Consider the following 230,686-nt stretch of genomic DNA (forward strand, 5'->3'; position numbering starts at 1 on the left):
CGTTTTGATCAAGCACTTGAGGCACTTGCAAAAATAGAAACCAGACATGCACGTGGCAAAATCGTTGTGAGTATCTAACATTTATTAGATACAAGCGCAGGCAGCGTATGACGTCTTTTTTCGCCTTATTCTTATTTTTATCTTATTAATAATTGCTTAATTTTGGACTTAGTTATGATTTCTCCTACGCCCCAGCATGATCAACCTGCTGCTATTGATATTCCTAGTAAGCCGCAGCGGATAAAGCTGACGCAAGATATTGATTTCTTCGCATTATTTAAACGTATTGAGCATACTTTTGACACTTGCTATTTGCTCGAATCCTTGGGCGAAGATAGCCATATGTCACGCCATCATGCCATTGGTTTTGATCCGGTTATGAGCATTGCTGCCATTGACCGCACTACCCTTGTTATCACCGATAATAAAACGGCTGAAACTAAACACTATCAGACCGAAAACCCTTACGAGCTGCTCCGCGCCATTACCCCGCAGCACGTCATCGCCCGCGACCAAAGCGGCGGTTTGGTTGGCTACTTGGGCTATGACAGTGTGAATTTCTTTGAGCCAAGTGTCAATGCTAAGCCTAGCGATGATTTTGAACCGTTTAAATTTGGTGTATATCTAGACGGCTTAACGCTCGATAAGATGACCGGTGAAATTTTCTATTTTTATTACCCTACTGCACAGCAAGAAAACCGCATCGAGCAAATAAAAGCCTTGCTTGATACATCAATTCCAAGCTACCAGCCGCCCACAGTTGAGTTTTTGGGTGATGGTATGAGTCAAGATGAACATGCCAAAGTAGTGATGCAAGTGAAAGAAGACATCATTTCTGGGCGTATCTTTCAGTGTGAAGTCGGCTTTAAATCCAAGTATCGCATTGCGGGCGATAAGATGCCGATTTATGAAAAGCTGCGTGCGGTCAATCCATCACCGCACATGTACTTTATGAAATTTGCTCAGCAGTGCATCATAGGTGCCTCGCCTGAATTGCTGTTTCGCTTGCGTCAAGGCGAAATGGAGACTTATCCACTTGCTGGTACGGCAAAGCGCGGCATCGATGTCGCCGAAGACCGTCAGCTTGCTAGAGCACTACTGAATGATGCCAAAGAGATTGCTGAGCACAATATGCTAGTCGATTTACACCGCAATGATATTGGGCGCGTCGCACGATTTGGTACGGTAAAAGTGCGCAATTTGATGGATATAAAACGTTTCTCACACGTGCAGCATATCTCCTCTGAAATCGTCGGTATTTTGCATCCTGATGAGGATATGTTTAGCGCCCTTGCCAGTAATTTCCCTGCTGGTACGTTGTCAGGCGCGCCAAAAGTTGAAGCGATTAAAGTGATTAATGAGTTAGAGCCAGATGGTCGCGGTGCTTATGGCGGCGCGCTTGGGTCGTTTAACTTTAACGGTGATTGTATCTTTGCCATCCCTATTCGCAGCTTATTCATCAACGGCGAATCAGCCTACGCCCAAACCTGCGGTGGCAATGTCTATGACTCTAATCCCGCGGATGAATATTTAGAAATCCAGCGTAAGCTTTCTGCCATGAAAGTGGTATTAGACAGCTTTATGCAGCCATAATTAAATATACTTTATCAAAGAGTTTATGCCCCATGAATGTTTTAATTATCGATAACTACGACTCGTTTACCTTTAATCTTTATCAATATATTGGCGAGATTTTGCAAACGATGGACGGTGCTAAAGAAGCAAACGTCATCGTTAAACGCAATAATGAGATTACCTTCTCAGATGTGCAGGCGATGAATCTTGACCGAATCATTATCTCTCCTGGTCCTGGTGCTCCTGATGATCCAGCTTACTTCGGTATTTGTGCTGAAGTCATTAAAGTGATGGGCAAGACGACGCCGCTATTGGGTGTCTGCTTAGGCATGCAAGGTATCGCGCATGTATTTGGCGGTGACGTGATACGTGCCAGTGTACCGATGCATGGCAAGGTGTCAGCGATTCGCCATGATGGCGCAGGCGTTTATCAAGGCTTACCACAAGAAATAGAAATTATGCGCTATCACTCATTGATGGTAAAAGCAGATACGCTGCCAAATTGCCTAACTGTCACGTCAGTCGTTAGCAATGATGACAATGCGCAGTTAAGCTTAACTGAATCAGCATTAGCAGGCGATGAAATTATGGGCGTACAGCACAAAGATTATCCAATTCAAGGGGTACAGTTTCATCCTGAATCGTTTGCGACCGAAGGTGCTAAACGTTTGCTAACGAACTTTTTACTACAAGTGTAAATCTAATATGTTTATCTTCAACCTAAATAAATCTAGCTTACCGACATATCAATGGCTGTGGCATGCGAGTTTATTTACTAGCCTAATGCTAATCGCTTCTGTTAGCTCAGCCGTGACGCCTGTAAAAGCACACTTTATATTAGGGATGGACGTACAAGGTCAACGCTTAAACCTTTACCATGGTTGTGTTGAAGGCCATGTCACTTGTGATGATATGCTATTGGTTGCGCCAGATTTAGGACGCTTATTACAAACAGAACAGCTTGGAAAAAGACAAAATAAGTTGCCATATACTGTCAAGCTATATTCTGCTAAAACCAAGCATAGCTTGTGCAACGATGGCGTGACGCCTTGTGGCTTTCAGGGTTATCGCTTCAAGGGTGAGGATTTTAACGGCTTTATAGATCAAGGAAATAAAGAGCTATATATAGCGAGTAATTGGACGACAGACAGCGCTACCTTCTGCTATAAAGAAAACTCAACTTACTTGCCTTTGGTTTCGCAAGCTAGGCTTATTGATTCTTTATATAAAACTTCTGACAAAGAGCTGAACCGTAACTATCTACTGACTCGACGCGACATAATAAAATTTTATGGACAAAATTCAGCGAATGATTTTAAAGAAAATCAACGTAAATGGGTTATTGAGCGCTCACAGGATTGCGGTGCAGACTCTCAGCATCTACCAAGAACCCAAGCTGAAAAAGTATGTTTTATTCAAAAGAATGCTGCACAAATGGAAGAATATTTTTTTTGGATTGATTAAGTCGTGTCCTAATTTTGATAATAGACCTCTTGCATGAGACCGATGCCTTAGCGAGATTTATAACGCAGTATTAGGCAACTTTAACAGCAGCAATATCTATTTATAAATCATCAAACACGTCCTAATATAAGTGGTTCCATTATAGCGGTGTATTTTGAGTGGTCTATTAATAGGTTTGAAGGGCTCTTTAGGTGGTTCCACTGAGGTATGGATTGAAAGCTAACTGATTCAGATATATTGAGGTCTAATATGAAAAATATCATTTATCCCATTTTGTTATTATCTACAGTGGGCTTGACTATGATTTGCGCCAATGCGACGGATACTATTGCCTCAGCACGCATTACTGTTTTAGATAGAAGTTTACAATCACAACTTCAGACACAGTTAAAACGTATTGATTATAATAATTTCTACTCTAATTTAGAAGACTTTAGCGCACCTTACACGCTTAAAAATGGTTCAAAATTCTATGAAGCTAGAAGAGATAACTTAAATTCAGCGTCAGCGATTGTGATAGATCCACAGGGTTATTTTTATGTAGCTTACAAAATGCCTAACTCTAACAATATTACATATATTACTAATGATGGAAGCTGTAATAAAGAAGCTCATGACGCTATAAAAGTGTTCGCCAATACGTTTGGAGAAAATAATAAGATAATATTTTCAAACCCTACTAAAGTCAATAATATGTCCCATGATTGTAAGGGAGTTTATGGCAATCTTCTTTTAAAAAATCGTAGCTTCGAGCGAGCATACCTTGAAGACCAATAGCACTACGTGGCACTGGTTACGTCTGTCAGTTCGGTTCCTTACGTATGTAAAGTTCACACAAAAAACTAGGTAGATAGAATGCTTATATGGATTACGCTTTATATTCTTCTTTGTTTGTTCTTTAGGTGGCTTATATTCTCTAATTCTAGTATGGCAGAGAGACTTGGCTCTTGGGGTTGGACTCCAGACCAAAACAAACTCTACTTTTCAATTATGTGGTTATTCTCAACCTTTGTATTTCTGTTTGGGATATTCAACAGTAATTTTCGTAATTCCTTTATATTAGAGTATTTATTTTAAAAGCAATCACAATATTTGATCTAATAACGACTGCCGAATGTTGTTAACTATGTTGTAGATTATCAGTAGTACCAATGCTGACAGTTCTATGCCTTGATAGCGCACCGATCACGAATAAAATATGTATGGTAAGTACACTGTGCTGGTTAAGCTAAAATAGCGATAGCTTTAGACAAATATGTTTAACAGATATTAGAGCATATTGAACACAGACTCATTTCGAACGTAAACGATCAAGACTTATGTAAGAGGTCTAATGCTGATAAAATTGAGGAATGAGCCAAAAAAATCATCAGTCGATCGGCTGATGATTTTTTTTACGATTAAATACGTTCCAACTGAATAAGCAGCTTACAGCTGAATTCGCTGCAAAAATGCTTGTGTACGCGGATGCGTCGATAACTCAAACATCTGCTCAGCGCTACCCTCTTCTACTACTTGACCATCTTCAATTAATACCACATGGTCAGCGACATCTCGCGCAAATTTAATCTCATGAGTCACGACCACCATCGTCCAGCCTTCCGATGCCAGCTGCTTCATGGTCTCTAACACATCTTGTACCAGTTCTGGATCAAGCGCTGACGTCGGCTCATCGAATAACAATAATGACGGCTCAATAGCCAGTGCACGAGCAATACCAATACGCTGCTGTTGACCACCAGACAATTGAAATGGGTATAAGTCCGCCTTATCTGAAAGGCCAACTTTATCGAGTAACGCCAATGCTTGCGTACGTGCTGCTGCCTTGCTAGTACCTTGGACAACGACAGGCCCAAGCATTAAGTTCTCGAGTGCAGTCTTGTGCGGAAACAAATTATAAGACTGGAATACCATCCCTGACTTACGCTGCAAGGCTAGTAAAGTTTTTTTATTAGGTTTGGCCGCAAAGTCTACTGTCAAGCTCCCATCATCAAAAGCAATAATACCTTGATCGGGAATCTCAAGCGCATTAATACAACGTAAGAATGTCGTTTTACCCGAACCTGATGGCCCTAATATCACCACCACCTGACCTTTATGAATGGTCAAATCAATGCCTTTAAGCACTTGATTGCTACCAAAGGCTTTATGAATATTAGTGACTTGAATCATGAAAGTTCCTATTACGCGTATCTTGATTATGGTGCTTTTATTAGTAGCAATACGGTGTGGCTGGTAAATGATTTATTTGGCAACATAGCGATCAAGTCGCGTTTCAAGCCTACCTTGGATAAAGGTCAAAAACAGACAAATACCCCAATAGATAACAGCTGCTTCGATATAGACCAACATAAACTCATAGTTACGTGCCGTGATAATCTGCGCTTGTTTAAACAGCTCAGTCACCAACACAAGCGATGCTAATGAGGTATCTTTTACCAAACTAATAAAGGTGTTAGATAGCGGCGGTACGGACACACGCAACGCCTGCGGCAAAATAACATGGCGAAAGGTCTGCAGATACGTTAAACCAACGGTAGCACCGGCTTCCCACTGTCCTTTTGCAATAGACAAGATAGAAGCGCGCACCGTCTCCGACGCATAAGCACCAATATTTAGCGAAAAAGCAATAATCGCTGAGGGAAAAGGATCAAGTTTGACCCCAACGCTCGGTAAACCATAAAAGATAATAAACAGCTGTACCAGCATCGGCGTACCGCGAATAGCAGACACATAGATGCGAGCAAGCCGGTAAATAATCTCATGAATCCAGCCAGCACGTGGCACGATACGAATCAGCGCCACCGTCAGTGCAATAGCCATACCAATCGCAAACGAGATCAATGCTAGCGGTATCGAATAATAGATACCGCCTTTGAGCATCGGCCAAAAGGACGAGATAACAATCTGCGCCCGCTCAGGACTCATAAACGGCAATAATGCCAATAAATCTGCTAACACTGACGTTATAGAAGCCAGCATTATTTTTGTTGACTTATATCAGCACCAAAAAACTCTTGGCTCAGTTTGGTGAGCGTACCATCAGCTGCCAATGCTGCCATAGCTTCGTCTAATTTTGCTAACACCGCATCATCACCTTTTATCAACACTATTCCTGAACCAGTTTGCTCACTGACAGGAGCAGTCAGTTTAATTTCAAGCGCCGCATCTGGGAATTTCTTTAGATAATCCAATATCGCAAGATTGTCATTCATCGTAAAGTCAGCGCGGTCTTGTTTAACCAGCTGAATAGCTTGCGCCATACCATCAACAGGGACGATTTCAGCTTGATAACGCTCTGCGAGCTCGCCATAATTACTGGTTAGTGATTGGGCGCTGCGTAGACCTTTTAACGCTTCCCACGAGCTATAACGGTTATCATCCTTTGGCGCCAAAACGACTGCGCCTGACCAGCTATAAGCTGTGGCTTTATCATATTTTGCTAAACGCTCAGGCGTGGTCAAGCTAACTTGATTCGCAACCATATCAAAACGTTTTGAATCGAGACCAGCTAGCATCGCATCCCACTGGGTTTCTTTAAAGTCTACTTTAACGCCCAGTTTGTCAGCAACGGCACGCGTCACTTCAACATCATAGCCGGTCAATTTACCGCTTTCGTCATGATAAGTGAACGGAGGATACGTACCTTCAGTACCGACATTAATAGTGCCACCATTATTGATACGCTGTAGCAAATCAGAACCACTGCTTGCAGCGGTGTCGGTTGCCTTGGTTTCAGTATCATTAGTATTAGACTGTCCACAAGCGGCAAGTAATACGGTGCTTGCGGCAAGGGCTAAAAGCGTGCGACGTTTCATAAGACGTCCTTATAAGAGTGAGTAAATGAAAGTGACTGAATCAAGTAAAGCAAAATATGTTGTGCTAATTATGTTGTACCAATAAAACTTACTAAAAAATATGCAGATATCATAATAAATATCTGCTTTAAACTATTTGGCTGTGACTGCTCAATTTGAGGATACGCAGTATATTTTTCAATACTGGTTTTATTTTATTCTTAAATTTTAGAGGCATTGTATGGCATTTTATGACAAATACTTATTTTAAAGCTGCCGATTAAACACCTGCTCATTCATATACTAACGCAGTTGAGTAAGAATAAACGTACAAAAACAGTGAGCATGCGTAAGAATATTATAGCTCACCTGAAAATTGGTAACGCTCACCTGCATGCCACATCCTGACAAAGGTTAGTACTTTACCCGATGAATAAGTCTGCCGGCTGAGCACTAACGTTGGTGACTGCACCTCAATCTGTAGGGCATTAGCAACCTCATCCGGTGCTGCTAATGCTCGGATGGTATAGCTACCGCGCTCAAGCGGAATCTTGGCAATCAAATAATCACTGGTATTAACAACACTAAAATCCTGTTCGATAAACTTCGGAAGCTTTATGGCATCTACCCAACGCTCTTCAAACTGTATCGGTTGGCCATCGGCAAAGTGAATAATCTTTACCTCATATAACACAGGCTTGTCATCATCATTTGATTCGTTTTTAAGCGCTTGCTTCATAGTCAACACTTTCGGTGTATCAATATCAAACTTACGGCGTAAATACTCGTCAAGCATGGCAGCGGTAATACTGCGCTTACTCACCACTTGCGCTTTATAATCACGATTGGCCGACTTTAAATCTTGCGCGATATTACGTACTTCAACGAAGGTATGATTAAACTGCTGCTGCGCGACGAAAGTCCCTGACCCTTGCCGGCGCTCCAATACCCGCTCTTCACTTAATTCCTTTAAAGCACGGTTGACTGTCATACGAGAGACGCCAAACTCTTCTGCCAATGCCATTTCTGTAGAAATCGCATTGCCCGCCTGCCACTTACCTGAATGAATATTGTCTAATATCGCATTTTTAATCCGCTGATATGCCGGTATCGTCTTTGTCATATCTGTTGTTAGCCGTCAGTTCTGCCAATGAAAGTAGCGCCATAATATCACGACAATTGCCATAACTATCATTAGCGCACCCTATCTCGCTCTGCAATCCCATAAATAATCGAACTATTTATAAAAAAGTTCTTGCTTGAAAAAACTATCTTTGATAATTTGTATATACAAATTATCAAAGATAGTAACATGTTCGTAGTGTTATTAAGAAAGCGTTATTCATTACTCTTTATTAATTGCCTTTTCGGTATGAACAAACGATCTCAAGGAATGACGATGACCATTAATGGAATAAATCAAAATAACGAATTCACGCGCCATGACGAGAGTCGCAATATCGCTGCGCCGACTGGCAGCACGCTACATTGCAAAAGTTGGCTGACCGAAGCGCCTTATCGTATGCTCCAAAACAACCTACATCCTGATGTCGCTGAAAACCCAAAAAGCTTGGTGGTCTACGGCGGAATTGGCCGTGCGGCGCGGAATTGGGAAAGCTACGATCAAATCCTAGCGTCATTGAAAGAATTAGAAGATGATGAGACGTTATTAGTGCAATCTGGCAAACCGGTTGGTGTCTTTCAAACTCATGAAAATGCGCCGCGCGTATTAATTGCCAACTCTAACCTGGTGCCGCGCTGGGCGACGTGGGAGCATTTCAACGAGCTTGATCGTAAAGATCTATTTATGTATGGGCAGATGACAGCAGGTAGCTGGATTTATATTGGTACCCAGGGCATCGTCCAAGGTACTTATGAGACATTTGTTGAAGCCGGTCGTCAGCATTATGACGGCAGTTGGGCTGGACGTTGGATATTGACCGCTGGTCTTGGCGGTATGGGTGGCGCGCAGCCATTGGCCGCAACCTTTGCCGGAGCGACTTCTCTAAATATCGAATGCCAACAGTCTAGTATCGATTTTCGCTTGCGTACCGGTTATGTCGACAAGCAAGCCGACAACCTTGACCATGCTTACGAGCTTATCAAGCAGCATACGGACGCTGGTGAAGCAGTGTCTATTGCCCTACTTGGCAATGCTGCAGATATCTTGCCTGAGATGGTCAAACGCGCCAATGCAGGCAGCATGAAGCCTGATTTGGTCACTGACCAAACCTCAGCGCATGATTTAATTAATGGTTATCTACCAAGTGGCTGGACCGTTGAAGAATGGAAAGCGGCCCAAGAAAATCCAGACCAACATGCAGCGCTAACCAAAGCCGCTGCTCAGTCTTGTGCCGTACACGTACAGGCGATGCTAGATCTACAAGAGATGGACATCCCAACGACTGATTATGGTAATAATATTCGTCAGGTGGCTTTTGATGAGGGGGTGAAAGATGCCTTTAATTTTCCAGGTTTTGTGCCCGCTTATATTCGTCCGCTATTTTGCCAAGGTAAAGGCCCGTTTCGCTGGGTTGCGCTATCAGGTGACCCTGAAGATATCTATAAAACCGATCAAAAAATCAAAGAGCTATTTCCCGAAAACACCCATATTCATCGCTGGCTCGATATGGCTAAAGAGCATATTCAGTTTCAAGGATTACCCGCGCGTATTTGCTGGCTAGGTTTGGGTGAACGTGATAAAGCAGGACTTGCCTTTAATGAGATGGTCAAAAACGGCGAGCTAAAAGGTCCTATCGTTATCGGTCGTGACCATTTAGATACCGGTTCTGTTGCCAGCCCAAACCGCGAAACTGAAAGTATGAAAGATGGCTCAGATGCGGTATCAGATTGGGCGCTATTGAACGGTATGCTCAACGTTGCAGGCGGCGCAACTTGGGTGTCATTACATCATGGCGGCGGTGTTGGTATGGGTTACTCGCAACATTCTGGCATGGTCATCGTGGCAGACGGTACTGATGCGGCAGCCAAACGCTTAGCACGCGTACTGGTCAATGATTGTGGTTCAGGCGTCATGCGCCATGCCGATGCAGGTTATGAGCTAGCGATTAAAACTGCTAAAGATTATGGTCTGAATTTACCGATGATTCAGTAGCTCGAACTACTTTTCATTTATAAAAATAAATAACTAATATAAATAGGGACATTGCTATGACCGATATTAAGCACCTAACATTAAACCCACGCCAATTAAGCCTTGAGATGCTGCGTGGTATTTATGATCAGCCAGTCTCATTAACCTTACCTGATAGCGCATATAAGGCAATCGATGCCTCACATGAAGATGTACGTACGATTATTGCTCGCGATAAAAGCGCTTATGGTATAAATACCGGTTTTGGCCTATTAGCAAAGACGCGAATCAGCGATGACCAGCTTGAATTGCTACAGCGCAATCTTATCGTATCGCATTCTGTTGGTACTGGTGAACCCTTACCAGCCGGCGTGGTTCGACTGATTATGGTTATGAAGGTTGCCAGCCTAGCACAAGGTGTCTCTGGCGTGCGCCGCGTCGTGGTCGATGGTTTATTGGCATTGATTAATAATCAAATTACCCCGCTTATTCCAGTTAAAGGCTCCGTCGGTGCATCTGGCGATTTAGCGCCTCTATCGCATATGACGCTAGCGTTAATGGGCGAAGGGGATGTCTATGTCGATGGTAAATGTATGCCAGCTGCTGACGCTTTAGAACAGCTTGGTCTTGAGCCAATCATCCTCGCCGCTAAAGAAGGGCTAGCATTAATTAACGGCACGCAGGTCTCAACTGCCCTTGCACTACGAGGCTATTTCTTAGCGCGTGACTTATTAGAGTCAGCCACTATCGTCGGCTCACTGTCTATCGATGCGGCAAAAGGCTCGGATGCGCCATTCGATGCTCGTATCCATGAAGTTCGCGGGCATCATGGACAAATTGAAATCGCCAAAGCCCATCGCCAACTGATTAAAGGTAGTGACATTCGCGCCTCTCATAATGGCGAACAAGATGACAGAGTCCAAGACCCTTACTGCTTACGTTGCCAGCCGCAGGTTATGGGTGCTTGCCTTGATATTATTAACCAAGCAGGAAAGACGCTATTGATTGAATCAAATGCCGTCACGGATAACCCACTTATCTTTAACAATGAAGATGGGCCTGTCGCTATCTCTGGCGGTAACTTTCACGCTGAGCCAGTAGCTTTTGCTGCCGATATTTTAGCTCTAGCCATTGCTGAGATTGGTTCTATGTCTGAGCGCCGTATCGCTTTGCTGATCGATGCTACTTTGTCCGGTGGCTTACCGCCATTCTTGGTTGACAATGCTGGCTTGAACTCCGGCTTTATGATTGCTCATGTCACTGCAGCGGCACTAGCATCAGAGAACAAGTCCATTGCACATCCAGGTAGTGTTGACAGCATTCCAACTTCTGCCAATCAAGAAGACCATGTATCAATGGCAACTTATTGTGCGCGCCGCTTATATGAAATGGCGCAAAATACGGCGACCATTATCGGGATTGAGCTGTTGGCAGCTGGTCAAGGTATTGATTTTCATCGTGGGCTTGAAACATCAGAGCCATTAATAGCCGCTCATAAGCTTTTACGCGCGCAAGTTACTTTTTATGATAAAGATCGCTACTTGGCTCCTGATATCGAGGCGGCAAAGCAATTAATACTAAGTCGCACTTTAACTAAACATTGGCAGGAAATACGCAGTGACTGGTACCTTTCTAAATAAAGGTTTTTTAAAATAAAAATTCTTTCTAAATAAGTAAATAGCTTGAAATTCATTTTAAAGGAGATCAGCGATGACCATCGCAACCGTTAATCACACTGCTGCTGATATGAGTCAATGGACTGGTCGCGCTGAGCCATTTGAAAGTGCGCGCGCTTGCTATTGGTATCAGCTAGCGCAGCCTTATGAGCAGCAGCATATTGGGCTAGTTGGCTTTAACTGTGATCAGGGTGTTAGACGCAATCAAGGACGCGTTGGGGCAAGAGCAGCACCGCCACTGATTCGCAGTACTTTTGCTAAACTGCCGGTTATCGCTGAGCTCCAAAAACGTTTCGATGGTAAATTGGCGACCTTGCTAGGGGATGCCGGTGATATTCACTGTCAAGATAACGATGATTTTGCCGAGCAACTACTGGAGCAAGCACAGCAGCAGTATGCCGATGTTATTAGTAGCGTCATTCAACAAGGCAGTCTAGCTATTGGCCTTGGCGGTGGTCATGCGATGGCTCATGGTAGTTTTTTAGGGTTATGGCAAGCGCTTCAGCAGGCTGATAATAGTGATATTGGTGAAAAAAATACAGCTGATATACCGACTATCCCCACTATCGGCATCATTAACTTTGACGCGCATCTTGATATTCGTCAATCTGATGTTGCCACTTCCGGCACCCCTTTTCGCCAAATTTCTGAGTATCTAACCGAGTATCAGCAGCCTTTTCACTATTGCTGTATTGGGGTAAGTCGTTTCTCTAATACCGCAGCGCTTTTTGATCGTGCTAACGAACTAGGTGTCCACGTTATTAGTGACGAGGACTGTTACTATCAATCGTGGGCAACGCTTGCTGCTCAGATTGATCGTTTTATTAATCAAGTTGATGTACTTTATTTAACGATTGATATGGACTGTTTCCCATCGAGCGTGGTACCTGGTGTCAGCGCACCTGCTGCCTACGGTATCGAACTGAGCTTCGTTGAGCGCGCTGTCAAAACTATTATGGCATCCGGCAAAGTAAAAATAGCGGATATTGCTGAGATTAATCCGACCTATGATAGCGATCAACGCAGCTGTAAAGTGGCTGCTCGGCTTTTAGCCATAATTATAGAACAGCATTTATTAATTATATAAGCACGGATTTACCCTATCACGGATATATAAATAGCTACTAACTAGCAGGAGTATATTATGACGAATTCTACAGATTCTATTACGAAAACCAACTTGCAAAGACCTATCGATGCCGCAACGATGGCATCGTTTGACAACATTGTTATCAATACCAATTTGGCTACATTTTCAGCCCATTATGGCTTTGATAGCAAGGATAAAGATAATGTCCATTATGGGCAGCTAGTAGATGCAGCTATCGGTATCAAAGATGGCAAGATTGCTTGGATTGGGTCGAACGAACAGATGACGCCATACCTTTCTCATTACCAAATAGCTCAAATTAAAGATGCTATGGGTAGCTGGATAACGCCAGGCTTAATCGATTGTCATACACACTTAGTCTATGCCGGTAACCGCAGCAATGAGTTTGAAGCACGGCTGCATGGTGCTAGTTATCAAGATATTGCAGCGCAAGGCGGTGGTATTGTTGCGACCGTTAGTGCGACTCGCGCAGCCAGTCAGGAAGAAATCTTTGCGCAAAGTGAAAAACGTCTGTTAGCACTGCTCAAAGAAGGTGTAACCAGTATCGAAATCAAGTCCGGCTATGGTTTGGATTTCGATACTGAACGCAAAATGCTTACTGTCGCGCGTCAACTGGGTGACAAATACGACGTCCATGTCAGCACTAGCTATTTAGCTGCCCATGCTTTGCCACCCGAATATAAAGACCGTGCAGACGACTACATTGAGCAAGTCTGCGAGTGGCTACCAATTTTGCATCAAGAAGGCTTGGTAGATGCAGTCGATGGGTTTTGTGAAAATATTGCTTTTAGTGCAGAGCAAATTAGACGCGTCTTTGCAGTTGCCAGCTCATTAGATTTGCCCGTCAAGCTCCATTCTGAGCAGCTGTCTGATATAGGCGGCAGTGCTTTAGTTGCTGAATATCAAGGGCTATCAAGCGATCACTTAGAGCATTTATCAGAAACAGATATTGAGAAAATGGCAGTCAGCAATACCGTTGCGGTACTATTGCCCGGCGCATTTTATACGTTGCGTGATACCAAGTTACCTCCAATAGATGCATTACGTAAGCATCAAGTTGCTATTGCTATTTCGACCGACTGTAATCCAGGCACTTCACCACTAACTTCGCTATTACTGGCAATGAATATGGGCTGTACGCTGTTTTACTTAACGCCAGAAGAAGTACTAGCCGGTGCGACTGTTAACGCAGCAAAAGCATTAGGATTATCACATAAAGGTAAAATAGAAATCGGTTGTGATGCTGATTTAGCACTGTGGGATATCACTCGCCCTGCGGATCTGTGCTATCAAATTGGACTTAATCCTATTACTGGTATTATGCGTCAAGGTCAGTGGCGCAAGACTTTATAGCCTTAATATTATTTCTAAAAATGCTAGATGATTAAAAACAGCAAGAAATCGTTAAATAAAAAAAGCCCCAGCCATGACAGTCATGGTTGAGGCTGTTACATTTATAAGTGCAAGTTTGATTTAGGATTTATGCTACATATTTTTTACGTACAATTTTTGTCATCTCGACCATGTTACGCAGTTGTTGGCGCACTTCTTCCCAGTTACGCGTTTTTAGACCACAGTCTGGGTTAATCCATAAGCGCTCAATTGGAATATATTTTTGTGCCTCATCAATCATGATCTGCATAGCGTCGCTATCAGGGGCGCGCGGGCTATGAATGTCATAGACGCCTGGGCCAATGGCATTTTGATAGCTACCTTTTTTTCAATAATGGCTTGAGCATCGCTTACTTGTTTAAATACTTGGGTAAAATCAGTATTGCTGAAGTCTTCATCGGCTTCTAATTCAGGCACCAAGTAATGATAGTTGGTATCAAACCACTTGGTCATTTGCCAAGCCGCATTGTCTTCATACTGACCGGTATGGTCGCGACCACGGGCAAAATAAAACTGACGATCAAAGGTATCTAATGTTTCGGCACCAGCAAAACGTGGTGGCTGCACACCGAAGGAAACTGCTTGGCTGAGCACTAAATCATAATGAGCAAAGTCGCCAGTGGTGATGATATCAAGACCTGCATCGATTTGATCTTGGATATTGGTGGTAAATACTTCTAACAAAGCGGCTTGAGTTGCTTCTTTATCTTTTTTACCTTTCCAGTAATGCTCTAAGGCAAATTTGGTTTGGCGTTTATCACCAATACGTGGGTAGCCTAGGATATGGCTAGGTACTCTAGATCGTGGGATTGTGGTAGTCATGTGTTACTCCATTAATCGTATTCATTATTTTATAGTTAAGATAAATAATTTTGATGAAGTAATCATAGCTGATTATATTAATGAATAAAAATCAATTTATTTAACTTAAGATGAATTATACTAATGTTGCAATAGTTTTAACAAGCAGCGTTTTTATCTTGCACGGACTATATTGATTAAGCAGTTTTTTATGTGGCATAAAAAACGCGCCTACTATGTAAGTAGGCGCGTTAAATATCAATCATACCAGTTATTATTGTGATCTGGTGCTATCGCAAAGAGCCATAATGAAAAATTTAGTTCAGGATACCATAGGCAACCAGCGCATCAGCAACACGCTTAAAGCCAACGATATTTGCGCCTGTCATATAATCGATGTAGCCTTTGTCAGTCTGATGGTATTTTTCTGACGCTTCAGCAGCGCAGTCATGAATATTTCTCATAATACACTTCAAACGCTCATCAACTTCCTCAAAGGTTTTGTACTGGCGTACTGAGTTTTGTGACATCTCAAGTCCAGATACCGCCACACCACCAGCATTTGCCGCTTTGCCCGGTGCATAATGCACACGATGCAAACGAATATGATCAATCGCTTCAGCAGTCAATGGCATATTGGCGCCTTCGACGACATATTTGATGCCATTTTCAACCATAAGCTTAGCGTCCTCTTCATCCACTTCGTTTTGTGTGGCTGATGGGATAGCGATGTCACCTTTGATATGCCAAGGTTTTTGCTTAGCAAGCCACTCACCACCATAGACATCAACGTAATCGGCCAAAGGTTTACTTTTCGCTTTTTGTGCTTTTAACCAGTTAATTTTTTCTTGATTAAGACCTGCTTCATCATACAAGGTACCTTGTGAGTCTGACACCGTGACTACAACGCCGCCCAGCATATGAGCTTTTTCAGCAGCATGGAGTGAGACGTTACCAGCCCCTGAAACCAGTACTCTTTTACCGTCTATGTGTTCGTTTTGAGCCGCTAGCATATTTTCTAAAAAATAAACCGCGCCATAACCAGTGGCTTCTGTACGCATCAAACTACCACCAAAACCCACCCCTTTACCGGTTAATACACCACCGTATTCACGTGTAAGGTTTTTATACATGGCAAACATATAGCTGATTTCGCGTCCACCAACACCGATATCACCAGCGGGTACGTCAATATCCTTATTTATATAAGGATGCAGCTCACGCATAAAAGCGTAGCAAAAACGACGGATTTCATTGTCTGTTTTGCCCTTTGGATCAAAATCAGAACCGCCTTTGGCACCGCCCATAGGCAAACCGGTCAATGCATTTTTAAATATCTGCTCAAAGCCTAAAAACTTCAAAACAGACTGATTTACCGTTGGGTGAAACCTGATACCACCTTTATAAGGACCTAGCGCATTACTAAACTGAACGCGCCAGCCGCGATTTACTTGTACTTCACCTTGATCGTTTTCCCAATTGATACGAAAAGCCACAACGCGGTCAGGCTCAACAAGGCGCTCAAAAATTTGGAACGTATCATATTCGGGATGAGTGTCGTATAGCGGAGCAATCGTGATTGCAACTTCTTTTACCGCCTGAATAAATTCAGGTTGGTGAGCGTAACGTGCTTCAATTTTTTTGATTGCCTGACTGATACTCATATAGATTCCTTAGGGTAAAGATTGTAATCGTGCTGATTTACATCGACATTTTATCGCATAATCACAAACGATAGGATGGCAAACGTTGATGTGGGATTGAGGTCGCTCCTATACGCTGTTTGTGTTTGGTATAGAAACTGATGGGATTAGAAGCCAACTGATTGTGTCTCTAAATCTTAAACCCAGAAGCACAAACAATTTTTATCTCATATCTATATATCATTTTTTTGGTGTATAAGTCTAGTAAATATCGCCATCATCAAAAGTTATGGGCAAGTTTTTTATAACGATAATCTATACATGACCGTGTAATGAAAGCTCGACAGTCAAAAATCCATATCTACTTTTTAACTGTTTTTGCACTACCTTACGATGAAAAACTCACTTTCACCTTATCGGTTTTAATAACTTATTTTTATGAAGAAATAATCGAAACAAAATATAAAGTAATAATAAAGAAAATTAGAATAAACTTTTATTTACTATTAGAAATAAGTTAATGATAGAAGGTTATAAAATAGAGATAAAAGGTTAAAAAAACCAATATTTAGCCTTTCATTCATATCCTGCCATATCATTATTAATTGTAAGGGTTTATAATATTGCCCATTAATTAGTCAAAAACTATTTAACATATTATTAACCGTTATTTTTTAAAATACTATCAACCGTTATTCTATTCATTTAATAACCCGTCATAGAGAAAACGATATGCGTACTGATTCATTTCAGCAAATCTTGGAAGACCTAAATAGCTCATCAGCCGATGTTGAAGCATCTGCTCTCATTTCTAACGATGGTCTTATGATTGCATCTGCGTTACCAGCAGGCGTTGATGAAGACCGCGTTGGCGCTATGTCAGCAGCTTTATTATCACTAGGTGATCGTGCAGGTCGCGAATTGGCTCGTGGTAGCATTGACCGTATCATGATTCAAGGTGAAAAGGGCTACGTGATCATGACTTCATCGGGTGATGAAGCAGTACTAACCATTATGGCAAAACCGAATGCCAAACTTGGCTTAATATTCTTAGATATTAAACGTGCCTCTGAAGCGCTTTCGAAACTTATCTAATAATTGGTTTTAAAGTGCTAACGCTACGGTTCTATACCGCGCCTGCAATACAAATGCCTTCTGTGTATAATACTTTAAATGAAAACGGACGCACTGTCTTATAAAAATTATTTAAGGTATTGCACACTGTTTAGATTGAATGAGTGATTATTGAATAAGTGATTAAAGCTTCTAAATATCTATGAATTCTAATCCTAGCGAATCACATATCCATACTTATTAAAAAATAAGCGCGTTAAAAAACAAACGTAAATCAAATAAGTTTTTTAATGACTATCCATACAACAATAAATAAAGGAGATTACGATGGGTTCTCCACTACCTGACGCAATGAAGCCTGACCTGCCAGCCGAGCAGATCACTCTGACTTATCATGACGGTGCATCGCGTACTATTTATGATACTGGTATCGAACGCCCTTATCCTGATGGCAAGCTGATTGTTTCGCGTACCGATTTAGACGGTATTTTGACTCACGTTAATGATGCCTTTGTTGAGATTAGTGGCTACGCTGCTGATGAGCTGATCGGTCAGCCACAATCTATTTTGCGCCATCCTGATATGCCAAAAGCTGCCTATAAAGATTTATGGTCAACCGCAGAGGCTGGACAAAAATGGCATGGCTACGTTAAAAACTTATGTAAAGATGGCAGCCATTATTGGGTTTACGCGACTGTCGTGCCCAACGTTCGTCGCGGCGAAACCGTTGGCTATACTTCTGTACGCCGTAAGCCATCGCGCAGCAAAATTGATGCGGCTATCGCTCAGTATGCCCAAATGAAACAAAACGAGGAAGGTTAAATCATGACGACACATAATATGTTAATCGCCCCTGATTTTTCGCCTGAGCGTTTTGCAGGCTGGCATATGTTTAATATCTTGATTCAAAAACGTGCCAATCTAAACATGCATCTAAATATGCCTGCCTCACATGCTGAGCAAGAAGCGCTTATCGACGCAGGCGACATGCAAGTTATTTATGCCAACCCTTTTGATGCAGCAACGCTCATCCGTGAGCAAGGCTACCGTGCAGTTGCGCGCCCTATCGGTAAATCTGATGAGATGGTCATTGCAGCTTCAGCAAATAGCGATATCAATACTCTAGAGGACTTGGCTAATGGCGCGACCATTGCTATGGCAAATAACCGTGATGTTAAGCTGATTGGTTTACGCCTACTAGAAGCGGTCGATTTAGAAGAGGCGGACTTGAATTGGTCAGTGACCGAAACCTATCAAGCAGCAGCACGCCAAGTTATCAAAGGCGATGCTCAAGCGGCATTCTTTTTAGCTGAAATTTTCCACAGCTTTTCACGCTTAACCAAAGCGCAGTTAACTGTATTAATCGAAAGTGATTTGGCGGATATTAGCCATGTATTGCTGATTAAAGAGGGTTTTCCTGATACAGAAATTCTGATGAATGCCATTCTGAATTTGCATAACGATGATGATGGTAAAGAAGCATTGGCTGAACTTGGTATGCCTCAAGGCTTTGAAGCTATGGACGAAGAAGATGCTGAGTTTATGATCGACTTGATGGAAACTTTAATTGACTAGCAGGTTCACTGGCATCTGACTTAGGTCATAGCCTATTGCGCTACCATATTGGCTATGACTGACAGGACACTATTATGTCTGATTTAGACCTTATCAAAGAAAGTGAAATGGCCGCGCGTGGCGTATATCGTCTCTACTCGCGTAAGATATTTTTGGCACCAAACAATCGCCATTTTCACGAACAACGTATCAACGCAGCACTGTTATTAAACGAAAAAGAGCCGCTGCAAGGTGCCATCGCAGATTTCTTTTATGGTTGCTGGTATGATATCCCTTACGATGTCACCAACATGTTTACGCGCTTGCAAGGTCGTCTATTGCCTCACATAGAACAAGGTTTTCGCGATTGTATCGATAAAAAAAGCTATATCCAAAAAAATAGTACGCTGGCGACCCGCTGGAGCGTACTGGTATCGCCTTCACTAAATGAACAGACCCAGCGTTTACGTATCAGTAGTGATGACGCCAAAGAAATCGCGAAAGACATCACCGCCGAGCTGATGCTAGCACGTGATAATCAAAACTTGGATACAATAGAACAAATAGAAAATGAATTCTTTGCTCATTGTATTGCTCGCAACGACCGTTTGGCATTCTCCTTAGTTTGGTTTCGCTTGGGTAAAAGTGACTGGCAATTTGATGATCGCTGGAATAATTGTCAACAAAAACTTGATCAAACCACTAAAGCTTAGATTTGCTCTTTTGTTAAAACGACTCATAAAACTTCATTTGAATGGTAGCTGTTATGTCCTCTTATTTAAACGCTGATAAAACGTATCTGACCTTGACTCCAGCCGGTATTTTTGAGGCCTTTTCACAAAGTGAGCCAACTGCTGAACAGCTATCATTACAAGATTTATTATCCTATAACGAGACTTTGCTAGCCGCTGACTGGCTCGAACGCTATTCTGATGAGTGGTTAGATAGCTTTTTAGAACACGGCTGGATCGAGAAGCTGTCGCTATTCTTGCCCGCTCCCAATTTGCCATTAGACCAGTTTTTACCTTATGTAGTATCGAGCTTGTCCGGTAAACGCCGTGCAGCGATTGGCTCTGATGAAGGGTTTTGCCTAGCGCGGATAGGCTATAGCCAAGAAGAAGCAGACATGCTTAGTGTGGCTGCTGCTGACTTTTCGGGCTTTATGCTACGCCAAAAACAACGCGGCTGGGCCGTAGAAAGTCAAGCTATCTCATTCTTTCAGCAAGTTGATTTACTGATTCCTGAGACCAGCTTTGTGTTCTTATGGATTGATGGTTCAGGCTACGTGCTCATCATTGATGGCGAACCTTTGACCAATAATCGTGCCTTTGTTGAGCTGGTCTGGGCATTAAAAACTTCTGGGCTTAGATTTCTGAGTTAGAACTCATAAATTAATACTACCGAATGAAGTCAACTGCATTAAAAAGTCCGAAAATCTAAGCTATTAAGTGCGCCTTATTATAAATAATAGGCGCATTTTTTTATGGGATTAAAAAATGTATTAATGAAATTGAAGCCTTTATTAATAACGTACAAGCACAAAAAAGACCCCATTTTAAGGAGTCTTTTAATATTTTTTATATAGTCGATTCAATTTGAAAAGAATACAGTGCAACTGAGATAAATTTTGCGAAGCCTCTGGAGTGCGAAGCACACAGCAAGCGAGGAAGATTTATCCCAGTATAACGCTATTTTTAACGTACCTCTTTTATATTGAATTGGGTATAACCGAAACCTACATGTTTCGAACCAAAGGCGGTTGTACACGTGAATACATGATGAGTGATATGCCATTAGAGATCAGCTCAACTGCCAATAGCACACCAAGGATATAAGTCGCTGACTGCGGATAGCCGATAAATATCATAATAGCTAAAGCAATCGAGATAAGTCCTGAGATTAATAAGGGTATGAAAGCCACTGTCTTGCGTAGCCCAAAAGCGACAATGACTCTAACAATACCTGTTGCCATAAACAAAATAGCAATCACCATCGTCAAAGTTAATATGCCTTGCAACGGGTTTTGTAGTAGCTCAATACCAATCAATATACCCAATACACCACCGATGGCAGCAAGTACTTTACCAGTCGTACTATGCGCACGAAATAGTGCGATAAACTGTAAAATACCGACGAGAAGGAAGGTAAACCCTGCTAATTGTTCAGCGGCGAAAGTGGCACTAAGAGGATTAAAAAACGCAAATATACCGCCAAGGATACTGATAATACCAACCACCAGCCACAATGTACGACTCATAAAACACCTTACTTTATGTTTAATAGAAAGTATATTATATCGTAGCGCGTTTTTCATCTTGTATGACGGTGGTAATATATTCGAATAGTCCTGTTAAGATCAAGGTCTGGGCGTTGTATTATATTCATAAGCCTGCTAACTGTTTATGATGGTTTATCAAAATCAGTCCATACTATTCCACTGCTGACGCGTAATTTTATACAGTACATGCTCAGCAAGCGGATGCTTAGATTTGAGCGCAGGATGGTAAAAATTGTCCTGCGTATCAGTCATGCCGATACGCTCCATAATAAGTTGTGAGCGCTGATTAATCACAGCAGTAAATACAACTACCTCATCAAGTGCCAGCTCAGTAAAAGCGAAATCCAAAGACGCACGCGCGGCTTCAGTAGCATAGCCTCGTCCCCAAAAATCTTTGCGCAGTCGCCAAGCGATCTCGACACAAGGTGCAAAAGACATATCAGCATGCGTCTGATTCAAGCCGACAAAACCGATAAAGACATCACTGTTTTCTGAACAGTCTTTTAAACTTAGCGCCCAAAATCCCCAACCGTTATCTTTAATCAGCTGCTGGCATTTAGTCGCAATGATATCACTCACGGTAGCTGACAATAATTTGGCGAAATACTTCATCACTTCTGGATCAGCGTTCATCTTAGCAAATATTGCAAAATCGCTTGATTGCCATTGTCTAAGATAAAGCCGCTCTGTTTCTATATAGCATGTCATTTAGTACTCGATAGCGCTCATTAAAGTGCTCATTACTCTTATTTATCAATCCAGCCTTGTTGCTTGGCATAAGCAAGTTGTTCAGGCGTATCGATATCATAATTGAGCTGATGATTGATAACTACCTGTATTTGCTTGGGTGGCAATCCTCGAATGAGATGACGCAGTCCCTTATCACCAACTAATTCTGACTGCCATTGTTTAAGTAGCTCATAATTAATCACCAAAGGTACGCCGATGATATTTTTTTTAGGTGGTTTATCGAATGGCATTTTATTTAGTGGCAACTTATCAAAGTACTGCCAGTCACTATCGCCACTATAGCTGCTTGCCACCACAGCCTGCTTACCTGCTAATAATTCGATTAAATGCTGCTGATCTAAGAGTACTTGGTCAATCCCCATGATTAATACTCGATTTAAAAGACGATTATCAAGGTCAGTTAATGCATCGACACCTAAACGCAAGCTCTGCGCCATACCCATTTTAGGTGTTGGATTGATGACCGTATGAATCATTGGGTGCTGAGCGGCTAACGGTTCAATTGCATTAGCAATGCACAGGTTTTCTCTAGGAATGACAACGATGATAGTTTGTGGCTGAGTGCTCAATGCCAATTTAAGCATATGACTGATTAATGGCTCGCCATTTTTGCAAAGTAATTGCTTAGCTTGACCAAGACGGCGACTCAAGCCACTTGCTAATATAATGATGGCGTGGCTGTTATGTGGTGGATGGGTTTTATGTTGAGTATAGCTTTGCTGTTGCACACCATTTAGCTGCTGTGTTTTAGCTTCTACTGTTGTCGATTTATCCTTATTCATACGCAGCTCAGCGTTGCAATACTGCTCATGGCTGCGGTATCTGAAAGTTCGTTAGCTGAAAACTCTGCTGGTGCCTTTTGACCATACATCACTGCATTTACTTGTGCCATGATACCTAGTGCCAATGCTTCAGGTCCGTCTCCACCTAACTTATAGCCGATAGGATAGTGTAGTTTGCTAATACCATCCTTTAAGGCAGTAGGATTTTTTTTGACGGCATTAATCTCATTAATTAGGCGTTCAGTACGATAACGCGGACCTAATTGACCAAGGTATTTATAATGGGTCGAATGCTCCAATAATACTGAAAGACGAGCACGATCTTGAGTAAGACTATGTGACATCAAAGCTACCGCTGCATTATCACTCAGTTTAAGCAATTGTTCGTGATCATCTAATGACAGTGGCATTACGATATCAGCTTGAGGAAAGTGTAGACGAGATGCATATTGTGCGCGGCTATCGATGATAGTGACATGCCAGTCTTGCAGCTTTGCCATGGTCACCAGTGGCATCACATCGTTACCGGCACCGCAAATAAGCAAACGTAGTTGTGGTTGTAAACGTTGTAGTAGCCACTCTGTCGTTAAACCACCATTTTTCAAGATAACATATTCAGTATTTTTATCAGACACTTCATACGTTGATAGCGCTTCAACTGTATCTCTAAGCACATGAGTAACAGTACTTGACCCCTCACCCTCAGATAAAGCTTGATTAGAAATACTATCACCATCAATAACCGTTATTTTTCCACTATCGATATAAGTCTCTATATCAACTCGCATACCAATTGGTAACTGTTCAATATCATTGCTACCCGAGCGAATTAAAGTCGCTATCGTTGCCGGCTGCTGGGTACGGCGAACGTGGCGAATGATATCTAATAAGGGCAGCGCAGCTTTTAAACGCTCAAATAATACGTGTACCTTTCCATTACAGCCTAAACCAAAATTTAGCTCATTGTCTAAATAACTATTACCACTAAGTTCATGCTCTTCAATTTCATGGTCTTCATCCGCCTGTTCGTCACCCGTTTGGTAAACCTGCACATTTGCACCGTTGCGAGTCAACCAAAAGGCGCGTTTGATGATATGTGGCTCAAGGCAACCGCCACTAATCATGCCAACAGAGCGTCCATCTGCGCAGATAAGCATCATCGCGCCCGTACGGCGATATGCCGAGCCTTCCGTACGCACCACTGTCGCCAGCACTGCGTCAACATTTTTCTCCTGCGCTGTGCTTGCCAGCTTAAGAATATCAGCGACCTGATTCATATTTCCTCTTATTTTCTATCTAGAACTATAATCATCAGTTTATAAAACCCGCTAACTGCTATAGCTAACGGGCTTCTTTAATTACTCTGTTTGACTAATACACCTACTCTGGTAGCTCATAAAGCAGCTTATCAAGCGTGATGGGAAAATCATAAACACGAACCCCAACCGCATTATAGATAGCGTTGGCAATAGCCGCAGCCGCGCCTGATATTGCAGTCTCGCCTATTCCTTTGATATGCATGGGGTTAGTATAAGGGTCATCTTCTTCGACTAATATAACCTCCAATTGCGGTACGTCAGCATTGACTGGAATATGATATTCAGCAAGGTCATGGTTACATAAGCGACCGTCACGCTTATCATGGATGACCTCTTCCATCAAAGCTGAACCAATGCCAAACACCATACCGCCGTAGCACTGTGAGGTGGCCGTTTTATGATTAAGAATACGCCCAGCGGCGAATGCACCGGTCATTCGTTTGACTCGAATCTCACCGGTGACTCTATGCACTGCTACTTCTGCGAAGTTAGCACCAAAAGATGCTTGGCGATGGCTTTTGGCATTTTTACCAGGTTTGATTTGTCCTTTGGCGCTAATCTTTTGTTCATCGTATGTCGCAACGATATCGGCTAAGGCATAAGACTGGAAGTTCCTAAAGTCGTATTTTTCATTGAAAGCTTTTGGTAGGGATAAACCTGTTTTTTCGGTTACTGTATTTTTTAAATCTTCTGCTCTATCTTTAACGGTCTCGATAGCAGCTTCTGTCATGCTGGGATTATGGTCGCCTGCTTGCTTGATTTGCCCGTTATCAAACTGGATGGTATCGGGATAAAGACCGACTTTGTCTGCCAGCATTTCACGCAGTTGCTCACAAGCTAAATAAACACCACTACCAGCACTTGCTGCGCCCACACTACCACCCGAACCTGAAGCAGGCGGCAGTTCACTATCGCCCAACTTCATCTCGATATGATCTATCGGTAAACCCAACAAATCAGCCGCTACCTGAGAGAATACCGTATAAGAGCCAGTACCAATATCTGTCATATCGGTTTCGATGATAGCCTTGATGCCAAGCTCTTTTGAGTCATCAACTTGCAAAGTTGCCCGCGCTTCCGAAGGTTTTAACTGGTTACCACGAGCAGATGCCGCCATTCCTGTGCCAATCCACCAATCCCCCTCCAATTGACTAGCAGGTTTGGCATTGCGCTTATCCCAGCCGAACTGCTCTGCCCCTTGCTCCATACAGGCAACGAGCTGGCGCGTCGAAAACGGAATATCTTGGCTCGGGTCTTGCTCAGGCTCATTACGGCGGCGCAGCTCAATGGGATCGATATTCAACTGAGAGGCCAATTCGTCCATCGCACATTCAACGGCAATCATACCTACTGCTTCACCGGGGGCACGCATTGAGCCTGATAGTACTTGGTTCATATCTACTTTTTTATAATTTACCCGACGATTTTCACCGCGGTATAAATACTTAGTAGACAAAGCAGTGGGTTCAAAAAATGCCTCTCCGGGTAAATTACTGGTAACAGTATCGTGAATCATGGTATTGATGACACCATCTTTATCACAGCCAATAGCAATACGCTGACGGGTGTTTGAGCGTCTTACTGTCGCTTCCATGACTTGCGGGCGCGTCATACTAATTAGCACAGGGCGACCCAACTCTTTTGCAGAAATAGCGGCCGCAATTGATTCAGGGGCAATACCGAGCTTACTGCCAAAGCCGCCACCGACATAATAAGAAATAAGTTGTACTTGGTCCTTATTCAAGTCTAAGGCGTCCATAACTTGCTGTTTGCAAGGCGCAATCATTTGGTTTGAGGTGTACATGATGAGCTTATCATCTTCCCAATAAGCCAAAGTAGCATGTGGTTCCATAGGAGAATTACTTTGGCTTGGGGTATGATAAAAGCGATCAAGGGTAACGGCTGAATCAGCCAGTCCTTGCTCTGGGTCACCGTTTATCGCATTTTTATCTGAGCCTTTTTTCTCATCAATATCATGAGCATTAGTAAGCTCTTTGGTAAAATTTAAGGCCGCTTGCTCAGTCTCATCTTTATAACTAACCTTCAGGGCATTTGCGCCTTCTGTCGCTGCTTCAAAGGTTTCAGCAACTACCACGGCAATCGGCTGACCATGATAAAAAATCTCACTAACGCCCTGTGTTGGGGCTTTGGTTTCGCCGCCTTGCTGAGCATTACGCAAAAAGTGCTTGGGATCAGTCACCACTTTGATAATGCCAGGAATATCGTCTAAAGCGCTACTATCGATATTCTTAATCTGACCTCTGGCAATCTTGGCACTGACTAACACACCATAAACTTGATTTTCTCGATAAATCTCTGCCGAATAAGGCGCTTGTCCGCTAACCTTTAATGAGCCGTCGACACGGTTAATGGGTTTACCAACCAAATTGCTTGCCGTTTTGTTAAACAAGGTTTCGACAGGCTCATTCATCATCATTTTTTTGGTGGGTTCTGATGGAAGTACTGAGTCTAGTAATGACATGATTATGCTCCCTCGCCCGCTAAGGCGCGCTGAATAACTTGTTTTAATAGACGGCGTGTCAGTGGTATTTTAAAGTCGTTTTGCCCATGACCTTTGGCTTCTTTTAGTAATAAATCTGCTGCCTGCTCAATAGTATCGTTATCGCCTTTAGTATCCGTTAATAAGGCTTCAACCGCTTCATTACGCCACGGCTGAGTGCCAATACCGCCAAACGCCAAACGTACTGTTTCTAAATCACCTTTATCATTAACATTTATCACGGCAGCGCACGATATCAATGCAAAAGCATAAGAGGCGCGGTCGCGAACTTTGTCATAAGTGTGGCTGCCTTTTATAGGCGCTGGCAGGACTACATGCGTAATAAGCTCGCCAGACTCTAAAACAGTTTCGATATTAGGCGTGTCTTTTGGCAGGCAATAAAAGTCTTTGATCGCAATGTTGCGTTTACTACCATCCGCTTTAATCGTTTCAATTGTCGCATCGAGTAAACGCATCGCAACAGCCATATCGGAGGGGTGCTGAGCAATACAAGCGTCGCTCGTACCCAATATGGCAAGGGTGCGGTTCTCGCCATTGATAGCCGGACAACCAGTACCAGGATTGCGCTTATTACAAGGACTGTCAGTCTGATAAAAGTAATAGCAACGGGTACGCTGTAAAAAATTGCCGCCCGTGGTGGCTTTATTACGCAGTTGCCCAGTCGCGCCAGCCAGTATCGCTCGTGATAATATCGGATAATTGGCAATCACTTGCGGATGCGCTGCCAAATCGCTATTAGTTACCAGCGTACCGATACGTAGCCCACCGTCATTAGTCGTTTCTACTTGCTGTAGTTCTAAGCGAGTCACATCGACCAGCTTGATAGGGGTTTCAATCTCTAGCTTCATTAAATCTAATAAATTGGTGCCACCTGCAATAAACGAAGCCTCTTTTGGACTGGCCGAAATCGCGGCGTGTTCGGGTGCATCAGCACGGATATATTCAAAGCGTTTCATGAACGATCTCCTGCTACAGTCATACTGGCTTTATTTTGCGACGGCTTGCTGAGCTGCGCTTCACTAGGCGGCGGCGACCAAATACCGCTGACATCCGAGCCTTTCGTTATCGTCGCTTTCGAAGCAGTTTTACCTTTTATCTCATTCTCCAAAACCTGCGAGATAGCATTAATAATATTTGGATAGGCAGAACAGCGACAAATATTACCGCTCATACGCTCAGAGATTTCTTGTACCAACAGACCATCAGGATTTTGCAAATCGGTCGTCACATAGCTTGGCCAGTTTTGTTTAATCTCCTCTATCAAAGCAGTCGCCGAACATATTTGCCCAGGCGTACAGTAACCGCACTGGAAAGCATCGTGGTCTTTAAAGGCTTGTTGTAATTCTGAAAGCGATTCCGGCAAGCCAATCCCTTCGATCGTCGTAATCTCATCACCGTCATGCATGACTGCAAGTGTCAGACAAGAATTAACCCGTCGTCCATTAATGAGCATGGTACAGGCACCACATTGACCGTGGTCGCAGCCTTTTTTTGGTCCAGTAATTTGCAGATGCTGACGACAGAGATCGAGCAATGTCGTGCGTGGGTCAAGATTATCGAGCTGATAATCCTGCTTATTAATTGATAACGTCAAAGTAGACATGCTGGCTTCTCGCTGGCAGAAAAACATAAAAGAGATAAAATAAACGCCCGTTAAAATAGCGCTAACCGATTTATTATGTCTTATTAAAAATGTCGATTTGTTTTTACTTTGTAGTCATTGCAGGGTAGTTTTTTAACCAGACCTAGGTTTATAAAAATTTCTCTTGAGTCATATTGATAATAATTAAAGGCACAGTACGTTGGTAACTTAGCGCACATTGTAATCGCTGCATCTTTAACCTAGTATTAATGAACTTAGCGTTTATCAAAGAAGCGTTAATAACTATTTAGACAATAAACGCCAAAAAAACATGTAAACATAAATAATAAATTAGGTAGAAAAATATGAATCAGTTAAAAAAACCACTCCGCATAGACATTGTCTCAGATGTGGTTTGTCCTTGGTGTGTCGTCGGGTATAAACAACTCGCAGAAGCACTTAAGAAGACCAATACTGCCCATGAGATACACTGGCATCCGTTTGAGCTAAACCCTAACATGCCAAGCGAGGGTCAAAACATGCGTGAACATATCACAGAAAAATATGGCTCAAGTAAAGCGGAGTCAGACGCCAGCCGCGCTCAAATAACAAAGGTAGGTTCTGATGTCGGCTTTGAGTTTAATTTTACTGATGAGCTGCGTATGCACAATACCTTTAATTTGCATCAGCTTTTGCACTGGGCTGAGCAGCAAGGGCGCATGCATGAGTTGAAGCAGGCGTTATTTACCGCGCACTTTACCGATAATAGGAATATCTCTGATATCGAAGTGCTTGCTGATATTGCCGCTGAGGCTGGACTCAATCGCGAGGAAGCACTGGCAGTTTTAGAAGACCAACGCTTTGCCAATGATGTACGTGAGGTAGAGCAGCATTGGCAGCGGCAAGGTATTCAAAGCGTCCCTGCAATCATTTTTAATGAGCAGCACTTGGTTAGCGGCGCGCAAGGCGTAGAAAATTATGTCAATATTTTAGAGCAATTAGCCAATATGCAAGATTAAATCAATATTTTTAGTAGGATTATTTATATGAGCAAAGATAAACTGATGACATTGTCAGATGAGGCGGAAGTCCTCGTTTTAGACGAGTTAAGGGTTTATATGAGTGATGAATTCGATGTCGATATCGGTAACTTACCGGCTAAGTTCTTATTGGATTTTATCATCGAAAAGATAGGCCCGCATTTATACAATCAAATGATTGATGATAATGAACCTTGGTTGTACGATAGGTTTACGGCTATCTTAGAAGATATGCATAGCTTTAAAAAAGACTAGAGCATATTGCTAAGGTAATTTCCTCAAAATTTCGGCATCATGATAAATATATTAAAGCTGCCTTTTCAGCTCAACTTTTAAAATGACTCTGCTAAAATACAAAATGCTGCGTCCATTAGGCGCAGCATTTTTATATTTAAAAAACTAATAATGAGTATTATAGCTTAAGCATCAAAGTGAATAACCGTACGGATACTCTCGCCTTTGTGCATTAAGTCGAAAGCTTCGTTGATGTCTTCTAATGGCATAGTGTGGGTAATAAAGTCTTGCAGTGGAATCTCGCCAGCTAGGTAGCGCTCTACATAACCTGGTAATTCTGAACGACCTTTTACACCACCAAATGCCGAACCGCGCCAGACGCGACCGGTCACTAGCTGGAATGGACGGGTAGAAATCTCTTGTCCAGCACCCGCCACACCGATGATGACCGACTCGCCCCAACCTTTATGGCAGCACTCAAGCGCTGAACGCATGACATCGACGTTACCGATACATTCAAAAGAATAATCAACACCGCCATCGGTCAATTCAACGATGACATCTTGAATGGGTTTGTCATAATCTTTTGGATTGATGCAATCAGTCGCGCCAAGCTTTTTGGCTAGCTCAAACTTACTCTCATTGATATCAATGGCAATGATACGGCTGGCTTTTGCCATTGCTGCACCGATGACTGCTGATAAACCAATGCCGCCTAAACCAAAGATAGCGACTGTTGCGCCCTCTTCGACTTTTGCGGTATTCATGACCGCGCCCATTCCAGTGGTAACACCGCAACCAAGTAAGCAAACTTCTTCTAATGGCGCTGCCTTATTGACTTTCGCTAAAGAAATTTCTGGCAAAACCGTATATTCAGAAAAAGTTGAGCAGCCCATATAATGATAGATTGGCTCACCATCTTTATAAAAACGGGTCGTACCATCTGGCATTAAGCCTTTTCCTTGGGTCTCGCGTACGGCAGAGCACAAGTTGGTTTTGCCTGAAGTACACATTTTACAGACGCCACATTCTGCCGTGTATAAAGGAATAACATGATCACCAACCTGCACACTGGTCACGCCTTCGCCAATTTGCTCAACGATACCGCCGCCTTCATGACCCAAAATTGCTGGGAATACGCCTTCTGGATCTTCACCGGATAAGGTAAAAGCATCGGTATGACAAACACCACTGGCAACGATTTTTACCAGTACTTCGCCTTTACGTGGCAACATAACATCCACTTCTTCGATAGATAATGGCTGGTTTGGACCCCAAGCAATGGCGGCTTTAGATTTGATAAATTTATCTGACATCGTTATCTCTCTTTTTAATGTATTTTATTGGTTATTAAACACAGACCTCTTCAGCTTATCTTGCTTGCCGAATGGAGGCAAGCGACAGTTGTAGCAGTCTGTAAAATATTTAATTTTATGCTGACCATTATAGTTTTTTCTATAAGGATAACAATATGCTATATTTGCAAATATCTTTTACACACTGGTAATAATCATGCGCTGGGATGGAATTAGCGAGTTCGTTTACGTGGCAGAATATGAGAGCTTTACGCGCGCTGCAAAAGAGTTGGGCATTTCTACCGCACAAGTCAGTCGTCAGATTAGCGCTTTAGAGAAGCGACTTGATATTAAACTACTCTATCGCACCACGCGCAAAGTATCACTCACCGAAGAAGGACGTGTGTTTTATCAGCATTGTCGCGGGGTGCTCGATGGCTTAGATGCCGCCGAACAAGCTGTCAGTAATTTACAATCAAAACCGCAAGGTAGGATTAAGCTGACCGCACCTGTGACTTATGGTGAGCAGCAACTGTTGCCGCTGATCAATGATTTCATGGTGCAATATAGCGATATCGAAGTGACGGCTTTTTTAAGCAATCAAAAGATTGACTTGATTGAAGGCGGTTATGATTTAGCGATTCGTATTGGTAAATTAAACGACTCAACGATGATGGCAAAAAAACTCAGCCATCGCACCAACTTTGTCTGTGCTTCTCCTGCTTATTTGAATAAATATGGTATTCCAAAAACTCTAAACGAGCTGAGTACACATAACTGTTTACTTGGCACTCACAACTATTGGCGTTTTATAGAGACTGGGGAAGCATCTGGTAAAGAAAGAAATCTGCGCGTTTTTGGTAGCGTACAATATAATAGCGGTTATGGTTTAGTCGATGCTGCTTTAAAAGGCTTAGGTATCGTCCAGTTACCTGATTATTATGTGCAAAAACATTTAGAATCCGGTCAGCTCATTAGCTTATTGGACAAATATAGAGAACCCGAAGAAGGTATTTGGGCTATCTATCCGCATAACCGTCATTTATCGCCAAAGATTAGACTACTTGTCGATTATCTAGCAGAGCGTTTGGATTAATGCAGTAAGAACAAAGCGTTTTTATCCGTTAATTTAAGTCTTTACTGAGAAAAGTCGGACAGCGCTATTTGTTCATATAACTCTACTTTCAACTTCTTTGCACACTCGATAATCTTTTTACGATTGGCAGGGATAGCACCGTGCTCGATCGCTGTTTCGCGCATTTGTACCGTGACGTCATAGTGAGGATAGCTGGCGTTTCGATGGAATAAGCGCTCATCTACATCAATCAACGCCGCAAACTCATGTAACTCTTGCAAAGTATCCGCCAGCATGTGGCACCACTTATAGCCTTTAAATTCTATCTGCATAAAATCTACATATATCGCCATATAGCAGCTCCTTTTATTCCTTCTATAAAACATTTTAAATCGTTTTTTTTACTCTAGTACATTTGCTATTAGCTAATCTATTTAGCATTGGTAAATGAGTCTTAGTAAATAAACGGTGCTGAATGAGAATTTACTATCAAACACAACTCATTTTCTTATGGCAAATTTTAACTGTTTGTAGGGATAGGAAATACTTTGTCATAAACCCAGTTGTAGATAAAGGCATAGATGAGATAAAAAGTCGCCATCGCGATATCCATCTTAAACGCTTCCCAAAGGCTGATATTTAAATACCAGGCGATGACAGGTAGAAATAATAACAACAATCCACCTTCAAATAACAACGCATGTAGCACGCGTATCAGAACTGTTTTTTGCACCGCACCGCGTAACCTGAGCATGGCACGGTCAAACAAAATATTATAAAAGTAGTTCCAAAATGTGGCGACGATAGAGCCGACCAACGCCATAACTCCCATCAGATGTAGCTCAAAACCAAATACTAAGCTTGCTAGGGGGGCAAAGATAAGCAGACCTATAATCTCAAACCCTAAGGCGTGGCGAATCCGGTCTTTTTTGTTACGCATGAAACTTCCTAATTGATTTGTTTATCGACTTACTTTATTTCTTGAATACTCTATATCACTCGCATTATTTACGTGCCATTATGTTCTGTTTTTACTGGCTAAGACTTTCAATAACTGCCATTAAAGTAATTCACGCACATTTTTCTTTAGCTGTTTGAGCAATTTTTGGTACTCACTATCACGAGTTTCAAGTGTGCTTAAGCGTCCATAGCGTAGCTGGCGATAGTCTTGTTGAATTTGCACAATTTTTGCTTGAGCAGCTTTCGAATCAATAGCGGTTGCCAAACGTTCAAGCCACGCTAACTGTCCTTCATTTTCTGTGCGCGCTAATGATTTATCACTTTTGCCAATACGCTTTGATAATTGCGCAAGTGGCAAGTCTGCTGGGTGCCAGCGTTTGCGGCGACGTTGCCAAATAATAAATACTAAAATAGCCATGACCGTAATAGCACTTATCGCTAACCAAGTAATTTGCTGCATGATTGAGCGGATGTTAAACCACTTTAATAGCGAGTCCGCTTGCTTGTCCTGATCGTAGCCGACGACGTCTTTTTGCCAATAGTAGCTGGCTTGGTCTGATAAGCGCCGTAAGGTTTGTAGCATTTGATACTGCTGATAGCTGATTTGTGCACTAGCGCCATCTCCAAACATGGCTGCCCCTTGCGCTTGTGTCAGTGCATCCATGCCTTGTTCTACCCGTTCAGGCGCTACAAACGCAGTCGGGTCAACACGTACCCAGCCTTGACCCTCAAGCCAAACCTCCGTCCAAGCGTGCGCATCCATCTGCCGTACTTCCCAGACATTGCCGCTACGACTTAGCTCGCCACCTTGATAGCCCGCCACTACTCGCGCCGGAATACCCGCTGCCCGTAGCATAAAGGTAAAGCTTGAAGAGTAATGCTCACAAAACCCTGCTTTAGTCTGAAACAAAAACTCGTCAATACGGTTATTCTTCAGCCGTGGTGGGGATAGCGTATAGCGAAAATCCGTTTGATTAATCCAGCGCTCAATAGCCGCCATATAGCGTACAGGGTCTGAATCTGACTGTGTAAAAAGCTGCTGAGCCAGCGCTCGTGCTTGGGGGTTGCCATCTTTGGGCAATGCAAGATTTAGACGCCGCGACTCATCATTTAAAATAGGGTCAATACGCATGGGCGCAAATTGCAATACATCGTAGCGCAGCTGCTGGGTAACAGGCTGATCTTTTAATAAGGTAAAGTCTGAGGTGATACTGACATCTTGCTGCTGGGCAAAAGGGTAATCAAGTCCAAATAGCCAGTTTTGCTGCGTAGGCTCTAAGATAATCTGATAGCTATTCGGTGCAACTTTTGCTTCATCGGGAACGGTAGCAAATGCATTTTCGATCCAAACCGGCGTTTGTAGTTCAGGTCGCCATTGTCGTTGCTGAGGGCTAGGACGCCAAGTAACCCCATCGAAGTCACTAAACACTAAGCCACGCCAATACAGTTGCTGCTGCGCTGGGCGACTGTCTTTAAATTCTACGCGAAAAGCCAGCTCGGTCGATTGCCCCAAATTGGCAAAGTCGCCGGGGGACATGCTGTCAGAAACACCCGTGGTCGCTTGCTGACCAGATAACTGTACTGACCATAGCGGTGGCAAGCGCGGGAAGAATAAAAACAGCACTAACAACAATGGCAACGCTCCAATGCCTAACATCCCTAAGGTACGCAGACGGCCATCACCGCGAGTATTGCCATCGTCATTTAGCGCAATGAACGCCAATAATACAATGACCACCCCTACTATCACCTCTAGCGTTGTGACAATACCTTGATCCATCAGGAACAGCGCCGCCAGTACAAACAACGATAAGTTGAGCACGACGTAAGCATCACGGCGTTTGTACAATTCCCACAGCTTACTAACAAGACATAGTACTAAAAACGCCACGCCCATATCGAGTCCAAACGCCGTATTATAAGTCAGCCACAGACCTGCTAGCCCTAATAAGAAGCCAAGCATTTGCATGCCTTGATAAACACGTTTTAAATGACGACCTTTTTTGAACTTCACTTTAATACGCGGCAGCTGGGCAGTAATACTAACAACAGCAAAACCCATTAACCATAATGGCAAATGCGCAGCGTGAGGTAAAATAACGATAATTTGAGCGATTAACACCCAATAATAGGCTGGCAATGCCAATAGCTTACGATACCATTTATTATCGGCAGTCATATCCGTATGAGCACTGACATTTTGACCCAATGCTAAGCGCTCAAAGCTGGCTGTAGATGCTTCCACAGATGCTTGTATAGATAGCTTCTTAGAGGAGGGTTTAATTGAGCGTTGAGAGTCGTTCATGGTGCTTTTGCCAACCTTAATAAGCAAGCTTGTGCAAAGCCATCGCCTTCACCCATCGCTGCAGCAGAAGGCGCCTCATTAGCTAAGCGCATTTTAAATGGCACCCCTAGTTGACCCAGTGTCATCGCACCATACGCTAATTGCGCAAGCTTCTGCTCGTGATGTGCCGCTGGCATATCGGCATAATCTAAGGTTTGCTCATGACCGACAGGATCCGCAAAATGCTTGGTAAGCATTCCCTGACCTCGCGCTACATGACCCCAAGATACCCGTGCCAGCGACTCACCTTCGATATAATTATCGAGCCGTTCAAAATCATCTTGACCTTGACGATACTGACCGCCTAATGGCAAATCCTCCAAGCTTACGGTTGAATACTGATCTTGCCAGTCAAATACTTCAGGCTTAGGATAGACCCACGCGGTACGCGCAAAATAGACATATGACCATGCGCGCATGATACCTAAAGGATAAACCGTTTTTATCTTTAATCGCGGTAATTCAAGCTGACCGCGATTAAAGGTTTGAACGGGAAGGTGAATAACATGCTCACCTTGTAGCCGTGTCACCAGCACTGGATACTGATCATCAACGCTAGTTTTGATTTTTTTATTAGCTTTCTTATTCGTTTTTTGGTCAACTTTTTTGTCAGGCTGCTCAAAGCTAAATAATAGCTGCCGCCTTGGTTGTCGGCTGTCACTCTTTAGCTGCAAGGTGACCCAAACAGGAGCGCCCGCTTCTGCCATCGTCACTTCCAGCAGGCGTACTTGTAGCCCTGAGATATGGGCAAAGGTCACATGAAAACTGATGAGCCAAATACTGATGAGATAAAAACATAAGCCCAATACCAAGTTATTGCCATAGTTGATACCAGCAATAAAAGTAATGATTAATAGCACCGCAAACAGCATACCCTCACGGCTAAAAAAGATATAAACGTTACGCAAATTGAGTTTGGCGCTGTCATTTTTGGGCGCGCGCGAAGCAAACCAACGGCTAACTGCTGAGGTGATTGGGTCGGTAAAGGCTTTTGGTAAAAGGCTCATGATTACCCTATCCTCACCATAGAATCGAAAATATCATTGGTATACCGCCACTTCAGCCAAAATACGTTGTGCGATAGTCTGCGTTGCTTGTCCACCAGTTATATGCGCGGGTACAAAGCGCTGACCAAGACGATGATCGGTGACCGCAGCAAATACTGCTTGGACATCTTCAGGAGTCATCTCCATGTGCCCCGATACATAAGCATAAGCCTGTGCGGCACGCTGTAGCGACAGCACACCACGCGGTGATAAACCATGATACTCGTGGCTTGCTCGTGTTTTTGCGACCAGTCTTTGCAGATAGTCCAAAACCACATCCGCGACATAAACTTGCTTGACCCCTTGCTGAGCTAATAAAACCGCCTCTGTATCAAGCACCGCATCCAACTCTTTTAGCAGCTCGCGACGATCCCGACCTTTTAATAGTTCGCGCTCTGCCGCAGGCGATGGATAACCAAGCGACAAACATAATAAGAATCGATCTAACTGCGACTCAGGAAGGGGATATACACCTGCTTGCTGCAATGGATTTTGGGTTGCTATCACAAAGAACGGCTGCGGTAATGGGTAGGTTTGCCCATCTTGGGTCACCTGCCGCTCCTCCATTGCTTCGAGTAAAGCACTTTGGGTCTTAGGACTAGAGCGATTGATCTCATCGGCAAGCAACAGCTGAGTAAAAATAGGACCGCGACGAAACTCAAATTGTAGCTTGCTTTGGTCGTAGATACTCATACCTAAAATATCTGCAGGCAGCATATCATTGGTAAACTGTACACGGCTGAAGCTTAGCCCTAATAATTGTGCCAATCCTTGCGCTAAGGTGGTTTTACCCATACCCGGTAAATCTTGCAACAGTAAATGCCCACCAGCGAAGATGCCACTGAGCGCAAGCTTGACCACCTGTGGTTTATCCAGCACGATGTGATTTAATTGTGCCATTAACTGGGCGATTTTTTGCTGATTATGCCGATAGTCGGTAGCTGCATGGGTCATGGTAAATTACTGGCTCATTTTTTATAGGGATAATGATTGGAAGTTAATTTGCATTATCTTCACCTATCGGCGCAGCAGCCCGAAGGGTGGACAAGTAAGCAATCACGTCAGCACGCTCTTTAGCATCGGGCATGGGATCTGCTAGCATTTTTGAATCTGGCATGGTTTTTTCAGCATCGGCGATATACGGGTCAAGCGTCTTAGCATCCCATACCCAACCTGAGGTTTGCAAGCCTTCACTATAAGTATAATCTGCTAGCTCCGCCGCTTGTGCACCATAAATATTCATCAGCTGTGGGCCTTTTTTATTCAGACCTGGGTTTAGCTGATGACATTGACTACAAGCGTCTTTATATATTAGAGCGCCGTTATCAGCATCACCTTCTGTATATAGTGGCAGCGTAACAGGCGCACGATAATCAGGAGGCGTACGCTCACAAGCAGCAAGCAATAAAACAGCAGCAAATACGCCGCCCAGTTGATATTTATTAATCATAGACATGTTGTTGTAATCTTTAATTGAGGGGCATTGGCTATGTATGCGTCCACATCAACTATAATGCAATGCAAATAGTGATGGACATACATAGCCGTACGTAGACAATAAACGAATTATTGCTGATGAGAATAAAATAAGATAAAAAAACAGTTTATTAATATTTAAAAAGCGACAGTCGATTCACTTTAAAAGCGAGGCTGTGCTGCTGGTATAAATGGTCTTAAGCTTAAGTCTCGCTAGATACTTTTATGGTATTACTAGGCGCTTCTAGATAATAGCCTTGCAGGTAGCGCGCACCCACACTCCATGCAACGGACATGGTCGCAGCATCCTCAATATAAGGCATCAATACATCGACTTTAATCTCATTGGTGCGGACGATAAGCGATTTGACCGTTTCTAGATTTTCGGCTGCATCAATTCCTTCTATATAGCTACGGGCTAAACGCACCATATCGGGCTGCACAAAATTGGCAAGCTCAATCGACTTCGCAGATGAGCCAAAATTATTGATACCAAGTTGACAGCTCACTTGGTTGAGCGCTGAAAACTGAGATTTCGCCACCGTTAAATGATCGGCGATATCTTTTTCATTGAACTGTAACGTCAAGGCGCCAGCTTTACCACCGACTGCATTGATCAACTGACTGGCGACACTGGGTAGCTTTTTATCAATCAAGGAAGCACTGGTCAACTGTACTAGCAACCGCGCTTCAGGATGTGATTTACGTACTTCATTGATTTTTTTACAGGCGTTAATCAGTATCCAGCGGTCAATTTTTTCAAGCAGTTCGTGGGATTTGGCAACCGCCATAAACTGGTCGGGCGTCAATACGGTATTGTCCGCATCAGCCAGTGGTAGCTGTAGATACACTTCAAATAAGTCGCTACGATCATTATTAATGTCATATATTGGCTGGAATAACAATTCAAAGCGATTATTGGTAATCGCATCGACCAGAGATTCTGCAAGCGCATGATCGTCACTATTGGCATGTTCGCTAGCATCGTACAGATGATACTTGCCACCATGATTGGATGTCTCAATCATAATTTGACTGATGGCATCCATCGCCCGCTCAAGCAACACTCTCGGCTCAGGAGTGTTTTTTTCAATTTTAACGATAGCAATACTTGCCGTAGTATTGGTTGTACGCTTATCAACTTCGATAAACATCTTGCTGATATTCAAACCAATTTGTTCAGCCAGCTTCTCAAGCTCTACCGTTGTTCGATTTTCTACTAAGACGGTAAATGCGGTATCACTAAAACGGCTCACATGACCATCTGCCACGAGCTCATCTAACGCCTGAGCGACTTGTTTAACCGTACTATCAATACCTTGCAGACCCAAACTGCTTCTAATTTTACCAATATTATCGAGCTGAACATATAAAAGACCCGCCGTCAAAGAGCCCAGTCTTGCTTGCTGATATAATTCTGTCAACTGCTCTTCAAAGCCGCGGCGGTTATCAATGCCTGTTAAGCTGTCTTTACGCTCAGCCTCAGCCAAACGTTTGGCAACGTCAGCGCTGTTACTGTGATTTTGTTGAATGATAATCTGGGTAACCGGTTCGCCATCTAGTGTCGCGACGGCCAACTGTAGCTTTGCCTCAAACGTACTACCGTCAGTACGCCGACTCTCAAAATTAAACTCTACGTCTTTACGGCTGCCTTTATCAAATTGACGTAAAAACTGTTTGAAGCCTTTGACGTTGTCGCCACCTGCAATCAAATCAATAATAGGTATGCCAATGATGTCGTTCATTGCCTCAAAACCAAATAACTGCAGATACGGATCATTGGCGAAAATATGAATACCTTGATCGATATAAGCGACTGCACTTTTGGAATTTTTAATCAGTACATTTGCCCGTTGTTCTGCCTCAGACAGCACATGACGCAAGGCTTTAAGTTGGCGGCGACTACGTAAATTATCATGCTGCAAACAAATTGCCATGACGACAGGCATCTCTTGGTCAACGCAAAGTGCTTTGACCATCGTGCCACTCACGACAGCAGGAAGCCCTTCTTCATTATGCGCGGTGGCTGCCGTTTCTTTGTTAATCAAGCAAATTAAGGGTAAGTCAATACTTTGTTCTTGGATGATGCCAACCACATCAGTAAAGCTCATATCGTACGCTTGACCAAAAACCAACACATCCCATGACTGTCGTAGCGATTTTAACAACTCGTCTTTATCATCCAAAAAACCTAAGTTTACACTGTCATAGTACGAACCTAACAAGTGTACGAGTCGCTCAGCATAAAGCTGGTCGTCATCGATAACCAATAAGTTTAAGATGGACTGAGTACGCATAGAAAGCCTTTTTAATCTGATAAAATGATTTAATGGGTCGTCGCATGGCGACAGCCAATACACAAAAGAACAACAGCGTCGCCATTATAAACAATAATTTAACCGACTGCTGCTTAACTTACAATGGCAATTATTAAATAATATGAATCAATGATGATGCTTTAAAGCGCCAGTTAAATTTATATGGTCGCGCCTATACCTATACCTGCATATTGGTAGCGATGAAATTTATACCAATTAAGCTTGCACCACTTCATATTGACTAAACTCATCAGTCGTCATTAAGCTACGTATTAAGCGCAAAGATTTTTGTTTATCCTTGATACGCATCATGACTTTATCACCCGTCTGGAAACGAGAGGTCGGTAATAATAAACTATCAGCAGTTTGTAGACACTCATCGCCTCCGACGATGAACGCTGGCACAAAATGCCGACTGCGAGCCCCTCTATCCTGTAGACGAATCCCGCAGGCGATGAGCTTGTGCCCAAGGACTTGCCATTCCAGCTCGGGTTTTTCGGTATCCAAAGTGAGCCAGCGCACGACCCCAACTGACCAATTAGGAGAGTTAGAAATATCAGGACGACATAATAGAAAAAGACTCATTAGTCGTAATGGTGGCGGTGTGATAGAAACAAGCATGTCATTTTCATCACTAAAATTCGGCTCATCTGAATCAGATAGCAGGCGTAGCGTACGAAAGTGCGACAACTCATTATCACGATCAAAAATTTCGACCGCCACCTCTTTACTGGCAGATTGCTTTTTCGGCAAAGTATCATAGCGAGGCTGCTGATGTTTTGGCAGCGTTTTAGCTTCAATCAGGCTTGTTAGGCTCTGTGCGTTACTAATACGGTAATGAATCTCATTAAACCCAGTCATGACTTGCGCATTTTGTTTTGCACTATATTTAATAGGTAGCGTGAGCTTTGGTTGAATATAACGATAGCTTAACGCCATCGAGATATGATTAGTTAAACAATACTCCACCCCGACTCTACCTACATCGCTTAATTCTTCAATACGCGATTTTAAATAGCTAATCATAGGCGCAAGTTCTATAAACAAGCACGCATGATGCGCGTCGTAAGGGTTAATACTAGAATGGGCAGTCAAATAAGTCGGCGGCTCTTTACTATACAAATTTACAAACACTCGTGTTGCCGTACGCGGCTCTATGGTTGCGACCAGATGTTCATTCCACTGCGGTAGTAAACGCTGTACCAATAAAACATGAGATCGACGCATCGCTCGTACATTTAATAAGCTGTGCAAGCATATTTGACAATATAATTGATGGATAGTATCAGCGCGATTAGTCACAATATGGACACTCAAATCGGTATCAACTGCCTGCTGCTGATAAGCCACGCGGTATAGCTGATTGATGTTAGACCATATATATGGCAATGGCTTTTGATAGCACAGTGCGTCTTCAAACAGCAATTTTTGATACATCAGTAGCGTTTGATAAATGGCAATCGCTAAAGTGATAGGCGACGATCTTTCGCTGGTAAAATAGCGCTGCCAAAGACTGCTTGAAGGTTGCTGCTGCTTGTCATTTAAAAAAGCAGTTTCGCGATGTATGACACCGTTGAACGCCATAACTATTAAATAATACAGCGACTTCACTTGAGCAACATAACCAAGCTGAGCGACATTAAAAGCTTTTGTCTCATAGATATAATACTGGCGTAACGTTGCAATCAATTGATTGGCAGCGTCAATCACAATACTGGTTAATGTCAAACGTTGCCGATCATCTATAGTAGCCACACGCAACTCGGCCAGCACTCGTTCTATTTGCTCTGCTTGCTGAATTTCTGTTTGCGCGGGCAGTAGTGCCGCCCATTTACGCAGGTGCGGCTCATTGCTGCTCACAGAATTATTTAACGTCTGTACTAAGGGTGTATCAGCTGCTAAAAATGCTTGGAACGTCGATAAATTTACCATTACTATCCTTAGTAAATTGCACAAATTATTCATAGGTATGTATGGATTCATTCTTAAATATGAATATTAATCTCATACATGACCATTCACTGACCTATTTATGCTTGGTTAATTAGGCATTGTTGATTAGTTACTTTTATTCACTCTTTGTTTGCTAAAATTTTAATACATCATATTGCCCACTTTACATAGCGTTGTAAATATTAATCGGCACCTTAAAAGGTTTGTTTGGCAACTCCCTGACCAATTTAGGGACTAGATAGCCGGGCAATTCTGCCAATAATGACCAATAAAGCTCAATTGCTGAGCGCTCGTCACTGTCAAAATGGGCGGCACCGGCAACTTTATCTAGCAGATGTAAATAATAAGGCAGTACGCCCGCCGTAAATAAGCGTTGACTTAACATCGTTTGCGCAGCAACGCTATCATTAATATCCTTTAAAAGTACTGCTTGATTTAATAAGGTAATTCCAGCAGCTCGAGCACGTTGTAAATACTCTGCGGTGAGCACATCTATCTCATTGGCATGGTTACAATGAATCACCATCACAATTTGACAGCGGCTTTGTGACAAACGCTCTAATAGCGCATCGTCCAGCCTTGCTGGAATCACCAATGGCAAACGGGTATGTATTCGAATGGTTGTCAGTTGCGCAATCGCCTCCAAAGTCTCTAGCCAAGCAAATAGACGTCTATTGGTCACATTTAACGGGTCGCCACCACTCAAAATTACCTCGTTAATCTCAGGATGGTTGCTGATATAATCGATGATGCTTTGTTTTGCACTAGCCGTTGGCATATTGGCACTATAGTCAAAATGCTGACGAAAGCAGTAACGACAATGAATCGCACAAGCACCAGTAATCGTTAACAACACTCTTGATTGATATTTATGCAGTAAGCCTTTGACCGGATTATGGGCGTTTTCCGCTAACGGATCTGCCACATAGCCAGTGACTGCGATTTGCTCTTTTTGATTGGGCAATACTTGTCTTAACAAAGGATCATTACGATCACCGACTGTCATTTTTGCCACAAAAGCACGCGGCACTCGTAGCTCAAAATGCTCAGGCACATAGACCTCTGCGCGCAGTGATTCAAGCTTTAATATGTCAAGCAGCTCATCAATAGAGGTGATGGCTTCGGATAATTGCGTTTGCCAGTTTTTTTGTGTGATTAAATGGTTTATCATGACAACCTAATACCTGTAGCCAAAAGTCGATATTATACGCTCTTAGTGCGTAGCCTATCAAAGCATACGACCTATCCTTTAAACACTGAGGGAGATAATGACTTTTAGCACTACTTTATCACTACAAGTTTAATATCCAATTCTCGTTGACAATATTTATAATCCTTACTCATAAACCTTTATTCATAAACACTTATTCATAAACACTTATTCATAAACACTTAGGAGTCTTCCGTGGCAAGTTTTTCTACCAATGAATTTAAAGCTGGTCTCAAAGTCATGCTTGATGGCAATCCTTACTCCATCCTCGAAAATGAGTTCGTCAAACCGGGTAAAGGACAAGCCTTTAACCGCGTCAAAATGCGCAATCTACGCAGTGGCAGACAGCTCGAGCAGACTTTCAAATCAGGCGAGAGCTTAGAGGCGGCAGATGTTATAGATACTGAAATGAACTATCTGTACAACGATGGTGAGTTTTGGCACTTTATGCATCCTGAGAGTTTTGAGCAGCTGCAAGCAGATAAAACGGCTGTTAGTGATGCGGTAAAATGGTTAAAAGACAACAGTAACGCCCTATGCGTGATTACTTTGTTTAATGGTGTGCCGTTATCAATTACTCCGCCGAACTTCGTTGAGTTGCAAATTACCGAAACGGATCCTGGCTTACGCGGCGATACCTCAGGTGGCGGCGGCAAACCTGCAACGTTAGAAACGGGTGCCGTGGTTCGTGTACCATTATTTGTACAGCAAGGTGAAATAGTCCGTGTCGATACCCGTACCGGTGATTACCAAACGCGCGTCAGCTGATAGATTTTATTCGTTATCAGATTAGTAAAAAAGCTTAACCACTCATAGAATGGTTAAGCTTTTTTAATGACTTATGATTGGCTATTTTAAACGGCAATCTACTCTTCTGACGACCGCTTATGCATCAGCCAATACTGTACCAACGCATTGAGTTGCTCTTGCTTGAATGGCTTGGTGCAATAATCCTGCATACCAACATCGAGGTATTTTTTGCGTTCGCCATCCATCGCATTGGCGGTTAAAGCGATAATTGGTGGTAATGTTTGCGGATCATAAAGCTCATGCAGTTTAATGGTTGCCTGTACGCCATCCATAATTGGCATATGATGATCCATCAAAATGACATCATAAATTTCAGGGTTCAAGGCAAAAATCTCGATCGCTTGTTGCCCATCAGTCACATGAGTGACGGTATGACCACTATTATTGAGTGCTTTTTTGGCGATCATGGCGTTGACACTATCATCTTCGACCAATAAGATATGACCGATAAGATCGTCACTGGGTATTGTCATGGCAAAGTCATTAGAATCTTGCCATGTCTCATAGCTTTCCTCATCAATAGGTGGCAATGGTAATAATACCCTAAAAGTAGTACCGAAACCGACCGTACTATCTACTTCAATATAGCCACCCATTAAACCAACCAAAGATTTACAAACAGACAATCCGAGTCCTGTACCACCATAAAGGCGATGGGTAGATTTATCTGCTTGATCATAAGCATCAAATATCGCATCCAATGACTCCGGCTTAATACCTACACCCGTATCTGTGACCTCAATACACAGCGTCATATCTTTATGAGCAACCAAATTAACATCATCAGCCACGCCATAAATGCCGTGCTCTACGCTACTGTTTTGACCTTTCATAGCATTGTGACCCATAGCACTGTAGCAATCATCGCCATCTTCACAAGGATTGTGTGGCATATGCTTAACATCAATCGTCACGCGACCGCCTTCACGGGTAAATTTAATGGCATTATTAACCAGATTTACCATGACTTGTTTGAGCCGTACCGGATCCCCTTTGACATAAGGCGATAATGATTCGGTATAATGATAATCTAAAATTAAGCTACGCTGACGGGCTTTGATCGCAAATAAGTTAACAACCTCATTACATAAACTCGATAAGTTCATCGGAATAGAATCGATGGTCATTTTGCCCGCTTCGACTTTCGATAAATCTAAAATACCGTTGATAATGGCGAGCAAATGCTCGTTTGAGACTTTTATATTATGGACATACTCTTGTTGTTCAGCGCTAAGCTCAGTTTCACTCAACATCTCAACCATACCAATAATGCCATTCATTGGCGTCCGTATTTCATGGCTCATATTGGCCAAAAACTCTGATTTCATCTCATTGGCATGCTTAGCATTACGTTGCTGATCTTGTAGTTGTAAAGCATCGGCAGCCATCACCGCAAACTGCGTTAATATTTTTGCTTGCTCGTCACTAAAGTCATGATGAGGTTGCATATCCATCAAACACAGAGAGCCCAGACGATAGGTTTTACCATCTTCTTGCATGATGATGGGAGCGCCGGCATAAAACCTCAGATGAGGTGACTCTGTAATCAATGGGTTTTGGCTAAAACGGCTGTCTTTTGTTAAATCTGGTACCACAAAAACCTCATTAGAGAGCACCGTATAATTACAAATAGCAACTTTGCGCACCGTCGTACAAACACCGCCAAGTCCATGGACAGATTTTAGATACTGAGTTTCCTCATCCATAAAGGTAATGGCAACCACAGGCATATTAAAAAACAGTTTCGCCAGCTGCGTTAAGCGCGCAAAAGCAGGCTCTTCATTAGTATTGAGTACCTGATATTTTTTAAGCTTATTGATACGCTCAACTTCATCTATTGCGATGGGATAACTATTCTCTAGCAAGTTGGATGTAGACAAGATGGACTCCATTAATTCATATCAGACGCTTGGCTTAACAGCCGCCTGCTTGAGCAATAATTGTAATGCCTCACTCACCATAAGCATTGCTACTACCGAGGTGACGACTACGGCCGAACCATAACCACCACAGTGCAAACCACCTGTCTGACTGCTTTTGTCTACCCGCGGTGGTTCTATCGAATAGACACACTTGATACCAAATTTTTCTTTTAAAGCACTATTAATGCCTTTTTCATGGCGTAATTTATTACGTAGTTTAGCAAGTAGTGGATCTTGATAGCTATCGCGTAAATCGCCGATTCTAATTTGGCTTGGGTCTATCTTACCGCCCGCCCCACCTGCGCAGACCAGTTTTAATTTGTTAAACCGGCAATGCAGCGCAATGGCAAGTTTGGCATTCATATCATCAACACAATCTAAAATCACAATCGGACTGTTTTGCGCAGCAGCCTTGGCTTCCTCACGACTGGGTAATAGTGTGGCTACATTTTCAACGGTCAAGAAGTCATCAATCAAATGCAGCGTTACTTTTGGATTGATCTCACGGATACGCGTCGCCATCGCCGCAATTTTACTTTGCCCAAAAGTGCTATCTAAAGCAGGCAGCTGCCGATTGACGTTAGAGGCAACCAATATATCCAAATCAATCAACGTAATGTTACCCACTGCCGTTCGAGACAAGGCTTCTGCTGCCCAAGAACCTACCCCGCCAACACCAATCACATAAACATGCGCTGCGGCAAATGTATCCACTGCTGAAACGCCATACAGCGTCTTTGTGCCTTTAAAACGGCGCTCATACTGCTCATCTGCATCATCTAACATCTGTGATTCTTCAATATCAGATTGCTGTTGTGCAGTAGTATTCGGCTGGTTAATGGTTTGCTGCCATTGCATATCTTCAGTCATAACAGGTTAAAGGCTCTTTTAAAGAATTTCATTGTTTATTCATCAGCTTATTAATGAGTATGAGCTAATTTTTTAGGTTGGATAACGCCATTTCATTTGTAGAGCTGTGCAACTATTGTGCCACAATTGCTGAGCAAGAGTAGATGGCTGCACCTCAAGTAACTCACTCAGAGTTAGTAACACATAAGATAAATTAGCAGGGACGTTTCTATTATGAGCAGGCGTATCACCCCATTCATTATCTGGGCTTTGTCCGAGTGCTGACGCATTACCGTATAAAGTGCTGTCTAAGGTGTTATCTGAAGTCTGGCACATAATAGGTGTCATATCTGGACAGTCAGTTTCAATGACCAAACATTCAATACCATAACTATCAACAGCTGCCTGAATAGCAAGGCGCAACTTTTTCGCATTGGGATTGGTTATTTGCCCAGTAACGCCAAGCTTAAAACCTAATTTCGCAAACGCTTTGGCTTCTTGCATACCACCACTGAAGCTATGCGCAATACCACCCAGCTTATGTGCGTCATAAGCATGAGCTTTTAGTAACGCTAACGCTTCAGCATGGGCTTTACGAATATGGAGCATGACCGGTAGCTGATGAGCTACTGCCATATCCAGCTGAGCATTAAAAAAACGCTGTTGTTTGGCAATCATTTCAGGCTGCTTCATGACATCCGTAAAACTATCTAAACCGATTTCACCGATGGCCAGCGGACGCTTGTCATTGAGCATCTGCGCCATCTTCTCTAAATGCGCTTCAGTATGCTGCTCGATATAAAAAGGATGCAAGCCTAACGCAATATGCGCCTTGGGAAGTGACTGTTTTTGGTTGTCATCCTTCCCTATAATGGCTGGCAGTTCTTCATTTAGGAGTAATCCCTTATTTAATAATTTCTCAGTTTCGTATAGCCGATCGAAATGTCGATGTAAATAACCGACTAATACCAGATGACGTATCCCCTGATCATAAGCAAGATGTGCCTGCTCGCTTCTATCAGAATCAAACACAGGTGCGTCGAAATGAGTATGTGTGTCAATTAGAGGGAAAATAGGAGGTAGCGTCTCATCATCGATAAAGGATGCCCTAATAGCAGTCATCAATAGACTCCAAAATTAATAATTGGTACAACAACTTTTCTTTTTAAATAATGAGCTTTAAAGCGTTAGTTTTAAAAAACCATCTTTAAACGATAAGCTTTCGTAATCTCTAAACAGATAGATTCTCTACTTTAAAGCGCATTTATTTTGACTATTAATTTTAATCGCCCGCTTTAACCGCTATCTTTATTCTTAGCTTTATTCGACAACGCTCTATCTGCCTTTTTACTACTGCGCCGCGGAACGAGTAATAGAATAATGCCAGCTGCGCTTAAGGTAAGCCACTTTTTTTTATTGGTAGATACTGTCATTGTGTTTGCCTTTTTAAATGAGTAGGCTGTGACTTTATAATTATAATTATATCAATATTTATGCATTGCTATAAGCAGTGCTGTAATTAAAAGCCTGATACACATAGGTTATCTGTTTTTATTGTACTCGTATACGAAACGCACTGTGTTTATCTGTGTTAACAATACGCAAGCTAATGTACAGTATATTTATTACACCGTACATTTGGCTATGATAACCACTTAGAATTCGTATTTTACGGTATGCTTTGACAGGCTTTTAACAAAGTGAATAAAAGCCATTAACGATTTAATGGATAGGTAGTGATACCACTGCTTGGACTATCGACTCTCGTAAAACCTTGCGACGTCGATTTCGGTGTTTGATCGCGCTTAGGAATAAGGGGATTGAGTGGCATCAATTCATAATCTGCACTGACGCTACCATTCCAACCTTCCGTCCCGCTTAATGGCAGCTGTTTAATCGTACCGTTTTTATCGATGACCAGCTGGAGCACACGCATTTGGTTATATTTACGCTCTGTAACGCTGGCTACTGCGCCGCCATCACGTAAAATAGTCGGTTGTAAAAATATGATCAAGTTACTCTTTTGGGTGTTGTCATTGTCCGAGCGGAACAATCGACCGATGAGGGGTACATTACCCAGACCTGGGACTTTCTGTTGGCGCGTAGTAGAGTTATCACGCATCAAACCACCTAAAGCAATAGTCTGCTGATCGTCTGCCAAAATGGTGGTATTAATCAAGCTTTTATTGGTGATAAGACCACTGGCGTTTCCAGCACTGCCTGGTACAACTGACGAAACCTCTTGTGAGACCTCCAACCGTACAGTGCCGTTTTCACCAATATGTGGGATGACGTTTAGATTAATACCAATATCTTGGCGATCAATCGTCTGAAATGGATTAGTCGAAGAGTCACTACCAGTGGTATAAGAACCTGTGACAAAAGGCACGTTCTGGCCCACTAAAATACTGGCTTTTTCGTTGTCCAACGTCAAAATCGAGGGCATAGACAGCAGATTGGCACTGGTTGAAGAATCAAGCGCCTGTAAGATAGCCCCATAAAACTGTGCATTACCTTGGCTGTCTTTACTACTACTGCCAATACCAACCAAAGCACCAACGATAGAGCTGGCAGCAGCACTAATAGCTCCTCCTCCTCCTAACGCTGCTGCTGCCAGGCTGGTTGCACTCGCGCCGACATTGTTAAAGTTGACCACGCCATAGCCACTATTGGCATTACCTAGCGCCCATTGCACCCCAAGCTGAGTGGCATCATCGCCTGAAACCTCGACAATTGCAGCTTGAATCAAGACCTGAGCGCGGCGACTATCCAACTGATTAACAGCATCTTCAATTTCAAACATTAGCTCAGGTGCCGCATTGACGATGACGGCGTTCTGAGTTTCATCAGCGATGATACTAAAGGGTCGACCACCGACACCTGTACTTGCACCACCTGAACTACTATTCGATAAAGCTGCGGTACTTGTATTACCCACACTGTTACTACCAACACTACCGTTAGCACCGCTATTTAGCGTCGATCCTGTCGTGGCGGCATCGTTCAATGACGCAGATTCTAATGTTGACGAAGCGCCGGCGCTATTGATAGATTGGCTAGCAAGTAGGCCGCGAAGCATTTCTGCAATATGACCGGCGCTGGCATATTTTAAGCGGAAGACACGTAGACCACTCAAACGCCTTGTAGGTGTAGTATCCAACTGATTGACCATCTCTAGAACTTTAGCAATCATCTCAGGGCTGCCTTTAACCAGCAGTCTATCGCTAGCCGTGTCAGCGATGACCTTAAGCTGATTGTTGCCGCCTTGGGCTTGCCCGCTACCAGCGCTCGCAACCAGCGCGCTAATCAACTCCATCATACGCTCGGCATCGACATGACGTAGTGGAATCACTTGCAAACTGTCATTCACATTGCTGTCTAAATCACGGATGAGCGCTGTCAACTGGTTTAGGCTATCAGCACGATCAGACAGTACCAAGGCATTGACCCCAGGCACAGCCGCGGCATGTGCGGACGGCGGCATCAGCGGTCGGATAACTCCTAATACTTCTGCCGCTTGGGTATTGGTCAAATAAATCACGCGCGTTGCTAAGGCTTCACCAACACTATCACCGCGTAAATCCACAGCGACACCGGTTTGTTTGGCGACATTATCTGGTACCAGTTTAATCGTTGTTCCTGAATCGATAGCGGCAATACCATTGACCTGCATCACACTCAAAAACAACTGATAAATCTCATCACGCGACAATGGTTTATTAGAAATAACCGTCACATTACCGTTGATGCGCGGATCAAGAACGAAGTTTTGATTGGTAATGGTCGCCACTTCATTAATAAACGCTTTGATATCAGCATCTTGTAAATTGACCTTCCAGCTCTCAGCACTGACCAGTCCGGTACTAGCCGCCCATAGTGGCACTGCTAAACAAAGAGGACGACACAGCCGCATCAAACGCTGCAAGATATGATGCAAAGGCGTGACTGAAAAATTATAAAGACTGACCATATTGATAATTACCTACAGTGATGGCGCTTGGTATGTACTGAGTTTAATGTGTACTAAATATTGTTGGTTATCATATTGCTAACGATAGCATTCATCAAATAACCATGGAAAAGAATGCCTTTAAGCCACCCTATATTACCTAAAACTGCTGACGAATCGTAATCACTTGATCGCCACGTTGTACCTCTATCTGTGCCTCACCTGCTTGTTTGGCTTGTTGCAATACATTAGCATCCTGTCCAGGATTACTACCAACACTTTGCCCATTTACCGTCAGCACCCGATCACCGGGTTCAAGTCCTAAGCGATTACGCAGATTGGCAGGCATGGCTGCCGTGACTTGATAGCTGTCGCCACCAGCCATAACGCCCATTCTACTCAAATAACTGGCAGGATTTTCTTGCAATTCAGTGACCGCCTCATCAATGGCAGATTGGGGAGCACTTTCGCCAGTCGCTTCGGTAGCTAGTTGATTATCGCTATTGGTTTGGTCAGGCAAAGGGGCATTAGGTAACATGTTACCATCTTGCAAACGCTGATTACTGACGGCACCAGCCATCATAGCACTTTGGTCAAGTGGCATTGCTTCTGGCATCCTAATTACCGTTTCTTTATCAGTGGCATCGGCAATGATAACCTCATTCCAAGCGACAGCGACTAGGGTATAATCACTGTCTTTTAGAGTATCACCAATTCGGTAGTTTTTAACCTCACCATTGACGTCTAATAATGCTGAAGACAGACTCTCTGGTATGGCGAGTAAGACGCCTTTCAATAAAATATTAGGCGGCGGCTGTACCGCAGCAGCGATTGGGTCAGGATCGGCAAAAATGGCGAATAGACTGCTATAATCTGTGCTGGATGTGGCGTTATTCTGTAAAGGCACGAGCGGTAATGTTGGAGCTAAAGGGGGCGCGAGCAGCAACCATAGTAGCCGCGCGGCGGTCCAGCATAACCAAGCAATCGCCAATAACAGCAACCAAGCTGAAAATCGATTCAAAATATTGAGCACAGGTTTTAAACTTGTGGAGACAGTCATCATCTAGCGTGCCCCTAACCCATTCATCAGCGGCTGACGCACACTAACGACTGGCGTATCTTGCGGCGCTTGTCCTTTATATTCTGGCATATTTTCTAACAGACGCTGCGTCAAGCTCACATCTAGCATATTGTCGCCATCGATATATAAGTCGCCTAAACGCTTATCCTGATTGTTTACTAGATTAATATGCAGCAGCTTTTTATTATTCTTCTGCTCAGCACTTAGCTCGGCACGCAGCGCTGGTATGGTGATATAAAAAACTTTACCGCCACTAGGATAGCCTACTTCACCGCCAACCCATGTCAACTGTCCATCTGCTTGACTAAAACCAGATAGATTTTCACCTGAATCCTTGTCTGCGGCACTTGAGTCAGACTGACGTTTTAACGATACGTTGTTGACCTGAATCGGTGTATTCGGCAATTGCCAATCAACCACACTGGCCAAAGTCTCAGGCGCAATCTTACCACTCATGTCATTCACCTCCCATGAGCCTAGGCCTACTTTTACTTGGCCATTGAGGCGTGTTGGCTCGGAATTGATACTGACCTCTGCACCAAGCTTGCCTAATAACAAATACCATGGCTGCCAAGACCATTCAGCAGCACCTGTCAACGGTGTCGATGATAAAGGTATTTGCCAAATCGCTGAACCTTGCCACAAATTACCTGACACGTGCTGGACATAAGGCGATTCTGGTGCATATTTTTCAAGTAACCACGCCGCTGGCATTTGCAAGACGGCAAATAGCGCAAATAATATAAGCCCAATCAGCCACCACAGCTTACGGGGACGCTTATGAGACGACGCAGATACTTGGGGCACGGTTGCATAACTCTTATATAAGACAAAAACGTCATTATCATAGCAAACAATAGCATACAGATGACAGAAAAAAAGCCAGTATCTTTTCGCCAAAATACTGGCAATAAAGATAATGGCTTCGGTTTACTTATAAGCTTTCGATCTAATCATGATTAAACGCACTGATTATAAAGCTTAATCATATCGATAAGTCAGGCAACGTAGACAGAGCGTTAGCTACGTTGCCTGACTTATGTTATTAGATAAAAAATTAGATAGCAAAATCTTCGAGTTTACGACCGGCGCCTAACGCGTCTACCAACCATGTTGGTTTACGACCACGGCCAGTCCAAGTTTCTTCGTTATTATCGGTATTACGATACTTAATGCTACGCTTTTTTTCTAGTTTCTCGCCTGCTTGTAAAATCTCTTCAATACTGGCATCACTTTCTTCCGCAATTTTCTCAAACTGCGTATAAGCATCATACAAACGCTGGTGTTGCTTTTGCGCAATAAGTTGCTGCGCATTTTCAGTAATGGCGCGTAACTCATCAACATTTAAATCATTTAAATCAATAACATTATTTTTATTCATAGTATTTTCCATATTAAAATAAGGGATATAAAGTAAATAGAATCTCTATTAATAGCTGATTACTAAAAACTGAGTGATTCTCAAATAACTAATCTTGTGAACGTTAATAATCAATTGATTGGTTAATGATTGATCTTCTATTAACATTTAAAACCGCAAGTAGCGACAATATAAACAAAAAAAATATCTATAACAATGACTAATTACTGTTAACAATGACTGGCTGGTGTTTCTATCCACAATAATAGGTAAGAGAATTAAATAAACAACTATTTTTATAGCTCATTATAAATAAAATCACATATGTGATAATGCCTTAAAATAAAAATAGCTATCTTCACCCTATAACAAGTATTCAAAATACAGCATTCAGACATCTTTCTTTGTATACGTTTTACGTCATTTCATTAATGTAAATAAAGGAAACCCCGCTAATAGCGAGGTTTCAGATTGAATTCTTTACAGGTAACTCTGAGGTGTATCCTAGAACGGGATATCATCATCTACAGGACCGTCAGGCATGGCGGTAGGCTTAGACTGCGCCGGTGCTTGAGTCGGCTTATTAAATTGGTTCTGCTGAGCGGGCGCATTCTGATTGTTAAAGCTGTTTTGATTGCTACCTTGTGACATACCTTGAGCTGCACCACCACCTTGGTTATAACCGCCTTGTTGAGCTGGCTGATTGTTTGCTGGTTGACCATAACTGTTCTGGCCACCTTGACCTTGGTTTTGACCACCAAACCCACCGCCCTGATTGCCATAGCTACCTTGACCTTGGTTCTGACCGCCACCAAATCCGCCACCATCATTACTACCGCCAGTCGCACCGTCTAGCATTTGCATTTGTTCAGCGCGAATCTCAGTGATATAACGGTCTTGTCCATTTGGATCCTGATATTTACGCGTACGCAAGCTACCTTCGATATAAACTTTACTACCTTTACGAAGATACTGCGCGGCGATTTCGCCTAAACGATTGAACAATGAAATACGATGCCATTCAGTTGCTTCTCTTTTTTCACCGCTCTGCTTGTCTGTCCACTGCTCAGAAGTGGCGACCGAAATATTGGTTACGCCACCGCCATTGTTGAATTGACGTGCCTCAGGGTCTGCACCGAGGTTACCGATGATGATAACTTTATTTACACCGCGCATAATACCGTCCTTTTACTTATGAATAATGTGATTACCAGCTTTAATCGAGTATTTAATATAAACTATTAATTCTAGCAGTAATATGGTTTTACTTTAACTATTTTTCTGTTAAATATCTAGAGGGCTTTGGGCTAAATGCGACAGCTCCTGTCGCGAAGTATCTGTGAGCTGTGTCTTGTCCAATTTTAAATAAGCCACTTGCTCTTTTGCCATGACCACCAACTCATCAACACCATCGACTGCCAGCATTTGCCGTGACCAGTCCTGAATATTAATATTCTTAGGTATTGTCACAGTGGTACTTGCTAAATACGGTGGATCGGTAATAGGAATAATAATGAGTAACGCTACACCCATGATGGCAGCCAATATGCCCCATGCCAAAAGATTGGGCTGACTTAATAATAATCCGCCCATTGCCCCGCCGACAAAAGCACCAAAGAACTGGCTGGAGGAATTCAATCCCATCGCGGTCGCTTTATTGGCGACTGGGGCGCGCTTAGATATCCACGAAGGAATCGTTGCCTCAAGCAAATTAAAGCCCATAAAATATAATAATAAGCCTAATATAATACCGACACCGACCTGACTACCTAATGCCAATATGGCTAAAGCGGCGGTCATTAATGCAATCGCTGCCAAGAATACTTGGCGCATTTTACGTTTCTTTTCTGCGATTATAATAAATGGTATTGCGACGGCAAAGCCAATAAACAATAAAGGCAAATACACCAAACCTTGCTGGCGTACCGACAGACCCATTACCTCACTAAGCTGGTGCGGCAAAATGACAAAAATGGCGGTCATGGTCAGATGTAGGGCAAAAATACCAATGTGCAAACGGTTTAAATCACCAATTTTTAGGACTGTTGCTAACTGCTGACCAATCGATTTATTGTCTAAATTATGCTTAAGCACGCGCATGGGCGAAGGTACGACAAGCAGCAGTAGCATTGCCAACACTGCAAATCCGGCAGTCAACCAAAACAGCCCAGAAATACCAAGCGAGCCGACTAGTAAGGGACCAAAGGCAAAAGCGAGCATGATAGAGGTCGCAATGGTCAAACCCATCGTCGCCATCGCTTTGGTGCGCATCTCTTCACGAGTGACATCTGCTAGTAACGCCATCAATACCGCAGAGACTGCCCCACTACCTGCCAGCGCTCGACCAATAATCACCTCATAAATATCCGTTGCATTTGCTGCGATGATACCGCCGACGGCAAATAAGATAAGACCTAAAAATATAATAGGCTTACGCGGAAATTTATCCGCCGCCAAACTCATTGGAATTTGAAATATCGCCTGCCCTAGCCCATAAATACCGACCGCCAAACCAATCAGAAACGGTGTCGCATGCGCATAATTATTACCATACACAGAAAATACTGGCACAATCATAAACAAACCAATCATCCGCAAGGCAAAAATACCACCTACCCCGAGGATTGCCCGTTTTTCTACGCTATTCATACTTGCCTCACTGGTTCATCATTGCTGGTTTAACACAGCTGTGCTACTGATTTATTATTACCGTTCTATCAAGGCGTTGACCACAAATTAAGCTCACTAGTATAAGACATTCGCCGTTTGCTTGCCGAGACTTTTACCCTGCTGCTTCACCATCATAGCGGACACTGACTCAAGCTATTCATTTTACGCGATAATTTTGTTACTAAGTGCATTTCATGCGTTATAGCACCTTGAATAATGCCGCTATCATGACAATAAAGTAAGACGTCGGAAATGTTATTGTCCGAAAATATTGTATGACAAATATTTTTATAAAAAAACGTTGTTCGACTAAATCTATAACAAACTGCTCATATTAGTTAACCTTTATTTAGCTTACCTTTATCCATTTCAAGTACTAAAAGCATAATATAAAAGAGACAATCATTACTATCGCTTTGTGAAAACCACTTATTTTTATAAAGCCATATTAATTTGAATAGTATTTTTAAACATATCCACGCTTTTGATTCATCATTGCTTTTAATTAAGCATTTAACTCAACTTTATTTAGCTCTTTAAAATTCTAAACATTTTTTATATACCCTTTTATCAAATAGGAAATCTATCACCGATGGCACACGAGTATATTAAGGTTCGCGGCGCACGCACTCATAATCTAAAAAATATCGACTTAGACATTCCACGCGATAAATTTGTGGTGATTACTGGTTTATCAGGCTCTGGTAAATCGTCGTTGGCATTCGATACCCTTTATGCCGAAGGGCAACGCCGTTATGTCGAGAGCTTATCGGCGTATGCGCGTCAGTTCCTCTCACAGATGGAAAAACCTGACGTCGATAGTATCGAAGGTTTATCGCCAGCGATTGCTATCGAGCAAAAATCCACCAACCATAACCCACGCTCAACGGTCGGTACGATTACCGAGATTTATGACTATCTGCGTCTGCTCTATGCGCGTATTGGTACGCCTTATTGCCCAGAGCATGGCGAACCAATGGTCGCCCAGTCGGTCACTGAAATGGTCGATCAAGTGATGGCATTGCCCGATGATACGAAAATCATGATTCTTGCACCAGTCATCCGTGAGCGTAAAGGCGAACATACGGTCTTACTTGAGCAGCTAATTGGTCAAGGCTTTGTGCGCGTACGCGTCGATGGTGATGTTTATGATACCGACGAGCTGCCGACATTGGATAAAAAGAAAAAGCATACCATCGAAGTGGTGGTTGATCGCTTTAAAGTCCGTGATGACTTAGGTAATCGTGTTGCAGAAAGTTTGGAGACTGCGCTACGTTTAGGTCAAGGGCTTGTCACGCTACACTTTATGGATGGCAATCCAAAAGAAGGCGGCGACGCCAATCAAGTGATGTCAGCCAAGCACTCATGCCCTGTTTGTGATCGTGCGGTCTCTGAGCTTGAGCCGCGTATGTTCAGTTTTAATAATCCATACGGTGCTTGCCCAAGCTGTGATGGTCTCGGTAAACGTCAGTATTTTTCTGCCGAAAAGCTGATTACCCATCATGAAAAATCGCTCAATCAAGGCGCGATTAATGGTTGGGATAAGCGTCATGCCTATTACTTTGGTTTGCTATCTACCGTTTGCAATCATTTTAAAATCGATATGGATGCACCATGGCAAGAGCTGCCGAAAGAACAGCAAGATATTATCATGCAAGGCTCTGGTAAAGAAAAGCTGACTTTTAACTTTACTGATGAGCGCGGTCGTAAAACCAATAAGACTGTGCCATTTGAAGGCGTATTACCTTATTTAGAGCGCCGTTATGCCAAAACCCAAAGCAATCTCGTCCGTGATGAGCTGGCTAAATATCTAGCTGATACTACTTGTAACGTTTGTGATGGCGCGCGTCTTAACGAGATTTCACGTAATGTCCGTGTTGAGGATCACACCATCGCCGAAATCGTTAAACTGTCTATCGGTGACGCGGCTGACTATTATAAAACCCTGAAAATTGGCGGTCATAAAGGCGAAGTTGCAGAAAAAATCTTTAAAGAGATTAACGAGCGTCTAAACTTCCTCGTCAGTGTCGGGCTTGATTATCTATCCCTTGCCCGATCTGCTGAAACGCTATCAGGCGGTGAAGCGCAGCGTATTCGTTTAGCCAGCCAAATCGGTGCTGGTCTGATGGGCGTTATGTATGTACTCGATGAGCCGTCGATTGGTCTGCATCAGCGTGACAATGATCGCTTGCTAAAAACTCTAACGCGCTTGCGTGATTTGGGTAATACGGTACTGGTCGTTGAACATGATGAAGATGCCATTCGCCAAGCGGATCACGTCATCGATATCGGTGTCGGCGCAGGCGTACATGGTGGACACATCATCGCTCAGGGTACGGTCGATGACATCATGGCGAATAAAGAATCGCTGACTGGACAATATATGTCTGGTAAGAAAAGAATCGAGATTCCAAGTATTCGTCATAAAGCCAAAACTATCAAGTTGGAAGTCAAAGGTAAAGCCAAGCCTAAACAAGTACCGATGACTATTGAGCTCAAAGGCGCGTCCGGTAACAACTTACACGATGTTGATTTGTCTTTACCAATCGGGATTATGACTTGTATTACTGGCGTCTCGGGTTCTGGTAAATCGACCCTGATTAATCGTACCTTAATGCCATTAGCCGCGACGCAGTTAAATAATGCCTCAACGCTGATCGCGGATAAGCATGACAGCATCAGTGGTCTTGAGCATTTGGATAAAATGGTCGATATTGATCAAAGTCCGATTGGTCGTACACCGCGCTCAAACCCAGCGACTTATACCGGTGTATTTACGCCAGTACGTGAAATGTTTGCGCAAACACAAGAAGCACGTGCTCGTGGCTATAAAGCGGGTCGCTTTAGCTTTAACGTCAAAGGTGGACGCTGTGAGATGTGCCAAGGTGATGGTCTTATCAAAGTCGAAATGCATTTCTTACCTGATATGTATGTGCCGTGTGATACCTGTGAAGGCAAGCGCTATAACCGCGAGACCTTGGAGATTCACTATAAAGGTAAAAACATCGCCGATGTCCTAGATATGACTGTGGAAGATGCCACTGAATTCTTCTCAGCGATTCCAGCGATTTATCGTCGTCTGCAAGCGTTGATGGATGTCGGTCTTAGCTATATTCGCCTTGGTCAGTCTGCACCGACGCTATCAGGCGGTGAGGCGCAACGTGTCAAACTGGCGCGTGAGCTTGCCAAACGTGATACCGGACAGACGCTCTATATCTTGGATGAGCCAACCACTGGTTTGCATTTCCATGATATCGATAAGCTACTACATATCTTGCATACCCTACGCGATAAAGGCAATACCATCGTAGTCATCGAGCATAACTTGGATGTCATCAAAACTGCAGATTGGGTGATTGATTTGGGTCCTGAAGGTGGTAAAGGTGGTGGACTGATTATCGCTGAAGGTACACCTGAGGAAGTAGCGGAAGTGAAAGGCTCGTATACTGGTGAATTCTTAAAGCCGATGCTTAAGCAGGCGATGAAAGAAGTGAGCTAACAGAAATTAGTTAATTATTGAAAGGCTACTCTTTAGGGAGTGGCCTTTTTTGTTGGGTTGAGTTTGGTTGTTGTAGCCAATCCCGCTTTTGTCATTATTTACTGTAGACGTAAGATGCACTTCATCCTTTAAGGGAGAAATGTTTTTTAATACTTGCTGTACGAGACGAACTCTATTCATTTAAATGATCACTTCCGATACATGACCAAAAATTTAATTGATATTTGTTGACTTTCCTGCTTAACTAAGTCTAAGTTTAATTTCTTAATAATAAACCTTGTTTGCAAACAAGGTTTTAGAATAATAATTTTAGGACAGTATTATGGTAGCTTATATCACAGTGGGCGCAACCACCACTCATGGTGGCAAAGTCATCACTGGTTCACCATATACCACGCATAATGGTGTTCAAGTCTCGCGTAAAGGCGATAAGGTCATTTGTAAGAAGTGCAAAAAGCTCACTACTATTCTCACAGGTGATCCTACTTTTATTGTAGATGGTGCGCCTATTGCACGTGGTGGCGATGTCACCAGTTGCGGCGCTAAGCTAATAGCTATTCAGCATTCGTTCGCAGAGTCGGGCTTTGAGGGGTCTGGGGTTGAGCAACCTGAGCCTTTGGTATTTCCGAAGTCTGATCCAGATAGTTTGTTTGCTAGCTTGGCGGGTCCTGGAGATCAAATAGAGCACTATCAACCACAATCTATAAGACGCGATCTGACATCTGGCGAACTAACAATCGCTAAAAGTGTGTTTAAGGATGCTATTAATTTTGGGGGAAAAGGAGAAGGAAATGGAGTAGGTATCTATGACGGAAAATGGAAGCCTGTTCAACAGGACAATAGAGCTATGGCACCGAATGGAAATATATATTTTCCAGGAACTGCTTATAAGCAAGATTTTTCAAGTGCATCCGATGAAAATAGACGCACTTTCATACATGAAATGGTTCATGTCTGGCAGCACCAACACGGCAAAGCCGTTAAAACTCGCGGGCTTACTTTAGGAGTATTAGCTGCTGTAGGAGATCCTTATATCTATAAACTCTATATCTCAGGAGCCATAACTAATCGTAAAGACTTAAGTGACTACGGGTTAGAACAACAGGCTGCTATCGTTGGAGATTATTATGCAATACGTGAAAAACTTAATCTTCCACTTGACGCTACTAATAGTGCACCTCCTAGTTTACAAGACTATGAAGCAGTCATAGGAGATAACTTTAAAAAACCTAGCCCGAAAGTATGGTAGAAATAAGCAGTTTTTACTGTATTGAAACTTCTACCGACATCATCAAAAGGATTCTAAATGTTTATGAGTAATCTGTCGAAGCCATTTGTATCTTGTCTTGCATTACCGATCTGTTCGTTACTGATAGTAAGTATCTCTGGCTGTTTTAAAACTCCTCATCCTTCTTCTGCAATAGAAGGTGATATCGAAATATCAACCAATGATAAGGGTGATTTGTGTTTTGAACCCTTGTTTGCAACAACAGTATTACATGATCAGCCTATACAAATAAAATATATAAGAATGAGAAGATTAGAGATATATAATTACGATGTTCCTGACGATCAAAGTCGTACAATGCTAACTATAGCGCCTATAGATGAAGAATATTATATTATAGAAAAAGGACAAAAGATCTGTTTGGATACCGACAATCCAAACTTAAAACAAAGAATTTTTAGACCTTTTAAAACACAATCTGTAGTGGTTGCAATTGGAGGAATAGACGATAAAAAAGAGGAATACGTAGACTTTCATCGTGAGTTTGACTATCCTTATATTGCTGAGTGATTAGAAATCTTAAAACGCATTGTTTGTTCCTTAAGGTAACTCAACGAGTAAAATCCAACTGCACAATATCAATAAGACTATCTAGTTGAGTATCTTTCTTTAACACCAACCTACCTTATATTAATAATGGTTGACGTAAGATAAAAATCAAACAGCCACCTTTAGATATTCCTTCGCAAAAAAAGGTAAGTCGTTTGACTTACCTTTTTTGTTAGTATTTACTGATTTAATAGCATTTACTGAGTTATTTACGTTTAATTGTTCTAGTAGTTACTCCAGTAGTTGTACTAGTAGGCGCTTTAGCAGCCGCTTTATAAACTGGCATAACTTCAGGTAAGAGTGCTTGAATTTTAGCGATACGCTGCCCAGAGTTTGGATGCGTAGACATCAACGTGACTAGGGTGTTGCTACGACCATTTGCAGCCTCCATTTTTTCCCATACTGAAACGGCAGATTCTGGATTGTAGCCTGCCTGCGCCATTAAGCGTAGACCACCAGCATCGGCTTGTGATTCTTGACTACGAGAAAATGGCTTGTCAAGTCCGTAGTCACTAATCAAACCCAACGCCTCATCATTTAACCCTGTTTTTTGCTGTATCGCAGCACCACCTAACTGAAGCGCTAAGCCTGTCAGAATTTTTTGCCCAGCATCTTTTTTGCTGTGCTCAGATAACGCATGGGTCATTTCGTGTCCCATGATTGCAGCGATCTCTGCATCCGTTAACTTTAACTTTTCTACAATACCGGTGTAAAAAGCCATCTTACCACCAGGCATTGCCCAAGCATTTAATTCAGGTGAACGTATCACAGTGACCTGCCAATCAAAAGGAACGCCTGTTGTATTAGCGCTAACGGCGTAGGGCTTCATACGATTAAAGACTCTTTTAACTCGAATGGCGGTGGCAGACGTATTATCTACTGCGCCTTGACTATTAGCGCTAGAAACCACTTGAGAGTAATTTTTAGCCGCATCGGTATTTAATGTAGCCGTATCGTACCCTGCCATATCGGCTACAGTAGTACAGCCCGCTAAAGTAGTAATCGTAGTAAGTAATAGAGCATTTTTTATTTTGTTAAAAGTGGTCATTAGACGTCCTAGTTGAGAGATACAGTTAAACAGCTAAACTAAAGGTAATGCACTGATAAATTTAAAATTCCACTACCGAAATTTATATCATGCACGTCACTAATTAAGAGCAACATATATTTAATAATGTAACTAATATGTAATTGCAATGTAAGTAATGTGTCTGAATTATCGAGGGAGAGATTATCACTATAGAAAACAAAAGTCTATTAAATATACAGTATATTGTTTGTTTGGAGTCGCAAGCTCCACCCAACCTACATTTGAAGCATCCAACTTTATTATTTTAATTAGAGTCGCTGCTCAGAGAGCATCCTGCAATAAAGCCCACCTAAATAAACTCTCTCTCAACATTCATCACCCGCGCATCTACCGTCCGTTCTATTTTGTCTTCGATTTGACTGCACTGCGACTCAACCTCACGTTTAGATAACCCGACTATCACAAACGTCCACTCGCTGGCGTCATGCCGATCACGCTCGCCGCTCTCACATACCGCGACACTTGGACTATTACCAAAGCGTGCATGCAAGCCGCCCATGCGCTGGCACTTCTCTTTCAAAGAGCCACATCCGGACAAGGAAAAAGTCAGAGTTAGGATGCCAACATGCATTTTATCCCCCTTATTAAAATACCATGTCTACGTTATCTGGTTATTTACGTTTAATACACCGCTGCCAAAACCAAATAAACTGACGGTCTGGCTGCTAATTACCCAACACCCACTCATCATTGACCTGATAAACTTTAAAATTCGTCTTATTGGTACGACTAGTACCCGCAATCGTCTGCGTGATATCAGCGGTACACATATACGTATTATCGCCTTCAGTGGTATCACAATTTATATTCTCTACACCTTCAAGCTTTGGCATCATACCTTCCATCATGCCGCTCATGGCTTTTGCCATTTCATCATTCCCTGCATTCGCCATCGCATCATCCATCATGCTGTTGGCTTGCTCATATTGCGCTTCGATTAGTCCTTCGACCGTACTTTCAGAAGGTGCATTTGAGCAGGCGACAAATAGTGGGGTTAACAATGCTATCGCAGCCAATTTCTTTAAATGGTTCATATCACGCTCGCTGTATTTATAAAATTAATGTGGCTATTTTTTGTGTCTAGAAGGTTACTTGAACTATACAGAATTATTTCATTTAGCCCAACTGAATTCACGCTATTTGCTTAAGTTTATTTAATAACACTTATTATGATGTTCAAATAGCTTATGTTAAATAACGTTAGAGTATTTGAATTTGAGCTGATACAGACAGTGCCATCAAGATACTGCTATGATGCGATTAACAATGACCGTTGAGGGATAACCATGTGGCAGGTGTATTTTTTTATTTTACCGATTGGTCTAGGTATCATGACCTTGGCAGCAAGCTTGTTGTTTTTGTTCGCCTACCTGATGTCCAATGACAATGCCACGCGCTTGCCAGCGTTTAACTGGTTTAAGCGCTTAATCATTGTGGCATTTATCTTACTGAGTGTTGGTCTATTTATGACTTTTGGACATTTTTGGGGTCAATAAAAGCAGACTTTATGTGTTAACTATTTTTTCTAACTCTAATAACTCTAAATCCTGACGTTTTGGCTCACCATTATTACCATCCATTGGAAACGGCATTTTATTGCCATTTAGCTGATAACCGCGGCGTTGATAATACGCCAATAGCTCAGGACGATGGCTTAAAATAGACATAGTAAGACGCGCAGGTTTTTCATCAGTTGCTTCTATATCTGATTGTAAATGGCGCTGGGCAAAAGTTTCTGCGGCCTGTAATATCTGGTGACCAACCCCATGTCCTTGCAGCTCTGGATGTACCGCAAACATACCGATATAAGCTTTTTTATTACCGTCACCTTTATTAGCAGCAGCATCGACTTTTATATCGACAGCGATACAGCCTAATAGCTCGCCCGTTTCTTCGCCCTCACGTTCACCAGTGGTGGTTTTTGGGTAAACAAAAAGATAGTGTTTTGGATTAGCGATGGTATTAGCCAGCTCATCTTGAGTGATACGAATACCACCAACCAAATCTGCTTCATTGGTCCAGCCTTCTGTCTGCCGGTAGCAGCGGTTTAATAACTGTTCAAGCGCGTCAATATCACTTGCTTCAGCTTGACGTAAAAATACAGCATTTTTCTTCATATTGTCAGTTATCCCTTTCTTATAAACATATTATTAGGGCTGCCCTAATTGAATAGACCAGCCTTAATAATAATACGTATCAGTTTTGACTACTAGCGCGATAATGCCTGCGCTTGTTCGATAATATCAAATCCTGCGTTAATCTGTGCTCGTGTTGGGGCATGACCACGGCGCAATAGCTCAGAAAAGGCGACTAACGCTTTGTCGCGACCAAGCGAGCTTGCTGCACGGGCGCGCGTGTCTTCACCCTCATCATCGAAATAATATTCGATATAATCAAAGCTGTCTGGTGTACCAAGTAGAATGCCATAGTCTGGCGTCGCAGCATGTCCGCTATAGCGGAGGCTTTTGCCGTATTGCATCGTCCAAAAGAAAGGAATACGCTCCGCCAGCGAGTTGACGTTATCTTCATTTAAGATAGCAGCCGCCGTTACTATGCCATGCTGCAAGGCGACGCGCCAATGCTCGATACGCATACGCCCCATTTGATTAGTCGCTTTGGCGATATCGCCAAGCGCATAGACACCATCGCGCAGTTGTAGATGTTCATCAACTTGTACGCCATCTGGATGATTTGTGTCATTCAATAACTCGATACGCGGTGCGACGCCTGTCCCTAAAATCACGATATCAGCGTCTATCTGCTCACCATTTGCTAATTTAACGCCACCAACTTGCGAGAAATCCGCCTCTTTTAAGCTATCATCACTCGCACTGTTGTCACTCGCACTATTGTCATTGGCGCTGTCATCAGTAGCTTTTTCGGTTGCTGTAATTTCAGCGACGCTGGCATTAAAGATAAACTTAACGCCGTTATCTTCATGCAGCTTAATAAGCGCATTACTGACGGTTTCAGAAACAATATTACCCATCACGCGATGGTCTTGTCCGATGATAGTAATAGAAGCGGTCGTGCCTGCTTGCACTAATGCTGAAGCGACTTCCATACCGATAAAACCTGTACCAACAATGACCACACGCTGGTCATGACTGGCAGCTTTAATCAATTTGGCATCATCCATACTGCGTAAGGTGTAGACACCATCAAGCTTAACACCTTTAAAAGGCGGTATTTTTGGCTCAGCACCCGTTGCCACAACTAAGAAATCGGCTGTTTGTTTATCCCTATTACCATCTTTATCTTTAATGACAATCGTACGTTCATTGGGCAACACTTCACTAACGGTTTGGTTTAAGCGTAAGTCAATATCGCTTTTACTCGCCCAATCTGCGCCGCCAAGTAAGAGCTTTTCTTCAGGCATATTCCCTGCCAAAAACGCTTTAGACAATAAAGGACGATTATAAGGAGCTTTGTCATCAGCACTAATCAAGGTAATCTTGCCGCCGTAACCCGTATGACGTAGCTGATTGGCCGTCATAAATCCTGCACCGCCTCCGCCTACAATAATAGTATGAGTGTCAGTCATTTTGTCTTTTTTGATCTGTTTGTCTATTTTAGCGGCTGTATTAACGGTCAAATTATCGCCATTATCGACGATTTCGTATTGAGTCAATCCTGTCATAGCAACTGGTTCTAATAGCGAGCCGTCGCTGCTATCAAAAGTACCGTGATGCCACGGGCAGATGACTCGATTGCCACAACGTAAACCATTACCCAAATCTGCCCCTGCGTGCGGGCATTTACCATCGAACGCATGAAATGTACTGTCGTCGCGGGTAATTAAAATGATACTATCGTCATCCTGTTTATAGGATTTCATACCGCCATTTGGAATATCGTCTTTACTAATGGTGACGGTGTTAATTGTTGTGTTGCTCATAAGTCTTCCTTAACGATTATGATTATTTCCTGATGAAAACGGGGTGATATGACTTTATCAAATCAGTCATATCTCATAAAAAATTCTATATTTAAAAAATCAGATTAATTGATAGTAGCAAGCCCACTCAGCTCGCGATGTTTCTTTGTATATTCGCTGCGTTGCAAAACGTAATTTTGTGGCTTTTTATCTGGGCATTTGCTACTTCAAACCACCGCTTTTAAACAAAAAAAGACCCCCTTATGACTTCTCAAGATGACAACTTAAACGTTACCGCGACTTCTGAGTCTGCTTTTAAGAATGCTGCCTATGACAACGAAATATTCGCCAACGAGCAGCCCAATCTCTCAAGTATCGATATTACCGCAGCGACTGATACTGCCAAATTACCGCAGCCTATACAACCACCTTTAAAGCGCGCAACTTATAAAGCCCAGACAACCGACTTTATCGTTAATGAGATATTGCCGCTCGACTTTACAGGCGAAGGTGAGCATTTATGGCTGCATATAGAAAAGTCAGGAATGAACACCGCTTATCTTGCCAAATTACTCTCTGAGTGGGCAGAAATACCATTACGCGATGTCGGTTATTCTGGGCTGAAAGACCGTCATGCATTAACGACACAATGGTTTAGCCTGCGGATACCAAAAAAGCAATTGCCAGAATCAGAATTTGCGCCAATAGATATCGGTGTTGATGAGTCAGTCACTATTCTCGCCCAGCAGTGGCACAATAAAAAGCTCAATCGCGGCACGCATCGCGCCAACCAATTTATCATTACCTTGCGTGATATCGAGTTTGCCGACCTAGCAATCGAAACGTCTGAGCAGGATTTATCTGCTAAGCAAAGTGCCAAGAGCAGCATCGAGCAGCGGTTAGCAAATATCAGTCACAGCGGCGTGCCCAATTATTTTGGTCCACAGCGTTTTGGACGTAACGGCAATAATATTAGAACCGCTTTGGCATTGTTTGCCCGTCCACCACAGCAAAGTCGACCACAACCAAAAAAGAGTAAACGTAAAATTACGCCGCGAGAACAAAATACCATGGAGCTCTCTGCCGCACGTAGTTTGATATTCAATGAGATATTGGCAGCACGCGTACGTGATGGTAGTTGGGATATAGGACTGGCAGGCGAAGTATTTAACTTAGATGGTTCAGGCTCGATATTTGCTAGTGAAGAATTAGACGACACTTTACAGGCGCGAGTTAAGACCGGCGACATTCATCCAACAGGTGTTTTGTGGGGCGTGGGTAATGATAAAGTTAGTGGCGCTGCGGCAGCAATTGAAACTGATATCGTAGATCAAAGCCCACTATTAACTCAGCTAGCGGCAGGATTAGAGCAGCGCGATATTAAGGCGCAAAGACGAGCGCTGCGCTTACCTATTGAAGCATTGAGTTGGGAATGGCATGATAAAGATGATGAACAAGCGCTAGTATTAAACTTTACTTTGACGACAGGTAGCTTTGCCACCAGCGTATTGGCAAGTTTGGTGCAAGAATTAAGTACATCGCCATTATCTATGTAGCAACTGATTGAATGCTCAAAATGCTCAAAAGGTCAGAGTGCTGAGTTGCTAGATGATGGCATAAAGTGAGGTAGCCTTACTACTTTCTGCAGCTAACATATCATTGGCACTGACAACTTGATTGCGACCACGATCCTTAGCCTCATATAAGGCTTTATCGGCAATACAGATTAAACGCTGGCAAATATCAATGGGCAATTGTGCCTTTGCGATTTCTGTGGCGACTCGTTTTCTTCTATGCGCAACTCTTTTTTGCGAACTACTTTGCTTCGAGCTGGATTGCTTCGAACCATTGTCTTGCGAGTCTTTGATATTTGCGTTTTGTTTTTGTGAGCTTGTTAACGGCGGTGTGCTCTCTTTTAGCGCTACCGCTTTATACTCACTTTGGATTCGAGCGCGCTCATCGTGAGTCAAGGTATAAACCCCTAAACTGGCAGTGACGTTAAAATCTGTATTGTCATCACTACTGATCACATGCTGAGCAATATCTCGACGCAGCTGCTCAGCAATGCTCATCGCCCTATCATGCTGAGTATCAGGCAGCACAATCAAAAATTCTTCTCCGCCATAGCGACTTACAATCGCATCTTCTGTTAACGACTTTGATAGCGTTTGTGCAACTTCGGACAATACTTGATCGCCAACATCATGACCATAATTGTCATTAATATTTTTAAACCAGTCTAAGTCTAATAAAATAACACTGAAATCCTGCTTATCTCCCATTGCCAAAAGCGCCTGCTGCATTTGCGTCAAGCCGTAGCGGCGACTTTTTAGCTGAGTCAACTCATCTTGATTGGCATACTGCATTATCTCAGCTTTACTATTATCTAATATCAATAACAGTGTGCGAAACATATAGATGATAAAAATCGCTTTTGGTAGCGCCATATAAATATGGGTGCTGCGCCAAAAAAATGCTGAGGAAAAGCGTAGTTGATTGAGGGTATCCCAACTTAGTGTACCGTTTTTGAAAATAGAGGCGGAGATGGCATTTTCGATAGCTGTCGTTTCGCTATAGGTGAGATAGCTATAAGTATCTAAAGGAAAAGAGGTGATGGTCATGTGGCGCAGATTGGGTATGGTAAAGCCAAAATAGGGAATCAGAGTGACCAAAAAAATTAATACGATATGCCCTAAAAAGGCTTTCCATACATAGCGTCGCCGTATGAGCATCATTCCTAGCATTGCTCCACCGACTAGCGAGATCCCAGCGACCAAACTACTGTGCCCCATAACCAAAATAACCACAGCAATGTAAACGCTATAGAGCGCTACTAAAATGGCCTGCCACTTATGTAGTGAGCCATTGTCTTTTCTCATCGGTGATAAACGGCTGACCATCCATATAAAGAAGATACCCAGCAGGGTAACCCCAATCCACAAAGGGTAAAACAATTCCATATCTACGTAGGAACCATAAGTATCTTGGCGCCACCAGACAAATAAACACCAGAACCAATGTGATGTGATTTCCATCAAAACAAACAATGCCAGCAGTAATGCCCTATCAGCAGCTTGCCACTCAAAAATCACTCGAGAGAGTTTTCTGTAGCCTAGATGAGATATCGATAAAGCCATAATGGGCTACCGCAAATAATGAAAGTTATTGAGCTAAAACCAGAACAGTCAACCAAGCGTCATGACTTATAGTAAATCTAAACTTACTCATTGAGTGTGGCAATTTTTATCTTATTTATCAATCCGTTTAAGTGATTTATGCGTCAATAAATGATGCCTTAATTTAGCAATCATTTAACCAACATTTTAATGAATACTGGCATTCATGCGACGTTTGCGACTTAGCAATATTTAGTGATGAAAATTTTTAGGCTACGATAAGGCTGCAAAAGACTGCCAAATACCTTGCTGCTCAGGATGCAAGTTTGGCACATCGCCTATACGGCGCCATGGCATATTGCTACCATGAAAGTCGCTACCTATCGATGTAACAAGATTGTGCTCAGCGATACTACGATCAACCATTCTACGAGTGCTTACAGGTTCACTATTGGCAGGTAGCTCACAGGCATCGCCGCCAAGCTGGGCAAACTCTTCGATAAGCTTACGTACTCGTGTCGCTGAAAGCTGATAGCGCGTGGGGTGTGCTAGCACAGCTTTACCACCGCAAGCATGTATCAGCTCAATACCGTGCTGCATCGTCAACGCTTCAATCGCCACATAAGCAGGCTTATTATCAGCCAGATATTTATCAAAGGCTTTTTGTACGGTCTTAACCTCACCGCGCTCAAATAAAACTTGTCCAATATGCGCACGCCCAACTGCTTGTGGATTGTTACCCGCTTTATAAAGAACGGCTTGCCATAGTTCATCATAATCAATGTCTAGCAACTCACTGAGTTTTTCAGTGATGCGTTGACCACGAGTAGCACGACTGTCTTGCAACTGTTGTAAGGTCGCATGCATTTTTTCGCGATCGGTAAAATCTAATCCAAGTACATGAATGATTTTATTAGTGGATTTATTTTTACCATAGCCGCCGCTGAGCGTGTGCTCACAGCTAATTTCAACGCCATTAATTAATTGTATATTGCAAGCTTCAGCCGCCGCGCGTGCCTCATCGATACCCAATAAGGTATCATGATCGGTCAAAGCCAACACGTTAATTCCCGCACTATGGGCGCGCTGTACCACTTCTGCAGGCGCATAAGTACCGTCAGAACAGGTACTGTGGCAATGTAAGTCGATTTTCATAAAGCTGGCCTTAAGGTTTTGAATGTATTGTCAATTTAAATGTGTCTTCGATAATGAATATGGTAGCAGTAAAATGAGGTAAAAATGGCTAAGGCGTGCCATATAAGACGATTATCGTGTTGATTGCTTTTTTTTGGCGCAGTAGACGTGTAAACTACCCCATACGTTTTTGTTGGACACCCTATTTGCTATGAAAGCCTTATTAGACTTCATTCCCTTAATCGCGTTTTTTATTGCCGCTCGTTACAATGGTATTTTAGCAGCAGCAGGCGCATTGCTCGTTGCCACTATCATCATCTATGCTATCCACTTTGTGCGTCAAAAAGGCAAGTTTGATAAACAACAATGGGTCGTTCTATTATTAACCATCGTCTTTTGCGGTGGCACACTGCTATTGCGTGACGACATCTACCTACGTTGGAAGTCACCGATTATTAACGGTATCTTTGCTATAACGCTTTTGGTGAGTGCTGCTATTAATAAGCCACTGATGCAATTGGCCATGAAAGATGTTTTTTCGCTGACGATGAGTGGCTGGAAGAAGTTAACTGTCGCTTGGGCATTGTTTTTTGCCTTTATGGGCGTGCTGCATTATATCACGGCATTTACGATGTCAGACGAAGCTTGGATTAACTTTAAAACCTATGGCTGGATTCCAATTATGCTGGTATTTGTGGTCGCCCAATTTTTAGTGTTAAAAAAGCACCTCAATCCCGCACTAACCGACAAAGCAGCTAAGTAAAAGACCATCAAATAGAAAGCCATCACATAATATTTATTATTTTATAATAAACAACCACTTATTTCTAAATTCCAATTGTGACAATGATTAATCATATAGTCTAATTAGGTAGAGTGATTAAAAATATTGTTATTGATTATAGCGCTTTATTCTTACTATTAATTGAGGAAGCAATATGTCCTTATTTGCCATTATTGGTTACGATGTTGCGGGTAGCAGCGCCCAACGTCAGATGACGCGCGCTGAACATCTTGAACGCTTACAAGTATTGAGTCGTGAGCAGCGACTGATTATCGCCGGTCCAACGCCTATTGAGCACGGCAAAAGTGAGATGTCGGGCAGCCTTATTATTGCTGACTTTGACTCTCTTGAGGCGGCTCAAGCTTGGGCAAGCGCTGATCCATACTTGCGTGACGGTGTATACAGTCATGTAGATATCAAGCCGTTTATTCAAGCATTACCAGCAGCTACTGACCGTTCGGCAAATAAGCCATCAGACAAGGTAGCAGCATCGTGATTCAGCAGTTATTTTCATTAAATAGTCATATCTATAAAACTGGCTTTACTAGCATTATATTACTCGCTGCCATATCGGTACAAGCTGCGCCAACGGTTACCACTGCCGATCCAGCAGCAGTGACTATAACAGCGCCCAACGAGGTTGCCCCAACAACGACTGCGACCACCGCTACAAATACCGCGCCAGCGACGAATATTAACGATACCTTAAAGTTTAACGACACCTTGGCGGCACAGTTGCAACCATCAAATAAAGCTCTATCCGCCGCCAATCAGGAATTACTTAGCCGCAATGCCCAGCTGCAGCGCCAAGTCAACGATTTGCAGACTCAAGCAAACGTTTTGGTGTACGAGAGTAAAGGTCAAATATTTTTATATGGGGCATTTACCGTCTTGATTAGTTTATTAGTCGGTATTTTTATCTCATGGTTGGTTTTTGTGCGCCGTGAACGCTGGTAGCACCATTTTTTATCGACTTGCTCTATCTGTTTACCTGATGCCTGTTTGATCACTAATTGAGGACTTCTCCATGCCCAAGCCCTCTTCTGCCACTATTAATGTACCTCTTCCTGCTACTAACGCTCTTAAACATGCTGAACGACCAAACGTTATTGTGCCTGCTAAGATCGAATGGCAAACGGATGATGCTGGTAACAAAGTGCCGGTATCAGGGGAGTTTGGCGATGTCTATTTTTCACATGCAGATGGTTTAGCAGAGTCACGCCATGTATTTTTGGCGCATAACCAATTGCCGGAGCGATTGGCAAACCTTGTGCCCCAGCAATGTTTTACCATTGCTGAATTGGGTTTTGGTACAGGGCTTAATTTTCTAGCGACGTGGCAACTATGGCGACAGCTTCGGTTAACACATTCGCACTTAGACAGCGCTCATTTGCACTTTATTACCACCGAAAAATATCCCATACCACTGACAGACTTAAAACAGATACTCGCATTGTGGGCACAGCGTGCGCCTGAACTAGCAGAATTGATTGAGCAGCTTTTAGCCAGCTACCCACCGCTGATTGCCGGTTGTCATCGGTTGAATTTCTTTGCGGACAATATAACGCTTGATATTTGGTTAGGCGATGCAGGCGACAGCTTAGCAAGTTTAGGCTTTGAGACAGCTATTCAACGCCCTTATATTGATGCATGGTTTTTAGATGGCTTTGCCCCTTCTTGTAATGAGATATTGTGGGCAGCAAGTATATTTATGCAGATACAGCGCTTATCGCGCGCTGATACGACTGCCGCCACTTATAGCTGTGCCGGTATCGTCAAACGCGGACTACAAGCTCATGGGTTTGCCATTAAAAAAGTCAAAGGCTTTGGGCGCAAGCGCGAGATGCTCACCGCTGTCATGACTGAGCCCTTACCACTGGATGACCATCCCACCTTATATACCCATCCGAATCACACAGTCGTTATTGGTGCTGGCGTAGCAGGACTACTTACTGCTTGGACGCTGGCCAATCGTGGTATCAATGTCACTATTTTAGACAAAAGCGCACCGCTATCTGGCGCATCTGGTAATCCACGTGCCCTCCTCGCCCCCAACATGACGCCTATTCATCACGTCTATGAGCACCTTCATTCTATTGGCTATTTATATAGTGGCAGATTATATCGTGACTTTAATAAGCAAGCCGCGATTCAAAGGACGCCGCTGATACTTGAGCAGACCGGCACTCTAGATTTATTAGTAAAAACCAATATTGGTACTGAGCAGATTGCAGACTATCCAAATGCGATGGCAGCTACGATTACTACTGAAGAAGCGCGGCGGTTAAGCGGCTTAAAAGCTAAAGACTTAGCAGACAATTTATATTTACCGCAATCTGGTTTGGTCAATCCACAAGCTTTAAAAACTGTCACCCTTGCGCATTCGAATATCAATTATCAGCAGTTTAGTGTTACCGATATTAAAGAAACAGAAGATAAAGTTACGGTAAGTGGTAATAATAGTCAAAGCCCTATCACTATAATCGCTGACAATGTCGTGATTTGTGCTGCTTACGAAAGCCATCAACTAGATAAACGTATCGTTGCTTGTCGCACTATTCGCGGGCAATTATCTTGGTTCACACCCACTGCTGAACAAATAACTAAGCTACCTAAATTACCGCTCAAATATAGTGGCTATTGCGCACCATTTATCGGGCAGAGCGGTGATGCTGAGTTGAATAATATTATCGAAAATCAGTCGCAGTTTTTACTTGGCGCAAGCTTCGTCGATGGTGATGCCAATATCGATATCCGTCTTGAGGAAAACCAGCAGAATTACGATAAATTGATTGAAGATATGCCTGAATTGGCTGATGTTTTAATTACTGACCCTAGCTTATGGCAAGCGCGTGCCGGCATTCGCACCCAAACGCTAGATTATCATCCACTGGTTGGTCTACTCGCACAGAGCAAGCGCCTATGGACACTGTCAGCGATGGGTGCAAAAGGTTATGCGTTAGCACCGATATGTGCTGAGGCGTTAGCGGATATGATGTTAGGCTGTTTTACGCCGTTATCCAGCGTTATGTTGACGCGGCTGTCACCCAATCGGGCGCGGCTGCATAAAGCGCGTAACAATGTGAGTAAATTATCGAGCTAACCTTTCAAACGGTATTTTAATTCGCAGTATCGTCATGACTCTCTATACGAGATTTAACCGCACCAAACAATGATTTTCCCGACTCTGATTTTTGCGTAGATATTCTAGTCACACCCTCATCATTTATACTCGTCGTTGGCGCAATTAAAGTTTGAATTTGCGCTTCATCGCGGGTATTTTTTTGAATGGTCACCGCAGCAAACAGACTCATGGTAAATGCCATCATATAAAAACCTTTTTCGCTGAGGTTTAAACTCCCCGCATTCATCAAACCAATAGCAATAAGCACAACAGATAATCCTAAAGCCGCCCAACTAATTAAGTAATACATATTTGTCGTTGGTATACCTTCACTACGATCACGCAGGGTTTTTTGCAAACTAATCGCTGAATAAAGACCGAGCGCCAACACCGCGATATAATAGCCTTTCTCATTCAACAACATACTTTTTGCATTCCATAATCCAAACAAATATGCCAGTACACCAACCAACATGACGGCCCAAGAAGTCCCGATATAAGCGGTCGTTGGTTTATAAGCGGCTAGCTGACTCTTAGTAATCGTGTCATTATTCATCATCGTCCTTAATTAGAAATAAGCAAATACTTGATAGTCATATAAACTTTTATCGACCGCTGTTTTGCCTTAACATAACACAAGCATGTTATATTGTAATCTAAAATTATTTTTAAAATAAATAGCAGTCTTAATGACAGAGTCCTAACATGTCTTTTTTTACCTTACTCATTCTACTTAGCCTTATTATTATCGTACCCATCGTTTTTGTGATGAGAGAAAAGTCTAAGCGCACGCAAACGGCCTCTATACAACGTCATCAAGAGTATTTAGCATCTGCAAGTCGTATAGCCGCACACTCTCAAGCAAATAGGGCATCAAGAGAAAAGGTAAATAATGAACAAAGTAATGAGCTTACTGTCATTGATTTTTCAGCGCAGCATCCCTTTATTAGACTACTTTATAACGAGCAAGTGCCTAAAACGTTTCGAGCAACTATGGATGATATCGGGCAGCAATATGAGTCTACTCATCACGATCAAATCACTGAATCACAATTATTTACCTTCAATAAACTCATCAGCACACGTGTCCCAGAACTGATTACTGACTATCTTAGCCTCGATCAAAATTATGCAAAAACCGTTATTATTGATAACGATAAACAAAATACCAGCTATGACATGGTGCTAGGTCAACTAAACTTGATTTTAGATTTCTCGCAAAAACTTAATACCCAAAGCCAAAGTGGTGTCGTTGATAAATTACTTGCCAGCCGCCGATATCTAGATGACGTCTATAAAGAAAGTGGCATGGCAGCCGATAATCTAAAGTTAAAGTAAATAATACATGCGAACAACGAATAAAAAATTGATGGTAATCGCAAATAACTGTGAAAGACTATATTTAATATAGGTATTACTGTAATTAGTGATTCTTAGTAAGAGATAGTTATACGTGGTTCACTATGTTTAAATAAAACCCTATTAATGGATAGCCATCTTATTATGAAAAACCTTCCCGCTACCTTTGCCAAACCAAAGCGCGACTTTGAAACTGTTTCTGCCGTTCTTTTGAGTATATTACTACTGAGTGCTTGCCAAAAAGCACCAGAGCCTGAGACAGCTAACGAGACCACCACTGAAGCGGCATCTCAAATGACACCCGTGACTTCTAACATCAATACGCCTACAGTCACTAATGAAGAGGCAAATGCCGCTGAGCCTACTACTAGCCCAGAGCAAGATATGAGCTTAGCTGAGCTGGAAAATGACCTTGATGCAACAGATTTGGCAGCAAATAACCCTGCTCCAGCGCCCAATCCAGAGCAAGCTATTAAAGGCGCTCAAATCACTGATGTCCGTTATAAAAGCGCCACAGGTGAATCTTTATCAGTCGTCTTTGAAACGTCGGCAGCAGGTATGCTCAACGCTGTTGTCACCTTACCCAACAAACCAAAAATAACTTTGAGTGCACCTGAAGGTCAAGGGAATAATCCCACCTACCGCTCAAACGATGGCAGTATGCAGCTGGTCAGTCATGCTGGCGGTGGTACAATCGACTTTATTCAAAACAATAAAATGACAAGCTTTGATGCCATTAGTGCCGATGCAGAAGTGATTACCGAGTAAGCTTTATAAGCATAAAACCATGTGGTAAAGGTAGTAAAAAAATGACAATAAAAAAGGCAGCAAACGTTGATATCGTTGCCGCCTTTTTTGCTATTAATTTGACTTATTTTAATTTTATTTAACCAAAGCCTGTTGTTTTTCCAAACAAACTCACCAGCCAGCTTATTACTGTCCACAAGCCCCAACCGATAATGATAATAACCATTAATCCCAATATATCAGGTATATGCAAATATAGCCAAGCGACGACTGGATTGCGCCAAAAGAAACCAAAGCGACTTTGTTGTTGCTTGTCTTCTAATGACTGATGTAAAAATGGTCGATCCATATGCATGGTTTCGGTGATGCCATACTCGTCTTTTAGATGTTCATGCACGATGCCCAAGGTCTTACGACTGGGACGAATAAAGATATCGAGCAACGTTCCAATACCAGGTACGATCCCGACTACCATATCGATGAGCGCCAGTCTGACGGCTGGTGTCATTTTATGCGCCGGTACTCCCAGCTGACGACCCAATATGAACGCATAGCTGGTTAACGCCAATCCCGCCAAATCACCCGCCAGTGGAATGGTTGAAAGTGCGGCATCGGCACCCATGCCTTGTTTAGTAAAAGGAATGCGAACGAGAGAATCCATGGTATTGGCAAACTTTGCCAATTTACGCTCAGTCTCGATGACTTGCTCTCGGGTTAGCCCTTGCGCAGCCAATCTTGCCTGATAATCTACGACAGGCGCATTAGATGATTTACTCGCTTTTAATCTCGAAAATTTATTTAATTTATCCATTAAAAGTCGTCCAGATACAAGCGATGGCTATAAGAGCAAAGACATAACGCCCTACCCATATATTGGCTAAAAATGCCTGAAAGCAGGCTAAAGCATTACGGCTGGCACAAGCACTGTTTTGCTTGGCAAACATCATGGCGACTAAAGCCAGTCCAAATACGGGCGTAATGCCCAAGCTGGTTAGCGCAAAATAATGCCACATAACCGCGCCCATGATGAGTAGAAATAAAGTTTGTAGCACTGAAATAATAATCACATCATAGCGGCCAAATAATATCGCTGTTGATTTGACCCCTATCTTTAAATCATCTTCACGGTCGGCCATGGCATACTGGGTATCATAGGCGACTGTCCAACACATATATGCCAAAAATAATAGCCAACACCAAATATCAGGTGCGCCTTGAATCGCTACATAAGCCATCGGTATCGCCCAGCCGAAAGCGGCTGCCAAAAATACTTGTGGTAAATGCGTATAGCGTTTCATAAACGGATAAATAAATGCCAATATAACGGCACCAAACGACCAATAGAACACCTCAATGGGCAAAAAGAATAACAGACTGCCACTTAATAACACCAATACTAAAAATGCTGCAATGGCCTCTTTACCAGAAAGACGGCCATCGGCTAGCGGTCGACCTTTAGTACGGCCAACGTGACCATCGACTTTACGATCGGCAAAGTCATTAATCGCACAGCCTGCCGCCCGCATCAATATCGCCCCAAGGGCAAAAACAATAAAGATACTTAAACTCGGTAGACCTGCCGTAATGCCTTCGCCTTGCTGCTGTGCTTGTCCCATTGCAGCGAATAACACGCCCCATAATGTTGGCCAAAGCAGTAGCTCAATGCCCACCGGTTTATCAAAGCGTGTTAGCTGGATGTAGGCTTGTAGTTTGTCGTTAAATGTCATGGCGTTTTAATTATCATCGATAGAAAGTATTAAGTAATAATTTGGGTGCATAGCAATTTAGTATATAGAACTTGGCTTACGCTGCTTTGATACTATCAATGCCACTAAACGTGTTGCCACATCTTATTTGCTTCCATAAGTGACAGCTCAGGATATTGCTTGCGTAAGGCTTTAATTGCAGCAACTTTCTCTTTTTGTGCGGCTTGCTGACGTAAAAACGCCAATTGCTCTTTAGGATTACTTAACTCTTTTAGACGTGCTTCAAGTCGCAAAATTCTGGTACGCAGCATAATATTGATTAACAATAACGCCGCACCCATCACCCAAACGATTAATACAGACATTCCCTGCTCCTAAATTTATAAGCTGTCTTATTTCATATAATTAAACAAAATAACCGTCAAATCGTACCGCTTCGTTATGCCAGCTCTCACTTGGCTGTTGATGAGCAAGTAACGGCGCAGATTGTGGACGCTTAACAATGACGCGGCCTTGTTTTTGACCATTTTGACTGACCACTGCTTGCGCAGATTGTAGCAATTGCCGTTCTTCGTCTAATGTTGGTGGGCTGGCCAATTGGTGCAATGCTTGCATATGCTTACCCACTTTAGCCCCTTTACCCGTTTTACTATCTTGGTAGCTATCCTCTGGAAACATAGGATCTAGATACACCATATCGACGATTTTACTATTATCAGCGACTGATTCATTATTAACGCTTTGAAAATAACTAAGTGCATCCGTATTAATAATATGCAAACGTGACATCAATTTTTGCCAATTTGCTAACGTACTCATGCGCTGCTGCTCTGCTAACAATAGCAGCGCCATTAAGGGCTGCTGCTCAAGCATTATTACCTGAGCGCCAGTACTGGCCAATATTAGGCTGTCATGACCAAAGCCAGCAGTGGCATCAATAACTCTGCTATCCGCTGTGATTTTTGCCGCTTGCAATAATAACTCAGACTTGCGTCCCGCACTTACCACACGCCGCTGTAATTTATCCCATTCAGGGGCAACGCTTAAGCCATCACTCAGCCATGAGAGCTTATTTTTATCATCTAATAATAAGACAGGCTGAGTCGATGTTTGACTTAATTGCTGGCGATGTTTTTGATTTAATTTCTCTGTCACCAGTTCAATATTTAAAATAATGGGTAGCGCATGCTCAGCTATCAACGCCTGTAAGCTCTCGACTTGACTTGCCTGCGTCTGACTAACATAAAGTAGTTGGCAGTTTATAGCAGCGGTCGGTACGTGCTTTACATTGGTCATGACTGCCATTCCTTTCTCATACTTACCACATCATGAATTGCTATCAAAAACCATTCCATTATAAAGTTTAGCCTGCCATTTGATAACCAAAACCCCAAGCGGCTATTAAGACCAACACACCAGTGATAATACGCAACCAAGCAAACACCTTAAAGTCACGACGACTGACCCAAGCGACCAATAAGCGAATACAAAGTAAGGCAACGATAAATGACACGACGGTACCAATGCCTAGCACTAACCAATCTTCGCTACTGGTCAAAACGTCACGATGCTTAATAAAATCTAGTAGTGCCGCACCAATGATAACCGGAATACCCAAAAAGAAGGAAAACTCAGCGGAAGCTTTACGTGAGACCCCAAGCCACAGTGCACCGATAATGGTCGCTCCTGAACGCGAGGTACCAGGTATCAATGCCAAACATTGCAGCAAACCTATCATCAATGCCGTCTTTAGACTAACGTCTTCTGCTTCTTGCGCAATAATTGGCTTAGGACGATTTTCGACATAAAATATCAGCAAACCGCCGATAATTAGCATAATCGCAACGACAATAGGATTAAATAAATAAGCTTTAATCTCATCGGCAAAGGTAAAACCAACAATCATCACCGGAATAGTGGCAACAATTAAGCTCAATCCAAGCTGCCTTGGGTTACTCATGCCCTCTGCTTTACCCGTCAGCAGACCCATAAGTGCTTGCCATAGTCTACCCCAGTAGTCATAAATGACCGCTAAAATAGCGCCAAACTGTATCACCACCACAAACAAATCGACTTTTTCTTTGGTCCAAAAGCCCATCAAATCGGCTGATAAAATTAAATATCCTGTGCTAGAGATAGGTAAAAACTCAGTGATACCTTCAACGATACCCATGATGACAGCTTGAATTAATAAGAGTATATCCACAATTATTTTCCTAAAAACAGACCTACAGGCTGTCTTATATTATTGTTACTTTTATAATAGTTGATAGCTACGACATATTTAGTCATTATCAATAACTTCTATCTTAATAGGGAAAAACTACGCTTTCCCTTGCTCTTTGAGCGTTTTCCACGCTTGATTGCGCAGATACTGTGGTAGCGCATGCGCGGCATCTGTACCACCTAACGTCATAAACTGGGCGATGCCTAATTGCCCTATTACTACTGCATCAGGCCAAACCTCATCATGGCTTATTTGTTCATCATGCAGGCTCAATAAACCAGCACCATTGCCGACGATAGCAATGTTAAGCGCTGTTTGACTGTCATAATCTAGCAACTGCTCAGTATTTTCGCCATTGTCTTGATTAACAGGCTGCATAATATTGTCTATTAGCGCATATTGCCCAAAATAAACCTGCTGCATACGCGCATCGAGGGCACTATATACGTGCGTCAAGCCGTACTTTTGGTAGGCAGATTGGGCAATCGCTTGCAAGCTTGAAACACCGACGCAAGGAATGTCATGCGCCACGGATAACGCCTGCACTACCGCTGTATTAATCCGAATACCACTAAAGGCGCCGGGGCCACGATTAAATATTAATGCTTTTATATCAGCGAGGCGCAACTGAGCCTCAGATAAAGCGGCATCAATCATCGGTAGGATTTGCTGCGTCTGCTGGCGCTTACCCGTTTCGGTATGACTCGATAGTACTTGACCGCTGGTATCTAAAATCGCGATCGAACACTGATCAAACACGGTATCCATTGCTAAAAACATCATAACCTCGGCTTATAGTCTTGGCGCTCTAAATTGGCTTGATAACTTAGTACGGTAAAAAGCACCAGCTTCATAAAACAGCGCCTATCATAGCATTTAGGGCAGACTAATTTTATTACTTTCTATGTTTTTCATGCTTTATCCATGAGAATATATCTAAATAGGATAGACGTAAAAAACCTCAACACCATTTAGCGTCGAGGTTTTATGAAAAGATACCGTAAATAGCTTTAAGTCACTTAAAAGCGTTTTTTGAAACTCTTAGGTGCTTGGCCTTGTAGCTCTTGCATCTGCTTTTGCATCTCTTCGGTACTTGGCATGTTGTTTGGATCAAGTCCCATCTGTTTCGCCATTTGCTGCGGATTCACATCTTTAACGCCGCCTTGCTGACCACCACCGCCGAATAATGGACCACCGCCACCGCCACCGCCTGCTCCAGCACCGCCACCCATCAATCCTTGCATCGATTTCATCATTTTACTGATGCCTTCAGGCTTAGAAATCATCTTCATCATTTTTGCCATTTGCTTGTGCTGCTTGAGCAAACGATTAACGTCTTGAATCTCACGACCAGAGCCAGCAGCAATACGGCGCTTACGGCTTGGGTTAATCTTATCAGGGTTTTTGCGCTCAAATGGTGTCATCGAATTAATTAACGCTTCCATTTCACGCACTTTTTCTTCAGGCTTAGCATCTTCGACGGCTTTTTGCATATCCGAGCCACCCATACCCGGCATCTTATCTAAGAAGCCCGCCATACCGCCCATACTTTTCATTTGTTGAAACTGGGTCAATAGATCCTCAAGGTCGAACTCGCCGCCCTTTTGCATCTTTTTCGCCATTTTTTCGGCTTTATCACGATCAATCTTTTGCTCAACTTCTTCGACTAGACTAAGTACGTCACCCATACCAAGAATACGTTGGGCAATACGTTCAGGATGGAACAGCTCTAGCGCGTCTAGCTTTTCACCGCGACCTAAAAACTTGATCGGCTTACCTGTGATAGCGCGTACAGAAAGCGCCGCACCACCGCGCGCATCACCGTCAGTCTTGGTTAAAATAACACCCGTTAATGGCAGCGCATCGTTAAAGGCTTTGGCAGTATTAGCCGCATCCTGACCAGTCATCGCATCAACGACGAAAAGCGTCTCAGAAGGATTAACCGCAGCGGTTAACGCTTTGATTTCATCCATCATGGTCTCATCAATAGCCAGACGACCCGCTGTATCAATAATCAAAATATCTTGATATTGAATTTTAGCCTCTTCAATAGCTCGTAGCGCAATATCAATCGGGTTTTCGTCGCTACTTGAATTAACGAACTTGGCATTCACTTGCCCAGCGACTTGTTCAAGCTGCTGAATCGCTGCTGGACGATAGACGTCAGCAGATACTAGCATAACCTTCTTTTTATGACGCTCTTGTAGGAATTTAGCCAGTTTACCAGCAGTGGTGGTTTTACCCGCACCTTGCAAACCTGCCAAGATATAAACCACTGGTGGCTTGCCGGTCATCTCTAACTGCTGATTGGCACTGCCCATCATCTCAGTCAGCTCGTCATGGACAATTTTGACAAATGCCTGTCCTGGCGCCAACTCTTTGAGCACCTCAGCACCAAGCGCTTGCTCTTTGACACGCTTCACAAAATCGCGGGTGACAGGTAACGCCACATCGGCTTCTAGCAGCGCCATACGTACTTCGCGTAAAGTGTCTTTGATATTGTCTTCGGTCAATTGCCCTGTGCCTGCGATATTGCGCAGGCTCGATGATAAGCGTTCGGTTAAGGTATCAAACATAAATAACTCTCAGTTAAAATAATTCTCAGTTAAACCATTCAAATGGTCTATAAATAGTATTAGCGTATATTATAAAATATTGGGTCGCGCTTTTATAAAAGCAGTTATAAAAATCACTATAAAAAACAGCATATTATCAATACTATAGCATTAAGACGACTCAAAATTTATAGTCGGTCTACAAATAATGGTTTTGCCCATAATCGTTTTGCAATCAGGAATACGTAAGATGGTACTCAATTGACTGCCATTTTATGATAAATTGGATGATTGTTCTAATAATACCATTTTAGCATTAAATTGAGCGCTCATTTTTTAGCATTAAATTGAGCGCTCATTATGAGATGAGGTCTTTTATCTTGCAACTTGCATTCTTACTTGCTGGTGTGGCTTACCTCTTAGTCAGCATTCATATTGGTTGGGCGCTGATTCAAGATAAACCTATCCATAAAGGCACAAGCTTAAGCTTATTATTGGTGGGTATGTTGGCACATGCGACGCTACTCTACCCACATGTTGTCACTCTTTATGGGTTAAATTTTAACCTATTTAATATCATTAGCCTGATCAGTTTATTTTTCTTATTCTTTTATGTCATGTTCTGTTTGTACCGACCTATCGTGAGTCTGGGCATCCTCGCCGCACCGACCGCACTCATAGGTATGATAATCGGCTATATTGGCCGCGCGCCTTATCGGCCGCTCACTGATATCAGTATGGGGCTTGAAGCTCATATATTACTATCACTTGCCGCCTATTGTGTGCTGCTGATGGCGGCGGTGCAAGCGCTATTTTTGCGTCTGCAAATACGTGAGCTGAAGCACCAATCGATTCACCGTTTTTGGGTTAATAAACTGCCGTCCCTTCAAAGTATGGAAAGTCTATTATTTGATATGCTATTGGTAGGCTTTGTCCTGCTTAGCATCGCATTAGGGATTGGCTTTATTTACGTAGAAGATTTGATGGCGCAGCACATTGCCCACAAAACGGTGTTTAGCCTGCTATCGTGGCTGTTATTTGGGGCGCTGTTATTAGGCAACTGGCGTGCTGGATGGCGTGGCAAACGCGCTGCTAACATCACCATTTACGCTTTTATTTTATTAGCAATTGGCTTTGTCGGCAGTAAGTTTGTGTTAGAGATGGTGTTATAAGTAGTGCCTAATAAAAAGTCTGATAAAAAATATCGGCGGTCATCTCATTAGCGATACTTGTTAATTAGATAACCGCTTATCTAAATTTATGGATAGAAAACTTCTAATCAAAACGATTTTAATTAAAAACCACTGTTTTGTTTCCCGCTACAATCACGCGATTTTGTACATGCCAGTTTACTGCGCGTGCCAATACATTGCGCTCGATATCACGACCAATAGCCCGTAATTCCACAACCCCTTGACGATGGGTCACACGGTGCACATCTTGCTCAATAATAGGTCCTTGATCAAGCTCAGCGGTGACATAATGCGCGGTCGCCCCAATCAGCTTTACGCCTTTATCATAAGCTTGGCGATAAGGATCTGCACCAACAAACGCAGGCAAGAATGAATGATGAATATTGATAATCTGCATCGGCCAACGCTTCACAAAATCAGACGATAATATCTGCATATAACGCGCTAATACCAATAAATCATTGCCGGCCATCAATTGATGAATCTGCTCTTCTGCCTCTACCTTATTATCTTTGGTCACTGGTATATGATGAAAGGTGATGCCAAAATTCTCTACCGCTTGACGTAAGTCTTCATGATTACTGACGACAGAAGTAATCTCACAATCAAGCAGTCCGCGCTGATGTCGCCATAGTAAGTCTAGTAACGCATGGTCAAACTTTGATACTAAGATACCGACTTTGGTCTTAATGGCATTGTCGTGTAAGCGCCATTCCATATTATGGCGTTTGGCAACGGTATGGGCAAAGCTGGCTTCAAAATTATCAATAATCTCGCTCAATCCTGCTAAGACAAACTCTAAACGCATAAAGTATTGACCACCTTCATGAGCAGTTGAATACTGATCTAGAGTAATAATATTAGCGCCATAGCGATGAATAAATTCGGATACCGCTTGCACGATACCTGCTTGATCACGGCATTTAATCAATAGTGTGGCAGTATCAATAGCAGTGGTCATAGGTGGCACTTTAGATGCCTGTTGGAATGAAGTTTTCGGTGAAGCAATCGTTGCAGTGTCTGACATAGTTCGCCCAATTAGGATATAAGATTGACCAACTGCTATGAGTGCTATCAGCAGCATAGGAAACCGACTATTCTAATTGCTTTTACATAAATTTGCTGATTGAGTTGATTGTTTTTGGTTATTGAAATTATAATACAAAAACCCCCAACGCGAGGATTGGGGGCTTTTGTATTATAAAACTCTAAACTAATTTTTAAAAAAGCTGTACTGTAGTAGTTTTTGAAGTTGGTGCTGGTGTTGTGACTGATAATTTAATACTATCACCACTCGCACAGCCAGAAGTTGATACGGTATATAGAATATCTTCACTACCTTCAAAGAAGTTTTGATTTGTAGTACCATCCACCCGATTTAGATTTACAAGCTTAGGCACAGTTATATTACCATCTACTATATCAGACTCACAACTAAGATTATTATTAGGTGTTTTATCATTTACTGCAAGACTTAGCGTTGTACCAGAAGGCATAGATACTGTTCTTAGACTGTTACCATACATTTCAAATGAGATTGCTTCTGGTGTAACCCTGTAGTTATAAAAAGTTGGCGTATCGTTAGCAACACCCATGATAATTTGTTTGCGTAATACCGTCGCTAATGAGTCGTCGCATGTAGTCGGAATATTTATATTTTCAAGTACAAAATTTGGTAGGTTAGGTTGAGATAGAGTACTTGCAGCACAAGAAACTTGTTTAGCGTTATCTGGGAGCGCTCCTCTTTTATAAACAAATTCACCAGGATTATATTTCAGATCCTCATTGTCATCACGAAAGAAGTTACCAATATTATCTAACAGACTATCTATTCCTGCCGTATAGACATTGTCTCCATTTAAATCTGAATACGCCTTATCTCCTTCTACATATGCAATCACGCTAACTCGACCATTTGCAGGTCTCGGATTCTGTGAAGTAAATGTCACAGAACAATTGCCTTCAACTGTTGCGCAATTTGGAGTGATGGTGCCACCCTCAGCCACAAAGCTAACCACTGTACCATTAGGAACAAAGTTGCCTTGACGGTCAGTCAAATAAACTGACACACCTGAAGTATCAATAGCATTATCAGCTAGAACATTTTTTTCAAGTGCTAGTGTAATGCCTTTTTGCGTAGGTCTCCCTGTAGCAACAGCTATATTCTTAGCTGAAGCAGAGATAGATTTATCTGATTTTAATGTAGCTTGAATCTCTACTGGTCCAGGAATATTACCTGGATATAGATTTACAGTCACTCTTCCTGATGAATCGCTTTTTAATGTATCAGGATTTCTATTACCTTGCGAAATGAAATTAAAGTCAATGGGAGACTTAATTAAATCAAGTATTACCTCTTGATTGGCTGCTGGCACACCATTAGAATAAACTGTAAATTCAATCTGACCAGAAGATGATGAACCACTATCTTTTGCACCTAGTACTACTGACTCATTAGTAGAATATATAATATTACTAGCCTTTATAGCTTTAATATTAATTTCGATACTTTGAGCAGAAGATGTATTATTAGCTGTCACTGCCGTAATGGTCTGCTTACCTTCACATAAATTACCATTACTACCTATTGCTTTATAAGTTGAACTTATATTCCCCTGGTTTGAAGAGCTCACAATAGCGTTTTCAAATGATCCACAGGTCGCAGAAAAATTGACTGTCACATCATTTTGAAATTGATTGGTTACCGTGTCTTTAGTTTGCAAGGTAACTATAGTAGAGGCCCCTGACTCTAAAACACTTTCTCCTGTTGAAAAGCTCACTAAAGTAATATCAACCGACTGTAATGAGTAGTTATATTCAGCAGTAGTAGCAGTCATATCCTCATACTTAGCTGTGGCAGATAAACTATAGCTACTAGTATCATTGGAGGATAGTGGCACTACAGAGGTGGTTGCAACGCCTTCCGCATTAGTCAATACTGCACCGTTAGTTGTTCCAAACTTAACTCCTTCACCATTGAAGGTAACTAAGGCACCGCTTACCCCATTACCTTTAGAGTCTGTTACAGTTACCTTAGCAGTTGCACCTGCCGTCGACACAACTCTAGTGAGATTACCATTAGCATCTAAAAGCGACATCGGGCTGATCTTCAGCACATTTCCAATATTACCATTACCTATACCGCCACCATCAGTACCCGTACCTGGCTGGACACCCAAATCAGGTGCAGGTGCGACTATATCTGTGCCATCCCCACCACCACAGCCTGCCAATGCTAAGGCGCAAGTTAAAAAAGTGAGCTGAAACAACTTAGACGTAAGTGGTAGTGCGCTATATGACATTTTTGAACTCCGCAGCAGCAGTAATTTATCTGATTAAATATACACAGTCTTTCCATAGCCTGATATTGGCTTAGTAAAGATACATAGTTTTACAATAATAGCAGTTATATTAACAGATTGTATTAAATATATAACCGCAACTTTACTGACTTTTGTTATAACTTACAACTAAAAAATGAATCTTTACTATTAAATAATCAATAACATAGTGCACTCAATTCAGGGTATAATAGCGGTCGTTTAAACCAACAACTATCACAAAAATATTTGAGTATTCATTACTTTTATGGTATAAATGTCGGCTTTAAAATTTTCTGAATTGGTTTGCCTGTTATTTGCCTTTAATGACAGTAAATCAGCTCAACATTCATATAGTTTTGTTTGGTGCAAAGCTGCCGCTTGCTGTGTCCATGCCGCAAATACGTGCAACTTGCCCAGACTGGTATGAGAAAACCTCATACCTCATAGATTAGGAGTTCGCCATGTCTAGAGTTTGCCAAGTGACTGGAAAGCGCCCTATGGTGGGTAATAATGTTTCGCACGCAAACAACAAAACCCGTCGTCGCTTTCTACCAAACCTTCATAACCATCGTTTTTGGGTAGAGTCAGAAAATCGTTTTGTACGTCTACGTGTGTCTACCAAAGGTATGCGCATCATTGACAAACTGGGTATCGATAAAGTGCTAGTAGATTTACGCGCACAAGGTCAAAAAGTATAAGTGACTATTGGCAGTTTAATTAACTGATGATAATCGTTGATTAGACTGCTTTTAAGTGATACATCTATGAAATTCATATTTATTTCGTAGATGTATCACCACTTAATATTTTGGATCCATACCTATCGATTGAAGACCGCTCATTTACAGGAAAGCTATCATGAGAGATAAAATTAAATTAGTATCAACTGCTGGTACTGGGTATTACTATACCACTACCAAAAACAAGCGCACTATGCCTGGCAAAATGGAGATGAAGAAATTCGATCCAAAAATTCGCCAACACGTGCTCTTTAAAGAAGCAAAAATCAAATAATATCCATTTGTATAAATGGTTTTATTTGAACAAAAAAAAGGGTTTATCAATGGATAAACCCTTTTTTTATTGCTGAGATTTTGACTCTCTACTATTTAGCTGTTTGCTACTAATTTATACAGCATTAACTATAATGCGTCGGTTCTTTATCATAAACATGGGCATGCCATTGGCTCATCTGCTTTTGCATGATTACTTGAATCGCCGCATGAATCATATGCTGACCAATCGCTTGGGTATCACTACCTAATATCTCTTTTAGCTTATCAGAAAAATCAATCGTCATCAGCGGCGCTTCATCTTGTTCAGCGTCACGTAATAGCAATTTGCCATCGTCTGCTTCTACCAGCTCAAGGGTTGTCTCTTTGGCAAATCCTGCGAACTGATCTGTACTGTCATTATCTACTTCTATCTCATTATCAATATCGTATGGCATTAATGTTTTCCTTATTATCCCGTTTTATACCTGTAAAAAACGCGCTGATTCAACTTCCTAAAGCTACTGTCTTACAGTGATGCGGGCAAAACTATCTTACTCATACAATGGACGCTTTGAGCCTAGAATTCAAGGGCTGTCATACAAGTCTTTTGCACAAACAGGGTTTAACTGTTTCAGTTTTATAGAAGCCTGTCACTAATTAACGCCAGTAGCGCAGCTTTGCTAAGGTGAATAAGAACGCAACAAACATACCAAGGTAATAAACAAGCTTTAGCTCAAAAGTAGGGTCGCGATATTTGAATGGTAGCGCCACAGTGGCAGTAGCCGTTGGCAGTATCAATAACATCAGCAGCCAGTTTTCAAAGACGTGTAACCAGCCTTGCAGGTCAGTACCATGTCGTAGCGACGACAGTCCTAACAGCAAACAGCCAATAATTAAGCTTGTGAATAAACCATTTGGTAAGTCTTTTGGATAAATGATATTGGCAATATTGGTCGGTACTATTCTCATATAAAATTCCAGTCACGCTTATAGAGCATGACTTAACGATTAAAAAGTATATCAAAAACGGCTTATAGAAAATATTGCAATACTATATTTATTAAGCAGATTTATCTTTGCTGATAAAGGTTTAACTATAAGTACCCATCAACCATAGCATCGATATACAAGACGTTAAATAACCCAAGCTAATGGCATTCCAGCCCTCTATATGCATACCTTTAATCTTGTTAAGTATGCGTGAACCCACCCAAAAAAACAGGGGGATACCAAGCATAAATGCGGGCACTATCACCGCAGCGTGGCGTAATACCTCACCGGTATCATCACCTACCATCAAGCGAAAACCATAGCCTGCTAGACTTAAAACAAGCGCAAACACTGCCAAACCTATTGTAATACCTTTAGGTACTAAGCTAGGTGATTGCGGCACTTGCTTGGTTTCAGGTCGAATTTTAACGTTTTGGGTATTCATATTTCACCTTTACGTGATGTATCGTTATATATAATAAGTCAGACAACACATCTCAATATAATTGATTCATTATTCAATATAATGGTTATGAATTGCCATTTGCCAAGGCCAGCTCTTCGCGCATGGCATCGATAGCAGCCTTATAATCTTCTTGATTAAATATCGCGGAACCCGCAACAAACATATCAGCGCCTGCTTCCGCAATAGCTCGAATATTACTGGCTTTAATACCACCATCGACTTCTAATCTGATGTCACGGCCACTGGTAATGATGCGCTGACGGACTTGGCGAACTTTTTCTAGAGTACCCTCAATGAACGACTGACCACCGTAACCGGGATTGACGCTCATCAGTAAGATTTGATCTACTTTATCCATAACGTAGTCTAAATAATGTAATGGGGTCGCTGGGTTCAATACCAAGCCACATTCTGCACCGCCATCTTTAATCAGCTGCAAAGAGCGATCAATATGCGTGCTGGCTTCTGGATGGAAAGTGATGATACTCGCACCCGCCTCTAAGAACTGCTCAATCATACTATCGACAGGGCTAACCATGAGATGTACGTCAATTGGCGCCTCAATCCCATAGTCACGCAGCGCCTTGCAAATCATACTACCAAACGTTAGGTTGGGTACATAATGATTATCCATCACATCAAAATGTATGACATCGGCACCTGACTCTAATACTCTGTCTACTTCTTCGCCCAGTTTGGCAAAGTCGGCAGATAAAATAGAAGGAGCGATTAGATATGGCTTAGAGGGACTGATCATGATTGAGCTACCTAATTGATGTTTATACATTGATAGTTATATAAAAGTTTAATAAAAAAACTGCTGTCGGTGTTAGTAATCTCTACATATCTAACGTAACCATGCTAATCAAAAGTACTAAATAACTAGCGTGGCTTATATTGAGTTTTACAGTAAGCGCGACCTACTTCAAAGCCTCGTTTTGCTTGGTGCTTGGTAGCACGATTGCTCACGCGCTGACGCCATAATCGAAAAGACGATGGTTTTAGCTCTTGACGCATGAGCTTAATAACACCAGCTTCATTAAGACCGTAGCTATGCTCTATCGCCCCAAACGGCGTTCTATCTTCCCAAGCCATCTCTATTACACGTGAAACTTGCGATTCATCAAGTACTCTATCGCCAGCTTCATTGACTGATTGGGCGATAAATTCATTTGAGTTAATAGGATTGGTTTGCTCGCCATTCAAATTGGCATTAGCATTAATATTAATATGGGTACGCTGCTTATTTTTTAAAGCCGCATCCATATCGGCTTGCATAGTCGCAAGCGCTAATTGAGCAGCATTAGAATCTGCTAGCTGAACGCCTGCTTTAAGGACTGTTAAATCCTGATAACTTGCCATAAGAACAACCTTGTAACTATAAAACAATATAGCGAAATAATAATGCGACATCAAAACCTAGTTAAGCTGTGCCTTGCGCCAGTGATGTTCGATATGATCGTTAATAACGCTCTGAATAAAATAATAGCTATGGTCGTGACCTGCCTGATAACGTAAAGTTAAGGGCTGCTTGGCTTTTTCACAAGCCTGTTGTAATTTAGACGTTTGCAACTGACCTTCTGCTAAAAACTCATCAGCAGCACCTTGGTCGACCAAGATACTCGAATACTGCTGACCGACTTGTTCAATTAACTGTGAAGCATCTGCTTGCGACCACAAGGATGTATCATCACCGAAATACTCTGCATAAGCTGCCTGACCCCATGCTGATTCACTGGCCGCGCACACTGGCGATAAAGCTGAGACGCTGACAAACTTACCTGGGAATTTAAAGCCCAATAATAAAGCCCCGTGACCGCCCATCGAGTGCCCTGTGATACCGATACTATGAATCGGAAACTCTGAGCGCAGCAAATCGTATAACTCATCGACGATGTAGCTTTGCATATTGAAGTTTTCTGTCCAAGGTGCTTGGGTGGCATCGACATAGTAGCTTGCGCCTTGACCGACAAAATAGCGCTCGTCGTTTGGCACTTCATTGCTATCTCTACTGTCAACGCCGCCACTACTTCTAGGAGACGTGTCAGGCGCAATAAATATCATGCCAAGCTCGCTACATTTTTGTTGAAAATGGGCTTTGTGCGTGACATTATCGGCATTACAAGTGAGACCTGATAAGTATAAAATCGCCGGACAACGCTGCCCTGCTAGCGCTTCATCAGGCAGATAAATACTAAAGGTCATCGTCGTTTTGGTAGACGTTGATTGATGGCTATAGTAATGCTGTTCACCATCAAAGCAGCGATTGACACTTTTTTGCGTGAGCTGGGTGTTGGCTGATAAACTGTGATTATAAGAATTATTCATGAGCAGTATCCTTTTTTATCCAAGGTAAAATAGCAATGGCTTATAAGAAGTACTTAGTTAAGAAATAGTACCATTTACAAAAATTTAAATAGTGCTTAAGATTTAGTCGTTAGTATTATCAACACTTACAGGTATACTTGGAACCGCATCAGGCACGATATTAATAGAGTTTGTCGCATTAGGATTATTAGTAATACTAGCGATCGGCGGTCGTGTTTTATCAAACAATACTTGCTCAAATGCCGGCAAGGCGGTTTCCATTAAACTGCCGATAACCATTTGCGGCTCTGACGGCTCAAATCCCATGTAAAGCTCACGCTCTTGTACTCGATAAGCAGCATCTTTAAAGGCGGCAGAAAAACTGGTGTTTTCACGTAAGCTTTCTGCAAAGAAGGCTTGACCAAAATAGGTCATCTCTGCCGTATTGGTACAGCCAAACGACATCTTGTCAGCTGCCGAAGCAGTAATCACCACCGTCGTCGGTGACGCCAATTCATCGATAAATGAGCCCGAATAACAAGCTGATACTACGATGACCCGCCAGCGAATACCTGACGCATCCAAAGCCTCACGCAACCAAGTAGCATCCAAATTATCCATCGCAAGCGGTGGATTAGATAAATGGATAAAGTCTTGATCGCCGTGCGACGATAGCGTCATAAACAGCACGTCTTCATCAGCATTCATCTGCTGACCAATTCTTTTTAAACCACGCAATATACTGGTCTTAGTCGCAATCGGCTCATCCAACCAAGTGTAAGTATTGTTAATTAATGCCAGCGAATGTCCGCTGGTACCAAAACGCACATCAAACAACTCGCGTACTTTATTAATCTCAGAGCGAAAGACGTTTTGATCGGAAAATCCCGCCACACCCATAAAGTACCAGTCGCTTTTACCCGCTACACTTGGGTCAAGACGCTCCAAAGCTTCCTGCAGTAGACGTGGCTGCTCGTACAATGCCGCTTCTTCCAATACCGGCTCTACAGCAATCTGCTTAAATATGGGTTGGTCAGCGACGTTGCGCTGCCATATCGTCAATAATGCCACCGCACCGATAATGACGATGACACGCTCCCACCAAGGTATACGCAAGCGACGAGAAAAAATCCATAATAAGGCTAAAGTTTGCCATAAAAACAGCACTAAAAATAAGATAGGTAAAAACGAATAGCTCCAATCAGGCAACCAACCATAACTACCTAAAAACTGCACCAAGCTCTGTAATAACGCTGATAAGGTATCAGCCACCAACCACAGTAATACAGGCACGAAAACCAGCGCTTGATTACCAGCGCGTCGTGCCAAAATAATACCGCTTAATAATATAATCATCGGCCAAATTAGATAGCTGACCAATCCTTGCTCATTGAAAACACTGCCGTCTGGGGCGGCTAACCAAGAAAATAGTACGTTACTACCAAGCGCTAACAGCGCGAACACTGCAAACTGGATAAAGGTTGGTTTTACCCAAGAAAACGCCCGCGTCGACCCTACTAGCATCCACAAGGTTGCAATGATATTGGCAGCGAAATTGAGCGAAAAGCGCTGAAGCGATACGGTTTTTAATGACGCAAGTGACAAAGACTTAGACCTCTAGCCAATCGAGAGAAATAAAACACATCAATGATAAATACTTTGATATCGATGCCATTTAACGTGTTTAATTTACATTTTTTGCACGGCATACGACTATCAGTTTTATATTTAATTCACTATGAAATGATTATAAGAGACGAATAGCGCACATCTATTATATTATTGACTAATAGTTTAGCTCGCTAATCTATCGCGATTGTAACGGATTGTCGGTCAAGAGCATAAGGCTGAATTGTAAAATTCGCTTAAAAAATCCATTAAAAAAAGGAGGTCTTAGACTCAAGACCTCCTTTTATATCAAAACATTCTAATAAAGATTAAACACTATCTCATCAATAACTCATTGACGCGTTTGAGATAAGCAGCTGGATCTTCTAATTGACCGCCATCTGCTAGCAATGCTTGGTCAAAAATCACTTGCGCCAACTTATCAAAATCGACGTCAGACTGCTCGCTACTCTCAAGTTTTTTAATCAGTGGATGATCAGGGTTAACTTCTAATGTTGGTTTGCTTTCTGGTACATCCTGCCCCATTTGCTTAAGCATTTGGATCATCTGTGGCGATAGCTCACCTTCACCAACAACCAAACAAGCAGGACTGTCGACTAAGCGCGTAGAAACTTTAACGTCTTTCGCGCGCTCGCCTAATGCTGCTTTGAGCTTATCAACCACTGGCTTTAAAGTTTCTTGTGCTTTTTCCGCTTCTGCTTTTTCGGCTTCATCCTGCAAATCGCCTAAATCAACCGCGCCTTTTGCGATGTTTTGTAGCGGTGTCTCATCAAATGAAGTTAAGAAGTTCATTGCCCATTCATCTACACGACTGGTCATCAAAATAACTTCGATGCCTTTTTTCTTAAACAACTCAAGTTGTGGGCTGTTTTTTGCTGCTGCTAAGTTATCAGCCGTTAAATAATAGATGGCTTTTTGCCCGTCTTTCATACGCGCCTTATAGTCTTCAAAGCTGGTGGTCTCACCATCTTGAGTGCTGGTCGCATAGCGGAGCAATTTGGCAATACGCTCTTGATTGCCCATGTCTTCGCCAACGCCTTCTTTGATGACATCACCAAACTCGGCGTAGAACTGGGCGAATTTTTCTTGCTTATCGCTGTCTTCACTATTAGCAAGGCTTGCAAGTAAAGTCAAAATACGACGGGCGTTACCATCACGGATAGATTTTACATCACGTGACTCTTGTAAGATTTCGCGGCTGACGTTCAGTGGCAAGTCTGCTGAATCAATCACCCCTTTGACGAAACGCAGGTACATCGGCAGTAATTGCTCAGCTTCGTCCATAATAAAGACGCGTTTGACGTATAACTTTAGCCCATGCTGCTGGTCACGAGTATATAAATCGACAGGTGCCTTTTTCGGAATATATAACAGCTGCGTATACTGTACGCGACCTTCAACACGGTTGTGCGTCCAAGTCAGCGGCGCATCCATATCATAAGTGATGTTTTTATAAAAATCGACATACTCATCGTCTTCAATCTCAGATGCTGAGCGTGTCCATAATGCACTGGCTTTATTAATGGTTTCCCATTCATCAGTCAGTACCATTTGTCCATTGGCAGGTGTGTCGCTGCCCTCTTCCGCTTCATCTTCTTGCCAGACTTCTTTACGCATCTGAATCGGTAAGCTGATATGGTCTGAGTATTTATTCACTAACTGCTTAATTTTGCCACGGTCTAAGTAGCTGTCTTCGCCTTCAGAATACTCTTCTTTTAAATGCAAAGTGATGGCAGTGCCGCGAGTAGCTTTAGTGATTGGCTCAACGGTAAAGCTACCGGTACCATCTGATACCCAACGTACGCCTTTATCCGCAGGCTCGCCTGCTTTGCGTGATTCAACGCTAATCGTATCGGCAACGATAAAGCCAGAATAGAAACCGACACCAAACTGGCCGATTAATTGACCTTCTTGCTTTTGTGATTCAGACAATTTATCTAAAAATGCTTTGGTACCTGACTTGGCAATCGTACCTAAGTTTTCGATGGCATCGGCTTCATTCATGCCAATACCATTATCAGTAAAGGTAATCGTCTTAGAGTCTTCATCGACGGCGATACGAATACGCAGCTCGCCATCATTTTCATAAAGACTGTCGTCATTGGTGGCTTCAAAGCGCAACTTATCACAGGCGTCAGAAGCATTAGAGACCAGCTCACGCACAAAGATATCAGCATTAGAATATAGCGAATGCGTTACTAAATGCAGCAGCTGCGCCACTTCCGCTTCAAACGTATGTTTTTTTAATTCTGGGTTTTTGCTATCAGCTTTCTGGTTATCAACTGGGGTCTGTTCACTCATAAAAAACTCCTTCAATTTATACTAAAAATTTATTATCAAATAGCCATAATCAAAATAAACTTGCTCAAATATATATTAGAGAAGCCAATCTTTGAATACCGCTAAGCTGTTTATACTAATAGGGGCGCGGAAGAAAATTTCAAGCTCAAAAACTTTATTCAATAAAAAACACCGCCCTAGTTTCCTAAGGCGGTGTCATTGTATAAGCCATTTATTTAGATAATAGTTACTAAATAAACGCTAGTAGTTATACCCAATAGCTATATTTAATAGCTGTATTTAATCACTATGTTTAATAGCTATAAACAGCTAGGTAAATGACGAGCAGGATCTGAGTCACGGGCTGCCATCGCATCTTCAACACTTAATCCTAATGCTTTGGCAACGCCTACGCCATAAGCGGCATCACACCAATTACAGTTACGAATATGACGATACTGAATAAAGTCAGGTACGCCCGCTAAATTATTAGCAGTATTATCAAAAACTACTTGCTGCTGCTCAGCACTCATGAGATTAAACAATGCGCGAGGTTGGCTAAAGTAATCGCTATCGTCTTCACGGAAATCATAGTGTGCTGCATCACCATTAATCTTTAATGGTGGCTCAGCATAGTCAGGCTGCTCTTGCCACTGACTAAAACTATTTGGCTCATAATGCGGGCGACTGCCATAATTGTCATCGACACGCCCTTGACCATCACGATGGTTACTCATCACTGGGCAGCGCGGCTTATTCACAGGGATTTGTTGATGATTGACACCGACACGGTAACGCTGTGCATCGGCGTAGTTCACCAAGCGATTTTGTAGCATCTTATCTGGTGAGACGCTGATACCTGGCACCAAGTTACTTGGGGCAAATGCCGCTTGCTCAACATCAACAAAGTAGTTGTCAGAGTTTCTATTCAATTCAAACTCACCAACTTCGATCAATGGGTAATCACCTTTTGGCCATACTTTGGTTAAATCAAACGGATGGTAAGGCACTTGATCAGCCTCAGCTTCAGGCATGATTTGCACATACATTTTCCACTTTGGAAAATCACCGTTTTCAATGGCATCATACAAATCTTTTTGATGACTTTCACGGTCCGCACCAACGATATCTGCTGCTTCAGCATCGGTTAAGTTTTTGATACCTTGCTGAGTGCGGAAATGGAATTTCACCCAAAAACGCTCGTTGGCTGTATTCCAAAAACTATAAGTATGCGAGCCAAAGCCGTGCATATTTCTATACGAAGCTGGAAGACCACGATCACTCATCACGATAGTAACCTGATGCAAAGCTTCTGGCAGCAAGGTCCAAAAATCCCAGTTATTGGTCGCCGAGCGCATATTGGTACGCGGGTCACGTTTGACTGCTTTATTTAAATCCGGGAATTTGCGTGGGTCACGTAAAAAGAATACTGGTGTATTATTACCCACCATATCCCAGTTGCCCTCTTCGGTATAAAACTTTAGGGCAAATCCGCGAATATCACGTTCGGCATCAGCGGCACCGCGCTCGCCTGCCACCGTACTAAAGCGCGCAAACATTTCCGTCTGTTTACCAACTTCACTGAAGATATTGGCACGGGTATATTTGCTAATGTCGTGGGTGACGGTAAACGTACCAAAGGCGCCAGAGCCTTTTGCATGCATACGGCGCTCTGGAATCACTTCACGGGCAAAGTTAGCTAGCTTTTCACTTAACCAGATATCTTGTGCCAATAGTGGACCACGCTTGCCTGCCGTGAGACTATTTTGGTTGTCCGCAACTGGTGCGCCATTACTCATGGTTAATTGAGTGGGTGCATATGGACATTTTTTATCGCTCATGTCGTTGCTCATAGTTATACTCCTTTGAAACATAAATGGATTAAAGTACAAAATCTATTCTGAATAGACCTCTATCAATATGTCCAGAATAGTAGTAAGTTTGTTCGAAAAACGACTATTTTTGTTCATAGTAACCTGTAATTTCAATAATATTGCCTTGTTAGGTACTATTACAACCGATTACCATTGATTTGTATAATTAATTAACTACATGCTTTAGTTTTGTTTTTTAGAACTACTTAGATTGTTTTTTAACTCATCCAAATGGCTTTGATTCCTAGGGTAACTTTCAATAAGACCTGCCTACTAAATAATTCTTAGCATTAGCATGGCATCGGACGAATCGTCAAAATCTGCTCACTGCGACCAAAGGGTCCTTGAGTATCATGGAGTATCGCACTGCTAACGCCGATCCCATCAGCACCGTATTGCTGCACGGCTTCAATGCCTAACCAGCGACCTTTTGGCGCGCGATGCATGTGGATTTGCAAATCCGTATTGGGGAACATCCATTCTAACGTAGACAACCCAAGTCCAAGCCGCGGCACGACGCCATTAGCCGTATCGACCATGCCTAATAAGTGCACCATATCATCAGTGGGCTCGCCCTCTACTATGTCAACATCATTGGTTATCCATACCATGCCGCGACCGGGACGACGGTCTGGTTCGGCAACTAGGCGTACGCTTTCGATAAAACCACCTGGCCAGCCTTTCATATCATCCCAAACTGGCAAATCCTCAGGTTTATACACAGATTTTTGATCCTCAAGCCCTGCAATCTCGCTGGTATCTTGGGTCATTAGTCGCCACGCCCGCGCAATGATAGCATCGCGGCCACGACTGCTCATCACTGCCTCGATAAGCTCAATGGTCTTGCCCGGACGGATACAACGCGTAGTAATAGTAAAGTCATCAAGCGGTATTAACCCTAAGATATCTAGGCTAATACGAGCGATGCGCATATGCGCTTGTGGCGCAAAACTTTTTAATTCAGCGGTAAGTATGCCTGTTGCTGGTGCCATATGCTGCTCGTGCTCATTCCAAGCACCTTGGGCATGTTGGGTTGGCTGGTAATGCGCCACGCTGCTGCCATCTGCTTGCTGTTCGCGTTTTATAAAGTTGTAATAAGCTGACATGACTTTCCTAGAGGCTGTTTATTAAAATATTCTATGTCTTATTATGGGTCGTGAAATCATACTACTTACCCACTTGGGTGATCGGAATACGCAAAGCTTTGGGCAAACTAAACATGACATTTTCTTCAATACCTGACAATTCACTCGGCAAATCACCACCCCAATCTTGCAGCTGCTGTAACACTTCTTGAATCAGCACTTCAGGCGCTGAAGCACCAGCAGTCACACCGACACTCTGTATGCCATCGAACCAACTTCTATCCATTTCAGTAGCATTGTCAATCAGATAAGCACTGCAATTCATACGCTCTGCCAATTCACGCAAACGATTAGAGTTTGACGAGTTTGGCGATCCAACCACCAATACCACTTCACAGCGACCGGCTAAGTCTTTAACCGCATCTTGGCGATTTTGAGTAGCATAACAAATATCGTCTTTTCGAGGACCTTGAATGCTTGGGAATTTATCTCTAAGCGCATCGATAACGCGAGCAGTGTCATCCATGGATAAGGTCGTTTGAGTGACAAATGCCAAACGCTCAGCATCTTGTACGGTCAATGCTTCGACGTCGGTTTCATTTTCGACCAAATGTATCTGTCCACCATGACGATGGTTAAAGCGTCCCATAGTGCCTTCTACTTCAGGATGCCCAGCATGTCCAATTAGTACCGCATCCATACCTTCTTGGGCAAACTTAGCAACTTCTATATGCACTTTGGTCACCAAGGGACAAGTGGCATCAAACACCGTCAAATCACGGCGCTCCGCCTCATCTTCGACGGCTTTTGAGACGCCATGAGCCGAAAAAATAACGATTGAGCCATCCGGCACTTCATGCAGCTCTTCAACAAAGACCGCACCACGATTGGCTAAGTCAGAGACCACAAATTTATTGTGTACGACTTCATGACGGACATAAATGGGTGGCTCAAAACGTGTTAGTGCTTGATTCACAATCGCAATCGCGCGATCCACACCAGCACAAAATCCACGTGGATTGGCAAGATAAATTTGCATAAGAAGGCCTATCATTAGATAATTTATAGTTAAAGCTTAGATTTAAAAGCTTCCATTCAAAAATTGGGATGAAATCGATGCTCTACTTTAGCATAATTTGCTTTTATTGCCCTTGAAAAAAGCAGTGTCTTAATAGCAATGTTGTATATGGAAGCGGCAGTATGCTAATAGCGCGTTGATAAGAAGCGTTTTAAGTAAAATAAAAGCAGACAAAGCAGTTTATAATGATGCCTCAATTATTATTATGATTATAGTTTCTATCACTATACATGATGGTGTTTTTTCACATGATGGTGTTTTTTCTTTTTACCAGCCTTTAGCCGTTTACTAAGGCACTTTTTAGTCTTTTATTAGGACACACTTTACTAGGACAGACTGTATGACAGGTTCATTATTTATTATCACCGCCGCCTCAGGTACGGGCAAGACTTCACTGGTAAAGCAACTACTGGCCACCACCAATGATTTGACTGTCAGCGTTTCGCACACAACACGCACGCCACGTCCGGGCGAGATTGATGGTCATCATTATCATTTTACTGACGTCGATAACTTTGTGACGGCTATTGGTGAAAATAAGTTTTTAGAACACGCTGAAGTATTTGGCAATTACTATGGTACCTCAGAACAAAGTGTACGCACGCAGTTAGAGGCAGGCGTTGATGTTATCTTAGAGATTGATTGGCAAGGGGCGCTACAAGTCAAAAAGATATTTACCGAAGCGACGATGGTTTTTATTTTGCCGCCGAGTCTTTCAACGTTACGTCAACGTCTCTCGACGCGTGGGCAAGATACTATGGAAGTGATAGAGCAGCGTCTTGCCGGCGCAGTGACTGAAATGGCACAGTACGTCAATTTTGATTATGTCATTATCAACGATAGTTTTGAGGTCGCTTTGACTGAGCTAAAAGCCATTATCGTCGCGGATAGACAGACCCTTAGTCGTCAACAGCAGCGTTATCATCGCACCATTACCAACTTGCTAAATCCGAAGGTAGAAGAGTAATTGGCACGCCGACTATTATTCTGGGCTCTTTCAGTAACTAGACATAAAAAGCAACTACGCGTATAAGCAAAAAATGCTATAATGCCTAGCTATCACCCTTTATATTTTTGATATTATTTTTATTGAGTGGCGGGCAAGGTCCGTTACTAATAAAAACAACCGAGGTAGCTATTTATGGCACGAGTGACAATTGAAGATTGTTTGGATAATGTTGATAATCGCTTTGAGCTGGTTTTAGTCGCAAGCAAGCGCGCCCGTCAGCTAGCCAAAGGTATTGCTGAGCCGTTGGTTGACGTCGATAATGACAAACCAACAGTATTGGCATTACGCGAAATTGCTGCTGGCAAAATCACCCGCGATATCCTCAACCAGCCTGAGCATAACTTTGCTACTAGCTCAATGGATTTAGCACTATCAGGCGATCATAGTTTTTAATAAACCGCCTAGATAAGGTCTATTAGATAAAAAACCTAAAGCGCCTAATGGCTTTATAAAATAAATAGACAGATTGACTGACGATAGAGACCACAGCATAGGCTGTGGTTTTTTGGTTGTAATGATACTGCCTTTACTGTTTTAGTAACCGTTGACCACTTAAAACATACCATTGAGTGAGAATTTCTTAATTTTTGCAGTGCCTACCCCCTTAGCGGTTGACATTGAAGACGATTTAAGATTAATTAGAGGGTGGTCTATCTATATATATTTTTCTGCTTTTTATAGTAGCTCAGCATTTATTCAGTCATTATTTACCTTGATAGATTCTTTACCTCAATAAATAATCAGGCAAACAGGTAATGGAAAATAGGATCGTTACTTTATGAGTCAAACCTTGCCTAAACTTAGTCATCCTTTAGTTGATGACGCTCAATACAATCTAGTACGTTCAGTAGGTTATCTCACTGCCGCTGAGCGTCGTGATATTATTGATGCCTGCGAGTTCGGTGATATTGCGCATATTAAAGACAAGCGCAAATCGGGAGAGCCTTATATCACCCACCCGATTGCAGTCGCAGAGATATTGGCCGGCTTTCGCTTAGATCGGGATACAGTCATTGCGGCAATTTTGCATGATACGGTCGAAGATACTGAGGTAAGTGATGAACAAATCGAACAGCGCTATGGCAAAGTGGTCGCCAGACTGGTCGATGGGGTAACCAAATTAAAGTCGTCGACGCATAATAAACAAGAAAATAAAGCCGCCACCTTTCATAAAATCCTGACTGCCACACTCGCTGACCCGCGTGTATTGATTATCAAGCTTGCTGACCGTTTGCATAATATGTCGACACTTGATGCGGTACGCCCTGAAAAACAACGCACCACCGCTCAAGAAACACTGGATTTTTATGTGCCCTTTGCACGGCTAATGGGTCTCAATGACATTGCCGATTATATCGAAGTGCTTTGTTATCGCAACCTTGATTCTGAGATGTATAATAAAATCTCTGATAAGCTGCTACAACACGGGCTTGGACGTAATTTTCAAAGAGAAGCCATTCATGGTTATCTGACTATTGTATTAAACAATTTAGGTCTTGGTGGTGGACACGTTAAGGTTTTGGACAATCGCGTGGTTATCTATCGGCAGTTTTTCCGAAATCGCGGTGAGATTAATGCCTTGCTACGCCATTATGCTTTTGAGATTGTGCTAGATAATATCGAAGCATGTGATAAGTTGGCTTATTATCTGATTAAAAAATACCAGATAGATGACAGGCATATTGAAGATAATATCCGTAGACCCTTACCTGGTGGTAATCAATCGCTTACCCTTATCTATGAGCGTGATAATGATTTTGTTAAAGTCACTATTTTGACCAAGCAAATGCAGAATGCGGCAAGGCTCGGCGTCATTGGCGCTGAACACGCCTCTGATGTTAGCCAATCAGTCATTCAAGCATCATTGCGCAATATGAAAGATTTGGTCGATGAAGACTGTTTAAACGCAGGCAATCCTGATTTTGCTGCTGCGGTTTCTACCATTAACGAACTGATGGACTATCTGCACTCCAGCAAAATCATTTGTTATAGTCCGCAAGGGCGCGCTTATGAGTTACCGCAAGGGGCAACCGCGCTAGATTTTGCCTATGCGGTTGGACCTATGATTGGTAATGTCGCCGTTGGTGCTAATATCGATAACAAACCTGCTAAGCTTGGTACCGTCGTCAAAAATGGACAGTTGGTTGAAATCGAAGTAAACAGTCACTCTGAACCAAAAGCTGAATGGCTTGGCTTTGTAGTAACTAATAAAGCTCGTGAAGAGATTTTGCGCTGGTTCAAAGATTTATCTGCTGCTGATAAGCAACATCATGGCATGCAAGCATTAGATCGCGCGCTAAAAACCTATCAAAAAAGCTTGGATGACTTAACCGATAGTGATTGGAAGAATCTAACGGAATGGCGCGGACTGACAGAAAAAGAGGCGCTATTTGAGCAGATAAGCTCTGGTACGCTATTGCCGCAACTGGTGGTAACGCGTTTATTTAGCGATGAAGTTAGCGATATACAATCGCAAGAACGTATCGATGATATGACACAACCACAGCAGCTGATCGTTAATGCCTCAGGCGTTGAGCTTGATTTTGCCAATTGTTGTCACCCTATTTATGGCGATCCTATCGTTGGCCATTTATCCCGTCATGGTCTGGTCGTACATCGGCATAAGTGCTTCTCGCTTGACGAGATTCGTAAAGACAATCCCTATCAAGTTATCCAACTGCGCTGGCGCAATGATAAAGCCATAAAACAAAGTGATTCAGAAGATCACGGTAACAAAATTCGTTTTCCCGCTTACTTAAGACTGTCTGTGGCGCTGAGTGATGAGCAAATCAGTAAAGTTATTTATCATCTGCGGCAGTTAAATATAGGCGTTGAAAAAGTCGACGTGCGTAGCAGCGATACCATCATCCATATTGTGGTTCGTAGTCGCAATCACTTAGCCCAAGGTATTCGCGAACTACGCTCGTTACTTGGTTTCCCAAATATCATGCGCTTATATCAGCTATAAATACCTTTATAAAAATAACTGTTAAAACCTATGTCTTTTAAGTCGCCTCTTAAAGCATATATCATTTCGAACTTTAGAAAATTTCAATCGTGCTAAACGCTTCTATCAATATCTTGGCAAGTAGCTTTAGTACATTAAACACCCAAAAATATGATAAGGATAGATTATGACCCGTCAAACCATCCAAACTGATAAAGCACCTGCAGCCGTTGGTACTTACTCGCAAGCGGTAAAAGTTGGCAATACTGTTTATATTTCAGGTCAGTTAGGTTTTGATCCTAAAACCATGGAGCTAAAAGAAGGTTTTGATGCGCAAGCGAAGCAAGTATTTGAAAACATCAAAGCTATCTGTGAAGCAGCTGGTGGCAGCTTAAATGACGTGGTCAAATTTAATGTATCGTTAACCGATTTAAATGATTTTGCGGCATTAAATGAAGTATTCATGGCCAATTTGACCGAACCCTATCCAGCCCGTGCAGCCGTCCAAGTAGCGGCATTACCTAAAGGTGGCGTGGTCGAAATTGAGTCTATTTTATATATTGAATAAGTCTGATATTCAATCTTGCTTAAATAATAGTATTTTATATTGAACCATCATAAGCTTAGCCTCATGCTAAGCTTATTCGTCTCTCCCTCTTTATTTTCATTTCACATTAACCCAATCAAACTGCGAAGCCTTTTTATGTTGGTACAAGTTGCTCTACCCGTGCCCCTTTATCGGGTGTTTGACTATAGCCTACCGGCAGATATAAGTACTTTGCCAAATGCTTCGCCAAACAATAGCTCAACACAAATACCGCAAATTGGCAGTCGTGTTGAAGTGTCATTTGGTCGTCAAACCTTAATCGGTATTGTAGTTGCTCATATTGCTCAAACTGATAGCAGCGTACCCATCAAGAAGCTTAAACCTATTAATAAATGCTTAGATGCTGAAGCTATTTTAGATGACAGCATGTTCAAGCTCGCCTATTGGCTGGCACGTTATTATCATTACCCCCTTGGTGAGGTCTTGGCAGTCATCTTGCCTACTTTGGTTCGTCAAGGTAAACCGCTAGATTTGCTCATTACCCACTGGCGCATTTTGCCACATATCACTGATGACGATTTTCGTGCCAATGCAAAAAAGCAAAAGCAGCAATTTGATATGCTAAAGCTACATGGTGAGCACGGCGCGAGTGAGGACACACTGTTACTAGAAGGTATGGAGCGAGCCTTTTTAAAAACACTGGAAGAAAAAGAACTCATTGAGCGCTATATTGAACCAAAACAAGCAGCCACTCCTGTCAAATTGGCAAAAATGCCGCTTGATCTCAATGATGAGCAACAGCTTGCCGTTGCTGCGATTGTTGCTGCGCATGAAGCCAAACGCTACACAGGCTTTTTATTAAATGGTATTACTGGTAGTGGCAAGACTGAGGTCTATCTACAAGCCATGCAAGCAGTATTAGAAGCTGGCAAGCAAGTACTTATTTTAGTGCCTGAGATTGGGTTAACACCGCAGACGCGCGCGCGTTTTGCCAGTCGCTTTGCTGCGCATATCGTCTTGCTACATTCAGGTATGAATAACACTCATCGCTTACAAGGATGGCAAGATTGCCGCACTGGTCATGCACAAATCATCATCGGTACGCGCTCAGCCGTACTATATCCGTTCGCAGATTTAGGGCTCATCGTCGTTGATGAGGCGCATGATGGCTCTTATAAGCAGCAGGATACACTGCGTTATCATGCCGCTGACGTCGCCCTATATCGTGGACTGCAAGCCAAAATTCCCGTCGTCCTTGGTACTGCTACCCCTTCTCTTGAGCATCTAAAATTGGTCGATGAAGCCAAGCTGGTGGAATGCCTATTGCTGACTCGTCCTGGCAATGCTAAACCTGCGCCCATGCAGCTCATCGATGCACGCCTGCAAAGTACCCACCAACAAACGCAAGATGATGGCGCACGCTATGATACCGGACTGACGGATGCGTTAATCGGTGCAATACGGCAAACGCTAGAGGCTGGTGATCAGGTATTGATATTCTTAAACCGTCGCGGCTATGCCCCTGTTTTATTATGCGAGGCTTGTGGTTGGCAGGCAGATTGTCCGCGTTGTGATGCGCATTTAACCGTTCATTATAATAGCCAAGCTCAGCGTAGCCATTACTCTAGCAACTCTTATTTAAAATGCCACCATTGCGACTGGCAAGCTTATATTCCAACTGTATGCCCTGATTGCGCGAGCCAAAATCTAGATGCCAAAGGAATGGGCACAACAAGGCTAAGCGAAAATCTGCACGCTATCTTTGCTAATCCGCAAACCAGTAAAGCGCTTTATCCCATTATTCAAATCGATCGCGATACTACAAGGCGTAAAGACAGCTGGGAAAATATTTATCAGCGTATCAATGAAGGTAAACCTGCCATATTGGTCGGTACGCAAATGGTTGCCAAAGGTCATCATTTTCCCAATGTCACGCTCGTTTGCTTACCTAATGCCGATCGCGGCTTTTTATCCGCAGACTTTCGCTCGCCAGAGCATACCGCGCAATTGATGATTCAAGTAGCAGGGCGTGCAGGACGCGGTGATAAAGCAGGACGTGTATTGATTCAAACGCTGCAACCAGACAATGAATTATTATTGAAATTGGTGAAAGGTGGATACTTGTCATTTGCTCGCGAATTGCTACAAGAGCGTAAGATGATGGGGTTACCTCCTCATAGTCATGCCGCGCTGATACGCTGTGAAGGTAAAACCATTGCTGCCACCACGCAAGCGCTCAAAGATGCAATTGCCAATTTACCAAACGCGCATAATCTGGCTGTACTGGGTCCTATCGATGCACCGATGAGTAAAAAGAACAGCCGCTATCATTCGCAGCTGTTGCTTTTAGCCAAAGATCGACGACAATTACACCATATATTGAGCCAGTGGTGGCAACCTGTACTCGCTCTGCCAAGCGCGAAATATCTTAAGCTTACTTTAGACATCGATCCTGTGGGCTGGTAGTTAAAAATTGCAAATTATTATCAGTATCATAAATTGATATTAGAAAAACACTTTTATAGTATATTTTTTTATTTCAAATGAACGATGCCGCTATTATTTTTACTTCGTTATTACAGCTTCTAATATTGGACTATGGTAAATTCATAATAGTAACTTGGTTATTATAATCCAAAATCTACCGCTACTCTGTATAGAGCAAATCTTGATCATTAAACCCACTGTCAGCAAAATTGAGTGTTGTTATGAATCCAAACCGTCCAGAACCTGAAAAAAATGGTCATTCTCATCAGAGTATTTCGGCTGATACGCATGAACACGTTCAGGAAAGTGAGGAAAGTAATTACACTGATGATAATCAAGACAATCACGATCATGATGAACATCTAGAGCAAACAGTCGCACCGCGAGATACGAAGGGCTATCAGCGCACGTTATTATTTAGTTTTGTTATTATTACTGGCTATATGTTTGTTGAGGCAATCGGTGGCTGGCTTACTGGCAGTTTAGCGCTATTGTCCGATGCCGGTCACATGTTAAGTGATGCGATAGCACTTGGCGCAACCTTAATGGCATTCAAAATTGGGGAAAAAGCAGCCACTCATCAAAAGACCTTTGGCTATAAACGTTTTGAGATTTTAGTCGCGTCGGTCAATGGTGCTACGCTTGTCATTATTGCCCTAATGATTTTTTATGAGGCCATTAAACGCTTTAATTCACCGCCTGAAATTGCTACTCAAGGTATGCTGATCGTCGCCACTATCGGTATGCTGGTCAATATTTTGGTTGCATGGCTTATGCACCGAGGTAGCCGTAGTGGCGATGGACATGGACACAGTCATGATTCAAATGACTCCACAACTTCGGACTCTAAAGCACCTGTTAACCTCAATATGCAAAGTGCTTATTTGCATGTATTGAGTGATTTAATGGGTTCAGTTGCTGCCATTATCGCTGCGCTATTGATGATGAGCTTTGGCTGGGTGTGGGCAGATGCGGCAGCGTCAGTAATTGTTGCCATACTAATTTTGTTTAGTGGTTACCGTGTCGTGCGTGATTCCGTACATATCTTAATGGAAGGCACACCAGAAGGCATATCCCTAGTGAATGTTGAAGAAAAACTGGTTGCCCATCCGCAGGTGCAAAAAGTACATGACCTACACGTTTGGAGTATTACCAGTGGTCTAAATGCCTTATCTTGTCATGTGGTCGTCGATGGTGAAATGAGCATTCGTGAATCCAGTATATTGATTGGCAATCTAGAACAAAGCTTACTTGAGCTCGACATCCATCATGCCACTATTCAGGTTGAAAGCTCATCACATCCGCAAACCAAGACACATAGCGATGCCCTCGTCTGTAATATCTCAGAGCAAGCTGTTGAGGGCAATAGCCATATTGGTCACAACCATTAAAAACAGCATGTTATAAATAAAATAGGTGTCATCAATCAGTAGCGACATCTAATCGAATCATAGGATGAATGCACTTTAAAAACGATACAGTGCTATTGGCTATAAATCTTTTGCAGCCTCTGTCACACCTGCGAACAGCAAGCAAAAATAATTTATAACCAATAGCGCGTTATTATAAGCGCTTCTCTTTTGTTTTGAACTGACTATACAAATAACGCAGTATGAGCCAAATTAACCATACTGCTGTCACTATCCAAATAGCTAGCCCTGCCACTAACAGTGTTATTCGAATCCAAAAATCCAATGCGCCGTCCATGATATGCGGTAAATAAGCGGGTCCCATGTTTGATGCCATTACTAACCAAAGCCCAACGGTAACTGCTATTCCTGCACAGACAATTCTTAATATTATATTGCCAATACCTTTTAATAAAGCGCGCCACTTATGATGATTGGACGTATTTGGTGAGTGATTATTTATCGACAATTAGTCTCTATCCTTGCGTTATTCTTTATATTTAGTATTACATGGTCGCTTAAAAATAAGCAGTTATGAATAGATAAAGCATGTTTATTTCAAATAAGCTTATATTCTGCTGATTTCTAGCATTGTAATAGCATGTTAAAAATGATGGGAAATTTAGACTCGCGGTCATATCTTTAATATAAATTCTGTATACTTAAAACTGTACCGCCCAATTTGTAACTAATGGATGACCTTCTGCCATGTCTAGACGTTCAGCGCCTTTTGTCGCCCCCGATTATATCGACGATCCTATTTCAAAAGATGGCAAAAAACACGCCAAAGTTTTGCTATCAACGCTGCAAGAAGATATTGCGAGCTTTCGAGATGAACAGTTCCCGCCTGATATTTTACGTCAAGTTCGTGATATGCCTATTTATGAAGGTAATTTAGCAGAAGTCCAAGCATACCAGCAACGTTGGCACAATCTACTTGAACGTGCGATGGCGTTTTACCCCGCTGCCAATTTAGCACCTGACTATCTACCGTTGCCCGCCAGCCTTGAAATACCACAGTTTATCTATCATGTTCAAAGGCTCCATTTGACCAAGACCCGAGCTAAGGAATCCAAAAGCTTCGGCTCGGTCGGTGCGCTCACCGATAAATGCGGTGATTATAGTGCTGATGACATTGAGCGTATGACAGTAGCGTTTGATAATGATGAGGAAGCGCGTTTAGTCGCCCACCGTGAGTTTATTGACTTACGCGCTTATGTATTTTGCCGTGATAATAAGGGCGAGATGCTAGAGCCTGAACGGGTACGTTTTTATCGAACGGGCCTCATCGTTCACGCCCTACCCGATTTTAAAATCGTAGACAGTCGCCAGACACCACGTAAGCGCCGTAACGATGCTTATAGTAATCCGCTGGCAGATAATGGCGTATGGAAGATTTATCGTAAAAAATAAACTATACTAAAATCGTTTTTATTATTATCGTAATCTTGCTTTACTGCTTATTTTATCGTTCTTGCTAAGGAGTCCAGATGTTCGCTGCCGCCGCCGGCTCACCAAACTTGATGTTACAAGCTACCATTTTCTTGGGAGCAGCGCTGCTCTTTGTACCACTTGGTAAGCGCTTCGGTATTGCGACAGTCTTAGGGTATCTCATCACAGGACTGATATTGGGTCCAAGTGTCTTAGACGTGGCAGGCGACGCTGAGAGCCTGTTGCATTTTTCTGAGTTTGGCGTGGTGATGCTGTTGTTCATCATTGGGCTTGAGCTGCAGCCATCACGATTATGGGCGCTACGCCGTTCTATATTTGTGTTGGGTGGTCTGCAAGTTGGTTTGACTGGCACGTTATTAATGTGGCTTTCACATCAGTTCTTCGCCTTACCACTCGATACCGCATTTATCATCGGCTTTGGACTAGCCCTCTCATCTACTGCTTTTGTGCTACAGATATTGACTGAAAAACAGCAGCTTTCGAGCACTCATGGTCGTGAAGCCTTTACGATTTTATTATTCCAAGATATTGCTGTTATACCCTTATTAGCCGTTATTCCATTTTTATCAGGCGTGCGCGAACAAAGCTATGATTTGATTTATTTTGGCAAAGTATTCGCTGTTTTTGCCGGACTCATTTTTGCCAGTCGTTATGTCGTTCGACCGTTTTTTAAATTTGTGGCATCAAGTGGCGCGTCAGAGTTATTAACAGCTGTAGCACTATTCATCGTGATGGGCGTGTCTATTTTGATGGGTCAGATTGGTCTATCGATGGCATTAGGCGCATTTTTGACGGGGGTATTGCTGGCAGATTCTGAGTATCGCCACGAGCTAGAGGCCAGTATCGAGCCTTTTAAAGGCCTGTTATTAGGGCTGTTCTTTATGTCGGTCGGTATGTTGACCGATGTCAAACTCATCTTGGCCAAGCCCATCTTCATTATTGGCTGCGCGATGGGGCTGATGTTTATTAAATTCAGTGTCATTACAGCGATTGCAAAAATATCAGGCAATCGCTGGCCGACCAGTATTCGGCTAGGTGTCACTCTCGCTCAAGGCGGTGAATTTGCCTTTGTGTTGTTTAGCGTGGCGACGGCACAAAACGTCTTACGACCTGAGCTTGCCAATACACTGAACCTTGTCGTGACCATCTCTATGGCACTCACGCCCTTGGCATTCTTATTATTAGAAAAAATAGGTGAGCCGTTATTTGCAAAAAGTAAACCAAGCCGTGAATACGATACGATTCCAGACCACGAGCATCAGGTGATTATCGCTGGTTTTGGGCGAGTTGGTCAGATTATCGGTCGTGTATTGCGCATGCACAATATTGAGTTTACAGCGATTGAACGCTCTGCCAATCGAGTCGATTTCGTCCGTAAATTTGGTAATCAAGTCTACTATGGCGATCCAAAAAACCCTGAGATACTACGGGCGGCTGGTATCAAAAAAGCACGTGTATTTATTCTTGCCATCGATGATTTAGAACGCTCTATCACCACTGCTCAATACCTGCGTAAAAACTATCCAGATTTGGTTGTCTTAGCGCGAGCGCGTGATCGCCAGCACTACTATCGTCTACGCGAGGTTGGCGTTCGTCATATTTGGCGTGAGACTTATTTAACCTCTTTAGATATGTCACGTGAGTCGCTACAGCTGCTTGGTATTTCACCAGAAAAAGCACGCGAAACGGTACAAACTTTCCGCGACTATGATGATGATTTGATTGAACGCCAACAAGCTATCTATGACGATGAAGCCAGTATGATTGAATCGACCCAATCAGCGATGGCAGAGCTAGAAAGCCTATTTGATGAAGACATTGATAAAGCCCGTAAAATGGATTTGAGCGATTTTTATGAGGCGCTCAAAAGCCAAGCAGTACCAATCGATGATAAAGACCATATCGCGACTGATTCTAAAAACTAAGCTTTATAAAACGCTAATCAGCGCTACAATTTTCAGGTGCTTGCTTTTTATTCAGTGAACTTATACATTCCCAATTATCACCGCCTAGTACATGATAAAAAACCAAATTATGATCATTTAGATAGCGTATAGGGAACTTAACATTCTGAATCGTCGCAATAACGGCACAGTCGGTTTCTGCTACCCCCGCCGCCTTGGTATCAATATCAATACGTACTTGCTGAGTGCCAGTATTGATAGGCAGATTGATCGGGCATTGTCCGGTTTGCTGATATATCAGCGCCACGCGATTTTGTGCTGTTTTAGCGCTATCATAGGCATCAAACAATACTTCATTTGCTTTTGGCTTGGCGATAATAGGCAAAAACTGCACCTTAATCACCATTAAGGCAAATGCAAAAAATCCAAAGCCCAGCCCTAATCCAAATAAACTAACCCCACCCTCTCGGCGCAAATGCGCTTGTTGCAAGCGCTCATCTTGCGGATAGTCGTCAATAGCATCGGCAATCTCACGACGGGCCATACGATAATAATAAGCGTCCGTCCAGCGTGCGACCATAAACGACCAAAATAGCCAAATGATTGCAGCGATGGCTGCTCGTATCGTCATCTGATAAGCATCAGCGATATAAGGCATGGCCAAAAATTCCACCGTAACCAATACCAAAGCAACATTGAGCTGGATAAATGACCATCCTGCCACACTATAGACAATCGCATCCATATAGCGCTTACGGTAGAGCAGCCAAGGAAAGGTCACAAAAAACGCTGCCCAATGCCATTTTGGTGAGAGATAGCCTTGTTTATCAAATTGCTCAAAGCGTTTTAAATAATAGCGCTGGCTACGGTTACTGATAAACCATTTGTCTAATTGCCTACGTCTGGTAGGGGTTAGTTGTTCTTGATAAAAAGGAGGCGGTGTATCCGTTTCGATAAATAACATAGCAGTAGGCTCTCAATAAAAAGCGTATTGATGATTATAGTAAAACACTCGCACCATAGTGAACCATCATGTCAAATCTCACCTTTGTATTTTTCATTATAATTCCATATTTATAGTATTTCTTTAGTATAAACTTATGCAAAAGCCAATCATAGAGTATCTAGACTCTTATCATTAAACGATCAGTGACTCTCTTATGTTTAAACTCAAACGTAATATAATAATATCAATCCTCGCTATTACCGCACTAATCGGTATCGCTTTAACAGTCATTATGGCTAATATCAGCTCAATCTCTGACCCTTATACCAATGAGCTAGTTTTTGATAAAAATAGTTTTGTAGGACAGTGGCCATTCGCTGTCGAAAGTGTGGTCATAAGGTGTGATGACATCAATAATAAATCAATCGTTTCTATGACAACACCTACTGGAGAAGGTTATATTCTTAATACTGATTCAAACGTAGACCCCGATAAAACTCAAATGAAACTATTACGCCCAGAACATGCTGTCTGGCTCGATTTTCCTGCAGATACCGAAAAACCTAAAACAAATTCGCTCTCTAGTGGTGTTAAAATTCCTATCGACGATATCATTAGCACAGGTTTAAAACTATGCGTTGAGATTTAGGGTGACTTTAGGAAATTAGAAGATGCCTCATGATTCAACGTTCACACTTGCTCAGATTTAACTTATAATACGCTCATATTCGCAACTTTATAAAGTCTTAGTAATATTATGAGCCAACCTTCTAATACCAATAGTCCAAACGATATAAACCAAGTAGCTGAGCCTAGTACTGCCACTCCTTCCGATACCATGGCCGTTTCAGAGAATGACAAACATCTACGTATCGTTAATACGTTTATGAAACGCCGCACGCACATGAATAAAAACGCCGAGCTGGCATTGACTGCGCCAGAGTTTGCCCATTATTTGGTTAATAACAGTTTTGGCGATGGCAATCTTGATGGCATCGATGATTTGCGTGTGCTATTCACCGATAGCCCTAATGGTAGAGACGCCCCACTTACTGTAGAGATTGGTTTTGGGCTCGGTGATTCGTTCATTGAGATGGCAGTAGCAGAGCCTAACCGTAATTTTGTGGGTGTCGAAGTCCATGAGCCAGGTATAGGCAAATGCGCTTATATGGCAGGCACCCAAGGCTTAACCAATGTCAAAATCATCAACGGCGATGCCATTCAATTGCTAAAGCAGTTACCAGAAAATCATATCGATCGCATCCAGCTGTATTTCCCTGACCCATGGCAAAAAAAGCGTCACTACAAACGTCGTTTCGTCAGCCCTGAGCGCATGGCAATCGTGACTCGCAGTTTAAAGCAAGGTGGCTGGTTCCATACCGCCACCGACTGGGAGCATTATGCTTTTTGGATGGTAGAAGTTTTAGATGGTTTTACAGGCTTAACCAATCAAGCTGGCGTTGGCAACTTCACTGACCGTCCTGACTTTCGTCCGATGACCAAATTCGAGCGCCGTGGTTTAGAGCGTGGTCATGGCGTATGGGATTTAATCTATCTCAAGGACTGATACCGATAAGCCTTTACCCTAGCAGCTCCCCATATAGCGGCTAAGATACTTATAGTTATTGATAAGTGCCTTAGCCGCTTTTTTATGGCTATCATTATTCAAGCGCCTATTTTATAGAGGTAGGTATAAAATCTAACCTGCTCTGCTATCTACTTTAAAAATATAAAATACTTTCATAAAAAAATAAGCCGCCTACCCTGACGTGAAACATAGCGATTACAAAGCAAATTATTGATAAATTTAAATTTGCAAAAACAGAAATCCCTAATAATGGCAGACTGGATGATATTCCTTATCTGCGCAAACATTGATAGTATAAGGGCTTCATGAGTTCTCCCCATAAGCTGTGGATAACCCTGTGTATAAGTCGCTACTTGACAAGGATTTCCCTAGGCAGCTTAAAGGATAAGGTAAAATCGTTCATTTTTTGTACAATATAAAATTCATTAAATATCAACATCTTATGTTCGATTTAAAAATAAAATAATTTATTTTTAATATTTTTAATATTAATTTTATCTGCTCAGATGTTTCACACACCATAAATAAAGTCGCTTTATTTATTGTGGACAACTCATAAACCTATTGACAAACAGCCTTGTTATCAAGTTTAAATACTAAGCTAAAACAGAGCATATTTTATGCAGACTTCATCCTTATACTATACGACACTACCTGTCGCTTAGCGTTTTATTGCTCTAATCATTTGACTTGGATTTTGTTATAATTGCCTCATCTAAACAAGAATAGTATAAAGAAGTATGTACTGATAATTAAATGATAAATGTGTCAATAACTATTATATTTATCATTATTTATGAACTTTTTTTTACTTTTGTCATCACTTAATTTTACTGTATAGTAGAGTGATATATTCGATATCACTGTCTAAAACCTAACATTATAATCTCCCCCAACCTTGTTCAAAAATATCTGTTACTTAAGATTAAAGTCATGATTAGTGATATTGAGCAAGCAGTTTTTGATAGCAATAATACTTACTGTTCCGAATTAATGATTAATAATAAGGAGTCCTGCATGGACGAAAATAAAGCCAAAGCCCTTAAAGCTGCATTAGCTCAAATCGAAAAGCAGTTTGGTAAAAATACCATTATGCATTTGGGTGATGACTCAGCAGCACTTGATGTCGATGTGGTATCGACTGGCTCATTAGGTTTAGATATTGCACTTGGTATTGGCGGTTTGCCAAAAGGTCGTATCGTTGAGATTTACGGCCCTGAAAGCTCAGGTAAAACGACTATGACTTTGCAGGCGATTGCAGAGTGCCAAAAACAAGGTGGTGTTTGTGCCTTCATCGATGCTGAGCACGCCTTAGATCCAGTATATGCACGCAAGCTTGGTGTGAATACTGATGAATTACTACTCTCACAGCCTGATAATGGCGAGCAAGCGCTTGAGATTACCGATATGTTGGTACGTTCAGGTGCAATCGACATGATCGTTATTGACTCAGTAGCAGCTTTGACGCCGCGTGCAGAGATTGAGGGCGAGATGGGCGATTCACATATGGGTTTGCAAGCACGTCTTATGAGCCAAGCCCTACGTAAAATCACCGGTAATGCCAAACGCTCAAACTGTATGGTAGTGTTTATTAACCAAATTCGTATGAAAATCGGTGTTATGTTTGGTAGCCCAGAAACCACAACCGGTGGTAATGCGCTCAAATTCTATGCTTCAGTACGTATGGACATTCGTCGTATCGGTGCGGTCAAAAATGGCGATGAAATCATTGGTAACCAAACCCGTGTCAAAGTCATTAAAAACAAAATGGCACCACCATTTCGCCAAGCTGAGTTTGAGATTACTTATGGCGAAGGTACCAATCACTTAGCGGAAGTCATTGATTTGGGTGTTGAGATTGGTGCGGTTGGAAAAGCAGGCTCGTGGTACAGCTATGGCGATGAAAAAATCGGTCAAGGTAAAGCCAACTCAGTACTGTTCTTAAAAGAAAACCCTGTTATTGCTGAAGAGATTGAAGCTAAGATTCGTGCTGAAAAGCTTGGTGTAAAAAGTGACAGCAAGGCAGAAGATCTTATTGAAGCTAATGAAGAACTGGCCTCTGAACCTGTACAATAACGGTCTAATGATTAACTGTCATAAGTAACTATGATTTATTATGGAAATTAAAACTTTAGCTGAAATTCTAGCTGAGTCGGATGCCGACTCAGCTAGTAATACTAACACTAGACCCAAAAAACCGTCTAAACACTCCTATAAAGATACGCCTAACAAGCCCAGTAAAACTGGCAAACACTCTGCCTATCCAAGTAAAGAGCCTTCATCAGCTAACGACTCAGTAAATAACGACTCAATAAATCACGACTCTAACTTTAATATAGAATCGATTGACGCGCTATCCTCTCCTATAAAAAAACCATTTAAGAATAAAAAACGCAAAAAAAACTTCCATCCAGCTGCTAACTTTACAGCTGAACCTAATGATGTGCCTGTTTATCAGCCACCAGAAGCGCAAAGCATTAAAGAGATGTTGGCAGAAGTTAAACACAACGTTCATAGTGATAGCGACGATATCGACTCTCATCATAAGGCTAGCGTTGGGCAACATTTAGAAAGTTCAGAATGTTTATCTGATTTAACGGCTCCTAATGACAGTAAAGCAGATAGTCAAATAGATAACTTACCTTCTGCACTTAAAGCTTATTTGCGCACGCCTGAGCAACGGCAAGCGGAAGTCGATGCCATCAAAGCAGAAAGCCGCTTACGTTGGTTGGCTTTTTATTATTTGTCACGGCGCGAGTATGGTAAAGCTGAATTAAAGCAAAAGTTGCTGGATAAAGAACAAGACCCAGATAAAATAGACATATTACTCGATGAGTTTGAAGACAAAGGCTATCAAAGCGATTACCGTACGACCCTCATGCTTATCCGTGAAAGCATTCGTAAAGGGCGTGGGCGCGGACATATTAAGCAGGAATTCTATCGTAAAAAAATTGCCATGCCAGACAATATCGATGAGCTCATTGATATGGCTAATACAGAATCCGAAGAGTTCAGCGAATTTATAGATGACAGCGCTGATAATTTGGTCGAAGGCGTAGACTGGCTGAAACTAGCGGTTACTGCCCGCACCAAAAAATATGGTGATGACATACCCACTGAACAAAAAAACAAAGCAAAACAGCTACGTTTTTTACAATATCGTGGCTTTAATACTGATATTTGTTTTCAAGCGCTCAACTATACGTTAGATAATTTAGATGAGCGTTTTTAATGTTAATTTGATAGCTCGTCATTAATAAAAACATAATAACAACTTAATATAAACTTAATAATAACCAAGCAGCTTCCACCAAAGTAACCCTGCACCTATCCATACTACAAGGTTTACCACACTCATGATGGCTCCAATACTCCACCACTCTCCTAACGTCACATAGCCTGAGTTAAAGATAACTGGTGCGGTACCTGTTGCATAATGAGTGAGCGTCATCATGATATTGCCTGCTGCTGCCAAAATCAGCGCATATAACATCGGAGGTGCCCCTAAAGTCAATCCTACTGCATAGAAAGCGGCAAATAGCGCAGTGATATGAGCGGTAGTACTAGCAAAAAAGTAATGAATATACAGATAAACTAAGGTCAAAATAACTACAGCGCCGACCCAGCCTACTCCTAGCGTTCCAATCATTGATTCGATATTACTTGAAAACCAGCTGATTAAACCCAATTTATTAAGGTAAGAGGCCATCATAATAAGGGCGCCAAACCAAATAATGGTATCCCATGCAGATTTTTCTTTAAGCACATCGTCCCAAGTTAGTACGCCAGTCAGTATTAACGTCGTCAATCCTATAAAAGCGGTGGTGGTCGCATCAACACTTAATTGCTCACCAAAGATTAGAGCAGGAATATTTGCCCACAGTATCAGCATCAGCGCAAAGACGCCTAACATGATTTTTTCTTGCGTGCTCACCTGACCCATTTCTGTTAAATTATCTTTGGCAAATTTTTTCGCATCGGGAGTTACTTTGACATCCGGTGGATATATTAAATAAATAACCAATGGCATTAATAATAAACAGAGCATCCCTGGTATAAACATCGCGACTGCCCACGTCGTCCATGACAGCTGAATCTCACTACCAGTAGCTTTGTTGACCAGATCTACCACTAATGGGTTCGGTGCAGTAGCGGTAATAAACATACCGGACGTGATTGGATTGGCATGATAATTAACCATGGCTAAATAACGACCAATTTTTTTCTGTGTGCCTTCTTCTGGCGTAGAATGAAAGCTTTGCGCAATCGACTTCATGATAGGATGAATAATACCACCGCCACGAGCCGTATTAGAGGGTGTAATCGGTGCGATCATCAGCTCCGCCGCAGTCAAAGAATACGCGACCCCGATGGTTTTTTTACCAAAGATAGAGATAAAATAATAAGCGATACGCCGACCTAAACCCGTTTTTATTAATCCCCGCGATATCATCACTGCAACACCAATAAGCCAAATCAGAGGGCTCGAATAGCTTGATAACGCATCAGCAATCGCTTCTTTTGGACTCTCGTTGGTCACACCAGTAAGCGCCACCAAGGTGACGGCAATAATGGCAATCGCGCCAATAGGCAAGACTTTACCGATGATGGCGACAATAGTGCCGATAAATAATGCCAACATATGCCATGCTGCAGGTGTGACCCCATTAGGCACAGGAATGACAAACCAGATGATAAGGCTGACTAAAATCGCAAGCGCAGCAGGTATAGGCTTAAATGGCATAAGTAATATATCCTTATAAAATGTTTGTACCCTCAGATAAAACTATCTTTAAAGCAAAACATCTTCAAGTCAACAGATGCTATGAAGTAATATTAAATTAATTATACAGTTATCATAAAGTTTTTAAATCTACTTGGTGGCCTTGTCACTATTTTTAACATATCTATTATCCACTTGAACAAGATATTTCCATCATATTCGTCAGTTAAAAAATAAAAAAAAGAGCGCATTCACATGCACTCTTTTTTCTGTTTTTGAAATGATGGATAAAAGGCGTTATTCTATTTTAAGGTATTCAGACGACTCGATAACTGATTAATAATTTGATCAATTTCTTCATTAGCTTCAGGCTCATTATCTAAGTTACCATTTGGCGTCAACTGATTCATTACTTCAGGCAATAGCTCAGCCAAACCTTGGCGTACTTCCATCTCATTAGCGCCCGTGTGGGCAGCTACTTGCTGAATTTCGCTGTCATCAAATAAACGGTTAATTTCATTAGGATCAAGATTGTCATTGACCTCCTGATTACTCATCCAAGAACGCGCTTGGTTTTCATAACCCATGCCAGTAATTTTTGATAATGCACCACCCAATCCACCATTACGTTTGATCCAACTTAGTACCATTGGCATGAGTGCAGCAATTAACATTCCTTTACCACCGAAGCCAGACTGTCTAGTTTGGCCACCCATAGTCTGTCCACCCAATACGCTACCTAAGATATCACCAAGCCCACCAGAACCTGAGCTCGTACCACCACGCTGACTATTTCCTGTTAAACCACCACCTGTTAGACCGCCGATAATGTCATCTAAACCAAAGCCATTGTCTGAGCGACGCTCATACTGCTGTGGGTTATAGCCACTTGGTTGATTGCCACCGCCTAATACGTTACCCAATATATCGCCTAGTCCACCAGTACGACGTGGATTAATACGTTGATTGACTGGATTGCGTTGGGCATCCTCTGGGTCTATCGCGCTACGTGCCACTTGGCTCACTAAATTCCCTAGTAAACTCATAGTCTGTTCCTTTTTATTATAATAGAATTTCTCGTTAAAAGGTTTCATTTAATGAAATAACGGCTGCTCCATATATCATTAATCAACATCTAGTAAACCACTTTTAACGATTGATTCTAATATATCAAATCTCTTTCTCTGTCTAGATAGGTGTTTTGTTATGACATGTAGTAGATAATTTGACATTACCAGATAAAGTAGATAACTGAGTAGAAGCCATAAAATCAACTAACCTTTATCTAAGCAGTTTTGCTAGCAATAATATTGGTCAAGATAGTTAATTCTCGCCATTGCTCAGCGCTGACTTGATCACGAAACACAGCCACAGATAAACGGCGTTGATAGGGTTCTATAACAATAAAGTCAAAGCATATAACCCAGCGATAATGAGTGAGCGTACTAAGCTCTGCTTGCCATAATGCATCCCCGTGACCTGTACGTATAAACAGTTGCCAATTTTGATATACACTCTTATTAAGTGGCGGCTGGCTTATATGTAATAATATTGGTCGTGATAATGCTAAGTAACTTATGACTGCGGCGCTGATGATTAATATGAACACATATTGCCATAGTGACAATGAGGCAAGCCCTGCTAATATAATGATCGCACTCGCTAGGACGCTATAAAATGCCATGCGCAAATAGCTCATAGCCTTAATAGTGGTGTCGATACGTAGCGAGGTTAGCGTTGTCATATTGGATACCGCAGCATAGCTTTAATTAATTAAGATTGTTTAAAGCGGCTTTGATAGTTAGAAAATTAGATCAAGCGCTTTAAACGACAGATGAGGATTATTGGTCTTCAAACAATCCTTTAAATCATTAAACCAAACTTTTACTATGGCGCCATGTCTTAATCTTATTGACCAATTCCCATAGCGCCTCATCTTCTGGACGATTTTGATTGGTGAAATAATCCAATAAATCAGGGTCTTCATGAGTCAACATTTGAGCAAATGTTTGTTGTTCTGCAGGCGCAGCCGTTAGGTATATCTCTTTGATATACGGATCAAAATAAAAGTCCAACTCTTTGAGGCCTCGGCGTGCTTGATAAATAATGCGACGCTGCTCATTGGTTGGCTCTGGTTGATTTATAATCGTCATAAAAATATTCTCATTGGTTTACATTGTATTTAGATAAATATTAGGATTCGGCAGTTCTATTGTTAGAAATCACTGTCAGAAATAAATCTATTTTTGATCCTAATCACTTAAGCATAGCCATTTAATTATAAGCATCTAATCACAGCTATTAGTCTTTATCGTAGGCAGATAACTGGCTCCATAATGCCACGGCTTGCTGCATCATAGTGACATTATGAGTACGAATAATGCTAGCACCCTGCTGAAGCGCAAAAATACCAGCAGCAGTACCTACCGTATCACGCTCGGGCGGTTGGGTAACAGCAAGCCCTTGCACACCAGTTTTAGTCAGCACTTCTGCCAAAAATCGCTTGCGCGATATACCAAACATCATCGGCAGTCCAAGTATTTGCAAGTTTTTAAGCTGACTTAATAATGCACAGTGATGCTCATAGTTTTTAGCGAAACCAAATCCGGGGTCGATAATTATTTTTTCACGTTTGACACCCATACTTATGACTTCATCGATACGTGCTTTTAACTCTGTCTGTACCTCACTGATGACATCATCATATTGCGCCAGATTATTCATGGTCGTTGGCTCGCCGCGCATATGCATCAACATAACCGGTATATCAAGCTGAGCTGCCATCGCTGCTGCATCCACACGTTTAAGCGACCGCACATCATTCCAAATATCAGCACCTACCTCAAAAGCTGCCTGCATAACCGCCGGATTGCTGGTGTCAATAGAGAGCCAAATACCACCACCACAGTGCTCTCTAATCGCTTGCACGACGGGTATAACACGTTGTATCTCTTCATCGGTTGCCACAGCGTCCGCATTTGGTCGCGTAGACTCACCACCGATATCGATAATGGTTGCACCGCCCTCTATCATTTGCTGACAATGGGCAACTGCTTTATCGATTCCATTAAACTGTCCACCATCAGAAAATGAATCTGGTGTGACATTAAGAATACCCATAATATGGGGCTGTGATAAGTCTAACACTTTATCGCGGCTGGTCACCGTATAAGCAGGTAAAGGTTGGAATAATGACATGACCCATCCATTATATAAAAGATTGAAAAAACGGTCTTAAAGAGTAGCTTATGATAGCAGTAAATCTTATACGATTCTAAAATAGCGGCAACAAAAAAGCCCTTTCTAAAAAGGGCTTTTTCTACTGAATGTTGATGAAGTAAATATTACATCGCTGGTAATGGCGGAGGCGTCGTTCCAACTGTTTTCATATCGCCTTTCGATAAGTTCACTTCATTATGCTGATAAACTCTTGGCGGACGAGGTTGTTCACCGGCTAGGATATCTTGCAACTGATCACGATCAATAGTTTCCCATTTCATCAAAGCTTCAACCATAGCATGCATTTTTTCTTGATTGCCTTCAATCAATTCACGAGCAATGTCATATTGCTCTTCTAGCATACGGCGCACTTCTTCATCGACCTTTTGCTGCGTGGCTTCTGATATGGTGCGAGTTCCACCGCCAAAGTAGCCTTGCGAGCTATCGTCATCTTCATACACCATGATACCTAGTGCGTCTGACATGCCGTATTTGGTAACCATAGCACGCGCCATTTTAGTTGCGCGCTCAAAGTCGTTTGAAGCACCCGTCGACATCTGATTAATAAAGACTTCTTCGGCAATACGACCACCAAATAAAATCGCAATGTCACTCAGCATTTTTGATTTATACATACTGGTTTGGTCGTGCTCAGGCAACTGCCACGTAACACCAAGAGCAAAACCACGCGGCATAATAGTGACTTTATGTACAGGATCAGTGCCCGGTAGCAGCTCAGCGACTAAAGCATGACCTGCTTCGTGGTAAGCGGTAGCACGGCGCTCTTCTTCACGTATCACCATTGATTTACGCTCAGGACCCATATATAGCTTATCTTTTGCGTCTTCAAAGTCATTCATATCGACGCTTTTCTTGTTACGACGAGCCGCAAATAATGCCGCTTCGTTGACAAGATTGGCCAGCTGCGCGCCACTAAATCCAGGCGTACCGCGGGCAAGTGCGTTAGCATCAACACCGATTGTATTGGGTAGTTTTCTCAAATGTACTTTAAGAATTTGCTCACGACCTTTGATATCTGGCAAGCCAACTTGAACCTGGCGGTCAAAACGACCGGGACGCAATAATGCTTTATCAAGAACATCGGCACGGTTGGTAGCAGCAATGACGATAACGCCTTCGTTGCCTTCAAAACCATCCATTTCGACCAATAATTGGTTCAGTGTCTGCTCGCGCTCATCGTTACCGCCGCCCATACCGGAGCCACGATGGCGACCGACTGCATCAATCTCATCAATAAAGATAATACAAGGGGCGCTCTTTTTCGCTTGTTCAAACATATCACGAACACGTGACGCACCGACACCCACGAACATCTCAACAAAGTCAGAACCTGAAATTGAAAAGAACGGTACTTTTGCTTCACCAGCAATAGCTCTTGCTAGTAGCGTTTTACCCGTACCTGGTGGACCTACCATCAAAATACCGCGTGGAATCGTCGCGCCAAGCTTGGTGAATTTATCAGGGTCACGCAAGAACTCGACCACTTCAACCACTTCTTCTTTGGCTTCTTCACAACCCGCCACATCTTCAAAACTCACTTTGATTTGGTCTTCGGTTAGCATTTTAGCTTTTGATTTACCAAAGCTCATTGGTCCGCCGCCTTTACCGCCAGCGCCACCTTGCATATTACGCATAAAGAACAAAAACAGACCAATAATCAATAGAATTGGGAAACTGGCTATTAGCAATTGCATCAGGACACTTTGACGCTTAGGCGCTGTGCCTTGCACTTCAACTTGGTTCTCGCGCAATAGTGGCATGAGCTGCTCATCAGCCACAGCTGGTCTAATGGTCTCAAATGAAGAACCATTTTTCTTTTCACCGATGATTTGCTCGCCATCAATTTCAACACTGGCTACTTGATTTTCTGACACAGCGGTCACAAACTCAGAGTAGTTAAGGCTATCCGGCTCAGATGATTTATCAAAGCCGCTAAACACCAGCACTAAAACGCCGATTACCACCAGCCACAATAAGGTATTTTTTACCATGTCGCTCACTAGTTATTCCCATCCCTTACTTATTGGTGTGTTTACTAAACACGTGACGTCTATATATAAACGTATGTCTCACTATTCAAGGGCTATTGGCAAATTATCGCTTATTCATCCAAAAGAGAGGTCATAAAAACAACCTCACACTTTTACTGGAAGTAATAAGCCATATAAACATGCACAATAACAATAGATAACTGAGTTTATAAGGCGCTTACGATCAGACGACTTTGCTTAAAACATAAATACTTAAACATAGGTTTGAAACAAAGTTAATATAGCATTATATGTGGTATAAACCTGAATAATTCAAGCAGGTTTCGCATTTATTCAGTTAACGATTGTAGCGGTTTTCATTTAAACATCAATACATTATATGGTGACGCATTATCTCATGTAATATTATCGCAATTTATTGATGTTAAAACTATTTAATAGCGATCCAAAACATCTCTTTTGAGCGTGGTCGTGAAGCGCCCGGTTTGATACTACGGATTTTACTAAAATCAAGCTGCATCTGCTTGCGTAATTCTTGTGTACCTTCACCTTGAAACACTTTCATAATAAGCGCGCCACCTTCTGGTAAGGTTGCAAGCGCGAAATCGACCGCAAGCTCACATAAGTACATCATACGCGGCTGATCGATTGCGCTATTACCGGCAGTGTTAGGGGCCATATCAGATAACACCACATCGACTTGTCTATCGCCCACCTCCGCCATGATACGGTCAAACACTTCGGCCTCGCGAAAGTCGCCTTGAATGAAGGTGACGTCTGGCAAAGTATCCATAGGCAAAATATCAGAAGCAATCAATATGCCTTTTTCGCCCACTAATTCACCGGCAACTTGTGACCAACTACCAGGCGCACTACCCAAATCAACAACAGTCATACCTTTTTTAATCAAATTGGTTTTTTCATTAATCTCGAGTAACTTGTAAGCGGCACGGGCACGGTAGCCGTCCTTTTGGGCTCTTTTCACATAAGGATCGTCAATATGCTCCTTCATCCAAGCACTACTGCTTTTTGACAATTTTTTATTTTCAATACGTGTGACCAAAATTCCTGCTCCTATAATTTTACAAAATACTCATAAACGTCTATTAAACGGTCTTTCATTAAATAATTTTCTGATAAGCAGCTTTTAATACGTACTCAACTATTCTCACTGAGCTTTCACTTAGCGATTAATTAAGCCATTCATCCGTCTTAGACGATTAAACGGTCAAATTTTCTTAGTGAAAACGCTGCTTTATAAGGCCGTAGCGTTTATAATGTGCTCATACTTGCAGTTTAACATTTTCATTACGTAAAATCGTGCAAAATCCTGCTGATCTCATGCAAGATGACCATAGATTATCTATAATGGTCATTAACTGCACTCATTCGCACTGTCATTTATTTTTACCAAACCCTAGGAATTCTATGCAACTTGATAACGCTACCATCAAACGCCTAAAAGGCATTGGTCATGATCTCAAACCGATTGTTATGATTGGCAATAAAGGTGTCACGCCAAGCATCACAGAAGAGATTGATCGCGCCTTATCAGATCATGAACTGATTAAGGTAAAACTGCCTGCTGGCACCAAAGAAGAGCGTGATGTCATCGGTGCTGAGCTTGCCGCTACTGCTAAGGCGACGTTGATTCACTCAATTGGTCGCATGGCGCTATTGCTTCGTAAAAATCCAAACGCCAATCCTAAACTATCGAATCTTGCCCGTAACGCTTAGTCGTTTATTATTGGTAGGCCGCTTAAAAACAAGCTTATCCTGCTGATATGCCAGTTAGATTTTTAGATTATAAAAGCCGTGATGCATCTTTGCTCGCGGCTTTTATGTTATTTATCGCTTAGGATTTACTGATATCGAGTATTTGATATGAATAATAGTGCGTATCAAATATTATAATATCTATATTTGAGGTAATAAAGACATGAGCCAGCGTTTTGATTTACGTCTAGCAACTGAAACTTTAGCAGAGGATGCACAGCAACTTGGTGTGACGGTAGAAACCTTACAAAACATTAGCGTGCAAGTAACCGCAACGCTTGTAAAGCAGCCAAACGCTTACTTAGAGCTAGAGTATTTTGTGACGCTACCTACTGAATCGTTAGCTGACCAACTTAACTGGCCAACATGGCAATCAGAGCAAGTAAGCTTTACTGATTATCTATGGGAACAGACTTGCCTTGAATGCTTCTTTACAGGTAAGTTAATCGTTAACGACCGTTCGATAAATAGTGACTGTTTAATAAATAATGACAATATAGCCAACACTCATGAAACAACGGCGTATGTCGAGATAAACGCAAGTCCTGACGGTCGTTATGCGCTGTATCAGTTTAAAAGCTATCGTAACCCTGCGACACTTCCACCAAAACCTTTGCTGCAAGCAGATGGACAGACACGCGCCTCTATCGATTGGATTGATACCTCAAATCAGCAAAGGCCCTTAGTAGAGACCAAAGCTTCTAGCCAGTTATCGACAACATCTAAAAGCTCAGCACATAAAAACATATCTCCTAAACTGTATCACTACGAGCGCAGCTTTAGAGTGCCATTAAACCAACTGTCCAACGAAACAGTGGGAATCAAGAATACTGCCATCGAATACATGCATCCTTGTGTCATTTTATACTTTGGCAACACGGCTTTATATTTCGCTCCCAAACACGCCTCCTCGCCTGATTTTCATAATCGTCATTATTGGTCAAGATTTGACCATAAAGCGGCGCTGATTAAATAGCTACTTTTGAAGGTTTGATACCATCATTCAAAATACAAAAAAACTCAGTAATATCACAAAAGATATTACTGAGTTCGGAGAAAACGCTTAACTTAAAAAGCCATTAAAAGCAGCTAAACGATTCTTATTTGTCAGCCATTGCAAGGTAGATACCACGGTTTGAGGCATCATCAACGTATTTTGAATCGCGCCATGTTGTATAGCTATTAACACCGCTATATGGGCTGATACCGTTTTGACGGAAATCAGACACCCAGCCATTACCATCAAATATTTGGATATGGCCATGTGGACGTCTTGAGCTACGATCATAAACAATAACGTCACCAACTTGGGTCGGCATATTGTTACTAATTTTGCTAAAGCCTGCTTGTGACAATGTGCCACGAGAGGCATATTGATAGGCTGAAGGATTAGGGGTAAATTCATAGCCAGCTGATTGTAGCGCTTTACGTACGTAACGAGCACAGTAACCAGAGCTGTTAGATAAAGCGACTCGTGATGCATTTGCTGCTGCAATAGCAGGCGCAGAATAACGATCTGGCACTGTGTTTGCTTGCTGCTGACGCTGCTCATAAGACAAACGACTGGTTAGCGAAGCAAGCTGATATTCTTTTTGTTTTGCATGCGCGCTTAAATTGTCGATTGCTTGGCTAATTTCGTCATTACTAGATACATAAGCACCGCTATTAGTGCTATAAATATTACGACTCGAACCATAGTTCGAAGCAGCAGAGATATTTGTGATGGTATGAGTCAAGGTATTATTTGATTGAAAGGTGGTTTCGGCAGCACCACTTGTCTGTGCCACGCCCATTCCCAATACTGACAAAATTAATAAAGCTTGTTTCATAAATTTACTACCTATTGTGAATACGGGATTGCTCGTCATCCGTGACGAAGCATGAATTAGTTTAGAAAATATAATCATAAGACAAACATGATAAAATCTTTAGTAGAACAGCTCACTCTTGTTTCTTCAATGACGAACGCTGAAATTATTAACAGCTTAGCCATGTGCTTCTTCAATCGCTTTAGATGAGTTATGACGATGTCAAAAAAACAACCTAACCGACTTGCTAAACTTATTGATCATCAAGCTTTTGCTGGTAGCGCGCTACCTCAAACTCTTGCAGACAATATGCGTTTATATATACAAGCAACCACTGAAGTAAAAGAGCTTTTGGTAGATTGTCTACCAGAGGAAATTCTCAGTAACTGCTGGGTTGTGGGTTTAACCGCTGAGCAATTAATACTCAGTGTAGGCTCAATGACTGCTGCTAATCATATCCGCTATTTACAGAGTGCTTATTTGCAGGTGTTAACAGAGCAGTCAATTACATTTAAACAACTCAAGCAAATTCGCGTCGTAGTGGCCAAGGTATCTGCTGATAATCATTATTCTAAATCATCATCAGCGTTGTCAGCACCCTTATCAAAGCCTCATAAAGGCCATGAAAATCAGGCCTTTAGCCAAAACACAAAGCGGACTATATCACAGGCTGCAGAGAGTGTCACCACTGATGAAAGCCTTAAAAAAGCACTTTTGCGCTTAGCAGGTCAGTAAAAACTCTCATTTCCTATTGTAAAGTTATGTAAAAAAACCAAGTAGTTGACACCGCCAGCGCTGGGTTTTTGTAATCTCGTAAACAAAAAAAATCATCTGTCAGTGCTATTCACATTGTGAACATAACCAACAGATGATTTCATTATTCTCTACAGCTTTTATCTTACCTACTATGTAGCATATTTCTTATAAAACTATTAGGAAAGCATCCATTTAAACGAATATTGTTTGACCTTACTTATAACCAATTAATGTAATATTGCGTAATTGTTTCGATACTTCGTGTATATTCCTGTATTCATCCTTAGACAGTTAAGCTATTCAAAGGTAAATATTCGATAGGACAAGTTACGTTGTCATCAAATGTTACAATTTCAAAGTTATTATGATCCGATAAAATCTCACGAACTAATAAATTATTCAATGCATGACCAGATTTGTAGGCATTAAAGCGACCTAAAATTGGATAGCCGATTAAATATAAATCGCCAAGCGCATCTAAAATTTTATGACGAACAAATTCATCATTAAAACGTAGACCTTCTTCATTCAAAATCTTGGCTTCATCGATGACAATAGCATTGTCCATGCTACCGCCTAATGCCAAATTGTTCTGACGTAAAGTTTCAATATCACGTAAAAAACCAAAGGTACGCGCTGAGCTCAATTGTTCGATGAAGTTTTGGGTAGAAAACTGTAGCTGCGCATGTTGGAAATTTTTATCAATCGCAGGGTGGTCAAAATCAATTTCGAAATTTAATTCAAATCCTTCATAAGGACGTAGCTCTGCCCATTTATCGTCAACTTTAACGCGTACCGATCTTACTATTTTAATAAATCTCTTTAAAGCATCCTGCTCACGGAAACCTGCTTGTAATAGCAGTCCCACAAACGGCGCAGCACTGCCATCCATAATCGGTATTTCTGAAGCCGACACACGGACTAGTAGATTATCAACCCCAAGACCAGCTATCGCACTTAGCAAGTGCTCAACCGTACCGACACGCGTACCACCAAAGACAAGATTTGATGACATCATGGTATCTTGTACCAAAAATGCACTCGCAGGAATGGGCAGGCTACCGGCAATATCCGAACGCTCAAAAACGATTCCGGTATTAACTGGCTGCGGATGAAACTCTAAATCAACAGGTTGACCACTATGAAGACCAGTACCGGTAACGGCTATTGCTGTTTTTATGGTTCGTTGGTTCATGGCTGTCTTCTCACATATTTTGTTACAATTGACATAGTGTAGCATTACCCGCCCCTGCTTCGCTAGCGTTAAAAAGCGCTAATTTTCTTATATCTTTGATTTATAACATTTATCACAACTCTATTATTACTGACTTTTATGTCTCGATAATTGATTGATCGCTACGAAATAAGGAGTTTTAGGGACGTTTTATCCTATAAAGTGGCTTACACTGAAATTGTTGAACCATGGCTTTTTATAGATATTTATAGCTTCTACTTAAGCGACTTTATAAATGGGCAGTGGTTATAGATAGTAGTTATAAACAAGCAAAAAAAAGCCAGCGATTGAGCGCTGGCTTTTTTAATGACAAGTATTTATCAATGATTATTTGTTTTGTTGACGTTTCAGATAGTCTTGAATACTGTTGGTCTTGGTTTTAGTCTGTTCTGGCGCAGCATTTGAACGGATTGGATTTTCTTGATATTGAGCTTGAGACTGTTTTTGACTGTTTAGCGCACTGGTATGCAAGTTTGGATCGACAGGCTGTGTGCTGTTTACAGATGGCACAGGCTGCTCTACTACTTCAGGCTCTTCACCCGCATTTTCATCTAAGGTCAGACCCGTTGCAATAACGGTCACATGCAAATCATCACCCATTTTTTCATCAATGACAGAGCCATAGAAAATATGCGCCTCATCTATGTCAGTAATTTCTTCAACGATGACACTGATTTTACTCATCTCATCCAATGATAACGACTCAGAAGAGATAACGTTGACCAGTAAGCCTTTAGCATTCTCTAGACGTAAATCATCAAGCAGTGGCGAACGGATAGCTTTTTCGGTCGCTTGACGCGCACGGTCATCACCGCTGGCACGACCAATACCCATCATCGCATGACCTTTAGCAGTCATTGCAGTACGAATATCATTAAAATCGATATTAATCATACCTTCGCTGGCGATGGTTTCAGCAATACCTTGAACCGCATGTAACAAAACATCATCCGCTTTTTTGAAAGCGTCCTGCATAGAAATGTTGCCGTAGACACTCATTAACTTATCATTTGGGATGGTAATAATAGAGTCAACAAAGTTAGTGAGCTGCTCAATACCCGCTTTAGCAGCCTTGATACGTTTGCCACCTTCAAACTTAAATGGTGTGGTGACTACTGCGACTGTCAACACTTCCATTTCTTTAGCAATACGCGCAACCACTGGTGCTGCACCAGTACCAGTACCGCCACCCATTCCAGCGGTGATAAACACCATATCTGAGTGTTCAAGTAACGCACGAATCGCTTCTTCGTCGCTTTCTGCGGCTTCACGACCAACTTCTGGGTTCGCCCCTGCGCCTAGACCACGGTTTGTTTTTGCGCCAAGTTGTAATTTATGCGGTGCGGTCAAACGATCAAGCGCCTGTTTATCGGTATTCGCACAGACAAACGTTACACCTCTAATCCCTTGTTGTACCATATGTTCAACTGCATTACCGCCACCGCCGCCTACACCGAATACAGTGAAGCTTGCCTGGCCATTATTTTGAAGCTGGTTATCATCTGGCATGGTGTATTTTGACATAAAAAGGTTTCTCCAGTTGCAGATAGCGTGATGGTCGATACGTGTTAACACACTCATATGGCGCGCTATCGACTTACTATATATAAATGTATTGAAATAAAACAGGGCAATGGCTTAAATAGTGACGCTTAGCCCAAATATGCCGTTATTATACAGGGTATTACTTTTAATATTGTTGCATGGTCTTAAGCGCAAAATACTGATCTGTATGCTATAAATATTTTGCCAGCAGAATTATAGTATCTTTTTTAATACACTAGCAAAACGTTGCCCTGCACTTTGAAAGACGCCAGTCACTCGGTTTTTTTGAATCGCTTCAGGCTCACTTTTTTCACTACGCCGAAACTGCTCGCTTTGACTATATAGTAATGTCCCAAATGCCGTTTGATAAGCGCGATCATTGACCTGAAGATTTAGCTGCTTAAATGATTCATCATTATCAAAATGGTTATAAGCGCTAATAGCAGGATGGGTATTGGTCAATACCACTGGCATTTTAAGCAATTTTTTGGCAAACGGTATCATGCCTTTAATCGAACTACCACCGCCCGTGAGCACAATGCCTTTATCAATATAGCTTAATAGGTCGGCTTCATGCAGTTGGCGAATCACCTCGGTGAAAATCTGCACGTAACGAGCTTCAATAATACGGGCTAGATTATAGATACCGATGTTAATTTCATCGCCTGATCCTTGTGGCTTAAAGATAAAAAATGAGCTTGGATCTACACTATTGACATCGACCGTGCCATACGATTTTTTTAGCTTTTCAGCTTCTATCATAGAAATACCCACATCTGCCGAAATGTCCATCGTCACCTCATGACTGCCGGTCGCGATGCAATGCGTAAAAATCAGCTTATTTTCTTTATAAACACAAATACTGGTAGTACTAGCGCCGATATCGATTAAGCAAACGCCCTGTTGGCGCTCTTCACTCATCAAGCTATATTCTGCACTGGTCACCGCATCAAAAACGATATGGTCAATACCAACATCACAGCTTTGCAGTAGTTTTTGGATATTCTGACGGCTCGCAACCGGCATCATCATCATGTGATACATCACGGCAATGTTGTGCGCCACCATGTCAATGGCGTCATCCACCATAAACTCTTGATTGTCGATATAAATGCCTTGCTGGCAACAATGCATCAAATAGTAATCCGATGACAAATCTTGCGACTTAGCATTCGATAACGCCTGCACCATATCTTTGGTACGTACGACTTCGTCTTCTACTCTAACATCACCGGTACTGTTTTTGCTCAACAGTTCAGGTGTTGCCATCGTTAACCACACACTATGCACGCGACAATTGGCGGTATCTTCCGCTTCTTGAATGGCTTGTTTGATAGCGCCTTGCAAACGTTCGCGATGCTTTATTTGACCTTGATAAAAGTCACTATTTTTAACTTGCCCAACACCCATAATACGAATGTCTTTTGCAGAGACAACGCTGCCAATAACGACATAAACTGCCGTGGCACTTAGATGGACAACAACCAGATTTTCAGTATTTTTCATGGTACCAGACAAATTATCGCTAAACAGGAGACCAAATGATGTCTCCATTAAATCATTAAAAGGGTTATCATCAAGCGATGATATTGTAGGGTAATTCTTTATACCAAAAAAGTAGACAAATATAGTGTATTGACTACTAATTTACTATTTTATTTCTGCTGTGCTTTTATGGTGGTGTTTCACTATCTTGTGGCGGCGCTATATTCCATGCAATGGTAAATCCATTTTTGTAACGAAGATCTACTGACTGTATCTCCTCACGGCGATTGCTTAATTGGTTACCAAGCAGCTGACTTAGATTCAACAGTTTTTGTGCTGTATTTTCATTGTCAACGATAACCCGTAGCCCATTATCAAAACGGATCAACCAAGTCATTCTAGGGGACAGAATGATATCTGCAACTTGCAGATCAAGCGGTGCATACCAATCATTTACTTGCTGCATCTGTTGCATAATAACTGGTGCTTGAGCAATATCACCTTGCAATGTCGCAAAGCGCTCCTGCGTTAAGTCCCTACTATCAGCAGGGACAAAAACGCTGCCTTTTGCATCAACCAAACGCTCAGTACCAAAATTGGCCACGGCCTGTTTGGGTAATGCGGTGACCACAATACCACGCTGCCAATCACGGCTAATACTCACTTGGTCAACCCAAGCCAGACCGGTCGTAATATCTCGCAACGCTTGTAAATCAGAGGTAAAAAAACTGCTCACACTCTGTTGGTTCATAACCTGCTGTAGCGTTCGATATTGTGCAACCGTCAATCCTTGGTTGTTGACATGAATAGCAGCGGGAGGAGCATCACGTAACGCTTTACCACCCATTATCAATATCAATACTAACAAACCTAGCACCAATACGGTAAAAAAATATTTGACGGTAGTCGGTACTTGAAAGCTCGGTTTTGGTTGACGGGTTTTATCACTCATCAAGTCAGCTACGTCATTGACAGTTTGAGCCATAATAAACGTCGTCCCTATATTTATATCTGAATATTTATATCTGATTAATAATTGCATAGAGCTGATGATGCTTTTTATTAATGTAGACCTGCTTATCGCTTTATCATTCGTAGAAATCTATTTGATAGATATGCTATCAATTTACTTGTCTAAAAGGCTATATAAAATGTGATTACATTCATTTAAACGTAACATTTTTCTCAATTAATGAAGGACTTAACAGAGAGTTGCATAAATATCACTAAAATAGACTGGTGGTTACAATATTAACGCATTTTACCTTTAAACAATAGCCTAACCCCTACTACTAACAACGAATTTACACAAGTTTACACGAAGCTGTGGTATAGCAGCTCTAGCGATACATTAACCTTTTTAAACGCCGCTATTTATCTGTTCTAAAACCACGTTAAAAGTGTTAAATACATTTTTCTGTCGGTTATTTCAGGGTGGCTTTTTAACCAATTTTTAAATCAAAAAGCTGACGCTTTTGATAAGTATTTATAATGTTTGCGCTAAAATATGCCAACATAAGCTATCAAAGTCCATACCACGAGCTTTAGCCGCCATCGGAACCAAACTATGACTGGTCATACCTGGTACGGTATTAATCTCAAGCAGCCAAAAGTTACCTGCTTCGTCTTGCATCGCATCAATACGTCCCCAACCTTTAGCATCGACGGCACGAAACGCTGCCAAGCTTAAATCTTGCAGATGCTTTTCATCGGCGGCACTTAGACCACAGGGAATATAGTAACTGGTATCGTTACGATTGTATTTGGCTTCAAAATCGTAAAAATTGGTAATATCAGCAGGCTCTAAACGAATCACTGGGTATGATTCATCATCAATAATAACAATGGTAAATTCGCGACCAGTAATCCAACGCTCAGCCATTACCACATCGCCGCACTGTACCGCTGTCGCATAAGCAGCTGGCAGCTCATCAAGGTGATTAACCTTAGTCATACCAATACTTGAGCCTTCGTGTACCGGTTTGATAATAAGTGGTAGTCCTAACATATTGACGACTTGCTGCCAGTCAGTCTCAGCGGTAAGCAACGAAAATGGTGCCGTTGATAAACCACAACCTTGCCACAGCTGCTTGGTACGCACTTTATCCATACCGAGTGCCGATGCTAAAATACCCGAACCTGTCTGCGGAATATCAAACCATTGCAGCACGCCTTGTAACAGACCATCTTCGCCGCCGCGACCATGTAAGACGTTAAACACACGATCATAATCACGCAGTTCGGTAATATCTTGATGCTTAGGATCAAAATGGGTGGCATCAACACCTTGGTTTTGTAGTGCTTGCAATACAGCAGCACCACTATCTAAAGAAACACTGCGCTCGTTGCCACTGCCGCCGTAGATAACAGCGACTTTACCAAATTCACTGGCCTCTTTTACCTTGCTTTCTTTGATAGCTGGCAATACATCCGCGCTTTGGCTATCGTTGTTTATTTTATCTTGCTCTGCTCGTGCAGCTGCGGCTAATGCGGGTTCTGGATTAATAATAGGGGCAGCGTTATTTTGAGCATCACCTTTAATGTTGTTTTCAATATTATCTTTAATATTGCCTCTAGCGTTTTGCTCAGTACTATCGACGCCTTGGTTTATATTATCGTTATTTTTTTGCGTATTATTCATGGTCATCATTAGTGCTCCTAATATTTTGAAAGCAATGCTTATAAAGATTATTTGATATAAAGGTTGTTAGCGGCCAATTCGATCGCTATTTGTCCCACATTACCAGCACCTTGGGTAATTAACATATCATTTGCTTTGAGTAGGCGCTGCATTACAGGGGCGATATTGTCTTTATCAATAATCGTCGGCTCAACAGCACCGCGCAAACGAATACTACGTGCCAAGGCTTTGGTATCCGCACCTGCAATCGGGCTTTCACCGGCTGAATAGACATCTAACAACAATAATTCATCAACACTTGAGAGTACTTCAACAAAGTCATCAAAGCAGTCGCGCGTACGGCTATAACGATGCGGCTGAAAGATCATGACTAAACGGCGCTCAGGAAAGCTTTGACGGGCGGCTTTAATAGTAGCATCGACTTCTTTAGGATGATGACCGTAGTCATCAATCAGCAAAACATCGCCATCATCGATAGTGACAGAGGCATGCTGCTCAAAACGACGACCGACGCCTTCAAATTTTTGCAGCGCACGGGTAATTGCCTGATCATCGACGCCTTCATCGGTGGCCATAGTAATAGCTGCAAGCGCATTGTAGACATTGTGCACACCCGGAATATTTAGGGTCAGACGTAATGGCTCATGATCACGGCGCAATACCGTAAAATGTGTTTTTGTACCTTCGGTAACCAAATCAATGGCCTGTACATCGTTAAAGGGCTCAAGACCAAAAGTTAATACCGGACGCCCAATATCATCAATCATCGCATACAGTTCAGGGTCATCACCGCACACAACGGCTAAACCATAAAATGGCATGTTTTGTAAAAACTGAATATAGGCGGCTTTTAATTTATCAAAACTATTTCCGTATGTTTCCATATGATCTTGATCGATATTGGTCACGATCGCTGCCATCGGATGCAAGGATAAAAAGGACGCATCAGATTCATCCGCTTCCGCAATTAAAAATCGACTGCTACCCAGTGCTGCATTTTTACCTGACGCATTGAGCTTGCCACCAATCACATAGGTTGGATCAAGATTGCCTTCAGCCATCATGGTAGTCAATAAGCTGGTGGTGGTGGTTTTACCATGCGCACCGGCAACGGCGATACCATGACGGTAGCGCATCAACTCGCCAAGCATATCTGCACGGCGTACCACAGGAAGACGTGCTTCCAGTGCCGCTTTTACTTCAGGATTGCTACGGTCAATGGCAGACGATACGACAATGACATCCGCATGAGCGATATTTTTAGAATCATGGCCGATGGTGATATCTATGCCAATCTGCTGTAAGCGTTTGGTAACGAGGCTCTCAGCAATATCAGAACCACTTACTTGATAGCCTTGATTCTTCATTACCTCAGCGATACCGCACATCCCCGAACCACCAATACCGATAAAATGTAAATGCTGAATACGGCGCATTTCCGGTATTTCAATCAAACGTTTAGTTAGGGCTTTAGCGGAGGTTGGCATAACGTTTTCTCTTTATAGAAGACTGATAAAATGTATGAAAAATAATGAGCGTTTACATCATTACTTAATTACTTATAATGTTTGCCAGATAATATCGGCAACTTGTTGGCAGGAATCACGATTGGCAAGTGCATGACCTTTTTTTGCCATCTCTAAGCAAGCGGATCGATCAAGCAGAGCAAGCTCATCACTCAAAATTTTAGGGGTTAATTCGCTTTGTGGTAATAAAATCGCTGCTTTATGTAGCGTTAAGGTGCGAGCATTTGCCGTTTGGTGATCATCAACCGCACTTGGTAGTGGCACAAAAATCGCCGCAATACCGACGTTTTGGATTTCAGTGACGGTTAAAGCACCGGCACGGCAAACGACAATATCCGCCCAATTATAGGCCGCAGCCATATCATCGATAAAAGGTTGCACAGTAAACTGATGAACGCTTAAATCTTCACTATCATATGACGCTTGCGTGGCCGCTTCATTATTGCGTCCACATTGATGACGCACTTCAAATGGACGCTCTATTAACGCCAAAGCTTTAGGAACGGTATTATTTAATGCTTGGGCGCCAAGCGAGCCGCCAACGACCAACAGTTTAAGTGGTGAGTGGTCACTTATATCATAGCGCGCAGATGGCGCTGCTACACCGGTAATGGCATTACGTACCGGATTACCAACGGTTTCAATCTTACGATCAAGCTGGCTATTGGCAAAGGTATTCTCAAAGGCTTGCAACACTTTGGTGGCGATTTTAGCTAAATAACGATTACTCATACCGGCAATGGCGTTTTGCTCATGAATAATCAGTGGTGTGCTGGTAATACGGGCGGCAATACCACCGGGCGCACTCACATAACCGCCGAAACCAACGACCATATCGATCTGATTACTGCGGATAATTTTAATAACCGCCATCGTCGCTGATAATAAAGTAATGGGCATTTTCAGCAAACGCCCAACCCCTTTACCACGCAAGCCTTCCATAGCAATAGCATGAAAAGTATAACCCGTCGGTGCAACCAAGCCATTTTCCATGCCATTGGGCGTCCCTAACCAGTGAATAACTGCACCGCGTTGGGTCAATTCCTCAGCAACTGCAAGCGCTGGAAATACATGCCCGCCTGTACCAGCAGCCATCATTAATATATGCGGTGTTTTCATGAACGCCTGCCTATCTTTTCTTTATTTATATGAAGGACTTATTATCCTATAGCTATCTTGACCATCTTAGCCATCGAGCAGTGAGAGCGCTATAAAAGCCCGCACAGTAAAGCCCGCATAGTATAGTGTAAATCGTTATCTGATATACAGCATTTTCTATCTTACCAATAACAAAAATCCAAGCCGTGAGCAATCGCGGCTTGGCTTAAATAACTACTGCTAAACAATCATAAAAACATCAGTTTTAACGATGTTTCGACGACATATCTTAGCATAACTATTTTTTGATCATTGTGCACATAGATTAGTGATAAATCACTCTATCATTACTGCTTTGCTCAAATCGCCAGTTTTTGCTCGATTGCGATAATGAAATCGGTCGCAATATCCGTACCGCATTGATCATCAATCTCACGGACACACGTAGGACTGGTGACATTAATCTCAGTAATGCGGCCGCCAATTAAGTCTAAACCGACGAACATCAGCCCTTTCTCTTTCACGATGGGTGCGACCACTTCAGCTACTTGGCGTTCAATATCGGTCAGTGGCATTGCCACGCCGCTACCACCGGCAGCCAGATTACCACGTGTCTCACCTTTAACAGGAATACGTGCCAAGCTATAATCTACCACGACGCCATCGACGATAAGGACACGTTTATCCCCTTCTTTAATCTCTGGCAGATAACGCTGCGCCATGATTGGCAGTGTCTCAAGCTCGGTCAATACTTCTAGCGTCACGCCAATATTTGGGCTATCAGCAGTTAGACGGAAAATACCAGTGCCGCCCATGCCATCTAATGGCTTCACGATAACGTCTTGCTGCTCAGTGATAAACTTACGAATATGTGCCTGTTTACTGGTCACAATCGTTGGACTCATATAGTCGCTAAACCACGTGGCAAACAATTTCTCATTACAGTCACGAATGGCTTGTGGGTCATTGACCACTAACACTCCTGCTGCTTTGGCATGATCGAGCATATAAGTCGCATAAATAAAACGCATATCAAACGGCGGGTCTTTACGCATCAAAATAACGTCATAGTCGCTGACCGAACCTGTCGTCTTATTCCCTAACGTATAAAAATCTTCAGGGTCACGCTTTACGGTGACAGACTGCGAATCTATCATCAACTGTCCACGATCCAACCATAAGTCATGAATTTGGCAGTAGCCGAGGCTATGACCGCGGTCTTGCGCCGACCACATCATCGCTAAGCTAGTGTCTTTTTTATAATTAACCTGCTCAATAGGGTCCATAATTACAAGTATATTCAAAGATTTTCTTGGATTTTTTTGGCTCATAATAAGACTCATTTACGTTGTACTATTATAGGTAAAACGAACACAAACAATATGCTGGCATGTCAAGATATAGACTATTAAATTGAAAAATAACACAGTGCTGCTGGGATGAATTTTTCGAAGCCTCTGGAGTGCAAAGCGCACAGCAAGCAAGGAAAATTCATACCAACAGCACACTATATTTAAAGTGTCAATTTTATTGGAGAACGGACTATAGCTAGTAATGACTGCAATAAATTATACGCCGTACTGGGCGCGATAATGCTGCATTTTTGCAAGCTGGGTCGCGTCTTTATGCTGGCCGCTGGCGTCTGCTAGGTAACTGATTAAATCATCGATATCGACAAGAGCACGTACTGGTACTTCTAAAGTTGCTGCCAGCTCTTGAATAGCAGAATGCTCAGCCAAGCCTTTTTCTTTACGGTCTAACGCAACAATAATACCGGCAACGCTTGCCCCTGCTTGCTCTAATATCTCAACTACTTCACGCATGGCCGTGCCAGCCGTGATGACATCGTCGAGTATCCATACCGACTGACCACTGACATCGGCACCAACCAAATTACCGCCTTCGCCATGAGTTTTAACTTCTTTACGGTTGTAGCCCCATTTAGCATTGATACCATGATATAGCCATAACGCTTGCGCAGTAGCGGCCACAAAAGGAATGCCTTTATAAGCGGCACCAAAGATGACCAGTTCTTTATTATCAGAACCATTAGCATACTGCATTTGTTCAGCTAAGGCATCAGCATAACCACGCGCTAATAACGATAACATTTCACCCGACGCAAGCAAACCTGCATTAAAAAAATACGGACTAATACGCCCAGATTTTAAGACAAACTCACCAAATTTCAGCACCTGATTGTCTAAAGCCAGCTGAATAAAGTCATGAGATGAAAATGAAACATTGTTAGCATGTTGAGCGTTGTTAGCATGTTGGGCGTTAGGCATTGAGCATTCCTATTAACAAAGAGAAGATTTAAAAACAGATATTATGATGCGCATTATAGGCGTTGTGGTTTAACTTGACCAACCATTGATATCATAATCTTGCATATCAGGATAACGCGTCAATAGACCACAACGTGATGAGATATTAAAGTAGCACTGACCATCATGACTCACTTGTATATCCCAACCCAAATAATGGGCGGCAACAATAACATGTCCTGTGAAAATCCGAATTTGGCGGTACGCATGACGCTGTGTTGGCTCGCAGATAATCTGACTGAGCAGATAGCTGCGTATATGCTGACAAATTTGTGCGGCGCTATAGCTATGATTGATGCTTTTGCGACTGCTGCACTGCGTTAAAGCATGCACAGTTACGCTACACGCCATAATATCTGTGGCTAGACTGCCCGCGCCAGTTTCAAATTGCTGCGGCTGTAGAATCACTTGCCAATCATCAGCATAAAGGCTACTGAGTAGTTCATCAGGATCATAGTTTTTGGTCAGTGCGCGCAGAGATAATGTAGCAGCAGACGCCTTAGATTTAGCAGTAGCTTTGGTGTTAATAGCTTTATTGCCATCTATATCACCTGCTATCAAGTCATCTACTACCGAAAACCCATAACGGCTTAGTGTTGGATAAGTTCGAATGGTTTGCTGAATATCGGACATATCAAGCAGGGTCATCTCATTTAATGGCGATAGTAACGGTTGCTCACTATGATTATTATAAAAACTAGTCGGAAGCTCGATTAGCTTTGCCGCGCTCAGTAGTGACAGATGCTCAGCCAAAACTTCTGAAGCAATCAGCTGCCATTTCGACAAGTGGTCTTCATTGGGCTGGTAAAAATGCGCAGCATTGCCATATAATCGGTGCAACTGCCCGTTTAGGCGCCGCGCCGGCTCTGGAATATCGCTCAGTGATCTTGCGGGATCAATTGGCAATCGCCTCGGATCAAAATTAGGATGCACAATCGCAGGCTGGTTACTATTGGATAAAACTGCTGACTGCTCAGCATTAACTTCTGCAAGCTGAGCCTCTTCTGCTACAAGCTCAGCATTGAATAAACGGTCATCAGAAGTAGAAGGCTGGGTCATGAAATCTCCATAGGCTAGCGCGTTTAAAACAAAGCACTTAAATAAAAAACTTAAATAAAAATACTCAAACAACCCCTTTAAAAAAACAATATTGAATCGATATGAATAGGAGTCAGAGTGAAATGAGCGGCATCAAAGCGCCTGTGGTATAACCATTATCTTATTCTTGATGGTGCAAGATATCTTGATAACCTACTTGCCAATCAGGATAAGTGAGCCAAGCTAATGGAATGTTGCTGTGTAAACGTTTTCCTGTCACCGCTGTTTTTTTATCCTCCACTTCTGGTAGCGTTTCACCTACTTGCTCACTTAACCATGTGGTCAGCTCAAGTGTCGTTACTGGCGCATAATCAGTGGCAATATAAAGTGACTTGGCCGTATCTATGGTCAATACGTTGATAATAATCGTCACCAAATCGCGATCCATAATACGATTACTCCAATCTTCGGCAGCAATCGGTTCTTTCTGTGCCTCTTTGGCCTTACGTAGACGCATTAATCTTTCGCGGCCATAAATACCGCTTGGGCGAATGATAATCGCCTTATTACCAAACCTTTGTTGCAACGCTTGTTCTGCTTGCAATATGATTTTTGACGCATCACGTTCGGGGGTGACAGGCGCGGTATGCTCATCGATCCATTCCCCTTTGTTTTGCCCATAAATCCCTGTTGAAGAAATAAAGACCACGCGCTCAAGATTGGTTAATTCACTGGCCAGCGTTGCTAAATGCTGACAAATACTTAAATAGCTGTCGTTATAACCACTGGTCGAATACTCATCAGGGGTCACAATAATGGCAATACGCGTAAACGCTTGCAATTGCTCAGCAGTCAGTGTCAACGCATCCGCTTGCATAAAAGTCGCATTATCATCTAACTGATAATGGCCGCGCTCACTACGCGCCAGCCCAGTGACAGACAAATTGTCTTGAGCAAGTTTATTAGTCACCGGCAAACCTATATCACCTTGACCAATAATAAGTAATTTCTGAGTGGACATAAGTTATCCTTATTTATAATTATAGTTAATCAATAGTGCTAATAATGGCCTTTAAAATGCATGTTTACTTCAATGTAAAAGGTGACAGCTAGTTAAAAGTAACGCATATAAGACAGTTTTATATCGTCATTAGCATCGACACGATCTTGCCAATCATAGCTGGCATTAAGCCGTAGCGCTTGTTTTTTATCGATATCGTACTGCAATCCAAAGGTAGTAATTGGCTGCCAATAGTGACCAGTTACCTCAGGCTCATCGCTGCTGCCATGATACCAATACGGCAGTTGCAATTCAGCTTGCGCGCGTAACTGATTGTTAATCTGATACACACAACCAGCGTTTACCCCTGCCCCCACACGGTAGCCTTTATTGATACCACGTCCACCCTGTACTGCGCCCGTTGCCAAGGTATAGCACAGCTGCGGCGGCATCTCGCCAGAGTTGGCAGGCGGCGTACCAAACGCCCACGATTTACCATACTCTAAGGTAGTGCTTCCTACTAAATGATCCGTGCCATCTTGCTGTGAGCCATCATTGATACGTGTGGCTTCAACACTCGCGCCCCACGTCTGACCTTTTTTAGCGGTATTAACAGGGTTAAACGAACGTCCGCGAATTAAAGTAAAATTCTGCAAAACGACGCTCTTCGGTTGATTGACCTTGTCATCATCCTTGTCATACAAACGCAATGTCGCTTTGACGCCCTCTAAATCAAAGAACTGCCCAAACCCTGCGGTACGATCAAGCGTATCATGGAAGCCGGCACGTAGATCAAGCTCGATATAGTTGTTATCCCCGCGCTGGCCAATACCAACCTGACCACGCTGCAACGCATGACGATCAAGCGGATTATTATTAGGTGGGGCAATAGTCACTGGCAATAACGTCTGACCATCAGCGCTCATGATCGATGACAAATTAATATCGGCTGATTTAATATTATTTGCCGCTTCTTTTGTTAAATCTTGATAACCCAATTTGGCAGCTTGCACGGCTTTATTTAGCTGTGCTTGGCGTACGCTACTGTCTGCTGGCGTATAAAAGGTACTTGCTAGCAAGTTTTCAGCTTTAAGTAAATTGACCACATCGGAGGGGATAACGGCATAAGGCAGTTGACTGAGTAAATGCTGTTTAGGGCGTACCACATCGATAAGACGTAAAACCTCCGAAGCACAGTTATCCGTCGCAAAGTAATAGGGCAAACTCAAGTCTTTGGTTTCCCACACATGCAGCATGATTTGCTGCACCTCGCTTGGGGTTAAGTCCAATTGATAGGTCCAAGTATCACGTTCGTCCTCTTTTAGATAGTCTGCAAACTTTTTAGGATAAGGACCAATTTCGATCAGATTATCATAGCCACCACTCGCCGCTTTAACGGCATAAATTAAAAAACTATCAGCAGCATCACCATCGACGGTGTCATTAAGCGCATACGCATGATGAATCTGGCTAGGATCAGCCACACTAGCTTTTGAATCAATACGCAATAACGTATGGCCAAAGGCAGAGATAGGATTGTCTAAATACTCCTGCGCAAACATCAGTGACAACTGTTCAGGCGCTAGCATTGCCATCCAGTCATCAAGCTCTGAACAATCCGCTTGCAATGCTGTTTTGTCAATATTTAACGTTTCTGTGAGCCATTGTACGCGCGCCGGAAAACGGCAAAGTACTGAATTGCTATTATTCGTTTTAACATTGCTGCTATTGCTCGTAGATCCTGTTAATTCCTGAGCAAGCGCAACCAGCATGGCATCAAGTTCCGCTGCTGAATCTTGCTGACCATTGCTAGTTAAGAAAAAACTACTATCGTCAACCACGCTTTTATTTTTCTTTTTGCCGAGCAAGCTTTTTTCATCATCTACAAAATATAATAAACGGCGCCATGTGATATGTTGGGCGAGATTGTCTTGTTTTACTTGCTGACGCCACGTTATTAATAACTGCTCAGCATTCGTATTTTGAACATTTTGGGTATCTTGTTTATTTTCATCTATAGATTTTGCTAAATTTTTAGCAATCAAATCTGGATTAGTATCAAGCGCAAGTTCACCTGTCGTTACGAGCGATGATGGCGTCGGTAAAAACGCTTGCGCCTGTACGGTTAGCAGTAGTCCGGCAATCGTCAGTGGCAAACGCGCGCGCCTAGTCAGCTGTGTTGGCGTACCCTCTATCGCCATAAGGTTCGAATTAATAGACTTTAAGTTAATAGACTTTAAGTTAATAGACTTTAAGTTAATAGGCATGAGGTAAAATCTCGCACTGTAGGAGTCATACGCTTATCGCGTTATTAGGTCTGTCGAATTATCAGAATATATATTCTCAATAATTATCTTTTCTATAGGTATGTTTGCTATTAATGTATACAAAATTTATGATAAAAGGCATTTTTACTATGCTTACTTCATAACATTATAAAAGAGAATACTATGTCCATAGCGTCAGCAATGATTATTAACGATGGTCGGTTATCAACGGCCACTTGGCTGGCATCCCCAAACTGCAATAGAAGACCTAAGAAAATAAGCATTGATACTATTGTGATCCATAATATCAGCTTACCACCGAGTGAATTTGGCGCCTGTGGCACTGACGGTTTACATTATGTTAAGGCCTTATTTACCAATCAATTAGACTGGGAAGCGCATCCGTACTTTAAGACGATTGAAGGTGCAGAAGTTTCAGCTCACCTATTTATAGAGCGTGATGGTGCTGTGACTCAGTTTGTTAATTTTAATGAGCGTGCATGGCATGCTGGCAGGTCTAGTTATCTTGGTCGACCTGAATGTAATGATTATAGCATTGGCATTGAACTTGAAGGGTCAGATTTTGTGTCCTTTACATCCGCGCAGTATGCCGCACTTGCACAAGTAGTCGCCGCTATCTATGACGCCTACCCTAAAACCCGCCGGCATCTAACCGGTCATAGCGATATTGCCCCTGATCGCAAGACTGACCCCGGTGATTATTTTGAATGGGTAAAATTGCGCGAGATGGTAGCCAACAAACTTGAGGACTAGCTCGTATTAGTAGCTCTGTTAATAGCACGCCTAATTTCCACATCCAATTCATTTACCGATGCTATGAAAGTGCTATAATCTGTCAGTTTTTTGACCTCAGTACATCAATAAATAAATTAGCAAACCACTCAGCATAATAGGTTCTCATGGCAAAAAGTCGGTTATTTCGTTCAACCATGGTAGTCAGTAGCATGACCATGCTGTCGCGTATTTTAGGTCTGGTACGTGATATCGTATTACTAGGTGTCTTTGGCGCTGGTGGTCTGATGGATGCCTTTTTGGTCGCCTTTAAGATACCTAATTTTTTACGTCGTCTATTTGCTGAAGGCGCGTTTAGCCAAGCCTTCGTACCCGTCCTATCAGAATATAAAGAAAAATATAGCTTACAAGAGGTACAGATATTAGTCAGCCGTACTTCAGGTGCGCTGTTGCTAATTTTGTCCATGCTCACTGTCGTGGTGATTTTAATGGCACCGTGGGTCGTGACTTTATTTGCTCCAGGTTTTGCTGATCAGCCCGATAAGTTTGCTATTACTGCTGAATTGCTACGTCTAACCTTTCCTTATTTACTATTTATCTCAATGACTGCTTTTGCTAGCGGTATACTGCAAAGCTACGGACGCTTTGCGGCCCCTGCCTTTGCACCGGTGCTGCTCAATCTATGTATGATTGGCGGCGCGTTGGTATTTTCTCCCATGTTCGAGACGCCCATTATGGCGCTCGGTTATGCGGTCGCTATTGCCGGTTTATTACAACTATTACTGCAGTTACCGCAGTTGTCACAGCAAAAGCTATTAGTTCTGCCTAAAATCGATTTTCAGCACGAAGGTGTCAAGCGCATATTAAAGCTGATGTTGCCTGCTATCTTTGGGGTGTCGGTTACTCAGATTAATCTATTATTAAATACTATCTTTGCTTCATTGATGATTGGCGGTTCGGTCTCGTGGCTATATGCCGCTGAGCGCATGAGTGAGCTGCCACTTGGCTTAATTGGTGTGGCGATTGGTACGGTTATTTTACCTAGCCTATCAAAAAGTGAGGCCAAAAAAGACGATATTAGCTTTAAAAAGACTATTGATTGGGCAGCACGTTTAATTATTTTGGTGGGTGTACCTGCATCGGCGGCCTTGTTTATACTGTCTGATGTGCTGATGCAAGCGTTATTCTTACGTGGTGAATTTACCTTACTTGATGCGCAAATGAGTTCGCTCGCGTTACGTAGTATGGCGGGTGGCATATTAGGCTTTATGCTAATTAAAGTCTTTGCCCCTGCTTTCTTTGCTCGTCAAGATATACGCACGCCAGTGAAAATTGGTATTATTTCCGTTTTTGCCAATATGATTTTTAGCGTCATCTTCATCGGGTTATTTTACTTTTTTGAGATTCCACTGCATGGTGGTCTGGCACTTGCGACGACCGGCGCATCATTTGTGAATGCAGGCTTATTGTATTATTTCTTACATAAACGCGATATTTTCCGTTTTGGCAGTCACTGGAAAAAGCTGTTTGCGCAGTTTGCGATTTCTACCAGTGCCATGGTCGCTGTGCTTTATGTCATGCTACCCTACTTTCCAACCGATGATGCTCAGTGGCGACGTTTGATTGCGCTACTGATTATGTGCACGGTCGGTGCGCTGGTTTATGGTGTGGTGTTATTAGCAACAGGCTTCCGCCCTCGCCAGCTTAAACATGGTTAAACAAGTTACATAAGATATTAACTTACGAAACCAAAACAAGGTCAATATGAGAATTGACAATGAATGATGCTGATAGTTGCCATAATGGCTCATTGTTAAATCACTCACTATTAAGGTTTTATATGATAAATCGGCAACTCACAGCTCGACGCTTACCTAAGATTGTTGCGACTGGTTTACTTGGTTTTTCTTTATTTAGTGCCGGACTGCTGATAAGCGGTTGTAGCGATAATGATAATGTGCAGAGCAAGCCAGCGAACGAGACGACAGACAGTTCATCTGCCGTAGAGACTGCTAAGAGTACGGATGATGTCGCGGCTAATGCTGATGTTAATAAGGCTAATACTAATAGTATAGACGACAGTGCCTCAGCTACACCCGATACGGACATTGTTAGTCACGATATCAGCCCTATCGCAGCAGCCGTTAAAGAGCCAAGTATACTAACCAATAAAACCCAAGTCGGTACACCAGAAAATACGGTCAAGCTAGCACTTGATACTTTATATTATGGCGATATTGAAAAGGCTGCGACTTATTATAAAGTCGATATGGAAGATTTCGCTGAAGAGTTAAAAAATACTCAGTTTGCCTTTAAGCAGACGGTTGAAGCCGTCACTATTATTGATACCAAATACAACAGCGACAAAACAAAGGCAACCGTCATCGGTGAGCTTATGCTCAAAGGCCAAAAAAAACCTGCTCCCCTGACTTATGAGCTACAAAAAATCAATGGTGAATGGAAAATATTGGGCTAAAACTGTTCAGTATAAATAACGGTTTTAACGCTTGTTACTATCGTAAGTTCAAAATAAAACACCTATGATTGTCACAACATTCTGCTGATATAAATTTTTGTCGCTTGCTGTGCGCTTCGCCAGACAGAGGCTTCGCAAAATTCATATTAGCAACACTATATTCTTTTTAAAGTGAATCGACTATATCGTCTGGAATGACGGTCTTACCAAGCATCACCACATCAGCGATAAACCCTTCCATGTCGCAAACCTTTGGCATATAACCCCATTGCTCAAAGCCAATTTTACGGAATAGACCTAAACTTGGTTGATTGTGAGCAAAAATAAGCGCTATCACATTATGAATCTCAAGGCTTGGCGCTTGATTCAGCATCCAGTGTAGCAATAAGCTTCCCAACCCTTGACCATGGCAATCCTTGTGCAGATAAATGCTAATCTCACTACTGATATTATAAGCCGGTCGCGCATACAAATCACTAAAGCTGCCCCACGCAACTATTGGGGAACATTCTTTTTGCTTCGCGCTGTCGATACCTACTATATCTACCATTCTAACGACATAAATAGGTCGCGTTGCACTGTTGAGGTGTTCCTCAAACCAAGCTTCGCGCTCTTCAGAAGTTACTGGCGTTAGATTGGCCGTTGCTTGTTTACCGGCAATACTTTGATTATAAATTGCTAAAATTTCTGCTAAGCCGTCTATGCTTGCGCGCTGCACAAGAAATTTATCGTTGAGCTTGTTTGCTGCTAATAGATGCAGCATAGAATGAGGGACATCATTAGTATCAGACTTAGCAGTCGCGTTAGAAGCAACATCAGACATAGCATTTCCATGATTAACGGTAATTAGTAATTGGTAATAGAGGATGTGCGATAAATCGTTAATGGCTAAACCGTTAATTAATAACAATCGCGGAATGAGCAAACAACCCTAAGCCAAATAAAATCACTAACTTTTAAGGTTGCTGGCGTTGTTCTTTTATTATCAGCAGACTATAAGATGTTAGTATGGCTATTTTACTTTATAATGGCTGATTTTAAACGCCTCGATTTTAAATATAGAAGTGTTTTTTCACTTTTTATCTGGTCTTATTTATCATAGCTGAAAATTTATGAACACCTATTTTCTTGAGCAATTGATGGCGTCTTCAGACGCTTCGCATAACAACACCAGCCCAATAGCTTTAGCGCCTTGCGTGCTTACTATCGGTAACTTCGATGGCGTGCATTTAGGTCATCAAGCGATGCTCACTCAAGTTCGTACACTTGCACAAGGGCGTAATCTTGGCTCTGCGGTCATGATATTTGAGCCACAGCCACGTGAGTTCTTTGCTCCAGCTACTGCCCCGGCACGCTTAACCAATCTTGCTGAAAAGCAGGCGTTGCTAGCAGAATATGGGGTTGAGACCTTGATTATAGCGGGCTTTGATGCCGAATTTCGCTCGTTATCAGCACAGGCATTTGCAGATATTTTAGCGCGACGCCTCAATGTAAAAGCCTTGGTATTGGGTGATGACTTCAAATTTGGTCATGACCGTACCGGTGATAGTCAGTTTTTGCGTGATTATGGCTTGCATGTAACCAATCTACATACCGTCACAGATAGCAGCGATAAAGCGGCGCGTATTAGCTCAACCCGTATTCGTGATTTATTATTGGCCGGTGATATTAATGCTGCTAATACCTTACTTGGACGCGAGTATGCAATCACAGGAACGGTCGTCGGTGGTGATAAAATTGGTCGAACGATGGACTTCCCTACCGCCAATATTGACTTAAAGCGCATAAAGCCTGCTCTACACGGTATCTTTGCGGTCGATGTCGTCAGCCTCGATGAGGGTGGTAATGTCATACCTAATGGTTTAACAACTCGCACGGATGGCGAGAATAAAGGCGTAGCAGGGTTGCGTCCGCATAGCTTGTTTGGTACGGCTAATCTTGGCACCAGACCATCGGTGGATAAAAAACATGATTGGCGGTTAGAAGTGCATTTTCCAGAGTTGCAAGCTGACTTATATGGTTTAACTTTACAAGTGCGCTTTTTGCACTATTTGCATGGCGAACGACATTATGAGAGCCTAGAGGCCTTAAAAGCTGGTATTCATCACGATGTAAAAGAATTACTTGAGTGGCGATCAAAGCAAACAACCTGCTAGAAAATATAGCTAATAAATAAAAAAAGCCCGCAACATTTTATCGTTGTGGGCTTTTTTATAAGTGAGATTTTTATAAAAAGCTCACTTTTAAGCGTCTGGATGCAGTCGCACATTTAAGTCATCAATGACCTCAACCCATTCCGCATCTTTTTCCCATTCTTCTTGTAGAAAAGCTCGTTGACTGTCCGTCCAAATCTTAGCTTCTATTAACTTCTCTTCTTTTGCCAATTTATTATTGTCGATAAAGCTATCAATTGCTTCGTCTGAGCTATCCAGTCCTAACTGAGCAAATAGCTCATTCATATTATACTCAGGTTCACCTAACATAACTTTCTCCTTAAATGATACAGATTGATGACACAGATTTATATGTGCTTATTATTTAGACTAACCATTTGATTGTAGCAAGCTTTATGATAATAGCTGTTAATCAACGTTTATCTAACGTTATCAATTGTATTAACAGTCTCGCGTTGATGGTACAAAACTGAGAAGTTATGAAAGCAACTTATGTTAAGCATTAGAAAACAGCTGATTCTAAAAGTATATGCTAAACCACAAAAAAGCCCTCAAAGTTTATGAGGGCTTTTCATACATCATATACGTGTTATACATTATATGCTTAATAAACAGGGCTAAATTTTTAGCTGTTTAGCGCCTTATGGTAGTAAGTGTGCTACTGCGTCACGCTCTTCATTAAGCTCTTGCTCAGTAGCTGCCATTTTCTCTTTTGAGAAAGCTGAAGACACATCAACGTCAGCAACGATAGACCAGTCGCCATCTTTACAAGTACATGGGAATGAGTAAATCAAGCCTTCAGAGATACCATACTCGCCATTAGAGTAGACACCCATAGAGACCCAATCGTTATCATCAGTACCCATTACCCACGTACGTACGTGTGCAATAGCAGCGTTTGCAGCAGAGGCTGCAGAAGAGGCACCACGAGCTTTAATGATTGCCGCACCGCGTTGTTGTACTTCTGGGATATAAGTCGCTTCATACCATTCGCGATCTACTAAATCTAATGCAGGCTTACCGTTTACGGTGCAAGCCGTTAGATCAGGGTACTGAGTTGATGAATGGTTGCCCCAAATGATCATTTTTTTCACGTCATTAATGGTGCTGTCAGTTTTACCTGCTAACTGTGCCATTGCGCGGTTATGATCCAAACGAGTCATCGCAGTAAAGTTACGTGGGTCTAAATCTGGTGCATTACGCTGAGCAATAACAGCGTTGGTATTAGCAGGGTTACCTACTACCAATACTTTAACATCACGGCTAGCAACGTCATTCAATGCTTTACCTTGCGCTGAGAAAATCGCAGCGTTGGCTTCTAGCAAGTCTTTACGTTCCATACCTGGGCCACGAGGACGTGAGCCTACTAGTAAAGCATAGTCGATATCTTTAAACGCAACAGTGGCATCATCAGTTTGTACGATACCTGCCAACAAAGGAAATGCACAGTCTTCTAATTCCATGACCACACCCTTTAAGGCGTCTAGTGCTGGAGCGATTTCAAGTAATTGCAAGATTACTGGCTGATCTTTACCTAGCATTTCACCAGATGCAATACGAAATAACATAGCATAGCTGATATTACCAGCAGCACCAGTTACGGCAACACGTACAGGTTGTTTCATAGAATATTCCCTAATTGATTATTAGATAATTCATGATTATCATTTTAGATATCGACTTGCTAGATGAATAATAGCAGTCATAAACCGAGGGTTAGTGTAGCACTTCAGCCTATTAACCGTCTAGAGAAAGCGAGAAAGCTATCCATAACTATATTGTTACATTTTATACGAAAAAATATCGACAATTGTTATAGATAACTATATTAATAAAGTAACAAAGGAAGACAGAATAAGATTTAAAGTGTGCTTTGTCAGAAGCATTTCGATGAATATCAAAACGTTGAAAAGAGTTTTTGAATGATTGGCGCTGCCGGCTAATGACGTGCTTTAGATACGCAATCCATAACTAGATTAATAAAGGAATATTATTTACCGCCTGAAATAATAAATTTACTGCCACAGTTGTCCACGACATTATGACAAGTGCCGAATTGACTACCCTCATAACAAACATGCACATCGGTCAATATCATCTGACGACGACTACCGACTTGACAGATTAAATCAACACTAGCAGGAGACATGCCACTATTAAGCTGGGTCATTTGCCCAATGAAGCGAGATTTCAACACCGTATAGCTATTCCCAGTATTCAACTCATTAGGCAGCTTTAATGCACCAGCATAGTTGGTGATTTGCCGAAAATAACTACTGGCGCTGAGCGGACTACACGCGCCATAACGCTGCCAGGCTTGGGTACGCACCGTCGTATCAGGCATGATACGGTTGACCACTTTTAGCTGTAGCGGTGTCAGACGTGGATCGCTACCGCGCCCACAGCGCTCACCGTAGCCCATATCTAAGCCTGATACTGTTAAAGAATACCCTTCTAGGCATTGGCGCATACGAGAACGCGTTGGTTGTAAATTACATAAGGCTGGCGTCATCTCAATCATCAATACGCGCTGTCCGATTTTGGCAGCATTAGCAGCTTGCGCAGGCAGCATTGTCGCCCCTTGCAGCAATAGCAAAGCGGCAATACCGGTAGCAGTACGGCCTTTACTGACATACTTTTCACTCATCAAGCACTTATTTACATGATCTGATAGCACTGTCTTCGACATCGAGCCCACCTTGGTCTGAATAGATAGCCGACGCCTAGCTTGCGACGATATAGGCAGATTGAAATATGTTTTAATCATAAGGAGTTGGAGCATTTAGCAAGGATAAAAGTAGCTTATAAGCTTAGGTGCTAGCGCTAAAAGCGCCTAAATTAATAACCTAAGAATACACGGAGCAATGCAAATGATAATTAAAGCAATGGTAGCAAAATGCTTTTTTTAATCTATAGCAAAAACGTAAGCGTCATTTAAACTGGGCGTCATCATTATATAAACTGAACGTCATTATCATCGTCATTGAATAGTGACGCAAAAATAAAGATATGAAAAAACCACTAACAGTCTTTACCGTTAATGGCTTTTTAGTAGCATCAGTAAGCGTTAGAATCCGGCAGGCACGGTACCCATACGCTGACTAATCGGCTGACCACGACCTAATAGGCTGCTATAAATAGTGGCATTTTCCATCACGTGTTTGACGTAATTGCGCGTTTCAGGAAAAGCAATCGATTCAACATATTGATCTGCCGCCAATGAGCCATAAGCTGGCTGCCAACGCTTGGCATTGTTCGGGCCAGCATTATAGCCAGCCGTTGCCAATACAGGTTGGCTGTTCAATTTACCAAAGATATCACCCATATACCACGTACCATAACGAATATTAGTATCGCCACTATTGGCGCGGCTAGCACTGTAGGTCTCACCCAAATTGCGAGCGATATATTTTGCGGTATCTGGCATGACTTGCATCAGTCCACTCGCACCAACATTAGAGCGCGCAGAGGGTACGAAACGACTCTCTTGGCGCATAATGCCATAAGCCCATGCCGGATCAATACCAGCTGATTGACTGTAGCGAACTACAGCACTTTGATGCGGCATCGGATGCGATATTGCCAAGCTGTTTACGCTGTCGGTATTATCAATCGCATATATCGCACGGTCGAGCCAACCTATGTCATATGCTTGGCGAGCAGCAGCAATAATCAAATTATCATCACGATTATCACGCGCTTTTTTCACCGCCCAGTTCCATTCGCGATTGGCATAGGCGCGGCTGGCATCAGCGTTGTATAAAGCAAACGCTCGAGCAAAATGTGGATTCTGTAACGCACGAGCTCGATCAGCGCTGTTGACATTTGGTAAATTACTACCACCCAAACGACTGGCATCAAAACGTTGACCGACTTTATCTTTTGCCATCAAGCCATAATATTCGTTGCTCTTCGCTAAATTTTGATACATTTTCTTAGCGGTATTACGCTTATTTGTATCGTTTGACTGCTCATACGCACGTGCCAGCCAATATTGCCATTGGTTGGTTTTTTGCGACTCAGCATCCATTCTTGAGATGGCTTCAACCACATCATCCCAACGACTAAAACGAATCGCTGCCATGGCATAATATTCCGCTTCTTCAAAACTAAAGTCATTGTCTAAGCTATTACGGAACCAGTCAACGGCTTCAACGTTAAAGCCATCGTCGGTATTGTGATTCATGCGCTGTACACCAAGGGTACGATAGGCTGCGCGGCGAGTATCATCCGTCAATAATTTAGCTGAACGCTGATTGTCTTGTTTGATATCAAAATCTAACTGTAGCGAGGCCTCACGATAAGACTTTTCTGCTATACGCCCTATGGCATACAAGTACAAGTATTGATTGTTTTGGCTAGCAGGCTCACGGGCAAAACGACTGAAGAATGACGATGGGCTTAGTTGGATTTCACTCAATGACGAATAAGGAATAGGCGTGCCCAAACGTGAAGACAACGCCATAATATCGCCGGTCTTACCTTTACGTAGCATACGTTTAAGACGGGAGGTACGGTCTTGATTACTAATCAGCGCGTTGTTATTCATCTCTAGCGCCAACTGATCACATAGAGCAGGCTGCTTTTTGGTCGTCAGCCACACATCAGACTTCGCTGCCATGGCGCGCATGGTATCGCCGCCGTTATTGAATCCCAACGCAACGGCACAGCGTTCACTATCATCCGCATTGGTAATCAAGTTCGCGACTTGTCGTACTGAGGCATAATCATTTGACCCAGCTTTGGTTTCAGCAAAATCAGCAACCAGCTTTTCCGCCATGACTGTATCCGGATATTGGCGTACAAACTGCGATACGGCCGCTGAGCTTTGCGAATTAAGATCCAGATTCATCCGCCAGTAAGTTGGATACATAGCAAACAAGCCGCCACTCATGGTTTGCTCATAATTATAAAGCGCATTAACATCGCCGCGTTCTGCCGCAATTGCCGCCGCAGTGAAGGAACCCACTCCATTGTCTGGCTGATAACCGCTATTTTGTGGCGAGCTGTTTTGTTGATAAGTGTTTTGTTGAGCGTTATTTTGTGTGTAACCGTCAGGCTTATAGCTCTCAGGCTGGTAGCTTTCTACTTGATACTTGCCTTCTTGTTGGTATGTACTACTATCGCCCCATGTCAATTCTGCGCAAGCAAGTTGCGAAAACCCTAACGCTCCTACCGCTGTCGCCAAACTCAGCGCACTGGTTCTGAGCCCGGTTTTTTTAAACCGTTCGGGCGTATAATTTTGATGCTGAGCATTCTTATCCATGATACCAGGAGCAACCTGCGGCTTTGTCATACTGACTCTCTTTATAATATGTCTAAATAATTCATCTAAGTAATGTGTCTTAAATAATTTTTCTAAAACGGTGTGAATCGCAATTTATTGAATAGTGCTGATAGGATTGCATTCATCATACTATACTCGTTGCACTTTCAACCATAAGCTTTACTTTTCATTAATAAACTGGATAGCACTGTGTAACACAGAGGTGTTATCGAGCATTAATCATTGTTCATTATTACTGATACCAGTTATAGCCAAATAATGCTCGATAAGCAATTGATACTATTATAAATAATCTAACATACTTATAATCATTAGCAGACGCTAACTTTTCACATTGACGTGGGGTTGTGATAAAATACGCCACCTGTTAATCGCCTACCCCGCTATATTTTTAGTCAATCATGGACTTATCCTTATGAGTGTTACTGTATTCAATCCTCGCCTCGATGACACTGCTGTCGCTGACATCACTACTATTGCGCCTGCTGTCACTGCACTCAAAGAACCAAGTTCAGCCGAAGCACCGGTAAAAGCAGCAACTAAAAAAGTATTTATCACCACCCAAGGCTGTCAGATGAATGTCTATGACTCGGGCAAAATGCTCGATGTCCTTGGCGACTCACACGGCATGGAAGTGACTCATGATATCGATGAAGCCGATGTACTACTGATGAATACCTGCTCCATTCGCGAAAAAGCCCAAGAAAAAGTCTTTTCAGAATTGGGTCGCTGGCGCAAATTAAAAGAGAAACGTCCTGACCTCGTCATCGGCGTTGGCGGCTGCGTCGCTTCACAAGAAGGCGACAATATCCAAAAACGCGCGCCTTATGTTGACATGGTTTTTGGTCCACAAACCTTACACCGTTTGCCAGAGCTATATGACCAGTCACACGAGCAACGTGAGATTGCGCCTAAAAACCGTATTGGTACAGTGGATGTATCTTTTCCAAGTATCGAAAAGTTTGATTTTTTGCCAGAGCCAAGAGTAGAAGGTTATAAAGCTTTTGTTTCTATCATGGAAGGCTGCTCGAAGTATTGCTCATTTTGCGTGGTACCTTATACGCGCGGTGAAGAATTATCACGTCCACTGGATGATGTATTAGCAGAAATTGACAGCTTAGCGGCGCAAGGCATCCGCGAAATTAATCTATTAGGCCAAAACGTTAATGGCTATCGCGGCGAAAAAGACGACGGCAGTATTTGCCGCTTCGCTGAGCTATTGCACTATGTGTCGCACGTCGATGGCGTTGAGCGTATTCGCTACACCACCAGTCACCCGCTAGAATTCACCGATGACATCATTGATGCCTATGCACAATTGCCAGAGCTGGTATCACACTTACATCTACCGGTGCAGAGTGGCTCAAACGCTATCTTGGCGGCGATGAAACGTAACCATACCATTGATGTTTATATTAATCAGATTAATAAACTTAAAGCCATTCGACCTGATATTTACTTATCGAGCGATTTTATCATTGGCTTCCCAGGGGAGACCGATGAAGATTTTCAAGCGACATTGAATTTGGCAAAAGAGTTAAACTTCGATCACTCATACAGCTTTATTTATTCTAAGCGTCCGGGTACGCCAGCGGCAGAACTGCCAGACGATGTGAGCTTTAGCACCAAAAAAGCACGTTTGGCGGAGTTCCAAAAAGTCATTATCGACTCAACGCTTGCTAAAACCCATGAGATGGTTGGCACTACAACTCGTGTCTTAGTTGAACAAGTGGCTAATCGCCATCCTGACTGCTTAATCGGTACGGCAGACAATACTCGTACGGTCATGTTCCCTTACGATGTTGATAAAATGGACGAGCTGCTTGGCAAAATCGTCAGCGTACGTATTACTGATTTTGTCAGTCCGCATATGGTGAAGGGTGAGCTTAAGGAAGTGTTAGCTTAAATAATTATTTTCTAAATAAATACAGTTTTTGAATAAGCATAAAAAAAGCCGTTCACTATTCAATAGCGAGCGGCTTTTCTATATTTATTTTTCCCGTTATTTGCAACACCTTTTGGTAAATCCCTCAAACCTGAAACAGCTCATGAATAGAGTTAAGTGACCTGATTGAATCTCTGTATCAGCGTAAGGTCTGTAGCGGTTAATTTTTATTTGAAACCGCCCTTATTTATTGTTGAGATTACTGTTGCACCTTACTATCATAACTTATTTACTAAAACGACTAATTTGCTCCATTGCTTGCTTTAATAGTGCGTAATCGGGTTCCTCTTTCAATGGCTTATACTCCTTATCAATGTATGAAAATTGTCCTGCAGAGCCAACCTCCATAATATCCTGATGAGCAACTACAGCGTATTTGCTATAGCTAGAAGAAAGCAACCAATCACGATCAACAGGCTTACCCAATAAATCCACTCCCATAGAATAGTCTTGTATTGGATTTTTCACTCCAAGATAGTTCTGTAATAGTGTTGGTACAACATCTTGATGGCTCGTGAAGTAGTTATTCCAGCCATCGACATTTTTAGGCACGTTTTTACCAACGATAACAAAAGGAACGTGTATTTGAGGGTTTGAAAAATTACTGTTATGTCCCCAATAGTTCTGCTTATTATCATTTATCTCTTCGCCATGGTCACCTGTAATAATGACGATAGTGTTTTCCATCTCTCCTGAGGCATTCAATTCATCTAATACTTGCTTAGCAAGACTGTCGACAAAATGTACGCTTGTTTTATAACGATTCATTAATGGTTCAGGATCAGTTTTATTATTTAACTTTAAATAATTGACTTCAGATAACATTGGCTCATAGCGATGAGGATAGTCTTTAGGGAAGTCATAGCCATGTGGTGAATCATAAAATAAAAATGAGAATGAAGGCTTTAAGCGGTCTCTTTGTCCAAACCAGTTTAACCATTCTTCTGTAATATTTTGGTCGCGCTCAACCGCTGTACTGCCTTTGGACTCTTTGCGAAGATTAGGCACTTTTAAAAACACGGTTTGGTCAAACTCAGGATTATGTAGTTGCGCAGATGCGAATATACCTAACGGGTAATCTAAATCTTGCATACGATCGATAAAAACAGGGCTTGTTTTATTATCTATTGCACTGTGCCAGTACGTCGATGGAATACCATAAAAAAAACCAAAAATCCCTGCTCGCGTTGCGTTTCCTGTTGATAGATGGTTTTGAAAAATTGTACCATTTTGAGAAAAATTCCAAAGATTTGGGGTGTTTTCTGCATTAAAAGTATCTGCTCGCCAAGAATCTATAACTAAAAAGACAATGTTCGGAGGATTTGCTACGACTTGCGTTTGCAATGGTTGTAATGGAAATTTAAAATCTCCTTGTTTTTGCATAGTCATCAATTTTTGCTTTTCTAAAGCTTCCTCATCAATCCAGCCATATTTAGTCATTAAACTATTAGAAGTCATTGGATAGAACAGTGGTAGATAGCGTTTAAGCTGCGTCACTGATTGATAAGCGTGCGCTGCGGCCCAAATATGGATTAGATGACTTAGCAATAGAGCTGTTACTGCTGATATGCTAAAAATACGCCCTGTTTTTGCTGGCAATCTAATCTTTCTTTCATCAATTGCATATAAAACACCTAATTCTATAGCAAATACCAATACCACAGCACCTATGACCATTAGCCAGGTCGCTACAGATAAGCTAACAATTTGTCCTGCGAATATCAAATCTAACATTGCAGGATTGATATGAAAGCGATAGCTTGCGAATACAGCAGTATCAATAAATAGATAAACCAATATTAACGATGCTAATGTCGCAACGATTATTCGGCGTATCCAACCATAAGGTAAAAAGAAAAAGGGAAGCAGAATAAGGCTCACAATAGCCGTCAAAGCAACCATATGTGAGAATGTTGAAAGGACTAAAAATAGTAATCCTAGCATATCACTCGGTACTTCAGGTAAAAACCTTAAGTATCGTAAGGCTATAAAAATAGCGAAAACAGAGTTGATTAGGATAAAATATCCATAAGTCGTTAATCTTTCTTTAATAGTCATATTATTATTAAGTCGCAATAAAGTTGAATGAACTAAAACCTTTTACGCTTTATGCAAAATGATTGGCTCAATCATCGGTAATAATGGCATCAAGGATAACGTATTGATTACTTTTTTAGGCTCAATTGGGCTGATTTGAAAATAACTGGGGCAAAAAATAGCTTTAATGAAATTAAAGCTATTTTAATAAAAAAATGGTTGATTATAAGACCTTTAGGTGATTTGAACAATTGTTTTAAGGTCATTTTAAGATAAACACTCTTTTATATTAAGCTTGAGATGACGTCGGCTAATAAAGCCGCGGCAATTAAGATAAATATCACCCCGCAACCACGATTAAGCCACGCTAAACGCTCGCCAACATCCAACCAACCTGCCAGCTTTTTGCCGCCAATAGTATAGATAAGTTGCCAAATCGTTTCACTCAAAAACAGCCCTAACGTTAGCATGATATATTGTGGCCATAGCGGCGCACTGAAATTGATAAATTTAGGAAAAAAGGCCGCAAAAAATAAAATCGCCTTCGGATTGGATAGTGACACCCACATACCTGTCCGAAACAGCATCCAATCGCTAGGCGCTGCCCTAACCGCTGCACTAGAGAGTGAGCGCGGCTTAAGTTTATCAGGTTGCTGGATATTATCAGGGCGATTAGAGCTCGTTGCCAGTTCTGCGCTAACCTCCGCACTCATTGCGCTCATTGCACTCATTACACTGGCATCATCCATTAAACTGTTGTTAGCGGCATTATCACGCCACGATGAAATACCCAAATAAATAAGGTAGATGGCACCTACTGTTTTAATGACCGTCAATAACCACGGCGACTGCCGACTGATAACATCCAATCCCAATAGCGTCGATAGTAACAGGATAAATAACCCAAGGCTTAGACCTGCCAGCGTCCATAGTGTCCGCTTGACGCCATAATTAAGACCATACTGAAATGCCAGTAGCATATTCGGACCGGGAGTCGCTGAGATAAAAAACGTACTTGCAAAAAATACCGCAAACAGATGCCAAGACATCAACTAACCCCTACTTTTTTATTTGAAATTAACTGACTACACGAAAAAATAAACACCGCCATAAAGACGGTGTATTTTATATCAACTAATACCGAGAAAGCGCAGTTTATTTATCCACAGTACAACTATCTAATAACTTCTGTAAAAAACTATCACAGCGCTCAATCTCACTCAGCGCGACATATTCATCAGCTTTATGTGCCTGCTCAATACTGCCAGGCCCACAGATAATGGTTGGAATACCACTATTGGTAAATTGTCCACCCTCGGTTGCATAGGCAACTTTGTGACGTTTATCATCCCCCGTCAGTGCGGCTATTAGCACTTGTAGCTCGCCACTGTCGTTATCAGTCATTGCTGGCACGCTTTCCTCTTGCATCAGATCAATACCGGTTTCTGGTGCGCGTGCTTGCATTTGTGCTGTTAATTCTGCAACTTTTGCTTGAATCGGTGCGAGGATATCGTCCTGTGTCATATGCGGTAGATTGCGATAATCAAAGGTAAATTCACATAAATTAGGCACAATATTAGTCGCTGTACCGCCTTGTATCGTGCCTACAGATAATGTCGAATAAGGCACATCAAACAGCGCATCATTATCAAGACGCTGGCTTAATTCATCCGCCAACTCATCAACATAGCCTACCAATCGGCTGGCATAGCTGATGGCGTTAACCCCTTGCGCCGTCAATGATGAATGCGCAGACTTGCCATGCACGCGGCAACGGTAGACGGCAATACCTTTATGCGCCACCACCATCGCCATATTGGTCGGCTCACCAACGATACAATAATCCGGTGTAATACCGCGTGCCTTTAAGTCTGCCAAAATTAATGGCGCACCTAAGCAGCCAACTTCTTCATCGAATGACAGTGCCAAATGCAGAGGACGACGTAGCTGACCACTATTCGATAGCTGTACCGCTTTTGGCAACAGCGTCAAAGCACAAGCGATAAAACCTTTCATATCACAAGCACCGCGCCCGTATAGCTTGTCACCACGTATCGTTGCGCTAAATGGCTCTGATGTCCAATCCTGACCATCGACTGGCACCACGTCAGTATGACCAGATAGCACAAGACCGTTATTTACTTTATCCGCATTTTTCCCTGCTGCTACTGTCATGAATAAATTGGCTTTGTTTTTGGCGTTATTAAAGGTTAAATCTACTGTTAAGCCTAATTGCTCACAATAGCGTTGCACGTCTTCAATTAATGCCAAATTTGAATGGCGACTAACCGTATCAAAGGCAATAAGCCTTGTTAGCCAGTCAATGCTGTTTTTAGGATAATCAGCATTAAACATAGCTTGTTTTTTATCGTTATTGTGAGTTGCGACAGTCATAAGATATCCTTATCACGATACAAAATAAAAAGATCTCAGTCTTTTTGGAATGAGCCTTTTTGGAATGAGCGTTGTTGCAGTGCCTTTACTTCTGCATCTAATCCAACAATTGGACCTTCAACTGGCACATTAGGCGCAACTTCTTGAATAGACAAAGTATTGATCGGTGACGAGGATTTAACACCCATCTCCTTCATCCACTCGCCCAACTGTTTTGAGGAACTAACATAAACAATGCGACCAAGCCCTGCCCACGCATGAGCCGCTGAGCACATAGCGCAATGCTCACCGGAAGTATAAACCACTGCTTGCGCACGCGCATCGGCAGTCATATTTTTTGCCGCCCATTGGGCGACGGCAATCTCAGGGTGATACGTTGCATCGACGCTATTGGCACGGTTACGATCTTCGCGTAATACATGACCCTCGCCATCGACCAGTACGCTACCAAATGGCTCATCACCTGCCTCTAAAGCTTCAGCGGCAAGCTCAACGCAGCGACGCAGATGTTGCATATCATTGTCAGTTATCATCACAATCTCCTTTTTATCACCTTACGGTAAATCGCAGTTCCTATTGCACTTTATATTACACTACATTGCGTCGCATTATTTTGCGTCGCACCATCTTGCATTGCATCGAAGCATTTATGATGCATTTCATTTACGATGGATTGTTTTGATTCATGATATCAATCACTGGTGGCATCGGTTTTGGCAGCTTACCTTCTGCTTGTAGCTCTTTAGTAGTTTTGGCATCGATAGCAAGTCCAGCGATCAGCGCAATATCTTTGACCGGCTTACGTTGACGAGTGGCAAAACTGACTGGAACCATACGCGCAAACTCATAAATATAAAGATAAGACTCTTCGCCGCCTTCAAAATCTTCATCATCTTCTAGACGAATCCCACCAATCTTGGCCAAATCCGATAACATCTCATTCTCTTCGCTACTTAGACCGCAATCAGTAATACCAAAACCTGTCATAAAACCATTAGCCCACTGTTTCAGAGCTATCACGCGCTCGTATAAGTCATGTTCATCATCAGGAACTAGTGGCGTATAAGAATAGGCATCCTCTTTGTCTTTTAGCTGAAATACCGTATCTTCTGCTTCTTCAGTTAGCAAGGTCAATGCTTCGTCAGGTAATGGCGCAAAACTCAACTCCTCAAATACTGTTGCCCATACCTGCTCGTCAGGCGCGTCACAAGCTGTCATCAGCCCCGTCATTAGACCATGTACCTCACTGATAGACACATCAGTCCAGTCGTCAAATGCCTTTAGCCACGTATTCCAGCCAGAGATATTGTCATTCATAATAGATGTCCTAATAGTTGGTTGTTAATGATTGCTTATAAAATAAAAATAAACGCAGCACGATGTCATCGACAAGGCTGCGGCTAATAAAAATAAAGAGATTAAGCCCAATGCTGGTAATTACTTTGTTGGTATAGATATTATGCGGTCACCTATGGCATTATTAAACGCAGACAACAAAATTCATTTACGCTTACTTGTTAAGGATAAAAACTGACTATGTATGACCAACTTAGAATATTAGAAAAAATGATACTCGACATCAAAAAACAGTATCAGCTTGTCAGTGCTGAACTTAGCAGCCTCAAGCAACAACCCCTTACCGATCCACAAGAACTTACCGCCTTAAAAACCAAACTCGATAGCAGCTATACAGAACGCGATGGTACCAAAAAACAATTAAACGATCTCGATAAGCGCTACCAAAACCTAGCAGAAGCACACCACATGATTGGTGAAGAGCAGGACAAGCTACAAAAGCAGATTAGCCAATTGCAACAACAAAATAGCGAGCTGCAGCAACATAATAATGAATTAAAACAGCAAAACAGTGATATTAAACAACAAAATAGTGATTTGAAAAAGAAAAACGAATTGGCAGCTGAGCGTACGCAGGTAGTATTACAGCGCTTAACCCGTATCGATCAAGCAGAAGGTTAGTGATAGCTTAAATCAACAGCAATTCAGCATCGTTTTTTGCCTATAAAGCTAGCACGATATTCACTGTCATATCTTATATGACCCACTTTACTGACCAGACATTGTAGGATTTATCATGACCGATAACCAGTCCAAATCTATAGAAAAACAGCCGCAAGAGAGCCAAGTAAAAAATAGCCAAGTAAAAAGTAACCAAGCACAAACGACTGAGCTTAAATCACAAAATGTCGTTTCAAATAATTCAAACACACAAAGTGACGCTGCCAAACCTGCGGCTAAAGTCACTAGCGCCCCTGAACCACAAGTCAAAAAAGTCGATATTGCAATTGCCGGTATCACTTATCCAATTTATTGCCCAGTACATGAAGAAGAAGAATTGCGTGCCGCGGTTTTTTATATCAATGATTACGTGCTAGATCTCAGAAGAAATTCCCCAAGTCTTAGCCAAGAAAGCTTACTGGTACTATGCTGCTTAAATTTATATGAGAAAATTCAGACTAATAAAAGAGATAAAGAAGACCGCTCGCAGCAAGACAAGCAGTCTGTCGCTCTTTTAAATAAAGTCATCCAAGACGCGCATTCCATTTTATAAGCCAGTACTGTTTTTTGATGCTTATAAATATATCAAACGCTTAGTTTATAAAACTAAGCGTTTTTTATGATTAGTAGATAAGCAATTTTTTATACTTCTTATTGATACGTTTTACCTGCATGAAAATCCGCTTGGTGCTCATAATTGCAAAAGAATAGCGCCTTGTTATCTTCAACGTTGCTATTATTGCTAATGCTCTCACTATCTACAGCCAAGCTTGGATTGGTCTCAAGCACACCTCGATATTCAGCTAAGCTATTGCCACAAAAATCGCACTGACGCAGTGTGATCACATCGCCTTTTTTTGGCATCATGCTTTTGGGCGCACGTGGGTACATAAACTTATAAAACCCCCACATTACCATCCAGATAATGATGATTACAATGATAACGGCTAACACGGCAGTGCTCCTTCAAATATGGCTGAATACATTATAAACTCAACGCTTCAGAATAATCACATAAAAAACTGGCCACATTGAGCCAGTTTTCATTTTAAAAAAATAAATTATTTAGCAATTATGCTGACAATATTATAACTGCAGCTCACTAATATCCGCCACCGTCAAAAATAAAGCACGTACTTGTTTAAGCAAAGCTAAGCGATTGGCTTTGAGTGCCGCGTCTTCACTATTAACCATCACATCGGCAAAAAACTGCGTCAATGGCGCATCTAAGCTGACCAAGGTTTGCAAGATTTTCGTATAGTTGGCAGTTTCAAGTAACGGCGTGACATTCGACTGCGCTTGTTGCACAGCCTCATATAGCGCTTTTTCCGCATCCTCGGTTAATAGCGACACGTCAACCTGATCGGCAACTATTCCTTCAGACTTGGCTAAAATATTGGCAACACGCTTGTTAGAATCAGCTAACATTGAAGCTTGTGGCAGCTCGCTAAACGCTTGTACGGCACGAATACGCTGATCAAAATCAAGCGGCATGTGTGGATTAATGGCTTGTACTGCTTGAATGGTATCAACGCTGACGCCTTGCTCGGTATACATCGCCCGATAGCGGGAGTTTAAAAATGCCAATACTTGGGTAAAGGTATCGCCCATCTTAGTAATCTTGCTACCGTCAGTAGTACTATAGTTTTTAATCGCTTGCTCAACTAAGGCAACCAAGTTAATTGGCAATTTCTTTTCAATTAAAATACGTAGAATGCCAATCGCTGAACGACGTAAGCTAAAGGGATCTTTTGAACCAGTAGGCGCTTGGTCAATAGCAAAAATACCCACTAACGTATCTAAGCGATCCGCAAGCGCTAAGCAAATTCCAACAGGCGTTTGTGGCAACACGTCACCGCTAAATTTCGGCAAATATTGCTCTTCTAAACTTGCTGCTACCGCTTCAGGCTCATTATTCAGACGCGCATAATAAGTACCAGCGATACCTTGCAGTTCAGGATATTCACCAACCAATGAACTTGCCAAATCTGCTTTGGACAAAATGCCTGCACGTACCGTTTCATCGATATCAATCTGCTGACCTTGCTGCTGCATTAACGCAGCGATAAAGGCAGCAAGTTTTGCAATACGCTCAGACTTCTCCCAAATAGTACCCAGCTTATCTTGGAATACACGAGTTTTGAGGCTTTCTGTTAGCGCAAATAATGGCTGTTTTTGATCTTGTAAGAAGAAAAACTCAGCATCAGCCAAACGCGGACGTACAACCTTCTCATTACCTTCAATAATTTGATTGGGATCTTTAGATTCAATATTGGTAATAAAAATAAAGTAAGGCTGTAGCGTACCGGCTTTATCCGTCAAGCAAAAATACTTTTGATCCGCTTGCATGGTAGAGATAAGCGCTTCTTGTGGTACTTGTAAAAAGCGCGGCTCAAAGCTTGCACGTAGCGCAATTGGAAAATCAATCAAGGCCGTAACTTCATCTAGCAAACTTTGTGGCACGATAGCATCCGAGTTAACTTCATCTGCCAATGCTTTGACTTGGTTTTTAATCAGCATTTGACGCTTATCAAAATCTACCACCACTTTTAAGCCATCAAGAAGTTGCTCATAATCATTGGCATGCGTAATCGTATGATATTCAGGGCTGTGAAAACGATGACCTCGCGTTTGATTACCGGTCTGATGCCCTTGGATAGTCGCATCAATGACAGCATTATCTTGCATCAATACTGCCCATTGTACCGGACGCACAAACTCATTGCGGCTGGCGCCCGAACGCATACGCTTAGCAATTGGCAGGTTATCAAGTGCGGTTTGAAAGATTGCAGGAAGCAGCTCAGTAGTCGCCTGCCCCTCAATGGTTTGCACATAACCGACGTAGTCGCCTTTATCGGTGTTAATAGTCGTCAGCTCGCTTGCTTCGATGCCTAGACCTTTAGCAAAGCCCATCGCAGCGCGGGTCGGATTACCATCAGCATCAAACGCTGCTTTAATCGCAGGTCCACGTTTTTCTTCAGTACGATCAGGCTGCTTATCAGCAATACCTTGAATCTGAATCGCCAAACGACGCGGTGCCGCAAAAGCTTTGATACTATCAAAGGTAATGTTAGCTGCAGCTGATTGTATAATGAAGCTTTGCTGTAATGAATCGCGTAAAATTTTTAGGCTCTTTGGAGGTAGCTCTTCACACCCCAGTTCAAATAAAATAGTACTCATGGGATGCTCCTATTTATGGTTATTAGTAGATTGGTTGTTGTCTGTGCTTTCAGTTGCAACGTCTTCTTTTGGCAAATACTTATCAAGCGCAGCTTGGCGATGGGCTTCATCTGCCAATGGGAAGCCAAGCTTGGCGCGTGCCTCGACATAACCAATGGCCACTTTACGAGCCAGCGTACGTACGCGCAGGATAAAACGTTGACGTTCAGTGACTGAAATCGCACCGCGGGCATCAAGTAAATTAAAAGCATGCGAGGCTTTTAACACCATCTCATAAGCTGGCAGTGGTAAACCCGCTTCCACTAACTTATCCGCTTGCTGCTCATAAAAGTCAAACATTTGCCCCATCATTGGTACATCGGCGTGCTCAAAGTTATAGGTAGACTGTTCAACTTCGTTTTGATGAAAGACATCGCCATAAGTGACACGACCAAATTCGCCATCTGCCCAAACTAAATCATAAACGCTATCGACGCCTTGCACATACATCGCCAAGCGCTCAAGACCATAAGTAATCTCGCCCGTGACTGGGAAACACTCAAGACCGCCCACTTGCTGGAAGTAAGTAAACTGGGTCACTTCCATACCGTTTAGCCAAATCTCCCAACCCAGACCCCATGCACCAAGCGTAGGCGACTCCCAGTTGTCTTCAACGAAGCGCACATCATGCACCAATGGATCGATACCTATGGCTTCAAGTGAGCCTAAATATAGCTCTTGGATATTGGGTGGATTAGGCTTAAGCACTACTTGAAACTGATAATAATGTTGCAAGCGGTTTGGGTTATCGCCATAACGACCATCCGTTGGGCGACGTGACGGCTGTACGTAAGCGGCATTCCAACGCTCAGGACCTAATGAGCGCAGAAACGTCGCGGTATGAAAAGTACCCGCGCCAACTTCCATATCATAAGGCTGCAAGATAACGCAGCCCTTGTCGGCCCAATAATTCTGCAAGGTCATGATTAAATCTTGAAATGTCATCGGTTGAGGATTTTTGTCTTGTATCATCGGGGTTGTCGCTTGGGATGTCATAGTTTCGGGTATCATAGTTTGAAGTGTCATAGCAAAACCACTGTGAATTAGTATTAATAAATAAATCTTTGATAGCACTCGTATAGCCTATTTGGCAACGATTCTATTTGCCTGCTCACCTTACTAAAAATTGACTATTTTATCTATATTTACATGAACTAAATTTATCTCGTGGACAGAAATATTCACTAATAAGGCTCATTTACAAGCAAACTGATGCAATAAAAGCCATTAAAGCAATAGATAAAAAAATACCCAAATGCGCGAGCATTTGGGCAGGAGGAAAAGTATGTCTTGGTATCCTGATTAGTCAGGCTTTTTGTTTTTTGGGGAACGGCTATTTCTTATTAAAACCTTTTAGATTAAATCTGTTTTGCTAAGGATTTTTTTATCAAAGCTATTACTAATTACGAAATCACTGATAAGACTGACTGTTTGCTTTCGGCATAATGATCCATAAGATAATGTAGATTAAAATACCCGGTACTGCTGCACTTAAGGTTGAGACAATGAAGAATAGCAACCTGACCCACGTTGGTGACCAACCGACATATTCTGCAATGCCGCCCATCACGCCCGCTATCATTTTATTATTCTGTGACCGATGTAATTTTGCTAATTTAGCCAAATCAAATACCTCTCTTACAGTTATTTATTTTATTTCTATTTTTAACGTTAATATTTCTTTTACCATTAATGCTTTTGACAGACTTTAAAGATTTTTTATCTTCTTAACTTATGAATAAGTATAGCAATCATTTATATTATATCTGTTGAGTATATAGACGTGCTTTGTGAGTTTATGCTACTTAAGCTTACTCTAACCTGTCATTAACACCCGTAAACCCCTGATTTTAAATAGTTATTTCAAATTGTTTCAAGATTAACTTTGTTTCTCGCATCTTGCGCTTTCTTTACTCTACTTTTGCCAGTCTAGGATTTATTTAAGTTGATAAGAAGTTAGCAGATAACGTAGCCGAATCATAAAAATAAGAAAAAACCTAACTTAATGCCAAGATAATAATTTGGTTTGGCATCTAAAAAATCTGACGATATTTACAATAACCTACCTGTAAGTGGCGACATACCTTTATACCATACAGTTAAGAAAACAATGTATTAAAGCATTTATAGCTTTTAAGCGTTATCAATAGCATTGAGTATAACAATGCCAAAATAAGACAAAAATAAGGATAACTATGTACGAATCAGGATTGATGATTGGGCATTTTGAGCCACTACATTTAGGACAAATGCGCAGCATATTGGACGCAGCAGGACAAGCAAAAACGCTTCATATTGTCATCATGGCGCATCCGTCACCACACCCAAACTTCAACATCACCTTGCAAGATAAAGCGCGGTGGTTGCAGATGGCTTGTGCCAACTTACCTTTTATTCATATTCATACCACTGATGAGATTGAGTTGCCGTTACATGAAAGTTTTGCTGACGTCAGTATTGATGTGGTTGCCAGTAATGCTAAGTTACAACGTTTGACTGAAGCTTTAAATTTACCAGCTAAGACGGTATTGTTTATCGCAGAAAACCATCCATTGGCAGATTGTGTGGCACAGAGTGATGTCAAAGAGCAATTACTGATGCAAGTCATTACTACTCCGCTACAGCCTGATTTTGATTCCTACGCCATCGCTCGTGATCCGGTAGCTCATTGGTCAGCGATTCATCCGCAAGCACGTGCTGACTATACTAAGACGGTCGCTATCGTCGGCGGTGAAAGCTCCGGTAAAACCACATTGGTACACAAACTTGCCAATTATTATGGTGCCAGCTTTGCGCTTGAGATGGGACGGATTTATGTCGGAACAGACTTGGGTGGTAGTGAGATCGGGCTACAATATAGTGATTACGGACCTATTGCTTTACATCATGCCCAAGCCATTCGCGATGCCGCGAGCGTAGCAACCGCGCCCGTCACTATTATTGATACGGACTTTGTCACTACCCAAGCTTTTTGTGAAGAATACGAAGGTCGTACGCATCCTTTTGTAGCAGCCTGTATCGATGAGTTCCGCTTAGACCACACCATCATGCTGGACAATAATACGCCATGGGTAGCTGACGGCATGCGTTCATTAGGCGATCCTGACGCTCGCGGACGTTTTGAGCAGCGGCTAGTAGATATTTTTGCCCGTCATAATATCGAACCACACGTGATAGATAAGCCCGATTATGATGCTCGCTACAAGCAAGCATTATTACTTATCGACCAATTCATCTATGGCAAAAAACCGTAAAATAATAAAGATACTCGACAATCATAAATTTATAATAATATTTTCAGTCAGTAGTTTTTGTGAGTGCTTTATTAATAATAACACTACGACTGATAACCACTATTCATCTCATCTTTAGGAAAAAAACGATGCGCATTCAGCTACTAGACAATATCACCGGAAAATGGGCGCTACAATGGATTGTCACTTGGTTCATTTGCGGCGTGATTGCGTTGTCCGCAGGCTTTTGGCTGACAACCGAACATACCACGCTCGATTGGTTTTACTTAGGCGTGTCTTTCATTGGGCTGGTGTGCGTGGTCTCGCTGTCTTTTCGCAAAAACATCCTCGGCAATGGCTTTGGTATGGCAGCGACCGCCGGCGAAGTTGTCGTCCAAGCCACCTCTGGCGCGGTTGGTCTGATGCTTGCGCCATTGTTCAATTTCTTTACCCACGTCTATGGCATCTTTTACTGGTCAAAGCATACCGATGCCGATGGTGATATGGTACCCAAATCTGCCAGCAAATGGATTTGGCTGCTGACTATTGGCTTTATGGTGATTGGGCTAGCGTTATTTCCAACGGTGAATGATTTATTGGCAAGCTATGGCTATGCGGTCGTTGAAGATGACAATAGTAAATTCTTAGGCTTCATCTCTTTCTTTTGGATTAACGTCATTGCATTTGTACTGTCTATTACCGCTCAAGCAGCAATGATTCTACGTTATTCCTTTAATTGGTGGTTATGGATTCTATCCAATTTCGTCTGGTTGACCGTAAACCTGATGTCGGGCAATTATATCTTTGCTATCCAGACGATGGTCTACCAAGTGAATTCGTTTGTCGGTCTTTATGAATGGTATCGCAATGAGCAAAATCCTGTAGAATTATCAAAGCACGCACGATAATGTAATGGTTATAACGATGCGTCTAAAACAGACAAGATGAAAGGATTTGACTGGGCGGTCTCACAGATAAAATGGCGGATTGCTTAGATTAGTGCTACAACTGGTAGTTGTCAGTAGATTATTTTATTTATCTACTACCAGTCATTCATTTACTAACAGGGAGGTTAGTATGTCTCGTACTCAGCAAAAGCGAATGTCCAAACGTACACTCGAGCAATGGCTCAGTGAGTATTCTGTCAGTCATCAAAATCTAGTTAACAAAAAAATCCATTGGTTATGCGTCCCGACTATTTTTGTCAGTCTGTTAGGTATGGGTATGTCACTGTCAGTCTGGTTTACTTTGGTACTTAGTGCTTTGGTGTTGTTATTTTATATGCGCTTATCAACACCATTATTTTTGGCAATGGGAATGTTTATTCTCATTTGTCTTTCAGTGATGACGTTATTACCTTGGGGCTTTAAGATTTGGGCAGCTATCTTTGTCGTTGCTTGGATTGGACAGTTTATCGGTCATAAGATTGAAGGTAAAAAACCCTCTTTCTTTGAGGACTTACAGTTCTTACTCATTGGTCCAGCATGGGTAGCAAATAGCCTTATGGGTCGTAAAAAAGCGAGTGAATAATAGCTAAATCAGATAATAAGCTTATAAAAAAGCGGCACTTAATGTCTGATTAAGTGCCGCCCCTATAGTTAATTGTACTGCTGGTTTTTAGCGAAATAATGGCTTTTTTTAATAAGCGCTGTTTTTTCTATTTAATCCAAGGTCTGTACGCCGCCACCATTCACAAATATGGTTTGACCACTTACCCAAGTCGAAACTGGCGAGGCAAAATACAGCATAGCACCGGCGATATCATCGGCTTCACCCAAGCGTTGAATTGGCGTATGAGCAAGCATTTTCTTTTCAATCTCTGGCGTTAATACCGTTTTCAAAGCATCAGTGCGCGTTGCACCGGGTCCCACCGCATTGACGCGTACTTCAGGGCCAAAATCATGCGCCAAGTTTGCGACCATATGATTGACGGCAGCTTTTGATCCTGCATAGCCACTCATATTTGGGCTTTTATTGATACTCGACATCGAAGTGGTAAATACAATCGAGCCATAACCGGATTCTTTCATATGTGGCACGCACAATTGGCTCAAGCGCCAGCCACTAAAGACATTCAATTCAAAGTCACGGCGAATATCATCAACCGATATCTTGGCAGGGTTTTCTCGACCACCACCACCGCCGCCAGCATTATTAATCAATATATTAATACTGCCAAATTCAGCAATAGCCTTATCTACCATAGCGACTAAATCATCGTCTTTTAAAATATTACATTCGACTGCCAAACCCTTGACGCCATACTCTTCTATATCTTTGACCGCAGCCTTGGCATCTGCTAGTTTTAAATCAGCGATAACAATGTTTGCTCCAGCTTGTGCTAGACGTAGTGCCGTCGCTTTACCGATACCATTTGCGCCACCGGTGACAATCGCTGTTTTACCAGACAGATCAAACAACTCATTAAATGCTTTATGCTGAAATGTTTGCATATTTAATCCTTATAATACTTATTGGTTTATTATATATATTCATATTTATACACCCAATAAGTATGCCTGCTTAAAATTAAATCAATGTGTCAAATCATCCACATTTTGTAACGATAATATTTACTTTATTAAATTTTATCCATAAAAAAAGCCTCACTTCTTATAGAAAGAAGTGAGGCCTTAGTGCTTTTGCAAGCCATATTTGGAGCGGGAAAAGAGATTCGAACTCTCGACCCCAACCTTGGCAAGGTTATGCTCTACCACTGAGCTATTCCCGCTTAAATCGCTTCGTAATGTTTTAACTACTACGTCTCGATAGGCTGGCTATTTTAGCAAATATTCCGTGCATGTCAATAGCTTTTTTCGGTTTTCTTATGACTACGACTGTATTATAGCTACTATTAAGATAGTAATCACTGTAGACAATTGATTTTATGGTCTATTTTTTTTAACTTGGAAATACAATTATTTTTATAAATAATTCTCTTGTTGCCACTATTGTTAATCTCAACCTATCGCACTGCTCATTGAACACACTTATTGGCATCTTATAGATTTATCTTACTTACAATCCTACATTGTATTGTTACTTTTACACTATTGGTTTTAAATGGTTAACATTATTATACTTATGCTTAATGACAGTTCAGGTAAAATTTCACTGTTTTAGTAGATTGGTAGACGATAGTAGAATATGAATAATAAACTATCCTTTCATCTACTCATCTACTCTATTAATATTGATTTTGTTTAACTTTATTTTTTCCATTTACAGCGAGGACGTTTATTATGAAAAAATTGCTTACCACGACCGTTATGGCTGCTTCATTGTCGGCACTGACTCTAACAGGTTGTACTAGCACGACCAGTACGGGTGCCGTTGGCGTTGATCGTCAACAGCTGTTATTGGTTTCAAGCGAGCAAGTATTGCAACTCTCAGCTCAGAGTTATAATAAGACGATACAAGAAGCACGAGCGAAACGTTTGCTTGATACCAACACCGCTCAGCTTAATCGCCTGAAAAAGATCTCTAATCGTTTGGTCGGTCAAGTTGGCGTCTACCGCCCTGACGCTGCAAAATGGCCATGGGAAGTACATACGATTAAATCTAACGAATTGAATGCGTTTGTTATGCCGGGTGGTAAAATTATGTTTTACTCAGGCATTATCGATCGTCTCAATTTAAGTGATGATGAAATCGCTGCGATTATGGGTCATGAGATGTCTCATGCCCTACGTGAGCATTCACGTGAACGCATCTCACGTCAATACGCGACTCAGACCGGTATTGGTGTCGCAGCCAGTATTTTTGGTCTATCGCAAGGTCAGGCTGAGCTTGCAAACGTCGCTGGCGACTTAGGTCTGAGCCGTCCACATAGTCGTACACAAGAAGCTGAAGCTGATCAAATTGGTCTTGAGCTAATGGCACGTGCGGGATACAATCCACAAGCCGCTGTTACCTTGTGGCAAAAAATGCAGCGCGCCAGCCAAGGTGAGCCACCACAGTTTTTAAGCACTCACCCAACCAGCGGTAACCGTATTGCACAAATACAATCTTTGCTGCCAAAAGTGATGCCGTTATACCAAAAAGCACGTCGTTAATAGCTTATTTTTAGACATTAGATGTTGAGTTTTCAGACGTTATTTTCAATTAAGTATAGATAAAATCAATATTGACAAAGTTAGTATTGATAAAGAATAAAAGCAGAGCGCAAATTCTATATTGCGTTCTGCTTTTTTATGCTTGAGGCTAAGGAATTACTACCAACTTAATACAACGCGGTGTCGATATCAGCGTCTGCTATAATGGGCACAATCTGTCATCTAAAAATCGCTAAGCGCAATACTATAAAAGCACAAAGCTCTTAAGACACAAAACCATAAAGGATTGCTATGATTACTACCACACCTACGGCCGACGCCCTCCGTAATCAGCTACAAAATTTACAACCGCAGCATATTGAATTGGTTAATGAATCAATGAATCATGCAGGCTATTTTGACGGTAAAGAAAGTCACTTTAAACTTATCATTGTGAGTGAGACCTTTGAAGGCAAACGCTTGGTTGCGCGTCATCAGCTCGTGTATGATCGGGCGAATTCGTTGTTGACTTCACAAGGTGGTCAAATCCATGCGTTGGCAATCCATGCTTATACACCGGCAGAGTGGCAGGGTCAAAATCCTGAAAGCCCGTTATGTGCTGGGCAAAACAAAGGCTAAACAGCTATGGTTTAAACTGACTTTTTTCATCCAATAATAATGAGCCACTATAAATAAGCTAGCAAAATGCAACTTTAAGGGAAATCCTATTCAATGAAACATCTACATATGCTCACGGCAGTACTGTTGATTGCGCTGTTTTTATATCAGAGTTATCTGGCATTAAGCTCAAACAAGCAAGCGCCGTTCATGGTTAAAATATCTTCGCATATCATCTACGCCGTCATCATTCTTTCAGGAGCTGGGATGCTGGTGCAGTTGATAAGTGCCAATGCTCCCGTACAGTGGGTATTTGCAAAAGTGATCTTACTTGTAGCTGCTATCAGTGCCAGTATCAAAGCCTTTAATAATAATGCAACACCTAGCCAAAGAAAAACCGGTATTCTTATTGCTGGTGCGGCATATGTGGGCATTTTGATACTGGCCTTTAGTAAACCGGGCAACTTATTTTAATAATAAGTTTAAGATGAGATAAGCATAAATAGATATGTTGATAAAGTTGTTAAATATTTAATAATCGCTATATCTTTCAATATCTTAATCACGTTATTTTTGCTATCTTAAGTAAATGAAAATACCACAACTTAGCCTAATGGAGCCATTATGAAAACTCTTACTACAGCAACCCTACTGGCAGCCGCTGGCGTTTTTGGTCTCTCAGGCTGTGCCTCGACGGGCAATATTACCCCGCAATACGTACCGCCAAGCACGTATCAAAGTTATGATTGCCAAGCACTTAATCAAGAGTACATCCGTGTCAATAATTATGTGAACGCTGCACGTAACGAGCAATCAAGCTTATCCGCATCAGGTGTCGGCGTTGGCGTTTCCGCAGGGCGTTGGGGTATCTCACCTAATATCAGCTTTGGCGTCGGTCAAAGCAACAATACTAAAGCTCGCGATGCTAAGTTATCGCGTCTATACGGCGAACGTGATGCGATTATTCAATCAGCGCGTATTCAGCGTTGTAGCTTTGCCAATGGCGTTAAGATTTATGGTGAGTAAGCTAACATTTAAACTGGCTTAACAACTTATATACTTTCAAATTAAAAAAAGCCAATACGCGATAAACGTATTGGCTTTTTACTATATTTACTGCTTTTTAAGTTGTGAAGAATAAAATTTATGCTACGCCTTCAAGCTTTGTACCCACTGCACGATTTGGTTACTTGGTAATGCGCCTGATTGCCGTGCGACTTCCTTACCGTTTCTAAAGGCTACCATCGTTGGCAAGCTGCGAATATTATAAGGTGCCGCCGCTTGCTCATATTTGTCGGTTTGTACTTTAGCAAAAACTACTTGTGGTAGCTGACTGGCAGCTGTCTTGAACTCTGGCGCCATCATAAGGCAAGGCTGACACCAACTTGCCCAAAAGTCTACAATGGTCAATACGTCATTTTTTTGAATGACCTTATTAACCGTTTGCGCGTTCAGTTCATGCGGAGTTCCTGTCAATATAGGCTTACTGCACTTACCACAATTGGGCGCAGCACTAAGCCGTGCAGCGGGTACGCGATTGGTCGCTTGGCAATGTGGGCAGACGACATGATACGCTTGTTGGTCTTCACTCATATTGTGACTCCTATGCTGATCGTATATTTTATGAAAAAAGCCAACAGCACTTTGCACTATTGGCTTTTTTATTACTTTATCATCAAATAGCTTGAAGTTTATAGAGGTTAAAGCTTACAAGTATTAGTGCCAAGCATTTTATATAGCGGACAAAAACGGAACAAACCGGTTAACAGCGGCACCAAACCGACAACACCCCACCAGCTTTGATAATAAACACCCACTGCAATAATAATGATACCGGCAATAACACGGAGCATTCTATCGGTACTACCAATATTAATATTCATGATTGATTCCTTAATAGAGAAAATAACAATAATATTGATAAATAAACTATCAACAAGCCAATTATTTTTCATAAAGAACTGGCATTATAATGGATGGCTTTCGTGCAAAACTTTCAATTTAATATTGGCATTTATTTAATCAATAAATATTATCCTAATACGTTGATAGGTACTTTTAGATAACGCGTACCATTGTCCTCAGGCTTCGGGAAGTGGCCAGCATCAATATTGACTTGTACTGCTGGAATAATCAGCCGTGGCATCTCAAGGTTGGCATCGCGGCGCTCACGCATCTCAACGAATTCTGCTTCATTAATACCGTCTTTTACATGGATATTGCCTAATTTTTGCGCGGCAACAGTAGTGGTTGGACAATGCTTACGCCCCTTACTTGGATAATCATGGCACAGATACATGACCGTATCCTCAGGTAGGGCCAGCAGCTTTTTGATCGACTGATACAGGTTTTTGGCATCGCCACCTGGGAAGTCGCAGCGCGCTGTGCCCACATCTGGAGCAAACAAGGTATCACCGACAAACACCACTGTTTTTTCATCGTCAGTGGCAATATACGCCATATCAGCACGCGTATGACCGGGAACATACATCGCAGTGATAGTGATGCCACCAAGCGCTAAGGTTTCGCCGTCATCTGTCAAAATGTCAAATTGACTGGCATCGGTACGAAAGCTGCTATCAAAGTTAAAAATTTGCTTAAATATTTTTTGTACTTCAGTGATATGTTGACCAATTACCAATTGTCCGCCGAGTGCCTCTTTTACGTGTATAGCACCTGATATATGGTCGGCATGGGCATGGGTTTCTATAATATAAACCAGCTCCCAACCATGATCATTGACAAACGCGATGACTTCGTCGACGCTAGTAGTGGCAGTACGCCCTGACTTTGCATCGAAATCCAGTACTGGATCGATAATGGCACATACTTGCTGCTGAACGTCTGCGAGTACGTGAGTATAAGTTTCTGTGTCGCTATGTAAGAAAGAATGAACTTGCATGGCTACCTCTTTACTTTTATATGAATGTTTTAATTTTCGCTGAATTCTTACGTATAATAGATAGGTATTTGTAGTATATGAATAGACGTATTTGCTATTTATTAAGACCAATATAGCAACTATCAAACAATTTAACAATTTATATAATGTAAATAACGATAACTTGCTGTCACTTGCGCTATCATTGATAATTAACTGTCTATAACCAGATCTTATCTATAAACTCTGCACTTTCTATTTATATTTTATATAAGGAGCTCGCTCTGACTACTTCTACTTTAGCATCGAGCACAGCTGCTACCAACACTAGCGACAATATGTCCACCAGCGTAGTAGGCTTTGCCCCCAATGACCTTGCTAAAAAAATGCAACAAGCCTCACTGCAAGCCAGCCAACTATTAAAGTCTTTATCGCACCCTGATCGCTTATTACTCTTATGTCAGCTGACTCAAGGGGAATACTGCGTCAGTGAGCTTGAGCACTTGGTCGGTGTTGGTCAGCCAAGCCTATCGCAGCAGCTGGGTATCCTACGTAAGGATGAGCTGGTCTCGACACGCCGCGACGGCAAACAAATCTATTATAGTATCGCCAGTGATGATGCTTTAGCCGTCTTACAACTGCTGTACCAGCGCTTCTGTAATCAGACCGACGCATAACTTGTTAGCTTAATGGTTACTGTTAATTAACTTTCTTTATTGTGATGATGTATTGTTATGCCTTCTATCGCCGCTCGTCTGATTCCTGCTTGGTTGCGCCACTACCGGATGTCGGCTCTACCGGCTGACATCATCGCAGGACTGGTGGTGGGCGTGCTTGTTATTCCACAAAGCCTAGGCTACGCAGTATTAGCAGGGCTGCCACCGGTTTATGGCTTATATGCGGCGATTGTGCCAGTCGCCGTTTATGCGTGGCTAGGCTCTAGTAATGTACAAGCAGTTGGACCAGCCGCCGTTACTGCTATCATGACCGCCAGTGCTTTGCACCCTTATGCCGATAAAGGCGCTGAACAGTATGTACTGATGGCAGGTCTTTTAGCTTTGATGTTGGGCGCTATTTTGTGGCTTGCAGGACAGCTTAAACTGGGCTGGATTATGCAGTTCATCAGTCGCGGCGTATCGGCTGGCTTTATCAGCGGTGCAGCAGTGCTCATTTTTATTAGTCAGCTTAAGTATTTGACCGGTATACCTATCGCTGGAAACGGCTTAATCGGTTATTTATCTAGTATGCAGATGTATGCCAGTCAGTTGCATCCATTGACGTTAGTCATCGGGATGATTGCCTTCACGCTTATGGTTATGAACCGCTACGGTAGCAAGTGGGTATGGAAATCTTGGTTATCCTCCTCTTATGCTAAATGGGCAGAGCGCCTATTTCCACTTATTCTGCTCGGTATCGCTATTGTTCTTAGTATGGGCTTGCATTGGACCACCAATGGCGTGGCAACCATCGGTAGTATTCCGCAAGGACTACCAACTTTTACCCTTCCTTATGTGCCAGACTTCCCTGAAGTCCTCAACTTGTTGCCGACAGCAGGACTGATGGCGCTGATTGCTTTTGTATCAAGTAGCTCAGTCGCCAGCACTTATGCGCGTCTGCGCGGCGAGACATTCGATGCCAATCGTGAACTGACCGGACTAGGGCTTGCTAACATTACCGGCGGCTTCTTTCAAAGCTTTCCCATAGCTGGTGGCTTTTCGCGTACCGCTATCAATGTCGATTCAGGGGCAAAAACGCCACTGGCGAGTTTAGTAACCGTGCTGGTAATGATTGCCGCTTTGATAGCATTTGGCAATCTACTTGCCCCACTACCCTACGCTATTTTGGGTGCGACCATCATGGCTGCTATCATCGGCCTCATTGATATAGCAACCTTGAAATCTGCATGGCAACGTGACCGCTTAGATGCCGCCAGCTTTATGGCAGCGTTTGCGGGTGTGCTGATATTTGGGCTAAATACAGGATTGATTATTGGTTTAATGGTGTCCTTTGCCAGCTTAATTTGGCAATCGAGCCAACCGCACGTCGCCATTGTCGGTCAGCTGGCAGGTACGGGGCATTTTCGTAATATCAATCGTCATGATGTGGTGACTTTTCATAATTTATTGATGCTACGTATTGATGAGAGCTTATTTTTTGGTAATAGTGAATCAGTACATCGCCGTGTGATACAAGCTACCCAGCAGTATCCAAAAGCTCATGAGATTATTCTTATCATGTCAGCGGTCAATCACATTGATTTTACCGGACAAGAGATGCTCATTAGCCTAAATCAAGAGCTTTTAAACCAAAATAAGCATTTAAGTTTTAGCTTTATCAAAGGGCCCGTGATGGATATTATTGGGCATACTCCCGTCATTACCAAGCTATCAGGGCAGGTTTACCTAAGTACCATGGATGCGGTAAATGCATTAAAAGACGTTTAACAACGCCGCGACCTCTATATTATTAAGTTAATAATAATTATTGTCTGTGACAACCTATAGATGTGATAAAAGCTGTGTTATGCTAAATTATTATAGTGTTTAAAAACTACAGCCTTTAGGTATTATAGCCTTTAGAAAATACACTTATCTATAACGCTCTATTTCCTAGTGCCTTTCCATATATGTGACCGAACTTACTTATGACCGATGACTTAACCATTTATAAGCAAATTTATCCAAGCCAATGTATCAAGATTGCAGAGCTTGGCTACTGTTCTGTGCTCAATATTCGCCCTGATGCTGAAACAGAAACGCAGCCAAATAGCTGTGACTTAGCGCGTGCTACTGCAAAAGCCAACTTGACCTATCATCATCTACCATTTGATGATGAACGCCTGAGTATGGCAACTGTCGAGCAGTTTGCTGCCTTTTACCGTTCAATGCCTAAACCAATCCTTATGTTTTGTGGGACGGGTGCGCGCGCCAAGCTGCTTTATCAAAGTGCATTGATGCAAGGGCTGCTATAAAACTGGCTATAAAAAATACGCTAGCGTTTACATACCTCATCTTTAGAAAACTATTTATTAAGCTTAGGCTGAGACTCTGTATTTTCATGCCAAACAACTCATATCTACTATAAAAAACAAAAGGAGCTCTTATGAGCCATCAAGTTAGCATTACCGGACAAATCACCCCTGACCAAGTACCAATGATCGCTGAAAATGGTTTTAAAACCATCATTAATAACCGTCCAGATGGTGAAGAGCCCAATCAGCCGACCAGTGCTGATATTGCTGCTGCTGCTGAAAAGGCAGGTCTTGCCTATAAAGAAGTGTCCTTTGCTGGCAGTGATCTTAATCAAAATCACGTCGAAGAATTTGCTGACTTTTTTAATCAAGCCGAGCAGCCAATGCTAATATTTTGCCGTACCGGTAATCGCTCAACAGGTATTTATGAAGCAGCAAAGCGCATGGATTTGTTAGATGACTAAGGTGTCAAATAAAGATGTCAAATAAAGATGTCAAATAAAGACGTTAAATAATCGCCTCATTAAATTACTAATGATTTAAGCTATTAAACTGATGAGCCCATATCGATATATGGGCTTTTATAGTATTTGAGGCTATAGTGTTTGAAACTACAATACCTAAGATCATGGTGTTTAAGACTATTTTTAAATATTGCTAAAAAATATACCGCCACAAGGAATGTGGGTTATTAAAAAAGTCATTCAAATATGACCTTTAATTTTACAAGGAATGTTTCATGAGTAATAACGTATTAGCTCTATTGCCTTTAGCACTTGCCTACATTATGTTTACCTTAGGTACAGGGCTGAAACCTAAAGACTTTAAGGTTATCGCTAAACACCCCAAAGCGTTTATCGTCGGCTTAGTAAACCAAGTTATTTTTGTACCTTTGGTTGCTTTAGCAGTCGTCCTAGTAATGTCACCACCACCCACTATCGCCTTTGGTATCATGCTGATCAGTTTTTGCCCAGGAGGCGTGACCAGCAACATGCTCACTTACTATGCTAAAGGCAATGTGGCGCTGTCCGTCGCGCTCACTGGCGTGGTAAGTCTATTGTCAGTAGTGACTTTGCCCATATTAATCACGCTGGCTTTTAATCACTTTATGCAAGATCAGGCAGGCTCTATCAGCGCCGTAAAAATTGGCTTAGTGATGTTTTTATTGACTACCTTACCTGTGACCCTTGGCATGCTCGCCCGCTATAAATTCACCGACTTTATGGTACGTAGAAGTGGCATCTTGAATGGCTTAGCTAGCGTCTTTTTTGTCTTGATTGTTTTTGCTGCGATTGCCTCTAATTGGCAATTACTACAAGAGCAATTGGCATCTATTGGATTTGAGCTTGTCTTTATCATTGTGACCTTATTTGCGTTAAGTATTTTGACTTCTAAAGCCATGAAGCTAAGCTGGTTCGATACCAAAACGATATCTATAGAAACCAGTATTCAAAACAGTACGACTGCGATTACCTTAGCACCTATCATCATGGGTGTCAGTACTCTGCCAGCCATCGCCCTACCCGCTGCCGTATATGGCGTACTAATGTATGTGGTTGCGCTACCGGTTATTTTTCTTATTAGAAATAAGAATTAATAATAACTATTATTAGTTAAATTTAAAGACCATAAAGTGCCAGTGATATGATTTTTTCGTAGTCTCTGTCAGGCCTGCGAACAACAAGCTAGAAAAATTTATAGCAGTAGCACCTTGTGATGAATGTATCTTTTAATAAAAATATATTTACGCTAAAAAACACTCGCTCAGAACTTATATTAGTGTTTTTGAAAATTACTAAACTATCGACTGGTTAATTCCTAATATTGAGGACATAATAAAATTCTACTTATACAGCTTAATAGGATTTTTTTATGCAAAAACCGCTACTCATCATCGGCAATAAAAACTATTCATCGTGGTCATTACGAGCTTGGTTATTACTCAAAGCCTTCAATATTAACTTTAATGAGCAACTGATTGAGCTGTTTCATCCATCAGCGACACAAACACTTGATGAGTATTCTCCAACAGCCAAAGTACCCGTTTTGACTTATGGTGAAAATGATGACAAGGTTACGGTATGGGATACTTTAGCAATTGCCATTCACGTCAATGATTACCTGACAGACTTAGATATTTGGACAGGGTTAAGTAAGTCTGATACTAAAAGCAATATTAGCAACAGAAAAAACAGCGCCTATTGTCAAAGCATCGTTGCTGAGATGCACTCAGGGCTAACGGGTATTCGTAATGATATGCCGATGAATATTAGAGCTACCGCAAAGATACAACCAAGTGCTGCATGTTTAAACGATATCACTCGCATTGAGCATATTTTTGCAGAGTGCTTAAAAAATCGCTCAAAAGACAGCTATCTGTTTGGTCCATTCACTGCTGCCGATGCTTTTTTCGCGCCAGTAGTACTACGCTTGCAGACTTATGCTGATGCTTCTAGCATAGTATTAACGCCAACGACTAAACAGTATTGTCAGACCATGTTAAATAACTTGCACTTACAGGCGTGGATAGCAGCGGCTCTAAAAGAGACACGCGTTATCAAAGAAGATGAAGCAGGTGAAATACTTTCGGTAGCTGGTATATTGGCAGATTAAAATTGAATCATTGATAACGAGCCTAGTAATTATCTTTTAATGGATAATCATTAGGTTCTATATAGCCTTTGTCTTTTTGATAGTTGATGTAATAGATACTGTTTTTATAGGTTTTACCCTGATTATATCCATTGATAGTTAGTCTTAAAGGGTAAAATCCATTGATTGTTTTGCTGGTATCGATTTCTAAGTCGGCAATCCTATCATTACAAAGACGCTGCCCCTGACCACCACAACTGTCTGACCCATCGCTATCAAAACCTGCGCCAATCCAGTTTTCCATAATACCGCGACCTTTCGGCGTCAATATAACAAAGCTTGTACTTGTATAACCTTGATGCGTGTCACTATGTTCATTCATAAAGCCCCACGTATTTGGTGCAAACTGTTCTAAATCCCAACCACCTAAACCTAGACCATAACTTCCTGCATTCATAGTAGGATTGGCCGATTCAACTTGCCAACCCTTATCATTATCATTAGGCTTTAGGACAAACATACCGACTAAGCCACTATGTGCATGACCGCGTAAAACTTCTTCACCATTCTCATCGAAGCTCTCATCACCTGTAATCAATATATATAAGCGCTTCCCCTTATTCGTCTCTATGACTTTCTGCCTATCAATATCGATACAATAGCCCGTCATATATGGCTCATTGGTTAAACCATTGACTGAACCAGAAGGGGCAATCGTACCATGACACTGTAATGCTTCATTATAAAGCGGATAATACGGCTTAAGGATATCCATCACGCTATTAGCAGCAGAGGCTGTACCGCATATCGATGTGACTGTAATAACGAACGCTAACCTACTTAAGCTGAATAATACTAAATTAGATTTGAACATCTTAAATATATCCTTTAAAGCTCGCAAAATTATTATCGTTCATTTTTTATAAAGCTTAAATATAGTTATGAACGTAAATCAAAAGCTGACATCTTTCATTGGATAATCATTAGGTACTTGATAACCTAATCGGGGCTGGTATTTAATAAGGTAGACTTTGTTTTTATATACCTTATCATCCTCAAAACCGTTTATCGTAATCTTCAATGGATAAAAACCATTGATTATCGTATTCTTATTCACACCTAGTTTAGCTTTTAAAAGTGTGCAGGTACTGACATCAGGATTGCTACAACCTCCAGCTGACCCAGACCCTGCATTAGAATGTTCATACTTGGCTTCTATCCAGCTTTTTGTAATATTACCCTTATCTGGTGTAAGTAAAATAAAAGCTGACCCTGAATAAACCCAATGTGAGTCACTATGAATATTAATAAATCCCCACTTATCAGGGGCAACTTGTATCAGCTTCCAGTCTTTTAGACCTTTACCAAAGCTACCTGCATTCATCGCTGGATTGGCGTACTCCACTTCCCAGCCGGAACCTTGTGGCTTTAAAACAAACATGCCTACTAAACCATTAAATACGTGTGCCCCATATGCTTCGCTACCGTCTTCATTAAAACCTATGTCACCAATTACCGATATATATAACCTTGTACCTTGTTTGGTTTCTACCTTCAATTGTCTATCAACTTCAATACAGTAACCGTTTTGATAAAGTGTTCCTTCACCATCTGACGAACCGTTATTAGCCATAATACCTTGACACTGCTTAGCCTTATTATAGATAGGATAATATTTATCCAAAATTTCATCGACAGTTTCTCCGGCATAAGTATTAGTTACACTGAATATTAAAGATATAAAAACTAAGCATTTAACCCAAGTGTTATTTTTAATAGCTATATATTTGTTTTTCACTCTTAAGTTTCTCATAAAAATATTAACAAACATAAGTTAATCTATAAAAATTTACAAGTAGTAAATCATCAGCCACAAAAAAAGCCACCTCAAAAAAGGTGGCTTCTTAAACTAAATTTAGTACGAAACAACTTACTGCATTACTAAATATTCAAACGCTGATAATGCCGCTTTACTACCTTCACCCATCGCAATATTAATCTGCTTAAAGGGTACGGTCGTGACGTCACCACAAGCAAAAATACCTTTGCGATCCGTGCGGCAGCGCTCATCAATCTCAATCTCGCCAAAGCGGTTTAAATCGACAAAGCCTTTGACAAATTCAGTGTTTGGCACCAAGCCAATTTGGACAAAAACAGCCGAAACATCAAGCTCTTTATTCTCACTGCTATTGCGATCTTGATAAACGATAGAAGTCACTTTACCATCAGTCGCTTTAATCTCTTGAGTGGCTGCACTAGTGATGATATCAATATTTGCCTTTTCTTTGGCTTTATTAATCAATACTTGATCGGCTTTTAGCTCATCAGCAAACTCGAATACCGTCACATGCTTCACGATACCGGCTAAATCAATCGCCGCTTCTATACCTGAGTTACCGCCACCGATCACCGAGATGTCTTTTCCTTTAAAGAACGGACCATCACAGTGAGCACAGAACGCCACGCCTTTACCAATGTTTTCTTCTTCACCAGGGACACCAAGCTTACGCCACTGAGCACCAGTCGCTAAGATAATGCTGCGCGTCTCAAATGTCTCACCAGTATTTAGATGAATGCTGTAATTTTCATCAGCAGTCTCACCAATCTCTTTGACACTGACGTGCTCTTTAAGCGTGATATTATATTCACGCAAATGCTTTTCAAAGTTTGCAGATAGCTCGCCACCTGTCGTTAAAGGCACAGAAATTAAGTTTTCGATATCTTGGGTATCTTTTACCTGACCACCAATACGGTCAGCAACCATGGTCACTTTTAAACCTTTACGCGCAGTATAAATAGCAGCCGCAATACCTGCAGGACCAGCGCCAATAATCGTCACATCTTGCTGCTCTAACTGCTCAGCGTCATCGTCAGCTTCTGCTAACAAATCAGGGAACTGCTCTTGCAACTTCTCAATCAATTTAGCCGTGTCAATCAGACCATTAGCAAACGGCTTACCGTTTAAAAATACTGCTGGTACGCCTTGGATGTTATTGGCTTCTACTTGCTCTTGGAACAATGCGCCATCGATCATCTCATTGCTGATGTCATCATTTAGTAGCGCGAATTGGTTCAGCGCTTGTACGACTTCTGGGCAGCTGTGGCAAGACAACGACACGTAAGTTTGGAACTGTAGCGGTTTATTAAAACGCTTGATGAGTTTTTGAATACCGTCATCTAGTTTCAGCGTGTGACCGCCCGCTTGCAAGATTGCCAATATGAGCGATGTAAATTCATGACCGCCCGGGATACCACTAAAGACGATACCAGTGTCGGTCAATCCGCCATCAATATGACTGCGAACCGCAAAGCTGATTGGACTTGGTAAGCTGTCATCGGTTACTGTACTATCAAAATTTATTTTATCTGTCGTACCTGCAATTTTAGTCAAAAAATCAATCAACTCAGCACGCTTGCTATGTTCACCACTACCCAATACAAAGGTAATTGGGCGGGTCATATTTTCACTATAACTTTTGACTGCGTCTAATAAGCTTTTATCTATCATGTTTGTTCCCCATTATTATTGAATATGTAACGTCAGCAACTGTGCTGCATGTTTAAATTTGAGAGAGTCACGTGCCAATAATATTATTAATCGTGCGGCTTATGCCCTTTGATACGTCTATTATCAAAGGTTTGGCCGTTCTGGGCAAGCTGAAAAACTCAAACTTTAAGTTTTATAAAACAAATCATAAAACATTATTTATATTTAATTTTAAAACTACTGGTAAATAATAATCAATGATAGTCATAGTATCTAGGAATTTTTTTAGCTACAATCGAATGACGCCAATAGGAAAAAATCCTATTAGTCTTATGGCAGATTCGCTTTTAAGCGTGTTCATTAAAAGTCATATCTGCTTGTGTTAAGTTTTATCGCTATTGAGTCAAATAGCGATAAAACTTAATAAAATCTAGGTCTCAAAATCATAGAAATTCATCACAGCAATCTTAACTAAAATGCGCGAATACTCATTGCAAGCTTGCGCTTCATAACAAGGATGACAACATGAGAAAGACTGATACATGGCAAGATAACAAAGAAATTATTGCTGAGCTTAAGCAGAAAGACAGCCACTTTGCGACTATTTTTGATGAACATACTCAGCTGGATCAACACATCAATCAGCTTGAGAAAGATGTCATTACGCACGCCAGTCGCGACGAAGAAATCGAGCAAATGAAGCGGCGAAAATTGCATTTAAAAGATGAGATTTATAAAATAATTGATAAAAACAAATTACAATCTCATGCTTAAATATTTAACGTTGTAAATGTATACGTATAATAAAAACTCATACATATAAAAAGACCCCATTAGCATAAGTTAATGGGGTCTTTTGTTGAAGCTTGATTTAGTACCACTAATCAGCAACTACTGCTTTTAATAGTACTAAAATCTTAATCTAATCAATAATTGCTTAGATCTTACCTACTAGATCAAGACTTGGTTTTAGCGTTTCTTGACCGGCTTCCCAAGCTGCTGGGCAAACTTCGCCGTCGTTTTCACGAACGTATTGTGCTGCTTTCACTTTACGTAACATGTCTTTTGCACTACGGCCGATACCGCCAGCATGAATCTCAGCAACTTGAATCAAGCCGTCTGGATCTACTAGGAATGTACCGCGCTCAGCAAGACCAGCTTCTTCAATCATGACGTTAAAGCCACGAGTGATGCGACCAGTAGGATCGCCAATCATTGGGTAAGTAACTTTACCAATTGCTTCTGAAGAATCATGCCATGCTTTATGGGTGAAATGCGTGTCAGTTGATACTGAGTACACTTCTACGCCTAAACCTTTTAGCTCGTCATAATGAGCGGCCATGTCTTCAAGTTCAGTTGGGCAAACAAAGGTAAAATCAGCTGGGTAGAATAGGAAAATCGCCCAGTTGCCTTTTACGTCTTCTGAAGTGATGGTTTTAAATTCACCATTTACATATGCATCAGCTGAAAATTCTGGGATTTCTTGATTGATAATAGACGCCATGAGTGGCTCCTTTTTTGATTGATTGATGTTAAGTTAATTGAAATTTATTTATATGATTGTTTCAGTTAAGCCTTTAATTCTCTGGGCTACCTGACAAACTATACGCGAATTCTATGGTTAATCCAGTTAAAAGTTTTTAATGTGATGTTTTGTTTTATTAAACTTGTTAAACTATTCTCTCTGCTTTTTATCATCAGTGCACTATGCGTAAGTAGCTATATCTCATTGGATAAATGCACAAAATAAATAAGCACAACCAATTGCCTTAAACAGCTATTAATAGAGAGGTTTTATGATTACCTTACGTCAACTTGAGTTTGCCTTAGCCGTTGCTAAACATCGTCATTTTAAACGCGCAGCGGAAGACTGTAATATCTCACAGTCTGCACTAAGTCTTGGTATCGCAGAGTTAGAAAAGCAACTGGATACCCAGATTTTCGAACGTAATAATAAGCAGGTATTGATTACGCCTATCGGTGAAGATATTTTAATTCGGGCGCAACGGGTATTTTCGGAAGTCAATGATTTGACCACGCGCGCGCATAGCCATCAGTCGCCGCTCGCTTACCCCATGACCGTTGGTATTATTCCAACGATTGCCCCTTATTTACTCCCTAAAGTGTTGCCTGCACTACGAGCGCACTATCCAGAATTCCGTATGACCATCGTCGAGCAACAAACCGAGCGCTTGCTTGAACAAGTGCGTTATGGTCATATTGATACGGCCATTATTGCGCTACCTTATGCGGTAGATGGCTTGCATAGCTTTGAGTTTTGGGCGGAAGATTTCTTTGCCGTATTCCCTAAAGACGATGTCCATGCCAAACTTAAAACCATCAATGCCGATGAGCTAGCCACTGCCAATCTCATGTTACTTGGCGAAGGACACTGCCTGACTGATCAGACGCTATCCGTCTGTCACTTTGACCGTGCACAGATGAAATCCAGCTTTTCTGATGCCAGCTTAAATACCTTAATCCAAATGGCACTTGCTAATATGGGCACGACCTTGGTGCCGGAAATGGCGCTCGACCAATTGCATTTACAAAACCAAAACGCGGTCGCGGTGCCACTGGCAGAAAAAGGCCCGCATCGTCATATTGCCTTTGTCACTCGTCTGAATTATGCCCGCGTTGATGATGTCAATTTACTTGGTAAGCTATTTAAGCAAGCGTTTGAAGATGCCGCTGATAAAAACTGATGTGGCATTGATTAACGTGGCATTGAGTAGTATTGAGTACTATCGAAAGGCATGATAAATGACAGTTATTCATAAAAATATAGGTTAAATATGGACGAGCTTTCGCAAATAAATGCTGAGCTAGGCAATCGTTTTACGACGCATTTATCTGCTCTTACTCTTAATAGTAATATTACGCCAGCAGAAGTAAAAGTGCTCTGGCAGGATATCACGATTCGTTATAACGAGTCGCAGCGTGCTTACCATACTCTAAAGCATATCCAGCAATTATTTGGGCAGTTCGAGCAGATCAAAAACGCTCTTCACGAGCCACATATTATCGCCTTGGCACTCTATTATCATGACGTAATATATGAGCCAACGCGCTCAGATAACGAATTAAAAAGTACAGAATATGCGCTAGCAGCATTAAGATGCTATCTGAGTGACGAGCAATGCCAACATATCTACGCGCTTATTATGATGACTGCCACTCATCAGCTTAATGAGTTAGCAGGTGAGGATAAAAACAGCGATGCGGCTTATTTATTAGATATGGACTTAAGTATCTTAGGTGCGCCTTGGTCTGATTATGATCAGTACGCGCAAGCCGTCCGTCAAGAATATGCACATGTATCAAAAGCAGATTACCGCGTTGGGCGCATTGCCGTATTGGAGAAACTATTAACGCATCCAACACTTTATCTGACAGAGTATTATCACGCGCGATTAGAACAGCAAGCTCAAGACAATATTAAGCATGAGATTACTGTTTTACGTGCATCTTAATAAACAACTCACTGCCTTGACGTGCTGGGTGTGAGTTATAACAAGGTTCCATGATTTCAATGTCAAAATGAGTCGCAAAACGCTGCTGATATTCCTCTTTTGTACCGCCAAATGGTGGTTCCTGTCGCCCAAAATCCTTATCAAATAGCAAACCAACCAGCTTACCTTTAGCTTTAAGCAACGTTGCCATGTGCTGGATGTACTCATCTCGGCGCGCAGGATTTATCGCACAAAAAAACGTCTGCTCAAGTACCCAATCAAATTGATATTGCTCAGGCGATAAATTAAAAAAATCCGAGCAGATTAACTGTTCAGCTGGAAAATCAGGATAACGCTCAGCAAAAGCTTGAATCGGCGCAGGGGCAAAGTCAACCAAGGTAACATTGGTAAATCCTTGCTCATGCAAGTATCCAACTTCATAAGCATTACCTGCACCCGGCACTAAAATGGCCTGATCTTTAGCCGATTCAGGTAGCTGGTCGATATAAGCCTTTAGCGGCGGTGATACCTGACCCATATCCCAGCCAATACTGTCTTGCTCATAACGCTGCTGCCAAAATTCTGCTTGATTAACGTTTTCCATATGACATCCCTGTATATATGATAGATAATACGTTTATTTAAACGACATGATTTGTATCGTTATTACTCATCATAGCAGTCTTAATGCGATTATGGATATTATTTAGCTGAAGCCTTTAATCTAATTGACCGGTTTTACCGGCCAGCATATTATGCCAATGCTGATAATCGGGCATCGCTGTTGCAACTGTTTGCCAGAACGCAGCGCTATGATTGGCATGATGTAAATGGCACAGCTCATGGACAATGACATATTCGGTACATTCAATAGGATAAGCAGGCAGATAAACAGATAGCCAAATTCGGCGCGCACGGGTATTACAACTGCCCCAGCGCGTATGCATTTTTTTTAGGCGTATCTCATTGGCTGTCGCACCGACAATTGGTTGCCATTTATCAAATAATGAAGGCATTACTTCGGAGAGCTGTTGCCGATAATAAGCAATTTTTTCATCGTGGCTTAAAGTGAACGGCTGCGCTATACCCCACAATAAAAGTGGGCTATCAGCAATTGAAGATTCGGACGAGGTACTTTGTTTACGCTTATATTGTTCTAAAACTTGCGCATGGTTTTCTATTGCCCATGGCACCCGCTTAGCAACAGACTGTGCCGTTTGCATCGGGCTGATAAACTTGGGGACAGACACCAGCAATGTGTGTGGCTTTAAGCGAAAATTAATATTCTTGACGCGCTTTTTGGTCACCTGTAATTCAATACCTGCTTCTAACAAACGTTGAATAGCACTCTCTAATAAAGACATACTATGTTCAGGTGGTAAGCTCATGCTCAAAGCGCTTGTAAGTGGTTATCAAAGGACATCATATGTCGTTTACTATCTTTACTGATACTTTCAACTTTATTTATAACAGTCGATGCTACTGTTGCCAAATAGTCGACGTGCAATTTGGTTAGTTGACCTTGCCCATCGCTAACGATAAAACCTGATTCCTTACACTTATCCTCGCCCTTAACATCATTGTTAATATCGCTGCCTACATTATTAGGTAGCACTGAATTAGCTAGCACTGATGCGCCTGCACAATCTGGCAGACTGACATCATTAATCAGCGTACGGCTATTTAGGTCGAAAATTGCCGCACAACCGCCAATCGGTGTGGTTACACATAATAGGTTACGCTCACTATCAACCGCTACACTGGCGATATATTGATGAAAGCGTTGCCACTGGTTATCGGGCATCGTCAAAGGTTTAAAACTTGTATCGCCACGTTTATGGGTAAGCACTAATGGCACATTGATATGTTTTTCACCTTGAAACTGAATGCCAATCATCACTGTGCCATCATTATGCATGGCTAAATGGCGCACGCTCATCTGATTATGCTCTGGAGTAATTTGTTCTAATAACTTACCTTCATGACGATTTAGGTAAACCAATGATGGAAGCATAATGTCAAGATTCAGCTCTTCGCGTGAGGCTTGCTCGGTCTTGATACCACCGTTAGCAATAACTAAGGTCTCATCATCCGGATGCATTATCAGCTCATGCGGACCGATGCCGTGCGAGTCAAATTCTGCTACTTTTTGATAACTATCATGAGCATTATAAACACCGATCTTACCGTCTAAACTTTGCGTATCATTCTCGGTCACATATAACGTTGAGCCATCCAAGCTATAGCAAGCATGACCATAAAAATGGCGCTGGTCTGATGCTTTGATAGCAAACTTTACTTGTCCTGTTGCGGTGTCGAGCACCCAGAATTTCTCACTTGGACGACGACCCATCACTACAACGTCACGATTTTGACAGCTTTGACGACTATCAAGACTATTATCTTGGTCGTTCAAGATGGGCTGAACGACAATATCATGGACACGTTCAGGCATGGTGGTCTGCCAAACTATTTCTCTGTCCGCATCGATACCAACTACCCCAAAGTCGTTTTCATCATTACTGTCGTCATTTATCAATGAGGTATTTTTTGGCATAGCAGCGACACCACTGACCCAACAAACTGGTCGCGCCAGCATGGTTGTGGTATGCATTGCGCTAAAATCGGTTGTACCAAGACTATTATTACTAGTATGCTCATCGTTAATGGGTAGACGATAAGCCTGTTGCCACGCACAAGCCGCTTGCTGACAGGCGGAGCTAAAACGCATTAGCGGCGGCTTCGATATTGACGGCAATAAGTGCAACTGCGAACAGATACCAGTCAGATAATCTTGCCAGCTCGAATCAGGCTGACGCTGCTTGCGATAGCGATGATGAATGCTAAGCAGCGCTGCTGTACCCATTACCGTACCAAATGCTGTCAGTGCTGACGTTATCAGTAACTCATGGTTTGATAACTTGTCTGCTTGCTGCGCTTTTAGTTCATTCGATTGACAAGTATCTTCAGTAATGGACATTACTGTCTTAGTTTCGATAGTAGGCATTATTTAATCGCCATCGGTACTATTAAAGCCGACACGGATACCAAGTGTCGGAATCAATTGGCGTTTAATCACACGAGTAATGGTCGTAAGATTGTCATACAATTCTTGCTGCGTGGTTTTATCGGCAGTGGCTAGATCTTCTGGCATTTGTGCCAATAATGTCGTGGTATCAGCAAGTGCGGTCGATAGATTATCAGCTACTGCATTTTCATCATTACTACCCAAAATGGCAGTAAGCACCGGATCGGTCATGGTTTTATTCAATATCGCCAATTTAGCATTGATAATCGCGCGACTTTGCCCTGCGGTCGCAGCTGGTAAATGACCCTTAGCTTTACCTGTTAGACCTAGCGGCTGATCGATGGCGTTAGATTTCATGGTCTCAACCAATGATAGCAAAGAGTTAAACCATTGGTTCAACCCTTGGTCGCTTTCCGCCGTTTTATCAATTGCTAATAAATCGGTTGAGTTTTGCTGCCAGTTTTTCTCAATATCTTTGAGGCGTGTGCTCAATGCGCTGCTCGCACTCATCACATACGCGCACTGACCAGCGTCCAAGCTGTCATTAGCATATAACGCTTCTTCTAATCCTGGTACACCTTGGACAATGGCGCTTTCGTTAGCGAGCTGCTCAGCGGTCAGTTTGGGGTTGGCAGTAATCAGATCTGCAACGCCACTATGTACCAGACCGCGTTCATCAGGATAGTAATTAATATATAGATTGCTCATACTGGCAGTCGCAGGACCAAAATTGACCATCTCAGCACTCGCCCAAGCTTGCGCTAATACCAGCCATTGGTCACGCAGCGCTTGCAATTCATCACCGCTTACTGGCACTTGCTGGCAATGCTTCTGTGCCAAATCATGCAACAAATCGCTTTGTTTAGCCGCATCAGCATATGCTGGAATAACAATGTCATTAGCCACATGGGTTAAGTAAGTTTTTTCAGTATCAGCGCTGATATCTACCGCGATAATTTTTTTCTCACTATTGTTATCACTGCTGGCTGTATTTTCACTGGTTTTAGGTTCAGCGCTATCTTGCGCCACCTTTTGGCTGTCAGATTCTGGTGCTTTATTGTCATCAGCCGGTTTAACGCAGCTGATAAGTATTCCGGCACTTAATGCCGATAGCACCATTGCTAAAGCAGGGTTTATTCTCATAGGTTTCTCGGTAACATTATGAATAATTATTTAAATCGTCATATCTAAATTGGAAGATAATGTCGTTAACAGTCGTTTATTTGCTCGTTCAAAATTCATAATGATTTTATAGTGATTGTAAAAAAGCGTTCAATTCAGCACGCCCTTGTTTATCGAGCTTTAGCACTTTTTGCTGTTGTTTTTTAGCTTCTCCGCCATGCCATAATACCGCTTCCATCAGTGTACGGGCGCGGCCATCATGTAAAAATGTCGCTTGTGGATCAACAGTTTGGGCAAGACCAATACCCCATAATGCCGGTGTACGCCATTCATAAGAGTTGGCTAAAAACTCAACCTGTAAGTTTTTGGGCGGTAGCTTGCCAGCGATTGTACGATCCGCAAGATCATCACCCATATCATGTAACAGCAAATCTGTATAAGGATAAATCACTTGTCCATGCTGCTCAATATGATCATCGTCGGTTTTTGGCAACTGATATCTTGGCGTATGGCAGCTTTGACAGCCCATATCATAAAAGTGCTTTTTGCCAGCTAATACCAGCTTGTCATCCGCATTACGGCGATGCGGCACCGCTAAATTACGTGTATAAAACTCTACAAATTTTGCTACTTCATCATTAACTTCAACCGGTTGCTTACCATTACCTTGCTCATCAGCGCCAGTTGCGGCATTCATACAAGCGGTTTGCGTCGGCATACACGACTCTGTAGGGCGAATATTTGAGGTTAATCCCATGTCTTCATTAAAGGCACTTTGGTTTTGAGTAAGCAGCTTGGTTTGACCGGCTTTCCAGCCAAAGCGACCTAATGCAACTTTACCCGTTTGCGGATCCATTACCAAATTGAATTTACCTTTAATATCACTATCAACATCATTTGCCTTGATAGCCTGCTTTTTAATATCAGTGTCTGGGATTTGCTCAAGTAGCCCAAGCCCAATCATAGGTAAGGCGATACGCGGCGATACCATGAGTTCACCATCAAATGGACCATAACCTGGATTGGTTAAGTTAAAGATCGGTGCGCGTAATGTTTCGACATATCCATCAGCAAAAGTGACCGGCTTATCGGTCCATTGGACGGCAATTCTTGCTTCTGCTGGAACGCCTTGAATACCGCGATCTTGCAATTGACCGCCATACATAGGATGGACGACTTTTTCGATAAGCGAATCCTGCAACTGCTGACGTTGCTCAGCCGTTGTGGCTGGCATGGCCAGACGAATGAGCAAGCTGTCTGCATCGTCATCACTAGTCATAGGAGCATGACCACGACCATCTTTTACATGGCACGATTGACAAGCAGCAACGTTAAATAATGCGCCAAGACCATCACGGCTATCCGTACTAGCAGGGGCAATCACCCACGGTTGTCGAAAAAACGCATTGCCAATAAAGAAAGATCCTTTACGTGACGCGGTGATATTTGACGAAGGTTTGGAGTAACTCTCGCTACTTGTAATACTGATGCCAGTATCACCACCTTGCTTAATCTCTTGCGGATCAAAGGTAGCGAGCTGCTGCATAGGCACACCAGCTAACGCTTCGATAGTCTGAGCGCGTTCAGAAGTTAATGCCTGAGATTGTGCGTTTTTTTGAGTTTTATTATCACTTTCAGCCGTATTATTAGCAACATCATCAGTCGGCTGACAGGCACTTATCGATAGTGCACATAGCATCCCTAACGATAGTTTTAATGGCGCAGTTTTGTGGATAAAAGAAGCGTAAAACGAGGCGTATTGTTTAACTTTTAAGACATTGGTGATGGTCATAGAGAGTACCTTAGTTCTAGTATAGAACCATTAAAATCGCGTGCTATAAAGTTCTTCACTTCTAGTCGATAAGTAACAGCTGCGCACTGACCTATCCGGCTATTTTAATACGCTATAAAAAAACACGCTGCCAACCAAAATTGACAACGTGTTTATTATACATAATTTACTTTCTTATGAAAATAATTCTCATTAACTTATAGCGACTTATCAGGCATTATAAATACATATATCTGATAATATTAAGTAATGATAATTTAAAACAATAATGACTTAAAACTGTGAGCCTGCGTCTGCGTCTAGATTATCAATACCAACCGCTTTTGCTGCATTTTCAATACCAGCCGTCAGCTCTTGTAAACTGGTAATGCTGCTTTCAATCCAACCACGACGCTTATTTTGCTCCTCAGCAGAAATACCATGTTTACTTGCCTGTCCTACCGTCGCGATCATCTGATCAACCTTGATATTCTCTTTCTCGCCTTTTTCGACAATCACATTAAAGGTGGCTTCTACCTTTGCAAAATCAGCAGCTAGCTTATCAGCAGCTTCTTTGTTGCCCGTATCGATAAGGTAGTTCTTAACTCCATAACCGCCTACCGTTTTACCAGCGACTGTTTTATAACTACCATTAAAGACGTTTTGAATACCACGGGCATTATTGGCGTAGCTTAGATGGGTCAAGTCACTAAAGCACTCATGCTCATCTTCGGTAGAACCGGTGACAAAAGCCACTTGTATACGCTCAGAAGCAAGCTCACCCAGCGCTAAGCTCCCCATCTGATACATGATTTGGCGCAGACCATTCGTGTCTTTACGCGCCATCATATCACTACGTAAGGTATTTTCACTGTCAGGTTGCCACTGCGCTTCCATCGCTGTTAGGTCGTCGACCAGCAGCTGAGTAGCCGCTTTTAAATATTGACCGCGGCGCTCACAAATACTCGCGTCGGTATTTGCGCTACCACCACTGGTACATTCACCGTCGGTGGTCACGTAGTCGCTAACTGGGCGATTACCAGCACCTTCAGCAACGCCATTGGTGTCTTGACCCCATAACATAAACTCAATCGCATGATAACCAGTTGTCACATTGGCTTCACTACCGCCGATCTCATTCATTTCAGCTAATAACTCGGGGGTGATGATACTGCTATCTTGTTTGATACTACCGACTGTAATGCTATCACTATTGATGATATTGTCTTTACTGTTGTACTCGCCTGCATAGTCGTCAGTAACGTAGTCAATCAATGCCTCATCTAGTGGCCAAGCATTAACCTGTCCTTCCCAACCATCAATGCTACCAATCTCACGCTTATCATTGGCCGTCACAAAACCTTCATCAAATCGGAAGACTTCAGTCTGCGAGTACGGCTGGCGCGCGGCTTTATAAGCGGCCTTTGCTGCATCCAAATTGGCTTGTGTTGGGGTTTCTACATAGGTGTTCACCGCAGTCTGTAAAATCTTTGCGGTTTCCAAAGAGTCTTTGTATGCAGCATGCGCCATATCAGCATAACTAATAAGTAAACGATCCGTATGTGCTTGGTCAGCTGCTGATAAGGTTTTACTATTTGTATTCTTTGTCTCTTTTACTTCAGCTTGCGCATCCGTTGTAGCTGTCTCATCAGACTGTTTGCTACAACCTGATAGCATTAATATCCCTGCCAGTGCAGCAGCTAAAGTGGTCGGTAAAATTTTACGGCTTGTCACTGTAGTGATATTCATATATGTCCTTGAAGGGCTGCACTAAAATAAGAAAGAAAGGGAAATAACAGAGATATTCAACATTGTTAGCAGTACCGCACATAAGCTAACTACGCTAGACGCTGGTTAATAATCGTCCATTCCGTCATAAAATACGAACGGAATGTAAGTATCCAACAGTTGAATGATTGGGAATTATAATGTTATTGATAACTATTATCAAATATAATTTGCTAATAAGTAGACAAAATTTAATCAAAAAAAAGGCCAGCTTTCGCCAACCTTTTTATCTGAATCTTTATATTATCAATTTAATAATAATTAACGAACGCTATTTGGCGCATTAACCGTTAGCTCAACACGGCGGTTTTGCTGACGGCCATATTCACTGCTGTTATCAGCAACTGGACGAGACTCACCATAAGCGACTACATTAATACGGCTAGATGATACGCCGCGTGCACTTAGGTAGTTAGCTACTGCATAAGCACGGTCACGTGATAATTTCATGTTATAAGAATCAGAACCTTTGCTATCAGTATGACCAGCGATGGTTACTGAGTTTTGGTTATACTCGTTCATCGTTGATGCAAGCTTATCAAGCGTTGGTTTAAATGAATTATTAAGGGTAGCGTCATCGAATGAGAAAGTGATGTTACCTGGCATGACTAGATCAATGTTACCGTTTGCATTTGGAGTCACTGTTACACCAGTACCAGCCATTTGCTGCTCAAGCTGTCTAGCTTGACGCTCCATGTAATAACCAACGCCAGCACCAAGTACACCGCCAATAGCGGCATCACGACCAGTCTTGTCGCCGCCAGTCGCTTTAGAGATAGCTGCGCCACCTGCCGCACCAGCTAGAGCGCCGATCGCAGATTTATTAAGACGCTGTTGTCCAGTGTTAGGATCCGTAGCACAGCCAGTAAGGGCCAAACCTGATGCTATTGCTGCAACCATTAATGTATTACGCATAATATTTCCTCATAATTTTTAAAATAAGATAATAGATAAGTTGTGTTTTTTATGAAAATTGCTTATGACAAATATCACTTAGCAACATCGTTTAGTTGTCTATCTACACTTTTATTATTATGGCAATCCCATTCTAATTGTGTGTAATATTTTGTCACATCTATGTATGAGAAGTGCATAAGTGCTTACAGACAATCCTCTAGAAATCATTATTATTTGTTATTATAAGTCATGTTTACACTCGTACACTCTGATTCTTTTCTGCTAAAATCATGCCGTAAAGTGGATAGCAAATGGATAATATACCTCATAAGAACAATATTTCACTATTTTGCTCTGATAGACCTTCAAAGACTAGCGATGACCGTAAAAACAGTTGAATGCTAGAGTAGAAAGTAGAAATACTGGACTTATGTAGGTATATTAGAAGCAGCGATTGTAGAAAAACAGGCTTAATAGATTCATAAAACTAATATATAGGGATTGGATATGCGATTTAACTCCACCATACAAAAAATACATAAGCGCACTCCTAAGCTGGGCAAAGCGCTCTCGTTAGCGACCGCCACAGGTGTTATCACGGCTAATAGTATTGCTGCCGGTATCCCTATCTGGTTGATGGGTGCCACCAAAGCCATCACTGGCTCACAGATTGCAGATAAGACAGTGATTGGCGTCACTAATTATTGGATTAATAGCAACAATGCTGTAATTGATAATATTTTGCCGGATAAAGACTGGCGCATTAGCCTGCCTGATGATGTGCATACGTATGGTAAATACTTGCTGCTTAGTAACCATCAATCATGGGTCGATACCAGTATCGTGCAATATATTAGTGAAAAGCGTTTGCCATTAACGCGGTTTTTTACCAAGTTTGAGCTGATCTACATCCCTGTCATTGGTCAAGCCTTTTACTTTTTAGACTTCCCCATGATGCGTAGGCATTCTAAAGAAGCCATCGCCAAGAATCCGGCGCTGCAAGGCAAAGATATTGAAGAAGCAAAACGCGCTTGCGCACTATTAAAAAACAAACCATTTACTTTGCTAAACTATTTAGAAGGTACCCGTTTTACACCCACTAAACGTGATAAGCAGCACTCACCTTATAAAAATTTATTAAAACCACGGGCGGGTGGTTTATCACTTGCTATAAATGCGCTAGGTGATGATATTGATGGTATTTTGGATATGACCATTGTTTATCCTGATGGGGTGCCGACCTATGGCGATTTATGGAAAGGTAATATCAAACGCCTCGGCGTCGATGTTCGCCATATCAAGATGCCAGACGCATTATTTGCTGCTATCCAAGATGGTGGTTATGAAAATGACGAGACTGTCAAAGCAAAAATGTTTGATTGGGTAGAGCAAATTTGGCAGCAAAAAGACCAGCGCATTACGGATATGTTGGCTGAATTTAATGTGACACCTGAGCTTGAAAATCAAAGCAATTAAAAATACTGATTTCGCATAAAAAGATAATTTGTAAAATATCAAATTATAATGGTTGATGGCTTGTTTTTTGGTGTTATTCATTGATAATGTGAATAACCATTAAAACGCATTATTTATTTAGTAGTGATTGGCGTAAAGCCATTCATTGCTGATGCCATTTACTATTTAATAAGGTATGACTGTGCCCGCCTCTTCTACTACTAGCTCGCCTATAGAGCCAACGTCAGCGCTCAATCAGTCCTCAGCATACTCAGAGTCATCAGATAGCCTATTACCCCTATCACCGCAACCGAATCGCCCACAGCCAAATCGGTTGAAGCTGACTTATGATATTGTGATGATTATCGCGATCAGTATCGATCTATTACTGATTAGTATTGATACTATCTTGATGAGTGACTTTATTAGCGCCAATGTCGCAGGTTGGCTGTCACTTAGTAATGCTGTGTTATGGTATCAACATACGATACACGATTCCCTGCGTACTGCGGGTGGCTTTTTCACTATATTCTTAGTTATTGAGTTACTGCTACGCTGGGCAGTTGCCATTAAACAAAAGATATATTATCGCTGGTTCTTTTTCCCCTTTGTGCATTGGTATGAAGTGCTGGGTTGCTTTCCACAGCTACGAGCGCTACGTTTATTCCGAGCGGTGGTTATCGGGCGACGCCTACACCAGCTTGGCTATCAAGTCCTACCGCAACCTTGGATCAATCGGATTAAATTCTATATCAATTTACTATTAGAAGAGCTGTCGGATCGCGTTGTTTTGACTACGATTGATAACTATCGGCAACAATTGACCGATCCTAAGATGCAAAAGTCGTTGATTGATGCGACCTTTAATCGCAATCGCAATGAGATTGAAGCCGCGCTCCTCTCCTTACTACGCCAAGAGCTTGCACCAAAATTGCAAAACCTGAATAGCAACTCAGAAAATGGCAAAATGCTCGCCATTGATATCGGTAATGCAGTCGAAAATGCACTGGCGAATACTCCAGAGCTGCACCGTTTGCTGCGCTTAATTCCAATAGCCGGTAAACTGATTGAAGGACAATTATTGAATATCGGTCATAATATTGGCGAAAATGTCGTCAATGCCCTCAATGAGTGTTTGCTCGACCCTGAGCGCATCGATACGCTAATGGTGGCAATTTCGCAGGGTGTCGCCCAACTTGATACTAATAATACTGAACTTGAAAGTCTTATAGCCCGTGTCTTCTCTGAGAGCTTGTCAGAATTTGAATCAAATTTAAAAATACAACAATGGAAGAATAAAGACATACTTAACTTATAGAGCTATTTAAAGTAGCGACTTGATAATAAAAAACGGCACCGTGAATACAGCAACATGACCATCTTTTGAGGATTTATACTATGACAATTTCAGACAATAACCACCATGCCCTCGCCTCGACAACCACGCCAGCCTTAGCTTTTTATGGCAAAATGTTGACCTTTTCACGGTTGCAGTTTAGTACTGATGATTTTGCTGCCATTACAGCCCAGCTGCAAACAACGCTGAGTAATAAGACCAGTCATATCCCAGTATTGATTGATAGTGAGGTAGAGCAAGATTTATCGGCATTGGTAGAGCTACTTTGGTCTTGGGGCTTACAACCTATCGGCGTAGTGACAGGTCTGCTTGACGCACAAGCACGCGAATTACGATTGGCGATATTCCCAGCAGATGGCAAGCGTATTGAGCGCATTTTGCCCAGCAAAAAGGCCACGACTCAGTTGAGCCAAGTAGCTGCTACGACTACGGCAGCTATTGATAGTAATAGCGAGCCTAAAACCGCTACTGATAACACTGACTCAGTAAACGGTAATCAAACGCTTGAAACGGGCGAAACCACTGAAGCGGCTTTATCTGTAGAATCTGCAGAAACACTTATTAGTGCTGAACATATTACCAGCCTCATCTATGATCAAATGCTGCGCTCAGGACAAAGCCTCAATCATGTCGGCGGCGATTTAATTTTGACCAATAGTGTCAATAGTGGCGCAGAAGCAATCACTGATAATAATTTACATGTATATGGTCGCGCCCAAGGACGCTTAGTCGCAGGTGCTACTGGCGATAAAGACGCGCGTATCTTCTGCCAAACATTTAACCCTTCTCTTGTTTCGGTAGCAGGTACGTATTGCTTACGCGACAATCTGCCTGAGCATATAATTGATAAATCAGTAGAGGTACGTTTTTTAGAAGGTCAAGGACTGGTATTTACTATAATAGATGAATCTCAGATTACTAAAGGCGTTAAACCGTAAATACTTACTGACATAAATGTACGTATAACCACCAAATGGTTAGATGCATGGCCTAATTCATATTGTAGCAAGTTTATTTAACAAAACTGCGCTATGATGAATCTGTGGCTCTGCCACTATTTACCCCAACTGCAGTCGTCTATATATGACTAACAAAGCTAGCTTTATATACGAGTCCTTTTTAGGCTTTAGTTTTTAAGCTTTAATAGTGACTTGCTATAAGTTTTGCTATATTTATGCTAGGCTTACGCTCGCAGATAGTACATATACGGTATATGGACAACCAGTAAATATGCTACTTTATATATGTGCTGTTTTATATAATAACTATCTCATCAACTCATAAATAATCTCATTAATTCATAGGAGTGTGCCATTGTGGCGAAGATTGTTGTAATCACTTCGGGTAAAGGCGGTGTGGGCAAAACCACGACCAGTGCGTCTTTTGCCGCCGGTTTAGCATTACGTGGCTATAAGACAGTTGTTATCGATTTTGATGTAGGCTTGCGTAATCTAGACTTGATTATGGGCTGCGAAAATCGAATTGTTTATGACTTTGTCGACGTTATCAATGGTAATGCACGCCTATCACAAGCGCTTGTCAAAGATAAGCAGCTAGAAAACCTATACATATTGCCTGCCAGTCAAACACGTGATAAAGACGCGTTAACAGACGAAGGTGTGGCAGAGGTTATGGAAGAGCTTTCTAAGCAATTTGACTATATCATTTGCGACTCACCTGCTGGTATCGAACGCGGTGCTCAGCTAGCGATGTATCATGCGGATGAAGCTATCATTGTGACTAACCCTGAGATCTCTTCAGTACGTGACTCAGATCGGATCATTGGTATTTTGCAAAGCCAGACAAAAAAGGTGGCTGAAAACCAAGGGGCTGTACGTGAGCATCTCATCATTACCCGCTATAATGCAGAGCGTGCAGCAGCTAACGAGATGATGGATATTGACACTATCTCAAACGACATCTTGAAAGTGCCTTTACTTGGCGTTGTTCCCGAAAGCCACTCAGTGCTTGAGGCATCTAACCATGGTGAGCCCGTAATTCATTATACGGATTCTGTTGCTGGTCAGTGTTATGACGATATAGTCGCCCGTTTCTTAGGTGAAGAGCGTCCGCTACGTCATATTGATGCGAAGAAAAAGAGTCTATTACAGCGCTGGTTTGGGGGTTAATAATGAGTAAGAAAAAAGGATTTTGGAGCAGTCTATTCGGCACGGATGACAACAGTAATTCAGGCAGCGCCAATATGGCAACTGAGCGTCTAAAGGTTATTGTTGCTAGCGAAAATCGCTTAAGCAATCGCTTGACCGCAGACCGTATCGAAAAAATGAAACGTGAGATACTAGAAGTGGTTAATAAGTATGTCAATGGCGTACAGATTGATGATGTCAATATCAATCATCGCTCTGAAGACAGCTTAGATGTGCTAGAGATGAATATTAATTTACCTGAGCATAAAAAATAATTCTATTGACGATTTAGTTGATCCACTTTTAAAAGAATACAGTGCTGCTGGGATTAGTTTTTTTGTAGCCTCTGTCTGCGTAGGCACAGCAAGCAAGAAAAACTCATCCCAGTAGCGCGTTATAATATTTGCACTTCTTTTATTTAGGACTGACTATCCAATAGATAGCTACACACTTTAATCGCTTATGAAGAAAAGCCCTAAGTATCCTATTTAGGGCTTTTTTTTGTGCATATTTTCTATTATCTAGCATTCGCTATTTTATACGGCCTATTAAATTGTCTTTCTTCACAAACTGATGATATAAAGCAGCGCCGATATGTATAAGCGTAAAGGCGATAATCATTGGCCAGATAATATCGGTATGCCAGTCATTATAAAGTCGTGCCAAACCTCTATCTGGAGTAACAAATACCGGTATCTGAAACAAACCAAAAATATCAACCGGTCGTCCACCATAAATAGACATGAGCAGTCCTGCTATTGGCATAGCAATTAGTAGTGCATATAGCGCAAAGTGCGATAATTTCGAGAGTAGCATTTGCCATTTTGGCATAGCTACTGGTGGCGGCGCTTTCGTAAAGACGCGATTAATCACTCGCGCTATCATCCAAAACAACAAGCTAACCCCAAAAGCCTTATGTAATCCAATGTAGACCTTGCTATCAAGGTTGTTATACAACAGCATCATTATCCACGTGATTAGCAATAAAATTGCGCTAATCCAATGAAAAAGTCGACTAGTAGCCGACCACTTTGTCAGATTTGAATGGGTATTGTTCATAAATTATTGTGTCACCTCTATCGCTAACGGCTGCTTAATGATGTGAATAGACAGCTACTAACTGACAAAGCATAATTAACAAGCCATCGAAAAAATACTGATATAGAGCTTCATTATGAGTGAGCAAGCTAGCTGTCTAAATCAATCAATTGGTGTGCGATTTTATCTAAATCAGGCACCAAGTACAGTGTATTATCAATCATCACCGTTTGAAATAGGTAGGATAGCACAACATCTTCTTGCACACGCTCAAAAACCGTATCGATGTTGCTGTCTGTTTTGTAAAAATGCTCAGGAAGCTCAACATCTTTAACCTCAGAGATACGTGCCTGTAGTTGGCGCAGCTCACCAGCTGTTTGTAGCGCAATACGATGCGCTGACGTATTACCTTCTAATACAATCATTTTATCTGGCGTTTGATGACGCGGTAGCATATGGAACACAGCGACTTCTTGTTGTTGCCACTCATAATTCCAAGTATGTTCGCTATACTCGTCTACACTCAAAATTAAACTACTAGGAATAATCCAGTCAGGCTGATCGAACGCTGGGACGATAGTAACGTCGAGCATACCCTTGTTCGTGGTCAGTAAGCTTACTGCCTCAAACGAATGTTTTAAAATCTGTTTCATACGTCGCTCACAATAAATGAATGCGAAGAGGCGCTTGCCGCCCTTTCAGCAATATAGTCGGTAAGTTTTTGTGCTAAGGCCTTGGGACTACCGACAAATTTGCAATATCCTGAATCAATGATAGCTTGTGGCTGACTAGGGCAAGCACTTAAACTTGGCTCTTGCGCCCACAATTGACTGTCATTATCTTGAATTAAATCTAAATACTGCGTGCCATCGTTGCCCATACCTGAAAAGATAATGTTTATCAGATCACTGCCATAGACATCACTGGTGTTTTTAAGAATCTGACCGATAGCGGGTTTATAATCACCTTCCCAAGCCTGATCTAATAGGATAATTCGCCCTGTTGAATCGCAGATAATCTGTTTATCAATGGGTGCAATCAGACATTGACCGGCACGCAAGCGCTGTGAGGAAGTAATCAGCTGACAGCGCCAGTCATTATGACGATTCAAGATACGTGGTAGTGTACTAATCATCGTTTGGTTGAAATGATGGGCTAGTAAAATGCTAACTGGTAGCGCGGGTGACAAGTGATCTAAGAACTCCTTGACCGCACTAGGACCGCCCATAGAAGCGCCTAAAAACACCACATAACGCCAATCAACGGCTTCATTCTTATAAGCGACGGTATCTACAAGCGTTGGCAAAGCAAGCATTTGGGCAAGCTTACGCTTTAATTTACGCTGCCACTTAGCATACTGCTGCGCCTCATTGAGATAAGGTGCTTGACTAAAACCGACCAAGACGGCGGCGGATTTAGTCAATGCGGTCACAGTAGCCACGTGCTCATCGTAATCACTGTCTATCAACCAGATATCGATAGCGCTTTCATAACCATCAAACTTATCTTTCAACTGCGATGGTGTGACGCAATCAAGCAGATGAAAACCACAGCTATGTACCGTATCAGAAAAAGCCATCCGCTGCTGATGGTCTTCTGCCACCACCAGCACTTTAATCTCACTTTTATCTTTTAGCGCCAAGGCACGTATGTTACCCATCATGAGTTAGGCTGACCTTTTTATCCAATAAGCTTTGAATTTTATCAAGCAGCTGATTTTCTTGGAAAGGTTTGCCCATATAGTCATTTACCCCAATCTCGAGTGCGCGCTCACGATGTTTTTCACCCGTACGTGACGTAATCATAATGATAGGCAAATGCTGCAAACGTCTATTATGTCTGACTTGAGTCGCGACTTCAAAGCCGTCCATGCGCGGCATCTCAATATCCAATAGCATGAGGTCTGGTGTCATCTCTTGTAATATCTCAAGAGCATCAATACCATCTTTGGCAAGCGCAACATTGAAACCTTGACGCTCTAAGAAACGTGACGTTACTTTTCGTACTGTGACTGAGTCATCAACGACTAAAATAGTACCCTTAGACTCTGAGCTTCTGCGCTTAACGATAGCAGGTTGCGATACTTCTTTGACCAAAGCGGCATTACGCATCAAAGCAATCAAATCTAGGATAAGCATCACCGAACCGTCGCCCATAATCGTGGCTGCTGAGATACCCGATAAATTCGAGAACTGTTGCCCCAAAGGTTTTACAACGACTTCAATACGTGAGCCTGCTATTTGATCGACCTGTAGCGCCATATTCTGTCCACTACGGTTTTTAATGATAATAAGCGGTACGCTGGTATTGGTATTGACGACCAGCTCATTAAGCTTATTACCCGATAATATCTCATTTAAATAACGTACGCGATAATCGGTATCTTCAAAATTGAGCGTCGCTTCGCCTGATTGATAATAGTCGTAAATTTTTTCTGGGTTGATACGTACTACACGCTCAATCTGAACCAATGGGATGGCATAGTAACGATCAGCGGCACGAACCACCAAAGCATCAGAAACGGCAACGGTGAGCGGTACCCGTATGGTAAAACGTGACCCTTTACCAAGCTCTGATATAACTGATACCGAGCCACCTAACTGACGAATCTCACTGATAACGACGTCCATACCGACACCGCGTCCTGATATCTGTGTCACTTGTTTACTGGTACTTAGCCCCGCATTAAAGATATATTGCATGATATCAAGGTCACTGAGACTACTATCGTCGGCGTCAATCAGACCTTGAGAGATAGCTTTATTACGTACGGCTTCCACATCAATGCCATAACCATCATCGGTCAGCTGAATAACGATTTCACTACCTTCGCGCAGCACCTCTAAAGTAATTTGTCCACTGCGTTCTTTACCCGCTTCTAGGCGTGTTGAGGCATTTTCGATACCATGGTCGACCGCGTTACGTAACATGTGCTCAAGCGGCGATGTAATACGTTCTAGAATGGTTCTATCCATCTCGTCGTCAGCATTGATAATCTTCAGCTCAACTGATTTATTAAGCTCATTGGCGGTTTGACGTACGATACGCTCAAGCCTTGGCGTTAATCGGGTAAAAGGTACCATGCGCGAGTTCATCAAGCCATCTTGTAGCTCAGTTTGCGTCCGCGATAGCTGGAGTAATAGACTTTCACTGTCACGCGTTTTTTCTAATAAGGTGTGGTTAATATCCACCAAATCCGATGCCGATTCTGTCAAAGATTTTGATAACTGATTCAAAGAAGAATACTGATCCATCTCTAACGGGTCAAAGCCTTCGTGATTAACCAGCTCATCATCTATCTGCGATAAAATCTGTGCCTCAAGCTCAATCTCCATCCGGCGTAACTGATCAGCCAGACGCTGTACGGTAGTACCCATCTCCTCAATACTATTGGTCAAGCTACTAATACCCATATCAATACGCGCACGGTTAATCGTCGATTCTCCCGACAGATTAATCATATGCTCAATCAGCCCACCTGAGATACGAATCATCTCATTATTATTGGCGTTCTGTTCATGCTCAGCGACATCACTAACCATGAGTGGCATGTCACTGATATCTTTTTGAATATAGGTTGTCTCTTGCTTCTCTTTAGCGATTAAAATCGCTTCACGCTGAGGCTGTAGGGTTTCTTTAGGTATTTGTTTTAAACTATCAGGGTTTTTACTGAATTGTTGTAGCGCCTCAATCAATAAGTCAGGCGTTGGTGGATTGACCTGTTGCGAGAGAATAAATACGGCATCTGCAAGCCAGTCGTGACAAGCCACAAGTAGCTCTAATACTTTTTTGGTAGCAGGACGGCGGCGATCAACAAAATCTTTATATACTGATTCCATTTCATGGGCCAGATCAGCAATACCACTAGCGGTCACCATACGAGCCCCACCTTTTAGGGTGTGCAAGTCACGTTGTAGTCCTTGTAATGCAATCATATCCCCAGCATCACTTAAGAATAATTGCAGATACTCGTTACGGTTAGTGAGCGCTTCAGCTTCTTCTAAAAATACCTCTAAAATATCCGGATCAGGTAAGCCATGAGCCCATGATTGTTTGATGATTCTATCTAAACTTAGAGTATCAGCCGCTTTTTCTATACGATGCGTATATTCATTTGCATGAACTTTAGACTCGACATCAACATGATTTTTTGGCATAGGTACAATAAGTTGTACCGTTTCTGGTAAAGCTTTTGCTTTTTCAAACTGTTGTAATTGCTCAATAAGCTCAGGAGCAAAAAATGATTTTTGGTAACGTACAATATGTGCCACTTGTAATGACAAGGTGTCTTGCACTACTTGCATAATCTCAAGCCACTGCACTGTTGGCGTGCGTCTAACCTCTACAAACGCCTCATAGATGGTCTCCGCCTCATGGGTCAAATCCCCAATACTGCGAATACCCGCCATGCGCGCGCCACCCTTAATGGTATGCAGATGGCGTTGCAGTACCTTTAAAGTATTGATATTAGTAATATCCGCTCGCCATTTACTAAAGCTATCAACCAGCGCATCATCCAGTTCTTGGGCTTCTTCTAAGAAGATTTCCAATAGCTCAATATCGGTATCGATAGACTCAAGCTGTAGCTCAGGCGCTGCAATACTTTGCACGGCAGCACCATCTTCATAAGCTTCATGAGCAACAACCGCATCATTTTGGTCACTGTAATCATTGTGTTGAGAGATATTCTGTAATTGCTCAAGTACTTGCTCATCAATTTTTAATGAGGTGCTACCAGCCAAAGCGTCAAATAAACCGATTAACTGAGCATGTCCCGCAAGTAAGATGGCTTGAATTTCAGGATTCGCTGATTTTTCAACATGCTTACTCAAATAATTATAAGCATTTTCCAATGCATGAAGGATAGAGGTGAATTTTGGAAATACCTGTGCTTTTTCAGTCAGATATTTTATTTGTGCAATTTGTTGAGTTATATATTTTTGAACTTGGTCGATTTCTGAATTGCTAAGCGCTTCAGCTAATTGCCATTCTGCATCTAATAAGTCATCGATATCGCCATCTAATAACTGGTTTATCGTTGGCTTATCATCAGCTATAGCCTCGCCAGCATCGTCAACATTCTGCTTCCCAAGTAACGCCTGTAATGAGGCGATATCTTGCTCGCTTTGCATATCTTCTATCGACATATCCTGCTGTTGCGCGTTTTGTTTATAGTTATCGAGATAGCCATTAATGAGCGTCACAGATTGGGCTAGCGCGCTTAAGTGCTTCGCATTCATCGGTATATCTTGCTGCTGTAGTAGCTCTAAGCTCTGCTCTATTGTCGCGCTAACATCGCTGATTGCTGCCAAAGCGCTAGAGCCAGAAGCCGCTCTCAGTGTATGGAATGCACGCACAATCTCATCACTCACTGCCACATGGGACTCATCTTGATGGCTACTTACAAACTCATTTATACCCTCTAACAACTCTTCCGCTTCTTCAATGAAAATGTCGAAAAACGCTTGTTCCTCTTCACTTTGAGGCGTCAAAATAATAGGCGCTTCAGCCATCTTTTCGTTGACCGAATGAATCGTCTGCAATGCATGATCGATTGTTTCATCACTACCATTGTCAGAATCTTGAGCGTGGTTATCCAGACCAGAATGCAGTGTTACATGCCCAGAAACTTGTTGTTCAGCAGGGCTTGCTAATTGACCATATAGCACATTGTAGCTGAACTCATCACCTAGCTGCTTGCTATAAGCATTGGCACATGCGACCCACAATGGCAGCATAGCGGGATAATCTTCGCTTTCATTTTCAAAAGTTGTTAATAGTGCAGGATAAGCTGCCAATACATCGCCGATAAGCTGTTGTATATCTGTTGACGCCGTAATACTTTTATCTAAAATACGATTAAGCATGTTTTCTATAGACCATGCCAGCTCAGCGCTATAATTAGCGCCAACCATGCGGCCCGAACCTTTTAGCGTATGGAATCCGCGGCGAATGTCCGTCAGTCCAGTCAAATCACTCGGAGAAAGCCGCCAATACTCATATAAAGGGACGATTTCGTCCAATACTTCATTGGCTTCTTCTATAAATATCTCTTTGATATCAGGGTCGGCATCGTTCGCGTCCGCCGCTAGCACTGTTGATTCTGAGATAAATGATTTCAGTACCAAGGGTATCTCTAAATCAGCTAATAGCTCAGAGAGATTTCTTGCTTCACCAGTATCTTTGATAGTAGTGATAGGATCGATAGAGCTGGCAGTCTCAACAGTTAAGTTTGACGCTTGTGAATGCAAACTATGGCCTGATACAGAATGGTCTGATATAGCACTATCCTGTTCGATTTCAGGTTTTGAAAACGCTAGTTCCGCTGTCTCTAATCCGAAATTAAGAGGTTGCTGGGTCATTAAATTATGACTTTGCAAAATAGTAATGGCAGGATCAAAACTTGGAGTCTGCTGTGCCTTGAAGTCGCCCAACATGGCTGGAAAACGCTTTGTAGTTTCTGTCACTAAAGCGACGACATCATCTGTTACCGGTAAGGTTTTGTCTAACAAACGATTAAGCAAGTTTTCAATCGACCATGCCATCTCACTGATACTAAAAGCACCAACCATGCGTCCAGAACCCTTTAAGGTGTGAAAACCTCGACGCACTTCTGTTAATGGCGTTAAATCCTGTACGTCTTCCTGCCATATTGGTAAAAAATCCTCTAAGTCAGCAACAACTTCTTCAACTTCTTCAATAAATATTTCACGAATGTCTTCATCTATATCAAAGTTATCAGCTTTGAGTTGATGACGAGCGCGCAGTAAAGCGTCACTAACAGCATCAGCGACGAAAGATTGATCGATAATAGGTGAAATCTCACCACTGTCATCATAGCGCAGTACATCGGTTGCTGCCGTTTTTTGGGTAAGAAAAGTATCATTGACCGTTTCAGGCGCATGAATATACTCACTAAGCAGTGTTGCTGCTTTGTCGATATATCCATTTGCTTTTTCCAATAATGATTGGTCAAAGAACTGCTGGGCAAGATAATCGAGTAATAACTCAATAGAGGTCAAACCCTCTGCCAGCGCTTGGGTAACATCCCAACTGAGTGCTTCTATTCCATGAGTGTGTATTTGTACAAATATATCAGCTATTTTATCTGTTGCTTGACCAATCGAAGGCAGTCCCATGCTATCAAAGGCATGGCTCATTCTAGTGAAATCTGCTTGATCTGGTAATAGGTCTGTATCTTGGCGTTGTATATAGTCATGAAAATCTTGCTTGATTTCTTCGACTGCAATACGCAGTTCACGTAAATCTTCATTATTGGCACTAATATAAGTACTGCTTTCTGGCTGCAAGTCGTCACTAGCGACTACTTGAGATAGTGACGTGAAAGAAGCCGCGCTACCTATTTTTGTAGATATTATTTGCTCTGTATTATAGATAGCACTATATAGCTCTTGAAGCTGACGTTCAATTTGCCATTGTTCTTGAGCGAAGTCTTTGTCTGAAGATAGGTTGTGCTCTATATCAGCCAGAATAGAGGTCACTTGTGACGCATACAATGTCCAACCATGACCTTCAAGCTGGGCACTTATTTTTTGTAAAGGTTTTAGCAAATTGTGAGGCTTATCAAGACTAAAAATAATCGCCTCAATCGCATTCAGTATACGCGGTAAGAAACGTGACTCTGTATCTGCCTGCGACCAGCCGCTCAATATAGATTGAGTATTATCGCTATGATTGACAAGGCCGTTTAATTCAATATAAATACTGCTTATCAATTTTTTAATTGCGCTCGTTGATAGCTCAGTTTGATGTTGGTAAGACTCTATAACCTGATCCAGCTGACTTAATAGCCCTGCATAATGCATAGGTAGCGGGCTTTCATTTTTTCCAAGGTCATGCAGCCACAACTCAGTCAAGTACCAAAGACGCTGCAAATCAGCCGCTTGTGCGGTTTGCCATAAGTATTGACTGACCTTTTCTAAAACAGTCAGTATAGAAGGTTTATTTACATTAGCAGCTAGCAATTCTTGTACTTGCTGGCGCCAAACCAATAACAATTGCTGATGCTGTTGGCTATCTAAATCTGAAACTGCCATGCTAGCTGGTATGGTTATGTCAATATCATCGTGGTCTGACCGACTATCTAGATCACTGGCTGCAGATAATAAGACTGAATCTATAAGGTGGTCTGTCGCTATATCAAACCGTGATAAAGCTTGCGTCAGCTCAGCCGAGACCTTATTGATTAAAGCGCTATGGTAGTTACCCGTTCGCGCATAGTGCACCAGCTCATGCTGTAACAGTCTATGAGCGACCTGCCCGACTCGAGCTTTCTCAGCAGCAAAATGAGTATCAAAACTGTCATCATTGAGGCTACTGTCTAAGTTATTAACATTATCGTTTAAATCTTGGGGATTACTTGCTTCTACTAACAGGCTAAGCTTAGTCGCTAGACTTGCTAAAGAAGGCAAGTTAATCATGGTAAGCGCACCACTAATCTGATGGTAGTGCTGTGCCGTTTGCTCATAATTAGAGTTTTCTGCCCCTAATTGCCAGCCATCAGCTACCTGTGATAATTGCTGATTAAACAGTGGCAATAACCACTCGATCGTTACCATGTCATTGGGCTGGTTGTTCATAGGTTTATCCTAACTCGTCTAGGCGCTAATTTAGGCACTGATTTTTTGCCACGCATTAATCTGTGGGTGCGCAATACGGCGCATATTTGAAGGACGCCAAAATAACGCCTCACCTGGAGCCAATATAATATAACCACCTAGTGCACATTGTTCTGATAGCCGCGCCAAAATATCACGCTGATCAAATTTGCGAAAATATAGCAGCATATTTTGGCAGACAATCACTTGTTGTAAATGTGGCGTGGGTAGTTTTTTATCCATAATATTGTGTAAAGCAAAGCGCACATGTGGTTTTAACATTGGCGCAATACGCCAGTCTGCACAGCTGCTGCTTACTTTGTTTTTTTCAATAAAAGCAGTATTAAAACCTGCCTCTTTAGTGGCATTTGCAGGCTGTAATGGTTGCACAAACTGCTGGCAACGTAGCGGAATTAACGATTGCTGTCTATTGTCATATTGACCTAAACGTGCCGTTTTAACTGCTTGTTGACTGACGTCAGTACCCAATATAGCGTAATTACTGAGCTGCTTTGAGGCTAAGCTCATCGCAAGCGACCACGTCTCTTGCCCACTGGCGCAGCCCACACTCCAAATACGAAATATCTCATCAGTATCATCCTCTACAAGCTGGCGGCGCTGATGCTGTAATGCATCGTTTGTGACAAACTCTATAGAAGGCACATGGCGAAAGAAGCGGCTTTCATGAATCAATACTTTGTCTAATAATTGCTGGCGCAGCTCATCATTGTGCGGTAACTGATGCCATAACTGTATAACGGTCAGCCCATACAATAACGCTGTCTGACTAACGGCATTTACCAGCCACTTGCGCTGAACAGTGGGTAAGATAAATCCAATCTCTTGCTCTATATAGCGTTGCCATCGTTGCGTATCAAAAGCAGTATCGTCTATTAACGCTTCAGTATCGTCTTGCATAAAAGCTTCTAGCAATACTGTTTCAGCTTTATTAATAATAATACTGCTTTTTTGAGTATGATTATTCACGTAACCTGCTATTATTTTTGCTGCCTTAGTCTAGATAATGATCAAGGCAACAGTTTGGTTAACATCTCAATATAGAAAATCATAAACGCTATCAACAGCTATTAGATACTGTCTGATACTCTTTCATCCATATCTAAATACTCATGGTCAGTATTTTCATTATTCAACTGCTCATCATCATCAGATATTTTAAAGCCCGTCACAGATTCTTGTAGTGCCGCGGCCATTTCACTTAGCTCACCAATAGAACGTGCCGTCGCCATCGTACCAGACGAGGTTTGCGAAGTAATATCTTGAATAATGTTCATCGTATGAGAGATGTGACCAGCTGACTCTGCCTGTTGCATAGCAGCGTTTGAGATGTTTTGAATAAGGTCAGCCAAGGTATTAGAAACGGTTTGCACCTCTTCTAGTGCCTCACCGGCATCTTTGGCCAAACGTGCACCGCGCACAACCTCAGAAGTCGTTGATTCCATTGACATAACGGCTTCACTGGTATCTGCCTGAATGGTTTTTACCAACGTTTCGATCTGTTTGGTTGCATTCGCTGAGCGCTCAGCAAGACGTTGAACTTCATCAGCAACAACCGCGAATCCTCGCCCAGCCTCACCTGCCATCGATGCCTGAATCGCCGCATTCAATGCTAGAACGTTGGTTTGGTCAGCAATATCGTTAATCAGACCAACGATATCACCAATTTCTTGTGACGACTCACCAAGGCGTTTGATACGTTTTGATGTTTCTTGAATCTGGTCACGAATCACGTTCATACCTTCAATAGAGCGCTGTACAACTTCTGCCCCATTATAAGAGATGGCAACCGAGCGCTGAGCAACCGTCGCAGATTCTGCAGCGTTGTTTGAAACTTGGTCAATCGATACCGTCATCTCATTAATAGCCGCAGATACACCAGCGATTTCTTGTGCTTGGTGTTCAGATGCCTCAGCAAGCTCGACAGCATTCATCTGCGTTTGCTCTGAGGACTGCGAAACACGATCAGCAGTACTGTTAATAACTAGTACTAATTGACGTAATTGGTCAATTGCAAAGTTAACGGAATCGGCAATCGCACCAGTAAAATCTTCCGATACGGTAGCATTAACCGTTAAGTCACCGTCTGCTAAATCACCTAGCTCATCAAGTAGGCGTAAAATCGCAATCTGGTTACGCTCATTTTCTTCTTGAATTTGGCGCGCACGTTCAGACTCCGCTTCAGCTTCTTGGCGACGACGTAACGTCTCTTTTTCGATGAGTAAGCGTTCTGACCCACCGCGCTGCTGTAGTAACTGGTATAGAGCAAATAAAATACCTAGTATACCTAGCACAAATACAATCACTGGCAATATGACTGATTGATTAAAATCGGTTAAATATTGACTAATCGATGATAATGAATTGACCAGCCAAAATAGACAAGCAATACTCACTAAAGCACAAAGCCCTAATAACAGCCTCCACTTACTATTAACATCTGCCGTTGTTTTATTTGTAACAGCTACAGGGTTGTTTATAACATCACTCATCGTGCGTATTCCTTTCAAACAATCGTCAAAGTCTCATCGTGACTGACTTTGAAATCATATTGTTATCAAAACAACAGTGATTCACAAAGCCTGTATGAATGCTGACATACCACCGGCTCATGTCAGCCATTATTATTCTGCTATCGTTTTAATCAACCAATACTTATTAGAAATGATTGTTTATTAACAATAGCTATAGTGCAGCATCGGTATACTGTAGATCCTGTGCCAGCAAGCTTGGCATAAAAACGTACCAATCTTGTTCATCTTTGAAAAACTTGCCATGGTTGTAAGGCGCAAATGGCGAATTAGGCTCAATAGCTTCTGGATAATATTGATCTTTAGTAAACTGCTCAATACCCAAAACCTGATCTACCAGCAGGCCCGAGAACACATTATCATGTTCGACAACGATGACTTTGCGCTGGCTCATTTGCGACAACCGGCTAGGAACTTGCAAAAACCGAGACAAATCGGTTAACGGTAGCAAGCGCCCACGAATATTTGCGATGCCAAGCATCCAAGGCTTTACTAAAGGCACGCTGGTATATTCTGGCATGGTTAATACTTCTGATACTTGACCCATTGGCGCAACTAAGCGTTGACCACCGATCTCAAATACCACCCCTTGCCAGTCAAACGCTTGCCCACCGCGGCGACCACTTTTACGCGCGCGTGCCAAATCTGCTATACGCAGAAGCTCAATAAACCCTCTGGATGCCACAAGCTACCCCATTACTTTACGAATTATCTGGACCAGACCACTTTCATCGATAGGCTTAGTAATATACTCTTTGGCGCCTTGACGCTTACCCCAAACTCTATCGGTTTCTTGATTTTTGGTACTAATCATAATGATAGGAATATGGGACGTCGTCTTACCACGAGTTATCTTACGAGTCGCCTGAAAACCATTCATTTCAGGCATGACTACATCCATTAGGATGACGTCTGGTAGATGATCAATGGCCATCTGACAACCTTGTTCACCATTTGTCGCCTCTAACACTTGATAGTTATTTTTAGCAAGCATGTCGCGAAATTTCGCCATCTCAGATGGCGAGTCGTCAATGACTAAAACGGTAGTCATGGGTATTCCCTTTATTTTTGATGATATCCACTAGGATATGTTGTTGAAACAAACCGATTAGAAACAATATTATAAAAACAATTTACTGCTACTTTTAGTATTAGCGATACTGGTTAATCGCCTCAAAAAGCTCATCCTTACTAAACGGCTTAGTCAGATACTCATCAGAACCAACAATACGTCCACGTGCTTTATCAAACAAACCATCTTTAGATGACAACATAATTACTGGCTTACTGGCATAATCAGGATTGTTTTTTATCAAAGCGCAGGTTTGATATCCATCCAAACGTGGCATCATAATGTCCACAAAAATAATATCTGGATTATGATCAACAATCTTAGCCAATGCATCAAAACCATCAATCGCGGTCACAACTTCACAGCCAGCTTTTTGCAACAACGTCTCTGCGGTACGGCGAATAGTTTTTGAGTCATCAATAACCATCACTTTTAAACCATCAAAATTATTTTCCATTTGCATTGTCCTATTAACAACTATTTATTCGTAGTGCTATCCATCGATACAAGCCATCAATTTAAAACCGATTAACTGTCATCTCAACTGATAAGCTGGCTTATTTTTGATTGATATGAACGGCAAACCCTGTCTTGCTGTCTGTAATAATAGATACGTTTTATTTACTGAAACCTGCTCATGAAGCATGGCGTTACCATGAGTCACTATACGCACTTTATAATGAATTATCTTAGTAAATCGGGCATTATTTTAAATTTTTTTACAGCGTTATTATACCTGCATAGTCAGTGATCAACCGTACCCTACAGTCATTAATTAATTACGACAAACCTGACGAGTCATCGGCGCAAGCGCCATCTGACCAAACGCTCATTTTTTAGCCAATAACGATAGCGATAAAACTCTTTAGAAGCTCACTATCATTAAAAATACATCGTATTAAAGAGCTATTGTATTAAAAGCCGGTATGGTTAGTGATTCTTCAACTAGGCGGAAACCTAATCTCAGTAGCTGCTACTTTCTAAGCATTATATAGAATTAGTATCTACCTTACCGAATAATCTTCATTTGTAATAAAAATGTATCAATATATTTTATTATGTTTGTTTTAGCACAGTTACTACTGCTTTTCCAGCGATTTAACGAATTAATGTTCAAATTATTTTTTAAATTCAGTATGTTAATGAAATTTTGCGGTATAGAAGTAAAGTTTATATCAGCATTTTTGACCTCCTATGCTGCTCAGCAAATATGGTGTAATCATTTCCCCTCATCTAAATTCACTATATAATAAAAGGTCGTTTATGATGGTGATTGGTATGACATTTTCTATACGCTCCATAGGTTCTATTGTTTTACGTTCTGCACTGTTAAGAAAAAGCAGCTATGTATTAAGCGCCTTGCTCATTATCGGCTGTCAGCCATCGCCTCCTACTGCTGAACCTGTGACTGCCGAAAACAGTGAGACGGTCGATACTCCGCTTATTATCACTGCCGATAGTATTACCATGACACCGGATCATATTTTAAGTGTAAAACCAACCCGTTATCAGCCAAGCCTTGGATTACAAGGCTCCATTAAGCCTATCAAGAAAGTTAATCTTATTGCAGCTCAGCCGCTGACCGTAGAGCAAGTATTGGTGAGCAAAAATCAATGGGTGAAAAAAGGCACGCCTTTATTTACAGTTCGACGTCAAGCAACTCAAATCAAACCAGCACTCTCATCTAATGATTCAACCGATATCGACGTCGGCTTGAACGATATCGCCTCAGATAATGAAAAAATTGGCGTTTCAGAGACTGCCAATCGAGCAGCGACACTCAGCAAAAAAGCTGACACCGATGCTAACCTAACCCCTTCTATAACCAATGAGAATGATGAAAACTCAGATAATGTTCAAGAAGCTACAACTGCAAAACAATCCTCTAATTTGATAACGGTACGAGCGAGTTTTTCAGGTCGTGTAGAAAACTTGTCTGTCCAAGCTGGACAACAGATAACTGCTGATACACCTTTACTAAAGCTCAGCGATGAGTCTGAATTGCACTTTGTTGCAACCTTGCCCATTGAAGCCGAATCGCAAATCTCTGTCGGACAAACCGTCAATTTCACCGCTGAAGAGAGGATAGATAAATTTACCGGTCAGGTCAGTAATTTGAAGACAGCGGGACAACCAACACAGTTATTTGTCTATGTTAATGTGGTTAATAACGAGGTAAGTCGCCATCAAATATTACCGGGCATGAAAGTGATAGGACGTGTTGACTACGGACAAATAGAAGTCGGTACCATCGTCCCTAAGCGTGCTTTGCATAATGTCGACCTAACCGTATTACATGCCCCGCCTTATAAACCGCTTCGTTCTTTGAGCGCCCATATATGGATTATAGGACAAGACCAACGTTTGACACGCCAGCCTATTGAGGTAATCGAATACGATCCGCTTACCAAACAGTATTTAATTGCCGGCGTTAGCAATGACAGCTTAATTTGTCTAGCAAACTTACCCATTGAATCTGAAGGTAAAAAAGTAATGGTTTCATAAGCGTAAAGGTGAGTAGTTACATTGTGTAGAAACATTAACAAAGCATGCCTTGTTTAATAACATCCTGTTTAGGCAATATAGCGTATGCTAAGCTAGATTAATCGAAACATCGTTTATGTTTTTAGAGACATCATTTATATGTTAAATCGTTCTTGTTTGATGGTTCAGAGCGACTAGAGAAGTAGTACTGGACATGCTTGTATTAAAAGCACTTATATTAAGAATGCTTTTAATATAAAGATTTAGAGTCATTGAAAATTAAGGACAGTTGATACTTTTTTAAATTCAAAAAGTATATTTAGACAAACTATAACAACAACTAGAGGAAACATTATGAGTAAGCAGATTTTGTTAATTGAAGATGATCCAGACTTAGCAGAGTTAATCAGCGATTATCTGACCATGAATTATTATGATGTCCATCATGCAGGACTTGGTCAAGAAGGTCTTGATTTATTGGATACCAAAGAACGTGATATCGATTTGGTTGTGCTAGATCTTATGCTGCCTGATATGGATGGTATGCAAGTTTGCCAAAAAATTCGCGGCAACAAGAATAATATGACCAATAAAGTCCCTATCATTATGCTCACCGCTAAAGGCGACACGACAGATCGCGTGCTGGGGCTAGAGATGGGGGCTGATGACTATATATCAAAACCATTTGAGCCGCGTGAACTCTTGGCGCGTATTCGTTCGGTTATTCGCCGACATGAGCAGCCTAATCAAGCAGACAGTCAATCGGATAGTCTAACGTTTGGTCGTTTAAGCGTCTTCCCTGACAGTCATGAAGTCACTATTGATGATCTGCCCGTACGCTTGACGACACATCAGTTCCAGTTGCTACATTATTTTGCTACTCATTCTGGCAAAGTGCTGAACCGCGAACAATTGTGGCAAGCGATGCCAAATGATGACAGTTCAGACAATATCGATCGCGCAATCGATGTGCATATTTCACGTCTACGTGCTTTAATTGAGGACAATCCACGTCAGCCAAAACGTATTATTACGGTTCGCGGCGTCGGTTATCAATTTGCCACCGATCAGGTTTAGTCAGTAGTAAATAAGCCAGTAGTAAATAAAAAGTTAAACTGCTTTAAAGCTGTTCGTTAAAAGGGGTATCATACTTATGATACCCCTTTTATGCTTGCTAATATAAAACGATATAAGCATAAAGTGATATAAGCACCTGATAATAGAGATGATTTAATGCAGCAATTGGGTTTTCGTTCCGTATTTGCTAAGCTATTTGCCAGTGTTATGCTGGCACTTATCTTATTTGCCGTTGCGATGGTGCTATTGACGCAGCTGGTACATGACAAAGATGCTGGTATCCGCTCAGAGGTATTGGCGACGCAAATTTTAGGACAAATAGACCCGTTTTTGCATGAGCTAAACATCGCTGTTAGCAAGGACAATCGTTTACAGTCACGCTTTATGCTGGCGGTAGTCAAAAAAAGCTTTGATATCTTTGATGAATCATTACAGGCAAAGATGGGCTTATATGACAGCGAAGGTCGTTTGCTGATGCAAACGGACAATAGCGATTTGCCGTTAGAGTTACCGGCACCGCCTTCCTTATTGTCACGTGTATTTCCTTCATTTGCCGAGACTTCCCCGACCAAGCAAGCCCAAGTCTATAGTAGTACAGGCTATACGCTATTGTATGAATCACGTTTGCCGCCTAAAAAACCGGTTCTCTCTGCGGCGCTGAATTTATTTACTGGTACGCTGCTGCTACTACTGATTATGGCTGGCGTCCTTTGGTGGATTGCCCGTAGCATCACTTGGCGCATCAATCAGTTGAGTCAGCAGATGGCTCAGCTCGGTGATGGCGATTTTACGGTACGAGTCAATGCCCGTGGTAATGATGAAATTGCTTCGCTCGCACGCGGATTTAACCAAGCCGCACAAAAAATTGAACATCTTATCGATGCCAATAATTTATTACTAGCGCATGCCTCTCACGAGCTGCGCACCCCCATCACTCGCATTCGCTTGCAGATTGAGATGATGGATATGCTAGCTGGCGCTCTGCCAACCGATACCAAAGAAAAGTTTGATAAGCGCGCCCAAGCGATTAATCGCGACTTGTCGGGTCTCAATGATTTGGTCGAAAGTATCTTACTAGTGAGCCGCTTAGACGCTGGACATGCCTTACAGCAAGTTGAACATTTAGACTTGTATGACTTGGTGAATCAAGAACGGCAACACTATCCTGAAGCGACTTTAATTGGTGAGCATATTGCGATTGATGGTCAATCATCGATGCTTACTCATTTAATTCGTAACCTACTAACCAACGCCATGCTGCACGGAAAACCTCCAGTAACGGTACTGCTTTATGGCGTGCAAACGATTGATGAAGCTGACGAAATCCCTGATTTTTTATTACAAACAGTGCTATGCAGTAGCTTTTCTGATTATAACAACTCAGATTTTGACTCCTATGATGAGTCGCCTAGCAGTGTTAATGGGCTTGAAGAAAATAAGCATAATCTACACACCTTATCAAATCTTGATGACTCTTTTAGTGCCGCCAATCATAAGCCAAAAGTAGAAACCAGCGAGCATCTAACGATGTTACCCGCACCCGATATCTACAAAAATGGCGAAAACGTAGTCATTAATAATGATGTTAATACTGATATTAATACTGATATTAATACTGATATTAATACTGATATTAATACTGATAACGATAGTGATGATGGCATAGAGACAGCTGACGATAGCCTCGGCACCAGCATCACGCACCAGCAGGACACAACAGAACCTGCCATCACTATAGATGCGTCTAAAACTATTGCTAAACCTTCACTAATTGCCAATTACCATAACTTTACTACCGATTTGACGGATAAAATTAAAAAAGTTATGTGGCGTGCCGTTCCTGAAAATCATGAACCTTCTGTAATCTCTGTAGATAATGATATCGATAGCAAGTCTATAAATAACAACAAAGAAGGTGGTGATAAGGTTAGCAAAACTAACCCTGTTGCTGTGAAAGAGGATATTAAAAGCTATTCTAAAGAGAACGGTGCCACACTTAAAGAAAGTCTATTTAGCAAGCATTTGAAGAAACCTAAAGCCGAACCAACACGTCCACCACCAAAATATGCTGTCATGGCAGTGATTGATGAAGGCGCGGGTATCCCTGAAAATAAACGCGAAGAAGTCTTTAGTCCATTCGTGCGCTTACAGCAAAAGAATAAAGGCTCAGGGCTTGGCTTATCATTGGTTGCGCAAATTGTCACCGCCCATCAAGGACGTATCATCACTGACACTATTAATGGTCATACTCGATTTTTAGTGGTCTTACCTGTCAAACAAGACCCTCATTATAATTACCATGATAACCGTGACTGACTCTGCAAGCTCATACTATAAAATGTCAGATGCTATGTCATTCATGCTAACCGCTTATCTATGTCATCCACATCTCGTTTGATATAGATACAGTCTGTTCAAAATAAAAAAGACGCATTCAAAATACACACCAAACTGGAATTATCAGCCAGTGATGGATGTCCGTATCCAAAACACCCGATAATATGCTATATTAGCGCCCCTTATTCTAGGGTTATTGAGGTTGTTTTCAACTTGAGTCTCTACTATAAAGAGACACTGCAACAGCCTCTTGACTATTAAAAATATTTATTGAATTTTGAGCCCTCCATGAGTGACATGATTGTCTTACACGATGTGACCAAAAGTTTTTTAAGTGACCGGTCTATAAAAGATAAAGACGGCAAGCCACATTGGTTTACTGCTGTCGAGCCGACGTCACTAACTGTTCAGCAAGGCGAAATCTTTGGTTTGATGGGTTATTCGGGCGCTGGTAAATCTACCCTCTTACGTCTGATTAATTTACTTGAGCGTCCAGATTCTGGTCAAGTGATTATAGATGGTACTGATTTGACCACATTATCTGCCAGTGATTTACGTATTGCTCGGCACAATATCGGTATGATTTTCCAGCAATTTAACCTGATGTCCAATCGCACTGTCTTTGAAAATGTCGCCTTTAACTTAACGGTAGCCGGCTATCCTAGTCGCGATATTTATAAGCGTGTCATGGATTGCTTAGAAATCGTTGATTTGACCGACCGCGCCAACCATTACCCTGCGCAGCTATCAGGTGGGCAAAAGCAGCGTGTCGGTATCGCCCGCGCTATTGCCCCAAGTCCTAAAGTTTTACTTGCTGATGAACCTACCAGTGCGCTTGACCCTGCGACGACACGCAGCTTATTGAGTTGCCTACGTGATATTAATGAACAACTTGGCGTGACCATTGTCATCGTGACCCATGAAATGAGTGTCATTCGTAGGCTATGTGATCGCGCTGCATTGTTACATCAGGGACAATTACTCGAAGTCGCAGATATACGCGACGGTCTCATTCAGGCCACCACCCCAATTGGCAAAGGCTTAGTCCACGAAGACTAATGAGGCAGGAGAAATAAACATGTTAACCGGTGCTGAATTATCCGCCTCCATAGATAAGCTGCTCGTACTGCGTAAAGAGATTTGGCAAGCGTTTGTAGATACCTTTATTATGCTTGGTATCTCAACAACAGTAGCCATCCTTATCGGTGGTCTGTTTGGGATATTCTTATTTTTATCCAGCGATCGGCAGTTTTTGCAAAACAAGACGTTATACGGTGTGCTTGGTGCTATCACGAACTTTATGCGCGCTTTTCCATTCGTGATTTTGATGATCGCGATGAGCCCTTTTACCAAAGCCATCGTTGGCACAGGTATTGGACCAATCGCAGCATCGTTGGTATTGGCGATTGCTGGCTCGTTCTATTTTGCACGCCTGGTCGAACAAAACTTACGTGAAGTACCCCGTGGTATCATTGAAGCGACCGAATCCATGGGTGCCCGTCCACTGACCATTATCAAAGTCTTGCTCAATGAGGCGCGCTCTGGACTGGTCTTGTCCGTGACGATTCTCTGTATCAGCTTGCTCTCTTTTTCCGCAGCGGCCGGTATGATTGGTGGTGGCGGTTTGGGTGATTTAGCCATTCGTTATGGTTACTATCGCTACCAAACTGAAGTGATGGTATTTATCGTCATTATGCTATCGATTATGGTCATCGGTATTCAGGCTTCTGGCAACTGGATAGCGACTCGTTTGGATAAGCGTTAAAATCGGCTTATAGCATCAGCTATTGGTAGTCTAGGAACCCTTATTATGAATAATACTCAGGGTTTAATGCCGATTCATCCTAAGCAAATGCTTGACTTTGTAACTGATTCCCTTTAATTTTGATACTATCTTAACAACCTTTAACTTAGCAGCATTACTATTCATAATGTTGCTTTTTTAATGTTGACGTTTTATCTCCTGTTCTCTATCCCTTATTAAGGAAGTTCCATGAAATTAACAGATATCAGCCGTCAGCTAGCGACTGCATTTGCTGCTGTTGGCGTATCAAGCCTAGTGTTGGTTGGTTGCAACAATTCATCAGCACCAGAAGCCACCAAAGAGCCCGTTACTGAAGGCACTAGCGCAGAAACTGCGGCGACCAGTGATATCGACCCTGAACATAGCAAAATCATTATCGGTACGACCGAAGGTGACTTTGCAGATATGGTTCGTAACCAAGTAAAAGGTTCATTAGAAGCCCAAGGCTATGAAGTTGAGCTAGTAACTTTTACCGATTATGTCCGCCCAAACATTGCTTTGGCAGATGGCGATTTAGACATCAACATCTTCCAACATAAGCCTTATCTAGATACTTTCAAAAAAGAAAATAATCTTGATTTAGTAGAAGTCTTTCAAGTACCGACTGCCCCGCTTGGTGTTTACTCAGGTAAAAAGACTAAAATCGACGATGTATTTAAGGGTATGAGTGTCTCTGCACCGAATGACCCAAGTAACTTTGCTCGTGCTTTAGTGATGATGAATGAACTTGGCTGGATCACCCTAAAAGACAATATTGATCCTCTTACTGCTTCAAAAACTGACATCGCTGATAACAGCAAATACGATATCAAAATCGTTGAGCTAGAAGCAGCGCAGCTACCTCGTGCGCGTGATGAAGTGGACTTTGCTATCATTAATGGTAACTACGCCACCGATGCTGGTATCAAGCTGACAGAAGCGTTATTCCAAGAGCCAAGCTTTGCTTATGTGAACTGGTCAGCCATCAAAACTGCAGATAAAGATAAAAAATGGGTGAAAGACGTCACTGAAGCTTATAATTCAGATACCTTTAAAAAGTATGCCCATGATAGCTTCCCTGGCTATAAATATCCAAAAATTTGGGGTACTGATAATGCCGCTGCCCCTACAGCGGACACTGCACCGGTAGCAGAAGCTGCTACTAAATAATCGACACCTAGCAACTTCCAAAGCAGTTAATTTAAACTCATAGACTGTTTTTAAAAGTTAAATAAAAAAAGCCCATTATTTTTAAATAGTGGGCTTTTTTTGGTCTAGATTTTGTTGCATACACAATCATTTACTAAAAATGACGTTACAGCCTGTTTGTGGTTTGTAGGAAAGCGTCACTCGCACTATCGCTGACGACTGATTTTTTCTATAGTGGATAAGCTAAATAGAAATTAGAATACCACTACTTATTTTTCTATTAATAAATCAAAAAAACAACAAGGATAATAATATGCGTGCTAAAACTTATAATATTCGCACTGCTGGACAAGCAAACATTCCGGTACTCGGGCTTGGGACTTGGCAGTCAACCGGTCAGGACTGTATCGATGTGGTCAGCCAAGGTCTGAAAATGGGCTACGAGCATATTGATACCGCTCAAGCTTATGACAACGAAAAGGAAGTAGGACAAGGTATCAAGCAATCAGGTGTCGCTCGCGATAAGTTCTTTTTAACGACGAAAATATTTCCTGATGATATGAAGTTTGAACCAGAAAAACTCATCGCCGCAGCCAAGCGTTCTTTAGAAAACTTAGATACCGATTACGTTGATTTGCTGTTACTACACTGGCCAGATGACCGTGTGCCATTATCCGAAACCATCCCTGCGCTATGCGAGCTACAAAAACAAGGTTTAACCCGTAATATTGGCGTGTCTAACTTTAATATTGCCAATATTATTGAAGCCGAGAAATATGCTGATGTGCCGATTGTGGTCAACCAAGTCGAGTTTCATCCGTTTATTAAGCAAAAAACCTTGCAGACTTTTTTAAACAATCACCATATTTTATTAGAAGCTTACTCGCCACTCGCACGTGGTGATGTCTTTGATAATGAAAACATTAAAGAAATTGCTGACAAGCATGGTATTACGCCCGCACAAGTATCGTTGGCTTGGATTCTATCCGATAAGCACCGTATCGCTATTCCAAAGACATCTAACCCCGATCATCTGCAAGGTAATCTAGACGCTATCAATGTGCAATTGAGTGCCGATGAGATTGAGAAAATAAGCGGCTTAGCTCGTGCTGATGGTCGTAAAATTAAGCATCCAGACTATTCTCCTGAGTGGGATGATTAAGCGCTAATAATTATTTAAGCATGACGAATAAAAAAAGCCAGCGATTAAATATCGCTGGCTTTTTTATAGCTCTCATTACTTAAGTACTAATTTTGCCACTTAACCATGATCTTTTTAGAAAAACTACTGTTGCAACGTCTTAGTCTCATGAATCTTTTCAGCAGGATTGTATTGCTCAGAAGAAGGTACTGCACCGATACGATTATTTTCCTTCATCGATTTGGCAACTTCTGGTGGCATATAATTTTCGTCATGCTTCGCTAATACCTCGCCTGCGACAAAGGTCTTACCTTGCATTTTACCGGTAGCAACTACCCCTGAATTCTCAGCAAACAAATCTGGCAAGATACCTTGGTAAGTCACTGGCACTGTCGATTCAAAGTCGGTGATAGCGAATTCAATGCTCAAAGGGTCATTTGGCGCACGCTGAACACTACCAGCGACTACCATACCACCGGCGCGAATGCGTTTATCTTGGGGTGCTTCACCTTGCGCAATGGACGTAGCGTCAAAGTAGTAGTCGGTCTGTTGCCCAATAGCATAAATAACCAGCACCACGGCTATCGCCGCCCCTGCAAGCGTAAACATAACCCACATCAGTTTTTTGCGACGAACTGCGTTCATACCACTACCTCATTGGTGAATCACTATTTTATAAACTATCAATCTATAAAACAGAAAATATTAAAGAAACTACCATTAGAAAAACGTTCTAAAAATGTCTTTCTAATCGTACTCTTCTAATACCTATATGGTAGCATTTTTTGCATAAATCAATAAGCCCCATCGCAACTGATGAGGTCATATATTTACCATTAGGATGTGACGATATAATGAGCCAAAACAATGAGGTTGGATTGTTTTTACGAAGCAGAGTGTTTGGTTGCAGGTATAGAAGGTTTGGCAGTGCGCTGTGCCTGCCGCGCTTGTTGAATAGTCAGTTGCTTTATCAACGCTTGTCTTTGTCTGCGACTATATATAATAAAAACCAACATCACGCCAACGGTAATTGCCCAGCATGACCAGACAAAAACACCATGCTCACCCATGGCGATAAACTCAGATACGCTATAAAAGTATGGCTGCATTATATTTTCCTAGCCGTTATTTGGTTTGTCGACGTTCATTTGGCTTGCCCGCGAATATATTCTTTCACCCATGCCTTACCTTGGTCACGGTATAAAATTAGGGTATTGGTACGGTAAATCGCCAATGTTGCTACCAGTAAATAACCACCAATCATCATTAGCAACAATGGCATCCACATGTCAGTAGACATTTTTGGTGCTGCGGTTAAGGTAAAGGTCGAGCCTTGATGTAAAGTATTCCACCACTGTACCGAATATTTAATAATAGGCAGATTCACGGCACCGACAATAGATAGAATAGCCGCCGCTTTGCCACGGTTGGCAGTATGCTCAAAAGCGGCAAATAATGCCATGACGCCCGCATATAAAAACGCCAAAATCAACATCGAGGTCAAACGTGCATCCCAAACCCAATACGTGCCCCATGTTGGTTTTGCCCAAATCGAGCCAGTCAACAAGCTAATTACGCATAATAAAAAGCCCATGGGAGCAAGTGCCTGCGCCACAAGACTGGCTGTTTTAATCTTCCAGACTAAATAAATTACCCCTAACACTGCTAAAGCGAAATAAATGGAGATGGCAAGACTAGCAGCAGGAACATGAATAAAGATAATACGATAGCTATTACCTTGTAGGTAATCGGGCGGCGCAAAGGCTAAGCCCCAAACACTACCAATGAGCAGACAGATACCGGCTAATATCGCTAGCCACTTGACCCAAGGCGCAAAGATTCGAAAAAACTGCTTGGTACCCACCGTGGTCAAGAAAACTTGCCAAATACGTTGCCACAGGCTAGGAGATGAGACATTATTGTTGGGCATGAGAATGAACCTATTGCATAGCTTGTTGGTTATAGTCGATATAACGCGCCATTGGCGCTATTATTCGCTACCTTGCTGGCGTTAAAGGCTGAATAGAATCTACAGCTGACTGTTTGTTTAATAGGCTATTATAGCAAAGTTGCCGATTTTCACCATGCTGTTAACATAAAGGCTTTTTATAAGAGTTTTAATAATGCGCCATTTTTTATTTTTAATTGAGCCACGCCATTTTTAAGGTCATCGCAATCACCCATGGCATGACCAAAACTGAGATGATACTGCCTGCTAATAACAAGGCTAAAATAGGCAGCCCATTGAGGCCGCTGGCAAATAAATCAACGGCACCGGTGGCAAAAATCAAGACCGGCAACTGCATTGGCAAGGCAATCAAAGGCACCAATACTGCCCCATTCTTCAATGACAAGGTCAAACTGCTCGCAACGGCTGATAACATCAGCAGCATCGGACTACCGGTGACAATAGAAGCCATCAATATCCACGCTTCAAACCAGCTGAGCTGAAATAAGGGCACGGCAAGTAAACTTAACGCGGCTACAATGCCACTGCTAAATACCCAGTGAATCACTAAACGGATAAGCACCCAGAGCGGCAGCGAGGCTTTTGCGACGACTAATTGCGCAAGTGTGCCATTATCAAGGGCAGGCTTAAACAAGCCATCGATACCCATGACCAGTGACAATAAGGCCGCAATCCATACCGCCGACACCCCAAGGCGTTGCAATAAAGCAGGCTCACTACCAACCGCTAGCGGAAATAAGGTAATAATTACTAAAAACAGCACCAAAGGATACAACCATTGCACCGCACCTTGCTGCTTAACTTGCCATTCGCGTCGCCATAATTGCCTAAAGCTGATACCGCGCGCCACTGATGCGATTACGTTTGAGCTTTTATTGACTAGCTGTATGGGATTTTCTTGTATTGAGCCATCTCTCATTATCCATCCTTCCACTTATACTTATCGCACTTATACTGCTAGTATTTATACCATGTAATCTGACAAATCGAGCACTTGATTGGCAACGCCCACTGCTTGATGACTGGTCATTAATATCGATCCACCAGCATTAGCAAAATCACGCAACCTGTCCTCCATTCGTGCCACCATATCGACATCAAGCGCGGTAAAGGGCTCATCGAGTAACCATAAAGGCGTCACTTCAGGCGTCAATAAATATAGCCGTGCAAGGGTGATACGGCGGGTTTGTCCAGCAGATAAATGGCTTGAGCTGATAGTCTCAAAGCCTTGCAACCCTACCCAAGCTAGGGCGTCATCAATATCAGCGGTGCTAGGTGTGATACCATATAAATTCAGCAGAAAGATTAGGT

The 230,686-nt window shown here is 42.1% G+C and carries 208 protein-coding genes, 1 tRNA gene and 1 pseudogene (2 of these 210 only partly in view); 82 read left to right on the forward strand and 128 right to left on the reverse strand.

Features of this window, described 5'->3' with window-relative positions; translation table 11 throughout:
- The 5 genes from DABAL43B_RS11000 to DABAL43B_RS11020 all read left to right on the forward strand — a co-directional run.
- Positions 1-78 carry the final stretch of an NADP-dependent oxidoreductase gene (locus tag DABAL43B_RS11000; protein ID WP_079692404.1) on the forward strand. Its footprint begins 834 nt before the window's first position, so the window shows 78 of its 912 coding nt (coding positions 835-912); the start codon falls outside the window, past its left edge; the stop codon is at positions 76-78.
- A gap of 96 nt (positions 79-174) precedes the next feature.
- Positions 175-1,593 (forward strand): anthranilate synthase component I family protein, encoded by a 1,419-nt coding sequence (locus DABAL43B_RS11005; protein ID WP_079692405.1) that lies wholly within the window; start codon positions 175-177, stop codon positions 1,591-1,593.
- Positions 1,594-1,625: 32 nt separating this feature from the next.
- The gene (locus DABAL43B_RS11010; RefSeq protein WP_079692406.1) at positions 1,626-2,273 is read left to right on the forward strand and encodes an anthranilate synthase component II; all 648 of its coding nucleotides are present in this window, start codon (positions 1,626-1,628) and stop codon (positions 2,271-2,273) included.
- A gap of 7 nt (positions 2,274-2,280) precedes the next feature.
- Entirely contained in the window at positions 2,281-3,039 is a 759-nt protein-coding gene (locus DABAL43B_RS11015; RefSeq protein WP_079692407.1) for a lysozyme inhibitor LprI family protein, read from the forward strand.
- A gap of 249 nt (positions 3,040-3,288) precedes the next feature.
- Positions 3,289-3,816 (forward strand): hypothetical protein, encoded by a 528-nt coding sequence (locus DABAL43B_RS11020; RefSeq protein ID WP_079692408.1) that lies wholly within the window; start codon positions 3,289-3,291, stop codon positions 3,814-3,816.
- 651 nt (positions 3,817-4,467) lie between these two features.
- Here the strand turns inward: DABAL43B_RS11020 and DABAL43B_RS11025 are convergent.
- The 4 genes from DABAL43B_RS11025 to DABAL43B_RS11040 all read right to left on the reverse strand — a co-directional run bounded on the left by DABAL43B_RS11025 (position 4,468) and on the right by DABAL43B_RS11040 (position 7,959).
- On the reverse strand, positions 4,468-5,211 hold the full coding sequence (locus DABAL43B_RS11025; protein ID WP_079692409.1) for an amino acid ABC transporter ATP-binding protein: 744 nt from the start codon (positions 5,209-5,211) through the stop codon (positions 4,468-4,470).
- 72 nt (positions 5,212-5,283) lie between these two features.
- Positions 5,284-5,967 carry an amino acid ABC transporter permease gene (locus tag DABAL43B_RS11030; protein ID WP_171996391.1) on the reverse strand — a complete coding sequence of 228 codons (684 nt, stop codon included), beginning with the start codon at positions 5,965-5,967 and terminating at the stop codon, positions 5,284-5,286.
- A gap of 53 nt (positions 5,968-6,020) precedes the next feature.
- Positions 6,021-6,857 (reverse strand): amino acid ABC transporter substrate-binding protein, encoded by an 837-nt coding sequence (locus DABAL43B_RS11035; RefSeq protein ID WP_079692411.1) that lies wholly within the window; start codon positions 6,855-6,857, stop codon positions 6,021-6,023.
- A 337-nt stretch (positions 6,858-7,194) separates the two neighbouring features.
- A complete protein-coding gene (locus tag DABAL43B_RS11040) occupies positions 7,195-7,959 on the reverse strand; it encodes a UTRA domain-containing protein (RefSeq protein WP_079692412.1) in 765 nt (254 codons plus the stop codon).
- 276 nt (positions 7,960-8,235) lie between these two features.
- Between DABAL43B_RS11040 and hutU the strand changes: the two genes are divergently transcribed.
- The 4 genes from hutU to hutI all read left to right on the forward strand — a co-directional run bounded on the left by hutU (position 8,236) and on the right by hutI (position 14,070).
- A complete protein-coding gene (gene hutU / locus DABAL43B_RS11045) occupies positions 8,236-9,951 on the forward strand; it encodes a urocanate hydratase (protein WP_197684657.1) in 1,716 nt (571 codons plus the stop codon).
- Between the two features lie 56 nt (positions 9,952-10,007).
- Positions 10,008-11,570 carry a histidine ammonia-lyase gene (gene hutH, locus DABAL43B_RS11050; protein ID WP_079692414.1) on the forward strand — a complete coding sequence of 521 codons (1,563 nt, stop codon included), beginning with the start codon at positions 10,008-10,010 and terminating at the stop codon, positions 11,568-11,570.
- 70 nt (positions 11,571-11,640) lie between these two features.
- A complete protein-coding gene (hutG, locus tag DABAL43B_RS11055; RefSeq protein WP_079692415.1) occupies positions 11,641-12,693 on the forward strand; it encodes a formimidoylglutamase in 1,053 nt (350 codons plus the stop codon).
- Positions 12,694-12,813: 120 nt separating this feature from the next.
- Entirely contained in the window at positions 12,814-14,070 is a 1,257-nt protein-coding gene (gene hutI, locus DABAL43B_RS11060) for an imidazolonepropionase (RefSeq protein ID WP_171996392.1), read from the forward strand.
- Positions 14,071-14,197: 127 nt separating this feature from the next.
- Here hutI and DABAL43B_RS11065 read toward each other — a convergent pair whose 3' ends face one another.
- The 3 genes from DABAL43B_RS11065 to gdhA form a co-directional block, all read right to left on the reverse strand.
- Positions 14,198-14,413 carry a hypothetical protein gene (locus tag DABAL43B_RS11065; protein WP_079692417.1) on the reverse strand — a complete coding sequence of 72 codons (216 nt, stop codon included), beginning with the start codon at positions 14,411-14,413 and terminating at the stop codon, positions 14,198-14,200.
- Positions 14,347-14,931 carry a hypothetical protein gene (locus DABAL43B_RS11070; RefSeq protein WP_079692418.1) on the reverse strand — a complete coding sequence of 195 codons (585 nt, stop codon included), beginning with the start codon at positions 14,929-14,931 and terminating at the stop codon, positions 14,347-14,349. Before DABAL43B_RS11070 ends, DABAL43B_RS11065 begins: the two co-directional genes overlap by 67 nt.
- Before the next feature lie 296 nt (positions 14,932-15,227).
- Positions 15,228-16,574: an NADP-specific glutamate dehydrogenase gene (gene gdhA, locus DABAL43B_RS11075; protein WP_079692419.1), complete on the reverse strand. Its 1,347-nt coding sequence runs from the start codon at positions 16,572-16,574 to the stop codon at positions 15,228-15,230.
- A 711-nt stretch (positions 16,575-17,285) separates the two neighbouring features.
- On the opposite strand from gdhA, the gene DABAL43B_RS11080 reads away from it, so the two are divergent.
- The 5 genes from DABAL43B_RS11080 (at position 17,286) to DABAL43B_RS11100 (ending at position 20,562) form a co-directional block, all read left to right on the forward strand.
- Positions 17,286-17,648: a roadblock/LC7 domain-containing protein gene (locus DABAL43B_RS11080; protein WP_079692420.1), complete on the forward strand. Its 363-nt coding sequence runs from the start codon at positions 17,286-17,288 to the stop codon at positions 17,646-17,648.
- Positions 17,649-17,954: 306 nt separating this feature from the next.
- The gene (locus DABAL43B_RS11085; protein WP_079692421.1) at positions 17,955-18,449 is read left to right on the forward strand and encodes a PAS domain-containing protein; all 495 of its coding nucleotides are present in this window, start codon (positions 17,955-17,957) and stop codon (positions 18,447-18,449) included.
- Positions 18,450-18,452: 3 nt separating this feature from the next.
- Entirely contained in the window at positions 18,453-19,202 is a 750-nt protein-coding gene (locus DABAL43B_RS11090) for a PhnD/SsuA/transferrin family substrate-binding protein (protein ID WP_079692422.1), read from the forward strand.
- Between the two features lie 74 nt (positions 19,203-19,276).
- Positions 19,277-19,894: a hypothetical protein gene (locus DABAL43B_RS11095; RefSeq protein WP_079692423.1), complete on the forward strand. Its 618-nt coding sequence runs from the start codon at positions 19,277-19,279 to the stop codon at positions 19,892-19,894.
- A gap of 53 nt (positions 19,895-19,947) precedes the next feature.
- Positions 19,948-20,562, forward strand: a complete 615-nt coding sequence (locus tag DABAL43B_RS11100; RefSeq protein ID WP_079692424.1) for a hypothetical protein — start codon at positions 19,948-19,950, stop codon at positions 20,560-20,562.
- A gap of 354 nt (positions 20,563-20,916) precedes the next feature.
- Here DABAL43B_RS11100 and DABAL43B_RS11105 read toward each other — a convergent pair whose 3' ends face one another.
- The 7 genes from DABAL43B_RS11105 to DABAL43B_RS11135 all read right to left on the reverse strand — a co-directional run bounded on the left by DABAL43B_RS11105 (position 20,917) and on the right by DABAL43B_RS11135 (position 28,434).
- On the reverse strand, positions 20,917-21,438 hold the full coding sequence (locus DABAL43B_RS11105) for an HdeD family acid-resistance protein (protein WP_171996351.1): 522 nt from the start codon (positions 21,436-21,438) through the stop codon (positions 20,917-20,919).
- A gap of 162 nt (positions 21,439-21,600) precedes the next feature.
- Positions 21,601-22,167, reverse strand: a complete 567-nt coding sequence (locus tag DABAL43B_RS11110) for a GNAT family N-acetyltransferase (RefSeq protein WP_079692426.1) — start codon at positions 22,165-22,167, stop codon at positions 21,601-21,603.
- A 38-nt stretch (positions 22,168-22,205) separates the two neighbouring features.
- Positions 22,206-22,991, reverse strand: coding sequence for an NTP transferase domain-containing protein (locus tag DABAL43B_RS11115; protein WP_079692427.1), 786 nt, complete (start codon positions 22,989-22,991; stop codon positions 22,206-22,208).
- Positions 22,988-24,268 carry an XdhC family protein gene (locus DABAL43B_RS11120; RefSeq protein WP_079692428.1) on the reverse strand — a complete coding sequence of 427 codons (1,281 nt, stop codon included), beginning with the start codon at positions 24,266-24,268 and terminating at the stop codon, positions 22,988-22,990. Before DABAL43B_RS11120 ends, DABAL43B_RS11115 begins: the two co-directional genes overlap by 4 nt.
- Before the next feature lie 103 nt (positions 24,269-24,371).
- On the reverse strand, positions 24,372-26,792 hold the full coding sequence (locus DABAL43B_RS11125) for a xanthine dehydrogenase family protein molybdopterin-binding subunit (protein ID WP_079692429.1): 2,421 nt from the start codon (positions 26,790-26,792) through the stop codon (positions 24,372-24,374).
- A 2-nt stretch (positions 26,793-26,794) separates the two neighbouring features.
- Positions 26,795-27,787, reverse strand: coding sequence for an FAD binding domain-containing protein (locus tag DABAL43B_RS11130; RefSeq protein WP_079692430.1), 993 nt, complete (start codon positions 27,785-27,787; stop codon positions 26,795-26,797).
- Positions 27,784-28,434 carry a 2Fe-2S iron-sulfur cluster-binding protein gene (locus DABAL43B_RS11135; protein ID WP_079692431.1) on the reverse strand — a complete coding sequence of 217 codons (651 nt, stop codon included), beginning with the start codon at positions 28,432-28,434 and terminating at the stop codon, positions 27,784-27,786. The genes DABAL43B_RS11130 and DABAL43B_RS11135 overlap by 4 nt, the downstream gene beginning before the upstream one ends.
- A 344-nt stretch (positions 28,435-28,778) precedes the next feature.
- On the opposite strand from DABAL43B_RS11135, the gene DABAL43B_RS11140 reads away from it, so the two are divergent.
- Both DABAL43B_RS11140 and DABAL43B_RS11145 read left to right on the forward strand, forming a co-directional pair.
- The gene (locus tag DABAL43B_RS11140) at positions 28,779-29,432 is read left to right on the forward strand and encodes a DsbA family protein (protein ID WP_079692432.1); all 654 of its coding nucleotides are present in this window, start codon (positions 28,779-28,781) and stop codon (positions 29,430-29,432) included.
- Positions 29,433-29,459: 27 nt separating this feature from the next.
- The gene (locus DABAL43B_RS11145; RefSeq protein ID WP_079692433.1) at positions 29,460-29,708 is read left to right on the forward strand and encodes a DUF2164 domain-containing protein; all 249 of its coding nucleotides are present in this window, start codon (positions 29,460-29,462) and stop codon (positions 29,706-29,708) included.
- 164 nt (positions 29,709-29,872) lie between these two features.
- Here the strand turns inward: DABAL43B_RS11145 and DABAL43B_RS11150 are convergent, their stop codons facing one another.
- The gene (locus tag DABAL43B_RS11150) at positions 29,873-31,003 is read right to left on the reverse strand and encodes an S-(hydroxymethyl)glutathione dehydrogenase/class III alcohol dehydrogenase (protein ID WP_079692434.1); all 1,131 of its coding nucleotides are present in this window, start codon (positions 31,001-31,003) and stop codon (positions 29,873-29,875) included.
- Positions 31,004-31,199: 196 nt separating this feature from the next.
- Between DABAL43B_RS11150 and DABAL43B_RS11155 the strand changes: the two genes are divergently transcribed.
- Positions 31,200-32,078: a LysR family transcriptional regulator gene (locus DABAL43B_RS11155; protein ID WP_079692435.1), complete on the forward strand. Its 879-nt coding sequence runs from the start codon at positions 31,200-31,202 to the stop codon at positions 32,076-32,078.
- A gap of 41 nt (positions 32,079-32,119) precedes the next feature.
- Here DABAL43B_RS11155 and DABAL43B_RS11160 read toward each other — a convergent pair whose 3' ends face one another.
- From DABAL43B_RS11160 to epmB, 9 genes are all read right to left on the reverse strand, one after another.
- A complete protein-coding gene (locus DABAL43B_RS11160) occupies positions 32,120-32,410 on the reverse strand; it encodes a DUF4031 domain-containing protein (protein WP_079692436.1) in 291 nt (96 codons plus the stop codon).
- A 167-nt stretch (positions 32,411-32,577) separates the two neighbouring features.
- Positions 32,578-32,997, reverse strand: coding sequence for a PACE efflux transporter (locus tag DABAL43B_RS11165; RefSeq protein ID WP_079692437.1), 420 nt, complete (start codon positions 32,995-32,997; stop codon positions 32,578-32,580).
- A gap of 120 nt (positions 32,998-33,117) precedes the next feature.
- A complete protein-coding gene (locus DABAL43B_RS11170; protein ID WP_079692438.1) occupies positions 33,118-35,322 on the reverse strand; it encodes a DUF3488 and transglutaminase-like domain-containing protein in 2,205 nt (734 codons plus the stop codon).
- Entirely contained in the window at positions 35,319-36,368 is a 1,050-nt protein-coding gene (locus tag DABAL43B_RS11175) for a hypothetical protein (protein WP_079692439.1), read from the reverse strand. The genes DABAL43B_RS11170 and DABAL43B_RS11175 overlap by 4 nt, the downstream gene beginning before the upstream one ends.
- Before the next feature lie 33 nt (positions 36,369-36,401).
- Positions 36,402-37,361 (reverse strand): AAA family ATPase, encoded by a 960-nt coding sequence (locus tag DABAL43B_RS11180; protein WP_079692440.1) that lies wholly within the window; start codon positions 37,359-37,361, stop codon positions 36,402-36,404.
- 43 nt (positions 37,362-37,404) lie between these two features.
- The gene (locus DABAL43B_RS11185; protein ID WP_079692441.1) at positions 37,405-37,863 is read right to left on the reverse strand and encodes a c-type cytochrome; all 459 of its coding nucleotides are present in this window, start codon (positions 37,861-37,863) and stop codon (positions 37,405-37,407) included.
- A gap of 223 nt (positions 37,864-38,086) precedes the next feature.
- The gene (locus tag DABAL43B_RS11190) at positions 38,087-40,180 is read right to left on the reverse strand and encodes an EAL domain-containing protein (protein WP_079692442.1); all 2,094 of its coding nucleotides are present in this window, start codon (positions 40,178-40,180) and stop codon (positions 38,087-38,089) included.
- A 237-nt stretch (positions 40,181-40,417) separates the two neighbouring features.
- Positions 40,418-42,133: a hypothetical protein gene (locus DABAL43B_RS11195; protein WP_079692443.1), complete on the reverse strand. Its 1,716-nt coding sequence runs from the start codon at positions 42,131-42,133 to the stop codon at positions 40,418-40,420.
- A gap of 184 nt (positions 42,134-42,317) precedes the next feature.
- Positions 42,318-43,325, reverse strand: a complete 1,008-nt coding sequence (gene epmB / locus DABAL43B_RS11200; protein ID WP_079692444.1) for an EF-P beta-lysylation protein EpmB — start codon at positions 43,323-43,325, stop codon at positions 42,318-42,320.
- A gap of 234 nt (positions 43,326-43,559) precedes the next feature.
- Between epmB and efp the strand changes: the two genes are divergently transcribed.
- The gene (gene efp, locus DABAL43B_RS11205; protein WP_079692445.1) at positions 43,560-44,132 is read left to right on the forward strand and encodes an elongation factor P; all 573 of its coding nucleotides are present in this window, start codon (positions 43,560-43,562) and stop codon (positions 44,130-44,132) included.
- Positions 44,133-44,230: 98 nt separating this feature from the next.
- Here efp and DABAL43B_RS11210 read toward each other — a convergent pair whose 3' ends face one another.
- From DABAL43B_RS11210 to DABAL43B_RS11250, 10 genes are all read right to left on the reverse strand, one after another.
- Entirely contained in the window at positions 44,231-46,054 is a 1,824-nt protein-coding gene (locus DABAL43B_RS11210; RefSeq protein ID WP_227516682.1) for a GAF domain-containing hybrid sensor histidine kinase/response regulator, read from the reverse strand.
- A gap of 21 nt (positions 46,055-46,075) precedes the next feature.
- Positions 46,076-46,882 (reverse strand): ThiF family adenylyltransferase, encoded by an 807-nt coding sequence (locus DABAL43B_RS11215; RefSeq protein WP_413771846.1) that lies wholly within the window; start codon positions 46,880-46,882, stop codon positions 46,076-46,078.
- A gap of 156 nt (positions 46,883-47,038) precedes the next feature.
- Positions 47,039-48,067: a TatD family hydrolase gene (locus tag DABAL43B_RS11220; RefSeq protein ID WP_079692448.1), complete on the reverse strand. Its 1,029-nt coding sequence runs from the start codon at positions 48,065-48,067 to the stop codon at positions 47,039-47,041.
- A 173-nt stretch (positions 48,068-48,240) separates the two neighbouring features.
- The gene (locus DABAL43B_RS14275) at positions 48,241-48,378 is read right to left on the reverse strand and encodes a hypothetical protein (RefSeq protein WP_171996352.1); all 138 of its coding nucleotides are present in this window, start codon (positions 48,376-48,378) and stop codon (positions 48,241-48,243) included.
- A gap of 281 nt (positions 48,379-48,659) precedes the next feature.
- Positions 48,660-50,915, reverse strand: a complete 2,256-nt coding sequence (gene gspD / locus DABAL43B_RS11225) for a type II secretion system secretin GspD (protein WP_079692449.1) — start codon at positions 50,913-50,915, stop codon at positions 48,660-48,662.
- A gap of 139 nt (positions 50,916-51,054) precedes the next feature.
- The gene (locus DABAL43B_RS11230; protein WP_079692450.1) at positions 51,055-51,957 is read right to left on the reverse strand and encodes a type II secretion system protein N; all 903 of its coding nucleotides are present in this window, start codon (positions 51,955-51,957) and stop codon (positions 51,055-51,057) included.
- Complete coding sequence (gene gspN, locus DABAL43B_RS11235; RefSeq protein WP_079692451.1) at positions 51,958-52,782, reverse strand: type II secretion system protein N; 825 nt, start codon at positions 52,780-52,782, stop codon at positions 51,958-51,960.
- Between the two features lie 250 nt (positions 52,783-53,032).
- Positions 53,033-53,356 (reverse strand): H-NS family nucleoid-associated regulatory protein, encoded by a 324-nt coding sequence (locus DABAL43B_RS11240; protein WP_079692452.1) that lies wholly within the window; start codon positions 53,354-53,356, stop codon positions 53,033-53,035.
- A 483-nt stretch (positions 53,357-53,839) separates the two neighbouring features.
- Complete coding sequence (gene ssb, locus DABAL43B_RS11245; protein WP_079692453.1) at positions 53,840-54,511, reverse strand: single-stranded DNA-binding protein; 672 nt, start codon at positions 54,509-54,511, stop codon at positions 53,840-53,842.
- Between the two features lie 108 nt (positions 54,512-54,619).
- Positions 54,620-55,984, reverse strand: coding sequence for an MFS transporter (locus DABAL43B_RS11250; RefSeq protein ID WP_079692454.1), 1,365 nt, complete (start codon positions 55,982-55,984; stop codon positions 54,620-54,622).
- A 613-nt stretch (positions 55,985-56,597) separates the two neighbouring features.
- Here DABAL43B_RS11250 and uvrA point away from each other — a divergent pair.
- From uvrA to DABAL43B_RS11265, 3 genes are all read left to right on the forward strand, one after another.
- Positions 56,598-59,504, forward strand: coding sequence for an excinuclease ABC subunit UvrA (gene uvrA, locus DABAL43B_RS11255; protein ID WP_079692455.1), 2,907 nt, complete (start codon positions 56,598-56,600; stop codon positions 59,502-59,504).
- A 322-nt stretch (positions 59,505-59,826) separates the two neighbouring features.
- Positions 59,827-60,753, forward strand: a complete 927-nt coding sequence (locus tag DABAL43B_RS11260; protein ID WP_079692456.1) for a PAAR domain-containing protein — start codon at positions 59,827-59,829, stop codon at positions 60,751-60,753.
- Between the two features lie 57 nt (positions 60,754-60,810).
- Positions 60,811-61,302 carry a hypothetical protein gene (locus DABAL43B_RS11265; protein ID WP_079692457.1) on the forward strand — a complete coding sequence of 164 codons (492 nt, stop codon included), beginning with the start codon at positions 60,811-60,813 and terminating at the stop codon, positions 61,300-61,302.
- 244 nt (positions 61,303-61,546) lie between these two features.
- Here the strand turns inward: DABAL43B_RS11265 and DABAL43B_RS11270 are convergent, their stop codons facing one another.
- From DABAL43B_RS11270 to DABAL43B_RS11280, 3 genes are all read right to left on the reverse strand, one after another.
- Complete coding sequence (locus DABAL43B_RS11270; RefSeq protein ID WP_079692458.1) at positions 61,547-62,389, reverse strand: M48 family metallopeptidase; 843 nt, start codon at positions 62,387-62,389, stop codon at positions 61,547-61,549.
- Between the two features lie 331 nt (positions 62,390-62,720).
- Entirely contained in the window at positions 62,721-63,002 is a 282-nt protein-coding gene (locus DABAL43B_RS11275; RefSeq protein WP_079692459.1) for a DUF503 domain-containing protein, read from the reverse strand.
- Positions 63,003-63,096: 94 nt separating this feature from the next.
- Complete coding sequence (locus DABAL43B_RS11280; protein ID WP_079692460.1) at positions 63,097-63,465, reverse strand: hypothetical protein; 369 nt, start codon at positions 63,463-63,465, stop codon at positions 63,097-63,099.
- Between the two features lie 252 nt (positions 63,466-63,717).
- Between DABAL43B_RS11280 and DABAL43B_RS11285 the strand changes: the two genes are divergently transcribed.
- Positions 63,718-63,927 carry a hypothetical protein gene (locus tag DABAL43B_RS11285; RefSeq protein WP_165767596.1) on the forward strand — a complete coding sequence of 70 codons (210 nt, stop codon included), beginning with the start codon at positions 63,718-63,720 and terminating at the stop codon, positions 63,925-63,927.
- Positions 63,928-63,936: 9 nt separating this feature from the next.
- Here the strand turns inward: DABAL43B_RS11285 and DABAL43B_RS11290 are convergent, their stop codons facing one another.
- Positions 63,937-64,548: a GNAT family N-acetyltransferase gene (locus DABAL43B_RS11290; protein ID WP_079692462.1), complete on the reverse strand. Its 612-nt coding sequence runs from the start codon at positions 64,546-64,548 to the stop codon at positions 63,937-63,939.
- A 92-nt stretch (positions 64,549-64,640) separates the two neighbouring features.
- Positions 64,641-66,329 (reverse strand): FAD-dependent oxidoreductase, encoded by a 1,689-nt coding sequence (locus DABAL43B_RS11295; RefSeq protein WP_079692463.1) that lies wholly within the window; start codon positions 66,327-66,329, stop codon positions 64,641-64,643.
- Positions 66,330-66,571: 242 nt separating this feature from the next.
- Here DABAL43B_RS11295 and truD point away from each other — a divergent pair, with 242 nt between their 5' ends.
- Entirely contained in the window at positions 66,572-67,864 is a 1,293-nt protein-coding gene (truD, locus tag DABAL43B_RS11300) for a tRNA pseudouridine(13) synthase TruD (RefSeq protein ID WP_079692464.1), read from the forward strand.
- A gap of 48 nt (positions 67,865-67,912) precedes the next feature.
- Here the strand turns inward: truD and DABAL43B_RS11305 are convergent, their stop codons facing one another.
- Positions 67,913-69,445 carry a sensor domain-containing diguanylate cyclase gene (locus tag DABAL43B_RS11305; protein WP_079692465.1) on the reverse strand — a complete coding sequence of 511 codons (1,533 nt, stop codon included), beginning with the start codon at positions 69,443-69,445 and terminating at the stop codon, positions 67,913-67,915.
- Positions 69,446-69,697: 252 nt separating this feature from the next.
- Positions 69,698-70,579, reverse strand: a complete 882-nt coding sequence (locus DABAL43B_RS11310) for a PHP domain-containing protein (RefSeq protein WP_079692466.1) — start codon at positions 70,577-70,579, stop codon at positions 69,698-69,700.
- Positions 70,580-70,769: 190 nt separating this feature from the next.
- On the opposite strand from DABAL43B_RS11310, the gene ispZ reads away from it, so the two are divergent.
- The 4 genes from ispZ (at position 70,770) to mnmD (ending at position 74,445) form a co-directional block, all read left to right on the forward strand.
- A complete protein-coding gene (gene ispZ, locus DABAL43B_RS11315) occupies positions 70,770-71,321 on the forward strand; it encodes a septation protein IspZ (protein ID WP_079692467.1) in 552 nt (183 codons plus the stop codon).
- 175 nt (positions 71,322-71,496) lie between these two features.
- Positions 71,497-71,838 (forward strand): YciI family protein, encoded by a 342-nt coding sequence (locus DABAL43B_RS11320; protein WP_079692468.1) that lies wholly within the window; start codon positions 71,497-71,499, stop codon positions 71,836-71,838.
- On the forward strand, positions 71,835-72,299 hold the full coding sequence (locus DABAL43B_RS11325) for a hypothetical protein (protein WP_079692469.1): 465 nt from the start codon (positions 71,835-71,837) through the stop codon (positions 72,297-72,299). The genes DABAL43B_RS11320 and DABAL43B_RS11325 overlap by 4 nt, the downstream gene beginning before the upstream one ends.
- A gap of 70 nt (positions 72,300-72,369) precedes the next feature.
- Positions 72,370-74,445, forward strand: a complete 2,076-nt coding sequence (mnmD, locus tag DABAL43B_RS11330; protein ID WP_079692470.1) for a tRNA (5-methylaminomethyl-2-thiouridine)(34)-methyltransferase MnmD — start codon at positions 72,370-72,372, stop codon at positions 74,443-74,445.
- A gap of 16 nt (positions 74,446-74,461) precedes the next feature.
- Here mnmD and yiaA read toward each other — a convergent pair whose 3' ends face one another.
- Entirely contained in the window at positions 74,462-75,022 is a 561-nt protein-coding gene (gene yiaA, locus DABAL43B_RS11335; protein ID WP_079692471.1) for an inner membrane protein YiaA, read from the reverse strand.
- Between the two features lie 149 nt (positions 75,023-75,171).
- Here yiaA and DABAL43B_RS11340 point away from each other — a divergent pair, with 149 nt between their 5' ends.
- Together DABAL43B_RS11340 and DABAL43B_RS11345 are read left to right on the forward strand one after the other, a co-directional pair.
- Complete coding sequence (locus DABAL43B_RS11340; RefSeq protein ID WP_079692472.1) at positions 75,172-75,804, forward strand: hypothetical protein; 633 nt, start codon at positions 75,172-75,174, stop codon at positions 75,802-75,804.
- A gap of 165 nt (positions 75,805-75,969) precedes the next feature.
- Positions 75,970-76,593, forward strand: coding sequence for a hypothetical protein (locus tag DABAL43B_RS11345; protein ID WP_079692473.1), 624 nt, complete (start codon positions 75,970-75,972; stop codon positions 76,591-76,593).
- Between the two features lie 118 nt (positions 76,594-76,711).
- Here DABAL43B_RS11345 and DABAL43B_RS11350 read toward each other — a convergent pair whose 3' ends face one another.
- From DABAL43B_RS11350 to ffh, 7 genes are all read right to left on the reverse strand, one after another.
- Positions 76,712-77,383, reverse strand: a complete 672-nt coding sequence (locus DABAL43B_RS11350) for a DUF4112 domain-containing protein (protein WP_079692474.1) — start codon at positions 77,381-77,383, stop codon at positions 76,712-76,714.
- Positions 77,376-78,299: a 4-hydroxybenzoate octaprenyltransferase gene (gene ubiA / locus DABAL43B_RS11355; protein ID WP_079692475.1), complete on the reverse strand. Its 924-nt coding sequence runs from the start codon at positions 78,297-78,299 to the stop codon at positions 77,376-77,378. The genes DABAL43B_RS11350 and ubiA overlap by 8 nt, the downstream gene beginning before the upstream one ends.
- 104 nt (positions 78,300-78,403) lie before the next feature.
- A complete protein-coding gene (locus tag DABAL43B_RS11360) occupies positions 78,404-78,643 on the reverse strand; it encodes a hypothetical protein (protein WP_079692476.1) in 240 nt (79 codons plus the stop codon).
- Positions 78,644-78,683: 40 nt separating this feature from the next.
- Complete coding sequence (locus DABAL43B_RS11365; protein WP_079692477.1) at positions 78,684-79,574, reverse strand: class I SAM-dependent methyltransferase; 891 nt, start codon at positions 79,572-79,574, stop codon at positions 78,684-78,686.
- A 67-nt stretch (positions 79,575-79,641) separates the two neighbouring features.
- Positions 79,642-80,484, reverse strand: coding sequence for an undecaprenyl-diphosphate phosphatase (locus DABAL43B_RS11370; protein WP_079692478.1), 843 nt, complete (start codon positions 80,482-80,484; stop codon positions 79,642-79,644).
- A 117-nt stretch (positions 80,485-80,601) separates the two neighbouring features.
- Complete coding sequence (gene tsaB, locus DABAL43B_RS11375; protein WP_079693108.1) at positions 80,602-81,285, reverse strand: tRNA (adenosine(37)-N6)-threonylcarbamoyltransferase complex dimerization subunit type 1 TsaB; 684 nt, start codon at positions 81,283-81,285, stop codon at positions 80,602-80,604.
- Between the two features lie 239 nt (positions 81,286-81,524).
- Positions 81,525-83,081 (reverse strand): signal recognition particle protein, encoded by a 1,557-nt coding sequence (gene ffh, locus DABAL43B_RS11380; RefSeq protein ID WP_079692479.1) that lies wholly within the window; start codon positions 83,079-83,081, stop codon positions 81,525-81,527.
- Positions 83,082-83,425: 344 nt separating this feature from the next.
- Here ffh and DABAL43B_RS11385 point away from each other — a divergent pair, with 344 nt between their 5' ends.
- The gene (locus DABAL43B_RS11385) at positions 83,426-84,232 is read left to right on the forward strand and encodes an inner membrane protein YpjD (protein ID WP_079692480.1); all 807 of its coding nucleotides are present in this window, start codon (positions 83,426-83,428) and stop codon (positions 84,230-84,232) included.
- A gap of 118 nt (positions 84,233-84,350) precedes the next feature.
- On the opposite strand, the gene purU is transcribed toward DABAL43B_RS11385, so the two are convergent.
- Together purU and DABAL43B_RS11395 are read right to left on the reverse strand one after the other, a co-directional pair.
- Positions 84,351-85,214 (reverse strand): formyltetrahydrofolate deformylase, encoded by an 864-nt coding sequence (purU, locus tag DABAL43B_RS11390; protein WP_171996394.1) that lies wholly within the window; start codon positions 85,212-85,214, stop codon positions 84,351-84,353.
- Positions 85,215-85,473: 259 nt separating this feature from the next.
- Complete coding sequence (locus DABAL43B_RS11395) at positions 85,474-87,555, reverse strand: hypothetical protein (RefSeq protein ID WP_079692482.1); 2,082 nt, start codon at positions 87,553-87,555, stop codon at positions 85,474-85,476.
- Positions 87,556-88,037: 482 nt separating this feature from the next.
- Between DABAL43B_RS11395 and rpmB the strand changes: the two genes are divergently transcribed.
- The gene (rpmB, locus tag DABAL43B_RS11400; protein ID WP_011280972.1) at positions 88,038-88,274 is read left to right on the forward strand and encodes a 50S ribosomal protein L28; all 237 of its coding nucleotides are present in this window, start codon (positions 88,038-88,040) and stop codon (positions 88,272-88,274) included.
- A 160-nt stretch (positions 88,275-88,434) separates the two neighbouring features.
- A complete protein-coding gene (gene rpmG, locus DABAL43B_RS11405; RefSeq protein ID WP_062533708.1) occupies positions 88,435-88,590 on the forward strand; it encodes a 50S ribosomal protein L33 in 156 nt (51 codons plus the stop codon).
- Positions 88,591-88,714: 124 nt separating this feature from the next.
- Here the strand turns inward: rpmG and DABAL43B_RS11410 are convergent, their stop codons facing one another.
- From DABAL43B_RS11410 to ispH, 11 genes are all read right to left on the reverse strand, one after another.
- Positions 88,715-89,026 (reverse strand): hypothetical protein, encoded by a 312-nt coding sequence (locus DABAL43B_RS11410; protein WP_079692483.1) that lies wholly within the window; start codon positions 89,024-89,026, stop codon positions 88,715-88,717.
- Positions 89,027-89,228: 202 nt separating this feature from the next.
- Positions 89,229-89,540, reverse strand: a complete 312-nt coding sequence (locus tag DABAL43B_RS11415) for a hypothetical protein (protein WP_079692484.1) — start codon at positions 89,538-89,540, stop codon at positions 89,229-89,231.
- Between the two features lie 121 nt (positions 89,541-89,661).
- Complete coding sequence (locus DABAL43B_RS11420) at positions 89,662-90,006, reverse strand: hypothetical protein (RefSeq protein WP_079692485.1); 345 nt, start codon at positions 90,004-90,006, stop codon at positions 89,662-89,664.
- An 85-nt stretch (positions 90,007-90,091) separates the two neighbouring features.
- Positions 90,092-90,784 (reverse strand): ribulose-phosphate 3-epimerase, encoded by a 693-nt coding sequence (rpe, locus tag DABAL43B_RS11425; protein ID WP_079692487.1) that lies wholly within the window; start codon positions 90,782-90,784, stop codon positions 90,092-90,094.
- A 125-nt stretch (positions 90,785-90,909) separates the two neighbouring features.
- Positions 90,910-91,191 carry a TIGR03643 family protein gene (locus tag DABAL43B_RS14545; protein WP_274903994.1) on the reverse strand — a complete coding sequence of 94 codons (282 nt, stop codon included), beginning with the start codon at positions 91,189-91,191 and terminating at the stop codon, positions 90,910-90,912.
- A 255-nt stretch (positions 91,192-91,446) separates the two neighbouring features.
- Entirely contained in the window at positions 91,447-92,355 is a 909-nt protein-coding gene (gene fghA, locus DABAL43B_RS11435; RefSeq protein WP_079692489.1) for an S-formylglutathione hydrolase, read from the reverse strand.
- A 102-nt stretch (positions 92,356-92,457) separates the two neighbouring features.
- On the reverse strand, positions 92,458-93,939 hold the full coding sequence (locus DABAL43B_RS11440; RefSeq protein WP_079692490.1) for a C13 family peptidase: 1,482 nt from the start codon (positions 93,937-93,939) through the stop codon (positions 92,458-92,460).
- A gap of 339 nt (positions 93,940-94,278) precedes the next feature.
- The gene (gene htpG, locus DABAL43B_RS11445) at positions 94,279-96,264 is read right to left on the reverse strand and encodes a molecular chaperone HtpG (RefSeq protein WP_079692491.1); all 1,986 of its coding nucleotides are present in this window, start codon (positions 96,262-96,264) and stop codon (positions 94,279-94,281) included.
- Positions 96,265-96,563: 299 nt separating this feature from the next.
- Positions 96,564-98,096, reverse strand: a complete 1,533-nt coding sequence (locus DABAL43B_RS11450) for a catalase (RefSeq protein ID WP_079692492.1) — start codon at positions 98,094-98,096, stop codon at positions 96,564-96,566.
- Positions 98,097-98,407: 311 nt separating this feature from the next.
- Complete coding sequence (locus tag DABAL43B_RS11455; protein ID WP_079692493.1) at positions 98,408-99,223, reverse strand: thioesterase family protein; 816 nt, start codon at positions 99,221-99,223, stop codon at positions 98,408-98,410.
- Between the two features lie 61 nt (positions 99,224-99,284).
- Positions 99,285-100,241, reverse strand: coding sequence for a 4-hydroxy-3-methylbut-2-enyl diphosphate reductase (gene ispH, locus DABAL43B_RS11460; RefSeq protein ID WP_079692494.1), 957 nt, complete (start codon positions 100,239-100,241; stop codon positions 99,285-99,287).
- Positions 100,242-100,620: 379 nt separating this feature from the next.
- On the opposite strand from ispH, the gene gmk reads away from it, so the two are divergent.
- The 6 genes from gmk (at position 100,621) to DABAL43B_RS11490 (ending at position 108,661) form a co-directional block, all read left to right on the forward strand.
- Positions 100,621-101,247: a guanylate kinase gene (gene gmk / locus DABAL43B_RS11465; RefSeq protein ID WP_079692495.1), complete on the forward strand. Its 627-nt coding sequence runs from the start codon at positions 100,621-100,623 to the stop codon at positions 101,245-101,247.
- Positions 101,248-101,421: 174 nt separating this feature from the next.
- Positions 101,422-101,682 carry a DNA-directed RNA polymerase subunit omega gene (rpoZ, locus tag DABAL43B_RS11470; protein ID WP_079692496.1) on the forward strand — a complete coding sequence of 87 codons (261 nt, stop codon included), beginning with the start codon at positions 101,422-101,424 and terminating at the stop codon, positions 101,680-101,682.
- A 385-nt stretch (positions 101,683-102,067) separates the two neighbouring features.
- A complete protein-coding gene (locus tag DABAL43B_RS11475; RefSeq protein ID WP_079692498.1) occupies positions 102,068-104,257 on the forward strand; it encodes a RelA/SpoT family protein in 2,190 nt (729 codons plus the stop codon).
- Between the two features lie 166 nt (positions 104,258-104,423).
- A complete protein-coding gene (locus tag DABAL43B_RS11480; protein ID WP_079692499.1) occupies positions 104,424-104,804 on the forward strand; it encodes a RidA family protein in 381 nt (126 codons plus the stop codon).
- 135 nt (positions 104,805-104,939) lie between these two features.
- Positions 104,940-107,249: a primosomal protein N' gene (locus DABAL43B_RS11485; protein ID WP_413771817.1), complete on the forward strand. Its 2,310-nt coding sequence runs from the start codon at positions 104,940-104,942 to the stop codon at positions 107,247-107,249.
- Between the two features lie 242 nt (positions 107,250-107,491).
- Positions 107,492-108,661, forward strand: coding sequence for a cation diffusion facilitator family transporter (locus DABAL43B_RS11490; RefSeq protein WP_079692502.1), 1,170 nt, complete (start codon positions 107,492-107,494; stop codon positions 108,659-108,661).
- A 172-nt stretch (positions 108,662-108,833) separates the two neighbouring features.
- Here DABAL43B_RS11490 and DABAL43B_RS11495 read toward each other — a convergent pair whose 3' ends face one another.
- The gene (locus DABAL43B_RS11495; protein ID WP_227516683.1) at positions 108,834-109,148 is read right to left on the reverse strand and encodes a hypothetical protein; all 315 of its coding nucleotides are present in this window, start codon (positions 109,146-109,148) and stop codon (positions 108,834-108,836) included.
- 239 nt (positions 109,149-109,387) lie between these two features.
- Here DABAL43B_RS11495 and DABAL43B_RS11500 point away from each other — a divergent pair, with 239 nt between their 5' ends.
- Both DABAL43B_RS11500 and DABAL43B_RS11505 read left to right on the forward strand, forming a co-directional pair.
- Positions 109,388-110,092: a hypothetical protein gene (locus DABAL43B_RS11500; RefSeq protein WP_079692504.1), complete on the forward strand. Its 705-nt coding sequence runs from the start codon at positions 109,388-109,390 to the stop codon at positions 110,090-110,092.
- A 77-nt stretch (positions 110,093-110,169) separates the two neighbouring features.
- Entirely contained in the window at positions 110,170-112,056 is a 1,887-nt protein-coding gene (locus DABAL43B_RS11505) for a monovalent cation:proton antiporter-2 (CPA2) family protein (protein WP_079692505.1), read from the forward strand.
- Positions 112,057-112,069: 13 nt separating this feature from the next.
- On the opposite strand, the gene DABAL43B_RS11510 is transcribed toward DABAL43B_RS11505, so the two are convergent.
- Positions 112,070-112,999: a DUF2628 domain-containing protein gene (locus DABAL43B_RS11510; protein WP_079692506.1), complete on the reverse strand. Its 930-nt coding sequence runs from the start codon at positions 112,997-112,999 to the stop codon at positions 112,070-112,072.
- 196 nt (positions 113,000-113,195) lie between these two features.
- Between DABAL43B_RS11510 and DABAL43B_RS11515 the strand changes: the two genes are divergently transcribed.
- From DABAL43B_RS11515 to DABAL43B_RS11530, 4 genes are all read left to right on the forward strand, one after another.
- Positions 113,196-113,630 (forward strand): hypothetical protein, encoded by a 435-nt coding sequence (locus DABAL43B_RS11515; protein ID WP_079692509.1) that lies wholly within the window; start codon positions 113,196-113,198, stop codon positions 113,628-113,630.
- 189 nt (positions 113,631-113,819) lie between these two features.
- Positions 113,820-114,548: a tRNA (guanosine(46)-N7)-methyltransferase TrmB gene (gene trmB / locus DABAL43B_RS11520; protein WP_264753856.1), complete on the forward strand. Its 729-nt coding sequence runs from the start codon at positions 113,820-113,822 to the stop codon at positions 114,546-114,548.
- Positions 114,549-115,586: 1,038 nt separating this feature from the next.
- The gene (recA, locus tag DABAL43B_RS11525) at positions 115,587-116,645 is read left to right on the forward strand and encodes a recombinase RecA (RefSeq protein ID WP_079692513.1); all 1,059 of its coding nucleotides are present in this window, start codon (positions 115,587-115,589) and stop codon (positions 116,643-116,645) included.
- Positions 116,646-116,685: 40 nt separating this feature from the next.
- On the forward strand, positions 116,686-117,801 hold the full coding sequence (locus DABAL43B_RS11530) for a regulatory protein RecX (protein ID WP_079692515.1): 1,116 nt from the start codon (positions 116,686-116,688) through the stop codon (positions 117,799-117,801).
- A 54-nt stretch (positions 117,802-117,855) separates the two neighbouring features.
- On the opposite strand, the gene DABAL43B_RS11535 is transcribed toward DABAL43B_RS11530, so the two are convergent.
- From DABAL43B_RS11535 to DABAL43B_RS11565, 7 genes are all read right to left on the reverse strand, one after another.
- Positions 117,856-119,313 (reverse strand): anion permease, encoded by a 1,458-nt coding sequence (locus tag DABAL43B_RS11535; RefSeq protein ID WP_079692517.1) that lies wholly within the window; start codon positions 119,311-119,313, stop codon positions 117,856-117,858.
- 281 nt (positions 119,314-119,594) lie between these two features.
- Positions 119,595-120,338, reverse strand: coding sequence for a YidB family protein (locus DABAL43B_RS11540; RefSeq protein WP_079692518.1), 744 nt, complete (start codon positions 120,336-120,338; stop codon positions 119,595-119,597).
- Positions 120,339-120,577: 239 nt separating this feature from the next.
- The gene (locus tag DABAL43B_RS11545; protein ID WP_079692519.1) at positions 120,578-121,036 is read right to left on the reverse strand and encodes a hypothetical protein; all 459 of its coding nucleotides are present in this window, start codon (positions 121,034-121,036) and stop codon (positions 120,578-120,580) included.
- 127 nt (positions 121,037-121,163) lie between these two features.
- Positions 121,164-121,445, reverse strand: coding sequence for a succinate dehydrogenase assembly factor 2 (locus DABAL43B_RS11550; RefSeq protein WP_079692521.1), 282 nt, complete (start codon positions 121,443-121,445; stop codon positions 121,164-121,166).
- A 148-nt stretch (positions 121,446-121,593) separates the two neighbouring features.
- A complete protein-coding gene (folP, locus tag DABAL43B_RS11555) occupies positions 121,594-122,490 on the reverse strand; it encodes a dihydropteroate synthase (RefSeq protein WP_079692522.1) in 897 nt (298 codons plus the stop codon).
- Positions 122,491-122,636: 146 nt separating this feature from the next.
- The gene (gene ftsH / locus DABAL43B_RS11560) at positions 122,637-124,532 is read right to left on the reverse strand and encodes an ATP-dependent zinc metalloprotease FtsH (protein ID WP_079692523.1); all 1,896 of its coding nucleotides are present in this window, start codon (positions 124,530-124,532) and stop codon (positions 122,637-122,639) included.
- 421 nt (positions 124,533-124,953) lie between these two features.
- Positions 124,954-125,586, reverse strand: a complete 633-nt coding sequence (locus DABAL43B_RS11565) for an RlmE family RNA methyltransferase (protein ID WP_079692524.1) — start codon at positions 125,584-125,586, stop codon at positions 124,954-124,956.
- A gap of 365 nt (positions 125,587-125,951) precedes the next feature.
- Here DABAL43B_RS11565 and DABAL43B_RS11570 point away from each other — a divergent pair, with 365 nt between their 5' ends.
- Both DABAL43B_RS11570 and DABAL43B_RS11575 read left to right on the forward strand, forming a co-directional pair.
- Complete coding sequence (locus DABAL43B_RS11570) at positions 125,952-126,260, forward strand: YhbY family RNA-binding protein (RefSeq protein WP_079692525.1); 309 nt, start codon at positions 125,952-125,954, stop codon at positions 126,258-126,260.
- A gap of 202 nt (positions 126,261-126,462) precedes the next feature.
- Positions 126,463-127,275 (forward strand): hypothetical protein, encoded by an 813-nt coding sequence (locus DABAL43B_RS11575; RefSeq protein WP_079692526.1) that lies wholly within the window; start codon positions 126,463-126,465, stop codon positions 127,273-127,275.
- 124 nt (positions 127,276-127,399) lie between these two features.
- Here the strand turns inward: DABAL43B_RS11575 and DABAL43B_RS11580 are convergent, their stop codons facing one another.
- Positions 127,400-128,128, reverse strand: coding sequence for a CHAP domain-containing protein (locus DABAL43B_RS11580; RefSeq protein WP_079692527.1), 729 nt, complete (start codon positions 128,126-128,128; stop codon positions 127,400-127,402).
- Between the two features lie 198 nt (positions 128,129-128,326).
- Between DABAL43B_RS11580 and DABAL43B_RS11585 the strand changes: the two genes are divergently transcribed.
- Positions 128,327-128,842 carry a hypothetical protein gene (locus tag DABAL43B_RS11585; protein WP_079693110.1) on the forward strand — a complete coding sequence of 172 codons (516 nt, stop codon included), beginning with the start codon at positions 128,327-128,329 and terminating at the stop codon, positions 128,840-128,842.
- A gap of 304 nt (positions 128,843-129,146) precedes the next feature.
- On the opposite strand, the gene lpxC is transcribed toward DABAL43B_RS11585, so the two are convergent.
- From lpxC to DABAL43B_RS11645, 12 genes are all read right to left on the reverse strand, one after another.
- Positions 129,147-130,058, reverse strand: a complete 912-nt coding sequence (gene lpxC / locus DABAL43B_RS11590; RefSeq protein WP_171996353.1) for a UDP-3-O-acyl-N-acetylglucosamine deacetylase — start codon at positions 130,056-130,058, stop codon at positions 129,147-129,149.
- A gap of 366 nt (positions 130,059-130,424) precedes the next feature.
- On the reverse strand, positions 130,425-131,621 hold the full coding sequence (gene ftsZ / locus DABAL43B_RS11595) for a cell division protein FtsZ (protein ID WP_079692529.1): 1,197 nt from the start codon (positions 131,619-131,621) through the stop codon (positions 130,425-130,427).
- A 234-nt stretch (positions 131,622-131,855) separates the two neighbouring features.
- Positions 131,856-133,148, reverse strand: a complete 1,293-nt coding sequence (ftsA, locus tag DABAL43B_RS11600; protein WP_197684658.1) for a cell division protein FtsA — start codon at positions 133,146-133,148, stop codon at positions 131,856-131,858.
- A 166-nt stretch (positions 133,149-133,314) separates the two neighbouring features.
- Positions 133,315-134,112, reverse strand: a complete 798-nt coding sequence (locus DABAL43B_RS11605) for a cell division protein FtsQ/DivIB (protein ID WP_079692531.1) — start codon at positions 134,110-134,112, stop codon at positions 133,315-133,317.
- 501 nt (positions 134,113-134,613) lie between these two features.
- Positions 134,614-135,543: a D-alanine--D-alanine ligase gene (locus tag DABAL43B_RS11610; RefSeq protein ID WP_145952566.1), complete on the reverse strand. Its 930-nt coding sequence runs from the start codon at positions 135,541-135,543 to the stop codon at positions 134,614-134,616.
- 272 nt (positions 135,544-135,815) lie between these two features.
- Positions 135,816-137,255: a UDP-N-acetylmuramate--L-alanine ligase gene (gene murC / locus DABAL43B_RS11615; RefSeq protein WP_079692532.1), complete on the reverse strand. Its 1,440-nt coding sequence runs from the start codon at positions 137,253-137,255 to the stop codon at positions 135,816-135,818.
- A gap of 72 nt (positions 137,256-137,327) precedes the next feature.
- Complete coding sequence (murG, locus tag DABAL43B_RS11620) at positions 137,328-138,413, reverse strand: undecaprenyldiphospho-muramoylpentapeptide beta-N-acetylglucosaminyltransferase (RefSeq protein ID WP_079692533.1); 1,086 nt, start codon at positions 138,411-138,413, stop codon at positions 137,328-137,330.
- 338 nt (positions 138,414-138,751) lie between these two features.
- Positions 138,752-139,723 carry a glutathione synthase gene (gene gshB, locus DABAL43B_RS11625; RefSeq protein WP_079692534.1) on the reverse strand — a complete coding sequence of 324 codons (972 nt, stop codon included), beginning with the start codon at positions 139,721-139,723 and terminating at the stop codon, positions 138,752-138,754.
- A 237-nt stretch (positions 139,724-139,960) separates the two neighbouring features.
- Positions 139,961-140,680, reverse strand: a complete 720-nt coding sequence (gene pyrE / locus DABAL43B_RS11630; RefSeq protein ID WP_079692535.1) for an orotate phosphoribosyltransferase — start codon at positions 140,678-140,680, stop codon at positions 139,961-139,963.
- A gap of 69 nt (positions 140,681-140,749) precedes the next feature.
- The gene (locus DABAL43B_RS11635) at positions 140,750-141,778 is read right to left on the reverse strand and encodes a hypothetical protein (protein ID WP_079692536.1); all 1,029 of its coding nucleotides are present in this window, start codon (positions 141,776-141,778) and stop codon (positions 140,750-140,752) included.
- A 160-nt stretch (positions 141,779-141,938) separates the two neighbouring features.
- The gene (locus tag DABAL43B_RS11640) at positions 141,939-142,778 is read right to left on the reverse strand and encodes an NAD-dependent epimerase/dehydratase family protein (protein WP_079692537.1); all 840 of its coding nucleotides are present in this window, start codon (positions 142,776-142,778) and stop codon (positions 141,939-141,941) included.
- Positions 142,779-142,870: 92 nt separating this feature from the next.
- Complete coding sequence (locus tag DABAL43B_RS11645; RefSeq protein ID WP_145952536.1) at positions 142,871-145,024, reverse strand: DUF4105 domain-containing protein; 2,154 nt, start codon at positions 145,022-145,024, stop codon at positions 142,871-142,873.
- 183 nt (positions 145,025-145,207) lie between these two features.
- Here DABAL43B_RS11645 and ampD point away from each other — a divergent pair, with 183 nt between their 5' ends.
- The 3 genes from ampD (at position 145,208) to DABAL43B_RS11660 (ending at position 148,253) form a co-directional block, all read left to right on the forward strand.
- Positions 145,208-145,798 (forward strand): 1,6-anhydro-N-acetylmuramyl-L-alanine amidase AmpD, encoded by a 591-nt coding sequence (gene ampD, locus DABAL43B_RS11650; RefSeq protein ID WP_079692538.1) that lies wholly within the window; start codon positions 145,208-145,210, stop codon positions 145,796-145,798.
- 146 nt (positions 145,799-145,944) lie between these two features.
- Positions 145,945-147,495, forward strand: coding sequence for a murein biosynthesis integral membrane protein MurJ (gene murJ, locus DABAL43B_RS11655; protein ID WP_079692539.1), 1,551 nt, complete (start codon positions 145,945-145,947; stop codon positions 147,493-147,495).
- A gap of 122 nt (positions 147,496-147,617) precedes the next feature.
- Positions 147,618-148,253, forward strand: coding sequence for a hypothetical protein (locus DABAL43B_RS11660; RefSeq protein ID WP_079693112.1), 636 nt, complete (start codon positions 147,618-147,620; stop codon positions 148,251-148,253).
- 166 nt (positions 148,254-148,419) lie between these two features.
- Here DABAL43B_RS11660 and DABAL43B_RS11665 read toward each other — a convergent pair whose 3' ends face one another.
- Positions 148,420-149,076: a GNAT family N-acetyltransferase gene (locus DABAL43B_RS11665; RefSeq protein ID WP_079692540.1), complete on the reverse strand. Its 657-nt coding sequence runs from the start codon at positions 149,074-149,076 to the stop codon at positions 148,420-148,422.
- 289 nt (positions 149,077-149,365) lie between these two features.
- On the opposite strand from DABAL43B_RS11665, the gene ribF reads away from it, so the two are divergent.
- Positions 149,366-150,409, forward strand: a complete 1,044-nt coding sequence (ribF, locus tag DABAL43B_RS11670; RefSeq protein ID WP_079692541.1) for a riboflavin biosynthesis protein RibF — start codon at positions 149,366-149,368, stop codon at positions 150,407-150,409.
- Positions 150,410-150,496: 87 nt separating this feature from the next.
- Here the strand turns inward: ribF and DABAL43B_RS11675 are convergent, their stop codons facing one another.
- The 4 genes from DABAL43B_RS11675 to DABAL43B_RS11690 all read right to left on the reverse strand — a co-directional run bounded on the left by DABAL43B_RS11675 (position 150,497) and on the right by DABAL43B_RS11690 (position 155,723).
- On the reverse strand, positions 150,497-150,736 hold the full coding sequence (locus tag DABAL43B_RS11675) for a DUF2789 domain-containing protein (protein ID WP_079692542.1): 240 nt from the start codon (positions 150,734-150,736) through the stop codon (positions 150,497-150,499).
- 332 nt (positions 150,737-151,068) lie between these two features.
- Positions 151,069-152,052: a malate dehydrogenase gene (locus tag DABAL43B_RS11680; protein ID WP_079692543.1), complete on the reverse strand. Its 984-nt coding sequence runs from the start codon at positions 152,050-152,052 to the stop codon at positions 151,069-151,071.
- Between the two features lie 365 nt (positions 152,053-152,417).
- Positions 152,418-153,116: a ribonuclease T2 gene (locus DABAL43B_RS11685; protein ID WP_227516684.1), complete on the reverse strand. Its 699-nt coding sequence runs from the start codon at positions 153,114-153,116 to the stop codon at positions 152,418-152,420.
- Positions 153,117-153,494: 378 nt separating this feature from the next.
- Complete coding sequence (locus DABAL43B_RS11690; protein ID WP_079692544.1) at positions 153,495-155,723, reverse strand: lytic transglycosylase domain-containing protein; 2,229 nt, start codon at positions 155,721-155,723, stop codon at positions 153,495-153,497.
- Positions 155,724-156,129: 406 nt separating this feature from the next.
- Here DABAL43B_RS11690 and miaB point away from each other — a divergent pair, with 406 nt between their 5' ends.
- On the forward strand, positions 156,130-157,620 hold the full coding sequence (miaB, locus tag DABAL43B_RS11695) for a tRNA (N6-isopentenyl adenosine(37)-C2)-methylthiotransferase MiaB (RefSeq protein ID WP_079692545.1): 1,491 nt from the start codon (positions 156,130-156,132) through the stop codon (positions 157,618-157,620).
- Between the two features lie 264 nt (positions 157,621-157,884).
- Here miaB and DABAL43B_RS11700 read toward each other — a convergent pair whose 3' ends face one another.
- From DABAL43B_RS11700 to DABAL43B_RS11720, 5 genes are all read right to left on the reverse strand, one after another.
- Positions 157,885-159,717 carry a DUF3413 domain-containing protein gene (locus DABAL43B_RS11700; RefSeq protein WP_079693114.1) on the reverse strand — a complete coding sequence of 611 codons (1,833 nt, stop codon included), beginning with the start codon at positions 159,715-159,717 and terminating at the stop codon, positions 157,885-157,887.
- A gap of 263 nt (positions 159,718-159,980) precedes the next feature.
- Entirely contained in the window at positions 159,981-160,745 is a 765-nt protein-coding gene (locus DABAL43B_RS11705) for a LysE family translocator (protein ID WP_079692546.1), read from the reverse strand.
- A 106-nt stretch (positions 160,746-160,851) separates the two neighbouring features.
- Entirely contained in the window at positions 160,852-162,090 is a 1,239-nt protein-coding gene (gene argE, locus DABAL43B_RS11710; RefSeq protein WP_079692547.1) for an acetylornithine deacetylase, read from the reverse strand.
- Positions 162,091-162,125: 35 nt separating this feature from the next.
- Entirely contained in the window at positions 162,126-162,623 is a 498-nt protein-coding gene (locus tag DABAL43B_RS11715) for a nucleoside deaminase (protein ID WP_079692548.1), read from the reverse strand.
- Positions 162,624-162,753: 130 nt separating this feature from the next.
- Positions 162,754-163,407, reverse strand: a complete 654-nt coding sequence (locus tag DABAL43B_RS11720) for a UPF0149 family protein (protein ID WP_079692549.1) — start codon at positions 163,405-163,407, stop codon at positions 162,754-162,756.
- 219 nt (positions 163,408-163,626) lie between these two features.
- On the opposite strand from DABAL43B_RS11720, the gene DABAL43B_RS11725 reads away from it, so the two are divergent.
- The gene (locus tag DABAL43B_RS11725) at positions 163,627-164,067 is read left to right on the forward strand and encodes a hypothetical protein (RefSeq protein WP_079692550.1); all 441 of its coding nucleotides are present in this window, start codon (positions 163,627-163,629) and stop codon (positions 164,065-164,067) included.
- Between the two features lie 115 nt (positions 164,068-164,182).
- On the forward strand, positions 164,183-164,659 hold the full coding sequence (locus tag DABAL43B_RS11730; protein ID WP_079692551.1) for a cell division protein ZapA: 477 nt from the start codon (positions 164,183-164,185) through the stop codon (positions 164,657-164,659).
- A 98-nt stretch (positions 164,660-164,757) separates the two neighbouring features.
- Here DABAL43B_RS11730 and DABAL43B_RS11735 read toward each other — a convergent pair whose 3' ends face one another.
- The 4 genes from DABAL43B_RS11735 to DABAL43B_RS11750 form a co-directional block, all read right to left on the reverse strand.
- Positions 164,758-165,018, reverse strand: coding sequence for a hypothetical protein (locus DABAL43B_RS11735; protein WP_145952567.1), 261 nt, complete (start codon positions 165,016-165,018; stop codon positions 164,758-164,760).
- 174 nt (positions 165,019-165,192) lie between these two features.
- Positions 165,193-167,286: a glycine--tRNA ligase subunit beta gene (gene glyS / locus DABAL43B_RS11740; protein ID WP_079692553.1), complete on the reverse strand. Its 2,094-nt coding sequence runs from the start codon at positions 167,284-167,286 to the stop codon at positions 165,193-165,195.
- A 9-nt stretch (positions 167,287-167,295) separates the two neighbouring features.
- On the reverse strand, positions 167,296-168,270 hold the full coding sequence (gene glyQ, locus DABAL43B_RS11745) for a glycine--tRNA ligase subunit alpha (protein ID WP_145952568.1): 975 nt from the start codon (positions 168,268-168,270) through the stop codon (positions 167,296-167,298).
- A gap of 466 nt (positions 168,271-168,736) precedes the next feature.
- Positions 168,737-168,949 carry a PspC domain-containing protein gene (locus DABAL43B_RS11750; protein ID WP_079692554.1) on the reverse strand — a complete coding sequence of 71 codons (213 nt, stop codon included), beginning with the start codon at positions 168,947-168,949 and terminating at the stop codon, positions 168,737-168,739.
- A 571-nt stretch (positions 168,950-169,520) separates the two neighbouring features.
- Here DABAL43B_RS11750 and nadR point away from each other — a divergent pair.
- From nadR to DABAL43B_RS11765, 3 genes are all read left to right on the forward strand, one after another.
- A complete protein-coding gene (gene nadR, locus DABAL43B_RS11755; RefSeq protein ID WP_079692555.1) occupies positions 169,521-170,579 on the forward strand; it encodes a multifunctional transcriptional regulator/nicotinamide-nucleotide adenylyltransferase/ribosylnicotinamide kinase NadR in 1,059 nt (352 codons plus the stop codon).
- A gap of 128 nt (positions 170,580-170,707) precedes the next feature.
- On the forward strand, positions 170,708-171,466 hold the full coding sequence (gene pnuC / locus DABAL43B_RS11760; protein WP_079692556.1) for a nicotinamide riboside transporter PnuC: 759 nt from the start codon (positions 170,708-170,710) through the stop codon (positions 171,464-171,466).
- Between the two features lie 169 nt (positions 171,467-171,635).
- Complete coding sequence (locus tag DABAL43B_RS11765) at positions 171,636-172,088, forward strand: DUF962 domain-containing protein (protein ID WP_079692557.1); 453 nt, start codon at positions 171,636-171,638, stop codon at positions 172,086-172,088.
- 131 nt (positions 172,089-172,219) lie between these two features.
- Here DABAL43B_RS11765 and DABAL43B_RS11770 read toward each other — a convergent pair whose 3' ends face one another.
- Positions 172,220-173,011 carry a glucose 1-dehydrogenase gene (locus tag DABAL43B_RS11770; RefSeq protein ID WP_079692558.1) on the reverse strand — a complete coding sequence of 264 codons (792 nt, stop codon included), beginning with the start codon at positions 173,009-173,011 and terminating at the stop codon, positions 172,220-172,222.
- A gap of 203 nt (positions 173,012-173,214) precedes the next feature.
- Positions 173,215-173,289, reverse strand: a tRNA-Gly gene (locus DABAL43B_RS11775).
- A 511-nt stretch (positions 173,290-173,800) separates the two neighbouring features.
- Between DABAL43B_RS11775 and DABAL43B_RS11780 the strand changes: the two genes are divergently transcribed.
- The 4 genes from DABAL43B_RS11780 to DABAL43B_RS11795 all read left to right on the forward strand — a co-directional run bounded on the left by DABAL43B_RS11780 (position 173,801) and on the right by DABAL43B_RS11795 (position 176,236).
- Complete coding sequence (locus DABAL43B_RS11780) at positions 173,801-174,613, forward strand: M48 family metallopeptidase (protein WP_079692559.1); 813 nt, start codon at positions 173,801-173,803, stop codon at positions 174,611-174,613.
- A gap of 291 nt (positions 174,614-174,904) precedes the next feature.
- On the forward strand, positions 174,905-175,231 hold the full coding sequence (locus DABAL43B_RS11785; RefSeq protein WP_079692560.1) for a BolA family protein: 327 nt from the start codon (positions 174,905-174,907) through the stop codon (positions 175,229-175,231).
- A gap of 93 nt (positions 175,232-175,324) precedes the next feature.
- A complete protein-coding gene (locus DABAL43B_RS11790; protein ID WP_079692561.1) occupies positions 175,325-175,684 on the forward strand; it encodes a SirB2 family protein in 360 nt (119 codons plus the stop codon).
- Positions 175,685-175,834: 150 nt separating this feature from the next.
- Complete coding sequence (locus DABAL43B_RS11795) at positions 175,835-176,236, forward strand: hypothetical protein (RefSeq protein WP_079692562.1); 402 nt, start codon at positions 175,835-175,837, stop codon at positions 176,234-176,236.
- A 123-nt stretch (positions 176,237-176,359) separates the two neighbouring features.
- Here DABAL43B_RS11795 and trxC read toward each other — a convergent pair whose 3' ends face one another.
- The 3 genes from trxC to DABAL43B_RS11810 form a co-directional block, all read right to left on the reverse strand.
- Positions 176,360-176,803 (reverse strand): thioredoxin TrxC, encoded by a 444-nt coding sequence (gene trxC / locus DABAL43B_RS11800; protein ID WP_079692563.1) that lies wholly within the window; start codon positions 176,801-176,803, stop codon positions 176,360-176,362.
- A 107-nt stretch (positions 176,804-176,910) separates the two neighbouring features.
- Entirely contained in the window at positions 176,911-177,093 is a 183-nt protein-coding gene (locus tag DABAL43B_RS11805; RefSeq protein ID WP_079692564.1) for a DUF2892 domain-containing protein, read from the reverse strand.
- A 149-nt stretch (positions 177,094-177,242) separates the two neighbouring features.
- Positions 177,243-178,112: an MBL fold metallo-hydrolase gene (locus DABAL43B_RS11810; protein ID WP_079692565.1), complete on the reverse strand. Its 870-nt coding sequence runs from the start codon at positions 178,110-178,112 to the stop codon at positions 177,243-177,245.
- Between the two features lie 365 nt (positions 178,113-178,477).
- On the opposite strand from DABAL43B_RS11810, the gene DABAL43B_RS11815 reads away from it, so the two are divergent.
- From DABAL43B_RS11815 to DABAL43B_RS11840, 6 genes are all read left to right on the forward strand, one after another.
- Positions 178,478-178,768, forward strand: a complete 291-nt coding sequence (locus tag DABAL43B_RS11815; protein WP_079693116.1) for an ArsR/SmtB family transcription factor — start codon at positions 178,478-178,480, stop codon at positions 178,766-178,768.
- Positions 178,769-178,825: 57 nt separating this feature from the next.
- Complete coding sequence (locus DABAL43B_RS11820) at positions 178,826-180,535, forward strand: SulP family inorganic anion transporter (protein ID WP_079692566.1); 1,710 nt, start codon at positions 178,826-178,828, stop codon at positions 180,533-180,535.
- 200 nt (positions 180,536-180,735) lie between these two features.
- Positions 180,736-181,062 carry a beta-lactamase hydrolase domain-containing protein gene (locus tag DABAL43B_RS11825; RefSeq protein WP_079692567.1) on the forward strand — a complete coding sequence of 109 codons (327 nt, stop codon included), beginning with the start codon at positions 180,736-180,738 and terminating at the stop codon, positions 181,060-181,062.
- Positions 181,063-181,193: 131 nt separating this feature from the next.
- Complete coding sequence (locus tag DABAL43B_RS11830) at positions 181,194-181,526, forward strand: TIGR01244 family sulfur transferase (RefSeq protein WP_079692568.1); 333 nt, start codon at positions 181,194-181,196, stop codon at positions 181,524-181,526.
- Positions 181,527-181,801: 275 nt separating this feature from the next.
- Complete coding sequence (locus tag DABAL43B_RS11835) at positions 181,802-182,659, forward strand: bile acid:sodium symporter family protein (RefSeq protein WP_079692569.1); 858 nt, start codon at positions 181,802-181,804, stop codon at positions 182,657-182,659.
- 275 nt (positions 182,660-182,934) lie between these two features.
- The gene (locus tag DABAL43B_RS11840) at positions 182,935-183,675 is read left to right on the forward strand and encodes a glutathione S-transferase family protein (RefSeq protein ID WP_079692570.1); all 741 of its coding nucleotides are present in this window, start codon (positions 182,935-182,937) and stop codon (positions 183,673-183,675) included.
- A 22-nt stretch (positions 183,676-183,697) separates the two neighbouring features.
- Here DABAL43B_RS11840 and DABAL43B_RS11845 read toward each other — a convergent pair whose 3' ends face one another.
- The 3 genes from DABAL43B_RS11845 to ahpF all read right to left on the reverse strand — a co-directional run bounded on the left by DABAL43B_RS11845 (position 183,698) and on the right by ahpF (position 187,162).
- On the reverse strand, positions 183,698-184,528 hold the full coding sequence (locus tag DABAL43B_RS11845; protein ID WP_079692571.1) for a hypothetical protein: 831 nt from the start codon (positions 184,526-184,528) through the stop codon (positions 183,698-183,700).
- Between the two features lie 78 nt (positions 184,529-184,606).
- A complete protein-coding gene (locus DABAL43B_RS11850) occupies positions 184,607-185,485 on the reverse strand; it encodes a hypothetical protein (RefSeq protein ID WP_079692572.1) in 879 nt (292 codons plus the stop codon).
- A 99-nt stretch (positions 185,486-185,584) separates the two neighbouring features.
- The gene (gene ahpF, locus DABAL43B_RS11855) at positions 185,585-187,162 is read right to left on the reverse strand and encodes an alkyl hydroperoxide reductase subunit F (RefSeq protein ID WP_079692573.1); all 1,578 of its coding nucleotides are present in this window, start codon (positions 187,160-187,162) and stop codon (positions 185,585-185,587) included.
- Between the two features lie 504 nt (positions 187,163-187,666).
- Here ahpF and DABAL43B_RS11860 point away from each other — a divergent pair.
- On the forward strand, positions 187,667-187,915 hold the full coding sequence (locus DABAL43B_RS11860; protein ID WP_079692574.1) for a YdcH family protein: 249 nt from the start codon (positions 187,667-187,669) through the stop codon (positions 187,913-187,915).
- A 163-nt stretch (positions 187,916-188,078) separates the two neighbouring features.
- On the opposite strand, the gene ahpC is transcribed toward DABAL43B_RS11860, so the two are convergent.
- Positions 188,079-188,645: an alkyl hydroperoxide reductase subunit C gene (gene ahpC / locus DABAL43B_RS11865; protein ID WP_079692575.1), complete on the reverse strand. Its 567-nt coding sequence runs from the start codon at positions 188,643-188,645 to the stop codon at positions 188,079-188,081.
- A 292-nt stretch (positions 188,646-188,937) separates the two neighbouring features.
- On the opposite strand from ahpC, the gene DABAL43B_RS11870 reads away from it, so the two are divergent.
- Both DABAL43B_RS11870 and DABAL43B_RS11875 read left to right on the forward strand, forming a co-directional pair.
- Positions 188,938-189,846 carry a hydrogen peroxide-inducible genes activator gene (locus DABAL43B_RS11870; RefSeq protein ID WP_079692576.1) on the forward strand — a complete coding sequence of 303 codons (909 nt, stop codon included), beginning with the start codon at positions 188,938-188,940 and terminating at the stop codon, positions 189,844-189,846.
- Between the two features lie 90 nt (positions 189,847-189,936).
- Positions 189,937-190,614 carry a hypothetical protein gene (locus DABAL43B_RS11875; protein ID WP_079692577.1) on the forward strand — a complete coding sequence of 226 codons (678 nt, stop codon included), beginning with the start codon at positions 189,937-189,939 and terminating at the stop codon, positions 190,612-190,614.
- Here the strand turns inward: DABAL43B_RS11875 and DABAL43B_RS11880 are convergent.
- The 7 genes from DABAL43B_RS11880 to DABAL43B_RS11910 form a co-directional block, all read right to left on the reverse strand.
- A complete protein-coding gene (locus DABAL43B_RS11880; RefSeq protein ID WP_079692578.1) occupies positions 190,592-191,197 on the reverse strand; it encodes a methyltransferase domain-containing protein in 606 nt (201 codons plus the stop codon). The two genes, DABAL43B_RS11875 and DABAL43B_RS11880, sit on opposite strands and share 23 nt — an antisense overlap.
- A gap of 115 nt (positions 191,198-191,312) precedes the next feature.
- Positions 191,313-191,981 (reverse strand): M48 family metallopeptidase, encoded by a 669-nt coding sequence (locus DABAL43B_RS11885; RefSeq protein WP_079692579.1) that lies wholly within the window; start codon positions 191,979-191,981, stop codon positions 191,313-191,315.
- A 2-nt stretch (positions 191,982-191,983) separates the two neighbouring features.
- Complete coding sequence (locus DABAL43B_RS11890) at positions 191,984-193,600, reverse strand: DUF1513 domain-containing protein (RefSeq protein WP_079692580.1); 1,617 nt, start codon at positions 193,598-193,600, stop codon at positions 191,984-191,986.
- A 3-nt stretch (positions 193,601-193,603) separates the two neighbouring features.
- Positions 193,604-194,764, reverse strand: coding sequence for an imelysin family protein (locus DABAL43B_RS11895; protein WP_079692581.1), 1,161 nt, complete (start codon positions 194,762-194,764; stop codon positions 193,604-193,606).
- A 106-nt stretch (positions 194,765-194,870) separates the two neighbouring features.
- Positions 194,871-196,535 (reverse strand): di-heme oxidoredictase family protein, encoded by a 1,665-nt coding sequence (locus tag DABAL43B_RS11900; protein ID WP_079692582.1) that lies wholly within the window; start codon positions 196,533-196,535, stop codon positions 194,871-194,873.
- Positions 196,536-196,808: 273 nt separating this feature from the next.
- The gene (locus DABAL43B_RS11905) at positions 196,809-198,263 is read right to left on the reverse strand and encodes an imelysin family protein (protein ID WP_079692583.1); all 1,455 of its coding nucleotides are present in this window, start codon (positions 198,261-198,263) and stop codon (positions 196,809-196,811) included.
- A gap of 300 nt (positions 198,264-198,563) precedes the next feature.
- On the reverse strand, positions 198,564-199,217 hold the full coding sequence (locus tag DABAL43B_RS11910; RefSeq protein ID WP_079692584.1) for an OmpA family protein: 654 nt from the start codon (positions 199,215-199,217) through the stop codon (positions 198,564-198,566).
- Positions 199,218-199,706: 489 nt separating this feature from the next.
- On the opposite strand from DABAL43B_RS11910, the gene DABAL43B_RS11915 reads away from it, so the two are divergent.
- From DABAL43B_RS11915 to minE, 5 genes are all read left to right on the forward strand, one after another.
- Positions 199,707-200,675, forward strand: coding sequence for an acyltransferase (locus DABAL43B_RS11915; protein ID WP_079692585.1), 969 nt, complete (start codon positions 199,707-199,709; stop codon positions 200,673-200,675).
- A gap of 175 nt (positions 200,676-200,850) precedes the next feature.
- Entirely contained in the window at positions 200,851-201,972 is a 1,122-nt protein-coding gene (locus tag DABAL43B_RS11920; protein ID WP_227516685.1) for a hypothetical protein, read from the forward strand.
- Positions 201,973-202,052: 80 nt separating this feature from the next.
- Positions 202,053-202,949 (forward strand): septum site-determining protein MinC, encoded by an 897-nt coding sequence (minC, locus tag DABAL43B_RS11925; protein ID WP_079692588.1) that lies wholly within the window; start codon positions 202,053-202,055, stop codon positions 202,947-202,949.
- 378 nt (positions 202,950-203,327) lie between these two features.
- Positions 203,328-204,140 (forward strand): septum site-determining protein MinD, encoded by an 813-nt coding sequence (gene minD, locus DABAL43B_RS11930; protein ID WP_079692589.1) that lies wholly within the window; start codon positions 203,328-203,330, stop codon positions 204,138-204,140.
- A gap of 2 nt (positions 204,141-204,142) precedes the next feature.
- On the forward strand, positions 204,143-204,433 hold the full coding sequence (minE, locus tag DABAL43B_RS11935; RefSeq protein ID WP_079692590.1) for a cell division topological specificity factor MinE: 291 nt from the start codon (positions 204,143-204,145) through the stop codon (positions 204,431-204,433).
- A gap of 256 nt (positions 204,434-204,689) precedes the next feature.
- On the opposite strand, the gene DABAL43B_RS11940 is transcribed toward minE, so the two are convergent.
- The 9 genes and pseudogenes from DABAL43B_RS11940 to pilG form a co-directional block, all read right to left on the reverse strand.
- Positions 204,690-205,217, reverse strand: a complete 528-nt coding sequence (locus DABAL43B_RS11940; protein WP_079692592.1) for a cytochrome b — start codon at positions 205,215-205,217, stop codon at positions 204,690-204,692.
- A 128-nt stretch (positions 205,218-205,345) separates the two neighbouring features.
- Entirely contained in the window at positions 205,346-205,849 is a 504-nt protein-coding gene (locus DABAL43B_RS11945; protein WP_079692593.1) for a hypothetical protein, read from the reverse strand.
- Complete coding sequence (locus tag DABAL43B_RS11950) at positions 205,846-206,859, reverse strand: chemotaxis protein CheB (protein WP_227516686.1); 1,014 nt, start codon at positions 206,857-206,859, stop codon at positions 205,846-205,848. The genes DABAL43B_RS11945 and DABAL43B_RS11950 overlap by 4 nt, the downstream gene beginning before the upstream one ends.
- Entirely contained in the window at positions 206,849-213,796 is a 6,948-nt protein-coding gene (locus tag DABAL43B_RS11955) for an Hpt domain-containing protein (RefSeq protein ID WP_079692594.1), read from the reverse strand. Before DABAL43B_RS11955 ends, DABAL43B_RS11950 begins: the two co-directional genes overlap by 11 nt.
- 30 nt (positions 213,797-213,826) lie before the next feature.
- Positions 213,827-214,801 carry a CheR family methyltransferase gene (locus DABAL43B_RS11960; protein ID WP_079692595.1) on the reverse strand — a complete coding sequence of 325 codons (975 nt, stop codon included), beginning with the start codon at positions 214,799-214,801 and terminating at the stop codon, positions 213,827-213,829.
- Between the two features lie 179 nt (positions 214,802-214,980).
- Positions 214,981-215,991 (reverse strand): annotated as a pseudogene (locus tag DABAL43B_RS11965) (methyl-accepting chemotaxis protein); the annotation flags it as partial.
- A gap of 526 nt (positions 215,992-216,517) precedes the next feature.
- A complete protein-coding gene (locus DABAL43B_RS11970; RefSeq protein WP_079692597.1) occupies positions 216,518-217,048 on the reverse strand; it encodes a chemotaxis protein CheW in 531 nt (176 codons plus the stop codon).
- A gap of 3 nt (positions 217,049-217,051) precedes the next feature.
- Positions 217,052-217,414, reverse strand: coding sequence for a response regulator (locus DABAL43B_RS11975; protein WP_079692598.1), 363 nt, complete (start codon positions 217,412-217,414; stop codon positions 217,052-217,054).
- A gap of 100 nt (positions 217,415-217,514) precedes the next feature.
- Positions 217,515-217,892 (reverse strand): twitching motility response regulator PilG, encoded by a 378-nt coding sequence (pilG, locus tag DABAL43B_RS11980; RefSeq protein WP_011514416.1) that lies wholly within the window; start codon positions 217,890-217,892, stop codon positions 217,515-217,517.
- 821 nt (positions 217,893-218,713) lie between these two features.
- Between pilG and DABAL43B_RS11985 the strand changes: the two genes are divergently transcribed.
- From DABAL43B_RS11985 to DABAL43B_RS12015, 7 genes are all read left to right on the forward strand, one after another.
- Entirely contained in the window at positions 218,714-219,940 is a 1,227-nt protein-coding gene (locus tag DABAL43B_RS11985) for an efflux RND transporter periplasmic adaptor subunit (RefSeq protein WP_227516687.1), read from the forward strand.
- Between the two features lie 333 nt (positions 219,941-220,273).
- On the forward strand, positions 220,274-220,996 hold the full coding sequence (locus DABAL43B_RS11990; protein WP_079692599.1) for a response regulator transcription factor: 723 nt from the start codon (positions 220,274-220,276) through the stop codon (positions 220,994-220,996).
- Between the two features lie 156 nt (positions 220,997-221,152).
- Positions 221,153-223,312: a sensor histidine kinase gene (locus DABAL43B_RS11995; RefSeq protein ID WP_079692600.1), complete on the forward strand. Its 2,160-nt coding sequence runs from the start codon at positions 221,153-221,155 to the stop codon at positions 223,310-223,312.
- Positions 223,313-223,621: 309 nt separating this feature from the next.
- Positions 223,622-224,392 carry a methionine ABC transporter ATP-binding protein gene (locus DABAL43B_RS12000; RefSeq protein WP_079692601.1) on the forward strand — a complete coding sequence of 257 codons (771 nt, stop codon included), beginning with the start codon at positions 223,622-223,624 and terminating at the stop codon, positions 224,390-224,392.
- Between the two features lie 19 nt (positions 224,393-224,411).
- Positions 224,412-225,098, forward strand: coding sequence for a methionine ABC transporter permease (locus tag DABAL43B_RS12005; protein ID WP_079692602.1), 687 nt, complete (start codon positions 224,412-224,414; stop codon positions 225,096-225,098).
- Positions 225,099-225,326: 228 nt separating this feature from the next.
- Complete coding sequence (locus DABAL43B_RS12010; RefSeq protein ID WP_079692603.1) at positions 225,327-226,286, forward strand: MetQ/NlpA family ABC transporter substrate-binding protein; 960 nt, start codon at positions 225,327-225,329, stop codon at positions 226,284-226,286.
- A 292-nt stretch (positions 226,287-226,578) separates the two neighbouring features.
- On the forward strand, positions 226,579-227,427 hold the full coding sequence (locus tag DABAL43B_RS12015) for an aldo/keto reductase (protein ID WP_079692604.1): 849 nt from the start codon (positions 226,579-226,581) through the stop codon (positions 227,425-227,427).
- A gap of 123 nt (positions 227,428-227,550) precedes the next feature.
- Here the strand turns inward: DABAL43B_RS12015 and ccmE are convergent, their stop codons facing one another.
- The 5 genes from ccmE to ccmA all read right to left on the reverse strand — a co-directional run.
- The gene (gene ccmE / locus DABAL43B_RS12020; RefSeq protein ID WP_079692606.1) at positions 227,551-228,051 is read right to left on the reverse strand and encodes a cytochrome c maturation protein CcmE; all 501 of its coding nucleotides are present in this window, start codon (positions 228,049-228,051) and stop codon (positions 227,551-227,553) included.
- A gap of 239 nt (positions 228,052-228,290) precedes the next feature.
- Positions 228,291-228,515, reverse strand: a complete 225-nt coding sequence (gene ccmD / locus DABAL43B_RS12025) for a heme exporter protein CcmD (protein WP_079692607.1) — start codon at positions 228,513-228,515, stop codon at positions 228,291-228,293.
- A 35-nt stretch (positions 228,516-228,550) separates the two neighbouring features.
- Entirely contained in the window at positions 228,551-229,336 is a 786-nt protein-coding gene (gene ccmC / locus DABAL43B_RS12030) for a heme ABC transporter permease CcmC (protein ID WP_079692608.1), read from the reverse strand.
- Between the two features lie 211 nt (positions 229,337-229,547).
- On the reverse strand, positions 229,548-230,294 hold the full coding sequence (locus DABAL43B_RS12035) for a heme exporter protein CcmB (RefSeq protein ID WP_227516688.1): 747 nt from the start codon (positions 230,292-230,294) through the stop codon (positions 229,548-229,550).
- Positions 230,295-230,339: 45 nt separating this feature from the next.
- Positions 230,340-230,686 carry the 3' portion of a heme ABC exporter ATP-binding protein CcmA gene (ccmA, locus tag DABAL43B_RS12040; RefSeq protein WP_079692610.1) on the reverse strand. The gene runs 283 nt beyond the window's last position, so 347 of the gene's 630 nt are visible here — the last part of the coding sequence; its start codon lies beyond the right edge, outside the window — the gene reads right to left on this strand; the stop codon is at positions 230,340-230,342.

It is taken from the genome of Psychrobacter sp. DAB_AL43B, assembly GCF_900168255.1.
Taxonomy (GTDB): Bacteria; Pseudomonadota; Gammaproteobacteria; order Pseudomonadales; family Moraxellaceae; genus Psychrobacter.

Bases quoted from the DNA above. Each gene is read 5' to 3' on its own strand.
- DABAL43B_RS12000 (WP_079692601.1), top strand. From the start codon at position 223,622: ATGAGTGACATGATTGTCTTACACGATGTGACCAAAAGTTTTTTAAGT.
- DABAL43B_RS11035 (WP_079692411.1), bottom strand. From the start codon at position 6,857: ATGAAACGTCGCACGCTTTTAGCCCTTGCCGCAAGCACCGTATTACTT.
- nadR (WP_079692555.1), top strand. From the start codon at position 169,521: ATGTACGAATCAGGATTGATGATTGGGCATTTTGAGCCACTACATTTA.
- DABAL43B_RS11900 (WP_079692582.1), bottom strand. From the start codon at position 196,535: ATGACCATCACCAATGTCTTAAAAGTTAAACAATACGCCTCGTTTTAC.
- DABAL43B_RS11910 (WP_079692584.1), bottom strand. From the start codon at position 199,217: ATGCGTAATACATTAATGGTTGCAGCAATAGCATCAGGTTTGGCCCTT.
- ftsA (WP_197684658.1), bottom strand. From the start codon at position 133,148: ATGAAAAATACTGAAAATCTGGTTGTTGTCCATCTAAGTGCCACGGCA.
- DABAL43B_RS11270 (WP_079692458.1), bottom strand. From the start codon at position 62,389: ATGACCACTTTTAACAAAATAAAAAATGCTCTATTACTTACTACGATT.
- DABAL43B_RS11140 (WP_079692432.1), top strand. From the start codon at position 28,779: ATGAATCAGTTAAAAAAACCACTCCGCATAGACATTGTCTCAGATGTG.
- hutU (WP_197684657.1), top strand. From the start codon at position 8,236: ATGACCATTAATGGAATAAATCAAAATAACGAATTCACGCGCCATGAC.
- DABAL43B_RS11975 (WP_079692598.1), bottom strand. From the start codon at position 217,414: ATGACTACCGTTTTAGTCATTGACGACTCGCCATCTGAGATGGCGAAA.
- rpoZ (WP_079692496.1), top strand. From the start codon at position 101,422: ATGGCACGAGTGACAATTGAAGATTGTTTGGATAATGTTGATAATCGC.
- hutI (WP_171996392.1), top strand. From the start codon at position 12,814: ATGGCATCGTTTGACAACATTGTTATCAATACCAATTTGGCTACATTT.
- DABAL43B_RS11290 (WP_079692462.1), bottom strand. From the start codon at position 64,548: ATGAAGAAAAATGCTGTATTTTTACGTCAAGCTGAAGCAAGTGATATT.
- hutH (WP_079692414.1), top strand. From the start codon at position 10,008: ATGACCGATATTAAGCACCTAACATTAAACCCACGCCAATTAAGCCTT.
- DABAL43B_RS11310 (WP_079692466.1), bottom strand. From the start codon at position 70,579: ATGAAAATCGACTTACATTGCCACAGTACCTGTTCTGACGGTACTTAT.
- DABAL43B_RS11920 (WP_227516685.1), top strand. From the start codon at position 200,851: ATGACTGTGCCCGCCTCTTCTACTACTAGCTCGCCTATAGAGCCAACG.
- DABAL43B_RS11100 (WP_079692424.1), top strand. From the start codon at position 19,948: ATGTCCTCTTATTTAAACGCTGATAAAACGTATCTGACCTTGACTCCA.
- DABAL43B_RS11110 (WP_079692426.1), bottom strand. From the start codon at position 22,167: ATGACATGCTATATAGAAACAGAGCGGCTTTATCTTAGACAATGGCAA.
- DABAL43B_RS11175 (WP_079692439.1), bottom strand. From the start codon at position 36,368: ATGAGCCTTTTACCAAAAGCCTTTACCGACCCAATCACCTCAGCAGTT.
- pnuC (WP_079692556.1), top strand. From the start codon at position 170,708: ATGCGCATTCAGCTACTAGACAATATCACCGGAAAATGGGCGCTACAA.
- DABAL43B_RS11490 (WP_079692502.1), top strand. From the start codon at position 107,492: ATGAATCCAAACCGTCCAGAACCTGAAAAAAATGGTCATTCTCATCAG.
- DABAL43B_RS11685 (WP_227516684.1), bottom strand. From the start codon at position 153,116: ATGTCGAAGACAGTGCTATCAGATCATGTAAATAAGTGCTTGATGAGT.
- DABAL43B_RS11230 (WP_079692450.1), bottom strand. From the start codon at position 51,957: ATGATGACTGTCTCCACAAGTTTAAAACCTGTGCTCAATATTTTGAAT.
- DABAL43B_RS12015 (WP_079692604.1), top strand. From the start codon at position 226,579: ATGCGTGCTAAAACTTATAATATTCGCACTGCTGGACAAGCAAACATT.
- DABAL43B_RS11830 (WP_079692568.1), top strand. From the start codon at position 181,194: ATGAGCCATCAAGTTAGCATTACCGGACAAATCACCCCTGACCAAGTA.
- DABAL43B_RS11995 (WP_079692600.1), top strand. From the start codon at position 221,153: ATGCAGCAATTGGGTTTTCGTTCCGTATTTGCTAAGCTATTTGCCAGT.
- ribF (WP_079692541.1), top strand. From the start codon at position 149,366: ATGAACACCTATTTTCTTGAGCAATTGATGGCGTCTTCAGACGCTTCG.
- DABAL43B_RS11805 (WP_079692564.1), bottom strand. From the start codon at position 177,093: ATGAATATTAATATTGGTAGTACCGATAGAATGCTCCGTGTTATTGCC.
- DABAL43B_RS11260 (WP_079692456.1), top strand. From the start codon at position 59,827: ATGGTAGCTTATATCACAGTGGGCGCAACCACCACTCATGGTGGCAAA.
- purU (WP_171996394.1), bottom strand. From the start codon at position 85,214: ATGACCACTGCTATTGATACTGCCACACTATTGATTAAATGCCGTGAT.
- DABAL43B_RS11735 (WP_145952567.1), bottom strand. From the start codon at position 165,018: ATGTGGGGGTTTTATAAGTTTATGTACCCACGTGCGCCCAAAAGCATG.
- hutG (WP_079692415.1), top strand. From the start codon at position 11,641: ATGACCATCGCAACCGTTAATCACACTGCTGCTGATATGAGTCAATGG.
- ubiA (WP_079692475.1), bottom strand. From the start codon at position 78,299: ATGACATTTAACGACAAACTACAAGCCTACATCCAGCTAACACGCTTT.
- ftsZ (WP_079692529.1), bottom strand. From the start codon at position 131,621: ATGTCAAAATACACCATGCCAGATGATAACCAGCTTCAAAATAATGGC.
- trmB (WP_264753856.1), top strand. From the start codon at position 113,820: ATGGCCGTTTCAGAGAATGACAAACATCTACGTATCGTTAATACGTTT.
- DABAL43B_RS11115 (WP_079692427.1), bottom strand. From the start codon at position 22,991: ATGAATAAGGATAAATCGACAACAGTAGAAGCTAAAACACAGCAGCTA.
- ssb (WP_079692453.1), bottom strand. From the start codon at position 54,511: ATGCGCGGTGTAAATAAAGTTATCATCATCGGTAACCTCGGTGCAGAC.
- gshB (WP_079692534.1), bottom strand. From the start codon at position 139,723: ATGAGCCAAAAAAATCCAAGAAAATCTTTGAATATACTTGTAATTATG.
- DABAL43B_RS11420 (WP_079692485.1), bottom strand. From the start codon at position 90,006: ATGAATACCCAAAACGTTAAAATTCGACCTGAAACCAAGCAAGTGCCG.
- truD (WP_079692464.1), top strand. From the start codon at position 66,572: ATGACTTCTCAAGATGACAACTTAAACGTTACCGCGACTTCTGAGTCT.
- DABAL43B_RS11305 (WP_079692465.1), bottom strand. From the start codon at position 69,445: ATGGCTTTATCGATATCTCATCTAGGCTACAGAAAACTCTCTCGAGTG.
- DABAL43B_RS11985 (WP_227516687.1), top strand. From the start codon at position 218,714: ATGACATTTTCTATACGCTCCATAGGTTCTATTGTTTTACGTTCTGCA.
- htpG (WP_079692491.1), bottom strand. From the start codon at position 96,264: ATGAGTGAACAGACCCCAGTTGATAACCAGAAAGCTGATAGCAAAAAC.
- ampD (WP_079692538.1), top strand. From the start codon at position 145,208: ATGTCCATAGCGTCAGCAATGATTATTAACGATGGTCGGTTATCAACG.
- DABAL43B_RS11550 (WP_079692521.1), bottom strand. From the start codon at position 121,445: ATGACGATTATAAATCAACCAGAGCCAACCAATGAGCAGCGTCGCATT.
- murC (WP_079692532.1), bottom strand. From the start codon at position 137,255: ATGCCAACCTCCGCTAAAGCCCTAACTAAACGTTTGATTGAAATACCG.
- DABAL43B_RS11635 (WP_079692536.1), bottom strand. From the start codon at position 141,778: ATGACCCAGCCTTCTACTTCTGATGACCGTTTATTCAATGCTGAGCTT.
- folP (WP_079692522.1), bottom strand. From the start codon at position 122,490: ATGTCATTATTCCAACCTTTACCTGCTTATACGGTGACCAGCCGCGAT.
- DABAL43B_RS11945 (WP_079692593.1), bottom strand. From the start codon at position 205,849: ATGAAACAGATTTTAAAACATTCGTTTGAGGCAGTAAGCTTACTGACC.
- DABAL43B_RS11640 (WP_079692537.1), bottom strand. From the start codon at position 142,778: ATGTCCACTCAGAAATTACTTATTATTGGTCAAGGTGATATAGGTTTG.
- DABAL43B_RS11545 (WP_079692519.1), bottom strand. From the start codon at position 121,036: ATGACAACGCTAACCTCGCTACGTATCGACACCACTATTAAGGCTATG.
- DABAL43B_RS11815 (WP_079693116.1), top strand. From the start codon at position 178,478: ATGCAACAAGCCTCACTGCAAGCCAGCCAACTATTAAAGTCTTTATCG.
- DABAL43B_RS11120 (WP_079692428.1), bottom strand. From the start codon at position 24,268: ATGAATCAGGTCGCTGATATTCTTAAGCTGGCAAGCACAGCGCAGGAG.
- DABAL43B_RS11340 (WP_079692472.1), top strand. From the start codon at position 75,172: ATGTCTTTTTTTACCTTACTCATTCTACTTAGCCTTATTATTATCGTA.
- lpxC (WP_171996353.1), bottom strand. From the start codon at position 130,058: ATGAACCAACGAACCATAAAAACAGCAATAGCCGTTACCGGTACTGGT.
- DABAL43B_RS11450 (WP_079692492.1), bottom strand. From the start codon at position 98,096: ATGAGCAACGACATGAGCGATAAAAAATGTCCATATGCACCCACTCAA.
- DABAL43B_RS11880 (WP_079692578.1), bottom strand. From the start codon at position 191,197: ATGGAAAACGTTAATCAAGCAGAATTTTGGCAGCAGCGTTATGAGCAA.
- DABAL43B_RS11705 (WP_079692546.1), bottom strand. From the start codon at position 160,745: ATGTCTTGGCATCTGTTTGCGGTATTTTTTGCAAGTACGTTTTTTATC.
- DABAL43B_RS11385 (WP_079692480.1), top strand. From the start codon at position 83,426: ATGAGGTCTTTTATCTTGCAACTTGCATTCTTACTTGCTGGTGTGGCT.
- gdhA (WP_079692419.1), bottom strand. From the start codon at position 16,574: ATGAGTATCAGTCAGGCAATCAAAAAAATTGAAGCACGTTACGCTCAC.
- DABAL43B_RS11015 (WP_079692407.1), top strand. From the start codon at position 2,281: ATGTTTATCTTCAACCTAAATAAATCTAGCTTACCGACATATCAATGG.
- DABAL43B_RS11540 (WP_079692518.1), bottom strand. From the start codon at position 120,338: ATGAGTTTACTAGGGAATTTAGTGAGCCAAGTGGCACGTAGCGCGATA.
- gmk (WP_079692495.1), top strand. From the start codon at position 100,621: ATGACAGGTTCATTATTTATTATCACCGCCGCCTCAGGTACGGGCAAG.
- DABAL43B_RS11505 (WP_079692505.1), top strand. From the start codon at position 110,170: ATGTTCGCTGCCGCCGCCGGCTCACCAAACTTGATGTTACAAGCTACC.
- DABAL43B_RS11130 (WP_079692430.1), bottom strand. From the start codon at position 27,787: ATGAAACGCTTTGAATATATCCGTGCTGATGCACCCGAACACGCCGCG.
- DABAL43B_RS11360 (WP_079692476.1), bottom strand. From the start codon at position 78,643: ATGTCTGTATTAATCGTTTGGGTGATGGGTGCGGCGTTATTGTTAATC.
- ffh (WP_079692479.1), bottom strand. From the start codon at position 83,081: ATGTTTGATACCTTAACCGAACGCTTATCATCGAGCCTGCGCAATATC.
- DABAL43B_RS11895 (WP_079692581.1), bottom strand. From the start codon at position 194,764: ATGAGAATAAACCCTGCTTTAGCAATGGTGCTATCGGCATTAAGTGCC.
- DABAL43B_RS11870 (WP_079692576.1), top strand. From the start codon at position 188,938: ATGATTACCTTACGTCAACTTGAGTTTGCCTTAGCCGTTGCTAAACAT.
- DABAL43B_RS11820 (WP_079692566.1), top strand. From the start codon at position 178,826: ATGCCTTCTATCGCCGCTCGTCTGATTCCTGCTTGGTTGCGCCACTAC.
- DABAL43B_RS11665 (WP_079692540.1), bottom strand. From the start codon at position 149,076: ATGTCTGATGTTGCTTCTAACGCGACTGCTAAGTCTGATACTAATGAT.
- DABAL43B_RS11535 (WP_079692517.1), bottom strand. From the start codon at position 119,313: ATGCCATTTAAGCCTATACCTGCTGCGCTTGCGATTTTAGTCAGCCTT.
- yiaA (WP_079692471.1), bottom strand. From the start codon at position 75,022: ATGAATAATGACACGATTACTAAGAGTCAGCTAGCCGCTTATAAACCA.
- DABAL43B_RS11480 (WP_079692499.1), top strand. From the start codon at position 104,424: ATGACCCGTCAAACCATCCAAACTGATAAAGCACCTGCAGCCGTTGGT.
- DABAL43B_RS11725 (WP_079692550.1), top strand. From the start codon at position 163,627: ATGTATGACCAACTTAGAATATTAGAAAAAATGATACTCGACATCAAA.
- DABAL43B_RS11765 (WP_079692557.1), top strand. From the start codon at position 171,636: ATGTCTCGTACTCAGCAAAAGCGAATGTCCAAACGTACACTCGAGCAA.
- DABAL43B_RS11085 (WP_079692421.1), top strand. From the start codon at position 17,955: ATGGGTTCTCCACTACCTGACGCAATGAAGCCTGACCTGCCAGCCGAG.
- DABAL43B_RS11395 (WP_079692482.1), bottom strand. From the start codon at position 87,555: ATGTCATATAGCGCACTACCACTTACGTCTAAGTTGTTTCAGCTCACT.
- DABAL43B_RS11155 (WP_079692435.1), top strand. From the start codon at position 31,200: ATGCGCTGGGATGGAATTAGCGAGTTCGTTTACGTGGCAGAATATGAG.
- DABAL43B_RS11275 (WP_079692459.1), bottom strand. From the start codon at position 63,002: ATGCATGTTGGCATCCTAACTCTGACTTTTTCCTTGTCCGGATGTGGC.
- DABAL43B_RS11810 (WP_079692565.1), bottom strand. From the start codon at position 178,112: ATGCAAGTTCATTCTTTCTTACATAGCGACACAGAAACTTATACTCAC.
- DABAL43B_RS11410 (WP_079692483.1), bottom strand. From the start codon at position 89,026: ATGCCATACGATATTGATAATGAGATAGAAGTAGATAATGACAGTACA.
- DABAL43B_RS11215 (WP_413771846.1), bottom strand. From the start codon at position 46,882: ATGTTAGATGATGCAGATGAGCAGTATGAGCGCCGTTTTAAAGGCACA.
- DABAL43B_RS11875 (WP_079692577.1), top strand. From the start codon at position 189,937: ATGGACGAGCTTTCGCAAATAAATGCTGAGCTAGGCAATCGTTTTACG.
- DABAL43B_RS11790 (WP_079692561.1), top strand. From the start codon at position 175,325: ATGAAACATCTACATATGCTCACGGCAGTACTGTTGATTGCGCTGTTT.
- DABAL43B_RS11780 (WP_079692559.1), top strand. From the start codon at position 173,801: ATGAAAAAATTGCTTACCACGACCGTTATGGCTGCTTCATTGTCGGCA.
- DABAL43B_RS11580 (WP_079692527.1), bottom strand. From the start codon at position 128,128: ATGAAACAAGCTTTATTAATTTTGTCAGTATTGGGAATGGGCGTGGCA.
- DABAL43B_RS11295 (WP_079692463.1), bottom strand. From the start codon at position 66,329: ATGAGCAACACAACAATTAACACCGTCACCATTAGTAAAGACGATATT.
- DABAL43B_RS11700 (WP_079693114.1), bottom strand. From the start codon at position 159,717: ATGACTATTAAAGAAAGATTAACGACTTATGGATATTTTATCCTAATC.
- DABAL43B_RS11575 (WP_079692526.1), top strand. From the start codon at position 126,463: ATGAGCCAGCGTTTTGATTTACGTCTAGCAACTGAAACTTTAGCAGAG.
- DABAL43B_RS11250 (WP_079692454.1), bottom strand. From the start codon at position 55,984: ATGAATAGCGTAGAAAAACGGGCAATCCTCGGGGTAGGTGGTATTTTT.
- ispH (WP_079692494.1), bottom strand. From the start codon at position 100,241: ATGCAAATTTATCTTGCCAATCCACGTGGATTTTGTGCTGGTGTGGAT.
- DABAL43B_RS11020 (WP_079692408.1), top strand. From the start codon at position 3,289: ATGAAAAATATCATTTATCCCATTTTGTTATTATCTACAGTGGGCTTG.
- DABAL43B_RS11125 (WP_079692429.1), bottom strand. From the start codon at position 26,792: ATGTCATTACTAGACTCAGTACTTCCATCAGAACCCACCAAAAAAATG.
- DABAL43B_RS11105 (WP_171996351.1), bottom strand. From the start codon at position 21,438: ATGAGTCGTACATTGTGGCTGGTGGTTGGTATTATCAGTATCCTTGGC.
- rpe (WP_079692487.1), bottom strand. From the start codon at position 90,784: ATGATCAGTCCCTCTAAGCCATATCTAATCGCTCCTTCTATTTTATCT.
- recA (WP_079692513.1), top strand. From the start codon at position 115,587: ATGGACGAAAATAAAGCCAAAGCCCTTAAAGCTGCATTAGCTCAAATC.
- DABAL43B_RS11165 (WP_079692437.1), bottom strand. From the start codon at position 32,997: ATGCGTAACAAAAAAGACCGGATTCGCCACGCCTTAGGGTTTGAGATT.
- murG (WP_079692533.1), bottom strand. From the start codon at position 138,413: ATGAAAACACCGCATATATTAATGATGGCTGCTGGTACAGGCGGGCAT.
- argE (WP_079692547.1), bottom strand. From the start codon at position 162,090: ATGACTGTCGCAACTCACAATAACGATAAAAAACAAGCTATGTTTAAT.
- DABAL43B_RS11190 (WP_079692442.1), bottom strand. From the start codon at position 40,180: ATGCGTACTCAGTCCATCTTAAACTTATTGGTTATCGATGACGACCAG.
- DABAL43B_RS11180 (WP_079692440.1), bottom strand. From the start codon at position 37,361: ATGACCCATGCAGCTACCGACTATCGGCATAATCAGCAAAAAATCGCC.
- DABAL43B_RS11585 (WP_079693110.1), top strand. From the start codon at position 128,327: ATGTCAAAAAAACAACCTAACCGACTTGCTAAACTTATTGATCATCAA.
- DABAL43B_RS11070 (WP_079692418.1), bottom strand. From the start codon at position 14,931: ATGACTACCACAATCCCACGATCTAGAGTACCTAGCCATATCCTAGGC.
- miaB (WP_079692545.1), top strand. From the start codon at position 156,130: ATGAGTGTTACTGTATTCAATCCTCGCCTCGATGACACTGCTGTCGCT.
- DABAL43B_RS11350 (WP_079692474.1), bottom strand. From the start codon at position 77,383: ATGGATAAATTAAATAAATTTTCGAGATTAAAAGCGAGTAAATCATCT.
- pyrE (WP_079692535.1), bottom strand. From the start codon at position 140,680: ATGCCTAACGCCCAACATGCTAACAACGCTCAACATGCTAACAATGTT.
- DABAL43B_RS11720 (WP_079692549.1), bottom strand. From the start codon at position 163,407: ATGAATGACAATATCTCTGGCTGGAATACGTGGCTAAAGGCATTTGAC.
- DABAL43B_RS11345 (WP_079692473.1), top strand. From the start codon at position 75,970: ATGAAAAACCTTCCCGCTACCTTTGCCAAACCAAAGCGCGACTTTGAA.
- DABAL43B_RS11455 (WP_079692493.1), bottom strand. From the start codon at position 99,223: ATGTCAGCTTATTACAACTTTATAAAACGCGAACAGCAAGCAGATGGC.
- DABAL43B_RS11605 (WP_079692531.1), bottom strand. From the start codon at position 134,112: ATGGCTCAAACTGTCAATGACGTAGCTGACTTGATGAGTGATAAAACC.
- DABAL43B_RS11850 (WP_079692572.1), bottom strand. From the start codon at position 185,485: ATGTTTGTTAATATTTTTATGAGAAACTTAAGAGTGAAAAACAAATAT.
- DABAL43B_RS11025 (WP_079692409.1), bottom strand. From the start codon at position 5,211: ATGATTCAAGTCACTAATATTCATAAAGCCTTTGGTAGCAATCAAGTG.
- epmB (WP_079692444.1), bottom strand. From the start codon at position 43,325: ATGATAAACCATTTAATCACACAAAAAAACTGGCAAACGCAATTATCC.
- DABAL43B_RS11265 (WP_079692457.1), top strand. From the start codon at position 60,811: ATGTTTATGAGTAATCTGTCGAAGCCATTTGTATCTTGTCTTGCATTA.
- DABAL43B_RS11195 (WP_079692443.1), bottom strand. From the start codon at position 42,133: ATGGTAAATTTATCGACGTTCCAAGCATTTTTAGCAGCTGATACACCC.
- ccmE (WP_079692606.1), bottom strand. From the start codon at position 228,051: ATGAACGCAGTTCGTCGCAAAAAACTGATGTGGGTTATGTTTACGCTT.
- DABAL43B_RS12035 (WP_227516688.1), bottom strand. From the start codon at position 230,294: ATGAGAGATGGCTCAATACAAGAAAATCCCATACAGCTAGTCAATAAA.
- DABAL43B_RS11845 (WP_079692571.1), bottom strand. From the start codon at position 184,528: ATGTTCAAATCTAATTTAGTATTATTCAGCTTAAGTAGGTTAGCGTTC.
- DABAL43B_RS11530 (WP_079692515.1), top strand. From the start codon at position 116,686: ATGGAAATTAAAACTTTAGCTGAAATTCTAGCTGAGTCGGATGCCGAC.
- fghA (WP_079692489.1), bottom strand. From the start codon at position 92,355: ATGAATAATTCTTATAATCACAGTTTATCAGCCAACACCCAGCTCACG.
- DABAL43B_RS11885 (WP_079692579.1), bottom strand. From the start codon at position 191,981: ATGAGCTTACCACCTGAACATAGTATGTCTTTATTAGAGAGTGCTATT.
- DABAL43B_RS11185 (WP_079692441.1), bottom strand. From the start codon at position 37,863: ATGTCTATGATTAATAAATATCAACTGGGCGGCGTATTTGCTGCTGTT.
- DABAL43B_RS11835 (WP_079692569.1), top strand. From the start codon at position 181,802: ATGAGTAATAACGTATTAGCTCTATTGCCTTTAGCACTTGCCTACATT.
- rpmB (WP_011280972.1), top strand. From the start codon at position 88,038: ATGTCTAGAGTTTGCCAAGTGACTGGAAAGCGCCCTATGGTGGGTAAT.
- DABAL43B_RS11840 (WP_079692570.1), top strand. From the start codon at position 182,935: ATGCAAAAACCGCTACTCATCATCGGCAATAAAAACTATTCATCGTGG.
- DABAL43B_RS11150 (WP_079692434.1), bottom strand. From the start codon at position 31,003: ATGTCAGATAAATTTATCAAATCTAAAGCCGCCATTGCTTGGGGTCCA.
- glyS (WP_079692553.1), bottom strand. From the start codon at position 167,286: ATGAGTACTATTTTATTTGAACTGGGGTGTGAAGAGCTACCTCCAAAG.
- DABAL43B_RS11915 (WP_079692585.1), top strand. From the start codon at position 199,707: ATGCGATTTAACTCCACCATACAAAAAATACATAAGCGCACTCCTAAG.
- DABAL43B_RS14275 (WP_171996352.1), bottom strand. From the start codon at position 48,378: ATGACAGTATCTACCAATAAAAAAAAGTGGCTTACCTTAAGCGCAGCT.
- uvrA (WP_079692455.1), top strand. From the start codon at position 56,598: ATGGCACACGAGTATATTAAGGTTCGCGGCGCACGCACTCATAATCTA.
- DABAL43B_RS11515 (WP_079692509.1), top strand. From the start codon at position 113,196: ATGTTTAAACTCAAACGTAATATAATAATATCAATCCTCGCTATTACC.
- DABAL43B_RS11005 (WP_079692405.1), top strand. From the start codon at position 175: ATGATTTCTCCTACGCCCCAGCATGATCAACCTGCTGCTATTGATATT.
- ispZ (WP_079692467.1), top strand. From the start codon at position 70,770: ATGAAAGCCTTATTAGACTTCATTCCCTTAATCGCGTTTTTTATTGCC.
- DABAL43B_RS11680 (WP_079692543.1), bottom strand. From the start codon at position 152,052: ATGAAACAACCTGTACGTGTTGCCGTAACTGGTGCTGCTGGTAATATC.
- DABAL43B_RS11095 (WP_079692423.1), top strand. From the start codon at position 19,277: ATGTCTGATTTAGACCTTATCAAAGAAAGTGAAATGGCCGCGCGTGGC.
- DABAL43B_RS11570 (WP_079692525.1), top strand. From the start codon at position 125,952: ATGCAACTTGATAACGCTACCATCAAACGCCTAAAAGGCATTGGTCAT.
- ccmC (WP_079692608.1), bottom strand. From the start codon at position 229,336: ATGCCCAACAATAATGTCTCATCTCCTAGCCTGTGGCAACGTATTTGG.
- DABAL43B_RS11500 (WP_079692504.1), top strand. From the start codon at position 109,388: ATGTCTAGACGTTCAGCGCCTTTTGTCGCCCCCGATTATATCGACGAT.
- DABAL43B_RS11160 (WP_079692436.1), bottom strand. From the start codon at position 32,410: ATGGCGATATATGTAGATTTTATGCAGATAGAATTTAAAGGCTATAAG.
- DABAL43B_RS11030 (WP_171996391.1), bottom strand. From the start codon at position 5,967: ATGAGTCCTGAGCGGGCGCAGATTGTTATCTCGTCCTTTTGGCCGATG.
- DABAL43B_RS11320 (WP_079692468.1), top strand. From the start codon at position 71,497: ATGTCCTTATTTGCCATTATTGGTTACGATGTTGCGGGTAGCAGCGCC.
- DABAL43B_RS11770 (WP_079692558.1), bottom strand. From the start codon at position 173,011: ATGCAAACATTTCAGCATAAAGCATTTAATGAGTTGTTTGATCTGTCT.
- mnmD (WP_079692470.1), top strand. From the start codon at position 72,370: ATGCCCAAGCCCTCTTCTGCCACTATTAATGTACCTCTTCCTGCTACT.
- DABAL43B_RS11860 (WP_079692574.1), top strand. From the start codon at position 187,667: ATGAGAAAGACTGATACATGGCAAGATAACAAAGAAATTATTGCTGAG.
- trxC (WP_079692563.1), bottom strand. From the start codon at position 176,803: ATGAGTGAAGACCAACAAGCGTATCATGTCGTCTGCCCACATTGCCAA.
- DABAL43B_RS11825 (WP_079692567.1), top strand. From the start codon at position 180,736: ATGACCGATGACTTAACCATTTATAAGCAAATTTATCCAAGCCAATGT.
- DABAL43B_RS11690 (WP_079692544.1), bottom strand. From the start codon at position 155,723: ATGACAAAGCCGCAGGTTGCTCCTGGTATCATGGATAAGAATGCTCAG.
- DABAL43B_RS11415 (WP_079692484.1), bottom strand. From the start codon at position 89,540: ATGAGAATAGTACCGACCAATATTGCCAATATCATTTATCCAAAAGAC.
- DABAL43B_RS11365 (WP_079692477.1), bottom strand. From the start codon at position 79,574: ATGACCAATGTAAAGCACGTACCGACCGCTGCTATAAACTGCCAACTA.
- minC (WP_079692588.1), top strand. From the start codon at position 202,053: ATGACAATTTCAGACAATAACCACCATGCCCTCGCCTCGACAACCACG.
- DABAL43B_RS11080 (WP_079692420.1), top strand. From the start codon at position 17,286: ATGCGTACTGATTCATTTCAGCAAATCTTGGAAGACCTAAATAGCTCA.
- murJ (WP_079692539.1), top strand. From the start codon at position 145,945: ATGGCAAAAAGTCGGTTATTTCGTTCAACCATGGTAGTCAGTAGCATG.
- gspD (WP_079692449.1), bottom strand. From the start codon at position 50,915: ATGGTCAGTCTTTATAATTTTTCAGTCACGCCTTTGCATCATATCTTG.
- DABAL43B_RS11715 (WP_079692548.1), bottom strand. From the start codon at position 162,623: ATGATAACTGACAATGATATGCAACATCTGCGTCGCTGCGTTGAGCTT.
- DABAL43B_RS11730 (WP_079692551.1), top strand. From the start codon at position 164,183: ATGACCGATAACCAGTCCAAATCTATAGAAAAACAGCCGCAAGAGAGC.
- glyQ (WP_145952568.1), bottom strand. From the start codon at position 168,270: ATGACATTTCAAGATTTAATCATGACCTTGCAGAATTATTGGGCCGAC.
- DABAL43B_RS11285 (WP_165767596.1), top strand. From the start codon at position 63,718: ATGTGGCAGGTGTATTTTTTTATTTTACCGATTGGTCTAGGTATCATG.
- DABAL43B_RS11090 (WP_079692422.1), top strand. From the start codon at position 18,453: ATGACGACACATAATATGTTAATCGCCCCTGATTTTTCGCCTGAGCGT.
- DABAL43B_RS11950 (WP_227516686.1), bottom strand. From the start codon at position 206,859: ATGATGGGTAACATACGTGCCTTGGCGCTAAAAGATAAAAGTGAGATT.
- ccmD (WP_079692607.1), bottom strand. From the start codon at position 228,515: ATGCAGCCATACTTTTATAGCGTATCTGAGTTTATCGCCATGGGTGAG.
- DABAL43B_RS11940 (WP_079692592.1), bottom strand. From the start codon at position 205,217: ATGAACAATACCCATTCAAATCTGACAAAGTGGTCGGCTACTAGTCGA.
- DABAL43B_RS11890 (WP_079692580.1), bottom strand. From the start codon at position 193,600: ATGCCTACTATCGAAACTAAGACAGTAATGTCCATTACTGAAGATACT.
- DABAL43B_RS11990 (WP_079692599.1), top strand. From the start codon at position 220,274: ATGAGTAAGCAGATTTTGTTAATTGAAGATGATCCAGACTTAGCAGAG.
- minE (WP_079692590.1), top strand. From the start codon at position 204,143: ATGAGTAAGAAAAAAGGATTTTGGAGCAGTCTATTCGGCACGGATGAC.
- DABAL43B_RS11240 (WP_079692452.1), bottom strand. From the start codon at position 53,356: ATGAATAAAAATAATGTTATTGATTTAAATGATTTAAATGTTGATGAG.
- DABAL43B_RS11645 (WP_145952536.1), bottom strand. From the start codon at position 145,024: ATGCCTATTAACTTAAAGTCTATTAACTTAAAGTCTATTAACTTAAAG.
- ahpC (WP_079692575.1), bottom strand. From the start codon at position 188,645: ATGGCGTCTATTATCAATCAAGAAATCCCAGAATTTTCAGCTGATGCA.
- DABAL43B_RS11905 (WP_079692583.1), bottom strand. From the start codon at position 198,263: ATGAATATCACTACAGTGACAAGCCGTAAAATTTTACCGACCACTTTA.
- DABAL43B_RS12010 (WP_079692603.1), top strand. From the start codon at position 225,327: ATGAAATTAACAGATATCAGCCGTCAGCTAGCGACTGCATTTGCTGCT.
- DABAL43B_RS11010 (WP_079692406.1), top strand. From the start codon at position 1,626: ATGAATGTTTTAATTATCGATAACTACGACTCGTTTACCTTTAATCTT.
- rpmG (WP_062533708.1), top strand. From the start codon at position 88,435: ATGAGAGATAAAATTAAATTAGTATCAACTGCTGGTACTGGGTATTAC.
- DABAL43B_RS11660 (WP_079693112.1), top strand. From the start codon at position 147,618: ATGATAAATCGGCAACTCACAGCTCGACGCTTACCTAAGATTGTTGCG.
- DABAL43B_RS11475 (WP_079692498.1), top strand. From the start codon at position 102,068: ATGAGTCAAACCTTGCCTAAACTTAGTCATCCTTTAGTTGATGACGCT.
- DABAL43B_RS11220 (WP_079692448.1), bottom strand. From the start codon at position 48,067: ATGACTGCTATTAGGGCATCCTTTATCGATGATGAGACGCTACCTCCT.
- pilG (WP_011514416.1), bottom strand. From the start codon at position 217,892: ATGGAAAATAATTTTGATGGTTTAAAAGTGATGGTTATTGATGACTCA.
- DABAL43B_RS11675 (WP_079692542.1), bottom strand. From the start codon at position 150,736: ATGTTAGGTGAACCTGAGTATAATATGAATGAGCTATTTGCTCAGTTA.
- DABAL43B_RS11280 (WP_079692460.1), bottom strand. From the start codon at position 63,465: ATGAACCATTTAAAGAAATTGGCTGCGATAGCATTGTTAACCCCACTA.
- DABAL43B_RS11135 (WP_079692431.1), bottom strand. From the start codon at position 28,434: ATGTCTACTTTGACGTTATCAATTAATAAGCAGGATTATCAGCTCGAT.
- DABAL43B_RS11795 (WP_079692562.1), top strand. From the start codon at position 175,835: ATGAAAACTCTTACTACAGCAACCCTACTGGCAGCCGCTGGCGTTTTT.
- DABAL43B_RS11785 (WP_079692560.1), top strand. From the start codon at position 174,905: ATGATTACTACCACACCTACGGCCGACGCCCTCCGTAATCAGCTACAA.
- DABAL43B_RS12005 (WP_079692602.1), top strand. From the start codon at position 224,412: ATGTTAACCGGTGCTGAATTATCCGCCTCCATAGATAAGCTGCTCGTA.
- DABAL43B_RS11170 (WP_079692438.1), bottom strand. From the start codon at position 35,322: ATGAACGACTCTCAACGCTCAATTAAACCCTCCTCTAAGAAGCTATCT.
- DABAL43B_RS11510 (WP_079692506.1), bottom strand. From the start codon at position 112,999: ATGTTATTTATCGAAACGGATACACCGCCTCCTTTTTATCAAGAACAA.
- DABAL43B_RS11145 (WP_079692433.1), top strand. From the start codon at position 29,460: ATGAGCAAAGATAAACTGATGACATTGTCAGATGAGGCGGAAGTCCTC.
- DABAL43B_RS11485 (WP_413771817.1), top strand. From the start codon at position 104,940: ATGTTGGTACAAGTTGCTCTACCCGTGCCCCTTTATCGGGTGTTTGAC.
- DABAL43B_RS11955 (WP_079692594.1), bottom strand. From the start codon at position 213,796: ATGAACAACCAGCCCAATGACATGGTAACGATCGAGTGGTTATTGCCA.
- ahpF (WP_079692573.1), bottom strand. From the start codon at position 187,162: ATGATAGATAAAAGCTTATTAGACGCAGTCAAAAGTTATAGTGAAAAT.
- tsaB (WP_079693108.1), bottom strand. From the start codon at position 81,285: ATGTTTTTAGCAATGGATACCGTGTTTGATCAGTGTTCGATCGCGATT.
- DABAL43B_RS11040 (WP_079692412.1), bottom strand. From the start codon at position 7,959: ATGACAAAGACGATACCGGCATATCAGCGGATTAAAAATGCGATATTA.